Below are 193,427 nucleotides of genomic sequence, written 5' to 3'. Positions count from 1 at the left end.
CGGTGACCATGGCGTCGCCCAGCACGGGGTCTCGGCGTTCCCGCCCGCGATCACGGGCGCGATGGTGCGTACGTTCCTGGGCGGTCGGGCCGGAGGGCAGGACGACCACGTAACGCCGCGGCTCGACACCGGAGGACTCGGAGGTGAGCCCGGCGGCGGCGACGGCGTCGTGGACGACCTTCCGCTCGAAGGGCGACATCGGCTTGAGCGAGACCGGGGCACCGGACTCCTTGACCGTTGCGACGGTCTCCTCGGCGAGCGCCATGAGCGTCGAGCGACGGTCGGCACGGTAGCCACCGACGTCGAGCATCAGGCGGGACCGCTCGCCGGTCTCGCGGTAGACCGCGAGCCGGGTCAGCTCCTGGAGCGCGTCCAGGACCTCTCCGTGACGGCCGACCAGCTGCTGCAGGTCGCCACCGACGATCGAGACGGCGGCACGGTCACCCTCGACGTCCATGTCGAGGTCTCCATCGAGGTCGGCGATGTCGAGGAGCTCCTCGAGGTAGTCGGCCGCGATGTCACCTTCCTGCTCGAGCTGCTTGAGGCGCGTCTCTTCGCTGACCTCCTCCACAGGCTCAGTCACGGTCTCGCTCACATCCTGAGTCGTCACTTGGTTCCCCCGTCCTTCTGGGTCGTGGAGCGACCGGCGGTCGTGCCGGCCTTCTTCCGCTGGCTCCTGGTCTGGGCCTTGGGCTGGGTGCGCTGCGCGGGACGCTTCTCGGCCGCGGCCTCGTTGGCCTCGGCGATGTCGATCTCCGCGTCGGGCAGACCCTTCTTACGGCGCTTCTCCCGCTCGCGCTCCTGCTTGGCGTCGAACGCCGGCGTCCCCGGTGCGGGGTTGTTGCGGATCACGTAGAACTGCTGGCCCATCGTCCACAGGTTGGAGGAGGTCCAGTAGAGGATCGTTCCGACCGGGAAGGCGATACCACCGACGGCGAACACGACGGGCAGCACGTAGAGGAGCAGCTTCTGCTGCTGGGCGTACTGACCGGTCATGGCGTCGGCCGGCATGTTCTTCGACATCAGCTGACGCTGGGTCAGGAAGGTGGTCGCGATCATCGCGACGACCAGGAACCCGGTGAGGAAGTACGTGCTCATGTGGTCGGCCGTCGTGAACTGGTCCGAGAGCAGCGAGCCGAGCCAGGTCGACGTCGCGAACTCGTGCGCGGCCTCGTCGCTCAGGAAGCCCTTGCCGACACCGTCCGAGGCGTGCTCGAGCATGCGGAACAGCACGAAGAAGATCGGCATCTGCAGCAGCAGCGGCAGGCAGGACGCGAACGGGTTGGTGCCCGAGTCCTTGTAGAGCTTCATGGTCTCGTTGGCGAGCTTCTCGCGGTCGTGACCGTACTTCTTCTGCAGCTCCTTGACCTTCGGCTGCAGCAGCTGCATGTTGCGGCTGGAGTTGATCTGCTTCACGAACAGCGGGATCAGCAGCGCGCGGATGGTCACGGTCAGGCCGACGATGGCCAGGGCCCACTGCCAACCTTCAGACGGAATGACGTACGAGAACGCCTTCTGCCATACGAGCAGGATGCCCGAGATGGCGTAATACAGCGGTGTTGCGATCCATCCGAACAGATCGCCTATGGCTCCCACGGAATCAGGCTCCTCGGTTTGGGGAGTCCGCACTTACACGGACCAGGTCTTCAGGGTCTCTTGAAAATTTCGTCGGGGTCGGTACGGGATCGAAGCCCCGGGTCTTGGCCCACGGGACGCAGCGGGCCAGACGGCGCGCCGTCAGCCAGCTCCCGCGCCAGGGGCCGTGCGTCTTGACGGCCTCGAGCCCGTACGCCGAGCACGACGGGTAGTAGCGACACACATCGCCGTAGAGCGGACTGATCAGAGTCCGCCACACGTGAAGCAGTCCGATCAGGACGGCCGCGACCAGGTGGTTGAGCTTGTCGACACCGCCACGTACGACGCGGACCGCAGTACTCATCGGAGCACTCGCTCCAGGCAGCGCCGCAGATCGGCGCCCAGTGCGTCGTAGTCCGCGTCGGCTGCAGCAGGAAGCGCACGGACCACAAGCACAGCAGAGCCCGGGAGTCCGCTCAGGGACTCCCGGGCCTGGTGACGCAGTCTGCGCTTCACGCGATTCCGGACGACGGCCGGACCGACGGCCTTGCTCACCACGAAGCCCACCTGCGGCTCGCTCTCCCGGTCGGCAGCTGGGCCGGTGCCAGGGACGAGCAGATGGACCACCAGGCTCTTCGAGCCCGCGCGCTTGCCTCGTCGTACTGCTTCTTTGAAGCCCGACGAATCGACCAGTCGGTGGCGACGTGGCAACACGCGCGTGGTGGCTGAGGCCGCGGCCTCAGACGGTCAGGCTCTTGCGACCCTTGCCGCGGCGCGCAGCGAGGATCGCGCGGCCGGCACGGGTGCGCATGCGCAGGCGGAAACCGTGCGTCTTGTGACGGCGGCGGTTGTTCGGCTGGTAAGTACGCTTGCTCACGGGTGCTTCCTTAGTGTGTGGTGTGGTGGCCGGTCGCTCTTCCGGCTGTCCTGCTTGTTAGGACCAAGAATCACGCACCCGTGGAACGGGCGACCTAGTAACGGTACGTGGACGGCGAAACCACGGTCAAACTCGCGCCCTATCACACACCTGTGATTCGCCCTCCCCCTGTGGAGGACGGGTTGCCCAGGACCCTCGCCAGCCGGTAGTTTCGTCCTCTACCGAGGTTTCCCTGCACATCGTCAGGAGCATCGGCCGCATTCGGGGGGATGCCACGCAGGGAACTAGTTTTCCCGCCTGACCTGCCGAAACGGTCGGATTCTCGAGGACGGCGAAGTGTCTCGGTTGGTCTCCGATGCCTACATTCGGGGATGCTCCACAGCTTGTGGAAAAGTCTGTGGAGGATGTAGACCGAACCGCTGCATCAATCCAGGCTGCATCAATAAAGACCACCCACCCGAGCCATCAGGGAAGGCAGGAACCTGTGGAGCAATCCGGCCTCGCGCCAGAACCACAGCCAGATCTCCAGTCCGCATGGACGAAGGTGGTCGCCGAGCTTCCGCCGAACCAGCGAGCCTGGCTCCGGGACAGTGAGCCCCTCACTCTGCACGGGTCGACCGCGATCGTCGAGGTCCCCAACGACTTCACCCGCAACCAGATCGAGGGCCGCCTGCGTGGCTCCCTCGAGAGGTCGCTGGGCGAGATCTTCCATCGCGAGATCCGCATCGCGGTCACCGTGAACCCCGATCTCGACGTCACGCCGGATCCCGACACTCAGGCGATCATGATCTCCGAGCGGGAGATCGCCGCCGCGGACGCTGCCGCCGCCGCTGCCCTGCAGCAGCAGTCGCCGTTCTCGAACAGCGCAGCCCCGAACCAGTCGGCGTTCCCGCACCAGTCGGTCTACCCGCCCAACTCGCCCGGTCTGATCCCCGGCGCCCCGCCGGCGAGCGCGCCGCACGACGAGCAGGGCGCGCCCGCTGCGTACTCGGCGCCGCAGGCTCCCGTCGCGCCGCCGACCGCGCAGCAGCCAGCTCCGCCCTCGGCGCATGGAGACGTACGTCCCGGGTATGGCGACATGTCGACAAATCCCCCGGCGCCTTCGGTGGCTCCCGTCGAGGAGCCGGTTCCGCCCCGGCCTCTCGTCCCTGGTCCGCCCACGCGGCCGAGCGAGCCGAGCCACAACGTCCTCGAGACCCGCCTGAACCCGAAGTACACCTTCGAGACGTTCGTCATCGGGTCCTCCAACCGGTTCCCGCACGCGGCCGCGGTCGCGGTCAGCGAGGCGCCGGGCAAGGCCTACAACCCGCTGCTCGTCTACGGGGAGTCGGGTCTGGGCAAGACCCACCTGCTGCACGCGATCGGCCACTACGTGCGGAGCCTCTACTCCGGGGCGAAGGTGCGCTACGTCAGCTCGGAGGAGTTCACCAACGAGTTCATCAACGCGATCCGCGACGACCGGCAGGACCGGTTCAAACGGCGCTACCGCGATGTCGACGTCCTGCTGATCGACGACATCCAGTTCTTGGAGGGGAAGACCCAGACGCAGGAGGAGTTCTTCCACACCTTCAACACGCTCCACAACGCCAACAAGCAGATCGTCCTCACCTCCGACCGGCCGCCCAAGCGGCTCGAGGCGCTCGAGGACCGGCTGCGCAACCGGTTCGAGTGGGGTCTGATCACCGACGTCCAGCCGCCCGACATCGAGACCCGCATCGCGATCCTTCGGAAGAAGGCCGCCATGGAGCGGCTCACCGCGCCGCCGGACGTGCTCGAGTTCATCGCGAGCAAGATCCAGACCAACATCCGTGAGCTCGAGGGTGCGCTGATCCGGGTGACGGCCTTCGCCAACCTCAATCGGCAGGACGTCGACCTGACGCTGGCCGAGATCGTGCTCAAGGATCTGATCCCCGAGGGCGGCGAGCCCGAGATCACCGCCGGCTTGATCATCGCCCAGACCGCGGCCTACTTCGGGCTGTCGATCGACGAGCTCACCGGACCCTCCCGTGGGCGTCACCTCGTCATGGCCCGCCAGATCGCCATGTATCTGTGTCGGGAGCTCACCGAGGACTCCCTGCCCAAGATCGGCAAGCACTTCGGCGGCCGCGACCACACCACCGTGATGTACGCCGAGCGCAAGATCAACCAGCTGCTCGCCGAGCGCCGGGCCGTCTTCAACCAGGTCTCCGAGCTCACCAACCGCGTCAAGATGCAGGCGCGCCAGGCCTAGCCGAACCAGCCGTCGTACGCGGCCGCCGCCCCTCCTGGGCCGGCGGCCGTTTCGCGTTTTTGGGCTGTATCGCGTTTTGAGATGGCTAAAACCCACAGGCCGAGATTTCCCAAGGTTGTCCACAGCCCACAGGCTGGGTGGAACCTGTGGAGAACCGGCCGTTCAAATGGGATGGAAAAGGGGATGGCCTGTGCACAAAACACTCGAACGGGCCGACAACTCTCCACAGCCCACAGTGACGTGCGTCATTTCAGCATGGCGTCCACATCCCCTGTGGAATCACATTTCCGGGCATGACCAGGGAAGACGCTGCTCATCCACATTTCCCACAGATGCTCTTACGACGTACGAAACTATTTAGATCCATGGATCCTCCGTGAAATTCCACGAACGCCCTTCCCTGGGGACAACCCACTCGGCGAGCGGAGTCCACAAGGACGCCTGTGCAGACCCGACACTGCTGAGCGCTTACCGGTTGTCGGCGGTCCGTGGCAGGATGCGTACTCCAGGTCATGTCAACGCGGGGGCGTTCCGGAACCGGTGTCGTCTTCCCCATGGTTCAAGCACAGCCCGGACCGCATGTCCTCAACCGCCCCGATGTCGAGTTAGAAGAAGGACAGGTCATCGTGAAGTTCCGCGTCGACCGCGACGTGTTCGCGGATGCCGTCGCCTGGGCTGCCCGCAGCCTTCCGGTCCGCCCCAGCACCCCGGTGCTCTCAGGTCTCCTGATCGAGGCGGGTCACGAGGGCCTGGTGCTCTCGACATTCGACTACGAGACCTCCGCCCGGGCGACGCTCTCGGCCGAGGTCGCCGACGAGGGCAAGGCACTGGTCTCCGGCAAGCTGCTCGCAGACATCTGCCGCAGCCTTCCAGCCAAGCCGGTCGAGATGGTCACCGATGGTGCCCGCGTCTCGCTCACCTGCGGGAGTGCGCGGTTCAGCCTCCAGACCATGCCGGTCGAGGACTACCCGACCCTGCCGGAGATGCCGACCGCGGCCGGCACGGTGAAGTCGGAGCTGTTCGCCCACGCCGTGGCCCAGGCCGTGACCGCCGCCGGTCGCGACGACATGCTCCCGGTGCTGACCGGCGTGCGGCTCGAGATCGAAGGCTCCACGATCTCGCTGCTCGCCACCGACCGCTTCCGGCTCTCCCACCGCGAGCTCGAGTGGAACCCGGCGACTCCCGACGAGAGCCTGGCCGCGCTGGTGCCGGCGAAGGTCCTCGGTGACACCGCCAAGTCGCTGACCAGCGGCAGCGAGGTCACCCTCGCGCTGTCCACCACCGGCACCGGCGAGGGCATCATCGGCTTCGAGGGCGCGGCCGCGGGTGGCGTACGTCGCACCACGACGCGCCTGCTCGACGGTGAGTTCCCGAAGGTGCGCAGCCTCTTCCCGGCCGAGCACCTCACCACCGCGCTGGTCGACAAGGCCTCCCTGGTCGAGTCGGTCAAGCGCGTGGCCCTGGTCGCCGAGCGCAACACCGCGGTCCAGATGGTTTTCGAGGACGGCGTGCTCACCCTCGACGCCGGCTCCGGCGACGAGGCCCAGGCGTCCGAGTCGATCGAGGCGACCATGGAGGGCGAGGGGCTGACCACCGGATTCAACCCGCAGTTCCTCCTCGACGGGCTGCAGGCCATCGACGAGCAGGTCGTCGAGCTCGCCTTCACGCAGGCTCCGAAGCCCGTGGTGATCAGCGGCAAGCCGGCCGAGGGTGGCGAGGAGCCGGGGTTCCGCTACCTGCTGATGCCGCGGCGCCTGCTTTCCTGAACTCTGCCTCGTAGGGTGGTCTCGACAAGCTCGACCACCGCTCGTCAGCTCGACCACGGATTTCGCCTGATAGGAACTTGCATGCACATCGGACTCGTCGGCCTCGGCAAGATGGGTGGCAACATGCGCACCCGGCTGCGGGAGGCTGGTCACACCGTCGTCGGATACGACCGCAACCCCGATCTCGCCGACGTGGCGAGCCTGGCGGAGCTGGTCGAGGCGCTGCCCAGTCCCAAGGTGGTCTGGGTGATGGTGCCGGCGGGCGACCCGACGCACTCCACGATCGCCGAGCTCAAGGAGCTCCTCGGCGAGGGCGACCTGGTGGTCGACGGCGGCAACTCGAAGTACACCGATGACGCCAAGAACGCCGCGAGCCTGGCCGAGAAGGGCATCGGGTTCGTCGACTGCGGTGTCTCCGGCGGCGTCTGGGGTCTGCAGAACGGCTACGCGCTGATGTACGGCGGCTCCGACGAGGACGCCGCCAAGGTGATGCCCGCCTTCGAGGCGCTCAAGCCGACCGGCACCGAGGACGGTCTGGTCCACTGCGGCGTCACGCCTGGTGCCGGCCACTTCTCGAAGATGGTCCACAACGGCATCGAGTACGCGATGATGCAGGCCTACGCCGAGGGCTGGGAGCTTCTCGACAAGGTCGACATCGTCGACAACGTCCCCGAGATCTTCGCCTCGTGGCGCACGGGCACAGTCGTACGCTCCTGGCTTCTCGATCTTCTCGTCGACCAGCTGCGCGCCGACGAGCACCTCGACAAGATCAAGGGCTACGCCGACGACTCCGGCGAGGGTCGCTGGACCGTCGAGGCAGCGATCGAGAACGCCGTCCCGATGCCGGCGATCTCGGCCTCGCTGTTCGCGCGGTTCGTCTCGCGCCAGGAGGACGACCACGCCATGAAGGCGATCGCCGCGATGCGCAACGGGTTCGGTGGGCACGCGGTGATCTCGGAGTCGGAGGCCTGAGTCCTCGGCTCGGGGTGGTGGTCTCGACAAGCTCGACCACCGGCTCGACCACCGTTAGATCGGGGGGATTGCTCCGGTCATGGTGAGGATCAGGCGTACGGCGCCGTAGGCGACGAAGAGGGCGAAGAAGCCGAGGATGATCGGGCTTCGCACCAGCTTGTCGAGGTCAGCAGGACGTCTCCGGCTCAGCCGGGCGCGCACTGAGACGACGGCCAGGACGATGATCGCCACGATGAGCACCGGTCCGAACCAGTTGCTCGCCAGCGACGAACCGATGTCGCCGTGCATCAGGTAGACCCACGACCGGGTCAGACCGCAGCCGGGGCAGGGAAGGCCGGTCAGAGCACGGAACGGGCAGAGCACCGGGCCGTCCTCGATGCCGCCGGCCGGCAGGAGCGCCGCGATGACGATCCCGCCGACGCCGATGGCGGCGGTGACCTCCGTGGAGCTCACCGCCGCGATGCGCTGATGCAGGTCAGGCGAGGGGTTTGCCGTCGGCATCCGGGAACTTTCGCACGATGACGAGGATGAGGTCGATGATCGTCCAGATCCCGAAGCCACCACAGGTGATCAGCTTGAGGATGCCGAGGCCGATCTGTCCGACGTAGAACCGGTCCACGCCGAAGGAACCCAGGAAGATCGAGAGCAGCAGCGTGACAAGCCACTCGCGGCTCGAGAAGACACCCGGGATCTGTTTCACGGGAAACCACTGCTGGTCGGTGCCGAGGCTGGCCGGGGTGTCCGACTTGATCTGCCCGGCGGCAGCCATCTGAGCGAGCTGCTGGACCGGGTAGGGCCCGTGGACCTGGCCCATCACCGACAGATAGAAAGGCCCGGCCGGCTCGCTATAGGCGGGTTGCCCTGGAGGCGGGCCGTACGGGTTGGGAGACTGGGTCATGCAGGCACCTTAACGAGAGAGGAAACTCGATGTACGTCTCACACCTCTCTCTCCACGACTTCCGCTCCTATCCGAGCGTCGAGGTCCCGCTCGAGGCGGGCGTGACCGCCTTCGTCGGGCGAAACGGCCAGGGCAAGACCAACCTTGTCGAGGCGATCGACTACCTCTCCCGCCTGCAGTCCCACCGCGTCGCCACCGATGCGCCGCTGGTCCGGGCCGGCGCCGAGCAGGCGGTCGTGCGCGCCGCCGTCGTACGCGACGGTCGCACCGCGACGCTCGAGGTCGAGATCAACGCCGGTCGCGCCAACAAGGCCAGGATCAACAAGAGCCCGCTCCCCCGCACCCGCGACCTGGTCGGCGTGGTCCGCACCGTCGTCTTCTCCCCCGAGGACCTGACCCTCGTCAAGGGCGACCCCTCCGACCGGCGGCGCTTCCTCGACGACCTGATGATCCTGCGCGCACCCCGTCTGGCAGGCGTACGCAGCGACTACGACCGCGTCCTCAAGCAGCGCAACTCGCTGCTGAAGACCGCCGGCCTGGCGCGTGGCTCCGCTCGCGAGGGTGCGCTCGCCACATTGGCCGTCTGGGACGACCACCTCGCCGCCATCGGTGCCGAGATCCTGGCCCAGCGGCTCGCCCTGGTCGAAGCGCTGAGGCCGTACGTCGGCAAGTCGTATGAGACGGTCGCCCGCGGCGCGAGCCGCGACGACGCCGAGATCACCTATAAGTCGGTGGTCGAGGTGGTCGAGCCTGTCGAGACCACTCCCATCGTGGAGACCCTCCGCCAGGCCATCCTGTCCGAGCTGGCCCGACGCCAGAAGGACGAGCTCGACCGCGGGATCAGCCTGGTCGGCCCCCACCGTGACGATCTGTTGCTGCACCTCGGCCACGGTGCCGGCGCCGAGCGCCTCCCGGTCAAGGGCTACGCGAGCCATGGCGAGTCCTGGTCCTTCGCGCTGGCGCTCCGGTTGGCGGCGTACGACCTGCTGCGGGCCGACGGCGACGACCCGATCCTGATCCTCGACGACGTCTTCGCCGAGCTCGACAGCCAGCGCCGGGTCCAGCTGGCCGAGCTGGTCGCCGACGCCGAGCAGGTTCTCGTCACCGCGGCGGTCCCCGAGGACGTACCTGCTGCTCTCGCCGGTGCGCGCTACCACGTCAAGGCAGGCGAGGTGACCCGCGATGAGTGACGAGCCGGTGGTCGAGCCTGTCGAGACCACCCCGGAAGAAGAGGAACCGGAGAAGCGCGCCGACGGCCTCGACCTGGCCCGCTCCCTGACTCGGGCAACAGCGAAGATGCCCGCGCCCAAGGCAGGGATGCGCAAGAAGCGGCGTGCGCCCGACAACGCCACCCGACGCGGGACCGTCTCCGGCGCGCGGCCAGACGACCGCGACCCCCAGATGATCGAATCGGTGGTGAGCCGGATGGTCAACGACCACGGCTGGGACACCTCGCTGCGCGTCCACGGCGTGATGGCCCGCTGGCCCGACATCGTCGGTGAGGAGATCGCTGACCACACGACCCCGGAGTCGTACGCCGACGGCAAGCTCTCCGTACGCACCGACTCCACCGCCTGGGCCACCCAGCTCAAGCTGCTGGCGCCGACCCTGGTGAAGCGTCTCAACGAGGAGCTGGGTCACGGCACCGTCCTCCTCATCGAGGTGCTCGGACCGCATCTGCCCTCGTGGAAGAAGGGTCCCCGGGGCCTACGCGACGGCCGCGGGCCGCGCGACACCTACGGCTGAGCTCCCAGTCGGGAGCAGAGCGTGAACACGTGTTCGAGCCTCAGTGCGTGAGCCGCGATCTGCCGCTCTAGGCGCCCCGAGGACGTATAGGGACTCACCGAGCCCCCTGCTGAGGGCGCAGAGACACCGTCAGGAGACGTACAGACGCTCATTTCGATGACAGTTCCCCCTCAGGAACGGCGGCATGCGTGGAATCCGGGGTTCTACGGGGTAATATGGGGATTGGGTCGATCGTCCTAGGTTTTAACCTCCCGGCGCTGGTCGGCCCGTTGCATGCCCGACCGACACCATGTCCGAATCCGGACCGAAATGACAGGTGGATCGCACCGGTGACCGCTGCCGACCAGACGACTCCTATGCCGGACGACAAGACCACAGACGGAGTCGAATACGACGCGTCTGCCATCCAGGTCCTCGAAGGGCTCGAAGCGGTCCGCAAACGACCGGGTATGTACATCGGCTCGACCGGAGCCCGCGGCCTGCACCACCTGATCTGGGAGATCGTGGACAACGCGGTCGACGAGGCGCTCGCCGGCTACTGCGACACCATCAAAGTGACGCTCCGTGACGACGGCTGGGTGAGCGTCTCCGACAACGGCCGAGGCATCCCGACCGACACCGCCGCCGGCCAGGAGATCCCCGCTGCGACCCTGGCGCTGACCGTGCTGCACGCCGGCGGCAAGTTCGGCGGCGGCGGCTACAAGGTCTCCGGCGGCCTGCACGGCGTCGGCTCCTCCGTGGTGAACGCCCTCTCGACCAAGCTCCACATGGAGATCAAGAACCGGGGCCGCCTGTGGGAGCAGGAGTTCACCAGCGGCGTACCCGACTACGACCTGCGCGAGGTGCGTGAGCTCGAGCAGGGCGAGCGCACCGGCACCACGATCTCCTGGAACGCCTCGAGCGACATCTTCGAGTCGACCGACTACAACCTCGAGACCATCTCGAGCCACTTCCGCGAGACCGCGTTCCTCAACAAGGGGCTGCGGATCGAGCTGCGCGACGAGCGTCCGGAGGCCTCCGCCATCGCCGAGGCCGTCGAGGACGGCACGAGCGAGTCCGACACCGACAGCGCCGACGAGCTGCACAGCTCCGGCAACGGCGAGCGGGTGCTGGAGCAGTCCTTCTACTACGAGCGCGGCTTGGCCGACTACGTCGATCACCTCAACAAGCGCAAGACCCCGGTCTCCAGCATCATCGCCTTCGAGACCGAGACCGACGACAAGGCGCCCAACCCGATGAGCGTCGAGATCGCCATGCAGTGGCAGGCGTCCTCCTACAACGAGTCGGTCCACACCTTCGCCAACACGGTCAACACCCCCGGCGGCGGCACCCACGAAGAGGGCTTCCGCGCCGCGCTCACCACCCTGGTCAACCGCTGGGGCGAGGAGTGGGGTCTGATCAAGAAGAAGGAGGACCGGCTCACCGGTGACGACATCCGCGAGGGTCTCACCGCGATCATCTCGGTGAAGATCAGCGAGCCGCAGTTCGAGGGTCAGACCAAGGACAAGCTCGGCAACACCGAGGTCAAGGGCTTCGTGCAGGGCGCGGTCAACGACCAGCTCGGCGCCTGGCTGGAGCAGAACCCGGCCGAGGGCAAGGAGGTCATCCGCAAGTCGATGGCTGCCGCCTCGGCCCGGATCGCCGCCCGCAAGGCCCGTGACCTGGCCCGCAACCGCAAGGGCATCGGCGGCGGTGGCGGTCTGCCCGGCAAGCTCGCCGACTGCCAGTCGACCAACCCCGAAGAGTGCGAGATCTTCGTCGTCGAGGGTGACTCCGCGGGTGGCTCGGCCAAGTCCGGCCGCGACCCGCGCATCCAGGCGATCCTCCCGATCCGAGGCAAGATCCTCAACGTCGAGAAGGCCCGGATCGACAAGGTGCTGGCCAATCAGGAGGTCCAGTCGATCATCTCCGCGCTGGGCACCGGCGTGCACGACGACTTCGACATCAACCGGCTGCGCTACCACAAGATCGTGATGATGGCCGACGCCGACGTCGACGGCCACCACATCAACACGCTGCTGCTGACGTTGCTGTTCCGGTTCATGAAGCCGCTGATCGAGCAGGGGTACGTCTACCTCGCCCAGCCGCCGCTCTACCGCCTGCGCTGGAACAAGCCGGCCGAGCACGAGTTCGTCTACTCCGACTCCGAGCGCGACGCCCTCATGCGCGACGGTCTCGAGCAGGGCAAGAAGCTGCCCAAGGAGAACGCGATCCAGCGCTACAAGGGTCTGGGCGAGATGAACGCCGACGAGCTGTGGGAGACCACGATGGATCCGTCGCAGCGACTGCTGCTGCAGGTCACCCTCGAGGACGCCGCTCACGCCGATGAGATCTTCTCCATCCTCATGGGTGAGGACGTCGCCGAGCGACGCTCCTTCATCCAGCGCAACGCCAAGGACGTCCGATTCCTCGATATCTGAGTCTCGCCGAGGCCCTAGATACCGATAGACGCATGCAGAAAGTGAAATCGTGACCGAGACTCCTCCGGAAGGCCCCGGGCAGACCGCTGCCGGCGGCCGGATCGAGACCATCGAGCTGCAGTCCTCGATGCAGGCCAGCTACATCGACTACGCCATGGCCGTCATCGTCGGCCGGGCGCTGCCCGACGTCCGCGACGGCCTGAAGCCCGTCCACCGCCGGGTGCTCTACGCGATGTACGACGGGGGCTACCGCCCCGACCGCGGGTTCTCCAAGTGCGCCCGTGTCGTCGGTGAGGTGATGGGTAACTACCACCCCCACGGCGACTCGGCGATCTACGACACCCTGGTCCGGCTCGCGCAGCCGTGGGTGCTGCGCAACCCGCTGATCCACGGCCAGGGCAACTTCGGCTCGCCCGGCAACGACCCGGCCGCGGCCATGCGTTACACCGAGTGCCGGATGGCGCCGCTGGCGCTGGAGATGGTCCGCGACATCACCGAGGACACCGTCGACTTCGGCCCCAACTACGACGGTCGCTCCCAGGAGCCGGCGATCCTGCCGGCGCGGTTCCCGAACCTGCTGGTCAACGGCTCGGCCGGCATCGCGGTCGGGATGGCGACCAACATCCCGCCGCACAACCTGCGTGAGGTCGCCTCCGGCGCCAAGTGGGCGCTCGAGCACCCCGACGCCACTCGTGAGGAGCTCCAGGACGCGCTGCTCGAGCGGATCAAGGGCCCAGACTTCCCCAACGGCGCCCTGATCGCCGGCCGCGAGGGCATCGAGCAGGCCTACCGCACCGGCCGCGGCTCGATCACCCAGCGCGCGGTGATCGAGGTCGACGAGGACGCCAAGGGCCGCACCAACCTGGTGATCACCGAGCTCCCCTACATGGTGAACCCGGACAACCTCGCCCAGAAGATCGCCGACCTCGCCGACACCGGCAAGGTGCAGGGCATCGCGGACGTCAAGGACAACACCTCCTCCCGCACCGGGCAGCAGCTCGTGGTCGTGCTCAAGCGCGACGCGGTCGCCCGCGTCGTACTCAACAACCTGCTCAAGCACACCGAGCTGCAGACCAACTTCTCCGCCAACATGCTGGCGCTGGTCGACGGGGTGCCGCGCACCCTGACCCTCGACCAGTTCATCTCCCACTGGGTCGAGCACCAGATCGACGTCATCCGGAGGCGTACGGCATTCCGGCTGCGTAAGGCCGAGGAGGACGCCCACATCTGGCGCGGCCTGGTCAAGGCGCTCGACCAGCTCGACGCGGTCATCGCGCTGATCCGCTCCTCCCCCGAGGTCGACGACGCTCGCCAGGGCCTGATCCGGCTGCTCGAGATCGACGAGGTCCAGGCCAACGCGATCCTCGACATGCAGCTGCGTCGCCTCGCAGCGCTGGAGCGGCAGAAGATCGTCGATCGTCTGGCCGAGCTCGAGGTCATCATTGCCGACCTCGAGGACATCCTCGCCAACGTGACGCGCCAGCGTCAGATCGTCATGGACGAGCTCGACGAGATCGTCGCGAAGTACGGCGACGACCGCCGCACCCAGATCATCGCGGCCGACGGCGACCTCTCCATGGAGGACCTCATCCCCGATGAGGAGCTGGTCGTCTCGATCACCCGCGGTGGCTACGCCAAGCGCACCCTCGCCGGTGAGTACCGCACCCAGAAGCGCGGTGGAAAGGGCGTACGCGGCGCCACCCTGCGCGGCGACGACGTGGTCGAGCACTTCATCTCGACCACCAACCACCACTGGCTGCTCTTCTTCACCACCGCCGGCCGGGTCTACCGGATCAAGGCCTACAACCTGCCCGAGGCGGCGCGTGACGCCAAGGGCGGTCACGTGGCCGGGCTGCTCTCGTTCCAGCCGGACGAGTCGATCGCCCAGGTGCTCGCGATCCGCGACTACGAGCAGGCGCCCTACCTCGTGCTGGCCACCCGTTCCGGTCTGATCAAGAAGACGCGGCTCGGTGACTACAACTCGCCTCGTCAGGCCGGCGTCATCGCGATCAACTTCCGCGAGGACGACGACGAGCTGATCGGCGCCGAGCTGGTCAACTCCGAGGACGACATCCTGCTGGTCTCCCGCAAGGGTCAGGCGATCCGGTTCCGCGCCGACGACAACCAGCTGCGGCCGATGGGCCGGGCGACCTCGGGTGTCACCGGCATGAAGTTCCGGGAGAGCGACTCGCTGCTGTCGATGTCGGTCATCCGGGCCGAGCACGTCGCCGCCGAGATCGCGGCCGGGCTCTCCGAGGCCAACGAGGACACCGCGGACGTTGCGGCTCCTGTCTCCGGCGCCGAGTCGCCGGACGAGGTCAAGGAGCAGTTCGTCTTCACGATCACCGACGGTGGCTTCGCGAAGCGTACGAAGATCTCCGAATACCGGCTGCAGTCCCGCGGCGGTCTGGGCATCAAGACGATGGCCCTGGCCAACGCCGACCGCGGCGGTCTGGTCGGGGCGTTCATCGTGGTCGACGGCGACGAGATCCTCTCGATCACCGCGACCGGTCAGGTCGTACGCAGCCCGATCAACGCCGACTTCAGGGCAACCGGCCGCTCCACCCAGGGCGTCAAGTTCGTCTCGCCCAAGAAGGGTGACTCGGTCGCCGTCGTCGCGCGTTCCGTCGAGGCCCGCGAGGTCGACGATGACGTCGTCACCGGGACAGAGGTTGCGGATGATGTAACAATCGGGGAAGACGGCGAGCACGGAGCGCCGTCCGAGACCACGACGGAAGATGAATCCTGATGACGGACCGCACCGCCGACCGCACGACTGGGGGAGTCGCGATGACCGAGCGGAACGAGACCGCGCAGCCGGTGACCCAGCGGATCACGGACACGGTCGCCAACGCGGCTAGGCGTACCAGCTCGGCGGTGGCTTCGACCGCCCGCACCTCCGGCCCCGCCGGTGCGGAGCGGGACGCGGTCAGTGGCTCGTCTCGCCGGGCCCGGCTGAGCCTGAGCCGCATCGACCCGTGGTCGGTCATGAAGATGGCCTTCCTGCTCTCGATCGCGCTCAGCGTCGTGGTGATCGTCGCCGTCTTCGTGATCTGGTCGGTGCTCGGTGCCGCCGGTGTGTGGGACTCGATCAACCAGGCGGTCCAGGACGTCGTCGGTGACTCCAGCGCAGGCTGGAACGTGCAGGACTACCTCGGCCTCCCCCGCATCATGGGCTTCACCATGGTCGTCTCGGTCGTCAACATCGTCCTGATGACCGCAGTCGCCACCCTCGCCGCGTTCCTCTACAACATGGCCGCCGCGCTCTTGGGCGGCGTCGAAGTAGAGCTCACCGAGAACTGAGCCCCACTCGAACCCGCAACCTGGGGAGGGTTGTCCGAACACCGTTCGGATGACCCTCCCCAGGTTCATTCGTTCAGGGGGCAGGTTTGGCCGCAGCTCTTCATCGTTCCTCGCCAGCCGTTTCTGGTGAGGATCCGTCCTACGCGGGCTGCTGTCTGACACGGGGTGTCGAACACCTGGTGAAACCGCAGTCGCGCGGTCACCGTCCCGAGCTCGGCGAGATCGTCCAACGAACGGTCGGCGTCACGGGCCTGGTCGCGCCAGGAGTCGTGGCCGAGCGCACCATCGAGCTCGACCACCAGGGCGTACCCCTCGTACTCGAGGTCGCGAAACTGGTTGCCCGAAGCGCCGGTCCGTGGCGCCTGGCGGCGTCCCGGAGGGAGACCGTGCGCCCGCTCGACCTTGGTGAGGTAGCCGTGCTCTAGCACCGAGTGGGTGCCGGTCGCGAGGTCGTCCACCAACCCCTGGATGAGCTTGCGACGACGTAGGGAGTGCGCGCGATCCAGCGCCGCCTGGAGCGTGGCCGCGGTGACATAGGTCCGGCTCGCCACCTCGGCAACCCGCGCGATCGCGTCGATCTCGGACCGGGCCTCGTTCGCCATCGCGAGGGCGTTGTCCTCGACCTTGAGGCGTGGCGGCGTGCCTCCGTACGCCTTGCGCTCGAGGTCGCGCATCCGGTGGACGACGATGCCGGGCTGGGGCATCACCTTGCGAGAGTGGTCGATGGCGACGTGGATCGGTCGACCGTCGTCGCGTCCCCGAGGTGCTTCGAGGCTGTCGCGGCACAGCAAGGCTGGAGCAGCGTAGAGCACCGCCGCCCACGCCCGCTGCTCCCAGGTGAGCGGCCCGGTGTGATTGACGTAGACGCGCGGGTGCACACGGCGGAGCTCGTTGCGGCGTACGGCCCTCTCGATGTCGATCCTGGTCAGACCGCCGGCGGTGAGCTGGGCATAGGTGGCGACGCCGTCCTGCATCCGTCGCTGAGCATCCAGCATCCGCGCCGCATCCTCGCGCGCAACGATCGCCTGCAGGGGTCCTCCGGGTCTCATCGTTTTGGTGCCCTGGGCAGCGGCCGGGTAATGTTTCTCTCGCCTGCTGGTAGGGGCTTCCACCCTCCAGTTGGCGCCTGCGCTTATAGCTCAGACGGTTAGAGCACCACACTGATAATGTGGGGGTCGGAGGTTCAAGTCCTCCTAAGCGCACAGCAGTTTCACCAGGTCAGAGGCTCCTTCGGGGGCCTCTTCCTCGTTTCAGGGCTCGTCGGATGCCCGCGGGGTCCCCTCGAGTACGCCGACCCGTCGGAGGCTCGTTAACTAGACCGCGGCCCCGAGTCGGTACCCGAGACCACGGCACCAACGGCACACTTTCGTGGTGTCGCTCTCCACGTAGGAGGAGTCACCCTGACTGTTCCGTTGGTGCCGAACACGGTAACCAGTCACGCGCCACGAATGCACGCTACTGCGTCCACTCCGCGATATCGGGACGATCCCGGCTCCAGGAAATCGGCCGATTTCGAGGGGGCTTCTTGGTTTTAGAGCCGGCTGGACGCGTCGTGGTCGTGGGTGGGGACGACCCGCATCAGGCGGCGAGCCAGGTGCAGGCGGTGGAGGGTGGCGAAGGCGGCGTCTCGGTCCTCGTCGACGAGGTCTCCGGGGAAGGCCGGCTTCTGCCTGATCAGATCGACCTGGTCGTAGTGCCAGGCGGCGTCGCCGGCGATCAGGACCCAGCCCGACGGGGTTCGGGCGAGGACGCCGATGCTGCCCGGCGTATGGCCGGCGAGCTCGACGAGCAGGACGGAGCTGTCGCCGAACATGTCGTGGGAGGCGGTGAAGGTCGCGACGGGCGGGCCGTCGAGGTCGTACGTCTCCACGGGTCGGCCATCGGTCAGGGCCGGGCGCACGCCGCCGACAGGAGGCTGACCGGGGCCGAGGATCCAGTCGCGCTCGGTGGTCCGCAGGCGTACCGGCAGGCCGGGGAGGTCTAGGAGGCCGCAGACGTGGTCCCAATGTGCATGTGTCGGGAGGGCGAAGTCGGGCTTGACCAGCGCCGTCTGCAGCGAGTCGACGGTGGCGATGGTGTCTGCCGGCGGTGTGACCAGGCGTCGCAGCATGGCCGGGAGCTCGCTCAGGGCGCGTTCGGGGGCGTCGCGGCAGTAGGACGGATCGACGACGAACGTCGCCTCGGGATGAGTGATCACGAAGCAGGTCATCGCGTTGCGTACGCGCCGGCGGAGGCCCGCGCCCTCGATGAGGCCACCGGCGGGCAGCGAACGCGGGACCTGAGGCATCGTGCTGACCGTCACCGTTCGGTCACCCGGGGGCAGGCCGGCGTCGGTGATCGAGGAGAGGAGTCGTTCGTCCGGGCGGCGCGGACGCAGCATGCCACGCCCGAATCCGGTCAGGGCGCCGATCAGCTCTCGAGCTGTCGGCGTGGCAGGGGAAGCAGAGGGGTCGCTCGTCACACGACGAACCTAGCGACCGTGGCACGGCCCGCCATCCGATCGCGGTAGGAACCGCATGCGAATATCACGGTCATGACGAAGATCGACCTTCCGTTCGACCTCGACTCCATCCCGGGACGTACTCGCCGGTGGGTCAGGGGCGGGATGAAGCGCACCGAGAGGTGGGGGCAGCGGCTGGGGGGTCGCGTCGGCCCGCTCATCCCCAACACGCTCGCCACGGGCGGCACCGACGACTGGACGCCGCAGGGGCTGGGCTACGGCCCGGACACCAACATGCTGGCCCAGAGCTATTACTCCCACGACATGGGTTCGGCGCTGGTGCTGGTCGACCTGAAGAGCGGGAAGACCGCCGCCGAGGTGCTGCTCGTGGGTCACAACGGCAAGGCCGGTCCCGGTCACGCAGGCGGAGTCGCGATCGACGGTGACGACGTCTGGGTCTCGAAGGGTGCGGGCGGCGGCACCGGCCGGCTCTACCGCTACTCGCTCTCGGCCATCCGGGATGCGGCGAAGGGCGCCGAGGTCGAGCCGATCGAGGCGCCGGCGAAGGTGGCGGCCGGCTCCTACTGCCGGATCCGTGGGAACCGTATCTATGTGGGCGGCTTCGGAAACCAGACGCTGTTCGCCTACGAGAAGGGCGCGAACGGTGAGTGGGACTTCTCCGAGCCCGTCCTCTCGACCACCACCCCGCCCAAGGTCCAGGGCGTCGTCGTGCGCCGCGACGAGTACGTCTTCTCCTCCTCGTTCGGCCGGCACCGGCCGAGCACGATCTTCATCTGCGAGCAGAAGCCCGAAGGCAGCGTGGGTGCGGTGCGGCGCAAGTTCAGGTTCCCCAACATGGCCGAGGCGATCGTCGAGGTCTCGGGCGAGCTCATCACCACCTACGAGTCCGGCGCCTCCCCCTACAGCCGGCCCTCGGCGTACGGGTTCGGCATCCTGACCGGCCGGATGTGGGCGAGCACCCACATGACCTGCACCCCGATCGCCTCCCTGGGCCTCGCCCCCGATCCCGAGGCCGGTTGATTTCGTACGCTTCATGGCGGGCCGGTACGCTTTCCTGGTCTAACGGGCAGAGATGCTCACCACGACTTGCAGGAGAAGACATGAAGAAGATCGTCCTCGTACTGCTGGCCGCGGCTGGCATCGTCCTCGCCAAGAAGAAGCTCGACCAGTCCAACCCCGAGAAGGGTCACTGGGCCGCGGCGACCGACAAGGTGAACTGACCGACGGACACCCGTCCGGGGCGTTGGCGCAATTGGTAGCGCACCTGCTTTGCAAGCAGGGGGTTAGGGGTTCGAGTCCCCTACGCTCCACCAGGATTCGAGGTTGCTGAGTGAGCATCCGTCTCAGCAGCGAGGTCTACACCGAGACCTCGCCGACTCATCAGGTCAACGAAGACTTCGTGCTCGTCGGCCAGGAATTCGTCATCGTGCTCGACGGTGCGACACCGGTTGCCGGGCTCGAGAACGGATGCATCCATGACGTGCCGTGGCTGGTGCGTCATCTCGGCCTCCATCTGGCCGAGGGACTCATCGCTCCTGGCGACGCCAGCCTCGTGAGCATCCTCGAGGGTGCGATCCGTCGAGTCTGCGAGGCGCATGCCGACACCTGCGATCTCGACGACCCGAACAGTCCGTCCTCGACGGTCGCGCTCCTCCGCCTCCGTGGCGAGCGCGCGGACTATCTGGTCCTGGCGGACTCGTCGGTCGTGTTCCGGATGACCGACGGCAGCATCCTCCCGATCACGGACGACCGGCTCGACCACCTCGACGACTACTCGGTTGCCGGGTTCGGCGCAGTTCGCAACACCGCCGAGGGGTTCTGGGTCGCCAGCACCAAGCCGGAGGCCGCGCGGCAGGCTGTCACCGGCAGCGTCGACCTCGGCTCGCACCCGGTGCATTCCGTCGCTGTGCTGACCGACGGTGCCGCGACGCTCGTCGAGAGGCATGGCCGGACGTGGACGGAGCTCTTCGCCATCCTCGACCTCGGTCCGGAGGCACTGGTGCGGCGTACGCGGGAAGCCGACGAGGCCGCCACGGCCGAGTTTCGGGGCAAGCGGCACGACGATGCGACCGCCGTGCTGTGCCACCTCGTCGACGGCGACATCCCCTGACGCCTGCGTCGGGCTACGAAAGCAGGGCGGCGTACGCCGGTCGCAGCTCGTCGGTGCGGTCCTTGACGTGCTGGACGACGCGGGCGGAGGCCTCCTCGTTCATGGGCGACGGGCCCTTGTCGAGGAGGTCGGCGAGCTCGTCCAGGCAGACATGCCAGCCGACGGCGGTGTCCGTGTTGCCGGTGGGTCCGGCGAGCCAGGTGGTGAAGGTGAGGCGGGTGCCGTCGTCGGTGGGCTCGAGGTCGAAGCGGAGCAGGTCGGTCAGGTCCTCGCGACCGTCCATCCCCCAGGTGAACTCGAAGGTCCGAGGCGGGTCCCAGACCCGCAGCTCCCCTTCCGAGACGTAGTTGCCCGGGTCGACGCCCATCTCCTCGATCGCCTCGGTGGTGCTCGCCAGCTCCAGGCCCTCGGGCCAGAAGGGGAGGCTCAGGCGCGCGCCGACAGTACGCTCACCGACGATGTCGGTCGGGAACCAGTGCCGCAGGCCGTCGGTCTCGGTCAGGGCCCGCCACACCTTCTCGGGTGAGTGGCGGAGCACGCGTACGTAGCGAAGACCCCTCCGCTCGCCGTCGAGGAGCACCTCGCCCATGGGTCCGGTCGTCGTGGTCATCTTTCAGTCCTCCTTGTGGTCAGGGTCGTCGAGCTGGTCCAGGTGACGCTCGAGCGCATCGAGACGATCCGCCCACATCCGGCGGTACGGCGCCAGCCACTCCTCCAGCTCCCGGAGCCGTTCGGGACGCAGCCGGTAGTGGCGGCGCGGTCCGTCGATGCGTACATGAACCAGATCCGCCTCACCCAGCGTCCGCAGGTGCTTGGACACGTTCGGCTGGGCGAGCCCGAGAGTCTCCACCAGCTCACCCACCGCCATCTCGCGCTGACAGAGCAGGTCGAGGATCTGCCGACGGGTCGGGTCGGCGATCACGCTGAATACGTCTCGGGTGGGCACGCCGTCAAATATGCCTCACAAGGAATATGCCTGTCAAGGCATGTTAGAACAGCAGATCGTTGACCGCCAGGCCGACTGTCGCAACGGCGGCGAGGGCCGCGAGCACCCAGAGAACGGTCGACCCCTGTCCGGACAGCAGAGCGCGCCGGGGCGGCTGGGTGAGGGGATCCGGAGGTGAGATCCGGCGTTCCTGCTCGTCGCCCATCCAGTCGATGTCGTCGCGCTCGTCTCCGTCGGGAGCGCCGCCCGGGTAGGCGGAGCCGGGCGTCACGGCCGGCCGCGAAGAAGGGCGGAGCCAAGGCTCCTGGAGACCCTGAGAAGCCGCAAATGCCTTCCGTTCCGTCAGGGCAAGCAGCTGCGCGGTATCGGCGGCGAGCGCCGCGTCCAGGTGAACACGCGCCGGATGTCCCTCGGGAAGGTCTTTGAGGAGCTGGATGTATCGCTCGATCCGGCTGAGGAGACGGGCTCGGCGACTGCCGTTCTTGAATATCCAGGCGAGGCACGCGAGTGCCACCGCGAAGAGTCCCGAGATGACCGCTGCGCCCATGGGTCGGAGCGTAGTGGCCGGGAGTGCATCCCGCTATCCGACTGCGATCGCGATCAGCGCGACCGCGGGCAGGACGGCGGACGCGATGGTGCCCCTGACGCTGCCGCCGCGTGGGAGCCAGTACCCGAGGGCGTCGGCGATCCCCATGAACAACGAGGCGAGCAGCATGTAGATGGAGGTCACGACCACGACGGTGACACCGGTGGACTCGTCCCCGAAGTTCACCATCCAGAGACCGGCGAGCGTGCCGACGCCGGCGAGGGCGTTGCGGGCGCCGATGCAGAACGACCACAGGTGGACGTTGCGGATGCCGTTCGGCTCGATCCCGAGGAACCGCTGGACCTCGGGGCGGTGGATGAAGAATGCCTCGACGGGGAAGACGGCGATGAGGATCAGGGCGGAGATGCCGGCACTGAACTGCGCGACTGCGTTCATGGGACCTGCTCGGGACGGGCCTCGGCGGGTGAGGCTGTGGAGAATCGTGGAAGCAACACGCGTCCGGCGGAGCCCCGTGAACAGACGGCTGCGTCTGGACACCGGAGAGCGATATAGTCAGTCTTACTGACTATATTGACCAGGGTGCCGCACAGTGTCAAGGGGTTCGATGGACGTCGCAACGCTCATGCTCATCGCCTACCGGGCGATGGATGAACGGGTCATCTCCGCGATGCGGGATGCCGGCTACGACATCACCGTCGCGCAGGCCCGGCTCGCCCAGCGGATCGCCGAGGACGGCTCGCGCCTGGTCGACCTGGCCGAGCAGGCCCAGGTCACCAAGCAGACCGCGAGCGTGCTGGTCGCGGCGTTGGAGAGCAAGGGGCTGGTCGAACGGGTCCCGGACCCGGTCGACGGCCGGGCGCGTCTGATCAGGTTCACGGCCGCCGGGCAGGACGCCGCTGACCGCGCTCGTGAGGTGGTGATGAGCGTCGAGCAGGAGTGGAACGACCACCTCGGTCCCCGCCTGGCGCCAGCCCTGCGGGAGGCTCTCACCTCGCTGCGCGAGCTCGTCGATCCGTACCAGTGACGTCCAGAACCCGCGCCAGACGGGCAAATTCGGGTAACTGGCGGACCGCAATGGGGATACATTCCCTAAACAGGTTCACGGCGATTACGCAAGGGGCCTAATACCTATCGTCTCGATATTTGGACCTATCACTCGTTTGAATTCCGTACGGCGGAACAAAGTGGTCTCGAACTTAGGAAACCCTTTGGTGCGGGCGCCAGAAAACGCTTCTGACTAACCCCTCCACCGCAAAGTCCGAGAGGTCAATGTCGTGGGCGCAGAGTCCGTAGTCACCCGGGTCGAGATGACCCCCGCAGAGTCCCAGGCCGCAGCCGAGCTGTCGGAGTCGTTGCTCGCCCGGTTCGAGAGCCCGGTCTCCTCGGAGTTCCTCGAGACCGCGCCCTTCCTCGGCGGTGAGCTTCCCGACAGCGTCGCCAAGGCGATCCGCGCCTTCCGTTACGGCGATGCGACCGACGCCCTGGTGATCAGTGGGCTCCCGGTGACCGCCGGCCCGACCCCGCCGCACTGGAACCACCCCGACGCCCAGGCGCCGCACATGGCCGACTTCTGGCTCGCGCTGATCATGGCCCAGCTCGGCGACGCCGTCTCCTGGTCCTCGCTGCAGGGTGGCCAGCTGGTCAACAACATCCTGCCGATCCAGAAGCAGGAGAGCCTGCAGACCGGGCACAGCAGCGACGTCGTGCTCGACCTGCACATCGAGGACGCGTTCAGCAACCTTCGCTGCGACCACCTCGGGCTGATCTCGCTGCGCAACGAGGACATGATCCCGACCACCGCGGTCGGCATCAGCTCGATCGACGTGACCGGCCCTGAGTACGCTCCGCTGTTCGAGCCGCGCTACGTCATCCACCCCGACGACGAGCACCTCCGCAACCTCCGCGAGGCCGGCGTCAACGAGGCCGAGCTGCTCGCCGCGCCGACCGCGGTGCTCTCCGGCTCACCCCAGGCCCCCGACGTCCGGCTCGACCCGCCCTACATGGCGGCTCTGCCGGGCGACGTCGAGGCCGACCGGGCGCTCCAGTTGCTCATCATGGAGCTCTCCGCGAACGTCGAGGACGTCGCGCTGGCCCCCGGCGAGATCCTCATCGTCGACAACCACCGTGCTCTGCACGGTCGTAAGCCCTTCACGGCTCGCTACGACGGCACCGACCGTTGGCTCCGCCGCCTCACGACCGTCAAGGACCTGCGCCGCAGTCGGGTCGCTCGGTCCGAGGCCTCCTCGCGGATCATCGACCCGGTGCTCGAGCCTCTTCCCGCATCCCTTGAGCTCACAGGCGCTGGTCGCTGACGCTCGGGATCAAGGAGGCCGCAGGCGCGTTCCGCCTGCGGCCTCCATCTATTTCGTGACACCTACCGTGACGGGGATCGGGAATACTCGTTGGGGTGAACGTGAGGCGATGGGGCATGTGCGTGCTGGCCGCTGGGCTGGCCCTTGCGCTGGTCGGCTGCGGGGACGACAGCAAGCCGAAGAAGCCGGAAGCGGCGCCGTCGGAGGACACCTACCCCGTGTACGCCGCGACCATGGGCCCGGTCGAAGCAGCCATGACGTTCGTGCCGGAGCGCGCCAAGACGCTGGCGGTGACCGACTACGACGAGGTGAAGTCCCTCTTCGGGCTCGACGACGTCACCAGCCGGTCGAGTCCCTCGGACCAGAGCGACCTGTGGAACCGGGCCGACAAGGAGGCCGCCCAAGTCAGCGGCGGTCTGCTGCGCGGGGTCGACCAGCGTCTGCGCGACACCGATGAGTGGGGCGCCGCCGATGTCGTCTGGGAGGCCAGGTTCACCGGCGGCGGTCAGGACGGGTACGTCATCAAGGTCGCCGACCGGGTCAAGCCCGGGCCGGCGATCAAGGCGGGCGTCGGCCCGCTGAAGGGCGCCAAGTTCGACCCGGAGACCCACCTGATCACCAAGAACACCGCAAGCCCGGACGTGGAGAACTGGGCCGCGCAGGAGGTGGTGGTCGCCGTCGCCGGAGGCCCTGCCACCTCGACGTACGTGGTCAAGGGCTGCGCCGAGGGTGGGCCGAAGGAGAAGACCCGGCTGGCGCCGATCGAGGCCTACTCGGTCGAGTTCGGCGGCGGGTTGGCCACCCTGCGTCTCGGCGAGGACCGTGACGACCTGTTCGTCCGGCTGAAGCTGGGCGATCAGGTCGCGGCGTACGAGAAGGTCTTCACCAACGGTGTCGCCGATCCGGCCACGGGGCGGATCGGATTCCGGGTGACGAACCCGGTGACCGCGGCCACCCTGGTCACCAGCGAACCCGTCCCGTTCGCGGTCTGCGACTGAGGGGCCGTACTCTGGGAGTGCTATGGCCGCCCAGACCAGTCCCCCGCGCAATGCATATCCACTTGGGATCTTCTCCCCGAGGTTGTGGGGTGCACACGCGCTGGTGGTGATCTTCGTGACCGGCGCGGTGCTGCTCGGGGTGTGGCAGTACCAGTCGAGCCAGCAGGACAAGCAGAACCAGGTCGCGGAGCTGGTGCACGCGAAGCCGAAGGCGTTCACCGACCTGATCGGACCCAACGACGCCTTCCCCTGGGAGCAGATCGGCCGCCCCGTGACCGTCTCCGGGATCTGGATGCCCGAGGAGACCATCTTCATCGACGGGATGGAGCGAGGCTCTCAGGTCGGCTTCTGGGCCGTCACACCGGTGCTCGTCGAAGACACTGAGTCGGCCGTCTACGTCGTGCGCGGCTGGACCCCTGAGGTCGGTAGTGCACCGCCCGCGCCGCGCGGCCACGTCACCGTCACCGGCTGGCTGCAGCCCAGCGACTGGACCGACGTCGCCGACGACCGCAAGTCCGACAACGTCTTCCCGCAGCTGGACGTCTCCGACCTGATCTCGCGCACCAGCTACGACCTCTACAGCGCCTACATGGTGCGCTCGCCGGTCGAAGAGAGCTGGCCGGCCAGCTCGATGCCGGTCAACGACGGCGCCGCGGACGTCGCCGACGTGCCTGCCCCGCAGCTGCCCGAGCCGGAGGCCACGACGGGGCTGCGCAACCTCCTCTACGCGATCGAGTGGTGGCTGTTCGGGATCTTCGGGATCTACGTGTGGTGGCGCTACGTACGCGACACCCTCCGCCCCCGAGCTGACGACGAGGACGACGACGGCAGCGAAGAAGACCCTGAGAAAACCACTCAGGATCTGCGCGTACGCTCAGACGCGTGAACAAGCTGTTCGGCACCTACAAGGTGCTTGCGTACATCGTGGGTGTGCTGCTGCTCGTCGGCACGATCTCCTCGCTGTTCAAGTATCTGCTCCCCGAGGGCACCGCCCTGCAGTCCTTCGGCGAGGCGATGACGCCGCTGTGGGTCGCGCACGGCTGGATCTTCATCATCTACGTGATCGTCGCGTTCCTGCTGACGCAGAAGGCCCGATGGACGATCCCCGAGTTCCTGCTGATGATGATCGCCGGCCTGATCCCCGGTCTGATCTTCTGGGTCGAGCGCCGCGTCGCCGACCGGATCGCTCCGAAGCTCGCTGACGCGGCCTCCTGACCTCGGGCCCGCGACCGACCCTGTGGGAGGATCGAGGAGTTACATCCCGTACCAATCCCAATGTCGGAAGGGCAGGTCATGGCTGACCAGAAGGCCATCCTCCACACCAATCACGGTGACATCACGATCACCTTGTTCCCCAACCACGCTCCGGAGACGGTCGCCAACTTCGTCGGCCTCGCCACGGGGACCAAGGAGTACACGGACGACGCCGGCCGCTCCGGTGTCCCCTACTACGACGGTCTCGGCTTCCACCGTGTCATCCCCGGATTCATGATCCAGGGCGGTTGCCCCCTGGGCACCGGTACGGGCGGCCCGGGCTACACCTTCAAGGACGAGCCGCACCCCGAGCTCACCTTCGACAAGCCCTACCTGCTCGCGATGGCCAACGCCGGCCCCGGCACCAACGGCTCGCAGTTCTTCATCACCACCGGCCAGGCGCCGTGGCTGAACTTCAAGCACACCATCTTCGGTGAGGTCGCCGACGAGGAGTCGAAGAAGGCCGTCGACTCGATCTCCGGCACCAAGACGGGTGCGATGGACCGCCCGGTCGAGCCGGTCGTCATCGAGACGGTCGAGATCGTCTAGTTGTCCGACTCGACCCCGGTCGGGGTGCCGGTCTGCTACCGCCACCCCGACCGTGAGACGCATATTCGCTGTCAGCGCTGCAGCCGGCCTATCTGCCCTGACTGCATGACGGGCGCATCGGTCGGCTTCCAGTGCCCCGAGTGCGTGCGTGAGGGCCACAAGTCCGTACGCCAGCCCAAGCGCTTCACCGGCGCGCGGGTCGGGTTCCGGGCACTCCCGGTGACCTTCTCGCTCATCGGCGTCAACGTCCTGGTCTGGCTGAGCATCATCCTCACCGGTGGATCCGGGTCGAGGATCGCCGACTTCCTCGCGATCCGGCTACAGGGCTACTGCCTCACGCCTGACGGTGGCTTCGCGGTGCCGAGCGAGGTCTGCCGGGCGAGTGGCGGCACCTGGATGCCGGGAGTCGACGACGGCGCGTTCTGGCAGCTGCTGACCTCGACGTTCACCCACGTCTCGATCATCCACCTGGCCGTGAACATGCTGTCGCTCTACATGCTCGGCTCGTTCCTGGAGCCGATCGTGGGCCGGCTGCGGCTCCTGGTCTTCTACCTGATCTCCGGCCTGGCGGGCTCCGCCCTGGTGGTCTGGGCGTCGGTACCGGCCGGCTCGACCGTCGGCGCCTCCGGTGCCATCTTCGGCCTGCTGGGTGTCCTGGTGGTGCTCTTCGTCAGGGCCGGGCAGTCGCTCTCCCCGCTGCTGCCGGTGCTCCTGATCAACGCAGGCATCACCTTCTTCGGCAACGGCATCTCCTGGCAGGGGCACCTCGGTGGCTTCATCGGCGGTCTCGTCGTCGCGGGCATCTTCACCTCGCTCCGGGCCGACCGGAAGGCACCGTTGCAATGGGCTGCCCTGGGTGCCTTCACATTGGCGTTGCTTGCCCTGATCGGCGTACGGATCCTGCTGTTCTGACGCCTTCGCGGTAGGTGTTTTCGGGGCGTTTTCACCGCGTGCACAAATCCACAGGTGTGGATGGCCCTGTGGAGAACTACATCCGTGTAACGCAAAGCGGCGCAAACCAAAGGTTTGCGCCGCTTTTGCCGTCTAACGACAGGATCACTCCCACTTCGTGGCGAAGGTGAAGCCCACCGCCATGAAGCCGATGCCGACCAGGAGGTTCTTCTGACCGAGGTCGTTGAAGACCCAGATCTTGTCCAGGTGGTCGTTGGCGAAGACGTAGAAGACGCAGATCCAGATCAGGCCGATGACGAAGCAGCCGAGCATGCCGACCACGACGCCGCGGCCGCGGCCCAGCGGGGTCTTCGGGTGAGCGGCGACGGCCAGGCCCAGGAAGAGCAGGACGAAGCCGATCAGGTAGTTCCACCCCTCGAGCTTCTGCACGGGCTTCGGCCCGGTGAAGTCGCCACCGACCTCGTTGGGGCGGACCCCGATGTAGTAGTAGGCGATCCAGCCGATGCCGAGGGCGATCAGCAGCAGGGCGACCCCGAAGCGCGGAGTGAAGATCGTCTCCTTGGGAAGGTCGAGATCACTCTTCTTCGAGAGCTTGAGCTTGGCCACGGGTGATGCTCCTCAGACAAATGTGATTGCTGCGCATACCCTAATGGTCGTGAGCTCCGGAACCCAGGCTAACCCCACCTCTAAACCAAAGCGCTGGTCCCGTGTGACCTCTTGGAGGCTTGGTACGCCCATCGTGGTGCTGCTCTGTGGCGGCCTGCTCGCGGTGAGTTTCGTGAATGCCGACGGCACCGACCTGCGTCCGGGCCGCTACGACGACCTCGCCACGCTCGTCGACGGCGAGCGGATCCGCTACAACCGCCTCGAGGCCCAGCTGACCGACTTGCAGAGCGAGGTGGACCAGCTCACCAGCGGCGTCACCGACAAGGACGTCAAGAAGCTGCAGAACCAGTCAGCGCGGCTCTCCGATCCGGCCGGCACCTCCGACCACAGCGGCGCCGGGATGCAGATCGTCCTCGGCGACGCGCCCTCAGAGGTCCAGGAGAGCTACACGGGTGACGACCCCAACTCGCTCGTCGTGCACCAGCAGGACATCCAGGCCGTCGTCAACGCGCTCTGGGCCGGTGGCGCCGAGGCGGTCACCATCGCCGGCAAGCGGATCATCACCACCACCGGCATCAAGTGTTCCGGCAGCACGGTGCAGCTCGACGGCGTCCCCTACCCCCAGCCGTACGTCATCGAGGCGGTCGGCGACCCTGACCGGCTGCAGGCCGCGATCGACCGCGACAACCACGTACAGAACTACCGGGCCGACGCCCTCGACCCCAACGTCCAGATCGGCTGGTCCCTCCAGCCGCTGACGTATCTCACGGCTCCGGCCTACGACGGTCTGCTCGACGTGAAATACGCGAAGCCCCTGCCTCAGGAGGACTGAGCCAGGGGCTTCGGGAGCGTCAGGGCTACGGCGCCGCCGGGGTGCTCGGCGGGAGCGCCGGGTCACACGTCGGCGGGTCGCCCGGCTCGGCGGTCTGGGTGGCCGAGGCCGATGGGTTGGCCGGGTCCGTCCCAGGCACGAGGGTCTGACAGCTCGGCAGGGCCTCCTCCTTCGTCGAGACGAAGATGATCACCTGGCCGTCCTGCGCGAGTGGCGTGCCCTTGGCCGGTGTCTGCTCGACGACGGTGCCCTTGGGCTCCTCGGTGTTGGGCTCGTCCTTGCGTACGGGCGTGAAGCCGGCGTTGCGGAGGATCTCCTCGGCCTGCTCGGCCGTCTTGCCGACGACGTTGGGGACCTTTGTCGGGCCCTTGGAGACGGTGAGGGTCACGACGGTCGACTTGCCGGTGGTGACGCTCTCTCCGTCGACCGGGTCGGACTCGACCACGATGCCCTTGTCCTTGTCGGATTCGACCGTCTCGATCTTCACCGTGAAGTTGTAGGGATCGCCCTCGAGCAGCTCCTTGGCCGTCTTCTGCGGCGAACCGACGACGTTGGGCATCTCCCGGTTGGGTGGACCGGTGGAGACCGTCAGGGTGACGGTGCTGCCCTCCTCGACGTCCTGGCCGGCGGGTGGGTCCTGGGAGATCACGACGCCGACCGCGACCGTGTCGCTCGCCTCCCGCTTGACCTCACCCTTCAGCTTGGCCGTGCTCAGCTCGGCCCTCGCCCTCTCCTCGGTCAGGCCGGTCACGTCGGGCGCTGGTGTGGACTGCGGGCCGAGGGCCGCAGGCAGGAAGTAGGCGCCCAACCCGATGAGGCCGACGATGACCAGGCCGAGCAGGATGAGGACCCACGGGCGCGGGCCCTCGGGGCGGTCGTCCTGGGGCGGGTAGTAGCCACCGTTGGTGGGGTCGCCCCCATAGGGGCCGACGGCGCGGTTCTGGGCGACCTGGGTCTGGTCCATGCTCGGCGGCACGGTCGCGTGGACCGGACGCCCGGCGAGGTAGCGCTCGATGTCGGTGCGCATCGCCTGCGCGGACTGGTAGCGGTCCTCGACGCGCTTGGCGAGCGACTTCATCACGATCGCGTCGAGCTCACGGGTCAGCGTCGGGTCGTGGGCCGAGGGAGGCTGGGCCTGCTCGCGTACGTGCTGGTAGGCCACCGAGACCGGCGAGTCGCCGACGAACGGCGGACGGCCGGTGAGCAGCTCGTAGAGGAGGCAGCCGGCCGAGTAGACGTCGGAGCGGGCGTCGACCTGTTCACCACGGGCCTGCTCGGGGCTCAGGTATTGGGCGGTGCCGACCACGGCCGCGGTCTGGGTCATCGTGGACTGGGCGTCGTTGAGCGCCCGAGCGATGCCGAAGTCCATCACCTTCACGTCACCGGCCGGCGTCAGCATGACGTTGCCCGGCTTGATGTCGCGGTGGATGATCCCGTTGCGATGGCTGTAGTCGAGAGCGTTGAGTACGTCGGAGCTGATCTCCAGCGCCCGCTCGGGCAGGATCTTGCGACCCTCACGGAGTACGTCGCGCAGCGTGCGACCGGCGACGTACTCCATCACGATGTAGGGCTGGGCGACGCCGTCGTCGGACTTCTCCTCGCCGGTGTCGTAGACCGACACGATCGAGGGGTGGTTGAGCTTGGCCGAGGACTGCGCCTCGCGCCGGAAACGCGCCTGGAAGGTCGCGTCGCTGGCGAGGTCGACCCGCAGGCGCTTGATCGCGACCACCCGGCCGAGCCGGTGGTCGGTGCCCTTGCGGACCTCTGCCATGCCGCCGCGGCCGAGCAGCTCGCCGACCTCGTAGCGACCGGCCAGGAGAGCTCCCTCAGCCATTGCCGCCCCCGTTGCCGTTGCCGTTGCCAGTCTCGTCGCCTGGGAGCTCCGGGATGCCCCAGTCGGAGGATTCTCCGTCGGTCGGCTCCTCCTCGTCGCTCTCTTCCTCGTCGGGCTCCTCCTCGGCGGGAGGCTGCTCGACCACGGGGCGCTCGCCGTAGTAGCGGATGGTGATCGGGTCGCCCTCGTAGAGGTTGCGGGTCGGGTCGAGGCCGGCGACAGTGTCGGGCTCGTAGCTGCCGTCGTTGTCCTGGACCGCCACCTTGACCTTCAGACCGAGGTCGTCCAGCTCGGAGCGCACCTCATCGACGTTGCGGCCGACGTAGTCGTCCTCGTTGATCTCGACGGGCTTGGGCTCCTCCTCGGGCTCCTCCGACGGAGTGGGAGTCGGGGACGCTGAAGGTGTGGTCGACGTGTCGTTGGCCGGAGGAGTCTTCGGATCCGCCGCGAGGGTCGAGATGATCCAGATGATCGCGACAATGACCGCCACGAGCATCAGGATGACGATGATGTTGAACGGCTTCTTGTACCAGGGCCTCTGGTCGTCGTCCTCGTCGTAACGGTCGTACGGGTCCTGGTAGCGAGGCGGCGGCGGACCCTCGGGACCGCCCGCGGCGCCCTGCATGCCAACGTAGTTCTGAGTGGGCGAGGGAACCGGGTCCATGACCGAGGTCGCGGTCGCGTCGCCGGCTGCCGCGGCGACGACGGTGGTGGCATCGGCGTCCGGGTCGGCGGCGCCGTGACCGATAATCGCGGAGGTGAACGCGGCGGCGTCGGCGTAGCGGAGGGACGGGTCCTTCTGCAGGCTCCGCATCACGATCGCGGCCAGATCTGCCGGGACGTGGTCGGGCAGCGGCGGGACCGGGTCGTGGAGGTGGGCGATCGCGGTCGCGACCGGAGTCTCCTTCTGGAACGGCCGGTAGCCGGCCAAGCACTCGAAGGCGACGACGCCGAGGGAGTAGACGTCGGAGGCGGGCGTGGCCTTCTCGCCACGCGCCTGCTCGGGGCTGAGGTACTGAGGCGTGCCCATCACCTGGCCGGTGCCGGTGATGCCGGTCGACGCCTGCGCTCGGGCGATGCCGAAGTCGGTCACCTTCACCTTGCGCTGCGGGGTGACCAGGAGGTTGGCGGGCTTCACATCACGGTGGACGATGCCGGCCCGGTGCGCGGCGGCCAGTGCGTCGCCGGCCTGACCGAGGAGGTCGCGTACGACCTCGGGGGCCAGGGGCCGCCCGTCACGGATGAGCTCCGAGAGCGGCTTGTGGTCGACGAGCTCCATCACCAGGAACGGCCGCATCAGGCCGGAGGCGGTCGGCATCTCGCCGACGTCGTAGACGGCCACCACGTTGGGGTGATGGAGCGCCGCGGCATGCTTCGCCTCGGACTCGAACCGGGACCGGCCGATCGGGTCCTCGGCGTGCTCGGGCTTGAGGAGCTTGATCGCGACCTCGCGGTTGAGGGTCGTGTCGGTCGCTCGCCACACCTCGCCCATCCCGCCGGTGCCGATGAGCTCGTGGAATACGTAACGACTCATGAGATCGCTGCCTCCATCATGGCCTTCGCGATAGGTCCGCCCAGCCGTCCGCCGGCGATCTCGCTGCGTTCGGTGCCGCTCTTCTGGACCATCACGGCGACCGCGATGGACGGGTTCTCCGCTGGGGCGAACGAGGTGAACCAGGCGTACGGCGGCTTGTCCGGCGTGGTCTGTGCGGTGCCGGTCTTGCCGGCGACGCTCACGCCGTCGATCGCGGCCGCCTCGGCGGTGCCGTTGTCGACGGTGCTGACCATCATCTGGGTCAGGATCTCGGCGGTGTCCTGCGAGACCGCAGGCTGGTTGTCGATCGCGGTCGGGTTGCCCTGGTCGATGACGTCGAGGGAAGAGGAGGTGACCCGGTCGACGAGGTAGGGCTTCATGACCTCGCCCCCGTTCGCGATCCCTGCCGAGACCATCGCCATCTGCAGCGGGGTCGCGATCACGTCCTGCTGGCCGATGGCGGCGCGGGCCTGCTTGGCCTTGTCGCCTCCGTTGTCGGGGTATTGGCTGACGGCCAGGGGCCTGATGTCGTTGAGGTAGTCCTGGCCGAAGCCGAACCCCTCGGCCTGCTCCTGCATCTCCTCGTCGGAGAGCTCCATTCCGAGGGACCCGAACGCGGTGTTGCAGGAGACCTCGAGAGCGCGGGTGAGGGTAATCTGCTCGCCGCCGCAGCTGGTGCCGTTGAGGTTGGGCAGGTCGGTGTCGGTGCCGGGCAGGTCGAGCGAGGCGCCGCCGTAGACCATGCTGTCGCCGTCCATGCCGAGGTTCTCGATCGCGGCCGCGGCGGTGACCAGCTTGAAGGTCGATCCCGGCGGCAGCGCGGTCTGGATGGAGCGGTTGAGCAGCGGCTCGTTCTCGTCCTTCGAGAGCTGGTTGTAGGACTTCTGCGCGGCGTTGATGTCGTTGTTCGCCACCCGGTCCGGGTTGAAGGTCGGGGTGGAGGCCATCGCCAGGATCTTGCCGGTCTTCGGCTCGATCGCCACCGCCGCGGCCTGGACGTCCTCACCGAGCGCGGTCAGGCCCTCGTACGCAGCGTCCTGGACCTTCGGGTTGATGGTCAGCTCGACGTTGCCGCCGGCCGGCTCGGAGTTGGTGACCAGGTCGACCAGGCGGTTGGTGAAGAGCTTGTTGTCCTTGCCCGACAGCACCGAGTCCTGCGACCTCTCGATCCCGGTCTGGCCGTAGGAGTAGGACATGAAACCCGTGATCGGGGCGTACTTCTTGCCGCCGGGGTAGGTGCGCTGCCACTCGAACTTGCTGTCGCTCGGCACGCTGGTGGCGACCGCCTTCTTGCCGACCAGGATGTCGCCGCGCTGCTGTGAGTAGGCGTCCTCGGTCACCCGGCGGTTGTCGGCGCGGTCGTTGTACCAGTTGGCCTTGAAGAACTGGACGTACGTCACGTTCAGCATCAGCGCCACGAACAGGATCAGGCAGCCGACGCTCAGCGTGCGGATGGGGCGGTTCACTTGCTCATCGCCCCTTTGTCGAGCTTGACGATCTGGGTCTCCTCAGCGGCGAGGTCTTCATCGGACGGTGCTGTCGGCAGTGGACGGCGGGACTGGTCCGAGACGCGCAACAGCAGGGCCACGATCACCCAGTTGGCGACCAGCGAAGACCCACCATACGAGAGGAACGGTGTGGTCAGACCAGTCAGCGGGATGAGGCCGGTCACGCCACCGACGACCACGAAGGTCTGCAGCGCGACCGAGGTGGCCAGGCCGACGGAGAGCAGCTTGCCGAAGTCGTCACGGGCGACGATCGCCGTGCGCAGGCCGCGCTCGACGATCAGTCCGTAGCAGAGCAGCAGCGCCAGGAGCGCGGTCAGGCCGAGCTCCTCACCGATCGCCGGGATGATGAAATCGGAGTTGGCGTAGGGGATCCGCCAGGGCTCGCCGGAGCCGAAGCCGCGGCCGATCATGCCTCCCCAGGCCATCCCGAACAGCCCTTCGACCAGCTGCCCCGAGGAGGTCACGCCATCATCGCCCACGGGGTAATACTTGAACGGGTCCAGCCAGGTGAACACCCGGACGCGTACGTGGCTGAACAGGGTCAGAGCAGCGAAGACACCACCTGCGAAGAGTAGGCCGCCGACGACGATCCAGCCCTTGCGCTCGGTTGCGACGTACAGCGTCACCACGAAGAGGCCGTAGAAGAGCAGGCTGGAGCCGAGGTCGCGCTGTAGCACCAGGATCGCGAGGCTGATGGCCCACATCATCAGCAGCGGGCCGAGGTCGCGGCCGCGGGGCAGGTCGATGCCGGCGAACCGGCGCCCCGCCAGTGCGAGGGCGTCGCGGTGGACCGCCAGATAGCCGGCGAAGCAGATCACCAGCAGCACCTTGGCGACCTCGCCGGGCTGGAAGCTGACCGGTCCGAGGTTGATCCAGATCCGCGCGCCGTTGATCTCCTTGCCGATGATCGGGAGCATCGGCAGGATCAGCATGACCACCGCGCCGAGGCCGGCGGTGTAGGTGAACCGCTGCAGCATCCGGTGGTCGGGAACCAGGAAGAGCGTGATCAGGAAGAGCACCACGCCGATCGTCATCCAGATCAGCTGCTGACGGGCGAACTTGTCGGCGTCCTCGGCGAGAGCCAGGTCAAGCCGATGGATGACGGCCAGACCGACCCCGTTGAGCATCGCAACCAGCGGAAGCAGCACCGGGTCGGCGTACGGAGCCAGCAGGCGTACGCCGATGTGGGCCGCCACCAGGAGCGCGACCAGCCAGGCGCCGTAGCCGACGATGTCGACCGGGATCTTCTCCTGCACGCCAAGGCCGACAGCCGCGTACGCACCGATCCCGACCACCAGGGCCAGGATCAGCAGGACCAGCTCCGCTCCCCGCCGTGACCGGTGGACGAAAACGGGCATCGAGCTAGCCGGAGTGAACCCGCTCATGACCCGCTTCCCGCATCTGCGGCGCTCTGGTCCGCGAGCGACTGCACCTTCTCCTGGGCGCCGGCCAGGTCCTTGCTGTGGATCCCGTCCTCGAGCTGGTTCTGGTACGTATCGGCCAGGTCCTCGACCTTCAGGTTGGAGGTCTGGTAGGGCTCGGAGAGATCGAGGCCGATCATCGTGGTGGGTACGCCACGGAAGATCGTGACGTTGCCCTCCTGCTCGCCGATGTACCACTGGTTCTGCGACCAGACGAACGCGGTCGCGACAGCGATCCAGACGACACCGAGAAGGGTCAGCAGGCCGAAGGCCCAGCGCAGCTTCAGATACTTGACCGGAGCCTGGAGTGCGTAGCGCATCTCCTCCGGGTCGGCGGTGATCGCGCCGTCGGGGATCTCCTCGTCGATCGGGTCCAGCTCGCCGGTGTCGCCCATCCGGTGACCGCGGAACAGGGCGGTCATCTGGCCGGTCTTGGTGGTCCTCCGCTTGAGCTCGGCCGCCGCACCCACCATCTGGGCCTCGAGGCCCGGGGACGGGATGGTGTCGCTGGGCACCACATCGGCGACCACGCAGGTCACGTTGTCGGTGCTGCCGGAGTCGAGGGAGACCCGGACCAGCTCGACGGCTGCGTACTCGGGCGTGCCGGTGGCCAGGATGTCGGCGATCCGCGGGTCGTCGACGTAGCCGCAGACACCGTCGCTGCAGAACATCAGCCTGTCGCCGGCGGCGAGGTCGACGATGAACAGGTCGGGCTCGAGCTCGCGGGTGCCGTCGAGGGCCTTGAGGATCAGGTTGCGGTGGGGGTGGGTCTTGGCCTCCTCCTCCGTGATCCTCCCCTCGTCGAGAAGCGTCTGCACGAAGGTGTGGTCGTGGGTGACCTGGTGGATCGCGCCGTTGCGGAGCAGATAGGCGCGGCTGTCGCCCACGTGGCCGACGGTCAGCTTGGAGCCGTCGAAGAGCCCGACGGTCGAGGTCGTGCTGGTGCCGTTGAGCGTCGGGTCGTGGTCGACCAGGTGGCCGATCTCGTCGTGGGCCATGTGCAGCGCGTGGGAGACGAGGCCGATCAGGTCGTCGTCGACCAGCCCGAGGGCCGGCTCCTCGTCGAGCTTGCGCAGCTGCTGGACGGCCGTGCTGGAGGCGATGTCGCCGCGGGCGGCGCCGCCGACACCGTCGCAGACGGTCAGCAGCCAAGGTCCGGCGTACCCGCTGTCCTGGTTGTCCTTGCGCACCCGGCCGACGTCCGAGACCGCCGCGAACTCGAGGCGGAAGGGTCGTCCGTCGGCAGCGCCCAGGCTAGGAGCGGGGTCGGAGGTGGGGTCGGTCGCAGCGGTCACTTGCGCAGCTCCAGGATTGTTTTACCGATCCGCACCTGGGTCCCGAGAGAGATGGCGGTCGGCTGATTGATCCGGACGGACCCGATGTAGGTGCCATTGGTCGATCCGAGGTCCTCCACGAACCACTGGTCGCCGGAGACGGCGATCCGGGCGTGGCGGGTGGAGGCGTAGTCGTCATCGAGGATGATCGCGGCATCGCTGCCGCGGCCGATGACGATGGGTGCCTGCGAGAGAGGCACGGTCACACCGGCGTTGGAGCCGGTGGTGACGGCCACATGCGTGGGTACGCCGCGCCGCGGCGCCCTCGCCGCAGCAGCCTTGCCGCGAGCCGGCGGGTCCGCCGGCTGGCCGCCGGCGGAGGCGTTGGTGACCCGCGCGCCGAACATGTCGGAGCGGATCACCGACAACGCTGCCAGCACGAAGATCCACAGGATCGCCAGATAAGCGACCCGGATCAGAAACAGAGTCAGCTCGCTCAACGGCGTTCCTCCACGATATGCGCGGTGATGACGGTGGTGCCGATGCGCACCTGAGAGCCGTCGTCCAAGGTGGCACTCGCCATCTTCTGCCCGTTGACCAGCATGCCGTTGGTCGAGCCGAGGTCATAGACCTCGACGCGTACACGGTCGCCGGCCGGCTTCGATCGGAACTCGATGTGGCGGCGGCTGATGCCAGGGTCGTTGATGCGCAGGTCGGCGTCGGTGCCCCGTCCCACGACGAGGTTGCCGTGGAGCGGGTGCCGGGTGCCGTTGATCTCCAGGAAAGCCTGCGCGCGGCTCACCTGGGTGTCGGTCATGTCGCCGCCCGAGACCGCCGCCTGGGCGCGGCTGCGCACCCGGAACCGGCCGATCGTCAGGTCCTTCGCCTCGCCGAACTCGATGCTCACGCGGCCGGGGAAGACGAATCCCTGCGCCTCGGCGTGGTCCATCAGCTGGCGCTTCAGCTCTTCCTTGAGGTGGGGTCCGTAGGACTCCAGCTTCCCCAGGTCGCTGGCGGACAGCTCCACGAAGAAGTCGTTGGGGACCAGGCGCCGCTGGCGGCTGAGCACCTGGGCGTTGTTGTCGATCTCGCGCTGGAGCGCGGCGACGATCTCCACCGACTTCACCTCGGACCGGAACGCCTTCGCGAAAGCGCCTGAGATGAGCTGCTCCAACTTCTGCTCGAACTTCTGCAGGCCGCTCACGTTGTTGCGCTCCTCTCAGGTGCCGGGGGTGGGCCGGTCGGGGTGGGTGGTCAGTCGCGTACGGGCACAGTGGTCCCCGGGATTCGGCCCGATCGTATCGGTGCACCCTAGGGGATCTGCCACTTCCCGCATTCTGCGTGGTTTCGATCCTCCCACGATCGGGTGACCACCAGCGTCAAGGCGAGCGGGGTGCCGTCGTTTTGGGTCGGCGGGCGCCCGTGGGCTAACGTTTCCTCTGCTGCACGCGCGAGTGGCGGAATAGGCAGACGCGCACGGTTCAGGTCCGTGTGTCCGAAAGGACGTGGGGGTTCAACTCCCCCCTCGCGCACCACCACCGAAGCCCCAGGGATGACCTGGGGCTTCGTGCATTTCAGCGCGATCCCGAAGAACGTAGTCGATCATCCGCCAAGGATGACGTGGCGCGCGCAGTCAATTGCGACGCTCGGTGGATACCCCGCCGATGACTGGAGCGCCTGCGATGCCGAACCGTCCCGACACTCACGCCCGGACCATGTTGCCGATCCCGGACCGACCAGCGTCGGGACACACGACGTACGACGCCAAGGACCCGGAGACCAAGTACCCGCCGATCGAGCCGCTGCTTCCGCCGGACGGCGCGCCCAACGTACTCGTCGTACTTCTCGACGACGTCGGCTTCGGGGCGTCGAGCGCGTTCGGAGGGCCGTGCGCCACGCCGGTCGCCGAACGGCTGGCTGGCAACGGCCTGCGCTACAACCGGTTCCACACCACGGCGCTGTGCGCCCCGACGCGGCAGGCGCTGCTGACCGGCCGGAACCACCACTCCGTCGGGATGGGCAGCATCACCGAGACAGCGACCTCGGCGCCCGGCAACAGCTCGGTGCGGCCCAACACCAAGGCGCCGCTCGCGATGACGCTCAAGCTCAACGGGTACTCGACGGCACAGTTCGGGAAGTGCCACGAGGTCCCGGTCTGGCAGTCCTCGCCGCTCGGCCCTTTCGACGCCTGGCCCTCGGCAGGCGGAGGGTTCGAGACGTTCTACGGTTTCATCGGCGGTGAGAACAACCAGTGGGACCCCGCGCTCTACGAAGGCACCACCGCGATCGAGCCGCCGGCGACGGCCGAGGAGGGCTATCACCTCACCGAGGACCTGGCCGACCACGCGTGTGCCTGGATCCGCCAGCAGAAGGCGCTGATGCCCGACCGGCCGTTCTTCGCCTACTTCGCGCCGGGCGCGACCCACGCTCCCCACCACGTCCCCCAGGAATGGATCGACAAGTACGCCGGGAGGTTCGACGACGGTTGGGACGTCCAGCGGGAACGCACGTTCGCGCGGCAGAAGGAGCTCGGGGTCATCCCCGCAGAGGCCGAGCTGACCGCCCGCCACGACGAGATCCCGGCGTGGGACGACATGCCGGACGAGCTCAAGCCCGTGCTCGCCCGTCAGATGGAGGTGTACGCCGGCTTCCTCGAGCACACCGACCACCACGTCGGCCGCGTGATCGACACCATCGCCGACCTCGGCGTACTCGACAACACCATCGTCTACTACATCATCGGCGACAACGGCGCCTCCGCCGAGGGCACCCTCAACGGCGCCTTCAACGAGATGGCCAACTTCAACGGCATGGCCGCGTTGGAGACGCCCGAGTTCATGCGGGCGAAGATGGACGAGTTCGGCTCACCCAGCTCCTACAACCACTACTCGGTCGGCTGGGCGTGGGCGATGAACTCGCCGCTGCAGTGGACCAAGCAGGTCGCCTCGCACTGGGGCGGCACTCGCAACGGCACCATCGTGCACTGGCCGGGCGGGATCGACGACCCGGGCTCGGTGCGTGCCCAGTTCACCCACGTGATCGACCTGGCGCCGACCGTCCTCGAAGCGGCAGGGCTGCCCGAGCCGGCCATGGTCAACGGCGTCCAGCAGTCGCCGATGGAGGGGACGAGCATGCTCTACACGTTCCGCGGTGCGAGCGAGCCGGAGCGGCACGACCTGCAGTACTTCGAGATGTTCGCCAACCGCGGGGTCTACCACAAGGGCTGGAGCGCGGTCACCAAGCACCGCACCCCGTGGGTGATGGTCGGCGGAGAGCTGCCGGCGTTCGACGACGACGTGTGGGAGCTGTACGACGGCAACACGGACTTCAGCCAGGCGAGGGATCTTTCGGCGGAGCACCCCGACAAGCTCGCCGCGCTGCAGCGGCTCTGGCTGATCGAGGCCGTGAAGTATGGAGTGCTGCCGATGGACGACCGCACCAGCGAGCGGCTCGAACCCACGATGGCAGGCAGGCCGACGCTCGTCCGCGGCAAGACCCAGCTCTTCTTCCCCGGCATGGGCCGGCTCTCGGAGAACAGCGTGGTCAGCATCAAGAACAAGTCGTTCTCCGTCACCGCCGAGGTGACGATCCCCGACACCGGTGCCGAGGGAGTGATCATCGCCCAGGGCGGCAGGTTCGGCGGCTGGACGTTCTTCGCCCGCGCCGGACGGCTCAAGTTCGTCTACAACGTGCTCGGCATCCAGCAGTTCCCCGTCGTCTCCGAATCCCTGCTCGCGGCCGGCACCCGCCAGGTCCGGATGGAGTTCGCGTACGACGGCGGTGGCCTCGCCAAGGGAGGCGACGTCACTCTCTACGACGACGGCAAGCCGGTCGGGTCGGGCCGGGTGGAGGTGACCCAGCCGATGGTCTTCTCGGCCGACGAGACAACCGACATCGGCTACGAGTCCGGTACGTCGGTCTCCTCGGACTACACGAGCCGCACCAGCCGGTTCAGCGGCAAGATCGCGTGGGTCCAGATCGATCTCGGCGACGACGTACACGACCACTACATCGACCCGGACGAGCGGTTCAGGATCGCGATGGCACGTCAGTAGCGATGTCACAGATGCACCACGTGCCTCGTCGTAGGGGCATCCGTGCATCGACTGAACTTGGAGACATCATGAACATCGCCCTCTGGATCGTCGCCGGCGTCTTCGGCATCGCCTACGTCGCCGGCGGCATCGTCAAGCTGACGATGTCCTACGAGAAGTACGCAGCGAAGCTGGGCTGGCCGGGGGACTTCACGCCCGGCAACGTGAGGTTCATGGGCGTGGTGGAGGTCCTGGGCGGCATCGGCCTGGTCCTTCCGGGGCTGGTCGACGTGGCGCCGATCCTGGTGCCGATCGCGGCCTCGTGCATGGCGCTCTACATGGCCGGAGCGATCACCGAACGGCTCCGGCGCGGTGAATACAAGGAGCTCCTCGGCGACCTGCTCTTTCTCGCGGCGATGGTCTTCATCGCGTGGGGGCGCTTCGCGGTCGAGCCGTTCTAGCCGACCACCTTGTCGAGCTTGATCGGCAGGTCCGTGATCTCTCGGTCATCTGTCCGAGGCCTTCGCCAACCAGCTGAGACCGTGGCCGGACCCGGCCAGAACCTTGACGTGACTGACGTCACATCTTTACGGTTCACACATTGAATCGTTTCATGTCGATGTGGTCGGAGCTCCGATCAAGGTGGGAGAACAGACCGTGATCCATCAGCACCAGCTTGCCCGTCGTGGTGTCCTCAAAGGCATGGCCGCCGTCGCGTCGGCAACCCTCATGAGCCGTGTCCTGGCAGCCGAGTCGGCTGCGGCGGCCGCGCCATCACGCGGCCGGTCGATCGACCGCGAGGCGTTGGTCTCCCGGCACCGTGTGGTCCGCCACGAGAGCGACCTCGAGCTTCCGATCCAGGTCGGCAACGGCCGGTTCGCCTTCGGTGCCGACGTGACCGGCCTGCAGACCTTCCTCGCCTTCAACACCCTCGCCGACTGGGGCTGGCACGAGGACGCGCTGCCCGCCGGCAAGCAGATCTCCGACCTCAAGGGCCGGGTCTGGGACACCTACGGTCGCGATGTCGCGTACTGGACCCATGACGAGGGCGAGCCGGAGATCTTCAACTGGCTCCGGGAGAACCCCCACCGGGCGAACCTCGGGCGGATCGGGCTGCGGATGCTCAAGGCCGACGGCACCGAGGCGGTCGAGGCGGACCTGACCGACGTGGAGCAGGTGCTCGACCCGTGGACCGGCTTGCTGCGCAGCAGGTTCCGGCTCGAGGGCCACCAGGTGAAGGTCGAGACCGCCTGCCACCCGGGGCAGGACGCGATCGGCGTACGCATCGACTCGGACCTGGTCAGGGCCGGTCGCCTGACGGCGTTCATCGACTTCCCGTATGCAATGACCACCGGCACCCAGAAGTTCTCGGCGCCGTTCGTCGGGTTCTGGGACCGCCCCGAGAGGCACACCACCACCGTGACGCGCCGCGGCCGGACCGCCCGGGTCACCCACACGATGGACGACACCGTGTACCAGGTCGGTCTCGACCTGCCGGGCGGGGCCGAGATCACCCGCCTGGACCCGGCACTGCACCGCTACCAGATCGTCGGCCGGGGGAACCGTCTGGAGCTGACCGCGTTGTTCGCCCCAGAGGTGGACAAGGTGCCGTCGGCCCGCGACGTGGTCGACGCGAGCGAGGAGTGGTGGCCCCGGTTCTGGCGAACCGGCGGCGCCGTCGATCTCTCGCGGAGCACAGACCCGCGCTGGCGTGAGCTCGAGCGCCGTATCGTGCTCAGCCAGTACCACCTCGCGGTCAACGACGCCGGCAACGATCCGGCCCAGGAATCCGGGCTGGTCAACAACGGCTGGTACGGCAAGTTCCACATGGAGATGTACTGGTGGCACGCCTTCCATTACGGCCTGTGGAACCGCTGGTCGCTCCTCGACCGGAGCACGGACATCTATGAACGGTTCCTTCCGCACGCACGTGAGCTTGCCGTGTCGCAGGGCTTCCGCGGCGCGCGCTGGCCCAAGATGACCACCGCCTTCGGTGACGCGATCGGCCGGGAGTCGCCAGGCACGCCGACCTGCCTGCTGATCTGGCAGCAGCCGCACCCGTTGTTCCTCGCCGAGATGGACTACCAGGCGCATCCGCAGCGGAGCACCTTGCGCAAGTGGGAGACGGTGGTCCGTGAGACGGCCGAGTTCATGGCGTCGTTCGCGAACCGTGAGGAGGAGACCGGCCGGTACGTCATCGGGCCGCCGATCATGTGCTGCAACGAACGGAACAAGCCGGAGTCGACGCTGAACCCGACCTTCGAGCTCTCCTACTGGAAGTTCGGGCTGCGCATCGCCCAGCAGTGGCGCCAGCGGCTCGGCCGGGCGCGGGACGAGGCGCTGGACGAGATCCTGGACAACCTCGCGCCGCTGCCCGTCGAGGACGGCACCTATGTCCTCTACGAGGGCGTGCCGAACATGTGGACCGAACGCAACACCAACCACCCCGACCCGATCGCGCCGTTCGGGATGCTGCCGGGCGACGGTGTCGACCTGGAGACCATGCGGGCGACCACCCGACGCGTGTACGAGACCTGGCCGGTCACCGACCTCTACAGCTGGGACTTCCCGTTGCTCGCGATGAACGCGGCCCGTCTCGGCGACCCGGTCAGCGCGGTCGACAACCTGCTCCATGAGCGCCTCGGTTTCACCGACACCGGGCTGCCGGCGAGCGGCAAGAGCGGTGTGCCCTCGCCGTACTTCCCGTCGGCCGGCGGGCTGCTCTACTCGGTGGCGATGATGTGCGCCGGGTGGGCGGACTCGCCCGAAGGCGTACCTGGCGCGACCGGCACCCCGGGACCACGCGGCTCCGCTCCGGGGTTCCCGACGGACGGCTGGAAGGTCGTCTGGGAGGACCTCTCGCCCGCTCTGTGAGGGGCGCCCGCGGCTGGTGCCGTGAGGACCAGCATCGGTCTGTCGACGGCCGGGATCGAGCCGTTCGGAGCACAGCCACCTTTTGAGTGATGTGTGGCCCGATCCCGTGCCAGTAGCCTGACCTCATGGAGCGGCCGTGGCCGCTGACCGGCCGGGACGAGGAGCTGCGGAGGGTCGCGGCGGCGATCAGGCCCGGTGCGGCGGGCGTCATCGTTGCGGGTCCGGCGGGGGTGGGGAAGACCCGGCTCGCCCGTGAGGCGTTGGCGGCTGCCGGTCACAGAGGATCCGTCCTGTACGGCCAAGGGAGCACGGCCGCCCGGCAGTTCCCGCTCGGTGCGTTCGCCGGTCTGCTCGACGTCCCGCCCGGTGAGGCGGCCGAGACCATCGGCCGGGCGCTGGACCAGATCACCCGGCAGCTGCCGCTCGTGCTGACCGTCGACGACGCTCACCTGCTCGACGAGCACTCCGCGATCGTGGTCCACCGGGTGGTGGCCCGACGGATGGCTCCGGTGCTGATCACGCTCCGCGCCGGGGAGCCCGCGCCCGACATCGTGACCTCGCTGTGGAAGGACGAGCACCTCCCGCGCCTGGACCTGGCGCCGCTGGACGCCGAGGAGAGCACCCGGCTGATCGCCCGGGTGCTCGGCGGTCCGGTCGACACGGACTCCGCCCACCGGCTGTGGACGATGACCCAGGGCAGCCCGCTGTTCCTGCGGCACCTGCTGGCCGGGGAGCTGTCGGCGGGACGGTTCACCGCGGCGTCCGGGATCTGGCGATGGAGCAGCGAGCCGGCGATCTCGCCGGAGCTCGCCGGTCTCCTGGAGCGGGAGATCGGGGATCTTGCGACCGGGGTGCGGGACGTCGTCGACCTGGTAGCCCTGGCCGAGCCGGTGGCGGTCGCGACCCTGTCCGCGCTGACGTCGGCGGCCGACCTCGAGGAGGCGGAGGAGCGTGGGCTGGTGCGTACCGACGGGGTGGTCGCCCGGCTGGCACACCCCCTCTACGGCGAGGTACGCCGCGCCGCGATGGGCACGCTGCGTGCCCGCCGCCTCCGCGGCCGGGTGGCGCTCACCCTGGACCCGGAGCCGGACCCGATCCCCCGGGCCGTGCTGACCCTCGACTCCGACCTGCCACCGGAGCCGGCGCTGTTCCTACGGGCCGCCGAGGCCGCGACCCGGATGTACGACCTGCCGCTGGCCGAGCGGCTGGCGCGCGCGGCCGCTGCCACCGGCGACATCGCCGCCAGGGTCGTGCACGGCGCGGCGCTCTCCTGGCTCAGCCGCGGCGAGGAGGCCGAGGCGATCCACGAGGACATCGTCGCCACCGCGTCCGACCCGGGGCTGCTCGCGATGGTGCAGCTGCACCGCACCGGCAACCTGCTCTTCACGATGGCCCGGCCCGACGAGGCCCATCAGGCGCTGGCCGCAGCCGAGGCCACCGGGGCAGCCCCGGTCCACGTCGCCGCCATGGCGCTCGTCCTGGGCCTGGCGGACGGCGAGATCTCCGCCGTGCTCGCCCGGGCGCCGCAGCTGCTGCGGAGCGATCTTCCCGACGACCTGGCCGGCATCCTGGTCGCCACCTCCGCGTCCGCGGCGGCCGCCGTCACCGGTGACCGCGAGCTTCTCGACGAGGCCGCGGTCGTGGGTGGGCTGACCGCCGACCGGGTGCCGACCGTCATCCCCGGCTTCGGGCTCGCCGACTTCCAGGTGCTCGGGCACCGTCTTGCCGGCACACCGGACCGGGGCGCGGACCTGGCCCGGAGGATGCGGGCCGCATCGGCCGACCTCCCCGGGCCGGCCAGGCTCATGGGCCTCGTCGTCGCAGGTCACGCGGCCCTTGCCGAGGGTCGTCTGCTCGATGCGCTGCTCTCGCTGCGCGAGGCCTGGGCCGCGCTGGAGGGCTCCGGCCACGAGTTCCGGTTCCGGTGCCGTACGTTGCTGGCGACCGCCCTCGCACAGGCTGGTCGACCGGAGAGCGCCGCGCCGCTGCTGGCGGGCGTGGCTGCCGGGCACCATCCGGCGTACCGGCTCTATCTGCCCGACGATCGTCTCGCGCTGGCGTGGGGTGCCGCGGCCGAGGGGTGGACGACCGAGGCGATCGGCCACGCGGCCGCCGCGGCGGATCTCGCTCGCGAGGCGGGTTCGCCGGCGTACGAGGTCCTCGCCTGGCAGACCGCGGTCCAGCTCGGCGACACGACCGTGGCGCCGGCCCGTCGGCTCGCCCCGCTCGCCGGGCTGGGCCTCCGCGCCGACGCGGCTCTGGCCCATGCCCGAGCGTGGGCGGACCAGGACGGCGACGCCCTGCTCCGGGTGGCGCATGCCTGGGCCCGGCTCGGTGATCTCGTCGCCGCGGGCGACGCGGCCGCGCAGGCCGCCGAGGTCCACCGCCGCGCGGGACGGCAGGGGTCGGCCCTGACCGCGGCGAACGTCGCCGCGAAGCTGGCGGAGAGGTCGGGCGCGCGCACGCCGGCGCTGGTGGTCGCGGCCCGGCCGCTGCCGCTGACCGCCCGTGAGCGCGAGATCGCCGCCCTGGCCGCCCGAGGGTTGTCGAACAAGGACATCGCGGCGCGACTGACCCTGTCGGTGCGCACCGTCGAGGGCCACCTCTACCGGGCCGGCCACAAGCTCGGCGTCTCCGAACGAGCCGGGCTGGCCGACCCTCTCGGAGTCGAGTAGCGCACTACTCGCACCGCTCCGGCTCCAGCGGCGGATGCTGAACGCACCCGACCGAAGGAGGAGTCATGAGCACCACCTACGTACGGCCCAACGAGGGCCAGCACAGCCCGATGATCGACGGCGACCATGTCGCGAAGGCCGCCGTCAAGGACGCCCAGGGGGCCTTCGAGGTCTTCGAGGTGATCGCACCCGCCGCCCCGATGACGCCGCCGCACGTCTCGCCGTGGAGCGGGGTTCTGTACCTGCTCGAGGGCCGCATCACGGCGTATGTCGACGGTAGGTCCTACGACGTCGAGCCCGGCGGACTGGTCGTCTTCCCGGCGGGCACCCCTGGCACCTTCGAGGTCGTCGGCGACTCCGCCCGCGCTCTCGCGATCACCACCGGCGACGGCGCCGGCCGGTTCTTCGCCGACTTCGCCAGCTCCGTTCCCGCGGACCTCTCGGCCGCGGACTCGATGGCCGCGATCCTGTCGGTCACCGAGCGTCACGGCGTCGCGCTGGCCGGAACCACCCGTTGACAAAGATGGCATCGGTGTTGATCCTGTGAGACATGACAAGCGATATGTCTCACAGGATAGCCGCGTACGTTCCCCCTTCCGGACCGTCCTGGGCCGACCCGTGGCCGATGTACGCCGCGCTGCGCGAGCACGACCCGGTCCACCACGTCGCTCGGGGTGACTACTGGGTCCTGACCAGGCACGACGACGTCTTCGCGGCGGTGCGTGACCACGAGACGTACAGCTCGACCGGCGGGCTGACGACGGCTCATGACGAGCTCGAGCGGATCGGGCTGGCCGACAACCCGCCGATGGTGATGACCGATCCGCCGGCCCATACGGCGTTCCGGAAGCTGGTGAACCGCGGGTTCACGCCGAAGCAGGTCGAGGACGTGACTCCCCGGGTCACGCAGTTCGTCGTCGAGCGGGTCGAGCAGATCAGGGCAGCGGGCGGTGGCGACATCGTCACGGAGCTGTTCAAGCCGCTGCCGAGCATGGTGGTGGCCCACTACCTCGGCGTGCCCGAGGTGGACTGGGATCGGTTCGACGTGTGGACCGACGCGATCGTGACGGCCAACGCGGCACAGGACGAGAGCATCGGAGCCGGGGCCGCCGCCGAGCTGATGGGTTACTTCGCCGAGCTGATCGAGCGGCGCCGGCGGGAGCCCGGTGACGACACGGTCTCCCATCTCGTCGCTGCCGGGGAGGCAGACGACGGCGCCGGTCTGCTGCGGGTGCTCGCGTTCGCCTTCACGATGGTCGCGGGCGGCAACGACACGACGACCGGACTGCTGGGTGGTGGCCTGCCGCTGCTGGCAGACCGCCCTGACCAGCGCGAGCTCGCTCTGCAGGACGTCCCGGCCGCCGTCGAGGAGCTGCTGCGGCTCACCTCGCCCGTGCAGGGGCTCGCCCGGACCACCACCCGCGACGTCACGATTCACGACGTCACGATTCCCGCGGGGAAGAAGGTCCTGCTCTGCTACGCGGCCGCCAACCGGGATCCGCGCGCCTTCGGCGCCGACGCCGAGGAGCTCGACGTCACCCGTCGGCCCCGGCAGATCCTGACCTTCGCTCACGGGGCGCATCACTGCCTGGGTGCCGCGGCGGCCCGGATGATGGGCCGGGTGACGCTCACCGAGATACTCACCCGGATGCCGTCCTTCACCGTCGACCACGACTCCCTGCGGTGGGCGCCGGGGAGCTACGTACGCAGGCCTGTGAGTCTCCACATCGAGGTAAACGGATGAGCGAGCGCCAGCGAGTGACCTGTAAGTACTTCATCGGGCCGCGTCCGTATTCTGGCGCTCGCGCTACGGAGGTGGCCCGATGAGCTGGCTCGAGGCGGAGCGGACCGAGCTCGCCGCCGAGCGGATCCTCGACGCCGCCGGCGAGCTCTTCGTGGAGCGAGGCGTCGACAAGCCGGGCATGGACGAGGTGGCCCGCGCGGCCGGCTGCTCGCGCGCGACTCTGTATCGCTACTTCGAGAACCGGCAGGCGCTGATCTACGCCTTCGCCCATCGCGAAGCGCGGCTCATCACCAAGCAGGTCGCCCAGGTCGTGACCGCCGTGTCCGACCCCCGCCACCGAGTGGTCGAGGCCGTCGTGGCCTGCCTCGCCGCCGTGCGCGAGCGCCCCCACCTCGCCGCCTGGTACGCCGGTGACAGCACCCTGCTGCGCGAGGTGCTCCGCGACTCCCCGGTCATCCGCGGTGTCGCACAGAGCTACCTCGCCTCCGACTCGGAAGCCACCGATCCCGACCTCGCCGACTGGATCTTGCGGATCATCCTGTCGTTCCTCTCCAACCCGGGCGACGACGAAGAAGCAGAGCGCCGCCTGCTAGAGCGATTCCTCCTGTCACCGCCCGCGTAGGTCCTGTCTCACAAGTCCGTTCGCGGTGCGGCCAGCAGACCAGGACCCTGCTCGAGGCGAGTCCGGACCACGCGTCCTAACCTACGACCGCGCCTGACCACACCGTCCCCTCGAGGAGCACGACATCAACGACACGATCGACGACATCGTCGTCCGACCCCTCTCGAGCCAGGACGAGCTCGACCTGTTCCTCCGGCTCTCCTACGTGCTCGACGACGAGCTGGCTGATGACCTGGCCGAGGGGCGGCGTCGCCCCGAGTGGATGTGGGTCGCCACCAGCGGTGACCGCCTGCTTGCCCGCGCCTCGTGGTGGGGTCGACCGGGCACGACGGTGCCGGACGTCCTGGACTTCTTCGACCTCGACGACACCCTGGAAGCGGACGCGGCCATCGGGATCGGAGACCGGCTCCTGCGTACCGCGCTGGCCGCCGTCGTGCCGGCCGGTTCAACGCCCCCGGAGTACGGGCGCTACATCCCGCCCGACTGGCGGGACGATCCGGCCGCGCGACGCGTCGTCGAGTCGCGCATGTCCGTCCTCCAGGGGCTCGGGGCGACCCCGCTCGTGGAGCGTCTCCGCCTCGAGTGGCGGGCCGGCTCCCCTGTTCCGGTCCCGAGCGAGCGCCTGCGATTCCGGTCAGTGAGCGATCGTGACGAGCTCGTGGCCCTGATGGAGCCGGTCCTGCAGGGCACGCTTGACGCTCACAGCCAGGCCGACCTCGAGACGATGTCACCTGCGGACGTTGCCGCCAAGCACTTCGACGACGAGTTCGCCGGGTTCTCCAGCCCGCAGGAGTGGTGGCAGGTGGCCGAACTCGAGGACGGTGAACCAGTCGGCTTCGTCATCCCCGCCCGGAACAGCTACCACGCGATCATCGCCTACGTCGGTGTCCTGCCCGCGCATCGCGGCCATGGCTACATCGACGACCTGCTGAGCGAAGGCACGCGGATCCTCGCCGACCAGGACGTCCCGAGGATCCGGACGTCTACGGACCTCGGCAACACCCCGATGGCACAGGCCTTCGGGCGTGCCGGCTACGTCAACTTTCAGCGAGCGATCAACATGTCCTGGTCGTGACCTGACCGCACTTCTATGAAAACGTCGGCCGTTGCTGGTCGGGCGGCCCTTGCCGTGCCGACGAGCCACCGTCGAAGATGAATCGCGAGCGACCGGATCTCTCCGGGGCCGCGAGAGGAGACACATGCAGCAGGTCAAGGCCGTCATCGCCCGTGCCAAGGGGGCGCCCGTCGAGCTCGTGACGATCAACGTTCCCGAGCCAGGACCGGGCGAGGCGGTGGTGAAGATCCAGTCGTGCGGGGTGTGCCACACCGACCTCCACTACCGGGAGGGCGGGATCAACGACGAGTTCCCGTTCCTGCTGGGTCACGAGGCCGCCGGGATCGTCGAGGCGGTGGGTCCGGACGTGACCGACGTGGCGCCGGGCGACTTCGTGGTGCTCAACTGGCGCGCGGTCTGCGGCAGCTGCCGGGCGTGCAAGCGCGGTGAGCCGCAGTACTGCTTCGCCACGTTCAACGCCACCCAGAAGATGACGCTCGAGGACGGCACGGAGCTCTCGCCCGCGCTGGGCATCGGCGCCTTCGCGGAGAAGACGCTGGTCGCGGCGGGTCAGTGCACGAAGGTCGACCCGGAGGCCCGGCCCGCCGCTGTCGGCCTGCTCGGCTGTGGCGTGATGGCCGGTATCGGTGCCGCCATCAACACCGGCGGCGCGACCCGCGGGAGGTCGGTGGCCGTCATCGGGTGCGGCGGTGTCGGAGTGGCCGCGATCGCCGGTGCGGCGCTGGCCGGGTCGAGCCCGGTCATCGCCGTCGACATCGACGCCAAGAAGCTGGAGCGCGCCGCGGCCATGGGCGCGACGCACACCGTGGACTCCTCGCAGACCGACCCGGTCGAGGAGATCCGGCGGATCTGCTCGGAGACGTACGAAGGTGCCGAAGGCGCCGACATCGTCGTCGAGGCGGTCGGACGCCCGGAGACCTGGAAGCAGGCCTTCTACGCCCGCGACCTGGCCGGCACCGTCGTGCTCGTCGGCGTGCCCACGCCCGACATGTCGGTGCCTGAGATCCCGCTCCTGGACGTCTTCGGCCGCGGTGGCGCACTCAAGTCCAGCTGGTACGGCGACTGCCTCCCCAGCCGCGACTTCCCGATGCTGGTCGACCTCTATCGCCAGGGGCGTCTCGACCTGGACGCCTTCGTGAGCGAGGAGATCGGGATCGGCGACATCGAGGCTGCCTTCGAGAAGATGCACCGGGGCGAGGTCCTGCGCTCGGTGGTGGTGCTCTGATGGCCGTACGTGTGGACCACGGCGTCACGAGCGGCACCTTCAGCCTCGACGGCGAGACGCACCAAGTGGACAACAACGTCTGGGTGGTCGGTGACGACCAGGAGTGTCTGGTCATCGACGCACCGCACTCGGTGGAGGACATCTTGGCGGTGGTGGACGGTCGCCGCGTGAAGGCGATCGTCTGCACCCACGCCCACGACGACCACGTACGCGTGGCGCCGGCACTGCGGGAGGCCGTTCGGGCCCCGATCCTGCTGCATCCTGAGGACCGGCCGTTGTGGGAGCTCACCCACCCCGATGAGCTGTGGGACGCGGACCTCTCCGACGGCCAGGTCATCGAGATCGGCGACACCTCTGTGACCGTCCTGCACACGCCGGGTCACGCGCCCGGGGCGGTCTGTCTGTCGGTGCCGTCGCTGGGATGCGTCTTCACCGGCGACACCCTGTTCCAGGGTGGTCCCGGGGCGACCGGGCGCTCCTTCAGCGACCGGCCAACCATCGAGTCGTCGATCCGGGCCAAGCTGTTCACGCTTCCCGGCGAGACGGTCGTCCACACCGGGCACGGCGACGACACCACGATCGCCGCCGAGGCCTCCGGCCTGGGCTGATCAGCGTTCGGCGGCCGCGAACTCCGCGCGCATCCAGGCGCACCACTCCAATGCCGTACGCCGTGACCGGATGCCTCCTTCGAGGGTGATCCGCGTGGCGAACAGCGGGTTCGAAGGGTCGCGGACGCCGGGACGGTCGGCGATCTCGGCCAGCTCCTCGAGATAGCGGGCGAGTACGCCCTGATGGACCGCCTCGAGCCGGCCGACCAGCTCGGTGGCGGCGTCGGGCTCGACGGTCCAGATCGACCACAGCCGGAGGATTTCCAGGTCACGGACCGGCTGGGGCTCGAGGTCGCCGACGACCCATGCCGCCAGAGCGTCCCGACCGGTCTCGGTGATCCGGTAGCGCTTCGTCGGCCTGGGGCCGGCTCCCTCGATGACCTCGTGCTCGACCAGCCCGGCGGCGTCGAGACGGTTCAGCTCCGGGTATATCTGGGAGTGGCGGGCGGTCCAGAAGTAGCCGATCGGCTGCCGCATCCGCTGCGCGACCTCGTAGCCGGTGCTCGCCCGCCGTGCCAGCAGGCCGAGGATCGCGAAGCCGAGGTTGGAAGCGGTCACCTCGGGGTCTTTCATATGTCAATATTGACATATGCGGAGCGTGAAGGGCGTAGCGGCCGGGGCGGCGATCCTCGGCGTGGTGCTGGCCGGGTGCGGTGCGGAGAACGGTGCCGAGGGGGATGGTGGGCCGGGCTCGGCGAAGGAGTCGGGCCCCGTGCTGCCGACGGACGGCCCCTATATCGAGGGCGAGCTCGGCGGCTGTTTCCTGCCGGAGACCGACGCCGGGGTGGAACCGATGCAGGTCGCCGGCAAGGACCTCGAGCTGCCGGCCATCCGCTTCTCCCCTCCGGACGGCCAGGATCCGTCGGCGGTGCTGGTGATGCTCCACCAGACCGACGGAGACCGCTGCGGCTGGGGCGACTTCGCGATCCTGGCGGCCCTCCAGGGCGTCGCCGGCCTCTCCTTCGACCTTTGCGGCTATGGCGATGCCGACTGCGGGATCAAGGATCCCGACGACCCGGTGCCGCAGGTGCAGGCCGTTCTGAGCGAGGTCGCGAAGCATTGGCCGGATGCGCCGGTCGTGCTTGTCGGTGCCTCGATGGGAGGCAGCCAGACCGTACGGGCCGTCGCCGCCGGCGTGGACGTCGACGGCTGGGTGGACCTGTCGGGGCCGTCGAACTGGGCCGGTGTCGACCTGGCCTCGGTCGCCGACTCGATCAGCACGCCTGGCCTGATCGCCATCGCCGAGGACACCGACGGTGCCGAGGAGGCCGACGCCGCCCAGGCGCTGGCGCAGGCCACGTCCTCGGAGTTCGTCCCCGCCGAGGCAGGGCACGGCTGGGAGCTGGTGGTCGAGGAGGGCCGGCTCTCGCCGCTCGGCCAGCAGGTCCTCACGTACGCCACGAGTTGACCTCGGCTGGCGATCAGAGACCGACCTCGCGGTCCAGTCGGGCGATCTGGCCGTCGGCGAGGGCCAGCAACGGTGACCCGGACGGCAGCAGGGTCCGGAGCCGGAGCCACATCTCGTAGTCGTCGGCGCCCCACGCCGACCTGGTCCAGGTCGAGACCAGGTCGGGCTGACCCGACTGCAGCACCGCCGCCCGCAGCTGCTGCGCCAGGGTCTCGCGGAGCCGGACCACGCCCGGCGCGACCGAGCGCGGCAGGATCGGGCCGCGATAGCAGCGGAGAGCTCCGGCGACGTCGCCCACCGCGAGCTGTGCCTCGACGCCCAGCCAGTCTCCGGTCACCTCGGTCGTGAGCCGGTAGGGCCGGGAGGCGAGGAACTCCTCCCCGAGCAGGTTGCGCAGGCGGTTCAGCTCGGCGCGGAGCGTCGAGGAGCCGCCGTCGTCCTCGTACAGGAGGACCGCGAGCTCGTCGCCCGAGAGGCCGCGCGGGGCGCTCGCGAGGAGCAGGAAGATCTCGCTGTGGCGGGGGGAGAGCCGCAGCTGCGCGCGATGCCCACGGCCGTCGTCGATCGAGAGCAGCAGGTCCTGACGGCCCAGGGTCTCCACGGCGATGCGTGCCCAGCCGGGCCGGGTCTCGGGCTGTCTCGGCAGGAGCTGCTCGCGAGCGAGCTCGGACTCCGCGAGTCTCGCGGCGGCGCGCACCATCGCCATCGTCTGGGGTACGACGATGGAGTCACCTCCGGTGATGTCGAGGACCCCGAGCAGGCGGGAGTCGCCCGGGTCGTGGATCGGGGTCGCGGCGCAGCTCCACTGCTGCACCGACCGCCGGAAGTGCTCGGCGGCGACGACGCTGGTCGGGCGCTCGAGCCTCAGCGCGAGCCCGGGTGCGTTCGTGCCGGCGAGGCGCTCGTCCCAGTTGCTCCCCTCGACGAAGCCGATCCGCTCGGCGCGCCGGAGCGCCGCCGGAGCACCGCACACCCAGAGCAGCTGACCGGCCTCGTCCGAGACGGCCATGATCGCGTCGCAGTCGCGCGCCGCCTGCCCGAGCACGTCGTCGAGGAGAGGGAACACACGAGCCAGCGGATGGGCGGCGCGTACGTCCTGGAGCTGGTCCTCGGGGAGGGTGATCGGCGCGTGCGCGTCGTCTGCGGTCACCCCGGCGGCAGCCGACCGGTGCCACGAGTCCGCCACGGCTGCGCGCATGGAGGGGCTCTGTTCCGTCTCGCTCATCCCGACCTCCTCTGACGATCAGGGTCACATTCAAAGGTTGCATTCACGTTGCATCCGTCGATCTCGTCCACGTCCGGTGACCGCAACGTTGCTGCAACCTCGACGTTTCTAGCGTCTGTGACCACGCTCACATCCCAACGCCTGAACTGCCTGAGGAGAAATCCCGATGACCGTATACACAGCTCCCGGCCAGCCCGACTCGCTGGTCACCGTCCAAGGCCGCTACGGCCACTACATCGGTGGCGCCTGGGTCGACCCGGTCAAGGGTGCCTACTTCGAGAACATCTCGCCGGTGAACGGCAAGCCTTTCACCGAGATCGCCCGGGGCACGGCCGAGGACATCGAGGCCGCCCTGGACGCCGCACATGCTGCCGCTCCGTCGTGGGGGAAGACCTCGACGACGGAACGGGCCAACATCCTGCTCAAGATCGCCGACGTGATGGAGGAGAACCTCACCGCGATCGCCGTCGCCGAGACCTGGGAGAACGGCAAGCCGGTCCGCGAGACGCTGGCCGCCGACATCCCGCTCGCCATCGACCACTTCCGCTACTTCGCCGGCGTGCTGCGTGCCCAGGAGGGCACGATCGGTGAGATCGACGAGAACACCGTGGCGTACCACTTCCACGAGCCGCTGGGCGTCGTCGGCCAGATCATCCCGTGGAACTTCCCGATCCTGATGGCGGTCTGGAAGCTCGCCCCGGCGCTCGCCGCGGGCAACTGCGTGGTCCTGAAGCCGGCCGAGCAGACGCCCTGGTCGATCCTCAAACTGGTCGAGCTCGTCGGCGACCTGCTGCCCGCCGGCGTACTCAACGTCGTCAACGGCTTCGGCGTCGAGGCCGGCAAGCCGCTGGCCTCCTCGCCGCGCGTCGCCAAGGTCGCCTTCACCGGTGAGACCACCACCGGCCGCCTGATCATGCAGTACGCCAGCCAGAACATCATCCCGGTGACCCTGGAGCTCGGCGGCAAGAGCCCGAACATCTTCTTCGACTCCGTCGCCGCCGAGAAGGACGCCTTCTACGACAAGGCACTCGAGGGCTTCACGATGTTCGCCCTCAACCAGGGCGAGGTCTGCACCTGTCCGTCGCGTGCGCTCGTCCAGCGCTCGATGTACTCCGACTTCGTCGGCGACGCCATCGCCCGGGTCGAGAAGATCAAGCAGGGCAACCCGCTCGACGACACCACGATGATCGGCGCCCAGGCCAGCAACGACCAGCTCGAGAAGATCCTGTCCTACATCGAGATCGGCAAGGACGAGGGCGCCAAGGTCCTCACCGGTGGCGAGCGGACCATCCTCGAGGGCGACCTCGCCGAGGGCTACTACGTACAGCCGACCGTCTTCGAGGGCGACAACTCGATGCGGATCTTCCAGGAGGAGATCTTCGGACCGGTCGTGTCGCTGACCGGCTTCGACGACGAGGCCGACGCCCTCAAGGTCGCCAACGACACCCTGTACGGCCTCGGCGCCGGCGTCTGGTCGCGCGACGGGTCCCAGGCCTTCCGCGCCGGCAAGGAGATCAAGGCCGGCAGGGTCTGGACGAACTGCTACCACGCCTACCCGGCCCACGCGGCCTTCGGCGGCTACAAGCAGTCCGGCATCGGTCGCGAGACCCACAAGATGATGCTGGACCACTACCAGCAGACCAAGAACCTGCTCGTCAGCTACAGCCCCGACGCACTCGGGTTCTTCTGATGAGCGCGACCCACGCCCCCTCCCTTCCGGCGCGGGTCGCCGTGACCGACGGGGCGGCGGACCTTCTCCGCCGCCTCGTCGGTATCCACGGGCCGGTCATGTTCCACCAGTCCGGTGGATGCTGCGACGGCTCCGCCCCGATGTGCTACCCGAGCGGCGACTTCATGCTCGGCGACGCCGACATCCACCTGGGCGACCTGGACATCGGGCTGGACCAGAAGGTGCCGGTCTGGATGTCGCGCTCGCAGTTCGAGTACTGGTCGCACACCCACCTCACCATCGACGTCGTCCCCGGACGCGGCGCCGGCTTCTCCCTGGAGGCGCCCGAGGGCGTGCGGTTCCTGATCCGGTCGCGACTGTTCACAGACGATGAGGCCGCGGTGCTCGGGTAGCGCGCCGCGACCAGCCGTGCGCGAGGTGGTTCGCTCCCTCTAGGTGCCGGATCCGGCGATCAGCAGAACATAGGCTCCTGAGCATGGACCATCGGGTGTTGTTGATCGTCGGGGTGGCGCTGGCGATCATGATCGCGGCGTCGGTGTTCGCGCGGCGTACGGGAGTGGCGGCGCCGCTGCTGCTCGTGGGGCTCGGGATCGGGGCGAGCTATCTGCCGGGGGCGCCGGAGATCGAGCTCGATCCGGAATGGATCCTGGCCGGCGTACTGCCGCCGTTGCTCTACTCCTCGGCCGTCAACCTGCCGGTGATCGACTTCCGGCGGAACCTCCGGCTGATCACCTGGCTCTCGGTCGTGATGGTGATCGTCTCGGCGCTGGTGATCGGGGCGGTCGTCCACTGGCTGTTCCCGGAGATCTCCTTCCCGCTCGCGGTCGCGCTCGGCGCGGTCGTCAGTCCCACCGACGCGGTCGCGGCGACGGCTATCGGGCGCCGGGTCGGGCTGCCGCCGCGGGTGATGACCGTGTTGGAGGGCGAGAGCCTGGTCAACGACGCCTCCGCCCTCGTCGTCCTCCGGACGGCGGTCGCGGGGATCGCGGCGGCCAGCTCCTTCTCGGTGGGACGTACGGCTCTGGAGTTCGGCTGGGCGGTGCTGGGGGCGCTCGTGATCGGCGGCATCGTCGGCTGGCTCACGGTGCTGCTCCGCCAGCGCCTGGACGACCCGGTGCTCAACACGACGATCTCGTTCGCGGTGCCGTTCATCGCCTACTTCCCCGCCGAGGAGCTGAACGCGTCCGGAGTGCTCGCCGTCGTCGTCGCCGGGCTGGTCACCGGCGGGCTCGGCAGCCGCCGGTTCAGCGCCCGCGACCGGCAGACCCAGGCGACCACCTGGACGACGTTCAACTTCATCCTGGAGAGCGGCGTCTTCCTGGCGATGGGCTACCAGCTGCCCGGGCTCGTCGACGCCGCCCGCGGCGAGACCACTCTGGGCCAGATGGCCGGGCTGGTCCTGATCGTGGTCGGCCTGCTCGTCGCGCTCCGGTTCCTCGGGCTCGCCGGGCCTGCGCTCCGGGACCGGGAGGAGAACAAGGAAGAGGTACGCACCCGCCTCGACCAGTTCGAGGAGAAGCTCGACTCGCTGACCCCCGTCGACGACCGGGAGGACGCCCGGATCACCTCGGCCCGGCGGCGACTGGCGCGGGGCCGGGCGGACATCGACTTCGAGGAGCGCGAGCCGATCACCAGGCGTGGCTTCCTGATCATCGGCTGGGCCGGGATGCGTGGCGTCGTCACGGTCGCCGCCGCCCACACCATCCCGGCCGGCACCTCCCACCGGGCGACCGTGGTGCTCGCCGCCTTCCTGGTAGCGCTCATCACGCTCGTGCTCTTCGGTCTCACCCTCCCGGCGGTCATCCGCCGGATGCGCTTCCCGGGTGAGTCGTCGGCGGACCGTCACGACGCGTTCCGGGCGCTGCTCCGCCAGGTCGGCGAGGATGCGATCGACAACCTCGGACCGCTCGAGTCGCAGACCATCGACGGCGAGCCGATCGACCCCCAGCTGGTGACGAAGCTCAAGGACCGCATCCTTCCGCGGGTGCTCGCGGGCGTACGAGACGCGCCCAGCATCAGGCCAGACGTGATGGAGCAGACGGTGATCCTGCAGCTGCGCTACCTGGACGCGATGCGCGACGCGCTCGCCGCCGAGCGCAGCATCGGCGCCTACGGCTCTCACACCTACCGGAAGGTCGAGGCGATCCTCGACGACATGGAGAGGCGGCTCGACGCGAGCTGAGCGGCCCGGCCGGTCAGCTCTGGCGGGCGTCGTAGCGTCGGCGCTCGTCCTCGATCCGGGGGTTGTGCCGGATCGCCCACTCGGCCAGTCTCACCGCCGGCCCGACGAGCGTCCTGCCCATCTCGGTCAGCTCGTACTCCACCCGTGGAGGCACCTCCGGATAGCTCGTACGCGCCACCAGACCGTCGCGCTCCAGATGGCGGAGCGTGAGGGTGAGCATGCGCTGCGAGATCCCTGGCACGCGCGTCTTGAGGTCGCCGAACCGGGCTCGTCCGCCGTCGAGGGTGGCGATCACCAGCAGGCTCCACTTGTCACCGATGCGGTCCAGGATGCCGCGGATCGCGCGGCCGCCGTCTCCCCTGATCAGGCAGGCCTTCTCGTAATCCGACATCGCACTCCCTCTGTCGCTCGGGCACACCCATGTGCCTTTTGTACGCCTCCCGGAACCCGGCCATGCTGGTTCTCGATCGGTTAGTTACTCATCGTAACCAAGGAGTTCGACATGGTGGTCGCGTATTGGATCGTCGCCGGCTTGCTGGCGGCCTTCTACCTGTACTCGGGTGGGATCAAGGTCGTTCGGAGCCAGGAGCAGCTGGCGCCCATGATGGCGTGGGCCGGCACCGCGATCCCGATGGCCGGTGTCAGGGCCATCGGTGTGGTCGAGGTCGCCGGTGCGCTGGGGCTGATCCTTCCGCCGCTGACCGGTATCGCCCCGAGCCTGGCCGTCTGGGCGGCCGGAGGTCTGGCGCTCGTGCAGGTGCTCGCGGCGCTCTTCCACCTCTCGCGCGGCGAGAGGGGCGACCTGTGGCTCAACGCGGTCCTGGCGGTGGTCGCGCTCGCCACGCTGGTCCTGGCCACTCGCCGGTGATCGTCGCTGGCCGTGGTCAGACGGTCTCGAAGCCGGCCATCATCGCCATGTCCTCGTGCTCCAGGTTGTGGCAGTGGATGAGGAACCTGCCGGCGTACTTCTCGAACTTCACCCTGACCCGGACGGCCTCGTAGGGGCGTACGTCGACGGTGTCCTTCCAGCCGAGGTCCATCGGACCCGGTCCGCGGTTGCCGCGCCGCAGGACCTGGAAGGGCGAGAGATGCACGTGGACGGGGTGGTGCGCGTCGGTGAAGAACTCCCAGATCTCGGTGGACTCCAGCGGCACCTTGGCCTGCGGGACCGCCGGGTCGAACGGCTTGCCGTTGATCCCCCAGCCCCGTCGGCCGTGCACGCTCGCCTTGCGGAAATGCCACCTGCGGACGACGGCGCCCTCGGGCTTCTCGGGCTCGGGTACGTCGGCCAGCCGCCGCGGGATCTGGACATCGTCGGCCGCGCGCCGGGCGATGCGGAACCGCATCACCTGAGCGGTCCGGCCGGTGCCGAGACCGTTGCGCATCTCGACTGTCGTCCCCGGCGCGAGCGAGCGGAAGTCGACGACGACGTCGAACCGCTCGCCGGAGGCCATCGTGATCTCGCCGTGCTCGACCGGGGCTGCGAGCAGCCCGCCGTCGGAGCCGATCTGGGTGAACGTCACCGGCTGCCCGTCGGAGGTCCGCAGGCTCAGTGCGTAGCGGCGCGCGTTGGAGGCGTTGAGCAGCCGCAGCCGATACTGCGCCGCCTCGACCTCCGCCTCGGGCCACGGGGCACCGTTGACGAGGATGACGTCGCCGAGCACGCCGGCCATGTAGCGGTCCTCGACCCCGGGCTCGCCGAGAAGCTCCGGGTCGAGCGCGGGATAGCGCAGCGTGCCGTCCTCGTCGAAGGCCCGGTCGGCGATCATCAGCGGGATCTCCCGCTCGCCCCGTGGCAACGAGAGCGCCTCCTCCTCGTCGTCGCGGATGATGTGGAAACCGGCCAGCCCACGCCACACCTGCGGGCCGGTGAAGTCCATTCGATGGTCGTGGTACCAAAGCGTCGTCGCGGGCTGCTCGAGCGGATAGCGGTAGTCCCGCTTTCCTGTCGTGACCAGCGCCTTCGGGTCGGCCATGGCCTCGTGAGCGCCGTGACCGTCCCCGTGACCGGCATGCTGGGCGTGGTGCGACTCGAAGCCCGGCGGGACCAGAAGGTCCGTCGGCCAGCCGTCGCTCTTCGCCGGGGTGTGCCCGCCGTGGAGATGAGTCGCGGTCGGCAGTGTGAGGGAGTTGGTGTGGCGTACGGTCACGGCCTCGTCGCGGCGGGTCTCCAACGTCGGCCCGGGGAAGACCCCGTCGTACGTCATCATCTCGGTCCGCAGCCCGGGCAGGATCTCCACCGAGGCGGTGCGCTGAGAGATCTCGATCATCTCGCCCGAAGGCCGCTTGACCGGCGGCAACGGCAACGGAGTCGCGTACGCCTTCGGCAGCCGTGCCGCGCTGCGCAGGATCCGTCCGGTCTGCTCGGGGGCCTCGCCGCACGCGACCAGCGATCCGGCGACCGGGGCAGCCAGTCCGGCGCCGAGAAGAGTGCGTCGCCCGATCCTCATCCCCGAACCTCCCGCGGGCCGCCGGCGCCGCGGCGCAGGGCGGCGATGGCCACGGCCACCGCGATGCCGACGGTGAGGACACCGACCGGGACGTGCAGCTGGAGGACCCGGGTGTAGCCGAGGATCGCCTGGACGTGGATGAGGAAGAAGAGCGCGACCGACCAGATGAGGAACCACCAGCGCCCGTGCATCGCCACGACGGCGCCCGCGGCGACCGGCAGCAGCAGGCCGAGGCCCTGCAGCGCGACCGCGCCCGCGGAGTGGAGGCCCAGCGCCTCGAAGGTGCCGGCGAAGTAGGAGCCGATGAAGATCGGTTGCCCGATCGCGAAGAGCGCGGTCAGAACCGCGACGGCTCGGAAGCAGAAGAGGCTGACGCGTGGTCGGCGCTCGCGTGGTGGCGGCGCGGTCGGGATCTCGGTGGTGGTCACATCTCGACAATAGGTAGCCGAGGTACGTATGGCGTCGGGCGTTTCCCTGAGATCGCCCCAGGGTTGCCGTCAGGGTCGAGGACCCGCTCGGGTCGCGTCCCGATAACTGGTTGCGACCGCAGCGCCGAACTTCGGATACTGGTCGACTTTGCTGCTTGCCGAAGGAGTACGCCTTGACCAACCTGCCGTCTGGCCACGCCCAGGTTCTCGACCTGATCAGAACGTCCGTCGCCCGGGACGGGCGGTTCGACGGACTCGCCGCCGGAGGATCACTGCTCACCGATGATCTCGACCGCTACTCCGATCTCGACCTCGTGGTGGTCGTCGGTGACGATCATCATTGGGCGGTGATGGAGCAGCGCCGTGAGATCGCGGCCGAGTGGATGCCCTTGCTGGCGGCATTCACCGGCGAGCACGTGGGTGAACCCCGGCTGTTGATCTGTCTGTGTGCCGACCCGCTCCTGCATGTCGATCTCAAGTTCGTGCGGGCAGATGAGCTCGAGCGCCGGATCGAGAACCCCCTGGTCATCTGGGAGCGCGACCAGACGGTCTCCCGCAGCATCGCCAGGACCGAGCCAAGTCCGTTGGCCGTCGATCCCCAGTGGATCGAGGACAGGTTCTGGATCTGGGTGCACTACGCGGCAACCAAGCTGGGCCGAGGCGAGCTCTTCGAGGTCCTGGAGTTCCTGAGCTTCCTGCGAAGCGAGGCGCTCGTACCTCTGGCACAGCACGTGCGTGGACTCACGCCCCGGGGCGTCCGGCGGTTCGAGCAGCGCGCGCCGGACCTGGTCCCGCTCGTAGCGGGCACCGTGGCCTCGCACGACTGGGACGAGTGCGCCGCTGCGGTCGCTCGATGCGTCGAGATCTACCGGAGCTTGCGGGGCCAGCTGTCGGTCCCGATCGGAGTGAGTGCCGAAGCCGAGGACGCGTCGGTCGCGTACCTGGATACCGTCGTTGCCGACGGTCCGGCGCCGAGGTCTGCAGTCTGATCCCGCCTGCGCCGGGAGGGTGAAGCGTGTCCCCGGGTCAGTGGTTGGAGAAGACCTCGTCGCGGGCCGTGTCGAGACCGATCTGGAGGGCGCCGCGGAGCACGGGGTCGCCGGAGATCTCGGTGGGGACGACGGTGGGGACGTTGGGGCCGAGGGCGGCGATCGCCTTCTGCACGCGGGCGGCCAGGACCGGCCCGCCGGCGCGTCCGACCTCGCCCGCGAGCACGCACAGCTCGGGGTCGAGCACCACGCAGATGCCCGCCAGGCCGAGGGCGAGCCTCCTGGCCAGCTCCTCGAGGAACGGCTCGGCGCCGGGGTCACCGCCGGCGGCCGCGCGTACGCAGTCCACACCGCTGCCCTTCAGTCCGAACGCACGGGCGAGGATGTCCATGGCCTCGACGCTGACCAGCGACTGGAAGGCCGCGTGCTGCGGGCTGTCGGTGCCGTGGGGCGTGGAGGCGCCCGGAACCGCCAGATAGCCGATCTCGCCGGCACCGCCGCCGGCGCCGCGGTGGAGGCGACCATCGACGATCACCGCGAGGCCCAGCCCGCGGTCGATCCAGGCGAGCACCGAGTCCTTGACTCCGTGGGAGGCTCCGGCGGACTGCTCGGCGAGCCCGGCCAGGTTGACGTCGTTCTCGATCAGTATCGGCCGCTGGAAGCTGCGCCGGAGGTCCTGAAGGACGCCCGTGCGCCAGTCCGGCAGGTCGTTGGCGAAACGGAAGTCACCGGTGCGCGGGTCGATCATGCCGGGCGTACCGATCGAGAGGCAGCGGAGCTGCGACATCGTGATGCCGGCGCTCCGGGTGGCGTCGGCGACGGTGGCCCGCACCGCCTCGACCGGGTCGGAGGCCTCATGGGGGTCGAGCGCGCCGGTGGCCAGCTCGGTGCCGGTGATGTCGGCGACCGACGCGGTGATCTGGTCGGGTCCGATGTGGAGGGCCGCGACATAGCCCGCCGCCGGGACCACGCCGTAGAGCGCGGCGTTGGGGCCGCGACCGCCCTGCTGGGTGCCGACGACCTCGACCAGGCCGCGCTCGCCGAGCCGGGTCAGCAGCTGTCCCGCGGTCACCTTCGAGAGGCCGACGAGCTCGCCGAGCCGGGTCTTCGTCACCGGCCCGTTCGAGAGCATCAGGTCGAGCGCCGCGCGGTCGTTGGTGTCGCGGATCAGGTGTGTCTTGGGCGGTCTGGACATCGGCGGCGCTCCTTTCGAGGGTCGGGGTGGCGTACGGAACGCCAACCTAACAATTGCAGGGCTCGCGCCGGGGTTTGTCCACGTTGGGTCTAGACGGTAACTGTAAAGGAACCTTACAGTGGGGCTTCGATCGCCATCCATCTCGACCCCCCATCAAGGAGTTTGGAATGCGTACTACCACGAAGATCGCCGTTCTCGGCGGGATCTTGCTGGCGCCCGTCCTGGCCATGTTGCCGACGAGCCCCGCAAGTGCGCACGGCTACATCTCGAACCCCCCGAGCAGGCAGGCCCAGTGTGCTGCCGGCACCGTCGAGTGCGGGGACATCAAGTACGAACCGCAGAGTGTCGAGGGCCCGAAGGGCCTGACCAGCTGCTCCGGCGGCAACTCGAGGTTCGCCGAGCTCGACGACGACTCCAAGAACTGGCAGGCCACACCGGTCGGCCGGTCCCAGACGTTCACCTGGTCGCTGAGCGCCCGGCACAGCACCAGCACCTGGCAGTACTTCATCGGTGGCACCAAGATCGCCGAGTTCGACGACGGTGGGGCGCAGCCGCCGGCCACCGTCGAGCACCAGGTCGACTTCGGGTCGTTCACCGGCCGGCAGAAGGTCCTCGCGGTCTGGAACGTCGCCGACACGACCAACGCCTTCTACGCCTGCATCGACGTGAACATCGGCGGCACCGCGACCGACCCGGAGACACCGGCGCCGGTGGCCGGTGAGTTCCCGGTCAGCGAGGAGCAGTTCAACCAGCTCTTCCCCAACCGCAACCCCTTCTACACGTACGCCGGCCTCGTCGAGGCGCTCAGCGCCTACCCGGAATTCACCAATGCTGGGGACGAGGCGGTGCAGAAGCGGGAGGCCGCTGCGTTCATCGCCAACGTCGCCCACGAGACCGGTGACCTGCTCTACGTCGTCGAGCAGAACGAGGCCAACTACCCGCACTACTGCGACCCCAACCAGTCCTACGGCTGCCCCGCCGGCAACGACCAGTACTACGGCCGTGGTCCGGTCCAGCTGAGCTGGAACTTCAACTACAAGGCCGCCGGGGACGCGCTCGGGATCGACCTGCTGAACAACCCGAACCTGGTCGCCACCGATCCGGCGGTCGCTTGGAAGACCGGGCTCTGGTACTGGAACACCCAGAACGGCCCGGGCACCATGACCCCGCACGCGGCGATGGTCAACGGCGCCGGATTCGGCGAGACCATCCGGTCCATCAACGGGTCCATCGAGTGCAACGGTGGCAATCCGGCCCAGGTGCAGAGCCGCGTCGACAACTACACCGAGGTCACCTCGCTGCTCGGAGTGGACCCGGGCGGGAACTTGTACTGCTGATACGACACTCGCCTGAAACCGGCGGCGTACGCAGCCCCACCTGCGTACGCCGCCGTGTTTCCGTTTTGTGACAAGCGCCCAACGAGGTTCTGCCTCCGTGCCGGTGTCGGCCGCCCGGCTGCGCCCCTACCTTCGAGTAGCAACCGGATCCCCGGACAGCCCGGGGCCGGACGGACGAAGGAGCATGCTCGGTGCTCAGATCACTCTCTCTCCGCATCGCCGCGGTCGCCGCGGCCGTCACTCTCCCCCTCTTCGGCCTGGTAGCGCCGGCCGAGGCGGAGAGCCCCTACGAGCGCGGGCCGGACCCGACGTCGGCCAGCGTTCTGGACAACGGCACGTTCTCCCTCTCCACCGCCTCGGTCTCCTCGCTGGTGACCGGCTTCGGCGGCGGGACGATCTACTACCCCACCTCCACCACCGCGGGGACCTTCGGCGGTGTCGTGCTCGCCCCCGGCTACACGGCCTCCTCGTCGTCCTACTCCGCGGTCGCGCGCCGGGTGGCCTCGCACGGGTTCGTGGTCTTCGCGATCGACACGAACTCCCGATACGACCAGCCCGACAGCCGCGGCTCGCAGATCCTGGCCGCGGTCTCCTACCTGAAGAACAACGCCTCCTCAACGGTCGCCTCGCGCCTGGACGAGAGCCGGATCGCGGTCTCCGGCCACTCCATGGGCGGCGGTGGCACGCTCGCCGCGGCCAACCAGGACTCCTCGATCAAGGCCGCTGTCGCGCTGCAGCCCTGGCACACCGACAAGACCTGGCCCGGCATCCAGATCCCGACCATGATCATCGGCGCGGAGAACGACAGCGTCGCGCCGGTCAGCTCGCACTCCGTCCCGTTCTACACCTCGGCCACCGGGGCCCGGGAGAAGGCGTACGGCGAGATCAACAACGGCGACCACTTCATCGCCAACACCGATGACGACTGGCAAGGGCGCCTGTTCGTCACCTGGCTGAAGAGGTACGTCGACGACGACACCCGCTACTCGCAGTTCCTCTGCCCGGCGCCGTCCTCGGTCAACCTGTCCGACTACCGCAACACCTGTCCGGACTGATCCGTCGGTCCTGACGCGAAGCCGGCCACCTCGGGAGAGGTGGCCGGCTCCGATAGGGTCGGATCATGGCCACGACCAGCCCGAAGGGTGAGGAGATCGTCGGATCACTGCTGCGTGGCCTAGACGTGATCGGCATCCTCAGCGAAGCCGAACAGCCGCTGTCGCTGGCCGAGGTGGCGACCCTCGCAGACACCTCCCGGGCCACCGCGCGGCGGCTGCTGCTGACCCTGGAACGCGTTGGGTACGTCCGCACCGACGGGCGCACCTTCCAGTTGCGCCCCAAGGTGATGGAGCTCGGCGACGCGTACCTCGAGGGGCTGGGGCTCCCGCGACTCCATCCTCATCTGACCTCGCTCGCCGAGCGGGTGCGTGACACCTGCTCGCTGACCGTCCTGGACGGCGACACGGTTGTCTACGTCGACCGTGTCAAAGCGGATCGGATGATGACGGTCAACATCGCGGTGGGCACCCGGATGCCGGCGTACGCGATGTCCAGCGGCCGCGTCCTGCTCGCCGACCTCGATCCCGAGGCGCTGCGCGACTACCTCGAGCATCTGCATGCCGAGCCGCTCACGGGACGCACCGCGGTCGCTCCCGACGAGCTCGCCCGAAGGATCGCCCAGGCCCGCAAGGACGGCTACGTCATCACTGACCAAGAGATCGACCCGACCCTGCGCTCGATCGCCGCGCCCGTACGTGGGCCGGACGGGCGCGCCATCGCCGCGGTGAACGTCGCCACCCACGTCAACCGCACCTCGGTCGAGCAGATGCGCGAGGAGATTCTGCCCGAGTTGCTCGTCACCACGCGCGCGATCGAGGCGGAGCTGGCCACCTCGTGACGCCGTGGTGCTCGCCCCTCAGAGGTCGAGCACCAACCGCGGGCTCTTCGAGCGGCCGACGCAGACCATCATGGTTTTGCCGGAGGCCCGTTCCCTCTCGTTGAGGATCGTGTCGTGGTGCTCCGGAACGCCCTCGAGGACCGTGGTCTCGCAGGTGCCGCAGAAGCCGTCCTCGCAGGAGGTCATGATGTCGCAGTGACCCTCGATCACCTCGAGCAGACCCTGGTCGGAGCCGACGGTGAGCACGGTTCCTGACTTGCGCAGCTCCACCTCGAACGAGTCGCCGGTCGATGCCTCGACGAGCGCTTCGCCGTCGGAGGCGAACTTCTCCAGCCGGAGCTGAGCGGACCGCCCCGCCTTCTCGCACACGTCCTCCAGTTCCTTGAGCATCGAGATCGGGCCGCAGGCGTAGATGAGGGTGTCGTCGCCTGCACCGTCGACGAGGGAGCCGAGGTCGGGGCGACCGGTCGCGGAGCTGACGACGACCTTGACATTCGGACCGGTCGCGAGCTTGTCACGGAAGGCCATCGACTCGAGGTGGCGGCCGACGTAGACCAGCTCGTACGGCGACTTCTCGCGCTCGGCACGGATGACCATCGCCAGCATCGGCGTGATGCCGATGCCGCCGGCAATGAACAGGTAGCGCGGAGACGGCTCCAGCGGGAAGTGGTTGCGGGGGCCACGGATGCGGACCCTCTTGCCGACGAGGGCGGTCTCGTGGACCTCGTCCGAGCCGCCGCGGCCCTCGGGCTCGCGGAGCACCGCGATCCGGTAGAAGCTCAGGTCGGCCGGCGGGCTGCACAGGCTGTACTGCCGGACCAGGCCCGAGGGCAGCTCGATGTCGAGATGCGACCCCGGCTCGTACGCCGGCAGCAGACCGCTGTCGGGCACCAGTTCGAGCGAGATCACACCGTCGGCCTCCAGCTTCGCTTGCCGAACGGTGACCTCGAAGAAGTCCTGCTCCTCGCCGGTCATGCCGACACCTCCGAGTAGTCCTCCGCGCGGGCGCCGCCGCGCAGCACGTCGAGCAGCGCGGCGAGCAACTTGGGGCCGCGCACGGACACCAGCATGTCGACCTCCTGACGCAGCGTGATCATGGCCGAGGCGCCGGCCGGCTCCTGCCAGTGCTCGGGGGCGACGAGGACCGCGGCGATCAGGTCGCCACCATCGCGCGCCGCGGTGCACACCTCGCGTACCACCGGCTCGGGGACCTCCGTGAGGTCGGTGCCGACGAGGACGACCATGTCGGCCGACTCGGCGACGGCGCTGGTGCCGGCCGGCATCGGCGGCGCCCAGGCGCCCTCGCCCAGCGGTGTGGTCAGCGCCTCGACCGGGTCCGGCCCGGTCAGGATCTGGACGCCCTCGACCCCGAGCGTCCGCAGCTCGTCGACGAGCTGGGCGCTGCCGGGACCGAGCGGCACGACGAGAACACGGGCCTCATAGGACCTGCGCAGAGGGTTCATCGGGTCTCCTTCACAGACTCCAAGGGGGTGGAATCGGCCCGCAGCCACGGGTCGATCACGACATGAGGGGTGACCGGAGCCTTGCCCTGGTCCATGTCGCGCAGGCTCTGTCCGACCTGCTCCAGGGGAACGTTGTGCGTCGGGATCCGCTCCAGTCCGGTCCGGCCGGAGGAGAGCAGCTCGATGGCACGGGTGACGGCCTGCGGCGACCGGCCGCGTACGCCGCGCACGGTCACCAGGTTGCGGACGATCGCGGTCGGGTCGAGTGCGGCGTCGCCGCCGCTGAGCCCGGCGATCACCAGCACACCGAAGCGGCCCAGCAGCTGGACGGCGGTCGCCATGGTCTGCGGGGTGCCGATGGTGTCGATGACCGCGTCGAGCGGGCCGTACTTCTCACCTACGACCTCGACGACGGTGTCGTCGTTGAGCTCGCCGGACGCGCCGAGCCGGCGGGCGAGCTCGATGCGCCCAGCGCTGGACCGGCGGCCGAGCGCGATCACGGTCTCGGCGCCACCTGCGACGGCGGCGGCCACGCAGGAGAGCCCGTGGTAGCCGGGGCCGATGACGGCGACCTTCGAGCCCGGGCCAACGCCGCCGGCGTCGAGCGTCCAGTCCACGGCGTTGGCCAGCGGCAACGTCCAGGCGGCCGCGTCGACGCTGAGGTGCTCGGGCAGCCGGTGGAGTACGTGGCGGGAGGTGAGCTCCATGAACTCCGCGTTGCCGCCGTGCAGCCCCGAGTCCCGGGAGGCCGGGATCATCCCGACCCGCTCACCACCGGTCCACAGATCGACCGAGGCGCACAGCCGGTAGCGGCCGGCCGAGCACTCGGCGCACGTGCCGCAGCCGACGTACTCCTCGACGGCGACGCGGGTGCCGAGCTCGAGACCGAGCGCCTCGGCGTCCTCGGGGGTCAGGTGGTCGATACGGCCGATCGTGTGGTGGCCGAGCACCGCGGGAGCCTTGAGCCCCCGCTGGTGCAGCATCACGTCGGTGCCGCACACGGCGGAGGACTCGACGCGCAGCCTGCTCACCGAGGCCGGGAGCACCAGCTCCCGGACCTCGGTGTCGCCGGCCCCGTCACTGACGGCGGCACGAACCAGCAGATCGTTCATCGGCGGAAGAGCCCTCGCTTCTTCGGGGCGACGCGGGCGTCGGCCTGCTGCTTGGCCTTCTCGACCTCTTCCTTCAGCTGGCTCCAGATGCCGTAGACGATCTCGCCGTACTCCTGCTCGTGGCGCAGCTGCAGGACATCGCGCGGCCGCTCGAACGGCACGTCGATGAACGCCTTGGCCCGGCCCGGCTGGGCGCTCATCACCATGATCCGGTCGCTCAGCGTCACGGCCTCATCGACGGAGTGGGTGATGAACACGACCGTCTTGCGGGTCTCGTCCCAGATACGGAGCAGCTCGGCCTGCAGCAGCGTCTTGTTCTGCTCGTCGAGAGCCGAGAACGGCTCGTCCATCAGCAGGATCTCGGGGTCGTTGGCGAACGCACGCGCGATCGAGACCCGCTGCCGCATGCCGCCGGAGAGCTGGTGCGGGTAGGCGTCCGCGAACTTCGTCAGGCCGGTCGCGTCGAGGTAGTGCCCGACGGTCTCCTTGATCTCCGACTTCGGGGCACCACGCACGGTCAGGCCGTACGCCGCGTTGTCCCAGACGCTCATCCACGGGAAGATCGAGTCGCCCTGGAAGACCATGGAGTTCTCCGGGCGGCCGTCGGTGCCGCCGATGACCTCGATGGTGCCCTCCGATGGTGACTCGAGGCCGGCGAGCATCCGCAACAGCGTGGTCTTTCCGCACCCCGACGGGCCGACGATCGTCAGGAACTGGCCCTGAGGCACGTCCAGGTCGAACGAGTCGAGCGCGGTTACGACGTGGTCGCCGGGGACCGTGAAGCGCTTGCTGAGCCCGCGGATCCGGATCTTCGGGTCGGCCGTGGCCGAGGCCGCTTCGGCGGAGGCCGGTGCAGTGGTGTTGGACATGATGTGTGGTCCGTTCCTCTACTAGGCCGCCGTCAGTGGCGGGTGATCCATGGCGTGAGCTTCTGACCCACGAATCCGACGATGAGGGCGAGCAGGAGCCCGACGAGCGCGAAGACCAGCAGGTAGGCGTACATCGACTCGATGGTGAAGAGCTGGAAGGAGTTCCAGACCATGAAGCCCCAGCCGTTGCCCTGGCCGCCCATCATCTCGGCGATGGCGAGCATGATCAGGCCCATGCCGGCGCCGAGCTCGAGGCCGGTGATGACGTTGGGCATGGCACCGGGGAGCGCGACGGTGCGGAAGACCGTGAACCGTTTGGCCCCGAAGTTCTCGGCGACGTCGTAGAAGATCGCCGAGACGTTCGAGACCCCGGTGTAGGTGTTGATGACGACGGGGAAGAAGACACCCATCGCCACGAAGTACCAGATCGTGTCCTCGCCCAGGCCGAAGAAGAGCAGGAACAGCGGCAGCACCGCGCTCTTCGGGACGGGGTAGAGCGCGGAGATGATCGGGCGTACGGCCGCGTTCACGACCTTGTTGAGGCCCATCGCGACACCGATGATGACGGCGGGGATCGCCCCGACCAGGAAGCCGAGGATCAGGCGGGTCAGGCTGTGCTGGGACTGGGTCCACAGCTCACCGCTGGCCGCCTCGGTCCACAGCGCCTGGAAGATCAGCGTCGGCGCGGGGAAGAACCGGTCGTCGAGGACGCCGCTGCGGGACAGGGCGTCCCAGGCGACCAGGACGACGATCGGGCTGAGGATCGAGATGGCGCGTAGGGCGCCCTTGCTCAAGGTACGGCGCTGCTTCACCTGACGGGCAGCAACCGCTGCCTTCGGGGTGACGGCCGCTTCTGCAACGTTGGTCATGGCACTCATTCCTTGCTCGCGGTCTGTGCCGCCTCGTCGACGAAGCTGGTGTCGACCAGCGAGTCGAAATCGATCTGCGAGGTGCCCGTGAAGAGGCCCTGTCTGACGAAGAAGTCGTAGTCCTTCTTCAGGCTCTCGACGTTGAGAGACGCGTCAGGGTTCACGAAGCTGGGGACGGTCTGCTTGACCGCCTCGGGCTCGGACTTGATGTTGTGGGCGATGATCGTGGCGATCTCGTCGGCGTCCTCGCCGGTCCACCTGCCGCCCTCGACGGCAGCGCTGTAATCGCGCGCGGCCTGCGTGTAGGCGTTCATGAAGCACTGGGCCGCCTCGCCCTGCTCCTTGGGGAAGTCGCCGCTGTAGAGGAGCACGGCGAGCTGCTGGTTGTTGTAGACCGTGGTGGAGTCCGCGAGCTTCACCGCAGCTCCGCTCTCCTGAGCCTTGGTCGCGGCCGGCTCGGTGGTGAGCGCGGCGTCGATCGAGCCGTTCTGCAGCGCGGCGACGTGGTCGGGAAAGCCAAGGAAGCTGTGCGACACATCGTCGTACGTCAGCCCCTCGTGCTCCAGCAGAGCGGCCAGCGTCGAGGAGGTTGCCGTGCCGGGAGCGGGCTCGGCAACCTTGAGACCCTCGAGATCCTTGACGCCGACGACCTTGCCCGAGTCCACGAGCTCCTTGCGCACCAGCAGCGGCATGTAGTCGTGGTTGGTGACCAGCTGACCCTTGTCCGCGACGATCTTGATGTCGATGTCGCGGGCGATGCCGTTGTAGAAGCCGGCCGACGGAGCGCCGGCGCCGACGGCCAGGTGCCCAGCCGCGAGGTAAGGAACCATCTCGCCGGCCGACTTGAACGGGCGGAGCTTCACCTCGAGGCCCTCGTCGGCGAAGTAGCCCCTGTCCTGGGCGATGAAGAGCAGCGCGTCCGAGAGGCTGTTGGTGATGCCGGCCTCGACCTCGACGCCGACGCAGGACGTCGCGCCCGAGGCACCGGTGCCGCAGCCCGCGATGGTCATCGCTCCCACGGTGGCGGCCATGACGGCCACCACCGCGCGCGAGCGCTTGAAGTGTGTACGCATGAGTCAGCCGATCAGATCGAGTGGAAGTTCTCGCCGGGCTTGACCACGAGGACGTCCTTCGCGCCCTCCTGGAAGGGCACGTCGCGGGGAAGCAGGATCGAGGTGGAACGCACGCGGGTGTGCGCGGGGTCGAGACCGGGGAGCTCACCGGAATCGCCATCGTCGAGGGCGGCGAGGAGACGGCGCCGGGCCAGGATGATGGCCGCGTCGGAGGTGCCGAGGCGCTCCTTGGTGCGGTCGGCGACGATGCCCATCGACTCCTGCAGGGAGAAGTCCTGAGCAGCGATGCCCGCGATACCGGAGAAGGTCTCCTTGCGGCGCTGGGCGGCGCGGTCCATGAGGTAGTCGTTCTCGGCCGAGGCCAGCGGGTCGTACGTTCCCGGCTTGTACTTCACATGGATGCCGTCTCCACCGTTCAGCGCGTTGATCTCGCGCTCGCCGAAGTCCGCGGTCGGGTGGTAGTTCCAGCTCCAGGCCCAGCATGTCTCGTCGTCGATGGGAACCCAGGCGTGACCACCCATCGGGTTGTGCTCACCGAACGGTGGGATGATCGTGTACCACGGCATCATCCACTGCGTGATGCGCCAGTAGTAGCTCTCCTCGTCGGCGTTGCGACGGGCACCGATCAGCAGACCGCCGTCGGACTCGGCCACTTCGAACTTCGGGCGGGTGTCGGACTTGAGGTACTTGTTGCCCTCGGTGCCAGAGTGCAGCGGGTCGTCGTCGAGGTTGAACCGGTGTGCGAAGGAGACGTGGCTGGAGTCGATGCCGCCCTCCATCGCCTGCAGGTAGTTGGAGAACTGGCGACGCTTCGAAATGAAGCGCTTCTGCGGGTTGAGTCCCATCCACTCCAGGTCCGGCAGTGGCGGCTCCTTGTCCGGGTCGCCCATGTAGGCCCAGATCAGACCGCCGGCCTCGACGGCCTTGTACGCCCGCTGCTTGATCTTGGAGCAGAACTTGCTGCCCTCGGGCTCGGACGGCATGTCGACGCAGTTGCCGTCGATGTCGTACTTCCAGCCGTGGTAGGCGCAGCGCAGGCCGCCCTCCTCGTTGCGCCCGAAGTAGAGAGACGCCGTGCGGTGGCTGCAGAACTCGTCGATCAGGCCGATGCGGCCCTCGGAGTCACGGAACGCGATCAGCTTCTCGCCGAGCAACTGCACCCGCACGGGATCGCAGTCGGCGCCCTCGATCTCCTCGGCGAGCAGCGCGGGGATCCAGTAACGACGGAACAGGTTGCCCATGGGGGTGCCCGGACCTGTCTGGGTCAGCAGGTCGTTCTGTTCACGGGTGAGCATGCAGGTTGCCTTTCAGGAGGGGTGATGCGGTGGGGAAGGTTGGGGGAAGACTGATGAGTGCCGCCGCCACGAAGGCGGTCAGCGGGACCAGCCAGGCGACGCCGAAGCCGGCGCCGAGGTCGAGGGTGAGCCCGAACGCGAGCGGTCCGGAGCCGAAGCCGACGTACATGCCGGTGGCCAGGAATGCCGTCGCGGTGCCGAGGGAGGCGATGGGGACGGTGCGCACCAAGACCACCATGGTCACGGCGTTGGAGGCGAGCGCGGCCGCGCCGAACACGGCGGCACCGACCCACACCAGCCAGTCGCCGAGCAGGGTCGAGGCCATCACGAGCACGACACCGAGTGCGGCGCCGATGGCCAGGGTGAGGAGCGTGGAGACCTGCCGGGAGTCCGTGTCCGCGCGGCGGCCCCACAAGATGCGGCTCAGCAGTCCGACCAGCCCGACCAGCGCGGCGATCAGACCCGCGGCGCGCAGGCTCAGACCGAGTTCCACGTGGGCAAAGAGGGGGAGGTGGGCGTTGGTGGCCTGGAGACCGAACCCGATGAAGAACGTGTACGCCGTCAGCCTCGCGACCGTGATGGGGTCGGTCGCTTCTCCGGTTCTCCCCAATGTCTGGTTCGGGGCGGCCTCAGCCCGGGTCGAGAGCGCGCTGACGACGCCGACGAGCCCGAGGGCGATGCCTGCAGCGACGGCCCAGCGCCATCCGGCGGCGGCCGCGATCAGGGGGGCGGCGAGACCCGCGACGAGCTGCGCGGCCTGGACCCCGGACTGCTTCCAGCCGATGAGTGCGCCCCGCTGCTTCACCGGCAGGCCGGCGACCATGCGGTTGGTTGCCGGGTTGGAGAGTGCCTGAGCGGCACCGCTCAGCAAACCCGCGACCACCACGACGGCGTACGACTCGGCGAGGGCTAGCACGGCGAGGCCGGCGATCGAGCCGACCGAGACGGCGACCATCACGGTGCGCGCACCGAAGCGGCTCGAGGGTGCGCCCAGGAGAAGCGCCGAGAGCGCTGCGGCGCCGAAGGTCACGGTCGAGATCGCGCCGTACTCAGCCGGGCTGAGGTCGAGGTCGGCGATCACGAGCGGGGAGATCGCGGTGAGCGTGTAGAGGAACATCGGCCCGATGCCCATGCACACGAACAGCGACATCCACAGCCTGGGGGAGGCCTGCTCCCGGGCGGTGGCGACGTCGACCGTGCCGCTCTTCATCCTACTCCATTCCGCTATGCGTACAACTGTGCATTGTGACCGTCAGCACACCGTTACATGACGGAGATCCGAGGTCAAGTGGAGGACGGGAATATCTGCCCGATCTTCGTTAGGGTGTGCGCATGGCGGAACCGATCTTTGCGGGTGATGAGCGGCGGATCTCCGACCGTGATGTCGTCCAGTCGTTGATGCGCGGGCTGGCCGTCGTGCGGGCCTTCGACGGCACCCATCCCGGGCTCTCGCTGGACGAGGCGGCCGAGCGCACCGGCTTCAGCCGGTCGGCAACCCGGCGGCTGCTGCGCACCCTCATGACCGCAGGACTGGCGGTGTACGACGGCCGTCACTACCGCCTCACGTCGCGGCTGCTCGACCTCGGCTACGCCAGCCAGTCACGCCTCTCGCTCGCCGAGGTGGCGCTGCCGCATTGCCAGGAGCTCTCTCACCGGCTGGGACGGACGGTGTCTCTCGCGCGGCTCGACGGCGACAGCATCGTCTACCTGCTGAGGGTCGGCGCGCCGCGCCTGGTTGCCGTCTCGATCCACGTTGGCAGCAGACTGCCGGCATCACTTCCGGCTATAGGCCGTGTCATCCTGGCCGGACTCCCCGATGAGGAACTGGCCGGCTTCCTAGCCTCCGACAGCTTCCGGGAGCAGTCGGAACGCATCGGGCTGTCCGCCGATGACCTGCGCAAGGAGCTGGTCGACATCCGCGCCCGCGGCTGGTGCCACGTCTCGGAGGTTCTCGAGGCGGGGCTCAGTGCTGTCGCGACGCCGATCCGTGACCGCACCGGTCGGGTGGTCGCCGGGCTCAACGTCTCGACGCGCACCGGAGGTCAAGCGCCGGTGCTCGATCTTCTCGACACCGTGCCCGATCTGGTGCGTACAGCGGTGCGTATCGGCGACGACCTCCACCAGTCCCACCAGGCCTGAGACGCACGTTCCGGACGGGGGAGGTGGTCGGTTCCTTGTGTGCGGCGTTAGAAGATGGGGCCATGGACACCGGAAACAGCACAGGAATCCGCGTCGCGTCCGTCGACGACATCCCGGAGGGTGAGGGGATCGCCATCTCCTCCGACATCACCGGCACCGAGGACGACATCGCCATCCTGCGCGACGACAACGGCACCTGCTGGGCCCTCAACGACACCTGCACCCACGAGACCGCCTCGCTGGCCGAGGGCTGGGTCGAGGACGGCGATGTCGAGTGCCCCCTGCACTCCTCGCGGTTCAACCTCAAGACCGGCAAGGTCGACGGCCTCCCGGCCACCCGGGACACCGTCGCGCACCGTGTCGAGGTGCGCGACGGTGAGGTGTACCTGTTCCCCGGCGAGAGGCCGTGACGGTCTCGTCGGTCCTCGTCGTAGGTGGCGGGATCGCCGGCGTCTCCACGGTCGCGGAACTGCGAAAGCAGGGGTACGCCGGTGAGCTGACGCTCCTCACCGTCGACCCGTTCCCGTACGACCGTCCGCCCCTGTCCAAGGAGTACCTGGCGGGGGCGAAGGAGCTCGACTCGATCGCGCTGCAGGCTCCGGAGTGGTACGCCGAGCAGCGGATCGACCTCGTCACGGATGCGCTGGTGGTGGATCTGGATCCGGCTGCCGGGACGGTGGCGCTGTCGGACGGCCGGCAGCTCTCCGGCGACAAGATCATCCTGGCGACGGGCGGACACTCGCGGTGGCCGGATTTCGAACGCGTCGTTCGGGAGCTGCTCGACCGCCCGCCGGCCGACGAAGGAATCCCGCGCTCGACCACTGGGATCCACATGCTGCGAAGTGCCGAGGACGCCGATGCGCTGCGGCACGTGCTGCTCTCGCGCGCCCGGCTGCTGGTGGCCGGCGCCGGCCTGATCGGGGCCGAGGTCGCCTCGACCGCTCGAAAGCTGGGCTGCGAGGTCGTGCTCGTGGATCCCGCCGACCCGCCGATCGCGGTAGCGGTCGGCACCCGGGTCGCTGCGTGGCTGCACTCCCTGCACGCGGTCCACGGTGTGGAGACGGTGACCGCCACGGTCGAGAAGCTCGAGTCGACGAGGGCCGGAGTCGTGGCACACATCGCAGGCGAGACGGATCCACGTACGTTCGATGCTGTCCTGCTCGCTGTGGGCATGGTGCCGGACACCGCCCTGGCGAAAGCGGCTGGCTTGGAGGTCGACAACGGCGTCCTCGTCGACGACCGTCAGGTCACCTCGCACCCGAACGTCCTCGCCGTCGGTGACTGCGCCCGGCGCCGCGGCCACCGCCGCGCGGAACATTGGGAGGCCGCGCTGCACGACGGTCAACGGGCGGCGGCGACGATCCTCGGTGTCGACGCCGGCGCGGAGACGGCCCCGTGGTTCTGGACCGACCGCTACGACCTGCATGTCGAGGTCGTCGGTGAGATGCCCGAGCCGGATGCGGAGCACGAGGACGTCGTACGCGGCACCCTCGGCGAGCCGCCCTTCGCGGTGTTCACCCTCCGCGGCGAGCGCGTCATCGGCGCGGTCGCGGTCGACGACCCCAACGCCGTACGCGCGGCGCGCCGGATGATCGACCGAGGCGTCGACGTACGCGCCTCCGACCTCGCTGATCCCGAGACCGACCTCCGAAAGCTGCTGCGGGGATCCAGATAGCGAGCGCAGGGCGCGCCAAATTCCCGCCATGGCGGGAAAATGGCGACTGCTCCGCGACAACACGCCCGCAAATTCCCGCCATGGCGGGAAAATGCGCCGCGCCGCGCGCAAAAGCGAAGAACGGCGCCCCGCGAGCAGTTCGCGGGACGCCGTCCTCAGGGAAAGATCTCAGACGGTCAGCTGAGCCGGCTTGGACTGGTTGGCGACGCGGTTCTCGGAGTCGATGAACCAGGCGAGCTGCTCGACGCGGGTGATGATCGCGTGCAGCAGGTCGGCGGTGGTCGGGTCCTCGGAGTCGATGTCGTCGTGGATGTCACGAGCGGTCTTCGAGGTGGCGTAGAGCGCGGCGGCGGCGAGGTCGGCGGCCGTCGCGGTGTCGACCTCGGTCGCCGGGAGCGGCGCGAGGGTGGTGTCCTCGGCGACGGTGCCGGTGCGGCCGTCGGGGAGGATGTAGAGCGCACGCATGCGCTCGGCGACCTCGTCGGTGAAGTCGCGGGCGGCGTCGACGACCTCGTCGAGGACGAGGTGCATGTCGCGGAAGTTCTTGCCCACGACGTTCCAGTGGAGCTGCTTGCCCTGCAGGCTGAGCTCGGTCAGATCGACGAGCAGACGCTGCATCTGGGTCGCGAACGCCGGGCTCGGGATGAACGCGGGGTGCGAGGTGTGGGTGGCGCTGCTGGTGTCGGTCTTCGTGGCCATGTTCGGTGGATCCCCCAGGTTGAAGTGTTGGCTTTCGTGGTGACACCCACTGTGCCACCTTTTCTTGAACCATTCCAGAAAGGTTAGTCTTCCCTAAGTCATCGCCGTGGCTCTCGGTACGCCGTAGAGTCGGCTCGTGCCGCCAGCCGGAGACGATCCAGTCCCTCTCGTCGCGCGGGTTCGCCGCCCGGAGGTCTTCGAGACCAGTCGGCTGAACGCGGACGCGCAGGTCGAGGCCTGGGAACGCCACAACGCCAGCGCCCTGGTCGCGCTCTCCTGCCGGCCGATCGACGGCCACGGGTTCGACGCGCAGGAGGTCAACCTGCAGCTCGACGAGATCCATCTTGCCCGGGTACGGGCCACTCGCCACGTCGTCGAGCGGCCGGCCAGTCTCGTCAAGGAGATCCCCGCCCGGTCGATCGCCGTCTACGCCAGCCTGCGCGGCGAGGCGATCCTGGAGTACGCCGGCCGCCGCAAGGTCATCCGGCCCGGACAGCTGATCGTGTGCGACGTCGACGCGCCCTTCCTGCGGGGCTTCGGGCACGGGCTCGAGGAGCTCGCGATCAAGGTCCCGGTGGACGCCTTCGCGGCCCGCACCGGGATGGCATCGATGCCGTCGCCGCTCGTCCTCGACGCCGGCCGCGACCAGGACCCGCACGGCCGAGCCCTCGTCCAGATGGTCGGCCGCGCCCTGCGGCCGCACGACCCGGTGCCGGCCGACGAGGGCGCCGTGCTCGACCTGATCTCGGTGATCGCCACCGCCGGGAAGGTCTCGCTGGCCACGGCCCACCGGGCGGCGGCGAAGGCGTTCATCGAGGACCATCTCGCCGACCCCGGCCTCTCCGCCACCACCGTCGCTGCGGGCGCCGGCATCTCGGAGCGCCATCTCTCCCGGCTCTTCGCCGACGCCGGCACCAGCGTCCCCCGCCACATCCTCGGCCGCCGCCTCGAGCTCGCCTACGCGATGCTCGCCACCGGCTCGGACCCGGCCATCCGCACCGTCGACGTCGCCGAGAAGTGCGGCTTCACCTCGGCCTCGTACTTCTCCCACGCCTTCCGCAAGCGCTTCGGCGTCGCCGCCGGAGACGTACGCCGCGCCGCCCGCGCCTGACCCAGCCCGAGGCGTCACCCCCGTCGGCCGAGGCGTCAGGCGCGTCGGCCGAGTGGTCATCGGCCCCGCCAATTCGGCCGACGGGAGTGACTTCTCGGCCGACGTACCCGACTTCTCGGCGCGAAAGGGTGACAAGTCCACCAAAGTCCGATAGGTCTTCCATGCGATTTTCCGCCAACCGGACCCTGCTTCCCACCTGTAGGGGCGGTGGCGGACGACACTCTCGAACACCCCACACTCTCTAAGGAGACGTACGTGCGCAACGGACTCACCACCGGACGCGGCCTGAGCTTGGCCGCCGCCGGTGTCGCAGCGATGGCGCTGACCTTGACGGCCTGCGGGTCGGGCGGCATCGATGACGAAGGCGGTGGCGGGGAGGACACGCTCACCATCGGGTTCGTCTCGACCGAGACGGGCTCCTCGGCGCCGTTCGGCGAGGCGAACAGCTTCGTCGTCGACGAGCTGGAGACCTACTTCAAGGACCACCCGGTCAAGGCCGGCGACAAGGAGCTCGACGTCGAGATCGTGGTGCGCGACGCGCAGAGCGACACGACGAAGGCCGGGGCGGTGGCCGGCGACCTGATCAACAAGGACGGCGCCGACATCATCGTCGCCTCCTCGACGCCCGACATCGTCAACCCGGTCTCGGAGCAGTGCGAGGCCAACTCGATCCCGTGCATCACCACGGTCGCCCCGTGGCAGCCGTTCGCGATCCGCAGCGGCGACAAGCCGGCCGAGCTGAAGTACAGCTACCACTTCTTCTGGGGTCTCGAGGACGTCTCGACGGTCTACGCCGACATCTGGGGCAAGGTTCCGAACAACAAGAAGGCCGGCGGCCTGTTCCCGAAGGACCCCGACGGCGAGGCCTGGGGCGCCAACTTCCCGGCGCTGACCGAGGCGTCGGGCGTCAAGATCGACAACCCGGGCAACTACCCCAACGGCACCAAGGACTTCTCCGCCCAGATCAGCGCCTACAAGGGTCACGACGTCCTGGTCGGCGTCCCGATCCCGCCGGACTTCACCACGTTCTGGCAGCAGGCGAAGCAGCAGGGCTACAACCCGAAGGTCGCGACCATCGGCAAGGCGCTCCTCTTCCCGAGCAGCGTCGAGGCGCTGGGCCCGATCGCCCACAACCTCTCCACCGAGGTGTGGTGGACCCCGACCGCTCCCTACGAGTCCTCGCTGACCGGCCAGTCGGCGCAGGAGCTGGCGGACGCGTACGAGGAGAAGACCGGCAAGCAGTGGACCCAGCCGCTGGGCTTCGCGCACGCGCTCTTCGAGGTCGCGACCGCGGCGGTGACCGAGGCCGGCTCGACCGACGCCGACGCGATCACCAAGGCGCTGGCCGGGCTCGAGGTCTCCACGGTCGTCGGTGACGTCGCCTGGGGCAAGGACGCGAACGTCCCGCCGTACGTCGCCAAGACCTCCCTCGCGGGCGGTCAGTGGCGCCAGGTCGAGGGCGGGGAGCACCCGTTCGAGCTGGTCGTCGTGCAGAACTCGCTGGCTCCCGACGTACCTCTCGGGGGCGAGCCCGAGGCGCTCAAGTGACCTTGCTTCACGTTGACGACCTGGCCAAGTCCTTTGGCCAGGTCGTCACGGCCCGCTCGGTCTCCTTCCATGTCGCCGCCGGCGAGGCGCTCGGCATCGTCGGACCGAACGGCGCCGGCAAGTCCACGCTGCTCAACCTGGTGACCGGCACGCTCCCGGCCGACGCCGGCACCATCCGCTTCGACGGCACCGACGTCACCCGGATGCCGGCGGCCCGCCGTACGGCCCTCGGGATCGGGCGTACGTTCCAGGTCCCCCGCCCCTTCGAGGGGCTCACCGTCTTCGAGAACGTGCTGGTCGGTTCCACCTTCGGTGCGGGCACGCGCCGGAAGGAGGCCAACGCGCTGGCCTGGGAGGCGCTGGAGACTGCCGACCTGACGCACCTGGTCAACACCCCCGCCGGCTCGCTACGGCTGCTCGACCGCAAGCGGCTCGAGCTCGCCCGCGCGCTGGCCACCCAGCCGCGGCTGCTGCTCCTCGACGAGATCGCCGGCGGCCTCACCGAGCACGAGCTGCCGGCGCTGATCGAGACCATCTCGGCGATCCGCGACAGCGGCACCGGCGTCGTCTGGATCGAGCACATCGTGCATGCGTTGCTGCAGGTCGTGGACCGGTTGATGTGCCTGGCCCAGGGCGACGTCGTCGCCACCGGCGACCCGCGCGAGGTGATGGCCTCGGACGCGGTCGCCGCCGTCTATCTCGGCTCCCCCGACCTGGAAGGCGAGACCCCATGAGCACGCTGCTCGAGGTCGACGCGATCGACGTCGCCTACGGCGACTTCCGCGCCCTGCACGGCATCACGGTCCGGGTCGCCGAGGGCGAGACGCTGGCCGTGATCGGCGCCAACGGCGCCGGCAAGTCGACGCTGCTGAAGACGATCTCCGGTCTGCTCCGCCCGAGCGCCGGCCAGATCCGCTTCAACGGCCACAACGTCTCCCACACCCCCGCCCATCGGCGGGTCCGCGAGGGCATCGCGCTCACGCCCGAAGGACGCCGGATCTTCGCCTCGCTCACCGTCGAGGAGAACCTCAAGGTCGGCGCGCACGGACGCCGGCCCGGACCCTGGAACCTCCAGACCGTCTACGACGCGTTCCCGCTGCTCGCGGAGAAGAGAACGCGCCGCGGAGCGCACCTGTCCGGCGGCGAGCAGCAGGCCACCGCCATCGGCCGGGCGCTGATGTCCAACCCGAAGCTGCTCCTGCTCGACGAGGTCTCGCTCGGCCTCGCCCCGGTCGTGATCGCCGACATCTACAAGGCGCTCCCCACGATCGCCGCGAAGGGGACGACCGTGCTCGTGGTCGAGCAGGACCTCACCCAGGCGCTCACCGTCGCCGACCGGGTGCAGTGCCTCCTCGAGGGCCGAACCGTCCTCGAGGGCGCGGCTGCCGACGTCACCCGAGAGCAGGTCCAGGCGGCGTACTTCGGGATCGACGAGCAGGAGGTCGGCTGATGGACTGGATCAACGCGGTCCTCCAGGGAGTCCTGCTCGGCGGGCAGTACGCACTCCTCGCCTGCGGTCTGAGCCTCATCTTCGGCGTGATGCGCATCGTCAACCTCGCCCACGGCGTCCTCGCCGTCGCCTCGGCCTACCTCGCCTACTGGCTCGTCCAGCAGACCGGGATGCCGGCGTTCCTCACCATCGTCATCGTGATCCCCGTGCTCGCCGCGGTCGGCTACGCGATCCAGCGCGGTCTGTTCAACTCGGCGCTGCGCCACGGCGAGCTGTCGCCGCTGCTGGTCTCGTTCGGCCTGGCCGTCATCGGCGCCAACCTGCTCCAGGAGATCTTCACCGCCGACTCCCGCAAGATCTCGATCGGCACCCTGTCGACCGCGTCCGTCGAGCTCGGCGGCCTGCGACTCGGCGTCTTCTCGCTGATCACGCTCGTGGTGGCGGTCGGCGTCATCGTCGGCCTGCAGCTCTACCTCTCCCACACCCGCATCGGCCGCGCGATGCGCGCGACCAAGGACGACCCCGAGGCGGCCACGCTCATGGGGATCGACGAGAGGCACATGTACGCCCTGGCCACGGCGATCGCGATCGGCACCGTCGCCCTGGCTGGTGTCTTCCTCGGCATGTCGACCCAGTTCAGCCCGACGTACGGTGATCTGGTCCTCATCTTCGCCTTCGAGGCGGTCATCATCGGCGGCCTCGGCTCGCTGTGGGGCACCCTCCTCGGGGGCCTCGTCCTCGGCGTCGCGCAGACCGTCGGCGCCCAGATCGACCCGGCCTACGGCGTCCTCGCCGGTCACCTGGTCTTCCTGGTCGTACTCCTGTTCCGGCCCCAGGGCCTGCTCCCGAAGGCGGTCGTCGCATGAGCCCAACGACAACCCTCGCCGGCCAAGACCTCGCCAGCAAAGACCTGAAGGTCGTACGCGGCGGCTGGCCCTCGCTCGCAGGCGGCGGCGTCCTCGCCGCGATCGTGGTGTTCCTGGCGGCGGCGCCGTGGTTCGTCTTCAGCCCGGGCGACGTGACCAACCTGGTCACGCTCTTCGCGCTGATCATCCTCGGCACGACCTGGAATCTGATGGCCGGCTACGGCGGGCTCGTCTCGATCGGGCAGCAGGCCTACATCGGTGCCGGCGGCTACGGCGTCATCAAGCTCGCCGACGTCGTCGGGCTGCCGATACCGGTGGCCGTCGTGGCTGCCGGCGTGGTCTGCGCCGCCCTGGCGATCCCCACCTCGTTCCTGCTGTTCCGGCTGGTCGGAGGCTATTTCGCGATCGGCACCTGGGTCGTGGCCGAGGTCTTCAAGCTGGTCACCCAGGAGCTTCCGGGCTTCGGCGGCGGCTCCGGCCTCTCGCTCACCGCCTTCCAGGGCGTCGACCGGGTGACCCGGATCGCGACCGTCTACTACCTGGCGCTCGCGCTGGCCGTGCTCGTCGTGCTCGCGACGTACGTCCTGATGCGCTCGCGCGTCGGCCTCGGCCTGACCGCGATCCGTGACGACTCGGTGGCGGCGGCCTCGCTCGGGGTGGCGGTGCGGCGCTCGCAGCGTCTCGTCTACGTCGCCGCCTCCGGTGGCGCCGGCCTGGCGGGGGCGCTGATCGCGGTCAACGGGCTGCGGGTCTCGCCGGACTCGATGTTCTCGGTCCAGTACACCGCCTTCATGATCTTCATCGTGGTCATCGGCGGGCTGGGGACGATCGAGGGCCCGATCCTGGGTGCGGTGATCTTCTTCGCCCTCCAGCAGCTCCTGGACTCCTACGGCACCTGGTATCTCGTCGCGCTCGGCGCGGTCGCGATCGCGGTCGTGCTGCTGGCGCCGCGCGGGTTGTGGGGCCTGGCGGCGCGGGGTCGCTACGAGGTCTTCCCTGTCGGTCACACGGTTTATCCACAGGGTTCTCCACAAGGGGCCCAGTCTGTGGATTTCGACTGATTTTGGACCAGCTGGTTCTGGTGAAGAGATAGGCTCGGGCCATGGCGTTCACCACCAAGGGCCAGGCCACGCGCCAGCGGATGCTCGAGGGCGCGGCGGCCTACCTCCGTAGCACCGATCCCGGGGCTGCGACGTTGGACGACATCCGTGCCGCCACACAGACGAGCAAGAGCCAGATCTTCCACTACTTCCCGGGTGGCAAGGAGGAGCTGTTCCTCGAGGTCGCCCGCCTCGAGGCTGCTCGGGTGATCGAAGATCAGCAGCCGCACATCAGCGAGCTCGACTCCTGGGCCGCCTGGGACCGCTGGCGCCGGGCGGTCATGGCGCGCTACCAGGCACAGGGTGCCCACTGTCCGCTGGCGTCGCTGATGAATCAGGTGGGCAGTGTTCCAGGAGCCGCAGAAGTCTCGACGACGCTGATCGGCCAGTGGCAGGACTATCTTCGGCGCGGCATCGAGACCATGCAGGCGAATGGTTCCGTGAGCGCCGAGATCAATGCGCAGCGAACGGCGGCAGCGATGATCGCCGGCATCCAGGGTGGTGTCTCGGTGCTTCAGGTGACGGGCCGAACCGACCATCTCGAAGCGATCCTGGCGCTTCTGATCAGCCACCTGCGCGATTCCGGACAGGCTGCGGCCTAGGACCGCGACGTCGGCCGCACCCGCTGCCCACCCCGACCCGCAGCGGCCAAGGCTGCGCGGATCGGGGTGGCCGGCCGACAGGTCAGCCGAGGATCCTGCGGAAGGTCTCCTGCAGGTCAGAGGCGAAGGCCTCCGGGTTCTCGTAGTGGACGAAGTGGCCACCCTTCAGGTGGGCGTTGACGTTGACCACGTTGAACAGGCCGCGTGTCGGGCCGTTCTCGAAGTGGGCGATGCGGTCCTCGACGGTGTCGATGGCGGGCGGGTACGCGTCGCCGAGCAGGAACGTGAAGCCGGCCGGCGCCTCGACGACGGGCTGGCGGTCGTGGGAGGGCACGAACCGGTAGCGCTCCGCGTTGCGGTACATCCGGATGGAGGTGCCGATGGACTGCGTCACCCAGAAGATGGTCGCCTGCGTGAGGATGAAGTCACGCGAGAACGCCTCCTCGAAGTCGCCACGCTTGTCGCTCCAGGACTTCCAGCGCTTCAGCAGCCAGGCGAGCATGCCGATGGGTGAGTCGTTGAGACCATGGGTCAGCGTCGAGCCGTCCAGCATGTGCGCTGCGACGTGCGAGGCGTAGGTGTCGACGAAGTGCTTCCAGCCGGAGCGCCACTCCTCCAAGGCGTCGTCGGGGGTCTTGGCTCCGTCGGTCAGGTCCCAGAACCGCTCGTTCTCGAACATCCCCGGCGGGAGGTCATGGCCGAAGTGCAGGCCGATGATGCTGTCGGCGTACTTGTGGCCCAGTGCGCTCGCGACCAGGGCGCCGTAGTCGGAGCCGGCCACTGCGTACTTCTCGTGGCCCAGTACGTCGGTCACGAGCTCGTGCATGATGTCGGCGATCTTCCAGTAGTTGAGATCGCCCCTGCTGACGGGCGTCGAGAAGCCGAAGCCGGGGAGGTCGGGGATGATCACGTCGAACGACAACGCGGGGTCGCCGCCGTGGGCGCCCGGATCGGTCAACGGCTCGATGAGCTTGTAGTTGAACTCGCCGGGCCACGGCCAGCCGTGAAGGACGATCAGCGGGATCGGGTTCTCGCCCTTGCCGCGTACGTGGACGAAGTGCACGGGCGCACCGTCGATCTCGACCTGGTGCTGGTTGTAGGTGTTGAGCCGCTCCTCCTGAGCGCGCCAGTCGAAGCCTTCAGCCCAGTACTCGACCAGGGGCTTGAGGTAGGCGGTGCTGATGCCGTAGTACTGCTCCTCGTTGTCGAGGTCCTCGAAGTAGCGGGTCTTCTTCAGACGGTCCCGGAGGTCGTCCAGGGCGTCCTGTGCGACGTCGATCTTGTAGGGGGCCAGCTCGGTGCCCCTGCTCGTCTCGTTCATGGTGTGCTGCTTTCTTGTGAAGTGATGAATCGGAGTCGGCAAGTCAGTCGGAGAAGTCCAGGCGGACGCGGGTCTGCGTCAGTTCGGCGATCCGCCAGGAACCGTCGGTCCTGACGAACCGGGCGTGGTAGTGGCCGAACCCGTGCATGTGTCGGAAGGGAATCGCTTCGGACACCTCGGCGTCCTCGGGCCGCGTCACGATGTCCTCCATCGCGAAGACGCCGCGCGCGCTGACCGCCGAGTCAACGTCGATCTCGTCGGAGAACAGGTGATGGATCAGCGTGACGCCGGCGCCGCCGCTCGCGCCGACCGTCGCGCTGATCTCAGCGCGACCGTTCATGCGCATCCAGACCGATCCGTCCGGCCTGTGCGGGGTGAACGTTCCGTCCTCGGTGAACAGGTTCGCCAGATCGTTCCAGCGTTGGTTGTCCGCGTAACGGACGTAGCGAGCCATCAGGCGGCGTACGTCCTCGGTGATCGTGAGGCGCTCGAGGGTTTGCATGGGCCTTCCATCTCTCTGTGGACCACTTGGTCCAAACAGGATGACTCCGCAAAATTGGACTCACAAGTCCAGAATCCGAGTCAAGCGTCCACGATGGCGTACTGGCCGGTAACATTCCTGGAGTGACTGAGACGAGCGAGGGAGCGACCGGACGAGGCGCGACGACGTCCTCTCCCACGGCCATCCCCGAGATCCATGCGATCGAGCGTGCCGAGGGCACCAGCTTCACGCTGACCGTGGTTCGTGCGGCGGACCCCGAGGCGCCGACGGTTCTGGTCGTCCCCGCGATGGGCATGCCGGCCGGCTACTACGACAAGCTGATCGTGGCCTTCGCGGAGGCGGGGATCAACGTCGGCCGGATGGAGCAGCGTGGCCACGAAGAGCTCGGCGGACGGGTCGCCGGCTGGTCCTACGACTTCGGCTACGCCGACCTTGTCGACGACATCGCCGCCGCCGACGACCGCCTCGGCGAGCTGATCCCGGCCTCGGCCGGTGCGGCGTACGTCCTCGGGCACAGCCTCGGCGGCCAGGCCGCCAGCGCCTACGCCGCGCTACACCCCGACCGGGTCGCCGGCCTGGTCTACGTCGCCTCCCAGACGCCCTACTGGCGCAACTACGGCCCGGGTTTCCTGGTCGCGAGCCAGGTGATGGGCCTCGTCGGCCGCGTCGTCGGCCACTTCCCGGGCAAGCAGCTCAAGTTCGCCGGGCGCGAGGCCCGCACCCTGATGAAGGAATGGGCCAGGTACGCCCGCACCGGCCGGCTCCGCTTCGGCAGTCCGGCCCGCGACGTCACCGTGGAGATGCGAGCGTTGAAGAAGCCCGCGCTGATCGTCTCCATCGAGGGCGACTGGCTGGCCCCGAGCGCGACTGTCGATGAGATCCAGCGCCGGATGCCCGGGCTCGACGTCGCGAGGGTCCACCTCGACGAGCCCGGCATCGACCACTTCAAGTGGGCGCGTAGGCCGGACTCGACGATCACGGCGGTCCTCGACTGGCTCTCGCGCTAGTCGCGCGTCTCGGGGTCGAGTCCCACGTGCCCCGCCGCTCAGCGGACGAGGCTCGGGTGGTCGATCAGGTACCTCGCCCTCTGCACCTTCAACATCGTGACGATCTGGTCGATGTCCATGGACGCGATGCTGGATCCAACGCTTTCGGCGCAACGCGTGGTCGGGTCGGGGATTGGGTCGGCAGGGTGCGCGCCGGCGGTCGTGGGCGCAACTGCGGACATGATGGTAAGTGCGCCCGCGACGGCGGCGGTAGCGGCGAGATTCGTCACGGCGCGGCGGGTGTTGCTGGTGTTCATGGCGTTCCCTTGGGTCGTGGGCTGGTGGCCCGGTGTGGATCTCCTTTGTGACATCAGCGGGTACCGCGGCGGTCGGGGCTCGGTATCGCGCCGGTATCGACCGCGTCGCCGGCGCCAGTGCCCGCCACTCGCAGCCGAACCGAACCGGCTTGACGCTCGCTCTGGCGCGGTCGACAGTGGTGATGTGGAGATCGCGGTTCTCGGTCCCCTGAGCGTGCACGACGACCCGCGTCGAGTCGGTGGCCGTGATCGGTTGGTTCTGGCCGCCCTGACCACCGCACCCGGTGAGGCCTTCAGCGTGGACCGCCTTGCCGACATCCTCTGGGGGGACCGACCGCCTGCTTCATCTGCCAAGAACATCCAGGGTTGCGTCTCGCGCCTGCGCAGCCTGCTGGGAGCGGATGCGATCGGGACCGTGCCCAACGGGTATCGACTGACGGTGCCGGCCGGGACCCTGGACTCCCAGCGGTTCGAGGAGCTGCTGAAGCAGGCTCGGGCGCTCGTCGAGGACGACTGGGCGGCGGCGCGCGACCTGCTCGAGTCTGCGCTGGGCCTGTGGCGGGGGTCTGCCTACCCAGAGCTCGAGGAATGGAATCGGGGCCGGCAGGAGGCAGCGCGCCTCGAGGAGCTGCGACACGACGCCGAGGAGCTGCTGATCGAGGGCGAGCTTCGCGCCGGCCGCCATCGCGAGATCGTCCCTCGCGCACGAGCGATGGTCGATGCTGCACCGATGCGCGAGCACCGGTGGGCGCAGCTGGCCCTCGCCCTGTACCGCAGCGATCGGCAGGCGGAGGCCCTGGAGGCGCTGCGTCGCCTGCGCGACCTCCTCTCCGACCAGCTGGGGCTGGATCCGGGCGAGGAGGTGGTGCGGCTCGAAGCCGCCATCCTCAACCACGACGCGGACCTCGAGGCTGCTGCCGTCAGCGCGAGCCCCCTGCCACGGGCACCGCGGACCGCTCGACACATTCCCGGGGCGCCCCCGGACCGTCGGCTGGCCGGAAGGGTGGAGGAGCTGCAGGTACTGGGAGAGCTGCTGAGACGAGGGATCGACGGCTCCCCGGGCGCCGTGATCGTCCATGGCGAGGCCGGCGTCGGGAAGACACGGTTGGTCACGGAGGCAGCCGACACGGCGCGGGATCTCGGGTACGACGTGCTGTGGGGACGGTGCACGCGCTTCGGTGCTGCCTCGTGGCCGTACGCCCCGTTCGCGATGGCCCTGGAAGCCTGGCTGGCGAATGCATCGACGACAGCCCGAGCCGACCTCCTGGCCGTGGCGCCACGACTGGACTCGGTCCTCCCCTCGCTCGTCGGGGCGGCAGGCGAGGAGTCCCAACGCCTCCTTCCGGAGATTGCGCGAGGCCTGGTCCGACTGGCGACCCACGGCCCCGCCCTGCTCGTGATCGACGACCTGCAGTGGGCAGACGTCTCGTCGCTGGACCTGCTGGCGTACCTGATCGCGGGCTTCGATGCCCAGGACCTCGTCGTCATGGCGACCGTCCGCGACGAGGAGCTCGATCCGAGGCATCGACTGCACGGGTGGCTGGCCGACGTTCGCAGATTCCCCGGAGTCCGGGACCTGCGGCTCCGCCGCCTGAGCGTCGAGGAGACGGAACAGCAGCTGAACGCGCTGCTCGGCGCCAGGCCGAGCCTGAAGCTGCTGGAGGCGGTCCACGGCCGGTCCTTGGGCAATGCGTACCTCACCGAGCTGCTGGCGCAGGACCTCGACATGGGCAGTGAAGCCCTTGCGGCGGCCCTCCCCGACGTCCTGGCGGACGCACTGCTGGCCGCGTGGCGCCGGCTCGGTCAGGACGCCCAGGAGGTCGCGCGACTGCTCTCGGTCGCCGGCCGACCGCTGACGTTCGACGAGTACGCCGTCATGGCCGGCCTGATCGCACTCGACAGCCAGGCCCTGTCCCGATGCCTGGTGCAGGCGACCGCCGTCGGAGTGGTCACGGTCGACCGCGACGACCGCTACTGGTTCCGTCACCCCCTGCTGGCCGAAGTCCTCTACGACACATTCCTCCCCGGGCAGGCCGTTCCGCTGCACGCGGCGATCGCCGCCACCTTGACCACGCCCAGCGGCTCACGGGCCGGGGAGATGCGCCGCTGGGGAGACCTCGCCCTGCACCACGAACGGGCGGGTGCCGTCGATGAGGCGGTCCGTTGCTCGCTGACCACGGCCGGGCTGGCGGAGCATCTGCGCGTCTTCCCCGAGCAGCTGACCCACCTGAGGCGCGTCATCGAGCTCCTGCCGAGGGCCGGTGAACCGACCCGGCGGGCTGTCGGCGACCAGGTCCTCCTGCTCACCCGCGCGGCGGAGGTGGCCGCGTTGACCGGCGACTTCGATGCGGAGTACGACTGGCTCGATCGCGCCCGCATGCTGGTCGATCGAGCCACGCACCCCCTCCTGGCCTCGAAGATCCTGTGCCTGTGGTGGGACGCGGCGTTCAACTCCGGACACGCCTCGGAACGGCCCATGGTCGAAATCCGCGAGGCGGTCGACCTGGCATCGGCATTCCCCGACAGCGTGGAATACGTGCGGGCTCTGGGCCTCCTGTCCGAGACCGAAAACTGGCGAGGACTGCCAGCGGCCGCTGAACATGCCGAGCAGGCACTCGAGGCAGCCGTTCGGTGCGGTACGGACCTCGCGAAAGCCGTCGGTCTCCAAGCCCAGACGTTTGCAGTGGTAGGCAGCGGCCGCGCCGCCTACTACGAGTCACAGCGGGGCGACGCCGAGCGGGCCCACGAGCTGGCGCTGTCCATCGGCGATACCGCCTTGCTCGCCCGGACCGGGTGGGGGCTGACGAACCTCACGCAATGGCCGGGGGAGACTCGACGCGTGGCATGGTCGGCCTACGGCGATGTCGCGGCCCACGGATCACCGGTGCCCGGAGCCTGGCTCGCCATCATCGCTGCAGACGCCGCCCTGGGCGAAGGGGATCTGGCCGGAACGCGCGACTCGCTCCGGGAGATTCTGGCCGCTCGGCTCCCCAAGAGCAGCGGTGTGGCCGCCAGGCTGGTGAGCTGTGGCCTCGCCTGCCGGTTGGGGAGACTCGACGAAGCGGACCAGCACCTGCAACGTGCCGAGGAACTGCTCCCGGACTTCCTGTCCATGGTCGGCCTGATCGGCGCAAGAACCTGCGCGGAGCACTTGATCAGCCACGGCAGACCTGAGCAAGCAGGACAGGTGGTCCTCGACCATCTCCGACTCGACCGCACCTACCCGGACACAGCCGCCGAGCTGCTTCGGTTCGGTGCGTGGGCCGCTGCGGACCTGGCGTCGATCGAATCCTCGGGAACCGGGTCGACAGGTCGCGGGCAGCGTCTGCTCGAGAGGCTGCTCGAGGAAGCGGAGTTGCTTCCCTGGGATCCGTTCGCAGACCAACCCGAACTGCGGTCGCTGTTCGAGGCAGAGTCAGCTCGCTGTCGACGAAGCGACGACGAGGTCGATCTCTGGCACACCGCCCTCGACCGTTGCGCCAACGCCCATTGGGGTTGGGAAGAGGCTGTCGCCTCGTGGCGCTGCGCCGAGGCGACCGCGAGAACGGGGCAGTCCAGCCAGACGGACGCCATGCTCGAGCAGGCGCTCCAACTGGCCCGGAAGATGGGCGCCAAGCCCATCGAGCGAGCGGTGGTGGCCCTGACCGCGCCCGACGCGGATCAGCCGGCGACGCCCTAGTCGCGTACGCATTTCCGCCAACCCGCGACCCCACCTTTGAAGCGGCCCGAGCGGGCCGCAAGACTCGCCCTGAGGCTGCGATCCCACACCCCGCCGCGGCCTCGGAAAGGTGAGGAACATGCCAGTCTTCGACGACGGCCAGAAAGAGACCGAGGTCCCCGAGACCGAGGATGTCGTGACCACCGACGTCCTCGTCGTGGGATCCGGCCCGGCCGGCGCGTCCGCCGCGCTCTTCCTGAGCGAGCTTGGTGTCGACAACATCATGATCACGAAGTACCGCTGGACCGCGAACACCCCGCGGGCGCACATCACCAACCAGCGCGCGATGGAGATCTTCCGCGACCTGGGCATCGAGGAGCAGGTGCTCGCCGACGCGACGCCGCACGAGCTCGTCGGTGACACCGTCTTCTGCACGAGCATCGCCGGCGAGGAGATCGGCCGCATCCGCACCTGGGGCACCCGCCCGGACCGCGAGGCCGACTACCAGCTCGCTTCGCCGTGCCTGACCGTCGACATCCCGCAGACGTACCTCGAGCCGATCCTGGTCCGCAACGCGACCGAGCGCGGCACCCAGACCCGGTTCTCCACCGAATACCTCAGCCACACCCAGGACGACGAGGGCGTCACCACGATCGCCCGCGACCGGCTGACCGGCCACGAGTACAAGATCCGGTCGAAGTTCCTCATCGGCGCCGACGGCGCCCGCACCCAGGTCGGCGCCGACATCGACCTGCCGCTCGAGGGCGCGATGGACATCGCCGGGTCGATGAACATCACCTTCAAGGCCGACCTCTCCGAGCTCGTCGACCACCGCCCGTCCGTCCTCTACTGGGTCATCCAGCCGGGCTCGAACGTCGGCGGCATCGGCACCGGCCTGGTCCGCATGGTCCGCCCCTGGGACGAGTGGCTGATCGTGTGGGGCTACGACATCAACCAGCCGCCGCCGGAGCTGACCGAGGAGTACGCGGTCAAGGTCATCCGCGACCTGCTCGGAATGCCCGACCTGGAGCCGGACGTGACCGGCTACTCGCTGTGGGGCGTGAACGAGATGTACGCGACCCATGCCCAGAAGGGCCGCGTCTTCTGCGCCGGCGACGCCATCCACCGGCACCCGCCGTCGAACGGTCTCGGCTCGAACACGTCGATCCAGGACTCGTACAACCTGGCCTGGAAGCTCGCCGCGGTGCTCCAGGGCTACGCGGAGACTTCGCTGCTGGAGTCCTACTCCGCCGAGCGTGCCCCGGTGGCTAAGCGGATCGTCACCCGCGCCAACCAGTCCGCGCGCGAGTTCGGCGAGCTCTTCGAGGCGCTCGGCGTGGTCGGCCTCGAGGGCGAGGAGATGGCCAAGGCCATCGAGGAGCGCAAGGCCAACACTCCCGAGGGTGCGGCCAAGCGCGCCGCGCTGGTCACCGCGATGGAGCGCAAGAACTACGAGTTCAACGCCCACGGCGTCGAGCTCGGCCAGTTCTACGAGTCCAACGCGATCGTCTCCGACGGCACCCGCCCGGCGCCGACCGACGACGAGGACCTCTACCACCGGATGTCGACCTCGCCGGGTGCTCACCTGCCGCACGCCTGGGTCGGGGACAACGTCGAGAAGCAGGCGATGCTCGACCTCGCCCCCTACACGAAGTGGACGCTGATCACCGGTGTCGCCGGCGAGGCGTGGGAGGACGCGGCGGAGGCGGCCCGGACGAAGTTCGGGATCCCGCTCCAGACCGTCGTCATCGGCCCGGGCCGGCCGGTCACCGACCTCTACTTCGACTGGGCCAAGCTCCGCGAGGTCGAGGAGTCGGGCGCCATCCTGGTACGCCCCGACAAGCACATAGCCTGGCGCTCCATGTCGCTTCCCGGCGACCCCGGCGCCGCGCTGGGCGAGGCGGTCGCGACGCTGCTGGGCAAGGCCTGATCGTCCGGCTGAGCGGGGGGAACCATGAAGTTCACGCATGAGTCGCTCCCGCAGCGGGTCCGCTTCGCCACCGGCGAGGCGCCCGCTGCGGTGGCAGCAGAGATCGACGAGCTCGGCGCACGGCGGGTGATGGTCATCGCCGGCGCGCGCGAGGCCGAGCTCGCCGCCCGGGTGACGGCCGACGTACCGGTCGCGCTGCGCCACGACGAGGTCGTGATGCACGTGCCGGTCGAGGTCGCCGAGCGGGCTCGCGAGCGAGCGGCCGAGGCCGCCGTCGACGCACTGGTGTGCGTCGGCGGTGGCTCGACCACCGGCCTGGCCAAGGCCGTCGCACTCACCACGGGGTTGCCGATCGTTGCGGTCCCGACGACGTACGCCGGTTCCGAGGCGACCAACGTCTGGGGCCTGACCACGGGCGAGACCAAGACGACCGGTATCGACGCCCGCGTCCTGCCGCGGTCGGTCGTCTACGACGCCTCGCTGCTGACGACGCTGCCCGGCGAGATGACCGTCGCCAGCGGCCTGAACGCGCTCGCGCACTGCGTCGACGCGATGTGGGGCCCGCGGGTGGATCCCATCGACCAGGTCAACGCCGCGGAGGGGATCCGGGGGCTCGCCGCCGGACTCCCCCTGGTCAAGGCCGACTCGGAGAGCATCGAGGGGATCGAGCAGACCCTCTACGGGGCCTACCTGGCGGCGGTCTCGTTCACATCCGCCGGCTCGGGGATGCACCACAAGATCTGCCACGTGCTCGGCGGCATGTTCAACCTGCCGCACGCCCAGACCCACGCGGTTGTGCTCCCGCACGTGCTCGCCTTCAACGCGCCGTCCGCCCCCGAGGCGGAGGCACGGATCGCGGCGGCCTTCGGCGCGGCGAGCGCCGTGGCGGGGTTGGCGGAGCTGCGTACGACGCTCTCGGCGCCGAAGGCGCTCGAGGACTACGGCATGCCCGAGGACGGCATAGCCAAGGCGGTCGCGCCGATTATGGCCGCGATCCCTGACAACAACCCGACCCCGGTCACCGAGGAGAACCTGACCGCGCTGCTGACCGCGGCGTGGGCGGGAGAGGAGAGCTGATGAGCGACGTAGCTGGCGTATCGCCGGAGCAGCAGGCGGTCGAGCAGACCCTTGTCGACACCGTCGTCGCGTCCTTCGACGCTTGCGAGGACCCACGCCTGAAGGAGGTCATGGTCTCACTGACGCGTCACCTGCACGCCTTCATCCGCGACGTACGCCTCACCGAGGACGAGTGGGCCGCGGGCATCGAGTTCCTGACCAAGGCCGGCCACATCACCGACGACGTACGCCAGGAGTTCATCCTCCTCTCCGACACCCTCGGCGCCTCGATGCAGACGATCAACATCAACAACCAGGCGTACGCCGATGCGACCGAGGCCACGGTCTTCGGGCCGTTCTTCGTGGAGGACTCGCCGGCGATCGAGCTGGGCGGAGACATGGCCTTCGGTGCCCCGGGTGAGCCGTGCTGGGTCACCGGTACGGTCACCGGAACCGATGGAAAACCGCTGGTCGGGGGCAAGATCGAGGTCTGGGAGGCGGACGAGGACGGGCTCTACGACGTCCAGCGCGATGCCGGCGCGCGGGCTGCTCGGGCGCACCTGTTCACCGACGCCGATGGCGCCTACCGGTTCTGGGGGCTGACGCCCACGCCGTACCCGATCCCCGACGACGGCCCCGTCGGCAAGATGCTGGCCGCGGTCGGGCGCTCGCCGCTGCGCGCCTCGCACCTGCACTTCATGGTCACCCACGAGGGCTGCCGCACGCTGGTCACCCACATCTTCCCCGAGGGCGACCCGATCGGCTGGAAGGACACCGTGTTCGGGGTCAAGGAGTCGCTGATCAAGAAGTTCGAGCGGCAGGCCGCCGGGACGCCGACCCCGGACGGTCGGGACGTCGACGGCACCTGGTCGAAGGTGCGGTTCGACATCGTCCTCGCGCCCGCCGGCGCCTGAGTCGTCCCTGGCGTGCTTCGGGCACAGGGGTGTTGCCTCGGCACGCCAGGGACCCCCTCACGGTGCCGGATGGACGATGTAGGTGAAGTCCTCGTCGAGAAGGACGTTGTCCGCGGAGTCGGTGATCGTGAGGTGGTCGGTCACGCGGGAGTCGGGCGGATACGAGTCGAGATCGATCCTCACGTCCGTCCAGGTCCCGCCCTCGGGAACGATCGAGCCTTTGACGTCGAGCCCACCCGGCGGCGCCGGATGGTCCAGCGTGATCCGGAGGGTTCCCCGCACCCAGCCGTCCGACCCCTCGGGTGTCAGGACCGGCTCGTTGACGGTGAATTGGTCGCCGAGCCGGAAGGACCGAATCTCCGGCCGGACCTGCATCACGCGGGCGGCGCTCTTCCGGTTCCGGGTCGCCCTGATCGTCACGTTGAACGCGGGCAGGGTCCCGGTGGCCGGCGCCTTCGTGGCCGCGGTGAACGACGCCGTACGGCGCCCGGCCTGGACCGTGAGCGTGCCCGGGACCGTGACCCAGGACGAGCTCGAGGTGAGGCTCACCGCCAGCGACGTCTTGGCGACGCAGTCGAGGGTGACCGTCCCGGTGGCTCTCTGGCCGGCGTGGACGTAGGCGGGCAACGCCACCGCGGTGGGCACCGGCGTCGGGTAGCACGGGGTCGCCGTGCGGACGAGCGTCGCGCGGCGTACCACCTGCCGGTAGACCGCCTTGATCCTGCCGCTGCTGCGGACCGTCGTGGGTGAGGTCCGGACGGTGAAAGCGCGCGTGCTCCGGCCGCCGGCGACATAGACGTACGCCGGGACCCGGACGCCGGTGCTGGCCCACAGCTGCACCTTGGCGCGCCTGGGAGTCCGGCAGGTGAGCCGGATAGTGGCGGTGGTCGACGACCCTCCGGCAACACTGCTTCTCGCGAGGGTCAGCGACTTGAGCGCCGGCCGACAGGCCGCCTCCGCCGAGGGTGCCGTCACTGCGGCGGGCACGTTGAGGACCGCGACGGCCAGGACGATGCCGAGTACGAGTCGGGCGAAGCAGCGGGACATCCTCGGAACGTATCGGGACCGCCGACGCGTGCTGCTCGCACGTACCGGCGGTCCCTCAGATCAGGTAGCCCATCCTGGCCCAGGCTATTCCTGGGCGGCGCTGTCGGCGGCGGCGAAGTCGACCTGGAGCGATTCCAGGATCGAGGCGATGGTCTGCTCGGTGCTCGCCTTCTCGATCCCGGCCTCATGGAGGATCCCGGCGCCGTCCTCGTACTCGAGGAGGGCGAGCAGGATGTGCTCGGTGCCGACGTAGGAGTGCTCGAGCCGCAGGGCCTCGCGGAAGGTCAGCTCGAGCACCTTCTTGGCGTCGGCGGTGAACGGGATCATCTCCCCGACCTCGCCGTAGGGCTCGGGAGTGGCCGCGGTCGCCGCGGCGCGCACGGCGTCGAGGGTGACGTCCTGGGCCCTGATCGCGTGGCCCGCGACGCCCTCCGGCTCGGCGAGGAGGCCGAGCACGAGGTGAGGTACGCCGGTCTCCGCGTTCGCGGCCTTCCGTGCCTCCCCCTGGGCGGCGACGACCACCGTGCGGGCACGCGGGGTGAACTTCGCGAACCCGGCGTTCGGGTCGAGCGCCGCCTCGCCGGCCTTGGGGACGTACTTCTTCTGAGCCGCCTGCTTCGTCACCCCCATCCGGGTCCCGATCTCGGTCCAGGAGGCACCGGAGCGGCGGGCCTGGTCCACGAAGTGTCCGATCAGATGGTCGGCCACCTCGCCCAGGTGCTCGCCGACCACCATCGCGTCGGCCAGCTGGTCCAGGGGCTCGGTCCGAGCCTGCTTGATCGAGTCGATCAGGGTGTCGAGGCGTACGGCCTTGAGGCCAGGGTCTGCATCGCGAGGAGTCGTCATGCGTCAACTCTAGGTTGACGATGCGTCGGCGTCAACCTAGAGTTGACGATGCGTGCGGCTGTGGCGAAATGCCAGCGGGCCGGTCATCCGTGTGGATGGCCGGCCCGCTGGGTACGTCGTGCGTCAGTGGCAGTGGTTGGAGATCTGGATCATCTCGTCGCGGGGGACGACCTTGATCCGCTCGCGGCCCTGGGCCTCGCCGAGGGACCGCTCGTGGTTGTCGAGCTTCTCCCAGCCCTCGATGGTGGTGAACTCGACGCCCTTGCCGGACAGGTGCTCGAGGACCGCCGCGGTCGAGCCGAACTCGGCAGGCTTGAGCTTGTCGAGGTCGTGGAGGAGGTTGTCGATGGTCTCTTTGGCGTCGGACTTGGTGTGGCCGATGAGGCCGACCGGTCCGCGCTTGACCCACCCGGTGACGTACGTCCCGTTGATGTGCTCGCCGTTGAGGTCGAGCACTCGGCCGCCGGCGTTGGGGATGACGCCGTTCTCGCTGTCGAAGGGCACATCGGGGAGTGCCTCGGAGAGGTAGCCGACGGCCCGGTAGACGGCCTGGACCGGGGTGTCGGTGAACTCGCCGGTGCCGGTGACGGTGCCGTCGCCGTTGTACTCGGTCTTCTCGCTGCGCAGCGCGACCACCTGACCGTCCTCGTCGAGGATCTCGACGGGGTTCTGCATCATGTGGATGACGATCTTGTGGGGCTTGTCGCCGGCGGGCGCCTCCATGTACTTCAGGAGGATGTCGGCCACCAGCTTGGTCGCCTTGTGGCTCTGGATCGCCTTCTCGCCGGCCTCGTCGATCTCGAAGCCCTCCTCCTCGACGACGACGTCGACCGAGGGAGAGTGGGAGAGCTCGCGCAGTTCCATCGGGCTGAACTTGATGTGCGCCGGGCCGCGGCGAGCGTAGACGTGGACCGTCTTGGCCGGGTTCTTCTTCAGACCCTGGTAGACGTTGTCGGAGATCTCGGTGACCAGTTGCTCGTCGGCGGGCTTGGCCAGCATGCGGGCGACGTCGAGCGCGACGTTACCGGCGCCGAGAACAGCGACCTCCTCGGCGTCCAGGGGCCACTCGCGGGAGACGTCGGGGTGTCCGGCGTACCAGCTGACGAAGTCGGCCGCACCGAAGGACTGGGGCAGGTCGATCCCCGGGATGTCGAGCTCGCGGTCGGCCATCGCGCCGGTGGCGAAGATGACGGCGTCGTAGAACCGGTGCAGGTCGTCGAGCTTGAGGTCGGTGCCGAAGTCGACGTTGCCGATGAAGCGGATGCTGTCCTGGTTCAGGACGCGCTTCAGAGCCTTGATGATCTCCTTGATTCGCGGGTGGTCAGGAGCCACGCCGTAGCGAACCAGGCCGTAGGGAGCAGGCAGGCGCTCGATGACGTCGACGCGCGCACCAGGGTGCTCCTTCGTGAGGATGTCGGCAGCGTAGATGCCGGCCGGGCCGGCACCGACGATCGCAACGCGGATGTCACGCATAAGGGAGTTCAACCTTCCGTGGATGTACTAAGGCAAGCCTAAAGGGGGTCGTGTAACCCTCCGAATCCGTTCCACCAGGTGGTTACGAGGTCGTGCGTGGGGTTCACGCTCAATCCTAGAATGTGTTCTTGTCTTGGGTGTGTCTGGGAACGTGATCTCGGACACGTACGGCGCGTCGGGTCGTGGTTCTTTGGGTGCTGGTTTCGGTGGTCGAGCTTTGTCGAGTCCTTGGTTTGGTCTCGGGAGGGCGCGCGGAAGTTGCCGTGGTTTCGTTTCAGTGTTTCGCCGCCGACCCTTGGTTCGATTGTTTCTCGATCGCGCACCGCGTCAAGGACGGCCTTCGGCCGCCGGCTTCGCCGGTCGCCTCCGGCGATCCTTGACCCGGCGCGCGATCGAGAAAGATTTGGCCTGTATCGGGTCGGCGGCGAGGGTGTGGCGCAGCGGATTCAGTTGGGTGCGGGCTTGGGGCTGTGGCCGGCCGTGTGCGGGTGGCTCGGTGCCTCGTGGGCGCCTACGGCAGTGGACGGGACCTTGTGAACCGTTCACAAGCGCGCCGGCGCCTTTGACAGGGGTCGGGTGCGGTGCCTGCAGGGGCACGAGTTCTCCACTGATCCGAAGATTCCCCCACGTACGCGGAGGTTCCCCATCCTCCGGAGGGTGGCGAACCTTCACTGCATTGGGGAGGTGTCCCTGTCAGTGGGGAAACGGCGAGCGTGGAGTCGAAAGAGTCTCGGCCCAGCCGGTTAGGGGCGGCGGGTGAACCGAATCGTGCCATCCGGTAGTCGCTCATGGGTGTAGCCAGGTGCGTGGGCCAGGCGGTGATGATGCGGGCAGAGCAGTGCCCCGTCTTTGAGATCCGTCTTCCCGCCTGCGGCCCAGGGTTCGAGATGATGGGCGTCGCACCATTCGGGTGGCATGTCGCAGCCCTCGGCCTGGCAGCACTTCTGCTGCAACCGCATCGCCTTGCGCTGGATCGGTTGGAAGAACCGGCTGTCTCGGCCGGCGTCGAGGACCTGGCCGTCCCCGCCCAACACCCAGGGGATGATGGTGGCGTTGCACGCCATCCGCCGTGCCTCGGCCGCTGAGATGGTGGTGCCGTTGGTCTCGTCGTAGCCCAGGGTGGCGATGCCGAGGTCCTTGCGGAGCTCCTCAAGGGAGATCACCACGTTGATGGTGGTCGCGTCGCCACCATGGCGGGGCAGCGCGGCGGGGTCGACGGTCTCCAACAGTCGTGAGAAGCCCTGGCCCATGAGTCGCTCCCACGGGGGCAGGGGCGCGCCCTTGGCGACCAGCTGCTGTTTGCGGGGTTGGGCGTAGGCCTCGACCAGTCGCTTGAATCTCATTCCCATCGAGACCGGCAAGACGCCGTCGAAGCCGATGGTGCCGTCGTGGTTGTCCCAGACCCGTAGGGCGGTCTTCTGGTGGGCGCGTTCTTCTTCGGCCAGCAGTGCTTTGGCTTCGGCGTCTTCGAACCGGACCGGGTCGATCTCGGCCAGGATCCGTTTGCCGACGATGCGGAGCTCGTTGGCCGTCAACCGGGTGGCGTAGTCGACCAGCAGCTTCTCAGCCAACACCAGGTCCTCGGCACTCGCGATCGGGTCGGCCGCGATCTTGTCGAGCGCCTTGGTGATCACCCTCGCCTTGTCCTGGGACACGACACCCTCAGCGAGACCAGCGGCAACGAGGTCGTACTCCGCGACACCGGCGGCGAGCTTGATCTGCGACCGAGCCACGGCCTTGTCGACCAACAACTCAACGCGCATCCACCCCGACGCATCCTTGGCACCGGTCTCTTCAGCGATATCGCCCGCGGACGCGAGCACTCGGAGTTTCAGCGCGGCTTGCTGAGCCTGGAGTTTCTCCAAGCGTTCCAGCAGGTCCTTCTTCTGCTCGGTGCGCCAGTAGGCGGGATCGGTGGCCAGCAGGTCTTGGAGGGCGGTCTCGATGGCCTTCAAGGCTGCGTCGATCGCGTCGCCGGGGTTGGTGCCCCAGTGGTCGATCGAGCGGCCGAGACTCATCGCCCATCCTCCCCTTCAGAGGTGTGCTGTGATGAGTCTGATTCTACGCCTCCAGCCCGTCCCTGGCTATCTATTTTCCCAGGTCAAGCACCGTTTTAGCGGTGAGCGAACGGCCTAGCATCTGTGGATGGTAAGTGGCCCGAAGGCCACCCGCGCACCCCTCGACCCCGACCTTTCGAGCAACGATTCCGCTGCGCCACACCCGGGCCGCCGCCCCGATAGCCAGCCAAGTCCTTTCTCGATCTGGTCCGGAGTCCAGGACCGCGAAGCGGCCGGCGAAGCCGGCGGGCCGAAGGCCCGTCCTTGACGCCGGTCCAGATCGAGAGACCCTCAAAGAACGGGTCGGCGGCTCACACCAACCAAGAAGAAACAGCAGCCCATAGGCCCCTCACAGCCGGACAAAACAACGATCACAGACCCACCCCCGAGCGTGGCCGTCATGACCCAACTCCTCGACCCACCCACGGCAACATCGCCAGCGAAAACGACAACGAGATGGCGCCCAACCCCCGAGCGCACATCACTCATAATTCTGCTGACCCTGACAGCAGCCGCGTACCTGTGGACGCTGTCGGAGTCTGGATACGCCAATCAGTACTACTCAGCCGCCGCACAAGCCGGCGGCGAGAGCTGGAAGGCGTGGTTCTTCGGGGCGCTCGACGCGAGCAGCTCGATCACGGTCGACAAGCCGCCGGCGTCGCTGTGGGTGATGGGCCTGTCCGTACGCCTCTTCGGACTGTCCTCGTGGAGCATCCTGGTGCCGCAGGCGCTGATGGGTGTCGGGACCGTCGGGCTCGTCTTCGCCATAGTGAAGAAGGTCGCGCCGTGGCAGGCGGCGGTCGCGGCGGGGGCGTTGACCGCGCTGACCCCGGCGGCGGCGCTGATGTTCCGGTTCAACAACCCGGACGCGCTGCTGCTCCTGCTGCTGGTCGGTGCCGGGTTCTCGACGCTCAAGGCGATCGAGACCGGCAAGGGCAGGTGGATGGTGCTGGCCGGTGTGCTGCTCGGCTTCGGCTTCCTGACCAAGATGCTGCAGGCGTTCCTGATCATCCCGGCGATGGCGGTCGTCTACCTGATCGCGGGCAAGGGATCGTTCGGCAGGAGGATGACCCACGGCATCGCCTGCTTCGTCGCCATGGTCGCGAGCGCCGGCTGGTACATCGCGATCGTCGAGCTCATCCCCGAGTCATGGCGCCCCTACATCGACGGCTCGACCGGCAACTCGCTCCTCGAGCTGACGCTGGGTTACAACGGCGTCGGCCGGCTCAACGGCGGCGACTACGGCGGCCTCGGCAACGCCGGCTTCTCCAGCGCGGCCGGGATCCTGCGGCTCTTCCAGGGCGTCTCCGGCGGCATGGTCTCCTGGCTGCTCCCGGCGGCACTGCTCCTCCTCGTCACCGGGCTCGTCGCGCTGCGCAAGTCGCCGCGTACCGACCTGACCCGTGCCGCGCTGATGCTCAGCGGCGCCACGATGCTCGTCACCGGCCTGGTCTTCTCCTTCATGGAGGGCATCTACCACGACTACTACGTGGTCGCGCTGGCTCCGTGGATCGCGATCACCGCGGTCGTCGGCGCGGCCGTCCTATGGCGCAGTATGTGGCGCGACCGTGACAGCCTCTTCGCCCGGATCACCCTGGCGGTAGCGATGGCCGGCAGCGCCGTGTGGGGCTGGGTGCTCCTCGGGCAGTCGGGTGAGCAGCCGTACGACGCGCTGCGCTGGCCCGTCCTGATCATCGGTCTCGGCGTCGCTGCCGCGTTCGTCTTCGCGGACAGGCTCACCCGCCGGGCAGCTGCGGCGGTCCTCGCGGCGGCAGCCGTGACTGTGGGCCTCGGTCCTGCGGCGTACGCGATCCAGACGATCGGCACCGCCCATACCGGCTCGATCGTGACGGCCGGGCCGTACGAGGGCGGCGGCATGGGCGGGATGGGCGGTGGTCGCCCCGGTGGTGCCGGCGGCGGCCCCGGTCCTCAGGCCCAGAACGGGACCCCGCCGACCGGCCAGATGCCGCAGACGCCTGGCGGCGGGTTGCCCGACGGCATGCCCGGCGGGACCCGCGGAGGCGGAATGATGGGCGGTGGCAACGTCGACGAGGAGCTCGCCGAGGCGGTCAGCACGAACGCCGGCAACTACACCTGGGTGGCCGCGACGATCGGCTCCCAGACCGCGGCCGGCCTCCAGTTGGAGACCGGCGAGGCCGTGATGGCGATCGGTGGCTTCAACGGCACCTCGAACAGCATCACGCTCGAGCAGTTCCAGGAGTACGTCGCCAACGGCGAGATCCACTACTTCATCGCCGGCGGCGGCATGGGCGGGATGGGCGCCCGGGGAGGCAACAGCGACGAGACCTCCAGCGCCTCCCAGATCAGCGCCTGGGTGGAGGAGAACTTCACCCAGACCACGATCGGCAGCTCCACGGTCTACGACTTGACCGAGGGGGCCGCATGACCGCGGACACGACACTCGCGAGCGGACTGCGGGTCGTCGACGAGAAGCGACTGCTGACGACGATCGACCTGGTGATCCCGGTCCACAACGAGGAGACGGGCCTGGAGGAGTCTGTACGCCATCTCGACGGCTACCTGCGCACCCTGCCCTACTCCACGACGATCACGATCGCCGACAACGCCAGCACCGACGGCACCTGGGAGATCGCGGGGCGGCTCGCGACCGAGATCACCCGGGTCCGCGCGATCCACCTCGACCAGAAGGGCCGGGGCAGAGCGCTCAGGGCGGCCTGGTCCACCTCGCGGGCGGAGGTGGTCGGCTACATGGACGTCGACCTCTCCACCGACCTGCGGGCGCTGCCGCCCCTGCTCGCCCCGCTGCTCTCGGGCCACTCCGATGTCGCGATCGGGTCCCGGCTGGCCCGCGGTAGCCGGATCGAGCGGGGCCCGAAGCGCGACTTCCTGTCCAAGGGCTACAACCTGCTGTTGCGCGGTGTCCTGTCCGCGGAGTTCACCGACGCCCAGTGCGGCTTCAAGGCGCTCCGCCGCGACGTCGCCGAGAAGCTGCTCCCGCTGATCGAGGACGACAGCTGGTTCTTCGACACCGAGCTGCTCGTCCTCGCCTCCGAGGCCGGGCTGCGCGTACACGAGGTGCCGGTCGACTGGGTCGACGACCCCGACTCGCGCGTCGACATCGTCAAGACGGTCAAGGAGGATCTCGATGGGATCCGCCGGCTGCTGTTCGGGCTGGTCAGCGGCCGGATCGACCTCAGTGGCGTACGTCCTCCCGGACCCGTCCGCAGCCCGAGCCTGGCGGCTCAGGTGATCCGGTTCGGCGCCATCGGGGTGATGAGCACACTGGCGTACCTGCTCCTCTACGTCCTCCTCCGCACCGCCGTCGGAGCGCAGGCGGCCAACCTCATCGCGCTCCTGGTGACCGCGGTCGCCAACACCGCGGCCAACCGCCGGCTGACCTTCGGGATCACCGCGCGGCAGGGCGCGGTGAAGCATCACGTCGCCGGGCTGGCCGCCTTCGGGGTCGGGCTGGCACTGACCTCGGGATCGCTCGCGCTCCTCCACGTGGCCGCGCCGACACCCGCGCGAGCCATCGAGATCGTCGTGCTCGTGGCCGCCAACGCCGCGGCAACGCTGATCCGCTTCATCGCCCTCAGGTGGGTGATGAGTCCGCGCTCGTGAGCCGCTGGGAGCCGATGACGCGGAGCAGCTCGAGCTTCTCCGCGGCATCGGTGCCCTCGGCCGGGAAGTAGGCGAGCAGCTTCACGTCGGCCTCCTCGGTGAGCAGGACCTCGCAGCGCACGGCGACCGGGCCGACCTCCGGATGGATGAACGTCTTCAGGTCGGCACGCCGCACGCCGACCTGGTGCTGCTCCCACAGCCCGCGGAACTCCTCGCTCGCGGCGAGGAGGTCGTGCACCAGCGAGCTGATGTCGGAGTCGCCGGCCCGCCGGGCGTACGTCGCCCGCAGATCCATCACGTGGCTCGCCGACATCCGGTCCCAGTCCTCCCGCGGCGCCGGCCGGCGGTCGGGCTCGGTGAACCAGCGCCACACCAGGTTGCGGTCCCGGCCGGGCCCGTCGGGCAGCGGCGGAAGCAGCGTGGTGGCGAGCGGGTTGAGCCAGGCGATCTCGCCGGTGTCGGTGCAGATCACGACGGGGATGTCGGTCAGCCGCCGGGCGAGGGCGATCAGGCCGGGACGTACGTAATGGCCCGCCCGCCGCAGAGGCGGCGTCATCCCGGCGAGGTAGAAGACGTGGTCGCGCTCGTCGAGATCGCACTGCAGCGCCCGTGCGATCGCGGAGAGCACCGACTCCGACGGCGCCGACCCGCGTGCCTGCTCCAGCCGCGTGTAGTGGTCGGTCGAGACCCCGGCGAGCGAGGCGACCTCCTCCCGCCGAAGTCCAGGCGTACGCCGCCGTAACCCGGCCGGGAGGCCGACATCGGAGGGCCGGAGCAACTCCCGGCGACGGCGGAGGAAGTCGGCGAGCTCACGGCGGTCGGTCACGCTCCTCATCCTCCGTCGGTGGCGTCCGGTTATCCAGGGACGGCTCGTCCCTGGATGTGCCGTGCCTCCCGAGGGTCCGTCGAGGGCCGCACGCTGGACGTCATGACGACCCACAACATCAAGTTCAGCAGCCGACAGCTCGGCAAGAACGGCCCCACGGTCACCTCCCCCGCGCTGGGCGGGATGAGCCTCTCCGGCGCCTACGGCGAGGTCGACGACGAGGAGGGCGTACGCGTCATCCACGCCTACCTCGACGCCGGCGGCACCCTGATCGACACCGGCGATTTCTACGGCGCCGGACACAACGAGATGCTGATCGCCCGGGCGCTGCGCGAGCGTGATCGCGACGACGTGGTGCTCTCGGTGAAGTTCGGCGCACTGCTCACCCCGGTCGGGATGCCGGCCGGCTTCGATGGCCGGCCCGAGGCGGTCAGGTCCTCGCTGACCTACTCCCTCCAGCGTCTCGGCACCGACCACGTCGACATCTACCGCCCCGCCCGTCTCGACCCGCAGGTGCCGATCGAGGAGACCGTGGGCGCGGTCCAAGAGCTCGTGGAGGCGGGATACGTACGCCACATCGGGCTCAGCGAGGTCAGCGCCGACACGATCCGGCGGGCTGCCACGGTGGCCCCGATCAGCGACCTGCAGATCGAGTACTCCCTGCTCAGCAGGGGGATCGAGACCAACGGCATCCTCGACACCTGTCGTGAGCTGGGCATCGGCATCACCGCGTACAGCGTCCTCGGCCGCGGCCTGATCGGCGGTAGTGGCACCCTCGGTGGCTCGCTCGCCCACATGCCGCGCTTCCAGGGCGACAACCTCGACCACAACCGCGCGCTGCTCACCACCCTGGAGGAGATCGCCGCGGCCAAGGGCGTCACCCTGGCCCAGCTCGCGATCGCCTGGGTCGCCGCCCGCGGCGAGCACATCGTCCCTGTCATCGGCTCTCGCCGGGTCAGCCAGGTCGAGTCGATGGCAGGTGCGAACGACGTCACCCTCGACGACGCCGATCTCACTCGAATCGACGCCGCCGTGCCCGTCGGCGCCGCCCGCGGCGACCGCTACCCGACCCAGTTCATGGCGCAGCTCGACAGCGAGCTGTGAGGACGTGAGGAAGACCACAGGTATTGGACCGATACAACCGGCCAAGCCTGGTGTCCACCTGCTGATCTGCCCTACCGTTACCGGCCAGTAACCAGCACGGTGGGGTTCCGGACCCCCGCCGGTCATGAATCGGTCACGCGCTGATCGGCTGACCGGGATCCCACCATGCTGGAGACTGAAGACACTGCGCAGCTAGACCCAAGGAGTCGAGGATGCTCATCGGAGTGACCCGAGAGACGCTGGTCAAAGGTTCGGCCGGGGAGACCCGGGTAGCGGCCACCCCCACGACCGTCAAACAACTGACCGGTCTGGGCTATGACGTCGTCATCGAGGGTGGAGCCGGAGAGGCGTCCAGCTTCAAGGACGAGGCGTACGCCGAGGCCGGCGCCCGCATCGGCACGGCCGCCGACGCGTGGGGTGCCGACCTGGTCTTCCGGGTCAACGCGCCTTCCGTCGGCGAGGTCGAGCTGCTGAAGAGTGGCGCCACCCTGGTCGCCCCGCTGGCGCCGGCGCAGAACAGCGAGCTGCTCGACGCCCTGGCCGCCCGCAAGGTCGACGCCTTCGCGATGGACGCCGTGCCGCGCATCTCGCGGGCACAGTCCATGGACATCCTCTCCAGCCAGGCCAACATCGCGGGCTACCGCGCCGTGGTCGAGGCGGCCCACCACTTCGGCCGCTTCTTCACCGGCCAGGTGACCGCGGCGGGCAAGGTGCCGCCGGCGAAGGTGCTCGTGGCCGGTGCCGGTGTGGCCGGTCTGGCCGCGATCGGTGCGGCGAGCTCGCTGGGCGCGATCGTGCGCGCCACCGACCCTCGTCCGGAGGTCGCCGACCAGGTCAAGTCGCTCGGCGGTGAATACCTGAAGGTCGAGGTCGAGGTCGAGAAGTCGACCGACGGCTACGCCAAGGCGACCTCGGAGGCCTACGACCAGCGCGCCGCGGAGATCTACTCCGAGCAGGCCGAGGACGTCGACATCATCGTGACGACCGCGCTGATCCCGGGCCGCCCGGCGCCGAAGCTGATCACGGCGGCCGACGTGGCGAGCATGAAGTCCGGTTCGGTCATCGTCGACATGGCGGCCGCGATGGGCGGCAACGTCGAGGGCACGGTGAAGGACGAGGTCGTCACCACCCCCAACGGCGTCACGATCATCGGCTACACCGACCTCCCCGCGCGTCTTCCCGCGCAGTCCAGCCAGCTCTACGGCACCAACCTGGTGAACCTGATGAAGCTGGTGACCCCGGAGAAGGACGGCGTACTCGCCCTCGATCTCGAGGACCAGGTCCAGCGCGGCCTGACCGTCGTGCACGACGGCGGCGTGCTCTGGCCGCCCCCGCCGGTCCAGGTCTCCGCGGCTCCGGCCGCGGCAGCTCCGGCCGAGGTGGCGGTGAAGGAGACTCAGAAGCCGCTCTCTGCCTCCGCCAAGCTCGCCCTGGTCGGCACCGGTGCGCTCGCTCTCTTCCTGCTCAACGCGGTCGCTCCGGCCGAGATCACCCGCCACTTCACCGTGCTGACGCTGTCGATCGTGATCGGGTTCTACGTGATCGGCCACGTGCACCACGCGCTGCACACCCCGCTGATGTCGGTGACCAACGCGATCTCCGGGATCGTCGTCGTGGGCGCCCTGCTGCAGCTCACCGTCGCTGACAACGTGGTGCTCGTGCTCGCGGGCATCGCCACGCTGCTGGCGAGCATCAACATCTTCGGTGGCTTCGCCGTGACCCGCCGCATGCTCTCGATGTTCCGGAAGGCCTGAGGTAAGTACGTCATGGATATCTTCTCGATCGCTGGTGCGGCCTACCTCGTCGCCGCCCTCCTCTTCATCCTGTCGCTGGCAGGTCTGTCCAAGCACGAGACCGCCTCGCAGGGTTGGCTCTACGGCGTGGGCGGCATGACGCTGGCGCTGGTCGCGACCGTCATTCAGGTCGTCGACGGCGGCACCACCACCGCGGTGATCGTGCTGGTCGTCGCTGTCTCGGTCGGTGCGGTCATCGGCCTGTGGCGTGCCAAGGTCGTGGAGATGACCGGCATGCCCGAGCTGATCGCGCTGCTGCACTCCTTCGTGGGTCTCGCGGCCGTCCTGATCGGCTGGAACGGCCACCTCGAGGCCGCTGCCGGCCACGTCCACGGTGGAGCCATCCACTCGGCCGAGGTCTTCATCGGCGTCTTCATCGGTGCGGTCACCTTCACCGGCTCGATCGTCGCATTCCTCAAGCTCTCCGCGCGGATGAAGTCGGCGCCGCTGATGCTGCCCGGAAAGAACGTCATCAACATCGGCGCCCTGGTCGTCTTCGTGATCCTGACGGTCGTCTACGTCATCAACCCGACGCTCCCGCTGCTGATCGCGGTCACCGTCGTGGCGCTGGCGCTCGGCTGGCACCTGGTCGCCTCCATCGGTGGCGGTGACATGCCGGTCGTGGTCTCGATGCTCAACAGCTATTCCGGCTGGGCCGCGGCCGCCTCCGGGTTCCTCCTCGGCAACGACCTGCTGATCGTCACCGGTGCCCTGGTCGGGTCCTCGGGTGCGTACCTCTCCTACATCATGTGCAAGGCCATGAACCGCTCGTTCATCTCGGTGATCGCCGGTGGCTTCGGCATCGAGGCCGGGCCTGCCGGTGACGTCGACTACGGCGAGCACCGCGAGATCAACGCCGAGGACACCGCCGAGCTCCTTGCCGGTGCCTCCTCCGTCGTGATCACCCCGGGCTACGGCATGGCCGTCGCCCAGGCGCAGTACCCGGTCGCCGAGCTCACCCGGATCCTGCGGGACAAGGGCGTGGACGTACGTTTCGGCATCCACCCCGTCGCCGGCCGTCTCCCGGGTCACATGAACGTGCTGCTGGCCGAGGCCAAGGTGCCCTACGACATCGTCCTGGAGATGGACGAGGTCAACGACGACCTGGCCGAGACCGACGTCGTCCTGGTCATCGGTGCCAACGACACCGTGAACCCGGCCGCCGCCGAGGACCCCACCAGCCCGATCGCCGGCATGCCTGTCCTGCGCGTGTGGGAGGCCAAGAACGTGGTCGTCTTCAAGCGGTCGATGGCCGCGGGCTATGCCGGTGTGCAGAACCCGCTCTTCTTCCGGGAGAACACGCAGATGCTCTTCGGCGACGCCAAGACCAAGGTCGACGAGATCGTCAACGCCCTCGCCCGGGTGCCTGCCTGACCTGGATAAACAACACCTGACCAGCGGAAACGTGACGCAAGTCTCGCCCTGGTGAATTCTGCACGGCTCGGGCACGACACCCAGAATGAGTGTCGTGTCCGAGCCGTTTACAGACTCCCTCGAGTCGATCCGCGTCCCCCATACGTTGCTGGAGGACGCGCTCGGCTACGTGACCAGCATCGTGGTGACCTCGCTGGGGCTCTACCTGATCCAGTCGGTCGGAGCGGTCACCGGCGGCACCGCCGGACTGAGCCTGCTGGTGAGCTACTGGACCGGGCTGCCGTTCGAGGTGCTGTTCGTCCTGGTCAACCTGCCCTTCTTCGGGCTCGCGCTCTCCAAGAAGGGCATCGGGTTCACCCTCCGGTCGCTCGGCTGCGTCATCGCGGTCTCGGCGATGACCCGGGTCCACGCCGACCTGCTTCCGCTCGAGGGCCTCGACACCGTCTACGGGGTCGTGGCCGGCAACCTGCTCGTCGGCCTCGGGCTCCTGGTGATCTTCCGCCACGGTGCCTCGCTGGGCGGGTTCAACGTGCTCGCCCTGCTCCTGCAGGAGCGGCTCAACCTCCGGGCCGGGTACGTCCAGATGGGCCTCGACGTCAGCGTCATCCTGCTCGCGCTCTTCGTCGTCTCGCCGGCGACCGTTCTCCTCTCCGCCCTCGGCGCGGTCGTCCTCAACATCATCCTGGCCTTCAACCACCGGCCCGGCCGCTACCTCGCCTGACGCTGCCCTGAGACGTTTGTCTTCCAAGTCGGTCGACATTGCAGAATAGAGGCATGACTGCCGCGAAGCGCGCGCCCCAGGCCGGCGCCGAGGACCTGACCGAGCACCTGCGTGACCGCTGGTCGGTGAGTGTCTTCGACCCGGCCCACGAGCTCGCCGACGCCGAGATCAGGGTGCTCCTCGAGGCGGCCCGGTGGGCGCCGAGCGCGGGCAACAGCCAGCCGTGGTCGTTCCTGGTGCTGCCCCGGGGGTCCGCCGGTCACGCGACGTTCGTGAGCCACCTCTCGCGCGGCAACTCCGGCTGGGTGCCGCGGGCATCGGCCGTGTTCGTCGCGATCTCCCAGGTCGGGGTGGGCCCGGACGGCAACGGCCCGAAGTGGTCGGACTACTCCCACTACGACCTCGGTCAGGCGGCCGCTCATCTCACCGTCCAGGCCGCCTCCCTCGGCCTCTCCTCCCACCAGTTCGCCGGGTTCGACCACGATGCCGTGGCAGCGGCCTTCGGCGTACCGGACTGGTGGAAGGTGATGACCGGGATCGCGGTCGGCCTCCACGGCGACCCCGCGCAGGTCGACCCGCGCGACGCCGAGCGCGAGGAGCGCGAGCGCGTCCGGCGGCCGCTCGAGGAGATCGCCTTCGCCGACAAATGGGGCACGCCGTGGGTCTGATACCCCGGGGCATCCGTCCCGGAAGGCTTTAAAAAGGACGTACCCATCGGGGCATCGGTCTAAGGTTCCTGGGTGGAGAACGGTCAGGCAACAGGTCGACTCCGGCGCGTCGTGGCAGCTGTGTTCGTGCTGGGGGTGCTGGGCGCTGGTCTGGTGACGACCGCGCCGGCGGCGGTCGCGGCGCCCAACGACGGTGTCGGCGAGTCCTCGCGCACCCGCTATGTGCTCGACGAGAAGGCCAAGACCGTCAAGGTGAAGGCCGAGGTCACCGTCACCAACCAGCAGCCGAGCACGGCCACTACCTACTACTTCCTGACCGGCCACGCGATCCCGATCCCGGCCGGGGCGACGAAGGTGAGGGCGACCAGCAACGGCGCGAACCTCCCGGTGAGTACCGAGAAGATCAAGGGCACCGGTCTCGCGGTGGTGACGGTGTCCTTCCCGAACCTCTACTACGGCAAGTCACGCACGATCACCTGGACGTACGAGCTGAAGGGCGCCCCGATCCGGGCGAAGAAGAACCACACCCGGATCGGCGAGGGGTACGCCGTCTTCCCCGTGATCGGCCTCGGTGACGACGGGCAGGTGACCGTCGACGTCGTGCTGCCGAAGTCGATGACGTTCACCGCCTCCTCGGGCGACTTCAGCAAGCGGACCAAGGGCAAGACGACGACCTGGCACTCCGAGGGCGACTTCGTCGACGCCGGCGTCTCCGCCCGCGACCCCAAGGCCTTCGACGAGAAGAAGATCAAGGTCGGCGACACGAAGCTGTCGCTGCAGAGCTTCCCCAAGGACAAGGAGTGGATCGACTTCGCCGAGAAGCGGGTCACCGAGGGCATGCCGGTGCTGGAGGAGCTGACCGGCAACGAGTGGCCCGGTGGGCTGGAGACGATTCGTGAGGACGGCTCGGCGGAGGCGGTCGGCTACGCCTGGTTCGACTCCGACGCCGACGAGATCGTCGTCTCCGAGGACCTGGACACGGCGATCCTCTACCACGAGATGACCCACGCCTGGATCAACCCCGACATCGTCGAGGGCCGCTGGCTGAGCGAGGGCCTGACCGAGCTCGTCGCCCAGCACGCGACGGAGAAGGTCGGCGCCAAAGGGCAGAAGTACGGCAAGGTGAAGCGTCGCAGCAAGGCCGCGTTCCCCCTCCTGACCTGGGATGCCGCCGGCTGGAGCCAGGAGAAGGACGCGTACGGCTACCCGGCTGCCTACACAGCCGTCTCGGCCATGCTCGCGGACCTCTCCGACGAGGAGCTGACCCATGTGGTCGACGACGTCTACGACGGCCGCAGCGGGTACGACGCCGCCGATGACGAGATCACCAGCGGCCCGGTCGACTGGCGCCTCTTCCTCGACATCGTGCAGCGGTATGACACCGACGCCTCCCCGGAGAAGCCGCTGAAGAACTGGGTGCTCACCCGCGCCGAGGCCAAACAGCTCGAGCCCAGGGCCGAGGCCCGCAAGACGTACGCCGAGATCGACCGCGTCAACGGCGAGTGGCTGCCGCCGCTGGGTCTCCGCGACGTCATGGCCGCGTGGACCTTCGAGGACGTGGACGGTGTCGTCGGCCTGATCGGTGAGGCGAACGCCGATGCCGCCGCAGTCCAGGAGGCGGCCGAGAAGGCCGATCTGCCGGTGCCGGCCGCGGCGAAGGAGGCCTACGAGGGCGCCAACGAGGACGACCGGTATCACGAGCTCGCCACCACGCTGCCCCGCACCGCCGAGGTGATCACCGAGGTCGGTGACGCGACCGCCGACGTCGAGGGCATGCAGAACCCGCTGACCGAGCTCGGTGAGCTGGTGCTGTTCCTCGACGTGGGCGCGGCCAGTGCTCGAGCCGACCTGAACAACGGCTATCTCGAGGACGCCTCGGCCACCGCCGCCGGGGTACGCGCGCGGGCCGACTGGGCACTGGTCGTCGGACTGGTCGCGCTGCTGGTGCTCGCTTGCGCGGCGTACGCGGCGTATCGGGTGTTCTGGAACCCGTCGGCGCGACGCCGGCGGGTCGAGCGCAAGGCCTTCCTCGTGCAGGCGAAGAAGACGAGGAAGGCGGGAGCTCCGTGGGACTCTCGACCTGCCTGGCCGCCGATGCCGCCCGTGCCGCCGGCGCAGCCGCCGGGTCCGCCGCCGGGTCCGCCGTCAGTCGGTGGCGAGCTCCTCGGCGTACAGCGCGGCCCCGACGGCCCCCGCGGTGTTGAGCAGCTTCGCCGGGATGATCTCGGTGTCCAGGTCGAGCAGCGGCAGGAATTCCGCCGCCTCCTTCGAGACCCCTCCGCCGACAAGGAATAGGTCGGGGGAGAAGAGCATCTCCAGGTGCTGGTAGTACCTCTGCAGCCGCTTGGCCCAGTGCCTCCAGGAGAGCTCCTCGCGCTTGCGGGCGATGTTGGAGGCGCGGGTCTCGGCGTCGTGGCCGTCGAGCTCGAGGTGGCCGAGCTCGGAGTTGGGCACGAGCACGCCGTCGTAGAGGAGCGCCGAGCCGATGCCGGTGCCGAGCGTGGTCATGATGACCAGTCCACGGCGGCCCTTAGCGGCGCCGTAGCGCACCTCGGCCAGGCCGGCGGCGTCGGCGTCGTTGACCACGTGCACGTCCCGGCCGGTGGCCGCGGTGAAGATCGCGTCCGCATCGGCGCCGATCCAGGACTTGTCGATGTTGGCAGCGGAGTGGACCACCCCGTGGCGTACGACTCCGGGGACGGTCACGCCGACCTTCCCGTCGTAGTCCGGGAACTGGGAGAGCAGATCCACGAAGATCTCGGCGATGGCGTCGGGGGTGGAGCGTTCGGGTGTCGGGATGCGTATGCGTTCCTCGGCGAACTCGCCGGTCGCGAGATCGATCGGGGCACCCTTGATGCCCGTGCCGCCGAAGTCGATGCCGAAGGGCAGGCTCGTCGTCATGACCCCATCCTATTTACAAGCACCGACGTGACGTACGACACTTGACATATCATCCTGATTTGTCAAAGGGGCCAACGATGGAGATCGCCAACAGCACGGTGCCCGACGGCTCGACCGAACAGTGGCGCGACAAGAAGCGCCATCTGTGGTTGCTCGGCCTGGTGGTGCCGCTCCTCGGGTTCATCGCGATCGGCGGCTGGCATCTCACCGACATCAGCGCGTTCCTGTGGACCGGTCCGATCATCATCCTGATCGTGGTCCCGGCCATCGACCTGTTCGCGGGGCTCGACAAGTCCAACCCGCCCGACGACATGATCGAGGCGCTGGAGAACGACAGGTACTACCGCTGGATCGTCTACTCCTACCTCCCGCTGCAGTACGCCGTCTTCATCGGCGGCATGGCCCTCGCCGCCCACGGCGCCCTGGACGGCCACACCCTGAGCATGATCGACCGGGTCGGGCTGGCGATCTCGGTCGGCTGCATCGGCGGCATCGGCATCAACACCGCCCACGAGCTCGGCCACAAGCGCGAGGACGTCGAGCGCTGGCTCTCCAAGGTCGCGCTCGCGCAGAGCTTCTACGGCCACTTCTACATCGAGCACAACCGCGGCCACCACGTCCGCGTCGCGACTCCCGAGGACCCGGCCTCGGCCAAGGTCGGCGAGTCCTTCTACACCTTCTGGCCGCGCACGGTCTCGGGCTCGCTGAAGAGCGCCTGGAGACTGGAGAAGAAGAGGTACGCCCGCCGCGACCAGCATCCGTTCCGGATCGGCAACGACGTACTCAACGCCTGGCTGATGTCGGCGGTGCTCTGGGGCGGGCTGATCCTGTGGCTCGGGCCCGTGGTGATCCCGTTCCTGCTGATCCAGGCCGTCGTCGGGTTCTCGCTGCTCGAGGTGATCAACTACATGGAGCACTACGGCATGCTGCGCCAACGCGTCGGCCGGCGCTACGAGCGCGTCGACCCCAGCCACTCCTGGAACTCCAACAACATCGCCACCAACGTGCTGCTCTACCACCTGCAGCGCCACAGCGACCACCACGCCAACCCCGTACGCCGCTACCAGACCCTGCGCGACTACAAGGAGTCTCCGGTGCTGCCGACCGGCTATGCCGGGATGATCCTGCTCGCGCTCGTGCCGCCGGTCTGGCGCCGGGTGATGGACCCCAGGGTGCTGGCGCACTTCGACGGCGACATGTCGCGGGCCAACATCCTGCCGCGCAAGCGGGACAGGATCCTGGCGAAGTATCCGGCGCCGGTCGCAGATCGTGCCGAGACCGGCGACGACACCGTCGTGCAGGTCATCGGCCAGGAGGTGCTGGCCGCCCGCTGTCCCGGGTGCGGCCACACCTACCGAGTGGAGGAGGGCAACGAGGCAGAAGGGTTCGCCGCCGGCACATCGTGGGGGGACGTGCCGGACGACTGGTGCTGCCCGGACTGTGGCGTGCGCGAGAAGGTCGACTTCGTGCCTCTCGCCTCGGACTCCGTCTCGTAGCTCTCCTCGGACGGCGACAGCCCCCGACCTCGTACGAGATCGGGGGCTGTCTGCTGCCGGCGACGGTCAGCGCTTTGCGAGCTCGGGTTCCCGCGGCTCCTCGGCGTAGTGGTCGGCGAGGTAGTGCCGCTCCAGGCTCTCGCCCTCGACGTCGACGTTCGGGAGGATCCGGTCGAGCCACTTCGGCAGCCACCAGGCCTTCTCCCTCATCAGGTACATCAGCGTCGGGATGAGGAGCATCCGCACGATGAAGGCGTCGAAGACGACCGCCGCGGCGAGTGCGAAGCCCATGGACTTGATGATCGGGTCGTCCATCAGGATGAAGCCCGAGAAGACGGCGGTCATGATCAGTGCGGCGGCCGTGACCACCCGGGCCGAGTTGCGGAATCCGTCGACCACGGCCTCCTTGTAGGAGGCGCCGTGGACGTGGGCCTCCCGGATCCGGGTGACCAGGAAGACCTGGTAGTCCATCGCCAGGCCGAAGACCAGCCCGATCAGGAAGATCGGCATGAAGCTGACGATCGGCTGGCCGTCGAAGATCCCGAAGGCACCCTCCTGGAAGACCGCTACGGTGACGCCGAGGGTGGCCAGGACCGACAGCAGGAAGCCGAGCGTCGCGGTCAGCGGCACCAGGATCGAGCGGAAGACGAGCATCAGCAGGAGGAACGCCAAGCCGATCACGATCGCGAGGTAGGGCAGCAGCGCGTCGTTCAGCTTCTCGGAGATGTCGGACATGATCGCGGAGGTGCCGGTGACCGCGAGGTCGGTGCCGGTCTCCTCCTCGAGGGCGCCTTCGCCCTCGCGCAGCTCCGCCAGCAGGTCCTCGGTCGCCTCGTCCTCGGGGGCGGTCTCCGGCTCGATCAGGATCACCGCGCCGTTCTCGTTGCCCGACGGGGGCACCACCTTGGCGACCCCGTCCAGGGAGCCGGCCCATTCCGCCACCCGGGCGTAGGTGGCCTGCTTGGCCGCCGCGTCGCCCGCCGTCTCACGGGCATCGACCACCAGCATCATCGGGTCGAGGCGGCCCGGGCCGAAGCCCTCCTCGACCAGCTCGACCGCCTGACGGCGCGAGCTGTCCGCGGGGGCCGTGCTGTCGCCCGGCATGCCCAGGTGCAGGTCCTTGAACGGGATGGCCAGGGCGCCCAGGCCGATGACCACGATCAGCACCCAGACGATGGGCGCCTTGCCGATGAACCGGGCCCAGCGGACACCGTTGTTGAGCACGCGGCCGTTGGCCTCGCGCTTGGGGTTGTAGTGGCGTACGGACAGGCCGAAGGCCTTCGACTTGAACACACCCAGCAGTGCCGGGAGCAGGGTCAGCGCGACCAGGACGGCGACCACGACGGTGGCCGCGGCGCCCAGGCCCATGTAGGTCAGGAACGGGATGCCGACGACGCTGAGCGCGGAGAGAGCGATCACGACGGTGAGGCCGGCGAAGACGACCGCGGAGCCGGCGGTGCCGACCGCGACGCCGATCGCCTCCTCACGGTCGTCGGTGTGGTCGAGCTCGCTGCGGTAGCGCGCCAGGATGAACAGCGCGTAGTCGATCCCGACCGCGAGGCCGATCATCGTGGCGAGCATCGGGGTGGTCGAGGAGACGTCGGTGAACGCGGTGAGCGCCGTGATTCCCATGGTGCCGATGCCGACGCCGATGGCGGCGGTGAGGATCGGGAGCCCGGCGGCCACGAACGAGCCGAAGGTCAGCAGCAGGATGAGCAGGGCGAGGACGATGCCGACCAGTTCGGCGCTGGCGCCGCCGATCTCTTGGACCTGCATGCCCTGGCCGCGTACCTCGACCTGGAGGCCGGAGGCCGCGTCGGCCTCCTCGACGACGTCGGTGACCTCCTGCTGCATCTCCGGGGTCACCTCGGAGACGTCGACGTCCTCGAACTGGGTCGAGATCAGGCCGATCCGGCCGTCGTCGGACAGTGTCGGCTGAGCCTCGAGCTGGCCGAGCAGCATCTGCAACGCCTGCTTCTCGCTCACCTGCTGACCGCTCTGCGCGGACATCGCCTGCGCCGTCGCCGGAGCGGCTGCCTCGGCCATCTCCGGGGTCCAGATGTAGGAGATCTGGTCGGGTACGTCGTCGAGCGCCGCGAGGCTCGCGACGACCTCGGCCACGGCGGCCTGGTTGTCGGAGCTCGTGAGGGTCTCGCCCTCGGGTGCGGCGACGACCACCTCGATGGAGGCGGCGTCGAGCACCGAGCCCTCCTCGCTGCCCATGATCTCGGGCAGCTCCTCGGCGGCCTCGACCGACTCGAGGCCGGGCATGGTGAAGGTCGTGGACATCGGCTTGGACATCGTGGTCGCCACGGCGCCGATCCCGATGATCACGATCATCCAGACGGCGACGAAGATCGGCCACCGCCGGTAGGCGGTCTTTCCGAGTCGATAGAGCAGCTTGGCCATTTCGGGGTTCCCCCTGGTCAGTGGTTCAGAACAGATCGACGAGGTCGTCGAAGATCCGGGTGAAGTGGTCGGCGACGGTGCCGGCCGAAGGATTGGCGAGGTAGGCGTCGAGCGCGGCGTCGAAGACGACGATCACCAGACGCAAGGCGACGCCGGCGAGCTCCGGGGTCATCTGGTCGCCTTCGCGTTGAGAGATCACCTCGGCGAAGTGAGCCGTCGCCTTCTCGAAGCGCGCGTGCGCGGCGTCGAGCACCTGCTTGTCGGTCTTCAGGACGCGACGGATGAGGACGAGGTCGTCGTGGTCCATCTTCTCGGCTTCGAGCACCGTACGCACGAGGACTCCGAGGTCGCGGCCGACATGTCCGGTGGGGCCGCCTCCGACGAAGGTCGCGCCCAGTTCCGGATCGGGCTCATGGTCGGGGCCGAGGACGGCATCCATCTTGCTCGGAACGTGGTTGAACAACGTACGTCGCGAGACGCCGACCCGCTCGGCGAGATGGTCCATGGTCCAGCCGTCGAAGCCGAACTCGTCGGTCATCTGGAGCGCGGCGCGATGGATGGCGGCCGCGGTGCGATCCCCTCGCATCATGCGATTGCACTTTTACTCATAGAGTGCATTGTTGCACCCTTGGGGTATTGGGTGCAAAACAGTGTGGGACAGTTCACCCGGCCCGTCATCCGCAGGGAGGCATGGCCGTAGACTTTGCCTTCATGGCGGCCGGCGCACCTGAAACCACCCGACAGCGGATCCTCGATGCCGCCGTCGAGATGACCACCGAGACCGGGTGGGCGAGTGTGACGATGTCCCGCATCGCCCAGCGGTGCGGGGTGAGCCGGCAGACGGTCTACAACGACATCGGCGCCAAGCCCACCCTGGCGAAGTCGCTGATCCTGCGTGAGCTGGAGCAGTTCCTCGCGGTCGTGAGCACCGCCTTCGCCCAGGAGGACGACTTCATCCGGGCGATCCGCCAGGCGACGTACGGCGTCCTCGACCGTGCCCAGGACAACAAGCTGCTGCACGCGGTCGTCTCGGCGACCCACGGTGCCGACACCGAGCTGCTGCCCTACCTCACCAGCCACAGCGAGGGACTGCTGGGCTATGCGACCGAGCTCATCCACGAGCACGTCGAGAAGTTCGAGCACGGGCTGACCGACGACCAGGCGGACACCGCCATCGAGATGACCGTCCGCGTGGTCCTCAGCCATGTCATGCAGCCCACCAAGTCACCCGACGAGACCGCCGACGACATCGCGTGGCTGATCTCGCGGGTCCTGAACGGCTGAGTTACCAGCGAGTTGGGTGCTGACCAGGCCTCGCCTAACCTTCCTGCGGGGAGGTAGATGGATGCGACAGGTCTCGTGGAGAGCGGCTGCGGCAATCGGCGCGGTGCTCGTGGTGACCCTGGCCGCCTGTGCGGGTGAGCCGTCGAAGCCGGCCTCGCCGAGCGGCAGCCCGAGCCCGAGCGCCAGCGGGGCAGCGAAGGACGAGAGCCCAATAGCCGACCCCTCGCACGCCGTCGACATCCCCGGCAAGCGCGAGGGCACGCTGCACTCCACCGACCTGCTGATCCTCTCCGAGGACACCCTCTCGTCCGCCGACGTCAAGAAGATCCGAGGACTCGACGGCGTCTCCGGCGTCGAGCAGATCTCGATGGCCCAGGTCAGCGTCGAGGGACGGCTGGTGAAGGTGGTCGCCGTCGATCCCGCGACCTACCGCAACTTCGCCCCCTTCCAGAGCGCCGACTCCGACGAGGTCTGGCAGCGCGTCGCCGGTGGCGAGGTGGCGATCGACCCCGAGCGCCAGGACGAGCTCCCGGCCGACAAGGACGGGTTCGTGCGGCTCGGCTCCAAGAAGGACGCGGCCTCCGTCCACGTCGGTGCCTACGCTCCCCAGCCGCCGGGTCTCGCCGCGGCCGTCGTCAACCACAAGTGGGGCGAGGAGATGGGCATGGAGAAGGGCAACGCGCTCATCGTCTCCACCGCCGCCATCGCCCCCAATCGCGTCGTCAAGCCGATCCAGACGGTCGTCGGCTCGGACGCCTCCGTCCAGCGCCTCGACGTCGTCGCCCGCGCGGGTCTCGACCCCAACGCTCCCCAGAAGGCGTACGTCGTCGGCACCGTCGCCGAGGCCGTCGGCAACTACACCTACCGGGCCAACGGCGATGGCACCATCACCCCCGCCTCCAGCTGGGTCAGCTCCCACATCGTGACCGCCCAGGTGCCGATCCTGGGCTCGGTGACCTGCAACAAGGTGATGATCCCGCAGCTGCGCGCCGCGCTCCAGGAGGTCGTCGACCGCGGCCTGGCCAAGAAGATCAATCCGTCGCAGTACGCCGGCTGCTTCTACCCCCGCTTCATCGCCAACACCACCCAGCTCTCCAACCACGCCTTCGGCACCGCCGTCGACCTCAACACCGCCGGCAACCAACGCGGCACCGTCGGCGAGATGGACCGCACCGTCGTCTCCATCTTCGAGCGCTGGGGCTTCACCTGGGGCGGCAACTGGAAGTGGACCGACCCCATGCACTTCGAGATGAACCGCATCGTCAAACCGGGCTGATCCGGGGTTGTTGCTGACCTGCTTGGGACCTCGCATCTACGCTGGGGGGCGTGACGATCCTCGATGACGCCCGCCCGGGCATGGACGACAGCATTCGGCCGCAGGACGACCTGTTCGGGTTCGTCAACGGCACCTGGCTCCGGGAGGTCGAGATTCCGTCCGACCGGTCCAGCTGGGGGCCGTTCGTGATGCTCGCCGACCAGGCCGAGAAGGACGTGCGCGCGATCATCGAGGAGCTTGCGGCCTCCGGCGGCGAGTCGGGCAGCGACGCCCAGAAGATCGGCGACCTCTTCGCGAGCTTCATGGACGTGGAGGGGGTGGCCGCGCGCGGCGTACGCCCTCTTGACGGCCTGAGGGCCGCCGTGGACGGGCTCCGCGACGCGGACGACCTGGCAGCGTTCCTGGGCGAGGTCGAGCGGATCGGCGGTCACGGGCTGTTCGGGTCCTACGTCGACAACGACGACAAGCAGTCCGACCGCTACATCTTCAACCTGCTCCAGGGCGGCCTCGGGCTGCCCGACAAGGACTACTACTTCGACGAGAAGTTCGCCGAGGTGCTGGCGAAGTACGTCGACTACCTGACCCGCCTCTACGAGCTCGCCGAGCACCCCGACCCGCGTGCGGCCGCCGAGACGATCATCAGGATCGACACCCGCCTGGCCGAGGGCCACTGGGCGCGCGAGGAGACCCGCGACAAGCAGAAGACCTACAACCTGCTGACTCTCGCCGAGCTGCGCGAGCTGGCCCCCAACTTCAACTGGGATGCGTACGTCCGCAACCTCTCCGGCTCGAAGCTGTCCACCGAGGCGGTGCTCGGTGAGGTGGTCGTGCGGCAGCCGTCGTTCTTCTCCCACCTCTCGACCGTGCTCGGCGAGGTCGACATCGACGACTGGAAGTCGTGGCTCTACTTCCACGTCCTGCGCTGGGCGGCGCCCTACCTGACCGACGACTTCGTCGAGACCAACTTCGACTTCTACGGGCGCACCCTCAACGGCACGCCTGAGCTGCGCGAACGCTGGAAGCGCGGGGTGGCGATCGTGGAGGGCGCGATCGGGGAGGCGGTCGGCAAGGAGTACGCCGCGCGTCACTTCCCGCCCGAGGCGAAGGCGCAGATGGACGAGCTGGTCCACAACCTCCTCGAGGCCTACCGCAAGTCGATCTCCGAGCTCGACTGGATGGGCGAGGAGACCAAGGAGAAGGCGTACGAGAAGCTCGACAAGTTCACGCCGAAGATCGGCTACCCGTCGAAGTGGCGGGACTACTCGGCGCTGACCATCTCCAAGGACGACCTGATCGGCAACGTCTCGGCGGCCTCGGTATTCGAGACCGACCGGCAGCTCGGCAAGCTCGGCAGCCCGGTGGACCGTGACGAGTGGTTCATGCTGCCGCAGACGGTCAACGCCTACTACAACCCCGGCACCAACGAGATCTGCTTCCCGGCCGGGATCCTGCAGCGCCCGTTCTTCGACAAGGACGCGCACCCGGCAGAGAACTACGGCGGCATCGGCGCGGTGATCGGCCACGAGGTCGGGCACGGCTTCGACGACCAGGGTGCCCAGTTCGACGGCGACGGCAACATGCAGGACTGGTGGTCGCCGGAGGACAAGGCGGCCTTCGAGGTGAAGACCAAGGCGCTCATCGAGCAGTACTCGGCGCTCTCGCCGCGGGACCTGCCGGGTGAGTTCGTCAACGGTGCGCTGACCGTCGGGGAGAACATCGGCGACCTGGGTGGCCTGACGATCGCGCACACCGCCTACATGCTCGCCACCGACGGTGCCGCCGGCGTCGGCGACCGGCAGCGGCTCTTCCTCAACTGGGCCTACGTGTGGCGTACGGTGCGACGCAAGGAGCAGGCGCAGCAGTACCTCACGATCGACCCGCACAGCCCGCCCGAGTTCCGTGCCAACATCGCCCGGAACCTGGACGAGTTCCACGAGGTTTTCGGCACCGCTCCTGGCGACGGACTGTGGCTCGATCCGGAGGACCGAGTGCGCATCTGGTGACATGCCCCCGGGTGCGTTTGGTTAATATTTGATAACGACGTAAACGAGTTACGCGGGGCGACCGCTTCATAAAGCTGCATTGCAGGAATTTGTTCGGTCGCACACCCGATTCGGGTGGAAGGATCCGGTCCCATCCTGGTCCTGATCTCGAGGAGTACCCCCATGCGTAGATTCGTTCGAGCGGCGGGCGCAACCACCGCTGCCGCCGTTGCAGGAACCGCCTTCATCGCCTCCTTCGGAAGCCCAGCCGGCGCCACCCCTGCCGACTCCGCCTCCGCCATCACGCCGACGAGCATCACGCAGACGGGCCTGGCTGCCCAGAAGGTCATCGACGACGGGTCGATCGCGGACAAGGCGATCCGCGCGCTGACGAGCAAGCCGTCGACCTGGAAGGTCGGCGCGGGCCAGGAGCTCGAGCCCGTGGTGACCCTGAAGGACACCAACGGTGCCACCCACGTCCGGATGAACCGGACGTACGAGGGCCTCGAGGTCGTCGGCGGCGACCTGGTCGCCCACCAGAGCAAGGCCGGCACCCTGACCTCGGTCTCCCAGGGGCTGACCAAGGTGCTCGACCTCTCGGTGAAGCCGGCCGTCAGCGAGACCGTGGCCACCAAGGCCGCGCTGACCCTGGACGCCGTGACCAAGACGATCACCAAGCTCCAGGCCGACAAGAAGTACGCACCCGAGCTCGTCGTCGACGCGGTCGACGGCGCCCCGACGCTGGCGTGGCGGGTGACCACCAAGGGCAAGCAGGCCGACGGCACCCCCTCGCGCCTGGCGACCTACGTCGACGCGGAGACGGGCAAGGTGCTGCGCCGGGTCGAGGGCATCCACACCATCGACGGCGAGGGCAGCACCCTCTACTCCGGGACCGTCCCGCTGCAGGTGAAGCAGAACGGCTCGACGTACGAGCTGCGTGACGAGACCCGCGGCGGCACCTACACGACCGACATGAACAACGCCGAGGACAGCCTGCTGTGCCAGCTTCTCGGGTTCGGCTGCGCGGCGGGAACTGTGGTCACCAGCCCGACCACCACCTTCGGCAACGGCTCCAACGACGACCGGGCGACCGCGGCCGCCGACGCGCAGTACGGCACCAACGTCACCTGGGACTACTTCAAGAACGTCCACGCCCGCGACGGCATCTTCGGTGACGGCTCGGGCTCCTACAACCGGGTCCACTACGGCAACGACTACGTCAACGCCTTCTGGGACGGCGAGAAGATGACGTACGGCGACGGCGACGGTGTCGGCTACGGACCGCTGGTCTCGCTGGACGTCGCGGGCCACGAGATGACCCACGGTGTCACCGAGAACACCTCGGGCCTGGAGTACTCCGGTGAGTCCGGTGGCCTCAACGAGTCGACCTCGGACATCTTCGGCACGGCGGTCGAGTTCTACGCCGACAACGCCGAGGACCAGGGCGACTACCTGATCGGTGAGTCCTTCATCCTCGACGGCGGCGACCCGCTGCGCCGGATGGACAACCCGTCCTTCGACGGCAACTCGGTCAACTGCTGGTCGTCCTCGACCGGGGGCCTCGACGTCCACTACTCCAGCGGCGTCGGCAACCACTTCTTCTACCTGCTCTCCGAGGGCTCGGGTACGAAGACGATCGGTGGGGTCGAGCACTCGAGCACGACCTGTGACAGCTCGACGATCGCCGGGATCGGTCGCGACAAGGCGGAGAAGATCTGGTTCCGGGCCAACTCGACCTACTTCACCTCGACCACCGACTACGCCGGCGCGCGCGACGCGACGGTGCAGGCGGCCTCGGACCTCTACGGCGCCTCCAGCCCCGAGGTCACGGCCGTCGAGGCGGCGTGGACCGCGGTCTCGGTGAGCTGATCTCGCCACATTGACAACAGAGTGGCCCGACGGCGCCGTTTCCTACAGGAGGCGGCGCCGTCGACCGCTTTGGGTAACTAAAGTACGAATTCGGGCGTGTGGTTATGCCGGTTCGGCGATTGGACGCATACTGGAGATGCCGGGCCGGTTCTGCGGGTCCCCGTGGGGGAGGACCAACAGCGCCGGCTCGGCGTTTGCTTGCGCGCTCGGGTGAATAACGGTTCGCGTGGACGGGTCGTCGCTGTCTACCCTGGAGGCATGTACTCCGGTATCGCCTACATGCGCCTGCGCCCCGCCGCCTGACGGCGGCGCTGCGAGGCATACTCACGCCGCTGTCCGGCCATGCCGGGTAGCTGCCTTCGCTTTCCCGGCTCCCGTATGCGAGCTGGAAGTTCACTTTCGTGTCTGTACAGACCCACCACACCTCTGCCCATCTGCGCGCCGAGGACATCTCTGTCACCCGCGGCGGTCGCCCCGTCCTGCGCGGCGTCTCCCTGACCGTCTCCGCCGCCAACCGGTCGCGGTTGGCCATCGTCGGTGAGAACGGCCGGGGCAAGACCACGCTGCTCCACGTCCTCGCCGGGCTGCTCGAACCCGACTCCGGCCGGGTTCAGCGGCACGGCAGTCTCGGTCTTGCGCAGCAAGCCCTCGACGTACGTCCTGGAGACACCGTCGGCCCCCTCACCTCCGCTGCTCTGGCCGAGTCGCACTCCGCGCTCCGCGCACTCGACGAGGCTGCCGCGGCGTTGTCGGACGACCCGTCGGACTCCGGCGGGAGGTACGCCGCCGCGCTGGAGCGTGCGACCACGCTGGACGCCTGGGACGCCGACCGCCGGGTCCAGATCGCCCTGGAGGCGCTCGGCGCGTGCACCGATCACGGACGAGAGCTGGCGACGCTGTCGGTCGGCCAGCGCTACCGGGTGCGGCTGGCCTGCCTGCTCGGGGCGCACCACGACCTCCTCGTGCTCGACGAGCCGACCAACCACCTCGACGCGTCGGGGCTGGCGTTCCTGACCGAGCAGGTCCGGACTCATGCCGGCGGCGTCGTACTCGTCTCGCACGACCGGGCGCTGCTGCGCGAGGTCGGCGAGGAGTTCCTCGACCTGGATCCGAGCGAGGACGGCCGGCCCAGGACGTACGCCGGTGGCTACCAGGGCTGGCAGGAGGGCCGTCGCCGCGACCGGGAGCGCTGGGAGCAGGACTACGCGGCTCAGCAGGAGGAGCACCGACGGCTGCAGGACTCGGTCTCGGCGGCGCGGGACCGGCTGAGCACCGGCTGGCGCCCGCCGAAGGGCACCGGCAAGCATCAGCGACAGACCCGGGCGCCCGGTCTGGTGCGCTCCTTCAACCGCGACCTCGTGGCGCTCGAGGCGCACCGTATCTCCGTGCCGGAGCCGCCGATGTCGTTGCGGTTCCCGGCGCTCTCCTCGGATGTCGGAGGAACTTTGCTGCGGTGTGAAGGCGTACGCGTGCCCGGCCGGTTGTCCGGACCGGTCTCGTTCGCCCTCGACGGCGGCGAGCGGCTCGTCGTCACCGGTCCGAACGGGGCGGGCAAGTCGACGTTGCTGCAGGTGCTGGGCGGCGTACTTCCTCCGTCCGAGGGGTCGGTGTGGACATCCTCGGGCGCGCGGGTCGCGCTCGTCGGTCAGGAGGAGCCCGAGTGGGCGCCGGGTCTGACGGCGGCGGAGGTCTACTCCCAGCACTGTGGGCAGCTGGTCGCCGCCGGGGTGGTGCCGGAGCGGGCGATCCCGTCGCTCCGGTCGACCGGGCTGGTGGACGCCGAGGCGCGGCGTACGCCTGCCTCGCGGCTGTCCCAAGGGCAGCAGCGGCGGCTCGAGCTGGCGCTGAGGCTCGCCTCGCTCCCGCAGCTGCTGATCCTGGACGAGCCCACCAATCACCTCTCGGCCGGGCTGGTCGACGAGCTGACGGCCGCGCTACGGGCGACGCCGGCTGCGGTCGTGGTGGCCACGCACGATCGTCAGATGCTGGCTGACCTCGCCGACTGGCCGACGTTGGCGCTGGGAAACTAGTCGGTGGTCCCTGGTAGACCTGTGGTCATGACTGATCCGGCTGGTGACGTACGTTCTCGTGCTGAGGCGCATCTGCGGGCCCTCGTGGGCCGCGATGACGCCACGCTGCGTGAGGACCAGTGGTCGGCGATCTCGGCGCTCGCCGTCGAGCGTCGCCGGGCGCTGGTCGTGCAGAAGACCGGTTGGGGGAAGTCGGCGGTCTACTTCGTGGCGACGCTGCTGCTTCGTGAGGCCGGTCTCGGGCCGACCGTGATCGTCTCGCCGCTGCTCGCGCTGATGCGCAACCAGATCGCGGCGGCGCAGCGGGCCGGGATCCGAGCGGTGACGATCAACTCGACCAACCCTGAGGACTGGGCGGCGACCGAGGAGGCCATCCACGCAGGTGAGGTGGACGTTCTGCTGGTCTCCCCGGAGCGGCTCAACAACCCGAAGTTCCGCGACGCGGTGCTGCCTCGGCTGGCTGCCGAGTGTGGCCTGCTGGTGGTCGACGAGGCCCACTGCATCTCCGACTGGGGGCATGACTTCCGGCCCGACTACCGCAGGATCCGCACACTGCTGGCCGACCTTCCCGACGGGATCCCGGTGCTCGCGACGACCGCGACCGCCAACTCTCGGGTGACCTCGGACGTCGCCGAGCAGATGGGCGAGGGCGTCCTTGTGCTGCGCGGCTCGCTGGACCGGGAGTCGCTGCGGCTCGGGGTGGTCGATCTGAAGACCCCCGAGCAGCGGCTGGCCTGGCTCTCCGACCATCTCTCCGAGCAGCCCGGCTCAGGCATCGTCTACTGCCTGACCGTGGCCGCGACCGAGGAGATCGCCGACTATCTGCGCTCGCGCGGTCACGACGTCGCCGCCTACTCCGGGCGCACGGAGGCGGCCGAGCGGGCCGACCTGGAGGAGTCGCTGGCCGCCGGGAAGATCAAGGCGCTGGTGGCGACCTCGGCGCTCGGGATGGGCTTCGACGCGACGCTCGGGTTCGTGGTCAACATGGGCGCGCCCTCCTCGCCGGTCTCCTACTACCAGCAGGTCGGGCGTGCCGGGCGTGGCACCTCGGACGCCTCCGTCGTGCTGCTCCCAGGCATCGAGGACCGCGACATCTGGGCCTACTTCGCATCGTTGGCGTTCCCTCGTGAGGAGCAGGTGCGCCAGACGCTCGGGGTCCTGTCCGAGGCCGGCCGGGCCCTGTCGACACAGGCGTTGGAGACGTACGTCGACCTGTCGCGGTCACGCCTGGAGCAGATGCTCAAGGTGCTCGACGTCGACGGCGCCGCGCGCCGGGTCGGCGGCGGCTGGGAGGCGACCGGTGTCCCGTGGGACTACGACGCGGAGCGGTACGCCCGGGTCGCCGAGGCCCGGCGCCGCGAGCAGGACGCGATGCTGGCCTACATCTCGACCGACCAGTGCCGGATGCGGTTCCTGCGCGAGCAGCTCGATGATCCGGGCGCGGTCGACTGCGGCCGGTGTGACAACTGTGGTGGCTTCGCGGTGACGTCGTCGGTCTCCGAGGGTGCGGTCGAGGAGGCCTCGGCGCGGCTGTCGCGCCCCGGGGTGGTCGTGGAGCCGAAGAAGATGTGGCCCACCGGCCTCGACCGGCTCGGCATCTCGCTGAAGGGCAAGATCAAGGACGGCCCGCTCGAGGGGCGCGCGGTCGCGCGACTGACCGACCTCGGCTACGGCCAGGCGCTGCGCGACCTCTTCCGCGAACCCGCGCAGGACGGCCCGGTCCCGGTGCCGCTGGTGAAGGCGGTCGTCGAGGTCCTGGGCGACTGGCGTCCCCGGGTCGGCGGCATCGTCTACGTCGAGTCGTCGACCCGCCCCACCCTGACCCGCGACTTCGCCGAAGGCCTCTCGCGCTATCTCCGCGTCCCCCTCCTCGGCTCGTGGGCCATCGTCGACCCCGACGTCGGCCCGGGCCAAGGCGCCTCCAACTCCGCCCAGCGCGTCGCCGCCATCGGCCGCCGCTTCTCGCTCCACGCCGACGTCCCGCCCGGCGCCGACGTACTCCTCATCGACGACCGCATCGCGACCGGCTGGACCGTCACCCTCGCCGCTCGAGCCCTCCTCGACGCCGGCGCCGGCTCGGTGAGTCCGTTGGTGCTGGCGACGACGACGTAGGGTGCGCCAGCTTGTTACTTCGTCAAGGTATGCAGGCCAAGGTCCACATCCCTAGCGGAACTCCGCGTGGGATGTGCGCCTTCGACTGCATACATTGATGGAGGAACACTCCCTCAGGTCGCCGGCCGGACGATGCCGTGGTCGTACGCGAAGACGATGGCGGCGGCGCGGTCGCGGAGGTCGAGCTTGGCGAAGATGCGGCCGATGTGGGACTTCACGGTCAGCTCGGAGATGACGAGCCGTTCGGCGATCTCGGAGTTGGTCCAGCCGGAGGCGACGCCGCGGAGGACCTCGAGCTCACGGTCGGTGAGCTCGGAGACCTCGACGGCGCTCGACGCCGGTGCGACGGCGGAGCGGTAGGTGGCCAGGACGCGGCCGGTGATGGCGGGGTCCAGCCAGGCGTCGCCGAGAGCGACGGAGCGTACGGCCATGACCAGCTCCTCGGCGGGCGAGTCCTTGAGGATGAAGCCGGCGGCGCCGGCGCGGAGGGCGCCGGAGACGAGCTCGTCCTCGTCGAACGTGGTCAGCACCAGCACCGGCGGCGCCGACGGCAGCGCTCGCACCAGGCCGGTCGCGGTGATCCCGTCGACCTGCCGCATCCGAAGATCCATGACCACGACATCGGCGGGGTTGGCCTCGAGCGCCGCGACCACCTCCGAGCCGTCGCCGCACTCGGCGACGATCTCCAGCCCGTCGCGCCGTCGCAGGATGCGGCGCAGGCCACTGCGTACGAGCTCCTGGTCGTCGACCACGATCACCCGGATCGGCGAGGCTGTGTTGCTGGCGGTGGGGTTGACCGGCGTCATGCGAGGGCCTTGCGTACGAGACAGTGCGACGGGATCACCAGGTCAACCTTCCACATCGACTCCTCGGCTCCCGCCGACAACCGGCCGCGGAGCTGCTCGGCGCGGGCTGCCATGCCGGCCAGCCCGGATCCCTCGCCGACCCCGCGCCGGGTGCCGACGAGCGGGTTCTGCACGGAGAGACGTACGCCGTCGGCGACCGCCAACGAGACCGAGACCGGTGCGCCGGGAGCGTGCCGGATGGCGTTGGCGAGCGACTCCTGCAGGATCCGGTAGATGCCCAGCCCGACCCCGGCGTCGATGCGGGAGAGGTCGCCGGAGGACGAGAACGTGATCGCCTGACCCGCGCTGCGGCCCTCCTCCACGAGCCGGACCACGTCCGCGGCGCCGGGGAGAGGCGCGGTGCCGGTGCCCGCGGTGGACAGCGCCCCGATCGTACGCCGGATCTCGGCCATCGCCCGGCGCCCGACGGCCTCCGCCTCGGTGAGCGCGGACACCGCCTCGTCCGGTTCGTCGCCCTCGGCGACCGAGCGCCGCGCCGCGGTCAGGTGCAGCAGGGTGATCGAGAGCGAGTGCCCAACCAGGTCGTGGATCTCGCGGGCGATCCGGATGCGCTCGGCCTCGGTCGCGCGGGCGTGCTCCTGCGACCGCGCCTGCCGTTCGGCCCGCAGCGCCCGCATCTGGGCGAGGATCAGCAGGCCGAGGATCCAGCCGACGAAGAGCAGCAGGAAATGGACGCCGACGCCGCTGGGTGTGTCGGAGGCGAAGATCCCCATCACCACGGCCGAGGCGACCGCGTAGAGGGTCCCGGTCCGGAAACCTTCGCGGACGACCATCTCGAGAGTCAGCGGGACCAGCACCGCCGGCGCGAAGTCGTGCTGTGGCCAGAACGCGGAGGCGGGCTGCGACATCAGCCAGGCCGACCCTGCCAGGGTCGGCACGAGGTCGACCGCCCACATGTGGTCCTTGAGCCACTCACCGGTGTTCGGGATGAAGAAGATGCTCAGCGACGGGACGACGATGACCAGGCCCGCGATGACCATGTCACCGGCGGCCTCGCGCTGTAGCACCGCCACGGTGACCATCGCGAGGAGCCCGAAGGCGGACAGCAGCGGCGCCCACCAGGGGATGTCGAGATTCTTGCTGCGGCAGCGCTGTTCCAGGAAGTCACGCACATCGCGAGCCGAGTCCTGGACACTCATGCCGCTCAGTCTAGAAACGCGTGACTCGCATCGCATCCGACCACGGCAGGCGCCCGCTCTCCTACCACGGTAGGAACGCAGGTGCCTGCCAGCGGCCGATGCGCCGAGGTGTGGCCGATCCGTAGCGTCGAACCATCGCGACGACGACGGAGACGGTGAGGACGATGACGTGGAACCAGACCCATGAGCGCTACCGGCTGCTGAACGAGGCCGAGGCGGAGCTGCGATCCGGCTTCGCCCGCCGGCTGCCGTGGTCACCCGCCTATGCCGAGGCCTTCGGCACCCCGGAGCGGCTGGCCCAGGCCCTTCGGCACCGGTGGCGGATCCGGTTCCAGGCGCAGCTCGACCCGACGCTGTCGCAGGAGGAGTACGAGGCGACCTTCGCCGACCTGCTGGCCGACCTGGCCCCGCTGATGGGCCGGATCGGCACCCACGAGTTCCGCGAGGAGCTGGCCGATGCCTCGGCCTGAACAGTCACTGATCGAGAGGCCGAGGTCGTACGCCCGCTGGGCTCTCTCCCAGGGCATCAACCGAGCGGTGCTGAGCTTCGCGTCGAGGCGCGGCGACCCGCTCGCCGAGCTGATGTGGTCGCGGGACATGCCGGACTACGGCCGTCTGCGAGCCCGCGGCCCGATCCACATCAACCCGTTCATGGCCGGCACGGTGTCGTACGCCGCTGCCAACGAGATCCTCCGCAGCAGCGACTTCGGCGTCGGCGACGGACAGGGCGAGCTGCCCGTGCCGCTGCGGTGGCTGCTCGGCAAGGTGAGCGCCCCCGACGCCCTGGGCCCGGTCGACCCGCCGTCGATGCTCGCCGTCGACCCACCGCTGCACACCCGCTACCGCAAGCATGTCTCGAAGGCGTTCACCGCCCGCCGGATCAGCTCGATGGCCGAGATGGTCGCCGCGGTCGCCGGCGACCTGCTCGACGAGATCGCCCCGCGCGAGGGGCGCGTCGACATCATCGAGGAGTACGCCGCGAAGCTCCCGATCGCCGTCATCGCCGAGCTGTTGGGGGTGCCCGCCGCGGACCGTGCCGACATCCTGCGCTGGGGCGACCAGGCCGCCGCCATCCTCGATCCGGGGTTGTCGTGGCGCGACTACGCCCAGGTCGAGACCGCGATGAGGTCCCTGCACCACTGGTTCGAGGACCACGTACGCCGCCTCCGCTCCGACCCCGGCGACGACCTCCTCAGCGCCCTGGTGATCGCCGGTGACCTCGACGACATCGAGCTCCACGCCCTCGGCCTCCTGCTCCTGGCGGCCGGCTTCGAGACCACCGTCAACCTGCTCGGCAACGCGGTCGCGGCCCTGGACGCCCACCCGGCCCAGCGTGCCCTTGTTTTGGCGGACCCGTCGCTCATCGACGGGGTCATCGAGGAGACCCTGCGTTGGGACCCGCCCGTCATGGCCACCGTCCGCGAGGCCTACGCCGCGACGAGCGTGGCGGGCGTGGAAGTCGCCAAGGGTACCGCCGTCGCCGTCGTCCTCGGCGGCGCCAACCGCGACCCGTCGGTGTTCGATGACCCCGACACGTACGACATCACCCGGCCCAACGCCGACCAGCACGTCTCATTCTCCGCCGGCGCCCACTTCTGCCTCGGCGCCAGCCTCGCCCGTCTCGAGACCCGCGTAGGCCTCCGCATGCTGTTCGACCGCTTCCCCACCCTGCACGTCACAGGCCAAGCCGTACGCCGCCCCACCCGCATCCTCCGCGGCTACGCATCCCTGCCCGTCGCCCTGTGAGCCGTGGTGTACTACTCCTACTGAGGCACCCGCCGGGGGTGCGATCGGAAGCCTCGGGAGGGCGAATCATGGGCGAAGGCAACGGGCAAGAGGTCGCGGTCGACTACATCGCGCTCGGCCAGGTGCGGAAGGACCTGAACGCTGAGAAGGACAATGTTGTCGCTGCGCGGGATGCAATGACTGCTCCGGCGGCCGGGATGTTCGGTGACTCGGCGGACGGGAAGTACCTGTTTAGTCTTGTCCAGGAAGGTCATCGGGCCATCCGCACCGCGTTGACCGAGTCCGAGAGCGCGATCACCAGGATGGACGAGGGGATCGGGGTCGCGGTCAAGGAACTGGAAGGCGCTGACGCCCAGGCCGAGGCTGCAGCACTGGTGATCCAGAAGTTCGTGGAAGCCACCCGGATCATGAGCAACCCGCTGGTGCTCCTCAACAAGGACACGCTCGCGAAGGCCCGCAACCTTCCCATCTGACCGATCTGGTCGTTCGAGCGTCAGAGCATCTTGAACGTCGGCATCACGGGACTCCAGATCGCCTCAGCCTGCTTGCGATCCAGGGTCTTGACGAACTTCCATTCAAATACGATGCTGTATTCGCCGTCGGGGGTAACGGTGCCGTACAGGTCGTACCATTCAGCCTCGCTTTCGAACTGCAGTCGGTAGAACGTGGTGCCGTTGATCTCCTCGTCGGCAAGACGCTTGGGGTTGTAATCCGCGTAGTTCGTCTTGAGTTGACGGTTGGCCATCCACTCGAGCTGCTCCTTTTCGTCCCCGCCCGCGAGGTTTCCGACTGCCACAGTGGCCGAACCCGGCGGGAAGCCAACCTTGTCTTTCGGGGCCTCCAACGTGTCCAAGGCGTCGGTTGTGGACTTGACGGTCCAGTCGGATGGGACAGAGATCTCGGCTACATCTTCGAGTGCCACGGTCTGCCAGTCTGAGGGCACGGTCGGCGCCGTGGCATCCGCGGTTGGCGACGGGCTTCCTGAAGTGGGAGCCGGGTCCCCTGCGGGCTTCTCATTCGAAGATGTGCAGGCTGACACAGCTAGGGTGGTCGCGAGAGCCAGGGCTGCAAGTGCCAGGGGCCGAGAGGTCGTCATGCGTCGAGGGTAGAGCAAAGTTGTGGGCGAGCTCTGGCCAGTTCTGGGACGATACTGTGTACTTTACTCAGGCGGGGGTCGGCGGGACTCCTGTGTCTCCCGGGAGGGTTCGTGTCGGTCAAGGGGTTTTGGGCACTTCGGCTTGATGACTACGTCCGTGGGGCCGATCCAACTGCGATCACGACGATGACCGACGGCTGGAATGGGGGTCGCCTTGCGTTCAATGCCGCCGGCGACACCATGGGCAGCAACGCCAACAAGGCGAGCAACGGCTTCTCGGAGACGATGGAATCCGGTGCCGCGATGAAAACCAGCTTGATGGACTCCTCGAAGTTCGCGCATGAGAAGCGAAACAAGATCCAGGATGCGCAGGACGCGCTGGGCGTGGTGAGACTTCGGATCCAGGAGGCGATAATCGCCAAGGCGGAGATCGACAGCTCCCTCCCGGACTCGCACCCGAGTGTGAACGCGGCGGAATACCCGACCGATGTGAAGCAGGTCGGCAAGAGGCAGGCAGAAGAGAACGACGCGGCGCTGGCTCAGGCTCGGGCTGATCATGCGGCGCGCGAGGCGGCCATCGCTGAGGCTGAGCGTAAGGCTGCTGCCAAGGTGCAGGCGGTTGATGCCGCAGTGATTGACGCGGACCCGAAGGTTCGTGCGTTGGTTGATCCTGATGACTCACGGCAGGATCGCCCGTCGGGTTCGCCGACCTCGGTCCCAGGCTCGTACAGCGACATCGCGGCCGCCCAGGCGCGGAAGGCGGCGATCAACACCAACGCCACCTACCCCGATGGGTGGGGTTGGGAGAAGATCGAGGCCGAGAACGCGACGATCAAGGAGTACGAAGCCGAGAACCGTCCGGAGTGGGACAACAAGAACGGTCAGTGGATCAACGCTGATGGTTCGGCGGCCCCCGCAACTTCATACGCGATGGTCGAGACTGCGGAAGGTTTGGCCCCACTGAGTGGTGGCCCTGGCGGTGCCGCCGCGCTTGCGGTGGGTGCTGGTGGCGCGCTGCTCAGCGCCGGAATCGCCAAGGCGATCGCCAGCAAGTTCGGCGCTGGTGCATCAGCGAAGGCCGCAACTGCCAGTGCCGCTTCGCGGTCGGCCGCTGCTAAGTCTGCGTCTGCCAGGGCTGGCGCCGCAGGCGCTCGCGCAGGAGCGGGCGCCGGTGCTGGGGCCCGCGGTGCTGGTGCTCGTGGCGCAGGAGCGGGCGCACGCGGCACTGGGGCCGGAGGACGTGGCGCCGGCGGGGGCGGTGCGGGCGGCCGTGGCGGAGCCGGTGCAGCAGGTGGCCGCGGCGCCAAGAAGCGGGACCAGAACGGCAGCCAGAACCAAGAGTGGGAAGCCGACTACACCGACGACTGGACCGAGACCGCAAGCGATGTCCTGGACCCCAACGCATCCCGCGGTTGGGCCCCGAACGCACCGCAGGGCGACGGCTCTGGCGACGGTCGCTGAGAGCACCTGCACGAGGGTGCAGCGCGGTAGGTCTTGCGAGTTGGCATGTTTAAGGTGCCGAGTTCGGGGTAAGAGTGTGATGAGAACACACGCGAAAACTCTCGGGGGCGCCGCATGAACGTGCAGATCATCAGATCCGATGTGGGGAGATCGGCTAGGTCGATCAAGTCGGCTGCTGATCAGGTGGCCAAGATCGACTTCGGTTCGCCGTTGGCGAAGATCGCCGGCGCCATGGCCGGTGGAGTCTCTCCCGGGGCCGCCAATGGGCTCAAGGGGGAGTGGAAGGGTGATCAGGACAAGTGGGTCAAGGCCGCGAACGGCCACCACGACCGCACCCTGGATGATGCCAACCGGATCGTTGAGACCGACGACACCATCGCTCGTCAGGGGTCGGCACAGACGAACGCGTTCGGGCAGAACACGCCGGCTCACATGTCGCGACGGATGGGCGGGCCGCTCTGATGGCGATCACGTATGAGCAACTGCAGTCCTGGGAGCCAGGTGACCTGGAGGCGGCTGCTGAAGAGCTAAACGCGGCGGTACGGAAGAAGCTCGTTGACCAGCAAGACGAGATGGACGCTGGTAAGCCTCCCGGGACGTGGTTGGGTCTCTCTGCTGAGGCCGCGAGGCTGCGTCATGACAAGCTAACCGAGGGCCTCAACGACATGGCGGCCCCGGTCGCGGAGGTCATCAACGTCCTGGACCAGGTCGCGCCACAGGTGAAGTCGGCCAAGGCGACCGCGAAGTCGGCTTATGAGGCGATCACAGGGAAGGGCTACAAGGTCGAGGTGGCGACCAGCGCGACGGTAGCGACCTCCCCACCGCCCGAAACCGATGAGGATGTCTCCAAGGAGGAGGCCGAGTCGATCAAACGTCAGGTCGAGGAGTTCCAACGCGATCTCCTCGATGCGTTGCAGAAGGCCGAGGGCGCGGATGCGGACCTGACCGCGGTGCTGACCTCAGCCACCAAGAACCAGTTCGATGGCGGCACCGGCTCGATCCAGCAGGCCGGGCTCCCGCCCGAGCTTCGTGGTCTCTCCGATGAGGAGATCGCTCAGAAGATGGTGGCCAACCCGAAGGAGTACGACGGCTATCTGGGTGCTCTCACCCCGGAGCAGCAGGCCGCTCTGGGCCAGGCGATCGGCGAGCGTGGCAACGACATCCGCAACGACACCGACGGGATCGAGACCGACCAGATCGAAGACTTCACCACCCTCCTGGACGCCTATGGAGAGGACCCGGAGGTCTCGACCGGTTTCCTCAACGAGGTCGGCCCCAAGGGCCTGCTCGAACTCAACGCACGTGCGGCCCTCGAAGGTGATGGCGACGGCAACGAGGCGTACGCGACCGCCATGCGTGACCTGCAGCAGGGACTCGGCGCGACCTTGGCGGCGGGCACCCGCAACATCGGTAACGGCGACCCGGGCAGCCTGGGCCATGTCTCCGATGACTGGCAGCGAGACCTCCTTGCCGCGGGCAAGAAGGAGATCGAACTCGGCGACGGCGCCACCATCCGCGGGTTCCAGGCACTTGCCCCGCTGTTGTCCGACGGGAAGGCGTACGACCCGGAGTTCCTCTCCTCGACGGGCGCGGCCATGCTCGATTACGAGCGGAACTGGAACTGGGACGAAGACCGCGGCGGTCCGTGGCGCTCCGGAGGTTTCGGCAGCACCGCGCGCTTGGACTACACCGAGGGCTGGGACCCCAACGACACCCTCGGGCGCGACCCGATCACCGGCTTGCTGCGCGGCCTGGAGGACAACCCGGAGGCCTCGCGGCAGTTCTTCTCCGACTCGGCCACAGACAAGGACGGCAAGGGCACCAACCTCGACTACCTCCTCTACGAGCGCGAGGACGAGAACCGCTGGCTCCCCGACGGCGAGCACCCCAGCCACGACTCCCCGCTCACCGGCCTCGACAGTCTTGGCGGCGCACTCGAAGCCGCCACCATCGGCGACGGCGCCGACCAGCGCTCGGTCAGCATCGTCGAAGACCTCGTCAACAGCAGCTACGACCGCTACAGCAACGCCGACGACGGCGCGAAGTTCTCGACGACCGACTTCGTCCCCAAGGAACTCCGCGACGACTTCGCCAACATCACCAGCAAGTACATGGGCTCGATCCATCACGAACTCAGCTCCAACCCCGGAGGTCGTGGCGACATCACCGAAGGCTACGTATTCGATGACGCCCGCTTTAACCTGGGAGCCGACGACCAAGCAACCACGGACACTGCTCGCTCAACGAAGTTCTGGCTAGCTGAGCTCGCAAAGGATCCGAACGCCGCTGAGCAACTTCGGTTCGGTTCCAACGCCTGGACCGCAGACCAGTTGACCCGCGACCTGCACGGCATCCAGGCCCCGGACGCGGCTCACAACGAAGTGTTCCCGACAGTGACAACGAACTACGCCGCGCTGGGAGCAATCGACTTCGGCGCCGCCATCGATGCGCGCGATGATCAGGTTCTTGCGGACAAGCGACACAACGATGGCGTCGACCGTGGTGTTGGGGCCATCGGAGCGATCCTCGGCGAGACCCCCATCAACAAGGTCCCAGGAAGCGGGTTCATGCTGGATCAGGCGCTCGGTCAGGTCAAGGAGGGTCTCCATCACGACGGCACCGGAGCGACCAACGAGTCGGTGGGAAGCCTATTCGCCTCAGACAAGGAGACGGTCCAGAATCTAGTGCGAGACACCTACTGGCACAGTCTCCCCGCGGATGCGTACCCTGCGGGCCTTGGCCCGAACACCAACCTGAACGACTTGACGCCGAGTCAGCGGACCGCGTACGACCACTGGGTCGACGAGAACCCGTGGGGGAAACAACTCAAGACAGAGTTGGCCGCAGTTGACGACGGGCACGGCGACAACCTGGAACGCGCGAAGCAAGAGTTGGAGAAGTTCTGATGCCACAAACTCGTGTGACCGCTGCGCTCGCAGCCACGGTCCTCGTGTTCCTTGCTGGATGTTCAAACGCGGATGACGAGCCGCCGCTGATCGGTGCCAGCGAGATCGACGGCAAACTCACTCCGATATCAGACTTCGACCCGACCCCGGGGCCGCCCTGCGACATGGAATCCGGGCTGCTCGACGAAGTCCCTGCGAGCAGTTTCCGTGCATGGACTCGGGTGGTTGACGGCCACGAAGAGACGGTCGCCGTGGGAATTTGGAAGGCGACGCGAGACGATGCGAATGCCCAAATGGACACGTTCGCCGAGAAACGTGCCGCGTGCGCAGAAGCGGGGAGCGAGAACGGTTACAGCCTCGACGTCGCAAGTGTCGACAACCAGCCATCCGATGGCTTCCGCTACTGGCGCACCGGCACGAAACCGAACACCCAGATCGAGCACACGTACACCTGGACACCAATCCACGAAGACGGGGTCTCCGACAACGACCAACAAGACGGCTACTTCGTTACCGTCTGGATGGAGCGGGCAGACGGCAGTGACCTTACGGGCGACACACGCAAGATCATGAGCGCGCAACTCGCGAGCCTGGCTGAGGACGAGTGATCCAGATCAGGTACGGGCTCGCTAAGCGTCAGCGTCGAGGGCGACCGCGGCGATGCGGGGCCCGTGCTGTCAAAGCCGTTGGTGCAGCTCCGGCGTGCCACTCACCTATCTGGAGTAGTAGAGCGCCCATTGACCCAACTCACGCAGTGCAAGGTCATGGAGCGAAGAACTCGCCGATCACGTTCTGATGAACCCATCCGTGGTGTTGCAACCACTCAAAGAGCGGGCCCTTGATCTTTCTTCCTGAAAGCGGTATGGAACCTGCGCGCCAGCAGGCCCGGTGTCTTCGGCTGTGCTCGGGTCCTTCTCGGGGCGGCCGAACGTGAACGAGAACTCTTTCTTGATTCTCTTTCCAGTACTTCGAGCCTTTCCGTGTGTCCGGAAACCCTCGTCCGTGTAGCCGGTTCCCCAGGTCACTGAGGACCTTGTCTCGTTGTAGTCGAAGGCGCCACTGCCAGCGTTCAGTGTCACCGTGAGCCGGTAGGTCTGGTCGACCTGGTCGACCTGAGTAGGAAAGTGGTCGGCAACCTTCCCGATGTCCCACCAGCCGACGATCTGGGTCCCCTGCGCGTAGTAGCTGAAGGGTTGATCGGGGATGTTCAACGTCACGATCTGGGGGAGCAATTCCGAGAGTGGTGTGGCCACATCTCTCAACCTAACTCTTCAGCAGGCGTCGTAGGCGTACGCGGGGTCGTTCTGTCCCAGGAGGTCGCGGTCGCGGAGGATGGTGAGCGGGGCGCGGGCGGGATCGGCGCAGACGTCGGCGAAGGAGAGGTCGGCTTCGGCTAGCGAGTCGGGGTATTCGATCTGGAGCACTTGCGAGCCGTAGACGTCGGTGTAGGCGGCGCACTCGGAGTACGCGCCGCACTCCTCGACGACGGCGAAGTCGAAGCCGAGGTCGTCGTGGGCGGGGCGGGCGGCTTCGGCGGCGTTCTTCTGGGCGATCGCCAGGCCGAGGTCGTGGGCGGCGGTGACATATGCGGAGGCCAGGGCGAGGGCGCCTTCCTTCGAGATCGCATCGAAGCGGGTCCAGGTGTCGAGGTTGTCGATCTCGACGGCGTCGAAGCCGTCGTCGGCGCAGCCCTCGATGACCGGGCCGACCACCTCCAGGATCGAGGCGCGAGCGGAGGCGGTGGAGGGGTCGAGGATGATCTCGTCGGGCCAGTCGGGGTCGCGTACGGGATCGCCGGCGGCGTCGCGCAGCAGCGCGGACGGGCGATCGGACCAGTCGGAGCCGGGCTGGGTCTGGAAGCCGTTGACGTAGCAGACGTTGTAGGCGTCCTCGAGCGGGGTAGCGGTGGCGTCGCGTACGACCACATCGAGAGGCGTGCCGTCGGTCAGCTGATCGGCGGCAGCGCCGAGCTGATAGTCGAAGACGCCTTCCGTCGGTGGGAGTGCGACAGAAGGTGAGCCGCAACCCACCAGGGCGAACAGGCCGACAAGTAGAACGAGGGCCGGACTGCCAGTGGCAGCCCGGCCCTGCGTACGTGAGCGGATCAGTGGAGGACCGTGGGAGCGGCGGCTCCGTGCTCGGCCTTGCTCCTGGGCAGGAACCACGCGGGGATGAGCGTGACCAGCACCAGGATCGCGGCGACCACGAAGGTGCTCGAGAACGCCTCGGCCATCTCGACCGGGATGGCCTTGAAGACCTCGGGCAGCTTGGCCGGGTCGAGACCCAGCGAAGCCGCAGCCTCACCGACCTTCTGCTGGTTGGCCGGGTCGGCCATGAACGACTCCAGACCGCCGGTCGAGACCCCGAGCTTGTCGGCGAGGTCATCCGCCGTGGAGATCGACTCCTTGCTGGTCAGCGCGTTGGTGAGAAGAACCGAGAAGAGCGCGGTACCGGCGGAGGCAGCGACCTGCTGGACGATGTTCACCAGGGTCGTACCTCGGGCGATGGTGTGCTCACGCAGCGTCGCCTGGGCGGCGGCGAAGGTCGGCATCATCGTCGCGCCCATGCCGAGGCCCATGATGAACAGCGACAGGAGGAGGTACCAGTAGGGCGTGGCCTCGTCGAGCCGCGAGAACATGAACATGCCCACCGCGATCGTGGTGAGACCGCTGAGGACGACCTTGCCCGGGCCGGTGCGGTCCGCGAGCATGCCGGCGATCGGCATCGTGACCATCGCGCCCAGACCCTGCGGAGCCAGCAGCAGGCCGGCGTGGAGGGCGTCCTCGCCGCGTACCTGCTGGTAGTAGAGCGGGAAGAGCAGCGAGGCGCCGAAGAACGCCATCGCGAAGATCGACAGGGTGATCACCGCGACGGTGAGCTCCTTGTTGCCGAAGAGACGTATGTCGATCAGCGGGTGGTCGTTGCGGGACGACAGCGCCCACGGGATGAACGCGGCGATCAGCACCAGACCCGCGACCATGAAGGAGAGCACCTTGGTGTCCAGCAGCGTGCCGGCCTCGGGGATCGAGGAGACGCCGTAGAGGAACAGCGCCAGACCCGGGGACAGCAGCACCATGCCGAGGAAGTCGAAGGACTGCGACGGCTCGACGTGGTCCTTGGGCAGCGCCCGCCAGGCGTACACCAGGGCCACGACACCGATCGGGATGTTGATCAGGAAGATCCAGTGCCACGACGCCGAGTCGATCAGCGCGCCACCGATGATGGGGCCGAGGATCGGACCGAGGAGCATGGGTACGCCCAGGATCGCCATCACGCGACCGACCCGCTCGGGTCCGGCGGCGCGGGTCAGGATCGTCATGCCGAGCGGCATCAGCATGCCGCCGCCGAGGCCCTGGAGGACGCGGAAGCCGACCAGCATTGGCAGCGTCGTGGCCAGAGCGCACAGCGCCGAGCCGAGCGCGAAGAGCACGATCGCGGTCATGTAGAGGCGTTTGGTGCCGAACCGGTCGGCGGCCCAACCAGTCAGCGGGATCACCGTCGCCAGGGCGAGGGTGTAGCCGGTCATCGTCCAGGCGACCTCGGCAGAGGTGGCGTCGAACTCGCGCTGGAAGGTCTCCAGCGCGACGGAGACAACGGTGATGTCGAGGATCGACATGATCGATCCGAGTACGACGACGCCCGCGACGATGAGCACGCTCTTGTCGAGGTGATCGTCCGGTGCCTTCTTGGCAGAAATGTCTGTCACGGGTTGACAGCCTACGTGTGGGTTGATAGGTCCCCTAGCCATTATTTTGCATTTGATTGGTGACCTGACTCACTGTGGCGAGCGGCCGCCGAGAGCATGACGGCCTTGATCAGCCGGTAGATCGGCCGGATCAGCCAGCCGGGCAGCGTGCCGTGGCGCTCCTCCTCCCAGACCCGCGCCCGCGGGTGGGACTGCAGCAGCCGGTCGACCAGCGCCGGCGAGCCTGCCGTCGGTGCTCCGGCGAGCACGTCGATGCGACACACGTGCTTGATGTTGGCGTACCCGTACTGCGCCGGGTTGACCAGTCGCAGCGGGGAACCGTGATCGTCGTCGAGCGGCCGACCGCCGAGTCGATCGGCGAGGAGTACGTCGTCGGCCAGGAGATCGTCCAGCTCGGCCACGAAGAGTTCGCCGTCGAGGCCGCGCACGCGGACGTGAGTCACGATCGTGCCTGGTGCGAGGGCGGGTGCGACGTAGCGCCGATAGACCTCGGCGAAGGCGACGCCCTCCCACTGAAGATCCGTCACCGACCATCCGGCGACGCAGTGGAAGTCGGCGTGGAGGTCGCGACGATCCTTGCCGACGAGCTCCTCCACGGCGATCTCGATCGGCGTCGTGAGCGCTCCGCCGAAGACCACCGTCGGATGTTCGGGCACCGTCGGTGGGGGCTGGTCGACACGACGGCCGAAGCGCGGGAAGAAGTCGATGTGCCGCTGTCCAGGTGGGAGAGCGGCGCGTGCGTGGGTGGTCTCAGTCATGTCAGCCACCGTGGCAGGGCACCGGCACGGCGCGCCTCAACCTTGGGGGGCGGCCACCTCATCCTCGAGGATGAGAAACAGTCGGTGGTGGCGGCTACGGTCGTGTCCATGTCCTTCGTACCCGTCACCGGCCGCGCGGTCTTCCGCCCGGCGCAGCCGCCGCGGGACTCGGCCGTCGAGTTCGTGGACTCCCGGCGGTCGGTGTCGTTGCCGATGCGGGCCGCGCTGCCGGTCCTGAAGAAGGCGTACGCAGCCACCGATCTGCATCCTTCGGTCGCCCTGGTCGCGTCGGCAGCCCATCTCGGGCTCCGGTTCGTGGCGGCGGGGCAGCTGGAGCCGGCCGATGGTTCGTGGGCGGTCCGCTACACGCCGGAGGACGAGGAGCGGGTGCGGCTGCTGGCCTCCTCGCGCGCCTATGAGGATCTGGACGACGAGGCGGCCGAGCTGCTGGTGCGCGAGATCGTGGCCGCGGTCGCGGACGCGGTGCCGACCTCGGCACCGAAGGCCTCCGGGTCGAGTGCGTTCCGGGAGTCGTTGCAGACCCGGTTGTCGCGCTATCGGACCGATGAGGGGCCGGTGACGGCCTCGTTGCCGTCGTTGGTACGGCTCTCCTTCCGGGTCGAGGCGCCGGAGGAGGACCTGCTCATCGGGTCGCTGACGTTGGTGCCGCAGGTGCACGACGAGGCCGACCCGCTGCACGTGGCCGATGCCGCTCGGCTGTGGGACGAGGCCGACGACCACGGGTTCGGCCCCCGGGCGCGTACGCATGCGCAGGTCGCTCTCCGCGGTGCCGCGGAGGCGTGGCCCGTGCTCGACAAGCTGCTCGACCTGCCGGTGCCTTCGTCCCTGACCCTGGCCAGCGATGAGGTCGTCGGCCTGCTCGAGGACGGGGTCGAGTGGCTCAAGGAGCGCGGTGTCGACGTGCTCTGGCCGCGTTCGCTGTCTCGGGACCTGACGACGTCGGTGGCGGTGGACCGGGTGGCGTCCTCGTCGACCGACGCGCGCGAGGATCTGATGCGCGAGTCGCCGCTCGGGGAGAAGGGCCTCTTCGCCTTCCAGTGGCAGCTGGCGCTCGGCGGCGAGCCGCTCGATGCCGCCGAGATGGACTCCCTGGCAGCGGCCGCGGGTCCGGTGCTTCGGCTGAGAGGGGCGTGGGCGGTCGTCCATCCTTCGGTTCTCCGACGTGCGCGCAAGCGGCTGCTCAAGCGGATCAGCGGCGGGGAGGCGCTGGCCGTCGCCCGGACCGGTCAGGTGCCCAAGGAGGTCGCCGAGGCGGCGCCGGGCGAGAAGGTGATCATCGGGGCCTCGATCGCGCGCCTTCGCGACGAGGTGATCGCGGCGACCTCGGGGCCTGCTGTCGAGGTGCCTACCGGGCTGCAGGCGACCATGCGTGGCTACCAGGTCGAGGGGCTGACCTGGTTGGCCGGGATCACCTCGCTCGGGCTCGGTGGCTGTCTGGCCGACGACATGGGGCTCGGGAAGACGCTGATGACGATCGCGCTCCACCTCCATCGGCAGAAGGAGCATTCGGGGCCGACCCTGGTGGTCTGCCCGGCGAGCCTGCTGGGCAACTGGGAGGCCGAGCTCGCCCGGTTCGCCCCCGAGGTGGAGGTGCGCCGCCACCATGGCGCCGAGCGCGACGTCGAGGGCGCGAGCGGGGTGGTGCTGACGACGTACGGAACGATGCGGCGCGACACCGAGCTGCTCTCGGCGGAGCCGTGGGGGCTCGTCGTCGCCGATGAGGCGCAGCACGTGAAGAACGCTGCCTCCGCGACCGCGAAGGCGCTCCGCGAGATCCCTTCGCACGCCCGGGTCGCGCTGACCGGCACGCCGGTGGAGAACAACCTGACCGAGCTGTGGGCGCTGCTCGACTGGTGCGTACCAGGTCTGCTGGGGAGCCGGCTGGCCTTCCGCCGCGCCTGGGCGAGCCAGATCGAGGCCGGTGCCGACGTCGGGAAGGCGAAGGAGTTCGCCTCGCTGGTCGGCCCGTTCATGCTGCGCCGCCGCAAGTCGGACCCCGGTGTGGCTCCCGAGCTTCCACCCAAGACCGAGACCGACCACCTGCTGGCGCTGACGCGGGAGCAGACCGTGCTCTACGAGGCCTATGTACGCGACGCGATGGCGCGGATCGAGCGGCTCGACGCCGATGACCCGCAGCGTCGCGGGCTGGTGCTCAGCCTGCTCACCGGGCTCAAGCAGATCTGCAACCATCCGGCTCAGTTCTTGAAGCAGGAAGGTGGGCGGATCGCGGGGCGGTCGCAGAAGATCGACCTCCTCGACGAGCTGGTCTCGACCGTGCTCGCCGAGTCGGGTGCCGTCCTGATCTTCACGCAGTACGTCGCGATGGCCCGTCTCCTCGAGACCCACTGGGCCGCCGCCGGTGTCGCCCACCAGTTCCTGCACGGCGGCACCCCGGTGGCGGAGCGTTCCCGGATGGTCTCGCGCTTCCAGGACGGCGAGGTGCCGGTCTTCCTGCTCTCGCTCAAAGCCGGCGGTGTCGGGCTCAACCTGACCCGCGCCGACCACGTGATCCACGTCGACCGCTGGTGGAACCCGGCGGTCGAGGACCAGGCCACCGACCGGGCTCACCGCATCGGCCAGACGCGTACGGTCCAGGTCCACCGGCTCATCACCCAAGGCACCGTCGAGGAGCGCGTCGCGGAGCTGTTGCAGCGCAAACGGGTGCTCGCCGACGCTGTCCTCGGAGGCGGCGAGGCCGCCTTCACCGAACTGTCCAACGCCGAGCTCCGTGAGCTGGTCAAGCTCGGTCCCCAGAAGCGCCGAAAACGTCGCCGGATCGCCTCATGAGACTGGCCTTGACCTTTGCCCGCGAGCCGCACCGGCGTGGGATGGTGCGAGTCGAGTCGTGGTGGGGTCGAGCGTTCCTGCGGGCCATCGAGGAGCTGGCGTACGACGCCAACCAGCTCTCCGGCGCGCGGTCGCTCGCCCGCTCGGGGCGGATCGGCGGCCTGGTCGTCGAGCCCGGGCGGTTTGCGGCGGCGGTCGATGACGAGCTCGGGTTGTGGACTGTGACCGGCACGGTGCCGGTGCTGGGTGCAGAGTCCGTTGCCGCGCTCTTGGAGGTCCTCGGTGCCTCGCCCGAGCGGGCCGAGGCGCTCTTGGTCGGTGAGCTGCCGCTGGACGTGGCCGAGCACGCCGAGGAGGCCGGGGTCGAGCTGGTCCCCTATGGCGAGGAGCTCGCGGTGACCTGCACCTGCGGGCACTGGCACGCGGTGTGCGGCCACTCGCTCGCAGTGCTGCACCAGCTCTGCTGGATCGTCGATCGCGACGCGTCCACGCTGCTTCATCTGCGCGGGGCGGAGCGTGACGAGCTGCTGGCGAGCCTGCGAAGGGGGCTGCGTCCGGATCGGCGGGCAGGGCAGGCGGCGGTCGACGTCGCTGCGCCTGGCGAGTCGACCCGCGACCAGGTCGACGACGTCGAGATCGCGCTCGACGCGGTGCTCCGAGCACGCCACCTGCTCGAGGAGTGAGATGCCTCCGGAGCTCACGCGATAACCTCGTGCAATGACCTCGGCCCCGACGAAGACCAGGCGCGAGCAGATCCTGGACACCGCGGCCGAGCTCTTCGCAGCCCGCGGCTTCCACGGAGTCTCCGTCTCCGAGCTCGGTGCCGCCTGCGGCATCTCCGGCCCGGCGCTCTACAAGCACTTCCCGAGCAAGGACGCGATGCTCGCCGAGATGCTCGTCTCGATCTCCCAGGAGCTGCTCCGCGAAGGACGCGCCCGGGTGAAGGGCGCATCGAGCACCGCGGAGGCCATCGAGGCGTTGATCGAATGGCACGTCGACTTCGCTCTGCGCGACCGCGCCCTGATCGTCGTCCAGGAGCGTGACTGGCAGTCGCTTCCGCACGAGGCGCGCGAGCAGGTGCGCACCCTGCAGCGGAAGTACGTCGACCTCTGGGCCGACCAGCTCCGCGACCGCAACCCGGCGCTGGCTCTCGACAGCGCCCGCGCGATGGCCCACGCCGTCTTCGGCCTCATCAACTCCACCCCTCACAACCGGGTTCTCCCCGAGGAAGCGACCCGCGCGGTCCTCACCAAGATGGCCCGCGGAGCCCTCGCGGAGTAGCCGCCGAGTCGTCCCGGCGCGGGTGACTTCGGTGTGGGGCTTGTCACCCGAGGTTAATGAACGTTAACCTCGGTCCATGGCGTCGAATCTGCGCGAGCTGACGCTCGAGCTGCGAGAGCGGCTCGAGCGCGTACGGCAAGGGGGGAGCGAACGCTCCCGGCAACGGCACACCGACCGCGGGAAGCTGCTCCCGCGCGACCGGGTGGACGGTCTTCTCGACCCCGGGTCACCGTTCCTGGAGGTGAGTCCGCTGGCTGCGTACGGGATGTACGACGACGGCGACGAGTGGGCGGTGCCGTCGGCGGGGGTGGTCGCCGGGATCGGGATGGTCGCCGGCCGCAAGTGCATGATCGTGGCCAACGACGCGACCGTGAAGGGTGGCACCTACTACCCGCTGACGGTCAAGAAGCACCTGCGAGCGCAGACGATCGCGGCCGAGAACAACCTCCCGTGCATCTACCTCGTCGACTCCGGCGGCGCGTTCCTGCCGAAGCAGGACGAGGTCTTCCCCGACCGTGAGCACTTCGGGCGGATCTTCTTCAACCAGGCCAACATGTCCGCGCGCGGGATCCCGCAGATCGCCTCCGTGATGGGCTCGTGCACCGCCGGTGGCGCCTACGTGCCGGCGATGAGCGACGAGACCGTGATCGTGCGCGACCAGGGCACGATCTTCCTCGGCGGGCCGCCGCTGGTGAAGGCGGCCACGGGCGAGGAGGTCACCGCGGAGGAGCTCGGCGGCGGGCTCGTCCACGCGACGAAGTCGGGCGTCGTCGACCACCTGGCCGACGACGACAAGCACGCGCTCGAGATCGTCCGCGGGATCGTCTCGACCCTGCCGGAGCAGGAGACACGGACGACGACGTACGACGAGCCGGTCGAATCCCCCGAGACGCTCACCGACGTCGTGCCCGCCGACACGAAGACCCCCTATGACGTACGCGAGGTGATCCGCCGCATCGTCGACGGGTCCAAGCTGCAGGAGTTCAAGGCGCTCTACGGGGAGACGCTGGTCTGCGGGTTCGCCCACATCGAGGGGCAGCCGGTCGGGATCGTCGCCAACAACGGCATCCTCTTCTCCGAGTCGGCGCTCAAGGGCGCTCACTTCGTGGAGCTGTGCAACCAGCGCGGCATCCCGCTGGTGTTCCTGCAGAACATCACCGGGTTCATGGTCGGCAAGGAGTACGAGAACAAGGGCATCGCCCGCGACGGCGCGAAGCTCGTCACTGCGGTCGCCTGCTCGGTCGTCCCGAAGTTCACCGTCGTCATCGGCGGGTCCTACGGCGCCGGCAACTACGGCATGTGCGGTCGTGCGTACGACCCGCGTTTCCTGTGGATGTGGCCCAACGCGCGGATCTCGGTCATGGGCGGCGAGCAGGCCGCATCGGTGCTCGCGACGGTCGCCGGCAAGCCGGACGACGAGGAGTTCAAGGCGCCGATCCGGGACCAGTACGAGACCCAGGGCTCTCCCTACTACGCCACCGCGCGGCTGTGGGATGACGGCATCATCGACCCCGCCGACACCCGACGGGTGCTGGCGATGGGGCTCGCGGTGGCGGCGAACGCGCCGACCCCCGAGCCCCGCTACGGAATCTTCAGGATGTGACTGGAATGTTTGAGTCTGGGATGTTCGAGAGTGTTCTGGTCGCCAACCGCGGCGAGATCGCGCGACGCGTCTTCCGCACCTGTCGTGAGCTGGGGATCCGCACTGTTGCGATCTACACCGCGCTCGACGCGGACGCGCCTCACGTACGCGACGCCGACGAGGCCGTCGAGGTCGCGTCCTACCTCGACGCCGATGCGGTGGTCGCGGCCGCCGCCGAGGCAGGTGCCGAGGCCGTCCACCCGGGCTACGGGTTCCTCTCCGAGCGGGCCGAGTTCGCCCGCGCGGTGGCGAAGGCGGGGCTGACCTGGGTGGGTCCGACGCCCGAGGTGATCGAGCAGATGGGCCGCAAGGACGCGGCCCGGGAGATCGCGGTCGCCGCCGGCGTACCCGTGGTTCCGCGCGGCGAGGACAGCCCCTACCCGCTGCTGGTCAAGGCCGCGGCGGGTGGCGGCGGCAAGGGCATGCGCATCGTCCGCTCGCCGGAGGAGCTGGACGAGGCCCGCGCCGCGGCCGCCCGTGAGGCGCTGACCGCGTTCGGCGACGAGACCCTGCTGATCGAGAAGTACGTCGAGCGGGGCCGTCACATCGAGGTGCAGGTCTTCGGCGATACCCAGGGCAACGTCATCCACCTCTTCGAGCGGGACTGCTCGGTTCAGCGTCGCCATCAGAAGGTGATCGAGGAGGCGCCCGCCCCGACGCTCACCGACGAGCAGCGGAACCTGGTCCTGACCAGCGCCGTCGCGCTCGCTCGCCAGGTCGACTACACCGGCGCCGGGACGGTCGAGTTCCTCCTCGACGAGGCGTCCGGCGAGGCGTACTTCCTGGAGATGAACACCCGCCTCCAGGTCGAGCACCCGGTCACCGAGGAGGCGGTACGCATCGACGGGGCAGCCGCCGATCTCGTCGCGCTCCAGCTCCGGGTCGCTGCCGGTGAGCCGCTGGGCATCGCGCAGGACGACGTACGCATCGACGGTCACGCCATCGAGGTCCGGGTCTACGCGGAGGACGCCTTCGAGGGCTTCCTGCCGCAGGCCGGCCGCACCTCGATCGTGCGCTGGCCCGAGAGCGCTCGTGTGGAGCACGCTCTGGAGAGCGAGCAGGTGGTCAGCACCGCCTACGACCCGATGCTCGCCAAGGTCATCGTCCATGGCGCCGACCGTGAGGAGGCCCGTACGGCGATGGTCAAGGCGCTCGACGCGACCGCCGTCCTCGGGCTGACCACCAACACCGGCTTCCTGCGCGTGCTGGCCGCCTCCGACGCCTTCCGCGACGCGGAGATCGACACCGCCTGGCTCGACCGCAACGAGGTGCCCGCACCCGACCCCGAGGTCCCGCGCGCACTCGTCGCCTGGGTCAGCGCCATGCTGTCGGCGGCGTCGGACACCACGACGCCGTTCCGTGCCGACGGCTGGCGCCTCGCCGGGTCACCGGCACCGACAATCGTCGAGCTCGACCGCAGCGTCACCGTCGACCGCCCCTCCGGCCGCGTGGATGACCACCTGGTCAGGCAGCTCAGCGCGGCCGATCACGTCCTCGTGGCGATCGTCGACGGCGTACGCCACTGGGCGGCCATCAACGTCCAGCCCGGCCTCGCTGAGATCGTCCACCAAGGACACCGCTTCGACTTCTCCCCGCCCGACCGCGTCGCCGGCGCCGCCGCCCACCACAGCGACGGCGCTGTCGAGGCCAAGATGCCCGGCACGGTCATCGACGTACGTGTCCAGGTTGGTGACCAGGTCGAGGAGGGCCAGGTGCTCGGGGTCATGGAGGCGATGAAGATGGAGGTCTCCCTCAAGGCCCCGTTCGCGGGCACGGTCACCGTCGTCGGCGCGTCAGCGGGATCCCAGGTCCCCCTCGGCGCCGAGCTCTTTGTGGTCGAAGCAGAGGTTTCCGCGCGATCCTGATGACCTTGGCCGTGCACCCATTGGCGGCGGTCTCGGTTTCCGCGAGTCAGGGGCGCTCAGGTCGGACAGCTCCGAATCAGGCCTTGCCCGAGTCGACCTCGGCGCCCAGGATGCGCCCGGCGTGCTCGCGGTCGACTGTGAGGTTCTCGCCGGTCGAGGGATCGAAGAGGTGGATGCGGCGGCCGTCGACCCAGATCTCGGCGTCCTGACCCTCCGCGATCCGGCTGGATCCGTCGAGCGAGACGACGAGCTGGGTGCGCAGACCTTCCCCGTCCAGGTCCTTCTCGAGCTGTTGGAGCTGGGCTCTGACCTCGTCGGGCGCTTCGAAGGGGATGTAGGCGTAGGTCTCGTTGCCCAGCCACTCGACGGCGTCGACCTTGGCGGAGAAGGTCGAGCCGGTGCGTCCGGAGTTCGAGGCCAGTGAGGCGTCCTCGAAGTGCTCGGGCCGGATGCCGGCGATGAGCAGCCCGCGGCCGGCGGCACGCTCTGCCCTCTCGGCCGGGATCTCCACGCTGCCGAACGGCAGTTCGACCGTGGTGCCCTTGACCGTGGCCGGTAGGAAGTTCATCGGCGGCGAGCCGATGAAACCGGCCACGAACAGGTTGCCCGGGTTCTCGTAGAGCTCGCGCGGGGTGGCCAGCTGCTGCAGGACGCCGCGCTTGAGCACGGCGACCCGGTCCCCCAACGTCATGGCCTCGGTCTGGTCGTGGGTGACGTAGACGGTGGTGATGCCGAGCCGCTTCTGCAGGCGGGCGATCTCTGTGCGCATCTGGCCGCGCAGCTTTGCGTCGAGATTCGACAGCGGCTCGTCGAAGAGGAACACGTCGGCCTGCCGGACGATCGCGCGTCCCATGGCGACCCGCTGCCGCTGGCCGCCGGACAGGTTGCCGGGTTTGCGGTCGAGGTGCTCGTCGAGCTCGAGGGTCGCGGATGCGTCTCGCACCAGCTTGTCGAGCTCGGCCTCGGGGACCTTGGCCAGCCGCAGCGGGAAGGCGATGTTCTCGTAGACGGTGAGGTGGGGGTAGAGGGCATAGTTCTGGAACACCATCGCGAGGTTGCGATCGCGCGGGGCGAGGTCGTTGACCCGGCGGTCGCCGATCGTCATGTCGCCCGAGGTGATGTCCTCGAGACCGACGATCATGCGTAGCAGGGTGGACTTACCACAGCCCGATGGTCCGACGAGGATCATGAACTCCCCGTCGGCCACGTCGATGGAGATGTCGTTCACGGCCGGGAAGCCGTCGCCGTACTGCTTGACGATGTGGTTCATGGTGATAGCGGCCATGGCAGCAGCACCTATCCCTTCACTGCGCCGGACGTGAGACCGGCGACGATCTTGCGCTGGAAAATCAGGACGATGACGATGATCGGGATCGTCGCGATGACCGCTCCCGCGGCCAGCAGGGAGGCTGGCCGGTTGAACGGGTCGGCGCCGACGAAGAAGGACAGCGATGCCGGGATCGGTCGGGCGTTCTCGGTCGAGGTGAGCGAGATGCCGAAGACGAAGTCGTTCCACGCGAAGAAGAACGTCAGGATCGCCGCGGTGAAGACGCCTGGCGCGGCCAGCGGCACGATCACCTTGCGGAAGGCCTGCCACGAGGTGGCGCCGTCGACCTGGGCGGCCTGCTCCAGCTCCCACGGGATCTCGCGGAAGAAGGCCGACAGCGTCCAGATCGCCAGCGGTAGCGTGAAGGACATGTAGGGGATGATCAGGCCCGGCCAGGTGTCGTAGAGACCGATGGCCCGCCACATGTCGAACAGCGGGCCGACGAGCGAGACCACCGGGAACATCGCGATCGCCAACGCGATGGTCAGCACCGCCTTCTTGCCACGGAACTCCAGCCGAGCGATCGCGTACGCCGCCAGGGTGGCCACGATGACCGACAGCAATGTCGCGATCAGGCTGATCCCGATCGAGTTGAAGATCGCGCGCCGGAACTGCTCGTTGTCCCACACGGCCACGTAGTTGTCCCAGCCCGCGCCGCCGCCGTCGGCCGGGAAGAAGCCGGGGCTGCCGTTGGTGATCGCGGCCTCGGACTTGAAGGACAGCGAGATGATCCAGGCCACCGGGAGCAGGCACCAGACGAGGATCAGGATGCAGCCGATGATGATGCCGATACGGTTCTTCATCCCGATCACCCCTGTCGAGCCTGCGCCAGGTCGACGCGGAAGAGTCTGACGATCAAGAAGGCGACCACCAGGACGGATAGGAAAAGGAGCACCGACAACGCCGAGCCCATGCCGAGCTGGAACTGCTCGATGGTCTGGCGATAGGTGAGGAAGCTGATCGACTCGGTCCGTACGGCTCCAGAGGTCATCACGAAGATGTTGTCGAAGATCCGGTACGCGTCGAGAGCACGGAACAGGACGGCGACCATGATCGCTGCGCGCATGTTCGGCAGGATCACCTTGGTCAGCCGTTGGGTCCACGTCGCCCCGTCGACCTTCGCCGCCTCGATCATGTCCTCACTGACCTGTGCCAGACCGGCGAGCAGCAGCAGCGACATGAAGGGAGTGGTCTTCCAGATCTCGGAGACCATGATCGCGACGACTGCCGACCCGGTCTGGCCGAACCAGTTGAAGTCGTCGCCCACGAACGGCAGCCACCCGTTGATGAACCCGTTCTGGAAAGAGAACGCGAACTGCCAGGCGAAGCCCGATACGACGGTGATGATGCCGTAGGGCACCAGGATCGAGGTCCGGATCACGCCCCGGGCGAAGATCACCCGGTGCATCACCATGGCGAAGATGAACCCGATCACCAGCTCGACCGACACCGTGACCACCATGTAGAGCACGGTGACACCGGTCGTCTGCCAGAACAGCGGGTCGGTGAGCGCAGTGACGTAGTTGCTCAGGCCGATGAATGCACGCTCTTCGGGCGCGGTCAGCGCGTAGTCGAAGGTCGACAGGTAGATGGCCCGCAGCATCGGGAAGGCCGTGACGAGCAGCATCAGCACGATGGCCGGGGCCACCAGCTTCTGCCCGAGCCGGCTCTCGGCGCGGGCACGGTCGCTCACGGCCGGTTTGCTCTTGTCCGGAGCGGCAACGGCGCTCATGCGACCACCTTCGAAGCGCCGGCGCCAGGATACGGACGCGGTCGCATGATGTTCGGACGGTTCACTCGCTGACGCTCGCTCATAGCAGCGACTTCCCTTCCAGCACGTCCTCCAGGTAGGTCGCGGACTCCTCGGGTGTGGTGTCGGGGTCGACCGATTCCGGCGAGTGCCAGGTCGACTGGATCGCCCCGGAGATCATCGAGTAGTAGGCACTCTTGGGCCGAGGTCCACCCTCGTCGACGCTGGTCCGGTAGAGCTCGATCAGGTCCTCCGGGTAGTCGCCGCTGGCGGCGACCTCGTCGTAGGCCGCGTTGGTCGAGGGCATCAGCCCCGCCTCGAGCGCCAGGTCGACCTGCGCCTGCTTGGAGGTGATGCACGCGGCCGCCTCGGCCGCCCAGTCCGGGTGCTTCGAGAAGGCGCCGACGCCGATATCGATCCCGCCGACCGGCGGCTTGGACACCTCCCCCTCCACCGTCGCCGGGTAGCGGGCCCAGCGGAGGTCATCGAACTGCTCCTTGGTCGGTCCGCCCGCCTGATCGATCGAGCCTTCGTAGTTCTTGTAGACGAAGGTCCAGTTGGCCATGAATTCACCTGGGCCGTTCTTCGGAAACATCTGGCCGAGGCTGGTCCCTTCGCGCGAGACGCTGAGGTCGGGTTGGGCCGCGCTCGAGTCGGCGAGCATCTCGATGACGGTCGCGGCTTGGCGGCCTGCCTCGGAGTCGATCTCGACCTTGGCGTCCCGGCCGGCCTCGGTGTCGGAGACGATCGCGCCCCCGGCGCCCTGGACGAGAGCGTTGATCCAGACGACGTACGCCTCGTACTTGTCGGCCTGGACACCGACCGACCCGCCGTTGTCGGCGGCCGCCTTGATCACCTGCTCCCAGGTGACCGGCTGGGTCATGTCCAGGCCGGCGTCCTTGGCGAGCGACTCGCGGTACCAGAGGATCTGCGTGTTCGCCCACAACGGGATCGCGTAGGCCCTGTCCTCCCAGACCACAGTGTCGGCGGCGCCGGAGAGGTAGTCGCCCTCGCCCTCCGCGCTGGTGATGATCCGGTCGCCGAGGTCACCCTCGACCTCCTTCAGCCAGCCGGCGTTGGCGAACTCGGGCACGAAGACCGGGTCGAGGTTCATCAGGTCGGTGGAGGAGTCCTCGGCGGCCAGCCGTCGGGCGAGCTGGGTGCGCTGATCGGTGGCACCCGTCGGCAGCAGCTGGACCTCGATGCCGTAGTCGTCCGTGCCGCACTGGTCGGCGTACTTCTCGAAGACCTCGACCCCGTCGGGGTTGACGTACCAGTTGAGGACCGCGTCGCTGGATCCTCCACATGCGGCTAGCCCGCCGGCGGCCAGTGCGGCCACCGCGACCTGCGCAATCACGCGTCGGCCCGATGGTCGGTGACCTCGTCTTGGCGCGCTCTTGGATCCGCGCCCTCGCTTCTCGTGCTTCAAACCACGGTCCCCCGATCTGTGATGCTTGTCACGCCGTTCTACCGTTGAAATCGGTTGATGTCCATGACCTGACCGCCGGCCAGTCGGTTACTGCGACCCTCGGATCGACCGCATTCAGGTCGTGTCTCGCTCGGCGGTGTCTCGTGCTGCCTGAGGTCTGCCCAACCTCTCGCGGCTCGACTAGGGTTGAGTGGTGAGTGCTCTCCCTGCTGTCGTGCCCCAGCCCGATCTGCCGCAGAAGGTGACGGTCTACGAGGTCGGTGCGCGTGACGGCCTCCAGAACGAGAAGACGGCGATCGACACCGGGGTCAAGGCCGACCTGATCACCCGGCTGCTCGACGCCGGGCTGAGTCCGGTGGAGGCGACGAGCTTCGTGCACCCGAAGTGGGTGCCGCAGCTGGCCGATGCCAAGGAGCTGATGACGGAGCTCGTCGACAGGCTCGGCGACAGGGCGAGAGAGCTCCCGGTGCTCGTCCCCAACGAGAAGGGGCTCGACCGGGCGCTCGAGCTGGAGCTGCGTCACATCGCGATCTTCGGCAGCGCGACGGAGACGTTCGCCAACAAGAACCTCAACCAGACCTTCGACGGCCAGTGGGCGATGTTCGAGCCGACGATGGCGCGCGCGAAGGGCGCGGGGATGACCGTCCGCGGCTATCTGTCGATGTGCTTCGGAGACCCCTGGGAGGGCCAGGTCGAGATTACGAAGGTGGTCGAGGCGGGCAAGCGGCTCCTGGATCTCGGTGCCGACGAGCTCAGCCTGGGGGACACGATCGGCGTCGCGACGGCCGGCCATGTGAAGGCTCTGATCCAGGCGTTCGGCGACGCGGGCATCACGACCGACCGGCTCGCGCTGCACTTCCACGACACGTACGGCCAGGCTCTGGCCAACACCCTCGCCGGCCTCCAGTCCGGGGTGAGCACCTACGACGCCAGCGCCGGCGGCCTGGGCGGTTGCCCCTATGCCAAGTCAGCCACCGGCAACCTGGCCACCGAGGACCTGCTCTGGATGCTCGACGGCCTGGGGATCGAGCACGGCGTCGATCTCGACAAGGTCGCCGACACGAGCAGCTGGCTCGCCGACCACCTCGGCAGGCCGAGCCCGTCGGCCGTCGTACGTGCCTTGCGGTCCTAGCTGGAGACACGCCCTAGACTGCACCCAAGAGTGACGGCCGGGTGACAAAAAGACGGACCGCCGCGACAATCTCTACTAACTTGGTGCAGAATAGCGGGATCATGGCGCGCAAAGTCTTCCTCCACGTCGGCGCTCCGAAGACGGGCACGACGTACCTCCAGGACAGGTTGTTCCACAACCGGGTGTCCCTGCAGAAGCATGGCGTCTTCTACCCGGTCGGCGGCCAGCCCGACTTCTTCCGGCCGGCGCTCGACCTGATCGACCGTCCGTGGGGCGGGATGAGGAAGACCGTCCACGGCGAGTGGGAAACGCTGGTCAAGCGCGTACGCCGCGACGAGTCCGAGACGATCCTGATCAGCCACCACCTCTTCGCCGGGGCCAGGCCCGACCGGGTCGAGAAGGCCATGACCGACCTCGGCGAGGGCGGGCGCACCGAGGTCCACATCGTCTACACCGCTCGCGACATCGCGCGCGTGCTTGCGGCGGAGTGGCAGGACCAGGTGCAGCGCGAGCGCAAGGTCACCTTCGCCCGCTACCTCGAGCGGATGCAGACTGCGAAGCAGTCGCGCTCGGCCGCCTGGTTCTGGCGTACGCACGGCCTGCCCGACGTCCTCAGCCGATGGGGGCGCAACCTGCCGCCGGAGCGCGTGCACCTGGTCACGGTGCCGCACGACGGAGCGCCGAGCGAGGTGCTCTGGCGCCGGTTCTGCGAGGTGGTCGGGATCGAGGAGTCCTGGACCCCGATCGACAGCGACCGCCACAACCAGTCGCTCGGCCGCGCCGAGGCGACGCTGCTGCGCCGGCTCAACGCGCGTCTCGAGTCGGAGGAGCTCCCCCGCGAGGACTACCGCCACATGGTCACCGAGGTGATCGCCAAGCGCACCCTCGCCCACCGTGACGGCCGCGAGCGGGTCACCATCCCGCCTACCGCCTTCGACTGGGCCGACCAGGTCGCCGACTCGTGGATCGAGTGGGCCGAGCTGGCCAAGGTCGACATCGCCGGCGACCTCGACGACCTCCGCCCGCAGCGACCCGACGCCGACGTCGAGTGGATCGACCCGGACGCGCCGCGCACCAAGGACGTCGCCGACGCGGCGATCGACGCCCTGGTCGCGGTCGTCGTCGAGGCCGCCCGCACCGACCCGCCCCAGCGCCCGGTCGCCTCCCGCGCCGCCGGCCTCATGCGTCGGGTCAAGGGGCGACGCGTCTGATGCCAGCTGCACCCACCAGGGGTTGGGGTTGGGCCGCGCACCTGCGCGAGGGCGGTACGACTCCTTGGGCATCCTGGTCCGAGCCCGCCACGCCCTTCACGACCGACCACCTGCCGGGTGCCGAGCTGCTCGAACTGCTGCGGCGGCTCAACGAGGTAGGTCCGTCCGAGCCTGATCGGGTCGACGCGCTGATGCGCACCAGCCCGCCCGGCCGAGGCCGCCGCGACCTGCCGCTGCTCGGGGACACCGAGACGAGGACGTACGGCCCGCTGCCCGTCGATCCGGCGACGCTGTCGGCGCGGGAGCTGCTGAGAGCGGCGAGCGTGCTGCTTGCCGAGGACCTGCTCGCCACGGTGGAGACGGCGCCCGCGCGGCGTCCGCGAAGATGGTCGCGCCGGCCCAAGAAGTCGGAGCCCGACCAGGAGAAGTTCCCCTACCGCCTGGTCGGTTCGCCGTGGCTCACGCTGCCCATCCGCGAGGAGCTGGAGCGGCAGGGAAGGCTGCCCGGCGCCGATCGCTACACCGTCTACGTCCTCGGTGGCCCGTTGGACGAGATCGCCGCCGGTGCGTGGAGGTTCCGCACCTTCACCAACCGGGTCAACCCTTGGCACATCTGGATCCGTGACGCCCAGTGGCGGGGCTGGCTCGGCCCCCGTGCCGATCTGCCCAGGATCGCCCGCTGGTGGGCCCGAAGGGTCGGGAAGGACCGCGTCGAGATCGTCACCGATCCCGCCCTGCTGCCCGGCCTGCTCGGCGTCGACAGCCTGCCCGGCCCCTGGTCGATCTCGGCCGAGGGCAACGAGGTCGCTCGCGTGATCGGGCAGGTTCTCAGCGTACGAACCGATCTCGAGACCCAGCGGAAGCTGCTGGTCGACCAGCTGCGACCGCGGTTGGAGAAGCTCGAACCGCTCGTCCCGGACGCCCGGGAGGTCGGCGTCCCTCCGGAAAGTTTGCCTTGGGTCGAAACACAGGCGCGGGCCCAACGTGATGCATTGGTAGAAGCCGGATACGCTCTCCACGGAGACCCTGACCGGCTGCTCCCTTCGGGGGCGGCGACGCAGGGTCCCGACGAGTGCCGGGCGTTGGCGCTCGCGTTGTCATTGCTGGCGGGGCGTTCCTAGAGGAGTAGAACGTTGGAGACTGGGCGGCGCGTGCTGCTTCATGTCGGCACCCCGAAGACGGGTACGTCCTATCTTCAAGACGTCCTCTTCCACAACCGGGAGTCCCTCGCCGGGCAGGGTGTCCACTACCTCGCCGACCGCTTCGACGCCCACTTCCTGGCGGCCCTCGATCTGATGGATCTGCCCTGGGGCGGCATCGAGGAGGAGGCGACCGGCGCCTGGGACGCCCTCGCGGAGAAGGTGCGCTCCGTCCAGAACGGCACCGTGATCATCTCCCACGAGATCCTGGCGAGCGCGTCCTGGCAGCAGGCCAAGCACGCGCTGGACTCGCTGGGCGACTCCGAGATCCACGTCATGCTCTCCGCGCGCGACCTGGCCCGGCAGATCCCGGCCGAGTGGCAGGAGAACGTCAAGCACCGCTCGGTCGTGACCTACGCCGAGTTCCTCGAGGAGATCCGCGACCCCGCCCGTGAGGGCCGGATCGGATCGTGGTTCTGGGGCGTCCAGGAGCTGCCCGACATCCTCGACCGGTGGACCCAGGGCATTGCGCCCGAGCGTGTCCACCTGATCACCGTCCCGCCGCCGGGGTCGTCCTCGTCGCTGCTGTGGGAGCGGTTCTCCACCGCCTTCGGTCTCGACGACCTGACCATCGACTTCGAGGGGATCGACCGCGGCAACCCGTCCCTCGGCGTGCCCGAAGCGGCGCTGCTCCGCGAGATCAACCTGGCGGTCGTGCCGGTGCTCGAGCCGGCCGACTACCGGCCTTTCGTACGCGAGTTCCTGGCCCACCGCACGCTGGCCAAGCGCCGCGACTCCGCGCGCCTGGCGCTCTCCCCCTCGATCCTGCCGTGGGTCGAGTCGCTCTCCGAGAGCTGGGTCGAGGCGCTGTCGGGACGTGGCTACGACGTGGTCGGTGGGCTGGACGAGCTGTTGGTCCCCGCTGACCTGGCCGACAAGCCGTTCGTCGACCCGGACACCATCTCCCCGCGCGAGGTCCTCGACGCCGGCGTCGCCACCATCGACGCGCTGCTCCAGGAGGCCATCCGGCTGCGCAAGTCCGAGGCCCGGCTGGAGGACGAGGTCGGTGAGCTGCGCGCCGAGCTGGAGCACACCCGGTCGCTGGTGCCGAAGCAGCGTGCCCGCGAGGGTCTCGAGCGGCGCTGGTGGGGCCGCGCGGTCCTGAAGGTCTACCGCCTCATCCGCCGCTAGAGGAGCGCCTCGAGCCGTCCTGCGGCGCGGGCACGGTCGAAGACGTGCACCGTGTCCCAGGAGCCGTCGGAGTCACCGAACGTCGCCGCGGTCAGGAGCCGCGGCTGGTCGTCGGTCCAGCGGTGCCAGTGGCGCTCGAAGGCTTCCGTACGGACCAGCCGTCCGCGCTCGTGCTGGCCGTCGATCGCCGCGACGCGCGGCACATCGATCATGACCAGCGACGTACGCCAGCCGCGGGCGTGGGCGATCCGTCCGAGCAGCTCGCGACGGCCGGGCCGGGTGGCCGGGTCGTGGACGAGGAGGGTGTGGCCACCGGCGGTCGGGCCGAGCAGGACGAGGACGAGGGTCGCGATCGCGTGCCACAGGTGCACCAGCGGCCGGTAGAGGCGGTAGGGCACCTCCGGCAGCCGTGCCGCGAGCCAGCGCCCCGGGGTCTCCGGGTCGAGGGTGCGTACGTCGGGACGCCGGTCGGCCACGTCGCGGATCAGCGTGCTCTTGCCGGCGCCGGGTACGCCGCCCAGGAGGAGCAGGTGAGGTCTCACCTCGACCCCGGCAGCGCGGGCTGGGCTGATCGGGGCGTACGTCGTGTCGAGGGTCATCTGCGGCTCCTCCCAAGCGGACACCAACAGTGTGGCGTTCCGTGCTCTGAGGAACGTTGGACGGACCTGTGAAGTTCCTGTGAGCCGAGCTCAGCCGTTGTCGGGGTGACGCGGCAGCAGCTCGCGTGAGGCATAGCGACCGATCTGGTAGGTCATCCATCCATCGGCCCCTCCGCCGACGACACCGCCGACCAGCGGTATCCGCTTGGCGGCCATGGAGATCATGCCCCTGCCGGTGACCCGACTGAGCAGCTCCTGGGCCACCTCCGAGGCGACGATGGCATCGATCGCGCGGTCGTAGGTCGGAGCGGTCGCGATGGCCATCGGCGGAGCCGGGATCTTCTTCTCCTGGATCTGCTTGCCGACCTTCTCCTCGCTCAGGAGGGTGAGCAGGATGGCGTTGCGCACCCGAGGATCGGTCAGGTCGTAGCCACGGAGATGCGCGATCGCGGCCACCATGCGGCACTGGATGATGGCCATCCCGGTGATGTTGGCCGGGAGTGTGATCGCCTGGGTGACCAGACCGCCGATGTTGGTCGCGAAGCCGCCGACACCGGCCAGCCGCACGTGGTTGTCGATGACCTGCTTCACGGCGAGCTCGACGTCGTTGTCATGGTCCTTGAGGTGCTTCTCGGCGGCTGCGGCCGCTCCCGGGAGGGGGCCTACCCCGACGATCGCGTGGTGCAGCGCCTGCCGGACCACGGTGGTGGTCACGCCGGGCGCGGACTGGATGACCTTGGGTGCGAGCCGGCCAGCCGCACTGGTGAGCACTGCCTTGGGACCGATCATGAGCCAAATCTTAAGTGTGTGGTGGTTGGCGCCGCACGGGGCGATAACGTTTCGTCGTGGCGAATCTTCGGGGACCGATCGAACCCGAGCCCTCGCCGTGGGCCTTCGCCGACCTCCGGGACCCGGGCGCGGGCCATGGCGGGGCCGAGCTGGACGATCTGGTGGGAATGGGCGCGGACGTCGCGCCCGGGACGCTCCTGGCTGCGTACCGGCACGGGATCTTCCCGATGCCCGGGGAGTCCCCGCGTGATCCGATGATGTGGTTCTCGCCGGTCAGGCGCGGCGTACTCGCACTGGACGGGCTCGTCGTCTCGCGGTCCTTGCGCAGGTCGGTGCGGGACTTCGAGATCAGGATCGACACCAGCTTCGACGAGGTGGTGGCCTCGTGCGCCGACCCGCGTCGGCCGCACGGCTGGATCGACAAGCGGATCCGCCGGGCGTACGGCGACCTGCACGAGCTGGGCTGGGCACACTCGGTCGAGGCGTGGCAGGACGATCGCCTGGTCGGCGGGCTCTACGGGGTCGCGATCGGCGGCCTCTTCGCCGGGGAGTCGATGTTCCACCGGGTCCGCGACGCGTCCAAGGTCGCCCTGGTCGGGCTGGTCTCGGCGATGCGCGAGGCGGGCTCTATCGACCAGCGGATCCTGGACGTGCAGTGGCGCACCGACCATCTGGCCTCGCTCGGCGTCGTCGAGGTGGGTCGCAACGACTACCTGGACCGCCTGGAGAAGGCGCTCAGGCTGCCGCTCCCGGAGGCGTTCGGCGGACCTCCGGCCCAGTCCTAGCGGTGGTCCTAGAGGACGTACGCCTCGGCGCCGGTCTCGCTGACCATCGGTCGCCCGGCGGCGGCCCAGTCGAGCATCCCGCCGGCGAGGTTGACGACCTCGAAGCCCTGCTGGGCGAGGTAGTTGACCGCCTGGGCGCTGCGTCCGCCGACCTTGCAGACCACCAGGGTCTGGCCCTCGGGAAGCTCACCGAGTCGCGCCGGGAGCTCCTGGAGCGGGATGTGGGTCGCGCCCTCGATGTGGCCCGCTGCCCACTCGTCGTCCTCGCGGACGTCCAGGACGGCCACGGGCAGGGGATCGGGCACTCCGGTGATCTCGACGGTGGGGATGGTCACCGGTCAAGCCTACTTGAGAAGCCGGGACATCCGCCGATCGGCGAGCGGCTTTCCGCCGGTCTGGCAGGTGGGACAGTACTGCAGGCTCGAGTCGGCGAAACTGACCTCGAGGACCGTGTCTCCGCAGACCGGGCACTTCTTGCCGGCCTTGCCGTGCACGGCGAGGTTGGACTTCTTCTCGCCCTTCAGTTCGCTCATCGCCAGGCCGGAGTCGCGTTCGACTGCCTCCTCGAGGGTCGTCCGCAGCGCGTTGTAGAGGCTCTCCGACTCCTCCTCGGTCATCTCGGCGGGCTTGAACGGCGACATCTTCGCGGCCCACAGGATCTCGTCGGAGTAGGCGTTGCCGATGCCCGCGATGATCGACTGCATCCGCAGCACACCCTTGATCTGCTTGCGCCCCTGACCTGCGAGGATCTCGCGGAAGCGGGCCAGCGTGAAGTCGTCTGCCAGCGGGTCGGGGCCCAGCGAGGCGACGCCCGGGACGTCCTGCGGATCGTGGACGACGTAGAGCGCCAGGCGCTTCTTGGTGCCGCCCTCGGTGATGTCCAGCCCGGTGTCGTCGTCGAGCACGACCCGGATCGCCAGCCCTGACTTCGATCCCGGCCGGGGCGGTGTCGCCGGGATCTCGTCGCGCCACCTGATCCAGCCGCCGCGGGCCAGGTGCAGCACGAGGTGGACGCCGCTCGCCTCGATGTCGATGAACTTGCCGTGGCGGGTCACGTTGTCGACGAGCGTGCCCTCGACCGCGGTCAGCGGCGGATCGTACGTCTTCAGGGCGCTGAACTGCGCGACGTGCACCTTCGTGATCGCGCGGCCGTCGAGGCGCCCGCGCAGGTCCTCGGCGAGCGCTTCCACCTCGGGGAGTTCCGGCATGTCCGCGAGTCTAGATCGTCGCGCTTGCAGGAGGGGAGGAAATCCGGCTAGTATCGAACACACGTTCGACGCTAGCGATCGATGTGGGAGTCTGCGCCTTTCTAGGATCCATCCTAGAAAGGCGAATAGAGACCTACGCTCATGAAAGATGTGGCTCGCTAGCCAAATCTAAGACGCGTCCTATAGATGTGGATATCGTCTGATCATGGACCCCATCCGCAATCCGTACGCTCCTGGCGCCGGTCAGCGGCCCCCTGAGCTCGCTGGTCGTAACGAGCAGCTCGGGCAGTTCGACGTGGTGCTGGAACGCGTGGCGCGCGGTCGTCCGGAGCGGTCGCTGGTGCTCACCGGGCTCCGCGGCGTCGGCAAGACGGTCCTGCTCAACACGCTGCGGTCGGCGGCGGTCCGCAAGGGCTGGGGCACCGGGAAGATGGAGGCGCGCCCCGACCAGTCGCTGCGCCGGCCGCTGTCGAGCGCCCTGCACCAGGCGGTGCGTGAGCTGGGGCATCCGAGCTCCGACGACGTCGACCACGTGCTCGGCGTGATCCGCTCCTTCGCCCAGCGGGAGGCCGGTCCCAACGCCAAGCTGCGCGAGCAGTGGTCGCCCGGCATCGAGGCGGCGGCGGTGCGGGGCCGGGCCGACTCCGGTGACATAGAGATCGACTTGGTCGAGCTGCTCACCGACGTCGGCGGGCTCGCCGCTGACGTCGGCAAGGGCGTCGGCGTCTTCATAGACGAGATGCAGGACCTCGGCCCCGACGACGTCTCGGCGATGTGCGCGGCGTGTCACGAGATCAGCCAGTCGGGGCTGCCGGTGATCGTCGTCGGCGCCGGCCTGCCGCACCTGCCGGCCGTGCTCTCGGCGAGCAAGTCCTACTCCGAGCGGCTCTTCTCCTACCAGCGCATCGACCGTCTGCAGCGAGACGCCGCCGACCGCGCCCTTGCCGCCCCCGCGGGCGAGGAGGAAGCCGAGTTCGAGACCGCCGCCCTGGCGGAGATGTACGCCGCGACGGGCGGTTATCCCTACTTCATCCAGGCCTATGGCAAGACCGTGTGGGACCAGGCGCCCCGCTCTCCGATCACCGTCGAGGACGTGAAGGTCGCCGCCCCCGAAGCCGAGCGCGAGCTGGCGGTCGGCTTCTTCGGGTCACGCTACGAGCGTGCCACCCCTGCCGAGCGGGACTACCTGCGGGCGATGGCCGACGCGGCCGTCGAGCTCGGCGCCGACGACATCGGCACCGTCGCCACCGCGGACGTCGCCGCCTTCTTGAACAAGAAGCCGCAGTCGCTCTCCCCGGCACGTGACGCGCTGATGAAGAAGGGCCTGATCTACTCCGGTGAGCGCGGCCGGATCGCCTTCACCGTCCCTCATTTCGGCCGCTACTTGCGCCAACAGGGGTAAGTGATCGGGCCGTGGGTCACTCAGTGAAGGCCGTTTGACTCTCCCAGCACCCTGACGGATGCAGCAGCGTGGAGGCACCACCTGCGAAGGGAAGCCCGATGGAACCCGCCGAGACTCCTGTCGCTGCCCCTGGCACATCGCGCTCGAAGCATCCCGTGCTGGAGTTCCTCGGGGCATCCGGCACGGTGACCGGAAGCCGGTTCCTGGTGACGTACGGCAGCGATCGTCTGCTGGTGGACGCCGGTCTCTACCAGGGGCTGCGGGAGCTGCGGCGGCTCAACTGGGCACCGTTCCCGGTGACGCCCGCGGACCTGGACGCCGTCGTCCTCACCCATGCTCACCTCGATCACACCGGATACCTGCCTCGGCTGGTGAGCGACGGCTTCGCCGGCGAGACGATGTGCACGCCGGGCACCGCTGCGCTCGCCGCCATCGTTCTCCGGGACAGCGCGCACCTGCAGGAGGAGGACGCTCGGGTCGCCAACGAGGGCGGTTGGTCGAAGCACGACCCGGCTCTGCCGCTCTACACGGCGTCAGACGTCGAGCGGACGCTCGAGCGTCTGCACCCGGTGGGCTTCGGTGAACCGTGGCCGGTCGGAGGAATGGTCGTGACGCTGCAGCGCGCCGGCCACATCTTGGGCTCCGCGGTGGCCGTCGTCGACGTCGGAGGCGAGCGGGTGGTGTTCAGTGGCGACCTGGGTCGACCGGGTCATCCGATCCTGCTGCCGCCCGCGCCCCCTCCGGCCGCCTCGGCGATGGTGCTCGAGTCCACCTACGGCGACCGACGGCATCCACCGGCGGATCCCGAAGCCCTGGCCGGCACGGTGCGCCGTACGGTCGCCCGCGGCGGCGTCGTACTGATCCCTGCGTTCGCGGTGGACCGGACCGAGCTGGTGCTGCTCGAGCTGCTCAGGCTCCGTCGCGCGGGCCGGATCCCGAAGGTCCCGATCTTCGTCGACAGCCCGATGGCCCTGGCCGCGCTCGACGTCTACCGAACGGCGCTGGGTGCGCACAGCGACGAGCTCGATCTCAAGCGAGCGGCGCCGTTGCGCGACCTCGAGGGGCTGGACGTCCACCGGGTCCGGGATGCCGCCGGCTCCGAGCGGCTCAATCGCCCCAAGGAACCGTGCATCATCATCTCGGCCTCCGGGATGGCCACCGGCGGCCGTGTCGTCCACCATCTGCTCCGCCAGCTTCCCGACCCTCGCAACAGCATCGTGCTCACTGGCTACCAGGCTCAGGGCACCCGCGGCCGACAGTTGGTCGAGGGCGCCCGGGCGGTGAAGATGCACGGCCGGTACGTCCCGGTCCGTGCGGAGGTGGTGGCGATCTCGGACTTCAGCGTCCACGCCGATTCCGACGAGCTGGTCGCGTGGGTCGCCTCGGCGCCCGAGCTCCCGGAGACCGTCTACGTCGTGCACGGCGAACCGACGTCCTCACGCGCCCTGGCGGACCGGATCCAGGACGAGCTCGGTGTCGTCGCCGTGGTGCCCCGGCGCGGTGAACGCGTACTCCTGGGCTCATGACGCCCGGTCTCGGAACCCTCAACGCCTGATGATGAAGGAGACAGACATGACACACCCCGTGGTGCACTTCGAGATCGCCGGATCTGACGGCGAGCGGCTCACCGGGTTCTATCGAGACCTGTTCGGCTGGGACATCCAGGGGGCCGGCCCCGACTACTGGCTCGTGAAAGCCACGGAGGACGGGATCGGTGGCGGTGTCATGCAGACCCGCGACGAGATGCCCGCCTACGTCACGGTGTACGTCTCGACCGACGACCTCGAGGGCAGCCTCCGGCGCGCCGGAGAGCTGGGTGGCGAGACCGTCGTGCCGCCGATGGAGATCCCCGGCACCGGGTCGTTCGCCATGCTCCGCGACCCCGGCGGCAACATCATCGGACTGTTCCGTGAGTGACCCGACAGAGCCGCAGGGCGAGGTTCGGGCAACGACGACCGAACGACCCCGCTGGACGACCGGGCGAGTCATCGCCGTCGTGGCTGGCAGCGTTCTCCTGCTGGTCTCGCTCGGTCTCATCGCCGGTGGCGGTGCTCTCGCGGTGGCCGCGGCCCAGCGCGACGACGACGGTTACCTGGTGACCGACGGGGTGACGATCTCCGCCTCTGGGCATGCGATCACCTCCGAGTCGTTCACCATCGAGACCGACGCCGGTGCGGACGTACCCGGCATGCTGGTCGGGGACGCCAAGCTGGTAGTCACCTCAGTCGAGGAGGGCCCGGTCTTCGTGGGCGTCGCGCCGTCCGCCGACGTCGCCGCCTACCTCGCCGACGTCCGCCACTCGACGATCGACGGCTTCGACGGCAACACCCCGACGTACGATGCGGTCGACGGCGGATCCCTGGCATCCCTCCCTGCGGAGGCCGGCTTCTGGACCGCCTCGACGAGCGGGACCGGGCCCCAGACGCTCACCTGGGAGGTTGAGTCGGGCGACTGGACCCTTGTGGTGATGAATGCCGACGGACATGCTCCGGTGACCGCCGTGGCGGCCATCGGAGCCACCCTCCCGGTGCTCGGCGCCGCGATCGGTGTGTTGCTCGGTGTCGGCGGCGTACTCCTGCTGGTGTCGCTCGCGCTGCTGATCGGGGGGCTGTTGTCGGCGAGCAGGGTGGAGCGGAGGGATCCCGCGCCGGCCAGGTGAGGCCAACCTCGAGCAGTTGTTCTAGCGGTCCCGTCCTGCGGTCTCGAGCAGGCGGAGCCAGATCTCGCTGATGGTCGGGTACGCAGGAACCGCGTGCCATAGGCGGTCCAGCGGGACCTCGCCGACGATCGCGATCGTGGCCGCGTGCAGGAGCTCGGAGATGTCCGGGCCGACGGCGGTGAAGCCGACGAGGGTCTTGCGCTGCTCGTCGATGACCATCCGCGCTTGGCCGCGGTAGCCGTCCGCGTGGAGCGATGCGCCGGAGACCGAGCCGAGATCGTAGTCGACGACGCCGACCTCGATGCCGGCCGCCTCGGCCGATTCGGCGGAGTGTCCGACGGCGACGACCTCGGGGTCGGTGAAGATCACCTGGGTGGTAGCGCGCTCGTCGGCGGTGGCGGCATGACGCCCCCATGTGCTCAGGTCGGGCTCCTCGCCGCGAGCGCGTGCCGCGATCAGATCGCCGAGCGAGCGGGCCTGGTACTTCCCGTGGTGGGTCAGCAGTGCTCGATGGTTGACGTCGCCTGCGGCGTAGAGCCAGCCCTCCTCGAGCTGCCCGTTGTCGTCGACCACGGCCAGGGCGTCGTCGACCTTCAGCCAGCTTCCGGGCTCGAGACCGACGTGCTCCAGACCGAGGTCCTTCGTGTTGGGCACCCGACCGGTGGCCACCAGGACCTCGTCCGCGGTCACCTCGGTGCCGTCGGAGAGGGTCACCCGCACCTCGCCGCCATCATCACGCCGGGCCTCGGTCGCGCCGGCGTCCAGGTGGAGCGTGACCCCGTACGTCCGAAGCGCCTCGGCCACCTGCTCACCGGCGAACTTCTCGACGCCCGGCAGGAGCCGGGTGCGGGAGATCAGGGTCACCTGGGACCCGAGGGCGCTGAAGGCGGTCGCCATCTCGGCGCCGACCACCCCGCCGCCGATGATCGCCAGGCGATCGGGAACGGACTGGGCGCCGGCGGCCTCGCGGTTGGTCCAGGGCCCGACTTCCTCCAGTCCCGGGATCGGCGGGATGAGGGAGGAGCTGCCGGTGGAGACGACCACGGCGTGGCGTGCCTCAAGGTTGGTGGTCGTGCCGTCGTCGGCGGTGACCGTGACCGAGCGGGTGCCGGTGATGCGCCCGTGCCCGCGGACCAGGGTGATCCCGGCGCCGGTCAGCCACTCGACCTGGCCGGTGTCCTTCCAGTTGGATGTGAACTCGTCACGCCGGGCGAACACGGCGGCGGGGTCGAGCGTGCCCGTGACCGCCTGACCGGCGGCCGGGAGAGCACGCGCGGCGCGCAATGCCGCCGCGTCCCGAAGCAGTGCCTTCGTCGGCATGCACGCCCAGTAGGAGCACTCGCCGCCGACGAGCTCGCGCTCGACGATCGCGGCGGTCAGGCCGCCCTGCACGACGCGGTCTGCCACGTTCTCGCCGGTCGGGCCGGCGCCGATGATGATGACGTCGACGGTCAGGTCTTGGCTGGTGCTCGTCATGTCAGTTGACCTTACCTGCGCGCTGGCGCAGTCGGAGGGCAGAGATCAGGAAGAAGATGCCACCCAGCGTCGCGTAGCCCGCGAGACCGGTGAGTGACGCCTTCGGGCCGGCGGCCATCAGGACGAATCCGGTTCCGGCGAAGGTCGAGATCCCGCCGCTGAGGATCATCGCCCACTGACCACCGAGTCGGTAGCGGCGCACCGCGACGAACAGCTGGACCAGGCCGGCGGTGATCGCCCAGGCGCCCCACACCCGCAGGATGTCCGGGATCCCGGAGGTGGCCGCGACGGCGACGCCGACAGCGGTGAGCAGGCTGAGCGCCATGTTGACGTACAGCAGGACGCGCGGGCCCTTGGCGCCCGAGGTGCGGTGGTCGACCACGGCGGCCACCACGTCGAACAGCGGGTAGATGACCAGCAGCGCGATGCTTGCGGCGTTGAGCGTGGTCGCGGTGAGTGCGACCAGGACGGCCCAGACGATCGCGAACCCGAAGCGGAAGAAGTAGAGCTTCGGCAGTGCGCGGGACGGTGCGATCAGTGTGCCGGAATGGCCGGTCTCGACGGAGGTGGACATCGGATCCCTTTCTCGGAATCAAGTTGGGAGACAGAACGATCGTTCTACCTGGATCGAGAGTCTGCCCCAGCCAGTCGACAAATGCAAGACCGATCGTTCTGTCTGCTACCGTCGAGCCGGTGAGACCTAGACCGTGAGAACGAGAGGGATGGCGGATGTCTGAGGCCCGGGATCGACTGCTCAGCACAGCGAGTCGGCTCTTCTACACCGAGGGTCTGCACTCGGTCGGAGTGGATCGCGTGATCGCCGAGGCGCAGGTCACGCGGGCGACGCTCTATCGGCACTTCCGGAGCAAGGACGAGCTCGTCGTGGCGTACCTGACGCAGGCCGACGAGGCGATCCGGGCGCGCGTGGACGCCGCCCGGGCGGAGGTCGAGGACCCCGACGACCTCATCCGGGCCGTCGGCCGGTCGATCGCCGCGGACATCCAGAGCGAGGGGTTCCGAGGTTGCGCGTTCCTCAACGCCGCGGCCGAATACCCGGACCCGGCGCACGTGGTCCATCAGGCCGTGCTGAAGCACCGGCAATGGTTTCTGGCCACGATGACCGATCTCTTCGCGGCGACCGGCAAGCCCGACTCGGAGTTCGCCGGCCGCCACTTCGTCATGTTGCGAGACGGTGCGATGGCTGCCGGCTGTCTGACCGATCCCGCCCCGGTAAGTGAGACGTTCCTGCGAGGACTCGAGGGGCTTCTGACCTACCGGAGCGGCCTGGGGTCAGCGCTCAGCTGACGCCGTTGTCGGCGAGGAACTCCTTGGCGACCGTGGCCGGGTCGGCCTTGTCGACCTGGACCTTGGCGAGCGCCTCGGTCAGGTTGGCGGTGGTCAGCGCCTCGGAGACCGCGTTGAGCGCGGTCTCGGCGTCGCTGCTGAGCGCCTCGGAGCGGATCAGCGGGACGACGTTCTGGGAGAGGAAGAGGTTCTCCGGGTCCTCCAGGACCACCCAGCCGTTGGTGGGGATCGAAGAGTCGGTGGAGAAGACGTTGGCAACGTCGATGTCGCCCTTCGCCAGCGCGCCGGTCGTCAGCGGGCCGCCGGCGTCGAGCGGCTTGAACTCCTTGAACGTGACCCCGTAGACCTCGTCGAGGCCGACCAGGCCCTGGTGGCGCTCCTTGAACTCCGGGGAGCCGCCGAGCGTGAGGTCCTTCGCGACCGGAGCCAGGTCCTCGATGCTCTTCAGGGAGTACTTGTCTGCGGTCTCCTTGGAGACGGTGAGGGTGTCCTTGTCCTCGGCCTCCGACTGCGGGAGGGTCTCGCTGCCCTCCGGCAGGACCTCCTGGAGCGCCTCGTAGACGTCCTCGGGGGCCGACACGTTCTCCGGGACACCGTCGGGCTTCAGGTAGGCCAGCAGGGCGCCGTTGTACTCCGGCAGCAGGTCGATGTCGCCGCTCTTGAAGGCCTCCATGTAGACCTCGCGGGACCCGATGTTGGGCTTGGTCTCGACCTTGACGCCCTCGGCCTCGAGAGCCTGGGCGTACATCTCCATGAGCAGTTCGCTCTCGGGGAAGTTGGCCGAGCCGACGACGATCGTGCCGCCGCCGCCCGAGTCGGAGTCCGATCCGGAGTCGAGCGGGTCACCGCCGCAGGCGGTCAGGGTGCCTGCCACGGCGAGGGTGGCGAACAGGTACGCGGTGGTGCGGATTCGGCGGGACATTGAGATACCTCTCGGATTGCTGGGTTGATCAGCCGGCGGGTTCGGGTTGGGGCTCGGGGCGGACGGTGGACGGACGGTTGCCGGCCCCGCGGCCGTCGACTCCGGGCGAGACGAGGAGCCGCTGCGCGCCCGCGAGCGCCAGGTCGATCACGACCGCGAGCACCGCGATCACGATCGCGCCGGCGACCACCTGGTCGTACTGGAGCGTCGCCAGCCCGTCGAAGAGATAGCGGCCGAGGCCGCCGAGACCGACGTACGCAGCGATGGTCGCGGTCGAGACCACCTGGAGCGACGCGTTGCGCAGGCCGCCGATGATGATCGGCAGCGCGATCGGGACCTCGACGCGCCAGGCGATCTGGGCCTCGGTCATGCCGACACCTCGCGCCGCGTCGACGGTCGCGTCGGCGACGGACTGGATGCCGGCGTACGTCGTGGCGAGGATGGGTGGGATGGCGAGCACGACCAGAGCGATCGTGACCGGGACCAGGCCGATCCCGACCAGGCCGAGCGCGAGCATGAGCACGCCGAGGGTCGGCAGCGCGCGGCCGGCGTTGCCGAGGTTGATGGCGATCAGCGCGCCGCGGCCGGTGTGGCCGATCAGCAGACCGATCGGGAACGCGATCACGGCCGCGATCGCCAGGGCGAGGACGGTGTAGCCGAGGTGCTCGAGGATGCGCTGCGGGAACCCGTCTGGGCTGGTCAGCGACCAGTTGGCGGCGTCGAGCAGGTAGTCGAGGCTCATCGCGCACCCGCTCGGGCCCACGGGGTGAGCCCGCGCTGGATGGCGACGATGAGGACGTCGGCGATGACCGCGAGGGTGACCGAGAGGACCAGCCCGATGATGATCGGCGGCAGGTAGAAGCCGAGCTGGAACCCGCGCGTGAAGAGCTGCCCGAGGCCGCCGATGCCGATCAGGGCCGCGATGCTGACCATGCTCACGTTGGCCACCGTCGCCACTCGCAGACCGGTCAGGATCACCGGCATCGCCAGCGGCAGCTGGACAGTGAACCAGCGGCGTACGGGCCGATAGCCCATCGCGGTCGCGGCCTGCAGGACGGTGGTGTCGACCGCGTCGAGACCGTCGGCGGTCGTGCGGACGAGCAGGGCGAGCGAGTAGAGGGTGAGCGCGATGACCACGTTGATCGGGTCGAGGACGCTGGTGCCGAGGAGGCCTGGGAGCAGCAGGAGCAGGGCCAGCGACGGGACGGTGTAGATCACGCTGCCGGCGGTGAGCGCGATGTGGCGCGCCGGGACGTAGCGATGGACCAGGGCGCCCAGCGGGAGGGCGAGGACGAAGGCGATCGCCACCGGAATCAGAGCGAGCCAGATGTGCTGGACGAGCGCGGTGAGTACGTCGTCCGCGTTGGTCTCGAGGTAGCGCCAGATCTCGCTCATCCAGCGTCCTCCGAGGTGGCCAGTGCCGCCAGGCGCTCCCGCTGCTGCGAACGTACGCTGCCGGCCAGGTCCTCGAGCAGAACCAGCCCGTCGGCGCGACCCTCGGCGTCGATCCGGATCGCGGCGCCGGCGGGCGAGAGGATGACCAGGTCGGTGACCGTACGCAGGTTGGCGCCGTCGCTGAAGGTGCCCTCGGTTGGGAGGAGCCCGTCGGTACCGCGCCAGCCCAGCGGTCGCCCGTCGTGGTCGACCTCGAGGGTGAGCCCGTCGACGCCGTGGTCGATGGGTTTGAGCGCGACCGAGCTCCCGTCGGCGAAGCCGAGGCCCCGGAAGCCGCGGTCGCGACCGACGAGCGAGGCGACGAAGTCGTCGGCCGGAGCGGCGAGAAGGTCGGCGGGCGGGGCGAACTGGGCCAAGCGGGCGCGTTGGTCGAAGACGGCGACCTTGTCGCCGAGGCGGATCGCCTCGTCGATGTCGTGGGTGACCAGGACGATGGTCTTGCCGAGCTCGCCCTGGAGCCGGAGCAGCTCCTGCTGGAGGTCGTCGCGTACGACCGGGTCGACGGCCGAGAACGGCTCGTCCATGAGCAGCACCGGCGGGTCGGCCGCGAGCGCCCGGGCGACCCCGACGCGCTGCTGCTGGCCGCCCGAGAGCTGGGCCGGGTAGCGCTCGCCGAGGTTGGCGGCGAGCCCGACGCGCTCGAGCAGGTCGAGGGCGTTCGTGCGGGCCTCCCGGCGGGAGATGCCCTGCAGGATCGGGACGGTCGCGACGTTGTCGAGCACCGTACGGTGCGGGAAGAGCCCGGCGCCCTGGATCACGTAGCCGATCTCGCGCCGCAGCTGTGCCTCCGGGCGGCTGGTGACGTCGTCACCGTCGATCAGGATCCGGCCGGAGGTCGGCTCGATCATCCGGTTGATCATCCGCAGCGCGGTCGTCTTGCCGCATCCCGACGGCCCGACGAACACGGTGATCTGGCCGGTGTCGACCTTCAGGGATAGGTCTTCCACGGCAACTGTGCCGTCCGGATAGCGCTTGGTCACGCCCTCGAACTCGATCACAGCCACCGCTCCTGTCTTTTGTTCTTCACCTGCGGACGCCGTTGCACAAGATCCTCAGCCTGCCAGATCCGGGGAAGGAACCGAAGATGTTAAACGGACAGGGACGTCGGGTTAGCCGTCCGAGCCTCGTTCCTCGATGCTTGAAATCTGCCACATCCCGGGACTCGACGCCCGAGATGTCGACTCGGCGCGGCGCGGGTCGTTCAGTCCTCCAGCGGGCGCAGCTCGTCGGCGTAGGAGACCGAGACGCGGCGCATCACGCCGTCGTCGCTGATCGCGTACTGCCCCATCCGCCACAGTGGCGGCGAGTAGGCGTGGATCGAGACCGCGCCGTCGACCGCACCGCTCATCCGATGGATGTGGTCGGGCCCGAAGCCGAAGCTGCGACCCGCGCCGACCTCCCGTTGCACGGGGTCGCCGCCGAACCTCGGCTGCTGCTCGAAGACCGATCCGCGGGTCACCGCGACCGCGCCCGAGGAGATGTCGTGGTCGTGCCAGCCGGTGTCGTCGACGGTGTTCCAGCACAGCAGCCAGACGTCGATGTCCTTGTCCCGGTAGAGCGAGGCGTAGTGGCGACCGCCGGTGTCGTGGCGCACCAGGTGCTCCCACCTCTCGGGGTGCGCGGCGAGCTCGTCGACCCAGGCGCGCAGCTCGCCGGGAGTGAGCGTACGTCCCGGCAGGTCGGGCAGTTCCGCGGCGCCCAGAACGGTGTCGACGGTCGGTTCGGTGATGGTCATCGGTCTCCTCCGGTGAGCAGGTGGTGCGGGTTGGCGACGAGGATCGCCCGGCTGAGGGCCTCGCCCAAGCCGGGATCGGTCGGCTCGGCGTAGGGCCGGTCCGACCCGTTCACCAGCGGGTCCACGCCGACCACGCGCGACATCGCGTCGATCGCCTGGGTGCGGTAGGACGAGGTCTCGTAGTAGACGTGCCGGTCGATCGCGCCGAGGCTCCCGCCGCGCTGGGCGAGGCGCTCGTGATGGAGCGGCGCGAGCCCGGCCAGTGCCACAAAGGCGATCCGCAGAGTCGGCAGCAGCGACCGCCCCGCGACGTGCCAGGAGTGCCATGCGGCACTCTGCTGGGCGACGTACGAGGTGAGGGCGGGCCACCAGTTGGGTTGGTCTGTCGCTGGGTCCGCCGCGGGGCCCGGGTGGACGAGGACGGGCAGGTCGGCCTCCTGGGCCACGGCCAGGATGGGAGCCAGGGCCTCGAGCGCGATCGGGGTCGCCAGCGCAGTCGCCGGGACCTGGAGGCCGTGGACGCGGTCGTGCGCGAGGACCTTCTCGAGTCCGTCGAGGTCCGGTTCGACCAGCGCCGGTGCGGCCCACAGCCCGTAGTCGGCGGGCAGGTCGTCGGCGAAGCCGTGCCAGGCGTCGAGCAGCCCGTGTGCCTCGGCGGGGGCGAGCGACTCGATCCCCAACGGGCTGGAGAGCGACAGCAGGACGAGCCCGTCCTCCTGCCCTGCGCGGCGGGGGAGGTCATGATCTCCCGGATCGACGGAGTAGGGCGGCTCACCGTCGAGGTGGAGCACCCAGCCGTCGAGGTACGGAGGCTGCCGCCGGCGGCGCAGCTCCTCGACCAGTGCGGGCGGCCACAGGTGCTGGTGGACGTCGACCTGGCGCTTCATGCGCTAAGTCAATAGGTTTAGTCGTGATTAAGCAAGCCTACCCGCCGATGAGGCACCATGGCGGGATGACCGACACGAACACCCAGATCCTGCTCCGCGCTCGCCCGGTCGGTGAGCCGACCGCCGAGGACTTCTCGATCGTCACCTCCGAGGTGCCGGCGCCCGCGGAGGGCGAGGTGCTGCTGCGTACGAAATTCCTCTCGCTCGACCCCTACATGCGCGGGCGGATGAGCGATGCGCCGTCGTACGCCGCTCCGACCGCCCTGGGCGACGTGCTGCCCGGCGCCACGGTCGCCGAGGTGGTGGAGTCGCGCGATCCGTCGCGGCAGGTGGGCGACGTGGTGCTGGCGTACGGAGGCTGGCAGGCGTTCTCCGTCGCGCCGGCCAACCACACCCGCCGCCTCGATCCGTCCGTCGCACCGGTCTCCACCGCGCTGGGCGTGCTGGGGATGCCAGGGTTCACGGCGTATGCGGGGCTGACCCAGATCGGGCAGCCGAAGCCCGGCGAGACCGTCGTCGTGGCGGCCGCGACCGGCCCCGTAGGCGCCACGGTCGGACAGATCGCGAAGATCCTCGGCTGCCGCGCCGTGGGCATCGCCGGCGGACCGGAGAAGGTCGCGCATCTGACCGAGCTCGGCTTCGACGCAGCCCTCGACCACCGCGCACCCGACTTCAAGGAGCAGCTGAAGGCGGCGGTCCCCGACGGGATCGACGTCTACTTCGAGAACGTCGGCGGCCACGTGTGGAACGCGGTGCTGCCGCGGCTCAACAAGTTCGCCCGGGTGCCGGTCTGCGGGATCGTCGCGCACTACAACGACACCGCCGCGCCCGAGGGACCCGACCGGGCGCCCGGACTGATGCGGCACATCCTCAACAAGTCCCTGCTGATCAGGGGTTTCATCCAGGACGAGTTCGTCCCCGATCACCAGCGGACCTTCCTCACCGAGGCGGCCGGCTGGCTGGGCGACGGCAAGCTGCGCTACCGCGAGGACATCACCGAAGGGATCGAGAACGCGCCTGCCGCGTTCAACCGGATGCTCCGGGGTCAGAACTTCGGCAAGACGGTGATCCAGGTCAGCTGACCCAGATCACTCCGCAGGAGCTTCCTCCTCGGGGGCGGTGGCCTCCGGGGCGGGGTCCTTGAGGGTCGGGAACTCTTCCGTGCCGGCAAGGGTGCGGAGGTGCTCTCTGATGGTGAGCCCCTCGGGCATGGTCGTCTCGGGCTCGAACGTGGCGATGCAGTTGGCGATCACGGCGTCGTAGGTGACCTTGTCGGCCGCCTCGAACGTGTCGCCATAGACCGCGATCGTCGCCACCCTGCAGGGCTCCGCGAGAGTCGCCGCCGTCGCGGCGTCGGTGGGCGTCGGGGTCGGAGTCGGTGTGGGCGTAGGAGTCGGCGTCGGGGTCGGCGTTGGGGTGGGCGTCGGGGTGGGCGTCGGGGTCTCGGTCTCGCCACCAGACGAGTTGTCGCCGGAGTCGGAGTCGCCCGTGGTGTTATCGGTGGGTGTCGGCGACTTGCTCGGCGCCGGATTCTTGACCGGCGCGGCCTTGGTCTCCGACTTGGTCGCCGGCTTGACGGTGTTCGAGGTGCGCGGGAGGGCGGAGGCAGTGGGCCTCATCGAGGAGGTTGATCCACCACCGTCCACGCTCGGTGAGCCGGGGAACTCCCCGTTGCGGTACTGGCCGGCGATCTTCAGCACTGCCTCGACGTACGTGTCGCTCTGGTTGTAGCGGTAGACCGCGGACTGGGCGCCGGAGTCGGTGCTGACGTCCTCGGTGCCGGCGCACAGGTAGGCCGCGGTGGCAACGGCAGCATCGTCGACGTCCTGCGGGTCGCGGCGGTTGTCGCCGTCACCATCGGTGCCCATGACCGTCCAGGTGGAGGGGATGAACTGCATCGGGCCGACAGCGTGGTCGTACTCCGTGTCGTGGTCGTAGAGGCCGTTGTCGGTGTCGCGGATCGCCGCGAAGTTGCCGGCGCCGTTGAGCTGCGGGCCGATGATCGCGGGGAGGGCGAGGCCGTTGGAATTGAGCTCGCTGCCGCCGAAGCGTCCGTGGTTGCTCTCGACCATGCCGATCGCGGCGACCAGCGCCCAGTCGATGCGGCAGGAGGCGTCGGCGTCGTTGAGCACGGTGGCCGAGCGCTGGTAGGCAGCCAGGGCGACCGCCGGGATCGACAGTTCCTCGGCGTTGGAGGCCAGCTTCACTGCGTCGGTCGGGGTCAGGTTCTTCACGCCACCCAGGCCGTTGGAGATGCCGAGGGGGTCCTGGAGAGCGCCCGGATCGGGAAGCTCAGGCTGCTGATGACCGGTATCGAGGCGCGCCTCGTTCGGGGCCAGAACCGCGAAGGCAGCGGTCAGCGCGACGGCGGCAACGGCCCGAGGCCCGATGCTGGTCAGCGCCGCTGTACTGATGCTTCTGGCCCAGAATTTTCGGGGTGCTTTGGTCATGCCGATCTCACCTCTTCCACGCGTGGGGTACGTGTCCGTCCCTTGAGCCTACCCAGGTATTCCCGATCGGCGCCCTGCAATTAGAAATCCACCCACCTTGGGGAAGAACGGCAACGGTCGGGCCACCTGACGTTGGGCTGGTGTTCCCCAGTACGCCGCCTGGCCTCACCTTCCGCCTGTCACCGTGGACGACATGACTGAACGGACTCGTCTGTGGATGGTTCCGCTGGTCGCGGCCGCGGGTTGGAGCGTCGGTTTCCTTCCGCAGCTCGTCCAGCCGCAGCCGCTCCTGCTCGCCCCGATGGTCGCCGAGCTGGTCTCGTTCACATTGCTCGCCGCCGCGCTCGGTGGGCTCGCCGCGGGGCTGCGCCCGGACCGCCGGCTGCTCAGTGCGGTGCTTGCCGGCGCCGGTGTCGTCGCCGCGGCCCTCCTCGGGCTGATGTTCGCTGCCGGGCCGGCCGCGACCAACTCGTCGATGCTGACCCATCTGATCGCCATCGCCGCGATCACGACGGTCGCCGGTCTCGCCGCCGGTCTCGCCGCGAGCCTCGGGCCGTGTGTGCTGCGGGCGCCGATGCTGGCCGCGCCGGCCGTCTGCGTACCTCTCTGGCTCGACGGGATGCTCCCCGGCGAGCTGCCGTCGTCGGTCATCGACGCGCTGCTGGCGGCTGCCCTGGTGACCGTGCTCGTGACGTCCGTACGCCGCGCCGTCGACGTCGTCGCCTGGGTGCCCGCCTGGATCCTGGGCTGGGCGATGCAGACGCTGCTGACGGTGCTGGTGGCCATCGGCGTACTCATCCAGGAGGGCCGTTCGGTCGACGCCGGGCTGCTCTCCTCGCATCTGGTCTACTTCCACGAGCGCTGGAACGAACCCGCGGTGCACTACCCCGCCGGATGGGCGCTCGCCGGCGTCCTGGCACTGGCGTTGGTGGCGTGGAGGCTGCGTGACACCCTTCGGGTGTGAAACGCTCTCTCATCACCGGAGGCACCCGCGGGATCGGTGCCGCTGTCGCTCGTCGACTGGCCGCTGACGGCCACTCTCTCGTGCTCGGATATCTGTCCGACGAAGCTGCTGCTGTCGCGACGCGCGACGAGATCAGGGCGCTCGGGGTCTCCTGCGAGATCGTGGCCGCCGACATCACCGCCGACGCCGGGATCGCCGCCCTCTTCGAGGCTGCCGGCCCGGTCACCGGCGTGGTCAACAACGCCGGCGCGACCTACCGCTACGCGCCCCTGGTCGACACTCCGACCGACGAGATCCGGAGGACGTACGACGTCAACCTGGTCGGCCCCACGCTGGTCGCCCGCGCGGCGGTGTCGGCGCTCGCCGAGGGTGGCGTGATCGTCAACATCTCCTCCGGCGCCGCCACGCTGGGATCACCGGGGGAGTACGTCCACTACGCCGCCGCGAAGGCCGGGATCGACGCGCTCACCAAGGGCCTCGGGCTCGAGGTCGCATCGCTCGGCATCCGGGTCGTCGCGGTCGCCCCTGGGCTCACCGAGACCGACATGCACGCCAACACCGGCGACCCCGGCCGGATCGCCCGGATGGCGCCCCAGATCCCGATCGGCCGTGCGGGCTCACCCGACGAGGTCGCCGAGGCAGTCGCCTGGCTGATGAGCGAGAAGGCCGGGTACGTCACCGCCACGACGCTGCGGGTGACCGGCGGGCGGTGATCTCCCCGTTCGATGTCACAGCCGGGCGACGTACCTCGTCTCGGTGGCATGAACATCATCTTGTGGATCGTGACGATCTTTCTGGCTGCCGGGTTCCTGGCCGGCGGACTGGCGATGCTGCTGCTGTCGAAGGAGAGGTTCCGCAACGCCTTCGAGGGGTGGCACTACGCCGACGACTTCCCCGGCGGCTTCCTCAAGGTCATCGGTGTGATGAAGGTGCTGGCCGCGGCCGGACTGATCCTTCCGGTCGTGACCGGGACTGCCACCTGGCTGGTGCCGTACGCCGCTCTCGGGCTGGTGCTGCTCATGACCGGCGCGACGACCACCCGCATCATCCGCAAGGAGTGGGGCTCCGCCGCCGGTGACCTGGTCTTCTGGTCGCTGGCGGCCTTCGTCGCGTTCGGTCGGTTCGTGGTCGTGCCGTTCTAGGACCGCGGCGTACGCAGGCGAGGTATCGATGTCGGCGTCGTGTCGTGCCCCCACGCGGTTGTCCGATGGACAACAATCTCCTCATGAGGCCCCAGGTCGTCGCGCATCGCGGCGCCAGTCATGAGATCGCGGAGCACACCCTCGCTGCGTACGTCGCAGCCCTGGATGCGGGCGCGGACGCCTTGGAGTGCGACGTACGTCTGACCATGGACGGACATCTCGTCTGCGTCCACGACCGCCATCTGCGCCGCATCGGCGCGCGAGGGCTGGTCTCGGAGATGACCCTCGCCGAGCTGCAGGCGATCGACTTCGCAGCCTGGAAGAACGGGTTCTGGGAGGGGGAGGACGAGGCGCCGGACCGGGACATGCGCGGCGTGCTCACGCTGCACCGGCTGCTGCGGGTCGTACGGGACTACGGTCGGCACGTCGAGATGGCGATCGAGACCAAGCACCCGACGCGCTACGGCGGGCTGACCGAGGGGCGTCTGGTCGACGTGCTCAACGACTTCGGTTGGGCCGGTCCGGGCAGCCCGGTGCGGGTGATGAGCTTCTCGTTCACGGCGCTGCAGCGGGTGGAGCGGCTGGCGCCGGGCGTACCTCTGGTCCAGCTCGTCGACCGCGCCGCCAACTGGTCGCTCCTGCGGCACACGATCGGCCCGGACTGGTGGCTCGGGGCCAGCATCGAGATGCTCACCGCCCACCCGAAGCTCGGGCGGCGGCTGGCGTCGAAGGGCCGCAACCTCCACGTCTACACCGTCAACACCGAGGAGCAGCTCAAGCTCTGCCTCGACCTCGGGGTCAACGCGGTCATCACCGACCGGCCGGGGTTCATGCTGGAGCTGCTCGGCCGCTGAGGCGTGTTACCTGGTGCGCGGGCCTGGCAGGTTAGGGTTTGGCCGTGGCCAAGAAGTCCCGAGTCAAGAACCGTCAGGCGGCTGCGGCCCCGACGGACGGTCCCAACCCGCGCGCGGCCTGCCCGTGCGGGTCCGGCAAGCGCTACAAGGCGTGTCACGGTGCCGCCGGCGGCGCGTTCGTGGGGCGCCCGTTCGAGGGCCTGCCCGGCGAGTGCGACCTGGTCGCGCTGCGTGAGCTCGTGCCCTCGGCGACGGTGTCGCTCACGGTGAAAGGCTTCGAGTCGACCCCCGTCACGCTGGGCACCCTGCTGCCCGGCGCCGCGCCGGCGATGTCGCGCGACTCGGGCGAGGTCTGGGCCGGGCTGCAGGTGCAGCACAACTACGGCGACGTGTCGCGTGACGTGGCCGCCGCGCTGCTCCAGGCGCTGGAGAGCCGCGCTGCCGGCGAGTCCGGCATCTTCGGTCTGACCACCGCGCCCGGTCCCGGGCCGCGGCTGCAGGACCTGGTGACCGACTCGACCCTGGACGTCACCGTCCACGAGGGCTTCGACTGGTGGCTCGCCGACGTCGAGGACAAGGGCGACTTCGAGCACGCGCTCGAGCACGCCAACGAGTCGGTGCTGCCGACGCTGCGGCTCGCGTCGGTCGAGGCTGCGTACTGGACCTCGGTCGGCTCCAAGGAGCACCTGCGCTGGGTGATGCCCGAGCCCGAGGACGCCCTGCTGACCGCGCTCGCACGCCTGCACGTGACCGGCGAGGACGTGATCGTCCCCGACGCTCGTTTCGTCGGCATGTTCCGTGCCCACGGTCTGCTCGCCCCCGTCTGGGACCTGCCGGTCGGCACCGGCGCCGAGGCGCTCGAGGAGCCGGCGGTGGCATTCAAGAAGCTGCTCGACGAGGCCCTCGCCGACGACTCCGAGATCACCCCCGAGGTGCGCTCGGCTCGCGCCGGGCTCGCCAACCGACAGGTCACCATCCGCTGACCCCGCTGGTCGAGCCGGATTCGTTCGTAACTCACGAATCCGGCTCGACCAGCAGTGGTTCGACCAGCGGCTACTGCTCCACCGGCAACCAGAGCTCGCACGAGGCGTACGTCTCGGTGAGCTCGAGGTAGCGCAGGACGGACGGCCCGGGGCGGAGCCGCCACGGGTTCGACGGGAACCAGTCGGTGGCAGTGGCCGCCCAGAGCCGCTGCAGCGTCTCCGGATGCGGGCCGCTGGAGGTGAAGACCGCCCAGGAGCCGGCCGGCACGGTGATGCTGTCGAGCCCGTCGGGCACGGCGGCCGACGGCGTGACCGCGACCCCGTGCAGGTAGGTGATCATCGTCCCCTCCTGCGCATCGGGCGACGGGGAGTCGGTGACGGCGAGGATGCCGCGCGGGTCGGTGTCGTTGAGCTCCTTGAGCCGAACGTGCTCCTCGGGCGCGATCGAGGCGATGTGTGCCTGGATGTGCGGGTTCACGCCCTCGTAGATCAGCGGGACCTTGGTGGCGTGGCCGACCAGCCTCAGCTCGGGCATGTCGTTGATGGTGACGTCCATCGGGGTGCTCCCTTCGACGCTCAGGCGGAACCTGAGCGTGGGTTGTGTGCGTAGCGGACCACCGGATCGGCGTACGTCGGCGGGGGCCGAACCGTGCACGGCACGGAACGCGCGCCCGAACGCCTCGGTCGAGCCGTAGCCGTAGCGCACCGCGACCTCCAGGAGGTCAGGGGCGCCGGCCACCAGGTCGGCCGCTGCCAGGGTCATCCGGCGGCGGCGTACGTACTCCGACAGGGGCATCCCGGCCAGCGCCGAGAACATCCGGCGCAGGTGGTACTCGGTGGTTCCGTGGTCGCGGGCGACCCGGGCCACGTCCACCTCGCCGGTGAGCCCGTTGCCGATTTCTGCCTCGACCATGTCGACCAGGGTGTTGAGCGTTCCGATCATGTGGTCCTCCTTTCGCCATCAAGCCTCGCCCGGGAGCAACCCCTGGCGCCCGACTTTCCTGGCCCGGTTCAGTCGGACCGCGAACGCAGCCGGAACGCCTGCAGGCGGGAGTAGCCCTTCACACTCGTACGCCGCATCTTCTCGACCTGGAAGCCGTCGACGTCCTCGAGCGCGGCGGCGGCGTTCTCGTCGATGACCACCGACGAGGGCCGGGCGACGGTCGTGAGGCGGGCGGCGATGTTGACCGTCGGTCCGAAGACGTCGCCGAGCCGGAGCACCACGTCGCCGTAGGATATCCCGGCTCTGACGTGCGGAAACGCGCTGTCGCGATCTTCTCCGAGGGCGGCCAGGTCCAGGGCGGTCCGGGCCGCGGCGGCGACGTCCTCGAAGGTGAAGAATACCCCGTCGCCGAGATACTTGATCACCCGTCCGCCGTGCTCGACGACGACGTCGGAGCAGGTGTCCTCGAACTCCTCGACCCAGTCGACCAGCTCCTTGTCGCTGAGCCGCTTGGAGCGGGAGGTGTAGCCGACGATGTCGACGAAGCCGACCGCCAGCGGCACCGCGGAGGCATCCGCGACGGTGAGCATCCGCCGCGCCGCGCTGACCAGATGGCGGCGCCAGACATAGTCCTGCAGCGACTCGACCAGCGGCAGCACCTGCCCTGTCAGGGCGACCAGGTCCTCGACCTCGTCGCCGCCCCGCTCCCGGGCGACCTCGGCCAGCAGCGACGTCTGCCACTCGGCCAGGCGCGCGTAGGACCGTCCCCAGGTCCGCACGAGCGCCGCCTGGCGGTCCTCGCTGAGCACCCCGAGGCGTACGAGCTCCTGCGTCATCCGCAACGCCTCGACATCTGCGTCGGTGAAGGCGATCTCGTCCTCGCCCGCATGCGGGAAGCCGAGGTGGTGCCAGAGGTCCTCGGTGACCTCCATGGGTACGCCGGCAGCGTCCGCCACCTCGGCGCGGGTCAGCGTGGGCGTCTGGCCGAGGACGAAGGACTCGACCACGGCGAGCGCCTCGGCCAGCTCGATGTCTGCCTCACGGCTACGGCCTTGGCCGAGGCCCTCGTCAGCCTGGTCCTCGAGCGTCAGGAGTCGAACCTCTCCTTGGCGACCTTCTCCAGCGCCCGTGCGAACGTCGGCATCTCGACGGACAGCTGCTGCAGCTTGTCGGCGCTGAGGTGGATCAGGTCGAGCGGGGTGAGGGCGACGATGGAGGCCGTGCGCAGCGAGCCCCGCATGATCGCCGCCTCGCCGATGATGTCACCGGGACCGCACTGGGCGATCTCCTCCTTGTCCCGGCGGACCGAGACGGTGCCGTCGAGGATGATGTAGGCCTTGTCCGGCGGGGTGTCCTCCCAGATCGGCGACCAGCCCTCGGGCAGGTGTACGCGGGTGCCGGTGGCGCTGATGTGCGCGATCTCCTTGGGCGTGAACATGGAGAAGAACGACTCGGTCACGAGGGTTTCCTTCGGGTCGGCTGTGGGGTGCTGCCGCGATGTGACGGCAGTTACAGAGATCAACGATGTTCGTCTACAGGGGTTACCCGCGGGTGTAGTTGCTTAAGCCCGGATCCACCGATCTCCGCCTGCTACGCGCCACCATACGGGCGCGCTGGCGGCGTTGACGCCGCTCAACAGACACCCGGTATGCCCTCGCGGCGTCGCCTTGCCATCACACCCGTCTGGTGACGCTCGCGACGGCGGCCATCGGTGGATCCGGGCTATGCGGGCAGCGGGTCGCGGGCGATCGGACAGCTCATGCATCGGGGGCCGCCGCGGCCGGAGCCCAGCTCGGAGCCGGCGATCGCGATGACCTCGATACCGGCAGCCTCCAGGGCTCCATTGGTCTGGGTGTTGCGCTCGTACGCCACGACCACGCCCGGCGCCAGGGCCAGGGTGTTGTTGCCGTCGTCCCACTGCTCGCGCTCGGCGGCGACCGGGTCGAGCCCGGTGTCGATGTGGTGGAGCTTGTCGATCCCCATCGCCTCGGCCGCGACCTCGAGGAACGGGCGCGGGGCCGCGATGTTCAGCTGGCCGTCGCCGCCCGCGGGGGTCACGGCGTACGCCACCAGCGAGTCGACCGCGTTCGGGTAGATCACCATCTTGTCGGTGTTCACCAGCGTGGCGATGGTGTCCAGGTGCATCGTCGCGCGCTCCTGCGCGATCGGCACCGCGAGCACGGTGTGGGCGAGCTCCTCGTCGAAGACCTGGCGGGCGAGCCGCTCGGCCCCGGCGGGGGTGGTGCGCTCGCCGACCCCGACCGCGACGACACCCGGCGCCAGGAGGAGTACGTCCCCACCCTCGACGTGCTCCAGGTGGGCGCCGTGCAGCCGTGGGCTGGCTTCGAAGCGCGGGTGGAACTGGTAGATCAGCTCGGTGAGCGCGGTCTCGCGCTTGCGAGCCGGCATCGCCAGCGAGGTGACCGTGGCCCGGTCGCGGATCCACACCGACGAGTCGCGGGTGAAGAGCAGGTTGGGGAGCGGGTCGATCAGGAAGTCGTCGTGGGCGAGGAGGCTGGTGACCAGGCCGTGGCCGCCGCGTACTTCGTCGTTACGGACGCCGGCGGTCAGGTGGTCGGTCAGCTCCGCCGGTCCGGCGTCAGCGAGGGCACCGCTCAGGTAGTCGCGCAGGGTGTCGCCGAGGGTGAGCGAGCCCAGCACGTTCTCGAGCGCCAGCTTCCGCGCCTCGGGCACCTCGAGGGTCTCGGTGAGCAGGTCGGTCAGGTAGAGCACCTCGACGTCGCGATCCCGCAGCGCGGCCGCGAAGGCGTCGTGCTCGTCCTGTGCCCGCTTGACCCACGGGATGCCGTCGAAGAGCAGCTTGTCGTTGTTCCGCGGCGTCAGCCGGGTGAGCTCCCGGCCGGGCCGGTGGAGCATTACCGTACGCAGTCGTCCGACCTCGCTGTCGGCGCCAAGTCTCACCATGGCGCAGAGCCTAGATGAAGCCGCTCAGGCGAACACCTCGACCAACGTCAGGATGCCCAGGACGAGGCAGACGACGGCGCCGACGTAGTGCAGGACGTGCAGCTTGATGAACCGGAGCAGCGTACGTCCCAGCAGCACCGCGAGCCCCGACACCGCCAGCAACGCGGCCCAGGAGCCGATGAAGACCGAGACCGGGTCGTGGTAGCGAGCCACCAGCGAGACGCTCAGCAGCTGGGAGAGGTCTCCCCACTCGGCCGCGAAGAGGACCATGAAGCTGGCCAGGACCTGGCGGAAGCCGCGTACGTCCTTCGCCTTCTCGGCGAACTCGCTGCCGTCGTCCTCGGAGGCGGTGCCGTGGTGACGGCGCCCCTCGATGAACAGGAACACCGCGCCGCCGAGGAAGAGCAGGGCGGCGACGATGTGGATCAGGTCGGTCGGGAGAAGCGTCGCCACCCCGCCGATCGCCACCGCGATGAGCGTCTGGACCGCGAACGCCGCGCCGACACCGAGCCACACGAAGATCGGCCGGTACTTCGTCGACAGCACCAGCGTCGCCAGGAACGTCTTGTCCGGGAGCTCGACGACGAAGATCGCGGCGAAGGCCAGCGCGACGACGGTGATGTCCATCAGGGTTTCCGTTCCAGTTCTTTACGTCCGGCTCATATCGTCGCACCCGGCCATGTCGGTCTCGACACGGATTCGTTCGTACCTCACGAATCCGGCTCGACCAGCGGTGGAGCGAGGGCGGCGGCCTTGGCCTCGGCGAGTACGTCGATCGCCGGGCGATCGAGCGCGGCGGCGGCGCGCTCGACGTCGTCCCACTCCGGCTGCAGGTTGATGACCTCGCCGTCGAGACGAGCGGCCTTGACCGCGATCGGGTGTCCCCCGACGCTCACGGTCAGCGTCTCGCGAGGCAGGGCGTGCTTGACGACCTCGTGCTCGCGTACGCCGATCGTCGAGGTCTCCCGGAAGAACACCCGCCGGACCGCCTCGGCTGCATCGGGACGGGTGAGAGCGTGGAGCGTGTAGGCCGGTCGGCCCTTCTTCATCAGGATCGGCGTGACCCAGGCGTCGTTGGCGCCGGCCGCCAGAAGCGCGTCGAGGGCGCCCGGGATCAGTCGGGGCTCGAGATCGTCGATGTTCGCCTCGATGACGAGCTCGGTCGGCGCAGTTTCCCGCCATGGCGGGAAACTGCCTGCTCCGGCCGCGGGATCCGCCCGCATTTCCCCGCCATGGCGGGATTCTGCCCCCGGCCGCACCGCAGAATCACCGATCAGCAGGCGCAGGGTGTTCGACCAGCCCTCCGGGTTCCTGCTGCCGGCGCCGACGCCGATCGCTCGGGCCGTCATCGCTGGCTGGTCGCCCCAGGAGGTGGCGAGAGTGGCGAGGAGGGCGGCGCCCGTCGGCGTGCACAGCTCCATCTCGGGATGGCCCGGAGGCCCCGCGAAGGAAGGTACGCCGGTGAGCAGCCGCGCCACGGCAGGCGGCGGCACCGGGAGGCTGCCGTGGGCGGCCCGGATCGAGCCCGACCCGACCGCGACGGGCGAGACCACGACCTCGTCGGCGCCCAGATGCACGAAGCCGGCACAGACCCCGACCACGTCGGCGATCGCGTCCAGCGCCCCGACCTCGTGGAAGTGGACCGATTCGGGGGAGATCCCGTGGACGGCCCCCTCGGCCTCAGCCAGCCGCTCGAAGACCCGCAACGCCAGGTCACGCACGGCGTAGTCCAGCGCCGCGCCGGTCAGCAGCGCACGGACGTCGGTCCAGGTGCGGTGATGGACCGAGTCGGCGATCTCGACGCGACACCGGGTCGCGGCCAGCGCGCCACGGGTCACGGGCGACGCGGCGAGACCCACCGGCTCGGGGGCGACCGCATCCACGGCCGAGGCGATCACCGAGAGAGGCACGCCGGCGCCGACGAGCGCGCCGAGCAGCATGTCCCCCGAGGCTCCGGAGGACGCGTCGACCCAGACGACGCTCACCGAGCCCGCCGCGCGATCCGAGCCGCCGCGACCCCGGCGCCGTAGCCGTTGTCGATGTTGACCACGGTCACGCCGGGAGCACACGAGTTGAGCATCGCCAGCAGCGCGGCCAGCCCGCCGAAGGAGGCGCCGTAGCCGACGGAGGTCGGCAACCCGATCATCGGCACTCCCACCAGCCCGCCGACCACGGAGGGCAGGGCACCTTCCATCCCCGCGACGACGATCAGGCAGTCGGCGTCGTCGAGCCGGTCGCGTACGGCCATCAGGCGGTGGATCCCGGCGACACCGACGTCGGTGATCCGCTCGACCCCGGCGCCGTGGACCCGACAGGCGAGCGCGGCCTCGGCCGCGACCGGTCCGTCGGACGTCCCGGCGGCGACGACGCACACCCGGCCGTGCGGGGTCGGCAGCGGCCCGAGCGTGACCGCGCGGGCCTCGGCATCGTGGACCGCCGTCGGCAGCTCGGCCGCGACCCGGGCGGCCGCCTCGGCGGAGACCCGGGTGGCCAGGACGGCGCGCGAGGGATGCGCCTCGTGCAGTCGGCGAAGTATCGCGACGACCTGTTCGGGGGTCTTGCCGTCGGCGTACACGACCTCGGGGTCACCGGTGCGGCGCTCCCGGTCGAGGTCGACGCGGGCGAACCCGAGGTCGGCGGTCGGCTCGTCGTCCGGCATCGCTCAGAACCGCGCCGGGTCGGCGGGGTAGACCCCCAGCAGCTTCACGTCCGTGGTGAAGAAGGCCAGCTCCTCCAGGGCCCGCTTCAGCCCCGGCTGGTCCGGGTGACCGTCGACCTCGGCGAGGAACTGGGTGGCGGTGAACTTCCCATCCACCATGTAGGACTCCAGCTTGGTCATGTTGACGCCGTTGGTCGCGAAGCCGCCGAGCGCCTTGTAGAGGGCGGCCGGGAGGTTGCGTACGTTGAAGATGAACGAGGTCACCACCGGACCCGCGTCGGCGGGAGCCTGGATGAAGTCGGGCGAGAGCACCACGAAGCGGGTGGTGTTGTGGTCGGCGTCCTCGATGTCGGTGGCGAGCACGTCCAGCCCGTAGATCGAGGCGGCCAGCGGCGGAGAGATCGCGGCCATCGTCGGGTCACCGGCCTCGATCACCTCACGCGCGGCACCGGCGGTGTCACCGGAGACGACCGGCGTGAAGCCGTGCTGCCGGATGATGTTGCGGCACTGGCCCAGGGCGTGGACGTGGGAGTGGACCGTACGGATGTCGTCCAGGTGGGCGCCCGGAAGGCCGAGCAGGTGGAACCGGATCCGCAGGTAGTGCTCGGCGATGATGTGCAGGTTGGACTCGGGGAGGAAGTGGTGGATGTCGGCCACCCGCCCGGCCAGGGAGTTGTCGATCGGGATCATCGCCAGCGACGCCTCACCCGCCTCGACGGTCGCAAAGACGTCCTCGAACGAGGCGCACGGCACCGACTCCAGCTCGGGGTAGTGCCGCTGGCACACCATGTGTGAGTTGGACCCTGGTTCGCCCTGATAGGCGATGCGATGTGGCTCGGACACAGCGACAGTCTAGATTCGCCCGATGTGCTCGCTCTTGCAATTCTCAGTCTGCTGACAGCAATCGCCGCCCTGGCCCTCGCCGGAGCGTCCTGGCAGAAGACGAAGGACGTACGTCGCCCCGACCCTGCCGACGTCGAGTCGCTCCCGACCGACGTCGCCGGTCTGCGCGCCGAGGTCGCGGCCCTGCGCGCCGAGTCGGCGATGAACCTGCGCCACCTCGCGGTCGTGCGCTTCGACGCCTTCGGAGACGCCGGCGGCCACCTGAGCTGGTGCCTTGCGCTGCTCGACGACAACGGCGACGGGGTCCTGCTCACCTCGATCCACGGCCGCACCGAGGCGAGGTCGTACGCGAAGAGCATCAGCGCCTGGAAGTCGTCCCAGCTGATGTCGCCCGAGGAGACCGAGGCCGTCCAGCAGGCCAAACCCAAGAGCTGATCCGGGCTGATCCGGGCCCGAAAACGACACCGGCACGCTCGGGCGTGGCGGGGGAACCGTTCCGAGCGTGCCGGTTTTCAAACCCGGGCTGCGGGTGGGACGGCCCGGGAGTCGACCACTGGTCGCGGGGGATTTCCGACCAGTGTGTGGGTCTTGCCACGTCATCGGCCGGAGTCAGGCTTGAGCCCGGTCGAAGACGACGACTCGGCTCACGCCGAGTCGTGTCAGACACCTTATGAACATTTACTTGTCAACAAGACATCTGTGTCGGCGAGTCGGCTCGGTTTTGCCACGAGAATCGGGGCCAAACGTGCTGAAAACACGCAGAAAGAGGGACTTTGGGCCCGGATTGCCGGGACGTTCGGCCCTGCCGCGTGTCGTTTGGATTCGGGACCGAATCGGGACTGGCTGTCAGCGTGGCACGCGGACGAGCAGGCGCCCGGGGAGACACTGCATGCGGAGCTCGCGACCCTCGGAGATCGTGTCGCCGTCGAGCTGCCGCGGCTGGTCGTGGTTGGTCCGGATCACGACGCTGGCACCGGTCATCCGGTTGATCAGATTGTCGGTGCGCGGGCGCTTGCTCAGCACCCGGACCGCGAGCGGGAGCCAGGACCAGAATCGCTGCGGATAGAGCAGCACCACGTCGATGAGGCCGTCGTCGAGCGCTGCCGCCGGCAGCAGCGGCATGTTGGCCTGGAGGTAGCCGACGTTGCCGACCACGACCGTGCGCGCCCGGTGCCTGGTGAATTCGCCGTCGTCGACGGAGATCTCCAGCCGCATCGCCGGGAACATCAGGCTCTTGAAGGCGGAGAGGACGTACGCCATCCAGCCGATCCGCTTCTTGATGTCCTCGTTGACGCCGCTCATGATCGCGGCGTCGAAGCCCATCCCGGCCATGACCAGGAAGTTGGTGTCCTCGAGGTTGTCGCCCGAGACCTCGACCAGGTCGATCGCCTGGTCCTGTCCGGTGAGCGCGACGTCGATCGCGGCGCGGATGTAGAGCGGGATCGACAGGTTGCGCGCCAGCAGGTTGCCGGTGCCACCGGGGACGATCCCGACCGCGATGCCGGTGCCGGCCAGGGCGGAGCAGACCTCGCGTACGGTGCCGTCGCCGCCACAGACGAGGACCAGGTCGGCGCCCTCCGCCTGGGCCGCCAGTGCCATCCCCTTGCCCGGGTCCTCGACCGTGGTCAGGTGCCAGGTCGGCGCCTTCCAGCCGGACTCCTTGGCCATCGTGTTGACCATCGTCTTGAAATGCTCGACCGACTCGACCTTGATCGGGTTCAGGACGACCGCGATCTTCCGGTTGCCGCGCACCGAGTCGACCAGCGGCCGCCGCCCCAGCGCGTGCGAGGTGGGCAGCGGCGTGTAGAGCGCCATGCCGAGGAAGACGGCGCCGGCGGCGAAGAGGAGCCCACCGAGCACGTCGGAGGGGTAGTGGCGGCCGAGGAAGACCCGGTCGGCGGCGACGAGCACGACCAGCAGGATGAGGCCGGTGTAGGCCAGGCGGCGGATGCCGCGGCGGCGTACGAACATCGTCACGACCACCGCGATCACGCCCGCCAGCACCGCGATCCCGGTCGTATGGCCGGACGGGTACGAAGGTGACTCGTGGAACCACGACGCCAGCTGCCACGCGGGCCGGTCGCGGTCGACGAGCAGCACCACCGCGCGGCGTAGGACCAGCGTGACCACGACGACGCCGAACACGTAGACCGCGGCGCGCGGGTATTTGCGGAACAGCCCCGCGGCGACCAGGAGCGCGACCCCGACCGCCAAGTACCAGTCCGTTCCCACCTCGACGATGTGCCAGAAGTCGAGCATCCAGCCGTTCTCCGCGGTCACCGCCGTCGCGTCCCGGCCGAGCTCGTCGATCGCCGAGACGGGCGGCCACCCGTTGATCCCCGCGATCCCGATCAGGGCGCACAGAGCGAACAGCGAAGCCGCCCAGAGCAGCAGGGCACGGCGCGAAAGGTCAAGCACGGTGAGTCAGTATGCGCGATACGTCTTCCACACAGTGAATGAACGGGCTGGACAAAAGCCGAGGCAGGGGCCGGAGGAAAGCGCTATCGTGCGCTTTCCGCGCATGATTCGGGTCGGCGCCGGCACCTCTCGGTCCCTCGTCGTTGTGAGGTCTCTCATGCGCTCTCGCGCCTCCTCGTACGCCCTCATCGGGCTCCTCTCCGTCCCCGCCGTCGCCCTCGGCGTCGGCGGCCTCCTCGCCGGCTCCGCCGCCGCGGCAGAAGGTGAGTGCGGCGGCAAGCCCGTCACCGTCGACCTGTCGGTCGAGGGTCAGCTCCCCACCGAGGGCGACGATGTCATCGCCGTCCCGGCGGCGGTGGCTGTCGACGCGCTGGGCGGTCACGACACGATCTGTGTCCAGGGTGAGGGCACGGCGAAGATCGTCGCTGGGCCGGGCGACGACACCATCTACCCCCGTAGCGGCAACGAGGTTGACGCCGGCGACGGGAACGACACGATCAACGGTGACTTCAGGTGGCTCTACGCGGGTCCTGGAAATGACCTAATCCACGGTGGCCGCCAGCCGGGGTTGCAGACCTTCTACATGGCCACGGGCGGGGACGGCGACGACACCTTCCATGCGGGTGCCACCGGCGGCTCCTTCGACGGTCAGGGCGGCGCCGACACGATTTTCGGTGGTCCTGCTCGCGACTACGGCTATGGCGGCGCTGGAGATGATCGGATCTATGGCGCCGACGGCGTCGACATTCTCCGCGGGGATGCGGGTGTCGACCTTGTCGACGGTGGTGCCGGTGCGGACTGGCTCAGGGGTGGCTCGGACGCCGACACCGTTCTCGGTGGCGAGGGCGCAGACAGCGTCATGGTGACGGACGCCGAAGCGCCCGGAGATGTCATCGACGCGGGCTCCGCGGACACTGCGGTGGACGAGCTCGATCTTGGCTCTACGAACTCCAACCCATCGACGAGGGGTATCGAGCTCGACATGGCCTCAGGTGCGAGCAGTTGGAGTGCCACCATGACGGGGTTCGAGTCGGTGATCGGCACCATCAACGCCGATGTCGTTACCGGCACCGATCGTGACGACACCATCGATGCTGGATCCGGCGATGACCAGATCGACGCCGGACCCGGGAACGACACTCTCCAGGACGGTGCCGGCGAGGACGTCCTCCACGGAGGCGAGGGTGACGACACCTTCCTCGGCAATCGGAGTGGCGGGTCCACCGACTACGACGAGCTGTGGGGCGATGGTGGGAACGACACGATCACCGGTGGCCCCTACGGCGCCTTGGATCTGATCAGCGGTGACGACGGCAACGACACCTTGAGCAACGGCGTGGGCTCGGCGCGAGTGTTCGGCGGGCTCGGGGACGATGCGATCACTCTCGACGGCAGCATGAGCTCGGCTGCGTACGGCGGTGACGGCGGCGACACGATCCGCGTCGGGGCGATCGGTGGCGACGCCAACGGCGGCAACGGCAACGACACCATCTACGGAGGATCTACGTCGCTCTCCGCCAACGGTGACGCGGGGGACGACAAGATTTACGGGGCCGCGGAGTCCAACTACATCAGGGGTGGCGCTGGGAACGACCTCATCGAAGGCGGATCCGGCAAGGACGAGCTGATCGGCGGTTCCGGCCTCGACTCGATCTACGGCAGGGGAGAAGCGGACGCGATCTACGGCGACGAGGACTACTACAGCCCCACCGTCGGGTCCGCTGACCGCATCGACGCCGGAGACGGCAACGACACCATCAAGGCTGGCCCCGGCAGCGACACCGTGAGTGCGGGAGAAGGCGCGGACACCGTCGTCGGCGAGTCCGGCAACGACCGTGTCCTCGGCGGTGGCGGCAACGACCGCCTGAAGGGCGACATCGGCAACGACGTGATCGAGGGCGGCAGCGGCAACGACACGTTGGAAGGCGGAAACAACACCGACTCCCTGCGCGGCGACAGCGGCGACGATCTGCTCGCGGGCAACGCCGGCGACGACTCGCTGAACGGCGGCACCGGCATCGACACGGCGTCCTACGCCACTGCCGACAACCGCGTCACCGCGACCATGTCCCGGGCGACCGGGGGTGGCGGCACCGACACGCTCGCGGGGATGCAGAACCTGAAGGGCAGCCCCTACTCGGATCGCCTCATCGGCGACGGTGGCGCCAACGTACTTCTTGGCGGAGGCGGCAGCGACACGATCTTCCCCGGCCTCGGAAACGACCGCGCGGAAGGTGGCTCGGGCGCCGACACCGTCTCGTACTCGAACGTACGCAACGGGGTGAAGGTCGCGCTCAACACGACCTCGGTGCAGTCGACCGGGGCGGGAGCGGATCGTCTACTGACCTTCGAGCACGTGACCGGCACGAACTACGCCGACGTCCTGCGGGGCAACACCGGAGCCAATAAGCTGGTCGGCCTCGGCGGTTCGGACCGCATCGAGGGCGGCTCGGGCAACGACTCGCTCTACGGTCACTCGGGCAACGACCGTCTCTACGGCGGCTACGGCCGTGACTACGGTGACGGTGGCACGGGCAGCGACAGCAGCTCGTCGGTGGAGCGGCGCGTACGCATTCCGTAGCCCCAGAGGTACGGGAGAGGTACGGGTTCGGGCGGCGTCATCCGTTGGCGACACTGCCCCTTTCGAGTTCCGAGAACATGAATCGAGAGGGATCCATACAGTGAAGACATCGGTGCGGTTGCGCATGGGCGGACTGCTCGCGGCGGCGGCTGTGGCAACGGGCGGACTGGTCGCCGTGGACGCGGGCACGGCGCCGGCGGAGGCCGCGGTCAGCTGCACGATCAGCAGCCCGAAGACCGTACGTCCCGGCAACACCGGCAGCTGCGTGACGCTGCTCCAGAAGGTGCTCGGTGGGCTCAAGCCGGACGGTTCGTTCGGGTCCGCGACGACCGCCCGGGTGAAGAACTACCAGCGGGCGAAGGGGCTGGCGGACGACGGCATCGTCGGGTCGCGTACGTGGTCGAAGATCAGGGCGGGCATGTCCGGAGCGGGCACGCTCATCACCTCGGTAAGCACCGCGAACTGGTACGCCTGCCTCATCGTCCGTGGCGGCTCGTCGATCCGCTACACGGTCACCAACAAGCGCAGCACCTCGTGGAAGCAGGCCTACATCTACGCCAGCAGTGCGAGCGGGCTGATCCGAGGCACGATCGCCAGCAAGGGTTCCCGCTCGACCGCGTCGAACCCCTCGGGCTTCCCGAAGACGTACAACACGACGGCCGCGTACGTCACCTACACGAAGGCCAACTACTACACGAACGATTCCTACGGCTATAACTTCACCGACGTGACGGTCTACCGCTCGTTCCTGCGCCCGTGCGGCAAGACCAGCCCGGTCTACTGGTGACCGGCCGATTACTGAAGTGAGATCTGGTGGTCCGGTCGACTAGCCTTGCCGCATGATCGACCCGCGCATCCTCCGCGAAGACCCCGACCGCGTACGTGCCTCGCAGGAGCGCCGTGGCGCGTCCTCCGACGTGGTGGACCGGGGGTAGTGCGAGCCGACTTGGATCGGCCTGTCGCCGGTATTGGCGACGAGCAGGGTCACCTGCGCCGCCCCCTCGTTGAGGACGATGTCGCCGGC

The 193,427-nt window shown here is 68.8% G+C and carries 176 protein-coding genes, 3 tRNA genes and 5 pseudogenes; 103 read left to right on the top strand and 81 right to left on the bottom strand.

All coding sequences use genetic code 11. The features are described from left to right. Nucleotides 1–52 (top strand): annotated as a pseudogene (locus tag ABZU72_RS10870) (hypothetical protein); the annotation flags it as partial. Between the two features lie 48 nt (nt 53–100). Here the strand turns inward: ABZU72_RS10870 and ABZU72_RS10865 are convergent. The 5 genes and pseudogenes from ABZU72_RS10865 to rpmH all read right to left on the bottom strand — a co-directional run. Then, nucleotides 101–595 (bottom strand): annotated as a pseudogene (locus tag ABZU72_RS10865) (R3H domain-containing nucleic acid-binding protein); the annotation flags it as partial. Between the two features lie 11 nt (nt 596–606). Further along, nucleotides 607–1,596 carry a membrane protein insertase YidC gene (yidC, locus tag ABZU72_RS10860; RefSeq protein WP_355018865.1) on the bottom strand — a complete coding sequence of 330 codons (990 nt, stop codon included), beginning with the start codon at nt 1,594–1,596 and terminating at the stop codon, nt 607–609. Nucleotides 1,597–1,600: 4 nt separating this feature from the next. Next, nucleotides 1,601–1,939 (bottom strand): membrane protein insertion efficiency factor YidD, encoded by a 339-nt coding sequence (yidD, locus tag ABZU72_RS10855; RefSeq protein WP_355018864.1) that lies wholly within the window; start codon nt 1,937–1,939, stop codon nt 1,601–1,603. Further along, nucleotides 1,936–2,289, bottom strand: a complete 354-nt coding sequence (rnpA, locus tag ABZU72_RS10850; protein ID WP_350717554.1) for a ribonuclease P protein component — start codon at nt 2,287–2,289, stop codon at nt 1,936–1,938. Before rnpA ends, yidD begins: the two co-directional genes overlap by 4 nt. 25 nt (nt 2,290–2,314) lie before the next feature. Continuing rightward, nucleotides 2,315–2,452, bottom strand: coding sequence for a 50S ribosomal protein L34 (rpmH, locus tag ABZU72_RS10845; RefSeq protein ID WP_091044043.1), 138 nt, complete (start codon nt 2,450–2,452; stop codon nt 2,315–2,317). 520 nt (nt 2,453–2,972) lie between these two features. Between rpmH and dnaA the strand changes: the two are divergent. The 3 genes and pseudogenes from dnaA to gnd all read left to right on the top strand — a co-directional run. Next, nucleotides 2,973–4,682 (top strand): annotated as a pseudogene (dnaA, locus tag ABZU72_RS10840) (chromosomal replication initiator protein DnaA); the annotation flags it as partial. A gap of 626 nt (nt 4,683–5,308) precedes the next feature. Then, a complete protein-coding gene (gene dnaN / locus ABZU72_RS10835) occupies nt 5,309–6,448 on the top strand; it encodes a DNA polymerase III subunit beta (RefSeq protein WP_008355535.1) in 1,140 nt (379 codons plus the stop codon). Nucleotides 6,449–6,529: 81 nt separating this feature from the next. Then, complete coding sequence (gene gnd / locus ABZU72_RS10830) at nt 6,530–7,420, top strand: phosphogluconate dehydrogenase (NAD(+)-dependent, decarboxylating) (RefSeq protein ID WP_355018863.1); 891 nt, start codon at nt 6,530–6,532, stop codon at nt 7,418–7,420. Between the two features lie 54 nt (nt 7,421–7,474). On the opposite strand, the gene ABZU72_RS10825 is transcribed toward gnd, so the two are convergent. Both ABZU72_RS10825 and ABZU72_RS10820 read right to left on the bottom strand, forming a co-directional pair. Further along, nucleotides 7,475–7,921 carry a DUF2752 domain-containing protein gene (locus ABZU72_RS10825; RefSeq protein ID WP_355018862.1) on the bottom strand — a complete coding sequence of 149 codons (447 nt, stop codon included), beginning with the start codon at nt 7,919–7,921 and terminating at the stop codon, nt 7,475–7,477. Further along, nucleotides 7,896–8,318 carry an NINE protein gene (locus tag ABZU72_RS10820; RefSeq protein ID WP_355018861.1) on the bottom strand — a complete coding sequence of 141 codons (423 nt, stop codon included), beginning with the start codon at nt 8,316–8,318 and terminating at the stop codon, nt 7,896–7,898. Before ABZU72_RS10820 ends, ABZU72_RS10825 begins: the two co-directional genes overlap by 26 nt. A 29-nt stretch (nt 8,319–8,347) precedes the next feature. Here ABZU72_RS10820 and recF point away from each other — a divergent pair, with 29 nt between their 5' ends. From recF to ABZU72_RS10795, 5 genes are all read left to right on the top strand, one after another. Beyond that, on the top strand, nt 8,348–9,508 hold the full coding sequence (recF, locus tag ABZU72_RS10815; RefSeq protein ID WP_355018860.1) for a DNA replication/repair protein RecF: 1,161 nt from the start codon (nt 8,348–8,350) through the stop codon (nt 9,506–9,508). Next, nucleotides 9,501–10,064: a DciA family protein gene (locus ABZU72_RS10810; RefSeq protein ID WP_355018859.1), complete on the top strand. Its 564-nt coding sequence runs from the start codon at nt 9,501–9,503 to the stop codon at nt 10,062–10,064. The genes recF and ABZU72_RS10810 overlap by 8 nt, the downstream gene beginning before the upstream one ends. A gap of 356 nt (nt 10,065–10,420) precedes the next feature. Next, nucleotides 10,421–12,484: a DNA topoisomerase (ATP-hydrolyzing) subunit B gene (gene gyrB / locus ABZU72_RS10805; protein ID WP_355018868.1), complete on the top strand. Its 2,064-nt coding sequence runs from the start codon at nt 10,421–10,423 to the stop codon at nt 12,482–12,484. A 49-nt stretch (nt 12,485–12,533) separates the two neighbouring features. Further along, nucleotides 12,534–15,233, top strand: coding sequence for a DNA gyrase subunit A (gene gyrA, locus ABZU72_RS10800; protein WP_355018858.1), 2,700 nt, complete (start codon nt 12,534–12,536; stop codon nt 15,231–15,233). Beyond that, on the top strand, nt 15,233–15,787 hold the full coding sequence (locus ABZU72_RS10795) for a DUF3566 domain-containing protein (RefSeq protein WP_355018857.1): 555 nt from the start codon (nt 15,233–15,235) through the stop codon (nt 15,785–15,787). The genes gyrA and ABZU72_RS10795 overlap by 1 nt, the downstream gene beginning before the upstream one ends. Before the next feature lie 65 nt (nt 15,788–15,852). Here ABZU72_RS10795 and ABZU72_RS10790 read toward each other — a convergent pair whose 3' ends face one another. Next, nucleotides 15,853–16,782 (bottom strand): type IV toxin-antitoxin system AbiEi family antitoxin domain-containing protein, encoded by a 930-nt coding sequence (locus tag ABZU72_RS10790; RefSeq protein ID WP_355018856.1) that lies wholly within the window; start codon nt 16,780–16,782, stop codon nt 15,853–15,855. Nucleotides 16,783–16,915: 133 nt separating this feature from the next. Here ABZU72_RS10790 and ABZU72_RS10785 point away from each other — a divergent pair. Continuing rightward, nucleotides 16,916–16,989, top strand: a tRNA-Ile gene (locus ABZU72_RS10785). A 329-nt stretch (nt 16,990–17,318) separates the two neighbouring features. On the opposite strand, the gene ABZU72_RS10780 is transcribed toward ABZU72_RS10785, so the two are convergent. Continuing rightward, nucleotides 17,319–18,248 carry an MBL fold metallo-hydrolase gene (locus ABZU72_RS10780; RefSeq protein WP_355018855.1) on the bottom strand — a complete coding sequence of 310 codons (930 nt, stop codon included), beginning with the start codon at nt 18,246–18,248 and terminating at the stop codon, nt 17,319–17,321. Between the two features lie 72 nt (nt 18,249–18,320). Between ABZU72_RS10780 and ABZU72_RS10775 the strand changes: the two genes are divergently transcribed. The 4 genes from ABZU72_RS10775 (at nt 18,321) to ABZU72_RS10760 (ending at nt 20,358) form a co-directional block, all read left to right on the top strand. Next, complete coding sequence (locus ABZU72_RS10775; protein WP_355018854.1) at nt 18,321–19,268, top strand: hypothetical protein; 948 nt, start codon at nt 18,321–18,323, stop codon at nt 19,266–19,268. Nucleotides 19,269–19,348: 80 nt separating this feature from the next. Continuing rightward, entirely contained in the window at nt 19,349–19,468 is a 120-nt protein-coding gene (locus ABZU72_RS10770; RefSeq protein ID WP_008355567.1) for a DLW-39 family protein, read from the top strand. Nucleotides 19,469–19,485: 17 nt separating this feature from the next. Next, nucleotides 19,486–19,561, top strand: a tRNA-Ala gene (locus ABZU72_RS10765). Between the two features lie 17 nt (nt 19,562–19,578). Continuing rightward, nucleotides 19,579–20,358, top strand: a complete 780-nt coding sequence (locus ABZU72_RS10760) for a protein phosphatase 2C domain-containing protein (protein ID WP_355018853.1) — start codon at nt 19,579–19,581, stop codon at nt 20,356–20,358. Between the two features lie 13 nt (nt 20,359–20,371). On the opposite strand, the gene ABZU72_RS10755 is transcribed toward ABZU72_RS10760, so the two are convergent. From ABZU72_RS10755 to ABZU72_RS10740, 4 genes are read right to left on the bottom strand one after another with little or no spacing between them, the layout of a single operon-like run. Next, on the bottom strand, nt 20,372–20,968 hold the full coding sequence (locus tag ABZU72_RS10755) for an SRPBCC domain-containing protein (RefSeq protein WP_355018852.1): 597 nt from the start codon (nt 20,966–20,968) through the stop codon (nt 20,372–20,374). Between the two features lie 3 nt (nt 20,969–20,971). Continuing rightward, nucleotides 20,972–21,304: a metalloregulator ArsR/SmtB family transcription factor gene (locus ABZU72_RS10750; protein WP_355018851.1), complete on the bottom strand. Its 333-nt coding sequence runs from the start codon at nt 21,302–21,304 to the stop codon at nt 20,972–20,974. Nucleotides 21,305–21,347: 43 nt separating this feature from the next. After that, nucleotides 21,348–21,851: a hypothetical protein gene (locus tag ABZU72_RS10745; protein ID WP_355018850.1), complete on the bottom strand. Its 504-nt coding sequence runs from the start codon at nt 21,849–21,851 to the stop codon at nt 21,348–21,350. Between the two features lie 33 nt (nt 21,852–21,884). Beyond that, nucleotides 21,885–22,286 (bottom strand): DUF1304 family protein, encoded by a 402-nt coding sequence (locus tag ABZU72_RS10740; protein WP_355018849.1) that lies wholly within the window; start codon nt 22,284–22,286, stop codon nt 21,885–21,887. Nucleotides 22,287–22,455: 169 nt separating this feature from the next. Here ABZU72_RS10740 and ABZU72_RS10735 point away from each other — a divergent pair, with 169 nt between their 5' ends. The 8 genes and pseudogenes from ABZU72_RS10735 to ABZU72_RS10700 all read left to right on the top strand — a co-directional run bounded on the left by ABZU72_RS10735 (nt 22,456) and on the right by ABZU72_RS10700 (nt 27,876). Further along, complete coding sequence (locus ABZU72_RS10735; protein WP_355018848.1) at nt 22,456–22,875, top strand: MarR family transcriptional regulator; 420 nt, start codon at nt 22,456–22,458, stop codon at nt 22,873–22,875. Nucleotides 22,876–23,125: 250 nt separating this feature from the next. Continuing rightward, nucleotides 23,126–24,163 (top strand): TauD/TfdA family dioxygenase, encoded by a 1,038-nt coding sequence (locus ABZU72_RS10730; RefSeq protein ID WP_355018847.1) that lies wholly within the window; start codon nt 23,126–23,128, stop codon nt 24,161–24,163. Nucleotides 24,164–24,258: 95 nt separating this feature from the next. Beyond that, nucleotides 24,259–25,161, top strand: a complete 903-nt coding sequence (locus ABZU72_RS10725) for a hypothetical protein (protein WP_355018846.1) — start codon at nt 24,259–24,261, stop codon at nt 25,159–25,161. A gap of 103 nt (nt 25,162–25,264) precedes the next feature. After that, the gene (locus tag ABZU72_RS10720; protein ID WP_355018845.1) at nt 25,265–26,047 is read left to right on the top strand and encodes an SURF1 family protein; all 783 of its coding nucleotides are present in this window, start codon (nt 25,265–25,267) and stop codon (nt 26,045–26,047) included. Beyond that, entirely contained in the window at nt 26,044–26,376 is a 333-nt protein-coding gene (locus ABZU72_RS10715; protein ID WP_355018844.1) for a DUF3817 domain-containing protein, read from the top strand. Before ABZU72_RS10720 ends, ABZU72_RS10715 begins: the two co-directional genes overlap by 4 nt. 78 nt (nt 26,377–26,454) lie before the next feature. After that, entirely contained in the window at nt 26,455–26,964 is a 510-nt protein-coding gene (locus ABZU72_RS10710; protein ID WP_355018843.1) for a peptidylprolyl isomerase, read from the top strand. Between the two features lie 24 nt (nt 26,965–26,988). Beyond that, nucleotides 26,989–27,066, top strand: a pseudogene (locus ABZU72_RS10705) (hypothetical protein); the annotation flags it as partial. Nucleotides 27,067–27,069: 3 nt separating this feature from the next. After that, nucleotides 27,070–27,876 carry a rhomboid family intramembrane serine protease gene (locus ABZU72_RS10700; protein ID WP_355018867.1) on the top strand — a complete coding sequence of 269 codons (807 nt, stop codon included), beginning with the start codon at nt 27,070–27,072 and terminating at the stop codon, nt 27,874–27,876. Between the two features lie 144 nt (nt 27,877–28,020). Here ABZU72_RS10700 and ABZU72_RS10695 read toward each other — a convergent pair whose 3' ends face one another. Beyond that, the gene (locus ABZU72_RS10695) at nt 28,021–28,482 is read right to left on the bottom strand and encodes a cell division protein CrgA (protein WP_355018842.1); all 462 of its coding nucleotides are present in this window, start codon (nt 28,480–28,482) and stop codon (nt 28,021–28,023) included. A gap of 163 nt (nt 28,483–28,645) precedes the next feature. On the opposite strand from ABZU72_RS10695, the gene ABZU72_RS10690 reads away from it, so the two are divergent. Continuing rightward, nucleotides 28,646–29,314, top strand: coding sequence for a DUF881 domain-containing protein (locus ABZU72_RS10690; RefSeq protein WP_355018841.1), 669 nt, complete (start codon nt 28,646–28,648; stop codon nt 29,312–29,314). Nucleotides 29,315–29,339: 25 nt separating this feature from the next. On the opposite strand, the gene pknB is transcribed toward ABZU72_RS10690, so the two are convergent. Genes pknB through ABZU72_RS10655 form a run of 7 tightly spaced genes read right to left on the bottom strand, consistent with a single transcriptional unit; the run spans nt 29,340 to nt 38,089 of the window. Beyond that, nucleotides 29,340–31,148, bottom strand: coding sequence for a Stk1 family PASTA domain-containing Ser/Thr kinase (pknB, locus tag ABZU72_RS10685; protein ID WP_355018840.1), 1,809 nt, complete (start codon nt 31,146–31,148; stop codon nt 29,340–29,342). After that, complete coding sequence (locus tag ABZU72_RS10680; RefSeq protein ID WP_355018839.1) at nt 31,141–32,682, bottom strand: serine/threonine protein kinase; 1,542 nt, start codon at nt 32,680–32,682, stop codon at nt 31,141–31,143. Before ABZU72_RS10680 ends, pknB begins: the two co-directional genes overlap by 8 nt. Continuing rightward, nucleotides 32,679–34,148, bottom strand: a complete 1,470-nt coding sequence (locus ABZU72_RS10675; RefSeq protein WP_355018838.1) for a penicillin-binding protein 2 — start codon at nt 34,146–34,148, stop codon at nt 32,679–32,681. Before ABZU72_RS10675 ends, ABZU72_RS10680 begins: the two co-directional genes overlap by 4 nt. Next, a complete protein-coding gene (locus ABZU72_RS10670; protein ID WP_355018837.1) occupies nt 34,145–35,575 on the bottom strand; it encodes an FtsW/RodA/SpoVE family cell cycle protein in 1,431 nt (476 codons plus the stop codon). The genes ABZU72_RS10675 and ABZU72_RS10670 overlap by 4 nt, the downstream gene beginning before the upstream one ends. Beyond that, the gene (locus ABZU72_RS10665; RefSeq protein WP_355018836.1) at nt 35,572–36,906 is read right to left on the bottom strand and encodes a protein phosphatase 2C domain-containing protein; all 1,335 of its coding nucleotides are present in this window, start codon (nt 36,904–36,906) and stop codon (nt 35,572–35,574) included. The genes ABZU72_RS10670 and ABZU72_RS10665 overlap by 4 nt, the downstream gene beginning before the upstream one ends. Beyond that, nucleotides 36,903–37,385 (bottom strand): FHA domain-containing protein, encoded by a 483-nt coding sequence (locus ABZU72_RS10660; RefSeq protein ID WP_355018835.1) that lies wholly within the window; start codon nt 37,383–37,385, stop codon nt 36,903–36,905. Before ABZU72_RS10660 ends, ABZU72_RS10665 begins: the two co-directional genes overlap by 4 nt. Further along, nucleotides 37,382–38,089 carry a DUF3662 and FHA domain-containing protein gene (locus ABZU72_RS10655; protein ID WP_355018834.1) on the bottom strand — a complete coding sequence of 236 codons (708 nt, stop codon included), beginning with the start codon at nt 38,087–38,089 and terminating at the stop codon, nt 37,382–37,384. Before ABZU72_RS10655 ends, ABZU72_RS10660 begins: the two co-directional genes overlap by 4 nt. Nucleotides 38,090–38,333: 244 nt before the next feature. On the opposite strand from ABZU72_RS10655, the gene ABZU72_RS10650 reads away from it, so the two are divergent. From ABZU72_RS10650 to ABZU72_RS10600, 11 genes are all read left to right on the top strand, one after another. Then, nucleotides 38,334–38,420 (top strand) — tRNA-Leu (locus ABZU72_RS10650). 147 nt (nt 38,421–38,567) lie between these two features. Next, entirely contained in the window at nt 38,568–40,940 is a 2,373-nt protein-coding gene (locus ABZU72_RS10645; RefSeq protein WP_355018833.1) for an arylsulfatase, read from the top strand. Nucleotides 40,941–41,008: 68 nt separating this feature from the next. Next, nucleotides 41,009–41,380: a DoxX family protein gene (locus ABZU72_RS10640; RefSeq protein ID WP_355018832.1), complete on the top strand. Its 372-nt coding sequence runs from the start codon at nt 41,009–41,011 to the stop codon at nt 41,378–41,380. Between the two features lie 196 nt (nt 41,381–41,576). Further along, a complete protein-coding gene (locus tag ABZU72_RS10635; RefSeq protein ID WP_355018831.1) occupies nt 41,577–43,793 on the top strand; it encodes a hypothetical protein in 2,217 nt (738 codons plus the stop codon). Between the two features lie 125 nt (nt 43,794–43,918). Continuing rightward, the gene (locus ABZU72_RS10630; protein ID WP_355018830.1) at nt 43,919–46,468 is read left to right on the top strand and encodes a LuxR C-terminal-related transcriptional regulator; all 2,550 of its coding nucleotides are present in this window, start codon (nt 43,919–43,921) and stop codon (nt 46,466–46,468) included. Between the two features lie 65 nt (nt 46,469–46,533). After that, nucleotides 46,534–46,986 carry a cupin domain-containing protein gene (locus ABZU72_RS10625; RefSeq protein ID WP_355018829.1) on the top strand — a complete coding sequence of 151 codons (453 nt, stop codon included), beginning with the start codon at nt 46,534–46,536 and terminating at the stop codon, nt 46,984–46,986. A gap of 44 nt (nt 46,987–47,030) precedes the next feature. Further along, nucleotides 47,031–48,212 (top strand): cytochrome P450, encoded by a 1,182-nt coding sequence (locus ABZU72_RS10620; protein ID WP_355018828.1) that lies wholly within the window; start codon nt 47,031–47,033, stop codon nt 48,210–48,212. 79 nt (nt 48,213–48,291) lie between these two features. After that, nucleotides 48,292–48,834 (top strand): helix-turn-helix domain-containing protein, encoded by a 543-nt coding sequence (locus ABZU72_RS10615; RefSeq protein WP_355018827.1) that lies wholly within the window; start codon nt 48,292–48,294, stop codon nt 48,832–48,834. Nucleotides 48,835–49,039: 205 nt separating this feature from the next. Continuing rightward, a complete protein-coding gene (locus ABZU72_RS10610; protein ID WP_355018826.1) occupies nt 49,040–49,909 on the top strand; it encodes a GNAT family N-acetyltransferase in 870 nt (289 codons plus the stop codon). 124 nt (nt 49,910–50,033) lie between these two features. After that, entirely contained in the window at nt 50,034–51,134 is a 1,101-nt protein-coding gene (locus ABZU72_RS10605; protein ID WP_355018825.1) for an S-(hydroxymethyl)mycothiol dehydrogenase, read from the top strand. Beyond that, the gene (locus tag ABZU72_RS10600; RefSeq protein ID WP_355018824.1) at nt 51,134–51,742 is read left to right on the top strand and encodes an MBL fold metallo-hydrolase; all 609 of its coding nucleotides are present in this window, start codon (nt 51,134–51,136) and stop codon (nt 51,740–51,742) included. Before ABZU72_RS10605 ends, ABZU72_RS10600 begins: the two co-directional genes overlap by 1 nt. Here the strand turns inward: ABZU72_RS10600 and ABZU72_RS10595 are convergent, their stop codons facing one another. Then, nucleotides 51,743–52,315 (bottom strand): PadR family transcriptional regulator, encoded by a 573-nt coding sequence (locus ABZU72_RS10595; protein ID WP_355018823.1) that lies wholly within the window; start codon nt 52,313–52,315, stop codon nt 51,743–51,745. A 16-nt stretch (nt 52,316–52,331) separates the two neighbouring features. Here ABZU72_RS10595 and ABZU72_RS10590 point away from each other — a divergent pair, with 16 nt between their 5' ends. Further along, nucleotides 52,332–53,150, top strand: coding sequence for a hypothetical protein (locus tag ABZU72_RS10590; protein WP_355018822.1), 819 nt, complete (start codon nt 52,332–52,334; stop codon nt 53,148–53,150). Nucleotides 53,151–53,163: 13 nt separating this feature from the next. On the opposite strand, the gene ABZU72_RS10585 is transcribed toward ABZU72_RS10590, so the two are convergent. Beyond that, entirely contained in the window at nt 53,164–54,375 is a 1,212-nt protein-coding gene (locus ABZU72_RS10585; protein WP_355018821.1) for a GAF domain-containing protein, read from the bottom strand. 166 nt (nt 54,376–54,541) lie between these two features. Here ABZU72_RS10585 and ABZU72_RS10580 point away from each other — a divergent pair, with 166 nt between their 5' ends. The 3 genes from ABZU72_RS10580 to ABZU72_RS10570 all read left to right on the top strand — a co-directional run bounded on the left by ABZU72_RS10580 (nt 54,542) and on the right by ABZU72_RS10570 (nt 58,247). After that, nucleotides 54,542–56,065: an aldehyde dehydrogenase family protein gene (locus tag ABZU72_RS10580; protein WP_355018820.1), complete on the top strand. Its 1,524-nt coding sequence runs from the start codon at nt 54,542–54,544 to the stop codon at nt 56,063–56,065. Further along, on the top strand, nt 56,065–56,457 hold the full coding sequence (locus ABZU72_RS10575) for a DUF779 domain-containing protein (RefSeq protein WP_355018819.1): 393 nt from the start codon (nt 56,065–56,067) through the stop codon (nt 56,455–56,457). The genes ABZU72_RS10580 and ABZU72_RS10575 overlap by 1 nt, the downstream gene beginning before the upstream one ends. A gap of 83 nt (nt 56,458–56,540) precedes the next feature. After that, nucleotides 56,541–58,247: a sodium:proton antiporter gene (locus tag ABZU72_RS10570; RefSeq protein ID WP_355018818.1), complete on the top strand. Its 1,707-nt coding sequence runs from the start codon at nt 56,541–56,543 to the stop codon at nt 58,245–58,247. 13 nt (nt 58,248–58,260) lie between these two features. Here the strand turns inward: ABZU72_RS10570 and ABZU72_RS10565 are convergent, their stop codons facing one another. Beyond that, nucleotides 58,261–58,638 carry a helix-turn-helix domain-containing protein gene (locus ABZU72_RS10565; RefSeq protein WP_355018817.1) on the bottom strand — a complete coding sequence of 126 codons (378 nt, stop codon included), beginning with the start codon at nt 58,636–58,638 and terminating at the stop codon, nt 58,261–58,263. A gap of 111 nt (nt 58,639–58,749) precedes the next feature. On the opposite strand from ABZU72_RS10565, the gene ABZU72_RS10560 reads away from it, so the two are divergent. Next, complete coding sequence (locus ABZU72_RS10560) at nt 58,750–59,115, top strand: DoxX family protein (protein WP_355018816.1); 366 nt, start codon at nt 58,750–58,752, stop codon at nt 59,113–59,115. 16 nt (nt 59,116–59,131) lie between these two features. On the opposite strand, the gene ABZU72_RS10555 is transcribed toward ABZU72_RS10560, so the two are convergent. Next, nucleotides 59,132–60,697: a multicopper oxidase domain-containing protein gene (locus ABZU72_RS10555; protein ID WP_355018815.1), complete on the bottom strand. Its 1,566-nt coding sequence runs from the start codon at nt 60,695–60,697 to the stop codon at nt 59,132–59,134. Further along, the gene (locus ABZU72_RS10550; protein WP_355018814.1) at nt 60,694–61,125 is read right to left on the bottom strand and encodes a hypothetical protein; all 432 of its coding nucleotides are present in this window, start codon (nt 61,123–61,125) and stop codon (nt 60,694–60,696) included. The genes ABZU72_RS10555 and ABZU72_RS10550 overlap by 4 nt, the downstream gene beginning before the upstream one ends. 173 nt (nt 61,126–61,298) lie before the next feature. Between ABZU72_RS10550 and ABZU72_RS10545 the strand changes: the two genes are divergently transcribed. Further along, nucleotides 61,299–62,114: a hypothetical protein gene (locus ABZU72_RS10545; RefSeq protein WP_355018813.1), complete on the top strand. Its 816-nt coding sequence runs from the start codon at nt 61,299–61,301 to the stop codon at nt 62,112–62,114. Between the two features lie 37 nt (nt 62,115–62,151). On the opposite strand, the gene ABZU72_RS10540 is transcribed toward ABZU72_RS10545, so the two are convergent. Continuing rightward, nucleotides 62,152–63,309, bottom strand: coding sequence for an ROK family transcriptional regulator (locus tag ABZU72_RS10540; protein ID WP_355018812.1), 1,158 nt, complete (start codon nt 63,307–63,309; stop codon nt 62,152–62,154). 167 nt (nt 63,310–63,476) lie between these two features. Here ABZU72_RS10540 and ABZU72_RS10535 point away from each other — a divergent pair, with 167 nt between their 5' ends. From ABZU72_RS10535 to ABZU72_RS10525, 3 genes are all read left to right on the top strand, one after another. Beyond that, nucleotides 63,477–64,646: a glycoside hydrolase family 19 protein gene (locus ABZU72_RS10535; RefSeq protein ID WP_355018811.1), complete on the top strand. Its 1,170-nt coding sequence runs from the start codon at nt 63,477–63,479 to the stop codon at nt 64,644–64,646. A gap of 191 nt (nt 64,647–64,837) precedes the next feature. Beyond that, a complete protein-coding gene (locus ABZU72_RS10530; protein ID WP_355018810.1) occupies nt 64,838–65,701 on the top strand; it encodes an alpha/beta fold hydrolase in 864 nt (287 codons plus the stop codon). A 65-nt stretch (nt 65,702–65,766) separates the two neighbouring features. After that, a complete protein-coding gene (locus tag ABZU72_RS10525; protein ID WP_355018809.1) occupies nt 65,767–66,540 on the top strand; it encodes an IclR family transcriptional regulator C-terminal domain-containing protein in 774 nt (257 codons plus the stop codon). Nucleotides 66,541–66,558: 18 nt separating this feature from the next. Here ABZU72_RS10525 and ABZU72_RS10520 read toward each other — a convergent pair whose 3' ends face one another. Genes ABZU72_RS10520 through ABZU72_RS10485 form a run of 8 tightly spaced genes read right to left on the bottom strand, consistent with a single transcriptional unit; the run spans nt 66,559 to nt 74,431 of the window. Then, on the bottom strand, nt 66,559–67,515 hold the full coding sequence (locus tag ABZU72_RS10520; RefSeq protein WP_355018808.1) for a PDR/VanB family oxidoreductase: 957 nt from the start codon (nt 67,513–67,515) through the stop codon (nt 66,559–66,561). Further along, nucleotides 67,512–68,003: a hypothetical protein gene (locus tag ABZU72_RS10515; RefSeq protein WP_355018807.1), complete on the bottom strand. Its 492-nt coding sequence runs from the start codon at nt 68,001–68,003 to the stop codon at nt 67,512–67,514. Before ABZU72_RS10515 ends, ABZU72_RS10520 begins: the two co-directional genes overlap by 4 nt. Continuing rightward, on the bottom strand, nt 68,000–69,115 hold the full coding sequence (locus tag ABZU72_RS10510; RefSeq protein ID WP_355018806.1) for a zinc-binding dehydrogenase: 1,116 nt from the start codon (nt 69,113–69,115) through the stop codon (nt 68,000–68,002). The genes ABZU72_RS10515 and ABZU72_RS10510 overlap by 4 nt, the downstream gene beginning before the upstream one ends. Next, on the bottom strand, nt 69,112–69,984 hold the full coding sequence (locus ABZU72_RS10505; protein ID WP_355018805.1) for an ABC transporter ATP-binding protein: 873 nt from the start codon (nt 69,982–69,984) through the stop codon (nt 69,112–69,114). Before ABZU72_RS10505 ends, ABZU72_RS10510 begins: the two co-directional genes overlap by 4 nt. A 32-nt stretch (nt 69,985–70,016) precedes the next feature. Further along, the gene (locus ABZU72_RS10500; protein ID WP_355018804.1) at nt 70,017–70,853 is read right to left on the bottom strand and encodes an ABC transporter permease; all 837 of its coding nucleotides are present in this window, start codon (nt 70,851–70,853) and stop codon (nt 70,017–70,019) included. 5 nt (nt 70,854–70,858) lie between these two features. Continuing rightward, entirely contained in the window at nt 70,859–71,926 is a 1,068-nt protein-coding gene (locus ABZU72_RS10495) for an ABC transporter substrate-binding protein (protein ID WP_355018803.1), read from the bottom strand. 11 nt (nt 71,927–71,937) lie between these two features. After that, entirely contained in the window at nt 71,938–73,221 is a 1,284-nt protein-coding gene (locus ABZU72_RS10490; protein WP_355018802.1) for an aromatic ring-hydroxylating dioxygenase subunit alpha, read from the bottom strand. Further along, nucleotides 73,208–74,431 carry an MFS transporter gene (locus tag ABZU72_RS10485; RefSeq protein WP_355018801.1) on the bottom strand — a complete coding sequence of 408 codons (1,224 nt, stop codon included), beginning with the start codon at nt 74,429–74,431 and terminating at the stop codon, nt 73,208–73,210. Before ABZU72_RS10485 ends, ABZU72_RS10490 begins: the two co-directional genes overlap by 14 nt. A gap of 122 nt (nt 74,432–74,553) precedes the next feature. On the opposite strand from ABZU72_RS10485, the gene ABZU72_RS10480 reads away from it, so the two are divergent. From ABZU72_RS10480 to ABZU72_RS10470, 3 genes are all read left to right on the top strand, one after another. Then, nucleotides 74,554–75,360, top strand: a complete 807-nt coding sequence (locus ABZU72_RS10480) for an IclR family transcriptional regulator C-terminal domain-containing protein (protein WP_355018800.1) — start codon at nt 74,554–74,556, stop codon at nt 75,358–75,360. Between the two features lie 62 nt (nt 75,361–75,422). Then, entirely contained in the window at nt 75,423–75,770 is a 348-nt protein-coding gene (locus ABZU72_RS10475; protein WP_355018799.1) for a non-heme iron oxygenase ferredoxin subunit, read from the top strand. Next, nucleotides 75,767–77,035, top strand: coding sequence for an FAD-dependent oxidoreductase (locus tag ABZU72_RS10470; protein WP_355018798.1), 1,269 nt, complete (start codon nt 75,767–75,769; stop codon nt 77,033–77,035). Before ABZU72_RS10475 ends, ABZU72_RS10470 begins: the two co-directional genes overlap by 4 nt. Nucleotides 77,036–77,203: 168 nt before the next feature. On the opposite strand, the gene ABZU72_RS10465 is transcribed toward ABZU72_RS10470, so the two are convergent. Continuing rightward, nucleotides 77,204–77,734, bottom strand: a complete 531-nt coding sequence (locus tag ABZU72_RS10465) for a DNA starvation/stationary phase protection protein (RefSeq protein WP_355018797.1) — start codon at nt 77,732–77,734, stop codon at nt 77,204–77,206. 136 nt (nt 77,735–77,870) lie between these two features. Between ABZU72_RS10465 and ABZU72_RS10460 the strand changes: the two genes are divergently transcribed. From ABZU72_RS10460 to ABZU72_RS10430, 7 genes are all read left to right on the top strand, one after another. Beyond that, nucleotides 77,871–78,845, top strand: a complete 975-nt coding sequence (locus ABZU72_RS10460) for an AraC family transcriptional regulator (RefSeq protein WP_355018796.1) — start codon at nt 77,871–77,873, stop codon at nt 78,843–78,845. Between the two features lie 255 nt (nt 78,846–79,100). Beyond that, complete coding sequence (locus ABZU72_RS10455; RefSeq protein WP_355018795.1) at nt 79,101–80,393, top strand: ABC transporter substrate-binding protein; 1,293 nt, start codon at nt 79,101–79,103, stop codon at nt 80,391–80,393. Continuing rightward, complete coding sequence (locus ABZU72_RS10450) at nt 80,390–81,127, top strand: ABC transporter ATP-binding protein (RefSeq protein WP_355018794.1); 738 nt, start codon at nt 80,390–80,392, stop codon at nt 81,125–81,127. Before ABZU72_RS10455 ends, ABZU72_RS10450 begins: the two co-directional genes overlap by 4 nt. After that, the gene (locus ABZU72_RS10445) at nt 81,124–81,843 is read left to right on the top strand and encodes an ABC transporter ATP-binding protein (protein WP_355018793.1); all 720 of its coding nucleotides are present in this window, start codon (nt 81,124–81,126) and stop codon (nt 81,841–81,843) included. Before ABZU72_RS10450 ends, ABZU72_RS10445 begins: the two co-directional genes overlap by 4 nt. Beyond that, nucleotides 81,843–82,709, top strand: a complete 867-nt coding sequence (locus tag ABZU72_RS10440; RefSeq protein WP_355018792.1) for a branched-chain amino acid ABC transporter permease — start codon at nt 81,843–81,845, stop codon at nt 82,707–82,709. The genes ABZU72_RS10445 and ABZU72_RS10440 overlap by 1 nt, the downstream gene beginning before the upstream one ends. Beyond that, complete coding sequence (locus tag ABZU72_RS10435; protein WP_355018791.1) at nt 82,706–83,770, top strand: branched-chain amino acid ABC transporter permease; 1,065 nt, start codon at nt 82,706–82,708, stop codon at nt 83,768–83,770. The genes ABZU72_RS10440 and ABZU72_RS10435 overlap by 4 nt, the downstream gene beginning before the upstream one ends. Before the next feature lie 41 nt (nt 83,771–83,811). Then, on the top strand, nt 83,812–84,411 hold the full coding sequence (locus tag ABZU72_RS10430; RefSeq protein WP_355018790.1) for a TetR family transcriptional regulator: 600 nt from the start codon (nt 83,812–83,814) through the stop codon (nt 84,409–84,411). Nucleotides 84,412–84,493: 82 nt separating this feature from the next. Here ABZU72_RS10430 and ABZU72_RS10425 read toward each other — a convergent pair whose 3' ends face one another. Both ABZU72_RS10425 and ABZU72_RS10420 read right to left on the bottom strand, forming a co-directional pair. Further along, complete coding sequence (locus tag ABZU72_RS10425) at nt 84,494–85,732, bottom strand: epoxide hydrolase (protein WP_355018789.1); 1,239 nt, start codon at nt 85,730–85,732, stop codon at nt 84,494–84,496. A 43-nt stretch (nt 85,733–85,775) separates the two neighbouring features. Continuing rightward, nucleotides 85,776–86,234: a nuclear transport factor 2 family protein gene (locus tag ABZU72_RS10420; RefSeq protein ID WP_355018788.1), complete on the bottom strand. Its 459-nt coding sequence runs from the start codon at nt 86,232–86,234 to the stop codon at nt 85,776–85,778. A 122-nt stretch (nt 86,235–86,356) separates the two neighbouring features. Here ABZU72_RS10420 and ABZU72_RS10415 point away from each other — a divergent pair, with 122 nt between their 5' ends. Beyond that, nucleotides 86,357–87,241, top strand: coding sequence for an alpha/beta fold hydrolase (locus tag ABZU72_RS10415; protein ID WP_355018787.1), 885 nt, complete (start codon nt 86,357–86,359; stop codon nt 87,239–87,241). A gap of 38 nt (nt 87,242–87,279) precedes the next feature. Here ABZU72_RS10415 and ABZU72_RS10410 read toward each other — a convergent pair whose 3' ends face one another. Continuing rightward, nucleotides 87,280–87,537 carry a hypothetical protein gene (locus tag ABZU72_RS10410; protein ID WP_355018786.1) on the bottom strand — a complete coding sequence of 86 codons (258 nt, stop codon included), beginning with the start codon at nt 87,535–87,537 and terminating at the stop codon, nt 87,280–87,282. 184 nt (nt 87,538–87,721) lie between these two features. Between ABZU72_RS10410 and ABZU72_RS10405 the strand changes: the two genes are divergently transcribed. The 4 genes from ABZU72_RS10405 (at nt 87,722) to ABZU72_RS10390 (ending at nt 95,095) form a co-directional block, all read left to right on the top strand. Continuing rightward, complete coding sequence (locus ABZU72_RS10405; RefSeq protein ID WP_355018785.1) at nt 87,722–91,216, top strand: BTAD domain-containing putative transcriptional regulator; 3,495 nt, start codon at nt 87,722–87,724, stop codon at nt 91,214–91,216. Nucleotides 91,217–91,334: 118 nt separating this feature from the next. After that, complete coding sequence (locus ABZU72_RS10400) at nt 91,335–93,125, top strand: FAD-dependent monooxygenase (protein ID WP_355018784.1); 1,791 nt, start codon at nt 91,335–91,337, stop codon at nt 93,123–93,125. Nucleotides 93,126–93,149: 24 nt separating this feature from the next. Next, a complete protein-coding gene (locus ABZU72_RS10395) occupies nt 93,150–94,202 on the top strand; it encodes a maleylacetate reductase (RefSeq protein WP_355018783.1) in 1,053 nt (350 codons plus the stop codon). Next, nucleotides 94,202–95,095 (top strand): dioxygenase, encoded by an 894-nt coding sequence (locus ABZU72_RS10390; RefSeq protein ID WP_355018782.1) that lies wholly within the window; start codon nt 94,202–94,204, stop codon nt 95,093–95,095. Before ABZU72_RS10395 ends, ABZU72_RS10390 begins: the two co-directional genes overlap by 1 nt. Before the next feature lie 57 nt (nt 95,096–95,152). Here the strand turns inward: ABZU72_RS10390 and ABZU72_RS10385 are convergent, their stop codons facing one another. The 4 genes from ABZU72_RS10385 to ABZU72_RS10370 all read right to left on the bottom strand — a co-directional run bounded on the left by ABZU72_RS10385 (nt 95,153) and on the right by ABZU72_RS10370 (nt 100,479). Beyond that, the gene (locus ABZU72_RS10385; RefSeq protein WP_355018781.1) at nt 95,153–96,142 is read right to left on the bottom strand and encodes a hypothetical protein; all 990 of its coding nucleotides are present in this window, start codon (nt 96,140–96,142) and stop codon (nt 95,153–95,155) included. An 84-nt stretch (nt 96,143–96,226) separates the two neighbouring features. Beyond that, a complete protein-coding gene (locus ABZU72_RS10380; RefSeq protein WP_355018780.1) occupies nt 96,227–96,988 on the bottom strand; it encodes a Clp protease N-terminal domain-containing protein in 762 nt (253 codons plus the stop codon). Between the two features lie 123 nt (nt 96,989–97,111). Then, nucleotides 97,112–98,461 carry an FAD-dependent oxidoreductase gene (locus ABZU72_RS10375; protein WP_355018779.1) on the bottom strand — a complete coding sequence of 450 codons (1,350 nt, stop codon included), beginning with the start codon at nt 98,459–98,461 and terminating at the stop codon, nt 97,112–97,114. 743 nt (nt 98,462–99,204) lie between these two features. After that, nucleotides 99,205–100,479, bottom strand: a complete 1,275-nt coding sequence (locus tag ABZU72_RS10370) for a DUF222 domain-containing protein (protein WP_355018778.1) — start codon at nt 100,477–100,479, stop codon at nt 99,205–99,207. Nucleotides 100,480–100,918: 439 nt separating this feature from the next. Between ABZU72_RS10370 and ABZU72_RS10365 the strand changes: the two genes are divergently transcribed. Beyond that, a complete protein-coding gene (locus tag ABZU72_RS10365) occupies nt 100,919–102,925 on the top strand; it encodes a glycosyltransferase family 39 protein (protein ID WP_355018777.1) in 2,007 nt (668 codons plus the stop codon). Then, nucleotides 102,922–104,121, top strand: coding sequence for a glycosyltransferase (locus ABZU72_RS10360; protein ID WP_355018776.1), 1,200 nt, complete (start codon nt 102,922–102,924; stop codon nt 104,119–104,121). Before ABZU72_RS10365 ends, ABZU72_RS10360 begins: the two co-directional genes overlap by 4 nt. Here ABZU72_RS10360 and ABZU72_RS10355 read toward each other — a convergent pair. After that, nucleotides 104,093–104,947: a helix-turn-helix transcriptional regulator gene (locus ABZU72_RS10355; protein ID WP_355018775.1), complete on the bottom strand. Its 855-nt coding sequence runs from the start codon at nt 104,945–104,947 to the stop codon at nt 104,093–104,095. The two genes, ABZU72_RS10360 and ABZU72_RS10355, sit on opposite strands and share 29 nt — an antisense overlap. Before the next feature lie 102 nt (nt 104,948–105,049). Between ABZU72_RS10355 and ABZU72_RS10350 the strand changes: the two genes are divergently transcribed. The 5 genes from ABZU72_RS10350 to ABZU72_RS10330 all read left to right on the top strand — a co-directional run bounded on the left by ABZU72_RS10350 (nt 105,050) and on the right by ABZU72_RS10330 (nt 110,607). Beyond that, complete coding sequence (locus tag ABZU72_RS10350; protein ID WP_355018774.1) at nt 105,050–106,051, top strand: aldo/keto reductase; 1,002 nt, start codon at nt 105,050–105,052, stop codon at nt 106,049–106,051. Between the two features lie 212 nt (nt 106,052–106,263). Next, complete coding sequence (locus tag ABZU72_RS10345) at nt 106,264–107,805, top strand: Re/Si-specific NAD(P)(+) transhydrogenase subunit alpha (RefSeq protein ID WP_355018773.1); 1,542 nt, start codon at nt 106,264–106,266, stop codon at nt 107,803–107,805. Nucleotides 107,806–107,817: 12 nt separating this feature from the next. Continuing rightward, entirely contained in the window at nt 107,818–109,218 is a 1,401-nt protein-coding gene (gene pntB, locus ABZU72_RS10340; protein WP_355018772.1) for a Re/Si-specific NAD(P)(+) transhydrogenase subunit beta, read from the top strand. Between the two features lie 85 nt (nt 109,219–109,303). Continuing rightward, nucleotides 109,304–109,939, top strand: coding sequence for a YitT family protein (locus ABZU72_RS10335; RefSeq protein ID WP_355018771.1), 636 nt, complete (start codon nt 109,304–109,306; stop codon nt 109,937–109,939). Nucleotides 109,940–109,992: 53 nt separating this feature from the next. Then, complete coding sequence (locus ABZU72_RS10330; protein ID WP_355018770.1) at nt 109,993–110,607, top strand: nitroreductase family protein; 615 nt, start codon at nt 109,993–109,995, stop codon at nt 110,605–110,607. Nucleotides 110,608–112,752: 2,145 nt separating this feature from the next. Here ABZU72_RS10330 and ppgK read toward each other — a convergent pair. Further along, entirely contained in the window at nt 112,753–113,508 is a 756-nt protein-coding gene (ppgK, locus tag ABZU72_RS10325; protein ID WP_355018769.1) for a polyphosphate--glucose phosphotransferase, read from the bottom strand. Nucleotides 113,509–113,585: 77 nt separating this feature from the next. Between ppgK and ABZU72_RS10320 the strand changes: the two genes are divergently transcribed. Then, a complete protein-coding gene (locus ABZU72_RS10320; protein WP_355018768.1) occupies nt 113,586–115,004 on the top strand; it encodes a fatty acid desaturase in 1,419 nt (472 codons plus the stop codon). 66 nt (nt 115,005–115,070) lie between these two features. On the opposite strand, the gene ABZU72_RS10315 is transcribed toward ABZU72_RS10320, so the two are convergent. Both ABZU72_RS10315 and ABZU72_RS10310 read right to left on the bottom strand, forming a co-directional pair. Next, entirely contained in the window at nt 115,071–117,413 is a 2,343-nt protein-coding gene (locus tag ABZU72_RS10315; RefSeq protein ID WP_355018767.1) for an MMPL family transporter, read from the bottom strand. A gap of 25 nt (nt 117,414–117,438) precedes the next feature. After that, nucleotides 117,439–117,999: a TetR family transcriptional regulator gene (locus tag ABZU72_RS10310; RefSeq protein ID WP_355018766.1), complete on the bottom strand. Its 561-nt coding sequence runs from the start codon at nt 117,997–117,999 to the stop codon at nt 117,439–117,441. A 104-nt stretch (nt 118,000–118,103) separates the two neighbouring features. On the opposite strand from ABZU72_RS10310, the gene ABZU72_RS10305 reads away from it, so the two are divergent. From ABZU72_RS10305 to ABZU72_RS10280, 6 genes are all read left to right on the top strand, one after another. After that, complete coding sequence (locus ABZU72_RS10305) at nt 118,104–118,697, top strand: TetR family transcriptional regulator (RefSeq protein ID WP_355018765.1); 594 nt, start codon at nt 118,104–118,106, stop codon at nt 118,695–118,697. Between the two features lie 61 nt (nt 118,698–118,758). After that, nucleotides 118,759–119,973 (top strand): M15 family metallopeptidase, encoded by a 1,215-nt coding sequence (locus tag ABZU72_RS10300; RefSeq protein ID WP_355018764.1) that lies wholly within the window; start codon nt 118,759–118,761, stop codon nt 119,971–119,973. Between the two features lie 50 nt (nt 119,974–120,023). Next, the gene (locus ABZU72_RS10295; protein WP_355018763.1) at nt 120,024–121,976 is read left to right on the top strand and encodes a M13-type metalloendopeptidase; all 1,953 of its coding nucleotides are present in this window, start codon (nt 120,024–120,026) and stop codon (nt 121,974–121,976) included. 162 nt (nt 121,977–122,138) lie between these two features. Then, nucleotides 122,139–123,824: a M4 family metallopeptidase gene (locus tag ABZU72_RS10290; RefSeq protein WP_355018762.1), complete on the top strand. Its 1,686-nt coding sequence runs from the start codon at nt 122,139–122,141 to the stop codon at nt 123,822–123,824. A 401-nt stretch (nt 123,825–124,225) separates the two neighbouring features. After that, nucleotides 124,226–125,854: an ABC-F family ATP-binding cassette domain-containing protein gene (locus ABZU72_RS10285; protein WP_355018761.1), complete on the top strand. Its 1,629-nt coding sequence runs from the start codon at nt 124,226–124,228 to the stop codon at nt 125,852–125,854. Between the two features lie 27 nt (nt 125,855–125,881). Then, complete coding sequence (locus ABZU72_RS10280) at nt 125,882–127,966, top strand: DEAD/DEAH box helicase (protein WP_355018760.1); 2,085 nt, start codon at nt 125,882–125,884, stop codon at nt 127,964–127,966. A 113-nt stretch (nt 127,967–128,079) separates the two neighbouring features. On the opposite strand, the gene ABZU72_RS10275 is transcribed toward ABZU72_RS10280, so the two are convergent. Together ABZU72_RS10275 and ABZU72_RS10270 are read right to left on the bottom strand one after the other, a co-directional pair. Then, a complete protein-coding gene (locus ABZU72_RS10275; RefSeq protein ID WP_355018759.1) occupies nt 128,080–128,772 on the bottom strand; it encodes a response regulator transcription factor in 693 nt (230 codons plus the stop codon). Further along, complete coding sequence (locus ABZU72_RS10270) at nt 128,769–129,971, bottom strand: histidine kinase (protein ID WP_355018758.1); 1,203 nt, start codon at nt 129,969–129,971, stop codon at nt 128,769–128,771. The genes ABZU72_RS10275 and ABZU72_RS10270 overlap by 4 nt, the downstream gene beginning before the upstream one ends. Nucleotides 129,972–130,135: 164 nt before the next feature. Between ABZU72_RS10270 and ABZU72_RS10265 the strand changes: the two genes are divergently transcribed. From ABZU72_RS10265 to ABZU72_RS10255, 3 genes are all read left to right on the top strand, one after another. Then, nucleotides 130,136–130,441, top strand: a complete 306-nt coding sequence (locus tag ABZU72_RS10265) for a hypothetical protein (protein ID WP_355018757.1) — start codon at nt 130,136–130,138, stop codon at nt 130,439–130,441. Further along, on the top strand, nt 130,428–131,717 hold the full coding sequence (locus ABZU72_RS10260) for a cytochrome P450 (RefSeq protein ID WP_355018756.1): 1,290 nt from the start codon (nt 130,428–130,430) through the stop codon (nt 131,715–131,717). Before ABZU72_RS10265 ends, ABZU72_RS10260 begins: the two co-directional genes overlap by 14 nt. A 68-nt stretch (nt 131,718–131,785) precedes the next feature. Continuing rightward, nucleotides 131,786–132,190 carry a hypothetical protein gene (locus ABZU72_RS10255; protein WP_355018755.1) on the top strand — a complete coding sequence of 135 codons (405 nt, stop codon included), beginning with the start codon at nt 131,786–131,788 and terminating at the stop codon, nt 132,188–132,190. 20 nt (nt 132,191–132,210) lie between these two features. On the opposite strand, the gene ABZU72_RS10250 is transcribed toward ABZU72_RS10255, so the two are convergent. Then, nucleotides 132,211–132,639, bottom strand: a complete 429-nt coding sequence (locus ABZU72_RS10250; RefSeq protein WP_355018754.1) for a hypothetical protein — start codon at nt 132,637–132,639, stop codon at nt 132,211–132,213. Nucleotides 132,640–132,924: 285 nt separating this feature from the next. On the opposite strand from ABZU72_RS10250, the gene ABZU72_RS10245 reads away from it, so the two are divergent. The 4 genes from ABZU72_RS10245 (at nt 132,925) to ABZU72_RS10230 (ending at nt 137,788) form a co-directional block, all read left to right on the top strand. After that, nucleotides 132,925–134,274, top strand: a complete 1,350-nt coding sequence (locus tag ABZU72_RS10245; protein ID WP_355018753.1) for a hypothetical protein — start codon at nt 132,925–132,927, stop codon at nt 134,272–134,274. Between the two features lie 183 nt (nt 134,275–134,457). Beyond that, nucleotides 134,458–134,736, top strand: coding sequence for a hypothetical protein (locus tag ABZU72_RS10240; protein ID WP_355018752.1), 279 nt, complete (start codon nt 134,458–134,460; stop codon nt 134,734–134,736). Between the two features lie 110 nt (nt 134,737–134,846). Beyond that, complete coding sequence (locus ABZU72_RS10235; protein WP_355018751.1) at nt 134,847–137,180, top strand: hypothetical protein; 2,334 nt, start codon at nt 134,847–134,849, stop codon at nt 137,178–137,180. Further along, nucleotides 137,180–137,788, top strand: a complete 609-nt coding sequence (locus ABZU72_RS10230) for a hypothetical protein (RefSeq protein WP_355018750.1) — start codon at nt 137,180–137,182, stop codon at nt 137,786–137,788. Before ABZU72_RS10235 ends, ABZU72_RS10230 begins: the two co-directional genes overlap by 1 nt. A gap of 177 nt (nt 137,789–137,965) precedes the next feature. Here ABZU72_RS10230 and ABZU72_RS10225 read toward each other — a convergent pair whose 3' ends face one another. From ABZU72_RS10225 to ABZU72_RS10210, 4 genes are all read right to left on the bottom strand, one after another. Further along, nucleotides 137,966–138,433, bottom strand: a complete 468-nt coding sequence (locus ABZU72_RS10225) for a hypothetical protein (RefSeq protein ID WP_355018749.1) — start codon at nt 138,431–138,433, stop codon at nt 137,966–137,968. An 18-nt stretch (nt 138,434–138,451) separates the two neighbouring features. Beyond that, nucleotides 138,452–139,210, bottom strand: a complete 759-nt coding sequence (locus ABZU72_RS10220) for an endo alpha-1,4 polygalactosaminidase (protein ID WP_355018748.1) — start codon at nt 139,208–139,210, stop codon at nt 138,452–138,454. A gap of 74 nt (nt 139,211–139,284) precedes the next feature. Beyond that, the gene (locus ABZU72_RS10215; RefSeq protein WP_355018747.1) at nt 139,285–140,886 is read right to left on the bottom strand and encodes a DHA2 family efflux MFS transporter permease subunit; all 1,602 of its coding nucleotides are present in this window, start codon (nt 140,884–140,886) and stop codon (nt 139,285–139,287) included. Between the two features lie 41 nt (nt 140,887–140,927). Beyond that, nucleotides 140,928–141,644, bottom strand: coding sequence for a molybdopterin-dependent oxidoreductase (locus ABZU72_RS10210; protein WP_355018746.1), 717 nt, complete (start codon nt 141,642–141,644; stop codon nt 140,928–140,930). A 108-nt stretch (nt 141,645–141,752) separates the two neighbouring features. Here ABZU72_RS10210 and ABZU72_RS10205 point away from each other — a divergent pair, with 108 nt between their 5' ends. The 5 genes from ABZU72_RS10205 (at nt 141,753) to ABZU72_RS10185 (ending at nt 149,240) form a co-directional block, all read left to right on the top strand. Beyond that, nucleotides 141,753–144,452 (top strand): DEAD/DEAH box helicase, encoded by a 2,700-nt coding sequence (locus ABZU72_RS10205; protein ID WP_355018745.1) that lies wholly within the window; start codon nt 141,753–141,755, stop codon nt 144,450–144,452. Further along, nucleotides 144,449–145,135, top strand: coding sequence for a hypothetical protein (locus ABZU72_RS10200; RefSeq protein ID WP_355018744.1), 687 nt, complete (start codon nt 144,449–144,451; stop codon nt 145,133–145,135). The genes ABZU72_RS10205 and ABZU72_RS10200 overlap by 4 nt, the downstream gene beginning before the upstream one ends. 34 nt (nt 145,136–145,169) lie before the next feature. After that, nucleotides 145,170–145,733, top strand: a complete 564-nt coding sequence (locus ABZU72_RS10195) for a TetR/AcrR family transcriptional regulator (protein WP_355018743.1) — start codon at nt 145,170–145,172, stop codon at nt 145,731–145,733. A gap of 76 nt (nt 145,734–145,809) precedes the next feature. Beyond that, entirely contained in the window at nt 145,810–147,336 is a 1,527-nt protein-coding gene (locus ABZU72_RS10190; protein ID WP_355018742.1) for a carboxyl transferase domain-containing protein, read from the top strand. Nucleotides 147,337–147,356: 20 nt separating this feature from the next. Next, a complete protein-coding gene (locus tag ABZU72_RS10185; RefSeq protein ID WP_355018741.1) occupies nt 147,357–149,240 on the top strand; it encodes a biotin carboxylase N-terminal domain-containing protein in 1,884 nt (627 codons plus the stop codon). Nucleotides 149,241–149,316: 76 nt separating this feature from the next. Here the strand turns inward: ABZU72_RS10185 and ugpC are convergent, their stop codons facing one another. The 4 genes from ugpC to ABZU72_RS10165 form a co-directional block, all read right to left on the bottom strand. Further along, entirely contained in the window at nt 149,317–150,525 is a 1,209-nt protein-coding gene (gene ugpC, locus ABZU72_RS10180) for a sn-glycerol-3-phosphate ABC transporter ATP-binding protein UgpC (protein WP_355018740.1), read from the bottom strand. Between the two features lie 11 nt (nt 150,526–150,536). Then, the gene (locus ABZU72_RS10175; RefSeq protein WP_355018739.1) at nt 150,537–151,370 is read right to left on the bottom strand and encodes a carbohydrate ABC transporter permease; all 834 of its coding nucleotides are present in this window, start codon (nt 151,368–151,370) and stop codon (nt 150,537–150,539) included. A gap of 5 nt (nt 151,371–151,375) precedes the next feature. Beyond that, on the bottom strand, nt 151,376–152,299 hold the full coding sequence (locus tag ABZU72_RS10170; protein WP_355018738.1) for a sugar ABC transporter permease: 924 nt from the start codon (nt 152,297–152,299) through the stop codon (nt 151,376–151,378). A 79-nt stretch (nt 152,300–152,378) separates the two neighbouring features. After that, nucleotides 152,379–153,674, bottom strand: a complete 1,296-nt coding sequence (locus ABZU72_RS10165) for an extracellular solute-binding protein (RefSeq protein WP_355018737.1) — start codon at nt 153,672–153,674, stop codon at nt 152,379–152,381. Nucleotides 153,675–153,939: 265 nt separating this feature from the next. Between ABZU72_RS10165 and ABZU72_RS10160 the strand changes: the two genes are divergently transcribed. The 4 genes from ABZU72_RS10160 (at nt 153,940) to ABZU72_RS10145 (ending at nt 158,419) form a co-directional block, all read left to right on the top strand. After that, on the top strand, nt 153,940–154,878 hold the full coding sequence (locus ABZU72_RS10160) for a hydroxymethylglutaryl-CoA lyase (RefSeq protein WP_355018736.1): 939 nt from the start codon (nt 153,940–153,942) through the stop codon (nt 154,876–154,878). A gap of 101 nt (nt 154,879–154,979) precedes the next feature. Continuing rightward, complete coding sequence (locus ABZU72_RS10155) at nt 154,980–156,089, top strand: hypothetical protein (protein ID WP_355018735.1); 1,110 nt, start codon at nt 154,980–154,982, stop codon at nt 156,087–156,089. Further along, a complete protein-coding gene (locus ABZU72_RS10150; RefSeq protein WP_355018734.1) occupies nt 156,089–157,210 on the top strand; it encodes a hypothetical protein in 1,122 nt (373 codons plus the stop codon). Before ABZU72_RS10155 ends, ABZU72_RS10150 begins: the two co-directional genes overlap by 1 nt. 12 nt (nt 157,211–157,222) lie before the next feature. Continuing rightward, entirely contained in the window at nt 157,223–158,419 is a 1,197-nt protein-coding gene (locus ABZU72_RS10145; protein ID WP_355018733.1) for a hypothetical protein, read from the top strand. Here the strand turns inward: ABZU72_RS10145 and ABZU72_RS10140 are convergent. Together ABZU72_RS10140 and ABZU72_RS10135 are read right to left on the bottom strand one after the other, a co-directional pair. Further along, a complete protein-coding gene (locus ABZU72_RS10140) occupies nt 158,416–159,018 on the bottom strand; it encodes an AAA family ATPase (RefSeq protein WP_355018732.1) in 603 nt (200 codons plus the stop codon). The genes ABZU72_RS10145 and ABZU72_RS10140 overlap by 4 nt on opposite strands. 90 nt (nt 159,019–159,108) lie before the next feature. Then, a complete protein-coding gene (locus tag ABZU72_RS10135; protein WP_355018731.1) occupies nt 159,109–159,807 on the bottom strand; it encodes an EcsC family protein in 699 nt (232 codons plus the stop codon). A 56-nt stretch (nt 159,808–159,863) separates the two neighbouring features. Between ABZU72_RS10135 and aat the strand changes: the two genes are divergently transcribed. Continuing rightward, on the top strand, nt 159,864–160,592 hold the full coding sequence (gene aat, locus ABZU72_RS10130; RefSeq protein WP_355018730.1) for a leucyl/phenylalanyl-tRNA--protein transferase: 729 nt from the start codon (nt 159,864–159,866) through the stop codon (nt 160,590–160,592). A gap of 8 nt (nt 160,593–160,600) precedes the next feature. Here aat and ABZU72_RS10125 read toward each other — a convergent pair whose 3' ends face one another. Next, on the bottom strand, nt 160,601–160,927 hold the full coding sequence (locus tag ABZU72_RS10125) for a rhodanese-like domain-containing protein (RefSeq protein WP_355018729.1): 327 nt from the start codon (nt 160,925–160,927) through the stop codon (nt 160,601–160,603). Between the two features lie 9 nt (nt 160,928–160,936). After that, nucleotides 160,937–161,800 (bottom strand): DNA-formamidopyrimidine glycosylase family protein, encoded by an 864-nt coding sequence (locus ABZU72_RS10120; protein ID WP_355018728.1) that lies wholly within the window; start codon nt 161,798–161,800, stop codon nt 160,937–160,939. Between the two features lie 205 nt (nt 161,801–162,005). On the opposite strand from ABZU72_RS10120, the gene ABZU72_RS10115 reads away from it, so the two are divergent. The 4 genes from ABZU72_RS10115 (at nt 162,006) to ABZU72_RS10100 (ending at nt 165,861) form a co-directional block, all read left to right on the top strand. Continuing rightward, nucleotides 162,006–163,202, top strand: a complete 1,197-nt coding sequence (locus tag ABZU72_RS10115) for an ATP-binding protein (RefSeq protein ID WP_355018727.1) — start codon at nt 162,006–162,008, stop codon at nt 163,200–163,202. Nucleotides 163,203–163,300: 98 nt separating this feature from the next. Beyond that, the gene (locus ABZU72_RS10110) at nt 163,301–164,728 is read left to right on the top strand and encodes an MBL fold metallo-hydrolase (protein WP_355018726.1); all 1,428 of its coding nucleotides are present in this window, start codon (nt 163,301–163,303) and stop codon (nt 164,726–164,728) included. Nucleotides 164,729–164,774: 46 nt separating this feature from the next. Further along, the gene (locus ABZU72_RS10105) at nt 164,775–165,119 is read left to right on the top strand and encodes a VOC family protein (RefSeq protein WP_355018725.1); all 345 of its coding nucleotides are present in this window, start codon (nt 164,775–164,777) and stop codon (nt 165,117–165,119) included. Then, nucleotides 165,112–165,861: a hypothetical protein gene (locus ABZU72_RS10100; protein WP_355018724.1), complete on the top strand. Its 750-nt coding sequence runs from the start codon at nt 165,112–165,114 to the stop codon at nt 165,859–165,861. Before ABZU72_RS10105 ends, ABZU72_RS10100 begins: the two co-directional genes overlap by 8 nt. A 21-nt stretch (nt 165,862–165,882) precedes the next feature. Here the strand turns inward: ABZU72_RS10100 and ABZU72_RS10095 are convergent, their stop codons facing one another. Both ABZU72_RS10095 and ABZU72_RS10090 read right to left on the bottom strand, forming a co-directional pair. Continuing rightward, complete coding sequence (locus tag ABZU72_RS10095; protein ID WP_355018723.1) at nt 165,883–167,337, bottom strand: NAD(P)/FAD-dependent oxidoreductase; 1,455 nt, start codon at nt 167,335–167,337, stop codon at nt 165,883–165,885. Between the two features lies 1 nt (nt 167,338). Then, nucleotides 167,339–167,911 (bottom strand): hypothetical protein, encoded by a 573-nt coding sequence (locus ABZU72_RS10090; RefSeq protein WP_355018722.1) that lies wholly within the window; start codon nt 167,909–167,911, stop codon nt 167,339–167,341. A 155-nt stretch (nt 167,912–168,066) separates the two neighbouring features. On the opposite strand from ABZU72_RS10090, the gene ABZU72_RS10085 reads away from it, so the two are divergent. Then, a complete protein-coding gene (locus tag ABZU72_RS10085) occupies nt 168,067–168,642 on the top strand; it encodes a helix-turn-helix domain-containing protein (protein WP_355018721.1) in 576 nt (191 codons plus the stop codon). Here the strand turns inward: ABZU72_RS10085 and ABZU72_RS10080 are convergent. From ABZU72_RS10080 to ABZU72_RS10055, 6 genes are all read right to left on the bottom strand, one after another. Further along, nucleotides 168,635–169,564 carry an ABC transporter substrate-binding protein gene (locus ABZU72_RS10080; RefSeq protein ID WP_355018720.1) on the bottom strand — a complete coding sequence of 310 codons (930 nt, stop codon included), beginning with the start codon at nt 169,562–169,564 and terminating at the stop codon, nt 168,635–168,637. The genes ABZU72_RS10085 and ABZU72_RS10080 overlap by 8 nt on opposite strands. Nucleotides 169,565–169,592: 28 nt before the next feature. Then, nucleotides 169,593–170,306 (bottom strand): ABC transporter permease, encoded by a 714-nt coding sequence (locus ABZU72_RS10075; protein WP_355018719.1) that lies wholly within the window; start codon nt 170,304–170,306, stop codon nt 169,593–169,595. Beyond that, the gene (locus ABZU72_RS10070) at nt 170,303–170,959 is read right to left on the bottom strand and encodes an ABC transporter permease (RefSeq protein ID WP_355018718.1); all 657 of its coding nucleotides are present in this window, start codon (nt 170,957–170,959) and stop codon (nt 170,303–170,305) included. Before ABZU72_RS10070 ends, ABZU72_RS10075 begins: the two co-directional genes overlap by 4 nt. Continuing rightward, on the bottom strand, nt 170,956–172,017 hold the full coding sequence (locus ABZU72_RS10065; protein ID WP_355018866.1) for an ATP-binding cassette domain-containing protein: 1,062 nt from the start codon (nt 172,015–172,017) through the stop codon (nt 170,956–170,958). The genes ABZU72_RS10070 and ABZU72_RS10065 overlap by 4 nt, the downstream gene beginning before the upstream one ends. A 203-nt stretch (nt 172,018–172,220) precedes the next feature. Next, entirely contained in the window at nt 172,221–172,754 is a 534-nt protein-coding gene (locus ABZU72_RS10060) for a cysteine dioxygenase family protein (protein ID WP_355018717.1), read from the bottom strand. Next, nucleotides 172,751–173,641, bottom strand: a complete 891-nt coding sequence (locus tag ABZU72_RS10055; protein ID WP_355018716.1) for an amidohydrolase — start codon at nt 173,639–173,641, stop codon at nt 172,751–172,753. The genes ABZU72_RS10060 and ABZU72_RS10055 overlap by 4 nt, the downstream gene beginning before the upstream one ends. A gap of 65 nt (nt 173,642–173,706) precedes the next feature. Between ABZU72_RS10055 and ABZU72_RS10050 the strand changes: the two genes are divergently transcribed. After that, nucleotides 173,707–174,723, top strand: a complete 1,017-nt coding sequence (locus ABZU72_RS10050) for an NADP-dependent oxidoreductase (RefSeq protein ID WP_355018715.1) — start codon at nt 173,707–173,709, stop codon at nt 174,721–174,723. A 6-nt stretch (nt 174,724–174,729) separates the two neighbouring features. On the opposite strand, the gene ABZU72_RS10045 is transcribed toward ABZU72_RS10050, so the two are convergent. Beyond that, nucleotides 174,730–176,091 carry a lytic murein transglycosylase gene (locus ABZU72_RS10045; RefSeq protein WP_355018714.1) on the bottom strand — a complete coding sequence of 454 codons (1,362 nt, stop codon included), beginning with the start codon at nt 176,089–176,091 and terminating at the stop codon, nt 174,730–174,732. Between the two features lie 193 nt (nt 176,092–176,284). On the opposite strand from ABZU72_RS10045, the gene ABZU72_RS10040 reads away from it, so the two are divergent. The 5 genes from ABZU72_RS10040 to ABZU72_RS10020 all read left to right on the top strand — a co-directional run bounded on the left by ABZU72_RS10040 (nt 176,285) and on the right by ABZU72_RS10020 (nt 180,034). Continuing rightward, nucleotides 176,285–177,055, top strand: a complete 771-nt coding sequence (locus ABZU72_RS10040) for a hypothetical protein (protein WP_355018713.1) — start codon at nt 176,285–176,287, stop codon at nt 177,053–177,055. Continuing rightward, nucleotides 177,052–177,768, top strand: coding sequence for an SDR family oxidoreductase (locus tag ABZU72_RS10035; protein ID WP_355018712.1), 717 nt, complete (start codon nt 177,052–177,054; stop codon nt 177,766–177,768). Before ABZU72_RS10040 ends, ABZU72_RS10035 begins: the two co-directional genes overlap by 4 nt. A gap of 48 nt (nt 177,769–177,816) precedes the next feature. Beyond that, a complete protein-coding gene (locus tag ABZU72_RS10030) occupies nt 177,817–178,197 on the top strand; it encodes a DoxX family protein (RefSeq protein ID WP_355018711.1) in 381 nt (126 codons plus the stop codon). 83 nt (nt 178,198–178,280) lie between these two features. Next, a complete protein-coding gene (locus ABZU72_RS10025) occupies nt 178,281–179,051 on the top strand; it encodes a glycerophosphodiester phosphodiesterase family protein (RefSeq protein WP_355018710.1) in 771 nt (256 codons plus the stop codon). Between the two features lie 44 nt (nt 179,052–179,095). After that, nucleotides 179,096–180,034, top strand: a complete 939-nt coding sequence (locus ABZU72_RS10020) for a DUF5926 family protein (RefSeq protein WP_355018709.1) — start codon at nt 179,096–179,098, stop codon at nt 180,032–180,034. 70 nt (nt 180,035–180,104) lie between these two features. Here the strand turns inward: ABZU72_RS10020 and ABZU72_RS10015 are convergent, their stop codons facing one another. From ABZU72_RS10015 to ABZU72_RS09980, 8 genes are all read right to left on the bottom strand, one after another. Next, the gene (locus tag ABZU72_RS10015) at nt 180,105–180,977 is read right to left on the bottom strand and encodes an AraC family transcriptional regulator (RefSeq protein ID WP_355018708.1); all 873 of its coding nucleotides are present in this window, start codon (nt 180,975–180,977) and stop codon (nt 180,105–180,107) included. Between the two features lie 68 nt (nt 180,978–181,045). Continuing rightward, complete coding sequence (locus tag ABZU72_RS10010; protein ID WP_355018707.1) at nt 181,046–181,984, bottom strand: adenylate/guanylate cyclase domain-containing protein; 939 nt, start codon at nt 181,982–181,984, stop codon at nt 181,046–181,048. A gap of 80 nt (nt 181,985–182,064) precedes the next feature. Further along, nucleotides 182,065–182,436, bottom strand: coding sequence for a cyclic nucleotide-binding domain-containing protein (locus ABZU72_RS10005; RefSeq protein WP_355018706.1), 372 nt, complete (start codon nt 182,434–182,436; stop codon nt 182,065–182,067). A 263-nt stretch (nt 182,437–182,699) separates the two neighbouring features. Beyond that, nucleotides 182,700–183,902, bottom strand: a complete 1,203-nt coding sequence (locus ABZU72_RS10000; protein ID WP_355018705.1) for an arginine deiminase — start codon at nt 183,900–183,902, stop codon at nt 182,700–182,702. A gap of 24 nt (nt 183,903–183,926) precedes the next feature. Further along, on the bottom strand, nt 183,927–184,529 hold the full coding sequence (locus tag ABZU72_RS09995) for a TMEM165/GDT1 family protein (protein ID WP_355018704.1): 603 nt from the start codon (nt 184,527–184,529) through the stop codon (nt 183,927–183,929). A gap of 83 nt (nt 184,530–184,612) precedes the next feature. Further along, complete coding sequence (larC, locus tag ABZU72_RS09990; RefSeq protein ID WP_355018703.1) at nt 184,613–185,887, bottom strand: nickel pincer cofactor biosynthesis protein LarC; 1,275 nt, start codon at nt 185,885–185,887, stop codon at nt 184,613–184,615. Next, nucleotides 185,884–186,561, bottom strand: coding sequence for a nickel pincer cofactor biosynthesis protein LarB (larB, locus tag ABZU72_RS09985; RefSeq protein WP_355018702.1), 678 nt, complete (start codon nt 186,559–186,561; stop codon nt 185,884–185,886). The genes larC and larB overlap by 4 nt, the downstream gene beginning before the upstream one ends. Nucleotides 186,562–186,564: 3 nt before the next feature. Further along, nucleotides 186,565–187,404 carry a prephenate dehydratase gene (locus ABZU72_RS09980; protein ID WP_355018701.1) on the bottom strand — a complete coding sequence of 280 codons (840 nt, stop codon included), beginning with the start codon at nt 187,402–187,404 and terminating at the stop codon, nt 186,565–186,567. 24 nt (nt 187,405–187,428) lie between these two features. Here ABZU72_RS09980 and ABZU72_RS09975 point away from each other — a divergent pair, with 24 nt between their 5' ends. Further along, entirely contained in the window at nt 187,429–187,839 is a 411-nt protein-coding gene (locus ABZU72_RS09975) for a DUF4446 family protein (RefSeq protein WP_355018700.1), read from the top strand. Between the two features lie 411 nt (nt 187,840–188,250). Here ABZU72_RS09975 and ABZU72_RS09970 read toward each other — a convergent pair whose 3' ends face one another. After that, nucleotides 188,251–189,822 carry a YegS/Rv2252/BmrU family lipid kinase gene (locus ABZU72_RS09970; RefSeq protein WP_355018699.1) on the bottom strand — a complete coding sequence of 524 codons (1,572 nt, stop codon included), beginning with the start codon at nt 189,820–189,822 and terminating at the stop codon, nt 188,251–188,253. A gap of 157 nt (nt 189,823–189,979) precedes the next feature. Between ABZU72_RS09970 and ABZU72_RS09965 the strand changes: the two genes are divergently transcribed. Both ABZU72_RS09965 and ABZU72_RS09960 read left to right on the top strand, forming a co-directional pair. Further along, complete coding sequence (locus tag ABZU72_RS09965; RefSeq protein ID WP_355018698.1) at nt 189,980–192,403, top strand: calcium-binding protein; 2,424 nt, start codon at nt 189,980–189,982, stop codon at nt 192,401–192,403. Nucleotides 192,404–192,503: 100 nt separating this feature from the next. Further along, nucleotides 192,504–193,190: a peptidoglycan-binding domain-containing protein gene (locus ABZU72_RS09960; protein ID WP_355018697.1), complete on the top strand. Its 687-nt coding sequence runs from the start codon at nt 192,504–192,506 to the stop codon at nt 193,188–193,190. A 144-nt stretch (nt 193,191–193,334) separates the two neighbouring features. On the opposite strand, the pseudogene ABZU72_RS09955 reads toward ABZU72_RS09960, so the two are convergent. Continuing rightward, nucleotides 193,335–193,427 (bottom strand): annotated as a pseudogene (locus ABZU72_RS09955) (urease subunit beta); the annotation flags it as partial.

The sequence above is a fragment of the Nocardioides sp. NPDC004968 genome (genome assembly GCF_040608935.1).
GTDB lineage: Bacteria > Actinomycetota > Actinomycetes > Propionibacteriales > Nocardioidaceae > Nocardioides.
This window is presented reverse-complemented; position numbering and strand designations above follow the sequence as displayed.

Excerpts from the sequence above, each read along its gene's own strand:
- ABZU72_RS10155 (WP_355018735.1), top strand. The coding sequence starts at position 154,980 with ATGGCGCGCAAAGTCTTCCTCCACGTCGGCGCTCCGAAGACGGGCACG.
- ABZU72_RS10755 (WP_355018852.1), bottom strand. The coding sequence starts at position 20,968 with ATGACCACGACGACCGGACCCATGGGCGAGGTGCTCCTCGACGGCGAG.
- ABZU72_RS10770 (WP_008355567.1), top strand. The coding sequence starts at position 19,349 with ATGAAGAAGATCGTCCTCGTACTGCTGGCCGCGGCTGGCATCGTCCTC.
- ABZU72_RS10360 (WP_355018776.1), top strand. The coding sequence starts at position 102,922 with ATGACCGCGGACACGACACTCGCGAGCGGACTGCGGGTCGTCGACGAG.
- ABZU72_RS10315 (WP_355018767.1), bottom strand. The coding sequence starts at position 117,413 with ATGGCCAAGCTGCTCTATCGACTCGGAAAGACCGCCTACCGGCGGTGG.
- ABZU72_RS10370 (WP_355018778.1), bottom strand. The coding sequence starts at position 100,479 with ATGAGTCTCGGCCGCTCGATCGACCACTGGGGCACCAACCCCGGCGAC.
- ABZU72_RS10195 (WP_355018743.1), top strand. The coding sequence starts at position 145,170 with ATGACCTCGGCCCCGACGAAGACCAGGCGCGAGCAGATCCTGGACACC.
- ABZU72_RS10555 (WP_355018815.1), bottom strand. The coding sequence starts at position 60,697 with ATGAGGATCGGGCGACGCACTCTTCTCGGCGCCGGACTGGCTGCCCCG.
- ABZU72_RS10300 (WP_355018764.1), top strand. The coding sequence starts at position 118,759 with ATGCGACAGGTCTCGTGGAGAGCGGCTGCGGCAATCGGCGCGGTGCTC.
- ABZU72_RS10170 (WP_355018738.1), bottom strand. The coding sequence starts at position 152,299 with ATGAGCGCCGTTGCCGCTCCGGACAAGAGCAAACCGGCCGTGAGCGAC.
- ABZU72_RS10535 (WP_355018811.1), top strand. The coding sequence starts at position 63,477 with ATGCGTACTACCACGAAGATCGCCGTTCTCGGCGGGATCTTGCTGGCG.
- ABZU72_RS10385 (WP_355018781.1), bottom strand. The coding sequence starts at position 96,142 with ATGTCCCGCTGCTTCGCCCGACTCGTACTCGGCATCGTCCTGGCCGTC.
- ABZU72_RS10615 (WP_355018827.1), top strand. The coding sequence starts at position 48,292 with ATGAGCTGGCTCGAGGCGGAGCGGACCGAGCTCGCCGCCGAGCGGATC.
- ABZU72_RS10565 (WP_355018817.1), bottom strand. The coding sequence starts at position 58,638 with ATGTCGGATTACGAGAAGGCCTGCCTGATCAGGGGAGACGGCGGCCGC.
- ABZU72_RS10320 (WP_355018768.1), top strand. The coding sequence starts at position 113,586 with ATGGAGATCGCCAACAGCACGGTGCCCGACGGCTCGACCGAACAGTGG.
- ABZU72_RS10395 (WP_355018783.1), top strand. The coding sequence starts at position 93,150 with ATGAAGTTCACGCATGAGTCGCTCCCGCAGCGGGTCCGCTTCGCCACC.
- ABZU72_RS10090 (WP_355018722.1), bottom strand. The coding sequence starts at position 167,911 with ATGTCCACCTCCGTCGAGACCGGCCATTCCGGCACACTGATCGCACCG.
- pntB (WP_355018772.1), top strand. The coding sequence starts at position 107,818 with ATGGATATCTTCTCGATCGCTGGTGCGGCCTACCTCGTCGCCGCCCTC.
- ABZU72_RS10205 (WP_355018745.1), top strand. The coding sequence starts at position 141,753 with ATGTCCTTCGTACCCGTCACCGGCCGCGCGGTCTTCCGCCCGGCGCAG.
- ABZU72_RS10590 (WP_355018822.1), top strand. The coding sequence starts at position 52,332 with ATGCGGAGCGTGAAGGGCGTAGCGGCCGGGGCGGCGATCCTCGGCGTG.
- ABZU72_RS10335 (WP_355018771.1), top strand. The coding sequence starts at position 109,304 with ATGAGTGTCGTGTCCGAGCCGTTTACAGACTCCCTCGAGTCGATCCGC.
- ABZU72_RS10280 (WP_355018760.1), top strand. The coding sequence starts at position 125,882 with ATGACTGATCCGGCTGGTGACGTACGTTCTCGTGCTGAGGCGCATCTG.
- ABZU72_RS10080 (WP_355018720.1), bottom strand. The coding sequence starts at position 169,564 with ATGTCCCGCCGAATCCGCACCACCGCGTACCTGTTCGCCACCCTCGCC.
- ABZU72_RS10560 (WP_355018816.1), top strand. The coding sequence starts at position 58,750 with ATGGTGGTCGCGTATTGGATCGTCGCCGGCTTGCTGGCGGCCTTCTAC.
- ABZU72_RS10480 (WP_355018800.1), top strand. The coding sequence starts at position 74,554 with ATGGCGGAACCGATCTTTGCGGGTGATGAGCGGCGGATCTCCGACCGT.
- ABZU72_RS10070 (WP_355018718.1), bottom strand. The coding sequence starts at position 170,959 with ATGAGCGAGATCTGGCGCTACCTCGAGACCAACGCGGACGACGTACTC.
- ABZU72_RS10390 (WP_355018782.1), top strand. The coding sequence starts at position 94,202 with ATGAGCGACGTAGCTGGCGTATCGCCGGAGCAGCAGGCGGTCGAGCAG.
- ABZU72_RS10680 (WP_355018839.1), bottom strand. The coding sequence starts at position 32,682 with ATGAGTCGTTACGTATTCCACGAGCTCATCGGCACCGGCGGGATGGGC.
- ABZU72_RS10185 (WP_355018741.1), top strand. The coding sequence starts at position 147,357 with ATGTTCGAGAGTGTTCTGGTCGCCAACCGCGGCGAGATCGCGCGACGC.
- ABZU72_RS10465 (WP_355018797.1), bottom strand. The coding sequence starts at position 77,734 with ATGGCCACGAAGACCGACACCAGCAGCGCCACCCACACCTCGCACCCC.
- ABZU72_RS10795 (WP_355018857.1), top strand. The coding sequence starts at position 15,233 with ATGACGGACCGCACCGCCGACCGCACGACTGGGGGAGTCGCGATGACC.
- ABZU72_RS10435 (WP_355018791.1), top strand. The coding sequence starts at position 82,706 with ATGAGCCCAACGACAACCCTCGCCGGCCAAGACCTCGCCAGCAAAGAC.
- ABZU72_RS10380 (WP_355018780.1), bottom strand. The coding sequence starts at position 96,988 with ATGACGACTCCTCGCGATGCAGACCCTGGCCTCAAGGCCGTACGCCTC.
- ABZU72_RS10050 (WP_355018715.1), top strand. The coding sequence starts at position 173,707 with ATGACCGACACGAACACCCAGATCCTGCTCCGCGCTCGCCCGGTCGGT.
- ppgK (WP_355018769.1), bottom strand. The coding sequence starts at position 113,508 with ATGACGACGAGCCTGCCCTTCGGCATCGACTTCGGCGGCACGGGCATC.
- ABZU72_RS10045 (WP_355018714.1), bottom strand. The coding sequence starts at position 176,091 with ATGACCAAAGCACCCCGAAAATTCTGGGCCAGAAGCATCAGTACAGCG.
- ABZU72_RS10820 (WP_355018861.1), bottom strand. The coding sequence starts at position 8,318 with ATGACCCAGTCTCCCAACCCGTACGGCCCGCCTCCAGGGCAACCCGCC.
- ABZU72_RS10790 (WP_355018856.1), bottom strand. The coding sequence starts at position 16,782 with ATGCTGGATGCTCAGCGACGGATGCAGGACGGCGTCGCCACCTATGCC.
- yidD (WP_355018864.1), bottom strand. The coding sequence starts at position 1,939 with ATGAGTACTGCGGTCCGCGTCGTACGTGGCGGTGTCGACAAGCTCAAC.
- ABZU72_RS10000 (WP_355018705.1), bottom strand. The coding sequence starts at position 183,902 with ATGGTGAGACTTGGCGCCGACAGCGAGGTCGGACGACTGCGTACGGTA.
- ABZU72_RS10775 (WP_355018854.1), top strand. The coding sequence starts at position 18,321 with ATGACGAAGATCGACCTTCCGTTCGACCTCGACTCCATCCCGGGACGT.
- recF (WP_355018860.1), top strand. The coding sequence starts at position 8,348 with ATGTACGTCTCACACCTCTCTCTCCACGACTTCCGCTCCTATCCGAGC.
- ABZU72_RS10095 (WP_355018723.1), bottom strand. The coding sequence starts at position 167,337 with ATGACGAGCACCAGCCAAGACCTGACCGTCGACGTCATCATCATCGGC.
- ABZU72_RS10150 (WP_355018734.1), top strand. The coding sequence starts at position 156,089 with ATGCCAGCTGCACCCACCAGGGGTTGGGGTTGGGCCGCGCACCTGCGC.
- ABZU72_RS10075 (WP_355018719.1), bottom strand. The coding sequence starts at position 170,306 with ATGAGCCTCGACTACCTGCTCGACGCCGCCAACTGGTCGCTGACCAGC.
- ABZU72_RS10640 (WP_355018832.1), top strand. The coding sequence starts at position 41,009 with ATGAACATCGCCCTCTGGATCGTCGCCGGCGTCTTCGGCATCGCCTAC.
- ABZU72_RS10825 (WP_355018862.1), bottom strand. The coding sequence starts at position 7,921 with ATGCCGACGGCAAACCCCTCGCCTGACCTGCATCAGCGCATCGCGGCG.
- ABZU72_RS10520 (WP_355018808.1), bottom strand. The coding sequence starts at position 67,515 with ATGACCGGCGAGGAGCAGGACTTCTTCGAGGTCACCGTTCGGCAAGCG.
- ABZU72_RS10115 (WP_355018727.1), top strand. The coding sequence starts at position 162,006 with ATGGACCCCATCCGCAATCCGTACGCTCCTGGCGCCGGTCAGCGGCCC.
- larB (WP_355018702.1), bottom strand. The coding sequence starts at position 186,561 with ATGCCGGACGACGAGCCGACCGCCGACCTCGGGTTCGCCCGCGTCGAC.
- ABZU72_RS10500 (WP_355018804.1), bottom strand. The coding sequence starts at position 70,853 with ATGACCAACGTTGCAGAAGCGGCCGTCACCCCGAAGGCAGCGGTTGCT.
- ABZU72_RS10605 (WP_355018825.1), top strand. The coding sequence starts at position 50,034 with ATGCAGCAGGTCAAGGCCGTCATCGCCCGTGCCAAGGGGGCGCCCGTC.
- ABZU72_RS10085 (WP_355018721.1), top strand. The coding sequence starts at position 168,067 with ATGTCTGAGGCCCGGGATCGACTGCTCAGCACAGCGAGTCGGCTCTTC.
- ABZU72_RS10580 (WP_355018820.1), top strand. The coding sequence starts at position 54,542 with ATGACCGTATACACAGCTCCCGGCCAGCCCGACTCGCTGGTCACCGTC.
- ABZU72_RS10190 (WP_355018742.1), top strand. The coding sequence starts at position 145,810 with ATGGCGTCGAATCTGCGCGAGCTGACGCTCGAGCTGCGAGAGCGGCTC.
- ABZU72_RS10040 (WP_355018713.1), top strand. The coding sequence starts at position 176,285 with ATGACTGAACGGACTCGTCTGTGGATGGTTCCGCTGGTCGCGGCCGCG.
- ABZU72_RS10585 (WP_355018821.1), bottom strand. The coding sequence starts at position 54,375 with ATGAGCGAGACGGAACAGAGCCCCTCCATGCGCGCAGCCGTGGCGGAC.
- ABZU72_RS09995 (WP_355018704.1), bottom strand. The coding sequence starts at position 184,529 with ATGGACATCACCGTCGTCGCGCTGGCCTTCGCCGCGATCTTCGTCGTC.
- ABZU72_RS10400 (WP_355018784.1), top strand. The coding sequence starts at position 91,335 with ATGCCAGTCTTCGACGACGGCCAGAAAGAGACCGAGGTCCCCGAGACC.
- ABZU72_RS10625 (WP_355018829.1), top strand. The coding sequence starts at position 46,534 with ATGAGCACCACCTACGTACGGCCCAACGAGGGCCAGCACAGCCCGATG.
- ABZU72_RS10375 (WP_355018779.1), bottom strand. The coding sequence starts at position 98,461 with ATGCGTGACATCCGCGTTGCGATCGTCGGTGCCGGCCCGGCCGGCATC.
- ABZU72_RS09965 (WP_355018698.1), top strand. The coding sequence starts at position 189,980 with ATGCGCTCTCGCGCCTCCTCGTACGCCCTCATCGGGCTCCTCTCCGTC.
- ABZU72_RS10290 (WP_355018762.1), top strand. The coding sequence starts at position 122,139 with ATGCGTAGATTCGTTCGAGCGGCGGGCGCAACCACCGCTGCCGCCGTT.
- ABZU72_RS10600 (WP_355018824.1), top strand. The coding sequence starts at position 51,134 with ATGGCCGTACGTGTGGACCACGGCGTCACGAGCGGCACCTTCAGCCTC.
- ABZU72_RS10235 (WP_355018751.1), top strand. The coding sequence starts at position 134,847 with ATGGACGCTGGTAAGCCTCCCGGGACGTGGTTGGGTCTCTCTGCTGAG.
- ABZU72_RS10475 (WP_355018799.1), top strand. The coding sequence starts at position 75,423 with ATGGACACCGGAAACAGCACAGGAATCCGCGTCGCGTCCGTCGACGAC.
- ABZU72_RS10055 (WP_355018716.1), bottom strand. The coding sequence starts at position 173,641 with ATGAAGCGCCAGGTCGACGTCCACCAGCACCTGTGGCCGCCCGCACTG.
- ABZU72_RS10505 (WP_355018805.1), bottom strand. The coding sequence starts at position 69,984 with ATGTCCAACACCACTGCACCGGCCTCCGCCGAAGCGGCCTCGGCCACG.
- ABZU72_RS10595 (WP_355018823.1), bottom strand. The coding sequence starts at position 52,315 with ATGAAAGACCCCGAGGTGACCGCTTCCAACCTCGGCTTCGCGATCCTC.
- ABZU72_RS10440 (WP_355018792.1), top strand. The coding sequence starts at position 81,843 with ATGGACTGGATCAACGCGGTCCTCCAGGGAGTCCTGCTCGGCGGGCAG.
- ABZU72_RS10645 (WP_355018833.1), top strand. The coding sequence starts at position 38,568 with ATGCCGAACCGTCCCGACACTCACGCCCGGACCATGTTGCCGATCCCG.
- ABZU72_RS10200 (WP_355018744.1), top strand. The coding sequence starts at position 144,449 with ATGAGACTGGCCTTGACCTTTGCCCGCGAGCCGCACCGGCGTGGGATG.
- ABZU72_RS10025 (WP_355018710.1), top strand. The coding sequence starts at position 178,281 with ATGAGGCCCCAGGTCGTCGCGCATCGCGGCGCCAGTCATGAGATCGCG.
- ABZU72_RS10540 (WP_355018812.1), bottom strand. The coding sequence starts at position 63,309 with ATGTCCAGACCGCCCAAGACACACCTGATCCGCGACACCAACGACCGC.
- ABZU72_RS10410 (WP_355018786.1), bottom strand. The coding sequence starts at position 87,537 with ATGAACACCAGCAACACCCGCCGCGCCGTGACGAATCTCGCCGCTACC.
- ABZU72_RS10330 (WP_355018770.1), top strand. The coding sequence starts at position 109,993 with ATGACTGCCGCGAAGCGCGCGCCCCAGGCCGGCGCCGAGGACCTGACC.
- ABZU72_RS10175 (WP_355018739.1), bottom strand. The coding sequence starts at position 151,370 with ATGAAGAACCGTATCGGCATCATCATCGGCTGCATCCTGATCCTCGTC.
- ABZU72_RS10710 (WP_355018843.1), top strand. The coding sequence starts at position 26,455 with ATGGCTGACCAGAAGGCCATCCTCCACACCAATCACGGTGACATCACG.
- ABZU72_RS10630 (WP_355018830.1), top strand. The coding sequence starts at position 43,919 with ATGGAGCGGCCGTGGCCGCTGACCGGCCGGGACGAGGAGCTGCGGAGG.
- ABZU72_RS10430 (WP_355018790.1), top strand. The coding sequence starts at position 83,812 with ATGGCGTTCACCACCAAGGGCCAGGCCACGCGCCAGCGGATGCTCGAG.
- ABZU72_RS10700 (WP_355018867.1), top strand. The coding sequence starts at position 27,070 with ATGACGGGCGCATCGGTCGGCTTCCAGTGCCCCGAGTGCGTGCGTGAG.
- ABZU72_RS10110 (WP_355018726.1), top strand. The coding sequence starts at position 163,301 with ATGGAACCCGCCGAGACTCCTGTCGCTGCCCCTGGCACATCGCGCTCG.
- ABZU72_RS10740 (WP_355018849.1), bottom strand. The coding sequence starts at position 22,286 with ATGAACGCAGTCGCGCAGTTCAGTGCCGGCATCTCCGCCCTGATCCTC.
- ABZU72_RS10425 (WP_355018789.1), bottom strand. The coding sequence starts at position 85,732 with ATGAACGAGACGAGCAGGGGCACCGAGCTGGCCCCCTACAAGATCGAC.
- ABZU72_RS10670 (WP_355018837.1), bottom strand. The coding sequence starts at position 35,575 with ATGAGCGGGTTCACTCCGGCTAGCTCGATGCCCGTTTTCGTCCACCGG.
- ABZU72_RS10515 (WP_355018807.1), bottom strand. The coding sequence starts at position 68,003 with ATGAACCCTCTGCGCAGGTCCTATGAGGCCCGTGTTCTCGTCGTGCCG.
- ABZU72_RS10745 (WP_355018850.1), bottom strand. The coding sequence starts at position 21,851 with ATGGGCGCAGCGGTCATCTCGGGACTCTTCGCGGTGGCACTCGCGTGC.
- ABZU72_RS10510 (WP_355018806.1), bottom strand. The coding sequence starts at position 69,115 with ATGAACGATCTGCTGGTTCGTGCCGCCGTCAGTGACGGGGCCGGCGAC.
- ABZU72_RS10620 (WP_355018828.1), top strand. The coding sequence starts at position 47,031 with ATGTCTCACAGGATAGCCGCGTACGTTCCCCCTTCCGGACCGTCCTGG.
- ugpC (WP_355018740.1), bottom strand. The coding sequence starts at position 150,525 with ATGGCCGCTATCACCATGAACCACATCGTCAAGCAGTACGGCGACGGC.
- pknB (WP_355018840.1), bottom strand. The coding sequence starts at position 31,148 with ATGGCTGAGGGAGCTCTCCTGGCCGGTCGCTACGAGGTCGGCGAGCTG.
- ABZU72_RS10030 (WP_355018711.1), top strand. The coding sequence starts at position 177,817 with ATGAACATCATCTTGTGGATCGTGACGATCTTTCTGGCTGCCGGGTTC.
- ABZU72_RS10570 (WP_355018818.1), top strand. The coding sequence starts at position 56,541 with ATGGACCATCGGGTGTTGTTGATCGTCGGGGTGGCGCTGGCGATCATG.
- ABZU72_RS10495 (WP_355018803.1), bottom strand. The coding sequence starts at position 71,926 with ATGCGTACACACTTCAAGCGCTCGCGCGCGGTGGTGGCCGTCATGGCC.
- ABZU72_RS10140 (WP_355018732.1), bottom strand. The coding sequence starts at position 159,018 with ATGACCCTCGACACGACGTACGCCCCGATCAGCCCAGCCCGCGCTGCC.
- ABZU72_RS10575 (WP_355018819.1), top strand. The coding sequence starts at position 56,065 with ATGAGCGCGACCCACGCCCCCTCCCTTCCGGCGCGGGTCGCCGTGACC.
- ABZU72_RS10365 (WP_355018777.1), top strand. The coding sequence starts at position 100,919 with ATGACCCAACTCCTCGACCCACCCACGGCAACATCGCCAGCGAAAACG.
- ABZU72_RS10230 (WP_355018750.1), top strand. The coding sequence starts at position 137,180 with ATGCCACAAACTCGTGTGACCGCTGCGCTCGCAGCCACGGTCCTCGTG.
- ABZU72_RS10060 (WP_355018717.1), bottom strand. The coding sequence starts at position 172,754 with ATGACCATCACCGAACCGACCGTCGACACCGTTCTGGGCGCCGCGGAA.
- ABZU72_RS10015 (WP_355018708.1), bottom strand. The coding sequence starts at position 180,977 with ATGATCGGAACGCTCAACACCCTGGTCGACATGGTCGAGGCAGAAATC.
- ABZU72_RS10120 (WP_355018728.1), bottom strand. The coding sequence starts at position 161,800 with ATGCCGGAACTCCCCGAGGTGGAAGCGCTCGCCGAGGACCTGCGCGGG.
- ABZU72_RS10265 (WP_355018757.1), top strand. The coding sequence starts at position 130,136 with ATGACGTGGAACCAGACCCATGAGCGCTACCGGCTGCTGAACGAGGCC.
- gnd (WP_355018863.1), top strand. The coding sequence starts at position 6,530 with ATGCACATCGGACTCGTCGGCCTCGGCAAGATGGGTGGCAACATGCGC.
- ABZU72_RS10270 (WP_355018758.1), bottom strand. The coding sequence starts at position 129,971 with ATGAGTGTCCAGGACTCGGCTCGCGATGTGCGTGACTTCCTGGAACAG.
- ABZU72_RS10345 (WP_355018773.1), top strand. The coding sequence starts at position 106,264 with ATGCTCATCGGAGTGACCCGAGAGACGCTGGTCAAAGGTTCGGCCGGG.
- ABZU72_RS10525 (WP_355018809.1), top strand. The coding sequence starts at position 65,767 with ATGGCCACGACCAGCCCGAAGGGTGAGGAGATCGTCGGATCACTGCTG.
- gyrB (WP_355018868.1), top strand. The coding sequence starts at position 10,421 with ATGCCGGACGACAAGACCACAGACGGAGTCGAATACGACGCGTCTGCC.
- ABZU72_RS10275 (WP_355018759.1), bottom strand. The coding sequence starts at position 128,772 with ATGACGCCGGTCAACCCCACCGCCAGCAACACAGCCTCGCCGATCCGG.
- ABZU72_RS10255 (WP_355018755.1), top strand. The coding sequence starts at position 131,786 with ATGGGCGAAGGCAACGGGCAAGAGGTCGCGGTCGACTACATCGCGCTC.
- ABZU72_RS10135 (WP_355018731.1), bottom strand. The coding sequence starts at position 159,807 with ATGATCGGTCCCAAGGCAGTGCTCACCAGTGCGGCTGGCCGGCTCGCA.
- ABZU72_RS10810 (WP_355018859.1), top strand. The coding sequence starts at position 9,501 with ATGAGTGACGAGCCGGTGGTCGAGCCTGTCGAGACCACCCCGGAAGAA.
- ABZU72_RS10105 (WP_355018725.1), top strand. The coding sequence starts at position 164,775 with ATGACACACCCCGTGGTGCACTTCGAGATCGCCGGATCTGACGGCGAG.
- ABZU72_RS10305 (WP_355018765.1), top strand. The coding sequence starts at position 118,104 with ATGGCCGTAGACTTTGCCTTCATGGCGGCCGGCGCACCTGAAACCACC.
- ABZU72_RS10485 (WP_355018801.1), bottom strand. The coding sequence starts at position 74,431 with ATGAAGAGCGGCACGGTCGACGTCGCCACCGCCCGGGAGCAGGCCTCC.
- ABZU72_RS10445 (WP_355018793.1), top strand. The coding sequence starts at position 81,124 with ATGAGCACGCTGCTCGAGGTCGACGCGATCGACGTCGCCTACGGCGAC.
- ABZU72_RS10735 (WP_355018848.1), top strand. The coding sequence starts at position 22,456 with ATGGACGTCGCAACGCTCATGCTCATCGCCTACCGGGCGATGGATGAA.
- ABZU72_RS10350 (WP_355018774.1), top strand. The coding sequence starts at position 105,050 with ATGACGACCCACAACATCAAGTTCAGCAGCCGACAGCTCGGCAAGAAC.
- ABZU72_RS10260 (WP_355018756.1), top strand. The coding sequence starts at position 130,428 with ATGCCTCGGCCTGAACAGTCACTGATCGAGAGGCCGAGGTCGTACGCC.
- ABZU72_RS10490 (WP_355018802.1), bottom strand. The coding sequence starts at position 73,221 with ATGCTCACCCGTGAACAGAACGACCTGCTGACCCAGACAGGTCCGGGC.
- ABZU72_RS10420 (WP_355018788.1), bottom strand. The coding sequence starts at position 86,234 with ATGCAAACCCTCGAGCGCCTCACGATCACCGAGGACGTACGCCGCCTG.
- ABZU72_RS10310 (WP_355018766.1), bottom strand. The coding sequence starts at position 117,999 with ATGCGAGGGGATCGCACCGCGGCCGCCATCCATCGCGCCGCGCTCCAG.
- ABZU72_RS10210 (WP_355018746.1), bottom strand. The coding sequence starts at position 141,644 with ATGACTGAGACCACCCACGCACGCGCCGCTCTCCCACCTGGACAGCGG.